Source organism: Burkholderia sp. BCC1993, assembly GCF_905339865.1.
Classification (GTDB): Bacteria; Pseudomonadota; Gammaproteobacteria; order Burkholderiales; family Burkholderiaceae; genus Burkholderia.
On sequence record NZ_CAJPGZ010000012.1, the window covers coordinates 1 to 224,200 of the forward strand.

Annotated in this window: 208 protein-coding genes (1 of these 208 cut by a window edge); 109 read left to right on the plus strand and 99 right to left on the minus strand. The window is 68.5% G+C overall.

All coding sequences use genetic code 11. The annotated features are described in order from the left end of the window. Positions 1-90 precede the first annotated feature (90 nt). Positions 91-432, minus strand: a complete 342-nt coding sequence (locus tag U4Y91_RS20680) for a hypothetical protein (RefSeq protein ID WP_321806653.1) — start codon at positions 430-432, stop codon at positions 91-93. A 353-nt stretch (positions 433-785) separates the two neighbouring features. Between U4Y91_RS20680 and U4Y91_RS20685 the strand changes: the two genes are divergently transcribed. Then, positions 786-1,559 carry a phytanoyl-CoA dioxygenase family protein gene (locus U4Y91_RS20685; RefSeq protein WP_321806654.1) on the plus strand — a complete coding sequence of 258 codons (774 nt, stop codon included), beginning with the start codon at positions 786-788 and terminating at the stop codon, positions 1,557-1,559. A gap of 157 nt (positions 1,560-1,716) precedes the next feature. Here the strand turns inward: U4Y91_RS20685 and U4Y91_RS20690 are convergent, their stop codons facing one another. After that, the gene (locus tag U4Y91_RS20690) at positions 1,717-1,923 is read right to left on the minus strand and encodes a DUF3185 family protein (RefSeq protein WP_044847854.1); all 207 of its coding nucleotides are present in this window, start codon (positions 1,921-1,923) and stop codon (positions 1,717-1,719) included. Positions 1,924-2,107: 184 nt separating this feature from the next. Here U4Y91_RS20690 and mgrA point away from each other — a divergent pair, with 184 nt between their 5' ends. Further along, positions 2,108-3,151, plus strand: coding sequence for an L-glyceraldehyde 3-phosphate reductase (mgrA, locus tag U4Y91_RS20695; protein WP_321806655.1), 1,044 nt, complete (start codon positions 2,108-2,110; stop codon positions 3,149-3,151). A gap of 117 nt (positions 3,152-3,268) precedes the next feature. On the opposite strand, the gene U4Y91_RS20700 is transcribed toward mgrA, so the two are convergent. Together U4Y91_RS20700 and U4Y91_RS20705 are read right to left on the minus strand one after the other, a co-directional pair. Next, positions 3,269-3,454 (minus strand): hypothetical protein, encoded by a 186-nt coding sequence (locus U4Y91_RS20700; RefSeq protein WP_014895742.1) that lies wholly within the window; start codon positions 3,452-3,454, stop codon positions 3,269-3,271. Between the two features lie 308 nt (positions 3,455-3,762). Next, positions 3,763-4,644, minus strand: coding sequence for a DMT family transporter (locus tag U4Y91_RS20705; RefSeq protein WP_321806656.1), 882 nt, complete (start codon positions 4,642-4,644; stop codon positions 3,763-3,765). An 845-nt stretch (positions 4,645-5,489) separates the two neighbouring features. Here U4Y91_RS20705 and U4Y91_RS20710 point away from each other — a divergent pair. After that, positions 5,490-5,702 carry a hypothetical protein gene (locus U4Y91_RS20710; RefSeq protein WP_011886311.1) on the plus strand — a complete coding sequence of 71 codons (213 nt, stop codon included), beginning with the start codon at positions 5,490-5,492 and terminating at the stop codon, positions 5,700-5,702. A 49-nt stretch (positions 5,703-5,751) separates the two neighbouring features. Next, positions 5,752-6,783, plus strand: a complete 1,032-nt coding sequence (locus U4Y91_RS20715) for a serine/threonine protein kinase (RefSeq protein WP_321806657.1) — start codon at positions 5,752-5,754, stop codon at positions 6,781-6,783. A 79-nt stretch (positions 6,784-6,862) separates the two neighbouring features. Here U4Y91_RS20715 and U4Y91_RS20720 read toward each other — a convergent pair whose 3' ends face one another. Both U4Y91_RS20720 and U4Y91_RS20725 read right to left on the minus strand, forming a co-directional pair. Next, positions 6,863-8,305 carry a coniferyl aldehyde dehydrogenase gene (locus U4Y91_RS20720; RefSeq protein ID WP_321806658.1) on the minus strand — a complete coding sequence of 481 codons (1,443 nt, stop codon included), beginning with the start codon at positions 8,303-8,305 and terminating at the stop codon, positions 6,863-6,865. Between the two features lie 39 nt (positions 8,306-8,344). Continuing rightward, positions 8,345-8,809, minus strand: a complete 465-nt coding sequence (locus U4Y91_RS20725; RefSeq protein WP_321806659.1) for a hypothetical protein — start codon at positions 8,807-8,809, stop codon at positions 8,345-8,347. Between the two features lie 217 nt (positions 8,810-9,026). Between U4Y91_RS20725 and U4Y91_RS20730 the strand changes: the two genes are divergently transcribed. Beyond that, entirely contained in the window at positions 9,027-10,667 is a 1,641-nt protein-coding gene (locus tag U4Y91_RS20730) for a GMC family oxidoreductase (protein ID WP_321806660.1), read from the plus strand. 53 nt (positions 10,668-10,720) lie between these two features. On the opposite strand, the gene U4Y91_RS20735 is transcribed toward U4Y91_RS20730, so the two are convergent. Genes U4Y91_RS20735 through fliF form a run of 6 tightly spaced genes read right to left on the minus strand, consistent with a single transcriptional unit; the run spans position 10,721 to position 17,528 of the window. Beyond that, positions 10,721-12,073, minus strand: a complete 1,353-nt coding sequence (locus U4Y91_RS20735; RefSeq protein WP_321806661.1) for a flagellar hook-length control protein FliK — start codon at positions 12,071-12,073, stop codon at positions 10,721-10,723. A 31-nt stretch (positions 12,074-12,104) separates the two neighbouring features. After that, complete coding sequence (gene fliJ, locus U4Y91_RS20740; protein ID WP_321806662.1) at positions 12,105-12,563, minus strand: flagellar export protein FliJ; 459 nt, start codon at positions 12,561-12,563, stop codon at positions 12,105-12,107. A 5-nt stretch (positions 12,564-12,568) separates the two neighbouring features. Further along, a complete protein-coding gene (gene fliI / locus U4Y91_RS20745) occupies positions 12,569-14,110 on the minus strand; it encodes a flagellar protein export ATPase FliI (RefSeq protein WP_321806663.1) in 1,542 nt (513 codons plus the stop codon). Beyond that, positions 14,104-14,787, minus strand: a complete 684-nt coding sequence (gene fliH, locus U4Y91_RS20750) for a flagellar assembly protein FliH (RefSeq protein ID WP_321806664.1) — start codon at positions 14,785-14,787, stop codon at positions 14,104-14,106. The genes fliI and fliH overlap by 7 nt, the downstream gene beginning before the upstream one ends. Further along, positions 14,780-15,775 carry a flagellar motor switch protein FliG gene (gene fliG, locus U4Y91_RS20755; protein WP_321806665.1) on the minus strand — a complete coding sequence of 332 codons (996 nt, stop codon included), beginning with the start codon at positions 15,773-15,775 and terminating at the stop codon, positions 14,780-14,782. The genes fliH and fliG overlap by 8 nt, the downstream gene beginning before the upstream one ends. After that, on the minus strand, positions 15,765-17,528 hold the full coding sequence (gene fliF / locus U4Y91_RS20760) for a flagellar basal-body MS-ring/collar protein FliF (protein ID WP_321806666.1): 1,764 nt from the start codon (positions 17,526-17,528) through the stop codon (positions 15,765-15,767). Before fliF ends, fliG begins: the two co-directional genes overlap by 11 nt. A 251-nt stretch (positions 17,529-17,779) precedes the next feature. On the opposite strand from fliF, the gene fliE reads away from it, so the two are divergent. From fliE to U4Y91_RS20790, 6 genes are all read left to right on the plus strand, one after another. Continuing rightward, complete coding sequence (gene fliE / locus U4Y91_RS20765) at positions 17,780-18,124, plus strand: flagellar hook-basal body complex protein FliE (protein WP_040142465.1); 345 nt, start codon at positions 17,780-17,782, stop codon at positions 18,122-18,124. A gap of 196 nt (positions 18,125-18,320) precedes the next feature. Next, positions 18,321-18,755, plus strand: coding sequence for a flagellar export chaperone FliS (gene fliS / locus U4Y91_RS20770; protein ID WP_321806667.1), 435 nt, complete (start codon positions 18,321-18,323; stop codon positions 18,753-18,755). Then, positions 18,752-19,084 (plus strand): flagellar protein FliT, encoded by a 333-nt coding sequence (locus tag U4Y91_RS20775; RefSeq protein ID WP_321806668.1) that lies wholly within the window; start codon positions 18,752-18,754, stop codon positions 19,082-19,084. Before fliS ends, U4Y91_RS20775 begins: the two co-directional genes overlap by 4 nt. Before the next feature lie 75 nt (positions 19,085-19,159). Beyond that, positions 19,160-20,554, plus strand: a complete 1,395-nt coding sequence (locus U4Y91_RS20780; RefSeq protein ID WP_321806669.1) for a flagellar hook-length control protein FliK — start codon at positions 19,160-19,162, stop codon at positions 20,552-20,554. Further along, a complete protein-coding gene (locus U4Y91_RS20785) occupies positions 20,551-20,871 on the plus strand; it encodes an EscU/YscU/HrcU family type III secretion system export apparatus switch protein (protein ID WP_044848841.1) in 321 nt (106 codons plus the stop codon). The genes U4Y91_RS20780 and U4Y91_RS20785 overlap by 4 nt, the downstream gene beginning before the upstream one ends. 400 nt (positions 20,872-21,271) lie before the next feature. After that, positions 21,272-22,006: a PepSY-associated TM helix domain-containing protein gene (locus U4Y91_RS20790; protein WP_321806670.1), complete on the plus strand. Its 735-nt coding sequence runs from the start codon at positions 21,272-21,274 to the stop codon at positions 22,004-22,006. Positions 22,007-22,169: 163 nt separating this feature from the next. Here the strand turns inward: U4Y91_RS20790 and U4Y91_RS20795 are convergent, their stop codons facing one another. The 8 genes from U4Y91_RS20795 to U4Y91_RS20830 form a co-directional block, all read right to left on the minus strand. Next, positions 22,170-23,195, minus strand: coding sequence for an XdhC family protein (locus tag U4Y91_RS20795; protein ID WP_321806671.1), 1,026 nt, complete (start codon positions 23,193-23,195; stop codon positions 22,170-22,172). A 339-nt stretch (positions 23,196-23,534) separates the two neighbouring features. Beyond that, positions 23,535-24,941, minus strand: a complete 1,407-nt coding sequence (locus tag U4Y91_RS20800; RefSeq protein ID WP_321806672.1) for an amino acid permease — start codon at positions 24,939-24,941, stop codon at positions 23,535-23,537. Positions 24,942-25,155: 214 nt separating this feature from the next. After that, entirely contained in the window at positions 25,156-25,812 is a 657-nt protein-coding gene (rqpR, locus tag U4Y91_RS20805; protein WP_321806673.1) for a response regulator transcription factor RqpR, read from the minus strand. Between the two features lie 7 nt (positions 25,813-25,819). After that, positions 25,820-26,635: a quorum system sensor histidine kinase RqpS gene (gene rqpS, locus U4Y91_RS20810; RefSeq protein WP_321806674.1), complete on the minus strand. Its 816-nt coding sequence runs from the start codon at positions 26,633-26,635 to the stop codon at positions 25,820-25,822. Positions 26,636-27,051: 416 nt separating this feature from the next. After that, on the minus strand, positions 27,052-27,822 hold the full coding sequence (locus tag U4Y91_RS20815) for a ferredoxin--NADP reductase (protein WP_321806675.1): 771 nt from the start codon (positions 27,820-27,822) through the stop codon (positions 27,052-27,054). A 358-nt stretch (positions 27,823-28,180) separates the two neighbouring features. Further along, positions 28,181-28,996, minus strand: a complete 816-nt coding sequence (locus U4Y91_RS20820; protein ID WP_321806676.1) for an endonuclease/exonuclease/phosphatase family protein — start codon at positions 28,994-28,996, stop codon at positions 28,181-28,183. A 5-nt stretch (positions 28,997-29,001) separates the two neighbouring features. Beyond that, positions 29,002-29,490, minus strand: a complete 489-nt coding sequence (locus U4Y91_RS20825) for a hypothetical protein (RefSeq protein ID WP_321806677.1) — start codon at positions 29,488-29,490, stop codon at positions 29,002-29,004. Between the two features lie 146 nt (positions 29,491-29,636). Continuing rightward, positions 29,637-30,365 carry a nitroreductase gene (locus tag U4Y91_RS20830; protein ID WP_321806678.1) on the minus strand — a complete coding sequence of 243 codons (729 nt, stop codon included), beginning with the start codon at positions 30,363-30,365 and terminating at the stop codon, positions 29,637-29,639. A gap of 227 nt (positions 30,366-30,592) precedes the next feature. On the opposite strand from U4Y91_RS20830, the gene U4Y91_RS20835 reads away from it, so the two are divergent. The 10 genes from U4Y91_RS20835 to U4Y91_RS20880 all read left to right on the plus strand — a co-directional run bounded on the left by U4Y91_RS20835 (position 30,593) and on the right by U4Y91_RS20880 (position 42,008). After that, positions 30,593-31,573: an AAA family ATPase gene (locus U4Y91_RS20835; RefSeq protein ID WP_321806679.1), complete on the plus strand. Its 981-nt coding sequence runs from the start codon at positions 30,593-30,595 to the stop codon at positions 31,571-31,573. A gap of 151 nt (positions 31,574-31,724) precedes the next feature. Next, positions 31,725-32,834 (plus strand): NAD(P)/FAD-dependent oxidoreductase, encoded by a 1,110-nt coding sequence (locus U4Y91_RS20840; protein WP_321806680.1) that lies wholly within the window; start codon positions 31,725-31,727, stop codon positions 32,832-32,834. A gap of 172 nt (positions 32,835-33,006) precedes the next feature. Continuing rightward, positions 33,007-33,318, plus strand: coding sequence for a high-potential iron-sulfur protein (locus tag U4Y91_RS20845; protein ID WP_021163765.1), 312 nt, complete (start codon positions 33,007-33,009; stop codon positions 33,316-33,318). 191 nt (positions 33,319-33,509) lie between these two features. Next, the gene (locus U4Y91_RS20850; protein WP_257774007.1) at positions 33,510-34,817 is read left to right on the plus strand and encodes an MFS transporter; all 1,308 of its coding nucleotides are present in this window, start codon (positions 33,510-33,512) and stop codon (positions 34,815-34,817) included. A 312-nt stretch (positions 34,818-35,129) separates the two neighbouring features. Further along, positions 35,130-36,758 (plus strand): ABC transporter substrate-binding protein, encoded by a 1,629-nt coding sequence (locus U4Y91_RS20855; protein ID WP_321806681.1) that lies wholly within the window; start codon positions 35,130-35,132, stop codon positions 36,756-36,758. Positions 36,759-36,875: 117 nt separating this feature from the next. Continuing rightward, entirely contained in the window at positions 36,876-37,886 is a 1,011-nt protein-coding gene (locus U4Y91_RS20860; RefSeq protein WP_044848855.1) for an ABC transporter permease subunit, read from the plus strand. Positions 37,887-37,890: 4 nt separating this feature from the next. Next, on the plus strand, positions 37,891-38,808 hold the full coding sequence (locus tag U4Y91_RS20865) for an ABC transporter permease subunit (RefSeq protein ID WP_226117612.1): 918 nt from the start codon (positions 37,891-37,893) through the stop codon (positions 38,806-38,808). Positions 38,809-38,810: 2 nt separating this feature from the next. Then, positions 38,811-39,857, plus strand: a complete 1,047-nt coding sequence (locus U4Y91_RS20870) for an ABC transporter ATP-binding protein (RefSeq protein WP_321806682.1) — start codon at positions 38,811-38,813, stop codon at positions 39,855-39,857. Beyond that, positions 39,854-40,870, plus strand: coding sequence for a peptide ABC transporter ATP-binding protein (locus U4Y91_RS20875; protein WP_321806683.1), 1,017 nt, complete (start codon positions 39,854-39,856; stop codon positions 40,868-40,870). Before U4Y91_RS20870 ends, U4Y91_RS20875 begins: the two co-directional genes overlap by 4 nt. Then, positions 40,863-42,008, plus strand: a complete 1,146-nt coding sequence (locus U4Y91_RS20880) for a TraB/GumN family protein (RefSeq protein ID WP_321806684.1) — start codon at positions 40,863-40,865, stop codon at positions 42,006-42,008. Before U4Y91_RS20875 ends, U4Y91_RS20880 begins: the two co-directional genes overlap by 8 nt. Before the next feature lie 584 nt (positions 42,009-42,592). Here U4Y91_RS20880 and pxpA read toward each other — a convergent pair. The 3 genes from pxpA to pxpB are packed head-to-tail and all read right to left on the minus strand — an operon-like array spanning position 42,593 to position 45,131. Further along, positions 42,593-43,357: a 5-oxoprolinase subunit PxpA gene (pxpA, locus tag U4Y91_RS20885; protein ID WP_321806685.1), complete on the minus strand. Its 765-nt coding sequence runs from the start codon at positions 43,355-43,357 to the stop codon at positions 42,593-42,595. 53 nt (positions 43,358-43,410) lie between these two features. After that, positions 43,411-44,478 carry a biotin-dependent carboxyltransferase family protein gene (locus tag U4Y91_RS20890; protein WP_321806686.1) on the minus strand — a complete coding sequence of 356 codons (1,068 nt, stop codon included), beginning with the start codon at positions 44,476-44,478 and terminating at the stop codon, positions 43,411-43,413. Continuing rightward, positions 44,475-45,131 carry a 5-oxoprolinase subunit PxpB gene (gene pxpB / locus U4Y91_RS20895; protein WP_044847862.1) on the minus strand — a complete coding sequence of 219 codons (657 nt, stop codon included), beginning with the start codon at positions 45,129-45,131 and terminating at the stop codon, positions 44,475-44,477. Before pxpB ends, U4Y91_RS20890 begins: the two co-directional genes overlap by 4 nt. 148 nt (positions 45,132-45,279) lie before the next feature. Here pxpB and U4Y91_RS20900 point away from each other — a divergent pair, with 148 nt between their 5' ends. Further along, positions 45,280-45,792 carry a winged helix DNA-binding protein gene (locus tag U4Y91_RS20900; protein WP_044847863.1) on the plus strand — a complete coding sequence of 171 codons (513 nt, stop codon included), beginning with the start codon at positions 45,280-45,282 and terminating at the stop codon, positions 45,790-45,792. Between the two features lie 71 nt (positions 45,793-45,863). Here U4Y91_RS20900 and U4Y91_RS20905 read toward each other — a convergent pair whose 3' ends face one another. Next, entirely contained in the window at positions 45,864-46,469 is a 606-nt protein-coding gene (locus U4Y91_RS20905) for a 5-formyltetrahydrofolate cyclo-ligase (protein ID WP_321806687.1), read from the minus strand. Between the two features lie 8 nt (positions 46,470-46,477). On the opposite strand from U4Y91_RS20905, the gene U4Y91_RS20910 reads away from it, so the two are divergent. The 4 genes from U4Y91_RS20910 to U4Y91_RS20925 are packed head-to-tail and all read left to right on the plus strand — an operon-like array spanning position 46,478 to position 51,391. Beyond that, positions 46,478-48,430 (plus strand): lytic transglycosylase domain-containing protein, encoded by a 1,953-nt coding sequence (locus tag U4Y91_RS20910; RefSeq protein WP_321806688.1) that lies wholly within the window; start codon positions 46,478-46,480, stop codon positions 48,428-48,430. Positions 48,431-48,488: 58 nt separating this feature from the next. After that, on the plus strand, positions 48,489-49,451 hold the full coding sequence (locus tag U4Y91_RS20915) for a complex I NDUFA9 subunit family protein (protein WP_321806689.1): 963 nt from the start codon (positions 48,489-48,491) through the stop codon (positions 49,449-49,451). Positions 49,452-49,505: 54 nt separating this feature from the next. Then, the gene (locus U4Y91_RS20920) at positions 49,506-50,153 is read left to right on the plus strand and encodes a glutathione S-transferase family protein (RefSeq protein WP_321806690.1); all 648 of its coding nucleotides are present in this window, start codon (positions 49,506-49,508) and stop codon (positions 50,151-50,153) included. Continuing rightward, positions 50,150-51,391 (plus strand): multifunctional CCA addition/repair protein, encoded by a 1,242-nt coding sequence (locus U4Y91_RS20925; RefSeq protein ID WP_321806691.1) that lies wholly within the window; start codon positions 50,150-50,152, stop codon positions 51,389-51,391. The genes U4Y91_RS20920 and U4Y91_RS20925 overlap by 4 nt, the downstream gene beginning before the upstream one ends. Before the next feature lie 307 nt (positions 51,392-51,698). On the opposite strand, the gene U4Y91_RS20930 is transcribed toward U4Y91_RS20925, so the two are convergent. Continuing rightward, positions 51,699-52,511 (minus strand): XRE family transcriptional regulator, encoded by an 813-nt coding sequence (locus U4Y91_RS20930; RefSeq protein ID WP_321806692.1) that lies wholly within the window; start codon positions 52,509-52,511, stop codon positions 51,699-51,701. 476 nt (positions 52,512-52,987) lie between these two features. Between U4Y91_RS20930 and U4Y91_RS20935 the strand changes: the two genes are divergently transcribed. Further along, a complete protein-coding gene (locus tag U4Y91_RS20935) occupies positions 52,988-54,838 on the plus strand; it encodes a M24 family metallopeptidase (protein WP_321806693.1) in 1,851 nt (616 codons plus the stop codon). Positions 54,839-54,988: 150 nt separating this feature from the next. On the opposite strand, the gene U4Y91_RS20940 is transcribed toward U4Y91_RS20935, so the two are convergent. From U4Y91_RS20940 to flgA, 3 genes are all read right to left on the minus strand, one after another. Then, complete coding sequence (locus tag U4Y91_RS20940) at positions 54,989-55,429, minus strand: flagella synthesis protein FlgN (protein ID WP_039317824.1); 441 nt, start codon at positions 55,427-55,429, stop codon at positions 54,989-54,991. Positions 55,430-55,514: 85 nt separating this feature from the next. After that, positions 55,515-55,847 carry a flagellar biosynthesis anti-sigma factor FlgM gene (gene flgM / locus U4Y91_RS20945; protein ID WP_044847871.1) on the minus strand — a complete coding sequence of 111 codons (333 nt, stop codon included), beginning with the start codon at positions 55,845-55,847 and terminating at the stop codon, positions 55,515-55,517. A gap of 118 nt (positions 55,848-55,965) precedes the next feature. Further along, positions 55,966-57,114 (minus strand): flagellar basal body P-ring formation chaperone FlgA, encoded by a 1,149-nt coding sequence (flgA, locus tag U4Y91_RS20950; protein WP_321806694.1) that lies wholly within the window; start codon positions 57,112-57,114, stop codon positions 55,966-55,968. A 205-nt stretch (positions 57,115-57,319) separates the two neighbouring features. On the opposite strand from flgA, the gene U4Y91_RS20955 reads away from it, so the two are divergent. From U4Y91_RS20955 to U4Y91_RS21015, 13 genes are all read left to right on the plus strand, one after another. Continuing rightward, on the plus strand, positions 57,320-57,808 hold the full coding sequence (locus U4Y91_RS20955) for a flagellar basal body rod protein FlgB (RefSeq protein WP_321806695.1): 489 nt from the start codon (positions 57,320-57,322) through the stop codon (positions 57,806-57,808). A gap of 49 nt (positions 57,809-57,857) precedes the next feature. Next, a complete protein-coding gene (gene flgC / locus U4Y91_RS20960) occupies positions 57,858-58,283 on the plus strand; it encodes a flagellar basal body rod protein FlgC (protein WP_321806696.1) in 426 nt (141 codons plus the stop codon). Positions 58,284-58,349: 66 nt separating this feature from the next. Continuing rightward, the gene (locus tag U4Y91_RS20965) at positions 58,350-59,096 is read left to right on the plus strand and encodes a flagellar hook assembly protein FlgD (RefSeq protein WP_321806697.1); all 747 of its coding nucleotides are present in this window, start codon (positions 58,350-58,352) and stop codon (positions 59,094-59,096) included. A 28-nt stretch (positions 59,097-59,124) separates the two neighbouring features. Next, entirely contained in the window at positions 59,125-60,366 is a 1,242-nt protein-coding gene (flgE, locus tag U4Y91_RS20970; RefSeq protein WP_321806698.1) for a flagellar hook protein FlgE, read from the plus strand. Between the two features lie 20 nt (positions 60,367-60,386). Then, on the plus strand, positions 60,387-61,145 hold the full coding sequence (gene flgF / locus U4Y91_RS20975; RefSeq protein ID WP_321806699.1) for a flagellar basal-body rod protein FlgF: 759 nt from the start codon (positions 60,387-60,389) through the stop codon (positions 61,143-61,145). Positions 61,146-61,180: 35 nt separating this feature from the next. Then, positions 61,181-61,969, plus strand: coding sequence for a flagellar basal-body rod protein FlgG (flgG, locus tag U4Y91_RS20980; RefSeq protein ID WP_006755141.1), 789 nt, complete (start codon positions 61,181-61,183; stop codon positions 61,967-61,969). 21 nt (positions 61,970-61,990) lie between these two features. Then, positions 61,991-62,680, plus strand: a complete 690-nt coding sequence (gene flgH / locus U4Y91_RS20985) for a flagellar basal body L-ring protein FlgH (RefSeq protein ID WP_321806700.1) — start codon at positions 61,991-61,993, stop codon at positions 62,678-62,680. Between the two features lie 5 nt (positions 62,681-62,685). Next, positions 62,686-63,882 carry a flagellar basal body P-ring protein FlgI gene (locus tag U4Y91_RS20990; protein WP_321806701.1) on the plus strand — a complete coding sequence of 399 codons (1,197 nt, stop codon included), beginning with the start codon at positions 62,686-62,688 and terminating at the stop codon, positions 63,880-63,882. Then, positions 63,883-64,881, plus strand: coding sequence for a flagellar assembly peptidoglycan hydrolase FlgJ (flgJ, locus tag U4Y91_RS20995; protein WP_321806702.1), 999 nt, complete (start codon positions 63,883-63,885; stop codon positions 64,879-64,881). A 234-nt stretch (positions 64,882-65,115) separates the two neighbouring features. Next, entirely contained in the window at positions 65,116-65,871 is a 756-nt protein-coding gene (locus U4Y91_RS21000) for a flagellar brake protein (RefSeq protein WP_321806703.1), read from the plus strand. Positions 65,872-66,066: 195 nt separating this feature from the next. Then, positions 66,067-68,058, plus strand: a complete 1,992-nt coding sequence (gene flgK, locus U4Y91_RS21005) for a flagellar hook-associated protein FlgK (RefSeq protein WP_321806704.1) — start codon at positions 66,067-66,069, stop codon at positions 68,056-68,058. A gap of 23 nt (positions 68,059-68,081) precedes the next feature. After that, positions 68,082-69,320, plus strand: coding sequence for a flagellar hook-associated protein FlgL (flgL, locus tag U4Y91_RS21010; RefSeq protein WP_321806705.1), 1,239 nt, complete (start codon positions 68,082-68,084; stop codon positions 69,318-69,320). A 246-nt stretch (positions 69,321-69,566) separates the two neighbouring features. Then, a complete protein-coding gene (locus tag U4Y91_RS21015; protein ID WP_321806706.1) occupies positions 69,567-70,874 on the plus strand; it encodes a solute carrier family 23 protein in 1,308 nt (435 codons plus the stop codon). 639 nt (positions 70,875-71,513) lie between these two features. Here U4Y91_RS21015 and U4Y91_RS21020 read toward each other — a convergent pair. Further along, a complete protein-coding gene (locus U4Y91_RS21020) occupies positions 71,514-72,398 on the minus strand; it encodes a transcriptional regulator GcvA (RefSeq protein ID WP_124486642.1) in 885 nt (294 codons plus the stop codon). Between the two features lie 96 nt (positions 72,399-72,494). Here U4Y91_RS21020 and U4Y91_RS21025 point away from each other — a divergent pair, with 96 nt between their 5' ends. The 9 genes from U4Y91_RS21025 (at position 72,495) to U4Y91_RS21065 (ending at position 80,230) form a co-directional block, all read left to right on the plus strand. Further along, positions 72,495-73,109, plus strand: coding sequence for a chromate transporter (locus tag U4Y91_RS21025; protein WP_321806707.1), 615 nt, complete (start codon positions 72,495-72,497; stop codon positions 73,107-73,109). Then, positions 73,106-73,633 carry a chromate transporter gene (locus tag U4Y91_RS21030; RefSeq protein ID WP_321806708.1) on the plus strand — a complete coding sequence of 176 codons (528 nt, stop codon included), beginning with the start codon at positions 73,106-73,108 and terminating at the stop codon, positions 73,631-73,633. The genes U4Y91_RS21025 and U4Y91_RS21030 overlap by 4 nt, the downstream gene beginning before the upstream one ends. A gap of 58 nt (positions 73,634-73,691) precedes the next feature. Beyond that, positions 73,692-74,531: a YoaK family protein gene (locus tag U4Y91_RS21035; RefSeq protein ID WP_321806709.1), complete on the plus strand. Its 840-nt coding sequence runs from the start codon at positions 73,692-73,694 to the stop codon at positions 74,529-74,531. A gap of 97 nt (positions 74,532-74,628) precedes the next feature. Continuing rightward, positions 74,629-75,750 (plus strand): porin, encoded by a 1,122-nt coding sequence (locus U4Y91_RS21040; protein ID WP_321806710.1) that lies wholly within the window; start codon positions 74,629-74,631, stop codon positions 75,748-75,750. A gap of 375 nt (positions 75,751-76,125) precedes the next feature. Then, the gene (locus U4Y91_RS21045) at positions 76,126-76,350 is read left to right on the plus strand and encodes a hypothetical protein (protein ID WP_121861342.1); all 225 of its coding nucleotides are present in this window, start codon (positions 76,126-76,128) and stop codon (positions 76,348-76,350) included. Positions 76,351-76,594: 244 nt separating this feature from the next. Further along, on the plus strand, positions 76,595-77,950 hold the full coding sequence (gene gor, locus U4Y91_RS21050) for a glutathione-disulfide reductase (protein WP_321806711.1): 1,356 nt from the start codon (positions 76,595-76,597) through the stop codon (positions 77,948-77,950). A 421-nt stretch (positions 77,951-78,371) separates the two neighbouring features. Next, complete coding sequence (locus U4Y91_RS21055) at positions 78,372-79,049, plus strand: CsgG/HfaB family protein (protein ID WP_321803269.1); 678 nt, start codon at positions 78,372-78,374, stop codon at positions 79,047-79,049. 55 nt (positions 79,050-79,104) lie between these two features. Beyond that, on the plus strand, positions 79,105-79,545 hold the full coding sequence (locus tag U4Y91_RS21060; protein WP_321806712.1) for a DUF4810 domain-containing protein: 441 nt from the start codon (positions 79,105-79,107) through the stop codon (positions 79,543-79,545). A 10-nt stretch (positions 79,546-79,555) separates the two neighbouring features. Next, positions 79,556-80,230, plus strand: a complete 675-nt coding sequence (locus U4Y91_RS21065; protein WP_321806713.1) for a DUF799 domain-containing protein — start codon at positions 79,556-79,558, stop codon at positions 80,228-80,230. A 149-nt stretch (positions 80,231-80,379) separates the two neighbouring features. Here the strand turns inward: U4Y91_RS21065 and U4Y91_RS21070 are convergent, their stop codons facing one another. The 11 genes from U4Y91_RS21070 to U4Y91_RS21120 form a co-directional block, all read right to left on the minus strand. Continuing rightward, a complete protein-coding gene (locus U4Y91_RS21070; protein ID WP_321806714.1) occupies positions 80,380-81,681 on the minus strand; it encodes an FAD-binding oxidoreductase in 1,302 nt (433 codons plus the stop codon). A gap of 25 nt (positions 81,682-81,706) precedes the next feature. Beyond that, the gene (locus U4Y91_RS21075) at positions 81,707-83,011 is read right to left on the minus strand and encodes an FAD-dependent oxidoreductase (protein ID WP_321806715.1); all 1,305 of its coding nucleotides are present in this window, start codon (positions 83,009-83,011) and stop codon (positions 81,707-81,709) included. A gap of 112 nt (positions 83,012-83,123) precedes the next feature. After that, positions 83,124-84,698 (minus strand): DUF3138 family protein, encoded by a 1,575-nt coding sequence (locus U4Y91_RS21080; RefSeq protein WP_321806716.1) that lies wholly within the window; start codon positions 84,696-84,698, stop codon positions 83,124-83,126. A 102-nt stretch (positions 84,699-84,800) separates the two neighbouring features. Further along, positions 84,801-85,640, minus strand: a complete 840-nt coding sequence (locus tag U4Y91_RS21085; protein ID WP_044847895.1) for an ABC transporter permease subunit — start codon at positions 85,638-85,640, stop codon at positions 84,801-84,803. Continuing rightward, positions 85,637-86,623, minus strand: a complete 987-nt coding sequence (locus U4Y91_RS21090; RefSeq protein ID WP_321806865.1) for an ABC transporter permease subunit — start codon at positions 86,621-86,623, stop codon at positions 85,637-85,639. Before U4Y91_RS21090 ends, U4Y91_RS21085 begins: the two co-directional genes overlap by 4 nt. Positions 86,624-86,633: 10 nt before the next feature. Then, complete coding sequence (locus U4Y91_RS21095) at positions 86,634-87,788, minus strand: ABC transporter ATP-binding protein (RefSeq protein WP_321806717.1); 1,155 nt, start codon at positions 87,786-87,788, stop codon at positions 86,634-86,636. A 191-nt stretch (positions 87,789-87,979) separates the two neighbouring features. Continuing rightward, the gene (locus U4Y91_RS21100) at positions 87,980-89,095 is read right to left on the minus strand and encodes a polyamine ABC transporter substrate-binding protein (protein ID WP_321806718.1); all 1,116 of its coding nucleotides are present in this window, start codon (positions 89,093-89,095) and stop codon (positions 87,980-87,982) included. Positions 89,096-89,157: 62 nt separating this feature from the next. Further along, a complete protein-coding gene (locus tag U4Y91_RS21105) occupies positions 89,158-90,591 on the minus strand; it encodes an aspartate aminotransferase family protein (RefSeq protein WP_321806719.1) in 1,434 nt (477 codons plus the stop codon). A gap of 37 nt (positions 90,592-90,628) precedes the next feature. Then, complete coding sequence (locus tag U4Y91_RS21110; protein WP_321806720.1) at positions 90,629-91,969, minus strand: glutamine synthetase family protein; 1,341 nt, start codon at positions 91,967-91,969, stop codon at positions 90,629-90,631. Between the two features lie 29 nt (positions 91,970-91,998). After that, positions 91,999-92,784, minus strand: a complete 786-nt coding sequence (locus U4Y91_RS21115) for a gamma-glutamyl-gamma-aminobutyrate hydrolase family protein (RefSeq protein WP_321806721.1) — start codon at positions 92,782-92,784, stop codon at positions 91,999-92,001. A 285-nt stretch (positions 92,785-93,069) separates the two neighbouring features. Then, positions 93,070-93,252, minus strand: coding sequence for a hypothetical protein (locus U4Y91_RS21120; protein WP_006402789.1), 183 nt, complete (start codon positions 93,250-93,252; stop codon positions 93,070-93,072). 468 nt (positions 93,253-93,720) lie between these two features. Between U4Y91_RS21120 and U4Y91_RS21125 the strand changes: the two genes are divergently transcribed. Together U4Y91_RS21125 and U4Y91_RS21130 are read left to right on the plus strand one after the other, a co-directional pair. Beyond that, entirely contained in the window at positions 93,721-94,272 is a 552-nt protein-coding gene (locus U4Y91_RS21125; protein ID WP_044849101.1) for a cupin domain-containing protein, read from the plus strand. An 87-nt stretch (positions 94,273-94,359) separates the two neighbouring features. Continuing rightward, positions 94,360-95,850, plus strand: a complete 1,491-nt coding sequence (locus tag U4Y91_RS21130) for an aldehyde dehydrogenase (RefSeq protein WP_321806722.1) — start codon at positions 94,360-94,362, stop codon at positions 95,848-95,850. Between the two features lie 58 nt (positions 95,851-95,908). Here U4Y91_RS21130 and U4Y91_RS21135 read toward each other — a convergent pair whose 3' ends face one another. Further along, the gene (locus tag U4Y91_RS21135) at positions 95,909-96,109 is read right to left on the minus strand and encodes a heavy-metal-associated domain-containing protein (RefSeq protein WP_044849094.1); all 201 of its coding nucleotides are present in this window, start codon (positions 96,107-96,109) and stop codon (positions 95,909-95,911) included. A 333-nt stretch (positions 96,110-96,442) separates the two neighbouring features. On the opposite strand from U4Y91_RS21135, the gene U4Y91_RS21140 reads away from it, so the two are divergent. Both U4Y91_RS21140 and U4Y91_RS21145 read left to right on the plus strand, forming a co-directional pair. Next, positions 96,443-96,775: a cupredoxin domain-containing protein gene (locus U4Y91_RS21140; RefSeq protein ID WP_011353437.1), complete on the plus strand. Its 333-nt coding sequence runs from the start codon at positions 96,443-96,445 to the stop codon at positions 96,773-96,775. A gap of 12 nt (positions 96,776-96,787) precedes the next feature. Beyond that, positions 96,788-97,624 carry an FTR1 family iron permease gene (locus U4Y91_RS21145; protein WP_257773474.1) on the plus strand — a complete coding sequence of 279 codons (837 nt, stop codon included), beginning with the start codon at positions 96,788-96,790 and terminating at the stop codon, positions 97,622-97,624. Positions 97,625-97,697: 73 nt separating this feature from the next. Here U4Y91_RS21145 and U4Y91_RS21150 read toward each other — a convergent pair whose 3' ends face one another. The 9 genes from U4Y91_RS21150 to U4Y91_RS21190 all read right to left on the minus strand — a co-directional run bounded on the left by U4Y91_RS21150 (position 97,698) and on the right by U4Y91_RS21190 (position 104,809). After that, on the minus strand, positions 97,698-97,916 hold the full coding sequence (locus U4Y91_RS21150) for a hypothetical protein (RefSeq protein ID WP_321806723.1): 219 nt from the start codon (positions 97,914-97,916) through the stop codon (positions 97,698-97,700). Next, positions 97,916-98,371, minus strand: coding sequence for a hypothetical protein (locus U4Y91_RS21155; RefSeq protein ID WP_321806724.1), 456 nt, complete (start codon positions 98,369-98,371; stop codon positions 97,916-97,918). The genes U4Y91_RS21150 and U4Y91_RS21155 overlap by 1 nt, the downstream gene beginning before the upstream one ends. 88 nt (positions 98,372-98,459) lie before the next feature. Next, positions 98,460-98,780: a DNA-binding transcriptional regulator gene (locus U4Y91_RS21160; RefSeq protein ID WP_321806725.1), complete on the minus strand. Its 321-nt coding sequence runs from the start codon at positions 98,778-98,780 to the stop codon at positions 98,460-98,462. Then, positions 98,773-99,138 (minus strand): type II toxin-antitoxin system RelE/ParE family toxin, encoded by a 366-nt coding sequence (locus U4Y91_RS21165; protein ID WP_321806726.1) that lies wholly within the window; start codon positions 99,136-99,138, stop codon positions 98,773-98,775. Before U4Y91_RS21165 ends, U4Y91_RS21160 begins: the two co-directional genes overlap by 8 nt. A gap of 107 nt (positions 99,139-99,245) precedes the next feature. Next, positions 99,246-101,063 (minus strand): glutamine--fructose-6-phosphate transaminase (isomerizing), encoded by a 1,818-nt coding sequence (gene glmS, locus U4Y91_RS21170; RefSeq protein WP_044849089.1) that lies wholly within the window; start codon positions 101,061-101,063, stop codon positions 99,246-99,248. Positions 101,064-101,117: 54 nt separating this feature from the next. Next, positions 101,118-102,479 (minus strand): bifunctional UDP-N-acetylglucosamine diphosphorylase/glucosamine-1-phosphate N-acetyltransferase GlmU, encoded by a 1,362-nt coding sequence (gene glmU / locus U4Y91_RS21175; protein WP_321806727.1) that lies wholly within the window; start codon positions 102,477-102,479, stop codon positions 101,118-101,120. Between the two features lie 135 nt (positions 102,480-102,614). Further along, a complete protein-coding gene (gene ttcA, locus U4Y91_RS21180; RefSeq protein WP_321806728.1) occupies positions 102,615-103,610 on the minus strand; it encodes a tRNA 2-thiocytidine(32) synthetase TtcA in 996 nt (331 codons plus the stop codon). Continuing rightward, positions 103,607-104,011 carry a dihydroneopterin aldolase gene (locus U4Y91_RS21185; protein ID WP_321806729.1) on the minus strand — a complete coding sequence of 135 codons (405 nt, stop codon included), beginning with the start codon at positions 104,009-104,011 and terminating at the stop codon, positions 103,607-103,609. Before U4Y91_RS21185 ends, ttcA begins: the two co-directional genes overlap by 4 nt. Before the next feature lie 54 nt (positions 104,012-104,065). Continuing rightward, positions 104,066-104,809: an SDR family oxidoreductase gene (locus tag U4Y91_RS21190; protein ID WP_321806730.1), complete on the minus strand. Its 744-nt coding sequence runs from the start codon at positions 104,807-104,809 to the stop codon at positions 104,066-104,068. Positions 104,810-104,822: 13 nt separating this feature from the next. On the opposite strand from U4Y91_RS21190, the gene U4Y91_RS21195 reads away from it, so the two are divergent. Next, positions 104,823-106,013 (plus strand): class I SAM-dependent methyltransferase, encoded by a 1,191-nt coding sequence (locus tag U4Y91_RS21195; RefSeq protein ID WP_321806731.1) that lies wholly within the window; start codon positions 104,823-104,825, stop codon positions 106,011-106,013. 12 nt (positions 106,014-106,025) lie between these two features. Beyond that, complete coding sequence (locus U4Y91_RS21200) at positions 106,026-106,220, plus strand: DUF2905 domain-containing protein (RefSeq protein WP_044849083.1); 195 nt, start codon at positions 106,026-106,028, stop codon at positions 106,218-106,220. 102 nt (positions 106,221-106,322) lie between these two features. On the opposite strand, the gene U4Y91_RS21205 is transcribed toward U4Y91_RS21200, so the two are convergent. The 6 genes from U4Y91_RS21205 to U4Y91_RS21230 form a co-directional block, all read right to left on the minus strand. Further along, entirely contained in the window at positions 106,323-106,544 is a 222-nt protein-coding gene (locus U4Y91_RS21205) for a hypothetical protein (protein WP_321806732.1), read from the minus strand. Between the two features lie 98 nt (positions 106,545-106,642). Beyond that, complete coding sequence (locus U4Y91_RS21210; protein ID WP_321806733.1) at positions 106,643-107,551, minus strand: carbohydrate kinase; 909 nt, start codon at positions 107,549-107,551, stop codon at positions 106,643-106,645. Then, entirely contained in the window at positions 107,548-108,828 is a 1,281-nt protein-coding gene (locus U4Y91_RS21215; RefSeq protein ID WP_321806734.1) for an AGE family epimerase/isomerase, read from the minus strand. The genes U4Y91_RS21210 and U4Y91_RS21215 overlap by 4 nt, the downstream gene beginning before the upstream one ends. After that, positions 108,825-109,844, minus strand: coding sequence for a LacI family DNA-binding transcriptional regulator (locus U4Y91_RS21220; protein ID WP_321806735.1), 1,020 nt, complete (start codon positions 109,842-109,844; stop codon positions 108,825-108,827). Before U4Y91_RS21220 ends, U4Y91_RS21215 begins: the two co-directional genes overlap by 4 nt. 351 nt (positions 109,845-110,195) lie before the next feature. Beyond that, entirely contained in the window at positions 110,196-112,034 is a 1,839-nt protein-coding gene (locus tag U4Y91_RS21225; protein WP_321806736.1) for a phosphodiesterase, read from the minus strand. A gap of 395 nt (positions 112,035-112,429) precedes the next feature. Continuing rightward, positions 112,430-113,473 (minus strand): bile acid:sodium symporter family protein, encoded by a 1,044-nt coding sequence (locus U4Y91_RS21230; RefSeq protein WP_321806737.1) that lies wholly within the window; start codon positions 113,471-113,473, stop codon positions 112,430-112,432. Positions 113,474-113,832: 359 nt separating this feature from the next. Between U4Y91_RS21230 and U4Y91_RS21235 the strand changes: the two genes are divergently transcribed. The 3 genes from U4Y91_RS21235 (at position 113,833) to U4Y91_RS21245 (ending at position 116,908) form a co-directional block, all read left to right on the plus strand. After that, positions 113,833-114,330, plus strand: coding sequence for a peptide-binding protein (locus tag U4Y91_RS21235; protein ID WP_321806866.1), 498 nt, complete (start codon positions 113,833-113,835; stop codon positions 114,328-114,330). 366 nt (positions 114,331-114,696) lie between these two features. After that, on the plus strand, positions 114,697-115,773 hold the full coding sequence (locus U4Y91_RS21240; RefSeq protein WP_044846147.1) for a porin: 1,077 nt from the start codon (positions 114,697-114,699) through the stop codon (positions 115,771-115,773). Between the two features lie 172 nt (positions 115,774-115,945). After that, complete coding sequence (locus U4Y91_RS21245) at positions 115,946-116,908, plus strand: LysR family transcriptional regulator (RefSeq protein WP_321806738.1); 963 nt, start codon at positions 115,946-115,948, stop codon at positions 116,906-116,908. A gap of 111 nt (positions 116,909-117,019) precedes the next feature. Here U4Y91_RS21245 and U4Y91_RS21250 read toward each other — a convergent pair whose 3' ends face one another. After that, positions 117,020-117,979: a nitronate monooxygenase family protein gene (locus U4Y91_RS21250; protein ID WP_321806739.1), complete on the minus strand. Its 960-nt coding sequence runs from the start codon at positions 117,977-117,979 to the stop codon at positions 117,020-117,022. A 279-nt stretch (positions 117,980-118,258) separates the two neighbouring features. Between U4Y91_RS21250 and U4Y91_RS21255 the strand changes: the two genes are divergently transcribed. Then, positions 118,259-119,155, plus strand: coding sequence for an alpha/beta fold hydrolase (locus U4Y91_RS21255; protein ID WP_044846150.1), 897 nt, complete (start codon positions 118,259-118,261; stop codon positions 119,153-119,155). Positions 119,156-119,217: 62 nt separating this feature from the next. On the opposite strand, the gene U4Y91_RS21260 is transcribed toward U4Y91_RS21255, so the two are convergent. Next, positions 119,218-119,709 carry an Lrp/AsnC family transcriptional regulator gene (locus U4Y91_RS21260; RefSeq protein WP_034177375.1) on the minus strand — a complete coding sequence of 164 codons (492 nt, stop codon included), beginning with the start codon at positions 119,707-119,709 and terminating at the stop codon, positions 119,218-119,220. Between the two features lie 113 nt (positions 119,710-119,822). Between U4Y91_RS21260 and U4Y91_RS21265 the strand changes: the two genes are divergently transcribed. Continuing rightward, a complete protein-coding gene (locus U4Y91_RS21265) occupies positions 119,823-120,725 on the plus strand; it encodes a DMT family transporter (protein ID WP_321806740.1) in 903 nt (300 codons plus the stop codon). A gap of 232 nt (positions 120,726-120,957) precedes the next feature. On the opposite strand, the gene U4Y91_RS21270 is transcribed toward U4Y91_RS21265, so the two are convergent. The 5 genes from U4Y91_RS21270 to U4Y91_RS21290 are packed head-to-tail and all read right to left on the minus strand — an operon-like array spanning position 120,958 to position 124,036. After that, positions 120,958-121,164 carry a DUF1289 domain-containing protein gene (locus tag U4Y91_RS21270; RefSeq protein ID WP_321806741.1) on the minus strand — a complete coding sequence of 69 codons (207 nt, stop codon included), beginning with the start codon at positions 121,162-121,164 and terminating at the stop codon, positions 120,958-120,960. Beyond that, positions 121,161-121,667, minus strand: coding sequence for a YbaK/EbsC family protein (locus U4Y91_RS21275; RefSeq protein WP_321806742.1), 507 nt, complete (start codon positions 121,665-121,667; stop codon positions 121,161-121,163). Before U4Y91_RS21275 ends, U4Y91_RS21270 begins: the two co-directional genes overlap by 4 nt. A gap of 23 nt (positions 121,668-121,690) precedes the next feature. Continuing rightward, positions 121,691-122,623, minus strand: coding sequence for a hydroxymethylglutaryl-CoA lyase (locus U4Y91_RS21280; protein ID WP_124571770.1), 933 nt, complete (start codon positions 122,621-122,623; stop codon positions 121,691-121,693). A gap of 29 nt (positions 122,624-122,652) precedes the next feature. Further along, positions 122,653-123,594, minus strand: a complete 942-nt coding sequence (locus U4Y91_RS21285; protein ID WP_321806743.1) for a glyoxylate/hydroxypyruvate reductase A — start codon at positions 123,592-123,594, stop codon at positions 122,653-122,655. A gap of 4 nt (positions 123,595-123,598) precedes the next feature. Next, a complete protein-coding gene (locus U4Y91_RS21290; protein WP_044846155.1) occupies positions 123,599-124,036 on the minus strand; it encodes a VOC family protein in 438 nt (145 codons plus the stop codon). A gap of 257 nt (positions 124,037-124,293) precedes the next feature. On the opposite strand from U4Y91_RS21290, the gene U4Y91_RS21295 reads away from it, so the two are divergent. Then, complete coding sequence (locus U4Y91_RS21295) at positions 124,294-124,917, plus strand: RBBP9/YdeN family alpha/beta hydrolase (RefSeq protein WP_044846156.1); 624 nt, start codon at positions 124,294-124,296, stop codon at positions 124,915-124,917. A 54-nt stretch (positions 124,918-124,971) separates the two neighbouring features. Here the strand turns inward: U4Y91_RS21295 and U4Y91_RS21300 are convergent, their stop codons facing one another. Both U4Y91_RS21300 and U4Y91_RS21305 read right to left on the minus strand, forming a co-directional pair. Next, a complete protein-coding gene (locus U4Y91_RS21300; RefSeq protein ID WP_321806744.1) occupies positions 124,972-127,092 on the minus strand; it encodes a phosphocholine-specific phospholipase C in 2,121 nt (706 codons plus the stop codon). A 57-nt stretch (positions 127,093-127,149) separates the two neighbouring features. After that, a complete protein-coding gene (locus U4Y91_RS21305) occupies positions 127,150-127,434 on the minus strand; it encodes a hypothetical protein (RefSeq protein ID WP_321806745.1) in 285 nt (94 codons plus the stop codon). A gap of 311 nt (positions 127,435-127,745) precedes the next feature. Between U4Y91_RS21305 and U4Y91_RS21310 the strand changes: the two genes are divergently transcribed. Beyond that, positions 127,746-129,947 carry a TonB-dependent siderophore receptor gene (locus U4Y91_RS21310; protein ID WP_321806746.1) on the plus strand — a complete coding sequence of 734 codons (2,202 nt, stop codon included), beginning with the start codon at positions 127,746-127,748 and terminating at the stop codon, positions 129,945-129,947. Between the two features lie 43 nt (positions 129,948-129,990). Here U4Y91_RS21310 and U4Y91_RS21315 read toward each other — a convergent pair whose 3' ends face one another. After that, positions 129,991-131,265, minus strand: a complete 1,275-nt coding sequence (locus tag U4Y91_RS21315; protein WP_321806747.1) for an MFS transporter — start codon at positions 131,263-131,265, stop codon at positions 129,991-129,993. Between the two features lie 107 nt (positions 131,266-131,372). Here U4Y91_RS21315 and U4Y91_RS21320 point away from each other — a divergent pair, with 107 nt between their 5' ends. From U4Y91_RS21320 to U4Y91_RS21330, 3 genes are all read left to right on the plus strand, one after another. Then, positions 131,373-132,419 (plus strand): LysR substrate-binding domain-containing protein, encoded by a 1,047-nt coding sequence (locus tag U4Y91_RS21320; RefSeq protein WP_321806748.1) that lies wholly within the window; start codon positions 131,373-131,375, stop codon positions 132,417-132,419. A 95-nt stretch (positions 132,420-132,514) separates the two neighbouring features. Next, positions 132,515-132,742, plus strand: a complete 228-nt coding sequence (locus U4Y91_RS21325; RefSeq protein WP_321806867.1) for a prevent-host-death protein — start codon at positions 132,515-132,517, stop codon at positions 132,740-132,742. Further along, a complete protein-coding gene (locus tag U4Y91_RS21330; protein ID WP_014895868.1) occupies positions 132,742-133,122 on the plus strand; it encodes a type II toxin-antitoxin system VapC family toxin in 381 nt (126 codons plus the stop codon). Before U4Y91_RS21325 ends, U4Y91_RS21330 begins: the two co-directional genes overlap by 1 nt. Before the next feature lie 21 nt (positions 133,123-133,143). Here U4Y91_RS21330 and dapA read toward each other — a convergent pair whose 3' ends face one another. Then, positions 133,144-134,037 (minus strand): 4-hydroxy-tetrahydrodipicolinate synthase, encoded by an 894-nt coding sequence (gene dapA / locus U4Y91_RS21335; RefSeq protein WP_321806749.1) that lies wholly within the window; start codon positions 134,035-134,037, stop codon positions 133,144-133,146. 452 nt (positions 134,038-134,489) lie between these two features. Between dapA and U4Y91_RS21340 the strand changes: the two genes are divergently transcribed. Then, positions 134,490-135,509 carry a sulfate ABC transporter substrate-binding protein gene (locus U4Y91_RS21340; RefSeq protein ID WP_321806750.1) on the plus strand — a complete coding sequence of 340 codons (1,020 nt, stop codon included), beginning with the start codon at positions 134,490-134,492 and terminating at the stop codon, positions 135,507-135,509. Between the two features lie 168 nt (positions 135,510-135,677). Beyond that, positions 135,678-136,646 (plus strand): ion channel, encoded by a 969-nt coding sequence (locus U4Y91_RS21345; RefSeq protein WP_321806751.1) that lies wholly within the window; start codon positions 135,678-135,680, stop codon positions 136,644-136,646. Positions 136,647-136,720: 74 nt separating this feature from the next. Here the strand turns inward: U4Y91_RS21345 and U4Y91_RS21350 are convergent, their stop codons facing one another. Next, positions 136,721-137,335, minus strand: a complete 615-nt coding sequence (locus tag U4Y91_RS21350; RefSeq protein ID WP_044846169.1) for a glutathione S-transferase family protein — start codon at positions 137,333-137,335, stop codon at positions 136,721-136,723. Between the two features lie 473 nt (positions 137,336-137,808). Between U4Y91_RS21350 and U4Y91_RS21355 the strand changes: the two genes are divergently transcribed. The 3 genes from U4Y91_RS21355 to U4Y91_RS21365 all read left to right on the plus strand — a co-directional run bounded on the left by U4Y91_RS21355 (position 137,809) and on the right by U4Y91_RS21365 (position 144,112). Beyond that, positions 137,809-138,366: a sugar O-acetyltransferase gene (locus tag U4Y91_RS21355; RefSeq protein ID WP_321806752.1), complete on the plus strand. Its 558-nt coding sequence runs from the start codon at positions 137,809-137,811 to the stop codon at positions 138,364-138,366. A gap of 820 nt (positions 138,367-139,186) precedes the next feature. Beyond that, positions 139,187-139,507 (plus strand): hypothetical protein, encoded by a 321-nt coding sequence (locus U4Y91_RS21360; protein WP_321806753.1) that lies wholly within the window; start codon positions 139,187-139,189, stop codon positions 139,505-139,507. Between the two features lie 1,032 nt (positions 139,508-140,539). Then, complete coding sequence (locus U4Y91_RS21365) at positions 140,540-144,112, plus strand: indolepyruvate ferredoxin oxidoreductase family protein (protein WP_321806754.1); 3,573 nt, start codon at positions 140,540-140,542, stop codon at positions 144,110-144,112. Positions 144,113-144,199: 87 nt separating this feature from the next. On the opposite strand, the gene U4Y91_RS21370 is transcribed toward U4Y91_RS21365, so the two are convergent. Next, positions 144,200-145,867: a Na+/H+ antiporter gene (locus U4Y91_RS21370; RefSeq protein WP_321806755.1), complete on the minus strand. Its 1,668-nt coding sequence runs from the start codon at positions 145,865-145,867 to the stop codon at positions 144,200-144,202. 291 nt (positions 145,868-146,158) lie between these two features. Between U4Y91_RS21370 and U4Y91_RS21375 the strand changes: the two genes are divergently transcribed. Both U4Y91_RS21375 and U4Y91_RS21380 read left to right on the plus strand, forming a co-directional pair. After that, positions 146,159-147,445 carry an EAL domain-containing protein gene (locus U4Y91_RS21375; protein WP_321806756.1) on the plus strand — a complete coding sequence of 429 codons (1,287 nt, stop codon included), beginning with the start codon at positions 146,159-146,161 and terminating at the stop codon, positions 147,443-147,445. A gap of 79 nt (positions 147,446-147,524) precedes the next feature. Next, positions 147,525-148,250, plus strand: a complete 726-nt coding sequence (locus U4Y91_RS21380) for a copper homeostasis protein CutC (protein ID WP_321806757.1) — start codon at positions 147,525-147,527, stop codon at positions 148,248-148,250. 187 nt (positions 148,251-148,437) lie between these two features. Here U4Y91_RS21380 and bioB read toward each other — a convergent pair whose 3' ends face one another. From bioB to aceK, 9 genes are all read right to left on the minus strand, one after another. Continuing rightward, positions 148,438-149,457, minus strand: a complete 1,020-nt coding sequence (bioB, locus tag U4Y91_RS21385) for a biotin synthase BioB (protein ID WP_321806758.1) — start codon at positions 149,455-149,457, stop codon at positions 148,438-148,440. A gap of 36 nt (positions 149,458-149,493) precedes the next feature. Next, complete coding sequence (gene bioD, locus U4Y91_RS21390) at positions 149,494-150,213, minus strand: dethiobiotin synthase (protein ID WP_321806759.1); 720 nt, start codon at positions 150,211-150,213, stop codon at positions 149,494-149,496. Further along, on the minus strand, positions 150,210-151,421 hold the full coding sequence (gene bioF, locus U4Y91_RS21395) for an 8-amino-7-oxononanoate synthase (RefSeq protein ID WP_321806760.1): 1,212 nt from the start codon (positions 151,419-151,421) through the stop codon (positions 150,210-150,212). Before bioF ends, bioD begins: the two co-directional genes overlap by 4 nt. Then, positions 151,421-152,764, minus strand: coding sequence for an adenosylmethionine--8-amino-7-oxononanoate transaminase (gene bioA / locus U4Y91_RS21400; protein ID WP_321806761.1), 1,344 nt, complete (start codon positions 152,762-152,764; stop codon positions 151,421-151,423). Before bioA ends, bioF begins: the two co-directional genes overlap by 1 nt. A 564-nt stretch (positions 152,765-153,328) precedes the next feature. Beyond that, the gene (locus U4Y91_RS21405) at positions 153,329-154,588 is read right to left on the minus strand and encodes a dienelactone hydrolase family protein (protein ID WP_321806762.1); all 1,260 of its coding nucleotides are present in this window, start codon (positions 154,586-154,588) and stop codon (positions 153,329-153,331) included. A 107-nt stretch (positions 154,589-154,695) separates the two neighbouring features. Continuing rightward, a complete protein-coding gene (locus U4Y91_RS21410) occupies positions 154,696-155,133 on the minus strand; it encodes a YchJ family protein (protein ID WP_321806763.1) in 438 nt (145 codons plus the stop codon). Positions 155,134-155,172: 39 nt separating this feature from the next. Then, a complete protein-coding gene (locus tag U4Y91_RS21415) occupies positions 155,173-155,850 on the minus strand; it encodes an SDR family oxidoreductase (protein ID WP_321806764.1) in 678 nt (225 codons plus the stop codon). Positions 155,851-156,092: 242 nt separating this feature from the next. Further along, positions 156,093-156,860, minus strand: a complete 768-nt coding sequence (gene can, locus U4Y91_RS21420) for a carbonate dehydratase (protein ID WP_321806765.1) — start codon at positions 156,858-156,860, stop codon at positions 156,093-156,095. Between the two features lie 68 nt (positions 156,861-156,928). Beyond that, complete coding sequence (gene aceK / locus U4Y91_RS21425) at positions 156,929-158,758, minus strand: bifunctional isocitrate dehydrogenase kinase/phosphatase (protein WP_321806766.1); 1,830 nt, start codon at positions 158,756-158,758, stop codon at positions 156,929-156,931. 325 nt (positions 158,759-159,083) lie between these two features. Between aceK and U4Y91_RS21430 the strand changes: the two genes are divergently transcribed. The 3 genes from U4Y91_RS21430 to U4Y91_RS21440 all read left to right on the plus strand — a co-directional run bounded on the left by U4Y91_RS21430 (position 159,084) and on the right by U4Y91_RS21440 (position 162,312). Continuing rightward, complete coding sequence (locus U4Y91_RS21430) at positions 159,084-160,160, plus strand: MBL fold metallo-hydrolase (protein ID WP_321806767.1); 1,077 nt, start codon at positions 159,084-159,086, stop codon at positions 160,158-160,160. Positions 160,161-160,244: 84 nt separating this feature from the next. Further along, positions 160,245-162,032, plus strand: a complete 1,788-nt coding sequence (locus tag U4Y91_RS21435; RefSeq protein ID WP_321806768.1) for an SWIM zinc finger family protein — start codon at positions 160,245-160,247, stop codon at positions 162,030-162,032. A 10-nt stretch (positions 162,033-162,042) separates the two neighbouring features. Continuing rightward, the gene (locus tag U4Y91_RS21440) at positions 162,043-162,312 is read left to right on the plus strand and encodes a DUF6429 family protein (RefSeq protein ID WP_321806769.1); all 270 of its coding nucleotides are present in this window, start codon (positions 162,043-162,045) and stop codon (positions 162,310-162,312) included. A 7-nt stretch (positions 162,313-162,319) separates the two neighbouring features. Here the strand turns inward: U4Y91_RS21440 and U4Y91_RS21445 are convergent, their stop codons facing one another. From U4Y91_RS21445 to argS, 6 genes are all read right to left on the minus strand, one after another. Next, positions 162,320-163,960: an ABC-F family ATP-binding cassette domain-containing protein gene (locus tag U4Y91_RS21445; RefSeq protein ID WP_321806770.1), complete on the minus strand. Its 1,641-nt coding sequence runs from the start codon at positions 163,958-163,960 to the stop codon at positions 162,320-162,322. A 192-nt stretch (positions 163,961-164,152) separates the two neighbouring features. Further along, on the minus strand, positions 164,153-165,748 hold the full coding sequence (locus U4Y91_RS21450) for an ABC transporter substrate-binding protein (RefSeq protein ID WP_321806771.1): 1,596 nt from the start codon (positions 165,746-165,748) through the stop codon (positions 164,153-164,155). 496 nt (positions 165,749-166,244) lie between these two features. Next, complete coding sequence (locus tag U4Y91_RS21455; protein WP_321806772.1) at positions 166,245-167,018, minus strand: SDR family oxidoreductase; 774 nt, start codon at positions 167,016-167,018, stop codon at positions 166,245-166,247. Positions 167,019-167,037: 19 nt separating this feature from the next. Next, on the minus strand, positions 167,038-167,679 hold the full coding sequence (locus U4Y91_RS21460; RefSeq protein ID WP_321806773.1) for a thiol:disulfide interchange protein DsbA/DsbL: 642 nt from the start codon (positions 167,677-167,679) through the stop codon (positions 167,038-167,040). A gap of 69 nt (positions 167,680-167,748) precedes the next feature. Further along, a complete protein-coding gene (locus U4Y91_RS21465; RefSeq protein ID WP_321806774.1) occupies positions 167,749-168,654 on the minus strand; it encodes an SPOR domain-containing protein in 906 nt (301 codons plus the stop codon). 113 nt (positions 168,655-168,767) lie between these two features. Beyond that, positions 168,768-170,549 carry an arginine--tRNA ligase gene (gene argS / locus U4Y91_RS21470; protein ID WP_321806775.1) on the minus strand — a complete coding sequence of 594 codons (1,782 nt, stop codon included), beginning with the start codon at positions 170,547-170,549 and terminating at the stop codon, positions 168,768-168,770. 201 nt (positions 170,550-170,750) lie between these two features. Between argS and U4Y91_RS21475 the strand changes: the two genes are divergently transcribed. Further along, positions 170,751-171,074: a DUF1840 domain-containing protein gene (locus U4Y91_RS21475; RefSeq protein ID WP_012364816.1), complete on the plus strand. Its 324-nt coding sequence runs from the start codon at positions 170,751-170,753 to the stop codon at positions 171,072-171,074. A gap of 121 nt (positions 171,075-171,195) precedes the next feature. Here U4Y91_RS21475 and metH read toward each other — a convergent pair whose 3' ends face one another. The 5 genes from metH to U4Y91_RS21500 all read right to left on the minus strand — a co-directional run bounded on the left by metH (position 171,196) and on the right by U4Y91_RS21500 (position 178,132). Next, on the minus strand, positions 171,196-173,913 hold the full coding sequence (gene metH, locus U4Y91_RS21480; protein WP_321806776.1) for a methionine synthase: 2,718 nt from the start codon (positions 173,911-173,913) through the stop codon (positions 171,196-171,198). Between the two features lie 46 nt (positions 173,914-173,959). Continuing rightward, on the minus strand, positions 173,960-175,027 hold the full coding sequence (locus tag U4Y91_RS21485) for a homocysteine S-methyltransferase family protein (protein ID WP_044846194.1): 1,068 nt from the start codon (positions 175,025-175,027) through the stop codon (positions 173,960-173,962). 319 nt (positions 175,028-175,346) lie between these two features. After that, a complete protein-coding gene (locus U4Y91_RS21490; protein WP_006477667.1) occupies positions 175,347-175,604 on the minus strand; it encodes a DUF3567 domain-containing protein in 258 nt (85 codons plus the stop codon). Positions 175,605-175,848: 244 nt separating this feature from the next. Beyond that, a complete protein-coding gene (locus U4Y91_RS21495; RefSeq protein WP_321806777.1) occupies positions 175,849-177,117 on the minus strand; it encodes a DUF3108 domain-containing protein in 1,269 nt (422 codons plus the stop codon). A gap of 139 nt (positions 177,118-177,256) precedes the next feature. Continuing rightward, a complete protein-coding gene (locus U4Y91_RS21500; protein ID WP_321806778.1) occupies positions 177,257-178,132 on the minus strand; it encodes an IclR family transcriptional regulator in 876 nt (291 codons plus the stop codon). Between the two features lie 127 nt (positions 178,133-178,259). Between U4Y91_RS21500 and U4Y91_RS21505 the strand changes: the two genes are divergently transcribed. From U4Y91_RS21505 to rfaE2, 6 genes are all read left to right on the plus strand, one after another. Further along, the gene (locus U4Y91_RS21505) at positions 178,260-179,252 is read left to right on the plus strand and encodes a fumarylacetoacetate hydrolase family protein (protein ID WP_321806779.1); all 993 of its coding nucleotides are present in this window, start codon (positions 178,260-178,262) and stop codon (positions 179,250-179,252) included. Positions 179,253-179,391: 139 nt separating this feature from the next. Beyond that, the gene (locus U4Y91_RS21510) at positions 179,392-180,219 is read left to right on the plus strand and encodes an enoyl-CoA hydratase/isomerase family protein (protein WP_321806780.1); all 828 of its coding nucleotides are present in this window, start codon (positions 179,392-179,394) and stop codon (positions 180,217-180,219) included. A 79-nt stretch (positions 180,220-180,298) separates the two neighbouring features. Further along, complete coding sequence (locus U4Y91_RS21515; RefSeq protein ID WP_321806781.1) at positions 180,299-181,069, plus strand: PhaM family polyhydroxyalkanoate granule multifunctional regulatory protein; 771 nt, start codon at positions 180,299-180,301, stop codon at positions 181,067-181,069. Positions 181,070-181,093: 24 nt separating this feature from the next. Continuing rightward, the gene (locus tag U4Y91_RS21520; RefSeq protein ID WP_321806782.1) at positions 181,094-182,320 is read left to right on the plus strand and encodes a patatin-like phospholipase family protein; all 1,227 of its coding nucleotides are present in this window, start codon (positions 181,094-181,096) and stop codon (positions 182,318-182,320) included. A 487-nt stretch (positions 182,321-182,807) separates the two neighbouring features. Beyond that, the gene (locus U4Y91_RS21525; protein ID WP_044846770.1) at positions 182,808-183,686 is read left to right on the plus strand and encodes a ferritin; all 879 of its coding nucleotides are present in this window, start codon (positions 182,808-182,810) and stop codon (positions 183,684-183,686) included. Positions 183,687-183,848: 162 nt separating this feature from the next. After that, complete coding sequence (gene rfaE2 / locus U4Y91_RS21530) at positions 183,849-184,334, plus strand: D-glycero-beta-D-manno-heptose 1-phosphate adenylyltransferase (RefSeq protein ID WP_151068638.1); 486 nt, start codon at positions 183,849-183,851, stop codon at positions 184,332-184,334. Positions 184,335-184,350: 16 nt separating this feature from the next. On the opposite strand, the gene U4Y91_RS21535 is transcribed toward rfaE2, so the two are convergent. Genes U4Y91_RS21535 through U4Y91_RS21545 form a run of 3 tightly spaced genes read right to left on the minus strand, consistent with a single transcriptional unit; the run spans position 184,351 to position 186,359 of the window. Continuing rightward, positions 184,351-184,593, minus strand: a complete 243-nt coding sequence (locus tag U4Y91_RS21535; RefSeq protein WP_321806783.1) for a hypothetical protein — start codon at positions 184,591-184,593, stop codon at positions 184,351-184,353. A gap of 60 nt (positions 184,594-184,653) precedes the next feature. After that, positions 184,654-185,442, minus strand: coding sequence for a type III pantothenate kinase (locus tag U4Y91_RS21540; RefSeq protein ID WP_321806784.1), 789 nt, complete (start codon positions 185,440-185,442; stop codon positions 184,654-184,656). Next, positions 185,439-186,359 (minus strand): biotin--[acetyl-CoA-carboxylase] ligase, encoded by a 921-nt coding sequence (locus U4Y91_RS21545; RefSeq protein ID WP_321806785.1) that lies wholly within the window; start codon positions 186,357-186,359, stop codon positions 185,439-185,441. Before U4Y91_RS21545 ends, U4Y91_RS21540 begins: the two co-directional genes overlap by 4 nt. 568 nt (positions 186,360-186,927) lie before the next feature. Here U4Y91_RS21545 and U4Y91_RS21550 point away from each other — a divergent pair. Beyond that, a complete protein-coding gene (locus U4Y91_RS21550) occupies positions 186,928-187,437 on the plus strand; it encodes a hypothetical protein (protein WP_321806868.1) in 510 nt (169 codons plus the stop codon). A gap of 43 nt (positions 187,438-187,480) precedes the next feature. On the opposite strand, the gene U4Y91_RS21555 is transcribed toward U4Y91_RS21550, so the two are convergent. Both U4Y91_RS21555 and U4Y91_RS21560 read right to left on the minus strand, forming a co-directional pair. Further along, entirely contained in the window at positions 187,481-188,326 is an 846-nt protein-coding gene (locus U4Y91_RS21555; RefSeq protein WP_321806786.1) for a tetratricopeptide repeat protein, read from the minus strand. Between the two features lie 14 nt (positions 188,327-188,340). Then, positions 188,341-190,410 carry a bifunctional 2',3'-cyclic-nucleotide 2'-phosphodiesterase/3'-nucleotidase gene (locus U4Y91_RS21560; RefSeq protein WP_321806787.1) on the minus strand — a complete coding sequence of 690 codons (2,070 nt, stop codon included), beginning with the start codon at positions 190,408-190,410 and terminating at the stop codon, positions 188,341-188,343. A 334-nt stretch (positions 190,411-190,744) separates the two neighbouring features. Here U4Y91_RS21560 and U4Y91_RS21565 point away from each other — a divergent pair, with 334 nt between their 5' ends. The 10 genes from U4Y91_RS21565 (at position 190,745) to U4Y91_RS21610 (ending at position 199,850) form a co-directional block, all read left to right on the plus strand. Further along, positions 190,745-191,869 (plus strand): ABC transporter permease, encoded by a 1,125-nt coding sequence (locus U4Y91_RS21565; protein WP_321806788.1) that lies wholly within the window; start codon positions 190,745-190,747, stop codon positions 191,867-191,869. Beyond that, complete coding sequence (locus U4Y91_RS21570) at positions 191,866-192,795, plus strand: ABC transporter ATP-binding protein (protein WP_321806789.1); 930 nt, start codon at positions 191,866-191,868, stop codon at positions 192,793-192,795. The genes U4Y91_RS21565 and U4Y91_RS21570 overlap by 4 nt, the downstream gene beginning before the upstream one ends. A 28-nt stretch (positions 192,796-192,823) precedes the next feature. Further along, the gene (locus tag U4Y91_RS21575) at positions 192,824-193,759 is read left to right on the plus strand and encodes an MlaD family protein (protein WP_321806790.1); all 936 of its coding nucleotides are present in this window, start codon (positions 192,824-192,826) and stop codon (positions 193,757-193,759) included. Between the two features lie 74 nt (positions 193,760-193,833). Beyond that, a complete protein-coding gene (locus U4Y91_RS21580) occupies positions 193,834-194,472 on the plus strand; it encodes an ABC-type transport auxiliary lipoprotein family protein (protein ID WP_415750483.1) in 639 nt (212 codons plus the stop codon). A gap of 19 nt (positions 194,473-194,491) precedes the next feature. Further along, complete coding sequence (locus tag U4Y91_RS21585) at positions 194,492-195,643, plus strand: VanZ family protein (protein ID WP_321806792.1); 1,152 nt, start codon at positions 194,492-194,494, stop codon at positions 195,641-195,643. A 146-nt stretch (positions 195,644-195,789) separates the two neighbouring features. Then, a complete protein-coding gene (locus U4Y91_RS21590) occupies positions 195,790-196,107 on the plus strand; it encodes a (2Fe-2S) ferredoxin domain-containing protein (RefSeq protein ID WP_006485233.1) in 318 nt (105 codons plus the stop codon). Positions 196,108-196,120: 13 nt separating this feature from the next. Next, positions 196,121-196,765 carry an alpha/beta hydrolase gene (locus U4Y91_RS21595; protein WP_321806793.1) on the plus strand — a complete coding sequence of 215 codons (645 nt, stop codon included), beginning with the start codon at positions 196,121-196,123 and terminating at the stop codon, positions 196,763-196,765. Positions 196,766-197,250: 485 nt separating this feature from the next. Continuing rightward, entirely contained in the window at positions 197,251-198,567 is a 1,317-nt protein-coding gene (locus U4Y91_RS21600; RefSeq protein ID WP_321806794.1) for a D-alanyl-D-alanine carboxypeptidase family protein, read from the plus strand. 48 nt (positions 198,568-198,615) lie between these two features. Then, positions 198,616-199,542: a D-amino acid aminotransferase gene (locus tag U4Y91_RS21605; protein ID WP_321806795.1), complete on the plus strand. Its 927-nt coding sequence runs from the start codon at positions 198,616-198,618 to the stop codon at positions 199,540-199,542. Further along, positions 199,542-199,850, plus strand: a complete 309-nt coding sequence (locus tag U4Y91_RS21610; protein ID WP_057928637.1) for a YbeD family protein — start codon at positions 199,542-199,544, stop codon at positions 199,848-199,850. Before U4Y91_RS21605 ends, U4Y91_RS21610 begins: the two co-directional genes overlap by 1 nt. Here the strand turns inward: U4Y91_RS21610 and U4Y91_RS21615 are convergent. Next, a complete protein-coding gene (locus U4Y91_RS21615; protein WP_321806796.1) occupies positions 199,834-200,823 on the minus strand; it encodes a transcriptional regulator GcvA in 990 nt (329 codons plus the stop codon). The two genes, U4Y91_RS21610 and U4Y91_RS21615, sit on opposite strands and share 17 nt — an antisense overlap. Before the next feature lie 102 nt (positions 200,824-200,925). Here U4Y91_RS21615 and U4Y91_RS21620 point away from each other — a divergent pair, with 102 nt between their 5' ends. The 6 genes from U4Y91_RS21620 (at position 200,926) to U4Y91_RS21645 (ending at position 206,161) form a co-directional block, all read left to right on the plus strand. After that, the gene (locus U4Y91_RS21620) at positions 200,926-201,252 is read left to right on the plus strand and encodes a DUF2917 domain-containing protein (RefSeq protein ID WP_321806797.1); all 327 of its coding nucleotides are present in this window, start codon (positions 200,926-200,928) and stop codon (positions 201,250-201,252) included. A gap of 83 nt (positions 201,253-201,335) precedes the next feature. Further along, entirely contained in the window at positions 201,336-202,091 is a 756-nt protein-coding gene (lipB, locus tag U4Y91_RS21625; protein WP_124571346.1) for a lipoyl(octanoyl) transferase LipB, read from the plus strand. Next, the gene (lipA, locus tag U4Y91_RS21630; RefSeq protein ID WP_321806798.1) at positions 202,084-203,076 is read left to right on the plus strand and encodes a lipoyl synthase; all 993 of its coding nucleotides are present in this window, start codon (positions 202,084-202,086) and stop codon (positions 203,074-203,076) included. Before lipB ends, lipA begins: the two co-directional genes overlap by 8 nt. A 257-nt stretch (positions 203,077-203,333) precedes the next feature. Next, positions 203,334-204,350 (plus strand): taurine ABC transporter substrate-binding protein, encoded by a 1,017-nt coding sequence (gene tauA, locus U4Y91_RS21635; RefSeq protein ID WP_321806799.1) that lies wholly within the window; start codon positions 203,334-203,336, stop codon positions 204,348-204,350. Positions 204,351-204,398: 48 nt separating this feature from the next. Next, positions 204,399-205,196 carry a taurine ABC transporter ATP-binding protein gene (locus U4Y91_RS21640; RefSeq protein WP_321806800.1) on the plus strand — a complete coding sequence of 266 codons (798 nt, stop codon included), beginning with the start codon at positions 204,399-204,401 and terminating at the stop codon, positions 205,194-205,196. Next, positions 205,196-206,161: an ABC transporter permease subunit gene (locus U4Y91_RS21645; RefSeq protein WP_321806869.1), complete on the plus strand. Its 966-nt coding sequence runs from the start codon at positions 205,196-205,198 to the stop codon at positions 206,159-206,161. The genes U4Y91_RS21640 and U4Y91_RS21645 overlap by 1 nt, the downstream gene beginning before the upstream one ends. Before the next feature lie 63 nt (positions 206,162-206,224). Here U4Y91_RS21645 and ggt read toward each other — a convergent pair whose 3' ends face one another. Both ggt and U4Y91_RS21655 read right to left on the minus strand, forming a co-directional pair. Next, positions 206,225-208,117: a gamma-glutamyltransferase gene (gene ggt / locus U4Y91_RS21650; RefSeq protein ID WP_321806801.1), complete on the minus strand. Its 1,893-nt coding sequence runs from the start codon at positions 208,115-208,117 to the stop codon at positions 206,225-206,227. A 61-nt stretch (positions 208,118-208,178) separates the two neighbouring features. After that, entirely contained in the window at positions 208,179-209,141 is a 963-nt protein-coding gene (locus U4Y91_RS21655) for a LysR family transcriptional regulator (RefSeq protein ID WP_124486547.1), read from the minus strand. 250 nt (positions 209,142-209,391) lie between these two features. On the opposite strand from U4Y91_RS21655, the gene U4Y91_RS21660 reads away from it, so the two are divergent. The 9 genes from U4Y91_RS21660 to U4Y91_RS21700 all read left to right on the plus strand — a co-directional run bounded on the left by U4Y91_RS21660 (position 209,392) and on the right by U4Y91_RS21700 (position 222,354). Then, complete coding sequence (locus tag U4Y91_RS21660) at positions 209,392-211,527, plus strand: 3-hydroxyacyl-CoA dehydrogenase NAD-binding domain-containing protein (RefSeq protein WP_321806802.1); 2,136 nt, start codon at positions 209,392-209,394, stop codon at positions 211,525-211,527. A gap of 29 nt (positions 211,528-211,556) precedes the next feature. Further along, positions 211,557-212,753 (plus strand): acyl-CoA dehydrogenase family protein, encoded by a 1,197-nt coding sequence (locus tag U4Y91_RS21665; RefSeq protein WP_321806803.1) that lies wholly within the window; start codon positions 211,557-211,559, stop codon positions 212,751-212,753. Between the two features lie 14 nt (positions 212,754-212,767). Then, complete coding sequence (locus tag U4Y91_RS21670; RefSeq protein WP_321806804.1) at positions 212,768-213,913, plus strand: acyl-CoA dehydrogenase; 1,146 nt, start codon at positions 212,768-212,770, stop codon at positions 213,911-213,913. Positions 213,914-213,943: 30 nt separating this feature from the next. Then, the gene (locus U4Y91_RS21675; protein ID WP_321806805.1) at positions 213,944-215,149 is read left to right on the plus strand and encodes a CaiB/BaiF CoA-transferase family protein; all 1,206 of its coding nucleotides are present in this window, start codon (positions 213,944-213,946) and stop codon (positions 215,147-215,149) included. A 97-nt stretch (positions 215,150-215,246) separates the two neighbouring features. After that, positions 215,247-215,552 carry a DUF485 domain-containing protein gene (locus U4Y91_RS21680; protein ID WP_014895931.1) on the plus strand — a complete coding sequence of 102 codons (306 nt, stop codon included), beginning with the start codon at positions 215,247-215,249 and terminating at the stop codon, positions 215,550-215,552. Between the two features lie 11 nt (positions 215,553-215,563). Beyond that, on the plus strand, positions 215,564-217,249 hold the full coding sequence (locus U4Y91_RS21685) for a cation acetate symporter (protein ID WP_321806806.1): 1,686 nt from the start codon (positions 215,564-215,566) through the stop codon (positions 217,247-217,249). A 358-nt stretch (positions 217,250-217,607) separates the two neighbouring features. After that, positions 217,608-218,897, plus strand: coding sequence for a dicarboxylate/amino acid:cation symporter (locus tag U4Y91_RS21690; RefSeq protein ID WP_321806807.1), 1,290 nt, complete (start codon positions 217,608-217,610; stop codon positions 218,895-218,897). Between the two features lie 4 nt (positions 218,898-218,901). Next, positions 218,902-220,926 (plus strand): sensor histidine kinase, encoded by a 2,025-nt coding sequence (locus U4Y91_RS21695; protein ID WP_321806808.1) that lies wholly within the window; start codon positions 218,902-218,904, stop codon positions 220,924-220,926. 72 nt (positions 220,927-220,998) lie between these two features. Further along, positions 220,999-222,354, plus strand: a complete 1,356-nt coding sequence (locus U4Y91_RS21700; RefSeq protein WP_321806870.1) for a sigma-54 dependent transcriptional regulator — start codon at positions 220,999-221,001, stop codon at positions 222,352-222,354. A 103-nt stretch (positions 222,355-222,457) separates the two neighbouring features. Here U4Y91_RS21700 and U4Y91_RS21705 read toward each other — a convergent pair whose 3' ends face one another. Continuing rightward, positions 222,458-222,994, minus strand: a complete 537-nt coding sequence (locus tag U4Y91_RS21705) for a TlpA disulfide reductase family protein (RefSeq protein ID WP_321806809.1) — start codon at positions 222,992-222,994, stop codon at positions 222,458-222,460. A gap of 163 nt (positions 222,995-223,157) precedes the next feature. Here U4Y91_RS21705 and U4Y91_RS21710 point away from each other — a divergent pair, with 163 nt between their 5' ends. Then, positions 223,158-223,730 (plus strand): hypothetical protein, encoded by a 573-nt coding sequence (locus U4Y91_RS21710; protein WP_321806810.1) that lies wholly within the window; start codon positions 223,158-223,160, stop codon positions 223,728-223,730. Positions 223,731-224,064: 334 nt separating this feature from the next. Here U4Y91_RS21710 and U4Y91_RS21715 read toward each other — a convergent pair whose 3' ends face one another. Then, positions 224,065-224,200 carry the final stretch of a YifB family Mg chelatase-like AAA ATPase gene (locus tag U4Y91_RS21715; protein WP_321806811.1) on the minus strand. 1,529 nt of this gene lie beyond the right edge of the window, so 136 of the gene's 1,665 nt are visible here — the last part of the coding sequence; its start codon lies off the right edge, out of view; it ends in the stop codon at positions 224,065-224,067.

The following is a 224,200-nucleotide window of genomic DNA, read 5'->3' on the forward strand; positions in this document are numbered from 1 at the left end:
GCATGCCGGGGTTTTTTTATGCGTGCCGCGCGCCGGCGGGATGACGGCGCCCGCGACGATCGTGGCGGGCAGCGTGCCGCCGGCGCGGCTTCAGCGTGCGCCGAACCCGAACCAGCCGTTGCTGGCCGCGAGGCGGCGCGGGCGATTGACGCGGCGCTGCGGGCCCAGCGTGCGGCGCAGCGCGAGCGCGCGCAGCGACGACGGCTTCTGCAGCAGCGAGCGCAGGCCGGCGCGGCGGGCGAACGCCTGCGCGCTCATCATCGAGAAGAACGCGTGGAACCACGCGCGGATGCCGTCCAGCCGGCTGTGCGCGTGCGTGTGCCCGGCGAGCGCCTGCGTGCGCGCGCGGTGATGGCGCAGCGGGCGGGCGGGAGCGGACGGCACGACGCGCTTCGCAGCGCGGCTGAGACGGGAAGTCAGACGGAATGGCATGTGAACGATGCTTCGCTTGTATGGATGGCGCCCTTGAAGAGCGCACTGGTATGAACGGCCTCGGATGGCGCAACGGATCTTACCGAAAGTCGTTGCACGCCGCGCCCGCCAGAATTGACAGGCCGCGACAGGCTACCGGGGTTTCATGACGTGCAAAAGTCGCGATAAACCCTTGTGCCGCAAGCGTGTCGCCGCATACCGCCTGTCGCTGAGGCTCGCGCCGCGCCGCACAGTTCCCTTGCGCCAGATCAAATCGGCGATTGGCATGCCCCTGCGTACGACAATGGCGCTGTTCGCGGCATCCGGCGCCGATTTACAATCGTCACATTCACACAATAAATGTCTGGCATCCCATGTCGTCTTCATTGCAGTCGGAATCGATCCGCGCGCAAGTCGCGGAATTGCGCGAACGCGGCTTCGTCGTCGCGCGCGGCCTCGTCGGCGAGGCGCAGTGCGCGACGCTCAGGCAGATCGCGGCGCGCCAGTTGCAGGAAGCGGCGGAGCCGATCGAGTTCGAGGCCGATTTGCGCTACCCGGGCGCGCCCGAGTCGAAGCATGCGCCGGGCGGGCATACGGTGCGGCGGCTGCTGGATGCTTACACGCGCGATCCGGCGTTCGCCGAGCGCGCGATCGCGCCCGAAATCGGCGCGTGGATGCGCGAGTACTTCGGCGAGCAGCCGGTGCTGTCGCGCGCGCATCACAACTGCATGATGACGAAGCATCCGGCGTACGGCAGCCTGACGGGCTGGCATCGCGACTTCCGCTACTGGTCGTTCGAACGCGCGGACATGGTGTCGGTGTGGCTCGCGCTCGGGCCGGAAACGAATGAAAACGGCGCGCTCTGGCTGGTGCCGGGCTCGCACACGGCCGAATTCGGGCCGGAAGCGTTCGACGACGCGAAGTTCTTCCGCAGCGACCTGCCGGAAAACCGCAAGATGATCGACGCGGCAACCTGCCCGCCGCTCCAGACGGGCGACGTCGTGTTCTTCCATTGCAACACGCTGCATTCGGCGGGGCAGAACCGCTCCGACCAGGTGAAGTTCTCGCTCGTCTACACGTATCACGGCGTGAGCAACCGGCCGGTGCCGGGCACGCGTTCGGCGGCGAAGCCGGAAGTGCAGTTCTAGCAGCGGTTCGGGCGGCGCGGCAGCCGCGTCGATGGTTCGATGCGGCGCGGCGGCCGCATGAGCGGATGAAGAAACGGGCGGCCAGGCCGCCCGTTGCGTTTTGCGCGGCCCGCTAGCGCGAGGCGGGCACGTCGTCGTGCGTCGCGCGGCTGCGCGATCAGCGCTTGTTGGCCGGCATCGCGAGGCCGATCAGGCCGATCAGCATGGCGACGGCGCCGCCGGCGATCAGCAGGATCGTTTTCGTGGCGGGCGAGCCGGTGAAGAAGCGCGACACGTTGTCGTTGATCGAATGGAACGACTGGCCGCCGAAATACAGCAGCACGACGCCGCCGACGAGCAGCGCAACCGAGATGACCCGGGACATACCAACCTCGCTGTAACGGTGATTCGAGACGCCGCAGTGTAGGCGACGCGCGCAGCCGCGTCCATTGCCGTGCGCGCATCGGCCACGTTCGCTACCATAGCCGTCGTATGTTTCCTTCGCCGTCGGCGCGCGATGTTCGCGCGCGGCGCGCGTCTCTTCCCCGACGTCCTGACGGAACCGACTCATGGCCTACGAAGCAGCTTCCGAACGTTATGCCGACATGCAATACCGCACCTGCGGCAAATCCGGGCTCAAACTGCCCGCCCTGTCGCTCGGCCTGTGGCACAACTTCGGCGACTCGACGCCGATCGCGACGCAGCGCGAGATCCTGCGCACGGCGTTCGACCTCGGCATCAATCACTTCGACCTCGCGAACAACTACGGGCCGCCGTACGGCAGCGCCGAAACCAACTTCGGCCGGCTGCTGAAGGAAGATTTCCGGCCGTACCGCGACGAGCTGCTGATCTCGACGAAGGCCGGCTGGGACATGTGGCCGGGGCCGTACGGCAGCGGCGGCGGGTCGCGCAAGTACGTGCTCGCGAGCCTCGACCAGAGCCTGCAGCGCATGGGCCTCGACTACGTCGACATCTTCTATTCGCACCGCTTCGACGCGCACACGCCGCTCGAGGAAACCGCCGGCGCGCTCGCATCGGCCGTGCAGCAGGGCAAGGCGCTGTATATCGGCATCTCGTCGTACTCGGCCGCGAAGACGCGCGAGATGGCCGAACTGCTCGCGCAATACAAGGTGCCGCTGCTGATCCACCAGCCGTCGTACAACATGCTGAACCGCTGGATCGAGCAGGACCTGCTCGGCACGCTCGACGAGATCGGCACGGGCAGCATCGCGTTCACGCCGCTCGCGCAGGGGCTGCTGACGTCGAAATACCTGAACGGCGTGCCGGACGACGCACGCGTGAACAAGCCGGGCGGCGGCTCGCTGAAGCAGGCTCACCTGAGCGCGGACAACCTCGAGCACGTGCGCAAGCTCAACGGTATCGCCGAGCGGCGCGGGCAGAGCCTCGCGCAAATGGCGCTCGCGTGGGTGCTGCGCAATGGCCGCGTGACGTCCGCACTGATCGGCGCGAGCCGTGCGGAGCAGGTGCGTGAAAACGTCGGCGCGCTGAAGAATCTCGAATTCTCGGCCGACGAACTCGCGGAGATCGATCGCCATGCGATCGAGGGCGGCATCAATTTGTGGGAAAAGCCGTCCACCGATCAGGCGATCTGACCGGCAGCAACGACGGTCGATACGGGATGCGAACCATTGCATGCCGTATCGCCGCGCACGCACACGCCGTCACATCGCTGCAATGCAGCGACGTGACCGCCTCGCGCCAACGCGTCGCTAGAGGAGTGCAGGCAGGCCTTCGACGAGCAATACCGCAACGCCGACGCCAAGGATGACGCCGAGCACGCGCAGCAGGTTGTGGCGGAATTCGGTTGCGCACGGCACCGCGCCGAGAAATAGCGCTCCGGCCAGCGCCATCGGAATCAACAGGATGAAGTCGCCGATCGTGAAATAGGTCGTCATGCGTGTCTCCGTAGTCGGCCGGAACAGGCGCATGCGCGTCTTCCAGCCCCATGCCGGGCATTTCTCTTGTTGGGCCGACCGATTGCGCGATTGCGAGCGGGTCGGACAGTTCGAGTATAGGCAAGCTCGCCGCGTTTTTCGCTATCCGAACCATTAAAAGTATGCGGAAAACCCCGGGGATTCCGCATTTTTCCCGCGAATTGGACGAATGCCTTGCGCAAATCTTTCCCGTTCCTTTCGATTGGCGCGGAAACGTCGTACGTGTTCGCTACGGGCTGCCGCACCCGCGGGCGCGGCAGCCCGGCCGCTTACGTGCGATCGGGTTGCGCGCGAGCGACGGGCGTGCGGAACACGAGCGCGAGTCCCCCGACGATCGCCCCCATGCCGGCGAGCGCGAGCGGTTCGGGCCGGTTGCCGAGCCAGACCGCGTCCATCAGCGTGGTGACGACGGGCACGAGATAGAACAGGCTCGTCACGTTGACGAGATCGCCGCGCTGCATCAACCGGTAGAACAGCAACTGCGCGATCACCGAGATCACGATCCCGAGCCACAGCAGCGGCACGACGAACGCCCAGCCGATCTCGAGCGAGACCGGCCGGAACGGCAGGATCGCCATGCACAGCACGAGGCCGATCGCGTTCTGCAGCGGCAGCACGTCGGCAGGCGCCGCGCGCACGCGCTTTTGCAGCAGCGAGCCGGCGGTCAGCGCGACGAGCGCCGTGAGCGCGCAGGCGACGCCGATGGCCGGCAGGCCGGCACCGCCCACGCCGCGGCATACGACGAGCGCGAGACCGGCCAACGACAGCCCGAGCCCGGCGACGCGCATCCGTTGCCAGCGCCGCTCGACGATCGCGAGCGTGAGGATCGGCTGCACGCCGAGGATCGTCGCGAGCACGCCCGGCGCGATCCCGCGGTCGAGCGCGAGCAGGTAGAAGATCGAATAGCCGCCCATCATCAGCAGGCCGGTCAGCGCGGCCATGCGGCGCTCGCCGCGCGGCGGCAGCCAGCGTCCGCGCATGACAGCCAGCACGAGCAGCACGAGTGATGCGAGCGCGAATCGCGCGGTGAGAAAGACGAACGCGGATGCGTGATGCAGACCGAGTTCAGCGAAGATCGCGCCGCTGCTCCACAGCAGGACGAAGAGCGACGTCACGCCATGCGCGGCGAGCGCGCGTTTGAACGAAACCATGTGAATCCACCTGTCGAACGGATCGAAACGTTCCATGTCGCGCGTGCGGGAACGCGCCGTGCGTGATCACGCACGAACGGCCGCAAGCGGGCGAATGGAAAACGGAATACGAAAGCCGGCCGGTCAGCCGGCGCGTGCCGCCGGCGGGGGCGGCGCGGCGCCGACGAGCGGCGGTGCGACAGGAGGCGGGAGGACCGACGGATGCGCGCACGCCTGCGGCCGCGAGTCGAACTGCGGCCGGGATTTTGCGAGAGCGGACGTGAGCGGATGCATCGTGTCGAAATGCGCTTGAACGCGGATGAACGTCAAAGGTAACGCAAGGCGGCCATGCAGCGCAACCGCCGGCGCACCGGCATCGCCATACGCTATGGCGCCACGACACTACGACATCACGCCGTGCGCCGCACGTCGAATGTCGCACGCCGCATGCCAGTAACTGCGCGAGCCGCATTCGAGGTAGGGGGACGGGCATTGCGGCGCGAGGTCGCGGGCGTAGTTCCGTTCGGTGCGCTCACGCGAAGTCTCCTCACGACCGGGCAAAGGCCAGACGATACGCCTGTCGTGCGATTCGCGTGCGCGCCGCGCGTGTGGCCGGATTCGGCGGGCAGTCACATTCGACAGGGTATGATGGGGGTATCCGCCCGTGCAAGCGCACGCGCGGCGCAGTGGTTGATTGGAGACATTCGACGAATTCGCGGCACTTCGCCTGCTTCTTCTTCTTTTCGCGCTTCGATAAACCGTGAACAATGGGATCACGCGCAACACCCCGACGAGGGCGGCGCGGATCGTGCATTTGCCGGCTCGCCAGCGAGCCGGGTTTCAAGTTTCAAGAGTGGGGAACCATCATGCATGTCGGGTCGATTGTCTGCACTACCCATATCGCAGTGCCGAAGGGCGCGCGCGGCATCGTTCAGCGCGTTCTGGGCGACATGGCCATGGTGACCTGGTACGCGGGCGTGCCGGGCGAGTCGAAGGAACTCAACACCGAGCCGTTCTTTCTCGAGGACCTGATCGACACCGGCGAATCCGTGCTGCCGGCCGGCGCCGCGATCCACTGAGCGCGCGTGCCGCACCGGGCGCTCGTGTTTCGGCGCGGCTGACGGCACAATGCGGGGCATGAAAGACGACACTTCCGCCCCCGCAGCTCCCGCCGGCCCGCCGTTCGCCGGCCTCACGCCCGAGTGCGTGCTCGACGCGCTCGACAGCGTGCTGATGCCGGCCGGGCTGCGCACCGACGGGCGCCTGCTCGCCCTCAACAGCTACGAAAATCGCGTCTACCAGGTCGGCATCGAAGACGGCCCGCCGGTCGTCGCGAAGTTCTACCGGCCCGCGCGCTGGTCGGACGACGCGATCCTGGAAGAACACGCGTTCGTCGCCGAGCTCGCCGCGCGCGAGATTCCGGCGGTGCCCGCGCGCGTTTTCGACGGCCGCACGCTGCACGCGTTCGACGGCTTCCGCTTCTCGATCTTCGAGCGTCGCGGCGGCCGCGCGCCCGATCTCGACCGCAGCGACACGCTCGAATGGCTCGGCCGCTTCATCGGCCGGATTCACGCGGTCGGCGCGACCCAGCCGTATGTCGCGCGTCCGGTGCTCGACATCCGCACGTTCGGCTACGAGCCGCGCGACTACCTGCTCGCGCACGATTTTCTTCCCGACGATGTCCGGCCCGCCTACGAGACGGCGGTGACCCTCGCGCTCGAAGGCGTCGAGGCCGCGTTCGAGCGTGCGGGCGAGATTCGCCTGTTGCGCACGCACGGCGACTGCCATCCGAGCAACGTGCTGTGGACCGACGCAGGCCCGCATTTCGTCGACTTCGACGATAGCCGGATGGCGCCCGCCGTCCAGGATCTGTGGCTGCTGCTGCCGGGCGATCGCGAAGGCGCGTCGCGCGCGCTCGCGGACCTGCTCGCCGGTTATGAGGACTTCTGCGAATTCGAGCCGCGCGAGCTGCATCTGGTCGAAGCGCTGCGCACGCTGCGCTTGATCCACTACGCGGCCTGGCTGGCGCGCCGCTGGGACGATCCGGCGTTTCCGGCCGCGTTCCCGTGGTTCAACACGCATCGCTACTGGGAAGCACGCGTGCTCGAGCTGCGCGAGCAGATCGGCGCGATGCAGGAAGGGCCGCTCTGGCCCGTCTGACATGCGACGGCGCGCGCGGCAGCGTCGCCGCGCGGCGTTCTCGGGCGGGCCGGCGCGCGTGGCACGCGGCCCGCATCGCTCAGAACTTCAGCATCATCCTGATGACCGCCGCGAAGCGCTTGCCGTAAGGCGGTGCGATCAGCCCGCGGGTATTCAGGCGCGCCTGCGTGAGCACGGGCTTCATCTTCGAGAACGTCACGAAGCCGTCGTAGCCGTGATACGCGCCCATCCCGCTCGCGCCGACGCCGCCGAACGGCAAGTTGCCGCACGCGATGTGCAGCAGCGCGTCGTTCACCGTCACGCCGCCCGAGATCGTTTCGCGCATCACGCGGTCGACCGTGCCGCCATCCTCGTCGAACAGGTACAGCGCGAGCGGCCGCGGCCGCGCGTTCACGTACGCGATCGCCTCGTCGAGCCGCTCGTACGGCACGAGCGGCAGCAACGGTCCGAAGATTTCCTCCTGCATCAGCTGCGATGCGGCCGGCACGTGCGTGACCGCGCACGGCACGAAGCGGCGTGACGCGGGATCGGACTGCGCGTCCGACAGCGGATGCAATTGCGCGCCTGCCGCCTGCGCGTCGGTCGCCAGTTGCTGCAGCCGGGCGTAATGGCGCGTCGACACGATCGTCGTGTAGTCGCCGTTGGTCGACAGGTCCGGATACAGCTTCGCGAAGCGCGCCCGTGCCCGCTCGATGAACGCGGCTTCCATCCCGCGCGGCAGCAACACGTAGTCGGGCGCGATGCAGGTCTGGCCCGCGTTCAGCGTCTTGCCGCCGATGATCGCGTCGACGGCCGCATCGAAGCGCGCATTCGGACCGACGATCGCCGGCGACTTGCCGCCGAGTTCGAGCGTGACCGGTGTGAGGTTGTCGGCCGCGGCACGCATCACATGGCGGCCGACGTGCGTCGACCCGGTGAACAGCAGGTGATCGAACGGCAGCGCGCTGAATGCGGCGCCGATCTCCGCATCGCCGTTCACGACCGCGACGTGGTCGCGCGAGAAGGTCTTCGCGATCAGTTGCTCGAACAGCGCCGACGTGCGCGGCGTCAGTTCGGACATCTTGATGATCGCGCGGTTGCCGGCCGCGAGCGCGCAGATCAGCGGCCCGGCCGCGAGCAGGATCGGATAGTTCCACGGCACGACGATGCCGACCACGCCGAGCGGCTGCGGCAGCACCTTCGCGCGCGCCGGCCGCAGCCACTTGTTCATCGGCTTGCGGATGGGCTTCATCCAGCGCTTGCCGTGCCTGAGCGCATCGTCGATCTCTTCCTTCGCCATCCAGATTTCCGACAGCAGCACTTCCTGCTTCGCGCGATGCCCGAAGTCGGCGCTGATCGCATCGGCGAGCGCATCCGCGTGATCGATCAGCATCGTGCGCAGCGCGCGCAGGTGCTGCGCGCGGGCGTCCCACTCCGGATACGGCGCGCGCAGGTAGGCCGCGCGCTGGTCGCGCAGCAGCGACGTCAGCGCATCGACCGACGGCACCGTTTGCGGGGCCAGTTCGGGCAGGTCGTTCTTCATGTCGTCTACTCCAGTTGGGCGTGGCACGTCGGCCAGCAGTCAGGCCGCACGTACCCGCTCGGCGAGCGTGGTGGGGCGGGTCGGGATGGCGCGCGTCGCGCGGCACGGGGCCGGCTGCGATGCACGGTCGAAAACAGGGTGCGGCGTGCGGCAAGCGTCGTATCCGCGCGACGGTATTCGTGTTCGAAAACGGGATTGCCCGGGATGCGTGTACGGCTCGATGTGACTTCTGAATGGTGCGCGATCGCGAATTGCCGATGCTTGCCGGCGCACCGAAGCGGCATCGCGCGATGCGCGCGACGACGCATGCATCGGCACGTCGAGCCGCGCATGCGACGAGCCGTTCAAACGGTCGGCGATACGCGGCGTCGTTCGATTTCGACCGGCCGCGCGCACGGTGTTGCACGTCACCGTCAGGGCATCCGTTTGAAATGAAATGCGGGCCGCGCGCGGTGTGTCCGGACAACCCGGTCGGCACGCGGCCTGCAGAACGTCGCGCTGCATCGTCGTCTCCCCAGTTTCGCGACGGCGCGGCTTCTGGCGGCCGCTGCATCGCGTCGAATTCATCGATACATCTTAAATTTAGTTCACGCGGGCGTTTAGAGGAATCGCTCTTGAATCGTCGTGCCGCGCGCGCGACGGCCATTCCTACAATGCCCGAACATTACAAGCGGGAGCCGGGCCGCGCCGGGCGCCGTTCATGACACGAAGGAGACGTGACATGCAATACGACTACATCATCGTCGGCGGAGGATCGGGCGGGTCGAGCCTCGCGAGCCGCCTCGCCGATGCATGCCCGGACGCGACGATCGCGTTGATCGAGGCCGGTTCGCACACGGCGCGCAACCTGCTCGTCAACATGCCGGTGGGGATCGCGGCGCTCGTGCCGTTCAAGCTCGGCACGAACTACGGTTACGAAACGGTGCCGCAGCCGGGCCTCGGCGGCCGCCGAGGCTACCAGCCGCGCGGCCGCGGGATGGGCGGCTCGAGCGCGATCAACGCGATGATCTACACGCGCGGCCATCCGGGCGACTACGACGAGTGGGCACAACTCGGCGCGACGGGCTGGGGCTGGCAGGACGTGCTGCCGTATTTCCGCCGCGCGGAAGGCAACGCGCGCGGCGCCGACGCCTGGCACGGCGCGGACGGGCCGCTGACGGTGTCCGATCTGCGCTTTCGCAATCCGTTCTCCGAACGATTCATCCAGGCCGCGCACGCGGCCGGTTATCCGCTCAACGACGACTTCAACGGCGCGACGCAGGAAGGCGTCGGCTTCTATCAGGTCACGCATCGCGACGGCTCGCGCTGCAGCGTTGCACGTGCGTACATCTACGACCGCGACCGGCCGAACCTGCATGTGATTACCGATGCGACGGTGCTGCGCGTGGGCTTCGACGGCAGGCGCGCGGTCGGTGTGGTGGTGTCGCGCGACGGACGCGTCGAGACGCTCGGCGCGCGCGCGGAAGTGATCCTGTCGGCCGGCGCGTTCAATTCGCCGCAACTGCTGATGTGCTCGGGGATCGGGCCGGCGGAACAACTGCGCCGGCACGGGATCGCGGTCGTGCAGGACGCGCCGGATGTCGGCGCCAACCTGATCGACCATATCGACTTCATCATCAACACGCGCGTGAATTCGTCGGAGCTGGTCGGCATCTGCCTGCGCGGGATCGCGAAGATGACGCCGGCGCTCGCACGCTACTTCTCGAGCCGCACGGGGATGATGACGAGCAACGTCGCGGAGGCCGGCGGCTTCATCAAGAGCGATCCGTCGCTCGATCGTCCGGACCTGCAGCTGCATTTCTGCACGGCGCTCGTCGACGATCACAACCGCAAGATGCACTGGGGCTTCGGTTATTCGCTGCACGTGTGCGCGCTGCGCCCGTTCAGCCGCGGCACGGTCGCGCTCGCGAGCGGCGATGCGCGCGACGCGCCGCTGATCGATCCGCGTTTCTTCAGCGATACGCGCGATCTCGATCTGCTCGTGCGCGGTGCGCAGGCGATGCGCCGGATCCTGTCGCAGGCGCCGCTCGCGTCGCAGGGCGGGCGCGAGCTGTACACGCGCTCGGGCCAGAGCGAAGCCGAGCTGCGCGCGACGATCGTCGCGCACGCCGACACGATCTATCACCCGGTCGGCACCTGCCGGATGGGCTCGGATGCGCGCGCGGTCGTGGATCCGCAACTGCGCGTGCGGGGTGTCGAAGGGCTGCGGGTGGTGGACGCGTCGGTGATGCCGACGCTGATCGGCGGGAACACGAATGCGCCGTCGGTGATGATCGGCGAACGCGCGGCGGACTTCATCGTCGCGGCGCGCCGGGGCGGCGTGCCGCGCAGCGAGGCGGCCGCGGCGGCGCACGGCCGCTGAGCGGCGCGCACCGGCACATACCGGCACATACCGGCACGCGAGCGACGCGATGCTCAGGCGAACGTATCGACGAGGCCCGCGCGGCTCACGGTGGCGGCGGCCGATGCGGATTGCGCGGCGTCGACCGGTGCGTCGACGGCTGACGATCCGGCGCGCGCGCGCGGCGACGACCGGCCGCCGGCGAAGCTTTGCTGCGGGTTCTGCTGCTGCGACGCGAAGCCGCCGTCGCTGACGGTCGCGCTGCCCAGGCCGAGCCCGCCCGCTTCCATCGCCTCGCGCAGCTTCGGCAGCGCGGCTTCCACCGCGTCACGCACCTGCGCGTGCTGCGAGACGAACAGTGCATGCGCGTGGTTGTCCGCGACGCGCAGCACGACCTGCAGCGGGCCGAGGTCCGGCGGGTTCAGCGTCAGCTCGGCGCTCTGCTGGTGCGCATTCGACAGGAACACGACCTTCTGGCTCAGCGCATCCGTCCAGTCGGCGGTGCCGACGTGCGGCGCGAGCACATGCGGGTTGGCCGCGGCGATCGTGCTTGCGGCAGGCGATGCCTGGAGGTTCGCCTGTGCGGCTGCCGCAGCCGTGGCGGCGGCAGCGACCGTTGCGTCGGCAGCCGGACTGGCGGTTTCCTCGGCGGCCGCGAATGCGTGCTGCGCGGCGGGTTGGGCCGTTGCGCCGCCCTGCAGCGCCGGTGCGGCGGCCTGCGTGAGGGGCTGCTGCGTCGCGGGCGCGCCTTTCGCGTCGGCGAGCGCGCGGTCGAAGGTCGGGACCTTCGGCGTCAGCGGGGCGGTGGCCGAGGCCGACGTCGTCGCTGCCGGTGCGGCCGCTGCCGCGCCCGTCGCGGGCATCGCGATCGCACCCGCACCGCCGGTCAGCTTCGCCAGCGCGGCCTGCAGCGCGTCGCGACCCGACGCGGGGGCAGCCGGCTCGGCGGCCGCATCCTTGCCGGCATGATTCGTCAGCGCGGCCGTGGCGTCGGGCTGGCCGGACACGGCCGTCGTCTGCGTGGCGGCGGCGGTGCTGTCGGCATCGGCCGGCGCCGCGTCGTTCGTGCGAGCCAGCAGTTGCGCCTGCACGGCGGCGGCCGCTGCGAGCGCGGCGGCGTCGGGATTGGGCGTCGCGTTCGCGTCGTCGGTCGACTTGTCGTCGCCCGTGCCGGACGGCTTCGTGCCGGCGGCCGGCGTCGCCGACGCCTGTTTCGTCGTGGCGTCCGGCTTGCCGGCATTCGCCGCGTCGTGCCGCGTGCCGACGCTTTGCTTCAGCGTCTGCGCGAACGGCACGGCGGCCGGGCTGGTGGCGGCATCGTTGCCGGCGATTTTGCTGGCGGCGGCCGACGAACCCGCGTCGCGGACGGCCTTGAGTGCGGTGCCGGCGGTGTCGAGCAGCGCGCCGAGCAGGGGCAGGGGAGGCATGACGATTCTCTCGTTCGAAAGCGGTGAGCGGCTACGCCGAGCGGGCGGCGTCGGCCCGCATGCGCAGGATCTTCGCGGCGTGTTCGTCGGCGTCGCGCTGTTCGCGCTTCGCGGTACGCTGCGCTTCCTGCGCGACCCCGCGCGCCTGCAGGATTTCGTATGAGCCGACGGTGCGTTTCTTCTGTTGCCAGTTCGGGCGCGCCTCGTCGATGCGGCGTTCGGCTGCGGCCAGCACGTTGCGCTGCTGCGCGATCGCCGCGTCGAGCGTATCGATGAACGCCTGGAAATTGCGCCAGTTGCCGGCCGGCATCCCGTGTTGCGCGGACTGCGCGAAGCGCGCGTGGTATTCGTCGCGATAGCGCAGCAGCGCATCGAGTTGCTCGACGGCCGCGGTGCGGTCGCGCTGCGCGGTGCCGAGCTGCTTCGCGGCCGTGTCGAGATCTTCCTGCGCGCGGTCGAGCAGCAGTTGAAGGGGAAAGCCGTGTGCCATCGGGATCAGCCTCCGTGTACGTCGAACAGCGCATCGAGCGCGGCGAGGCTCGATTCGAACGGTGCGCATTCGCGAAAGCCCTGCTGCAGGAACGATTCGATGCGCGGGTAGAGCGCGATCGCGCGGTCGAGCTGCGCGTCGCGGCCGGGCGCATAGGCGCCGACCGCGATCAGGTCGCGATTGCGCTGGTAGCGCGACAGCATCTGCTTGAACTGCCGAACGCGGTCGAGATGCGGTTCGTCGATCAGCGCGGTCATCGCGCGGCTGATCGACGCCTCGATGTCGATCGCCGGATAGTGGCCGGCCTCGGCGAGCGCGCGCGACAGCACGACGTGGCCGTCGAGGATCGCGCGCGCCGAGTCGGCGATCGGGTCCTGCTGGTCGTCGCCTTCGGTCAGCACCGTGTAGAACGCGGTGATCGAGCCGCCGCCTTCGGGCCCGTTGCCGGTGCGCTCGACGAGCGCGGGCAGCTTCGCGAACACCGACGGCGGATAACCCTTGGTCGCGGGCGGCTCGCCGATCGCGAGCGCGATCTCGCGCTGCGCCATTGCGTAGCGCGTCAGCGAATCCATCAGCAGCAGCACGTGCTTGCCCTGGTCGCGGAAATACTCGGCGAGCGACGTCGCGTAGGCGGCGCCCTGCATCCGCAGCAGCGGCGACACGTCGGCCGGCGCCGCGACGACGACCGAGCGCGCGAGCCCGTCCTCGCCGAGGATCTGTTCGATGAATTCCTTCACTTCGCGGCCGCGTTCGCCGATCAGCCCGATCACGATCACTTCCGCGCTGGTGTAGCGCGCCATCGTGCCGAGCAGCACCGACTTGCCGACGCCGGAGCCCGCGAACAGGCCCATCCGCTGCCCGCGGCCGACGGTGAGCAGGCCATTGATCGCGCGCACGCCGACGTCGAGCACGTGGTGGATCGGCTCGCGATCGAGCGGGTTGATCGACGGCGCCGACAGCGGCGCATCGACCTTCGACCCGAGCGGGCCGAGGCCGTCGAGCGGGCGGCCCGACGCGTCGACGACGCGCCCGAGCATTTCCCAGCCGACCGGCAGCCGCTTGGCGCCCGCGAGCGGATCGGCGACGGGCGCGGCCTCCCGCGGCCATACGCGCGCGCCGGGCAGGACGCCGGCGACGTCGGTGGTCGGCATCAGGAACAGACGATCGCCGGAGAACCCGACGACTTCCGCTTCCGCGTGCGGCAGCGTGCTGCCGGGCGGCAATTCGATCGTGCATTCGGCACCGACCGACAGGCGCAGCCCGATCGCCTCGAGCACGAGGCCCGCGGCGCGCGTGAGGCGCCCGCACGGCCGCAGCGGCAGCGCGTGGTGGCTGCGTGTCGCGAGCCCGTTCAGGTGCGTGCGCCAGTGCGCGAGATGCGGATTGTGCGGCGCGCGCGGCGTGTCGCAGGCGGCATCCGTCGCGTGTGCCGGCGCGTCGTGAGCCGTGTCGTGCGGACCGTCGGGGCCGAACGACGCGAGCGCGAGTTCGCGCTCGAGCGGCGTCATCCCGTCGTGCAGGATCGATTCGGGCGTGGGCGTCACCACGCGCTCACCTTGCCGATCGCGGCGGCGACACGCTGCCAGCGGGTGGGCAGCGTCGCGTCGACCTCGCCCGTCGCGGCGTGCGCGCGGCAGCCGCCGCGTTCGATCGATGCGTCGGTGCGCACGTTCCAGCCGAGCGTCTCGAGTTCGTCCTGCAGATAGGCTTCGACGACGGGCAGGTCGGCCGGATTCACCGCGAGATGCGGCGCGCCGGACAGCGCCGGTTCGGCGGCGAGCACGTCGCGCACCGCCGCGACGAGCGCGGCGGGATCGTGCTTCACGTGCTGGCGCACGACCTGCTGCGCGATGTCGAGCGCGAGCTGCGCGAGGTCGGACGCGAGATCGTGCTCGATGCTCGACACGGCTTCGCGGAACGACGCGGCGAGCGCCGCGAGCTGCGCGGCCTGTTTGCGGGCTTCGGCCTGGCCGGCTTCGAAACCCTGCTCGCGGCCCTGGTCGAAACCGGCCTGGTAACCCAGTGCCTGGCCTTCGACGTGACCGGCCGCATGGCCTTCGGCATGCGCGGCGTCGCGCACGCGCTGCAGGTCCGCGGCGAGCGCGGCGGCGGCCGCTGCGGCAGCGTCGGGCGGCGGCGGGGGCGGCGGCGGATCGAACGACGCCATCTCCCACCGCTGGTATGCGGTGAGGGTGCCGGCGGGCTCGCGCGCGGAATCAGACATACGCGTCTTCCGCCTTGCCGCCGATCACGACCTGGCCACTTTCGGCGAGGTTGCGCACGATCTGCAGGATGCGGCGCTGCTGCGTCTCGACTTCGGACACGCGCACCGGGCCGCGCGCGTCGAGATCCTCGGCGAGCAGTTCGGCCGCGCGTTGCGACATGTTCGCGAGGAACTTCTGGCGCAGCGCGGGCGGCGCGCCCTTCAGCGCGATGATCAGCGTTTCCGACTCGACTTCCTTCAGCACCATCTGGATCGCGCGATCCTCGAGGTCGAGCAGGTTCTCGAACACGAACATCTGGTCGATGATCTTCTGCGCGAGGTCGGCGTCGTACTGGCGCACGCTTTCGAGCACGCCTTCCTCATGATTGCTCGTCATGAAGTTCAGGATCTCGGCCGCGGTGCGGATGCCGCCCATCGGGCTGCGCTTAAGGTTGTCGCTGCCTGACAGCAGGCCGGTCAGCACGTCGTCGAGCTCGCGCAGCGCGGCCGGCTGGATGCCGTCGAGCGTCGCGATCCGCAGCATCACGTCGTTGCGCAGCCGCTCGGTGAAGCACGATGCGATCTCGGACGCCTGGTCGCGATCGAGGTGCACGAGGATGGTCGCGATGATCTGCGGATGCTCGTTCTTGATCAGTTCGGCCACCGCGCCCGAGTCCATCCACTTCAGGCCCTCGATGCCGCTCGTGTCGCTGCCCTGCAGGATCCGGTCGATCAGCACGCCGGCCTTGTCCTCGCCGAGCGCCTTGGTCAGCACCGAGCGGATGTACTCGCTCGAATCGAGCGACAGCGCGGTATGCTGCTCGGCTTCCCGCGCGAACTCCTGCAGCACGTCCTCGACCTGCTCGCGCGTGACGTTCTTCAGCGCGGCCATCGCGGCGCCGATCTTCTGCACCTCGCGCGGCGCGAGGAACTTGAATACTTCAGCGGCCTCTTCCTCGCCGATCGACATCAGCAGCAGCGCGCTCTTGGTCAGGCCTTCAGCGTTCATCGGACACCCAGTTCTTCACGACGGTGGCGACGATCTTCGGATCCTGGCGGGCGATCGTGCGCGCGTAGTCGAGGTTGCGTTCGTAGCGGTTCTTTTCGTTCTCGAAGCCGAGCAGCAGCGCATCGGGCTCGTCGGCCTTGTCCGGGGCGGGCAGGCCGTCGAGCACGACCGCATCCTCCGGCGCCGCGAGCGCCGGCGCGACCGGCTCGGGCGGCGGGAACGCGCGGCGCATCGCCGGGCGCACGAACATGAAATAGAGCGCCGCCGCGGCCGCCGCGATGCCGAGCCACTTCGCGGCTTCCTTCGCCATCGCGATCATGTCCGGCTGGCGCCACCACGGCAGGTCGGCGTACGGATCGCTGGCGGTCGAGAACGCGCTGTTCACGACGTTTACCGAATCGCCGCGTTTCTCGTCGTAGCCCATCGCGTCCTTCACGAGTTGCTCGATCTGCGCGAGCTTGGCGGGCGGCAGCGGCTGCATCGTCACGTGGCCCTTCGCGTCGGCCACCGGCTGGTAATTGACGACGACGGCGACCGACAGCCGCTTCACGTTGCCCATCGGCTGCTCGACGTGGCGGATCGTCTTGTCGAGCTCGTAGTTGGTCGTCTGGTCCTTGCGGTCGCTGACGGGCGTCGACTGCGGCCCGTTCTGGCCGTTGCCGGCGACGATCGGCGCGGAGGCCGGCTGCGGCGGCGTGTTCGACAGCGCGCCCGGCACGCCCGAGGCGCCGCCCTGCGCGAGTTCGGTGGCAGTGCTGGTCTGCTGGCTGCGGATGGCGGTCTGCTGCGGCGAGGCGTTCGGGCCGTAGCTTTCCGAGGTCTGTTCGAGCTTCGAGAAATCGACGTCGGCGCTGACCTGCGAGCGCGCGTTGCCGGCGCCGAAGATCGGCGCGAGGATCGCGTCGATGCGCTTCTGCGTGTTGCGTTCGACCTGCTGCACGTACTTGAGCTGGCTCGCGTCGAGGCCGGAGGCCGAGGCCGTCTGGGTCAGCAGGTTGCCGTCCTGGTCGACGATCGTCACGTTTTTGGCCGGCATGTCGGGCACGCCGGACGACACCATCCGCGTGATCGCCTGGACCTGACCCTCGTCGAGCACGCGGCCCGGGTAGAGGTCGACGAACACCGACGCGCTCGGCGCTTCCTTGTCGCGCACGAACACCGACGGCTTCGGGATCGCGAGATGCACGCGCGCCGTCTTGACCGCGTTGATCGATTCGATCGTGCGCTGCAGCTCGCCTTCGAGCGCGCGCTGGTAGTTCACCTGCTCCGCGAACTGGCTGATGCCGAATTTCTGGTTGTCCATCAGCTCGAAGCCGACCGAGCCGCCCTTGGGCAGGCCCATCGCGGCGAGCTTCAGGCGCGTTTCGTGGACCTGATTCGACGGCACGAGGATCGCGCCGCCGGCGTCGGCGAACTTGTAGGGAACGTTTGCCTGCTGGAGCGCGGTGATGATCGCGCCGCCGTCGCGGTCCGACAGGTTGCTGTACAGCACGCGATAGTCGGGCGCGCGGCTCCACAGCACGAGCGCGGTGATCGCGGCGATGGCGAACGCGACGGCGATCACGAACGGCAGCTTCGGGTTGCCCTTCATCCGCGAGATGCCGGGGATGCGTTCCGCGAAGCCGCCGAACCCGAAGTCCGCGCCGGCGCCGCCTGCTCCCGGCAACGCGGCGGCCGCGGTGGCGCCTGGCACCGGGCTGGCGAGGCCCGTGCGGGCGTCGGGGTTGATCAGCGAGTTGGCCTGCGAATCCATGCGTGGAGTTTCTCCGGAGCGGGACGACTGAGCCGCTCGGACGAGCGGACGGACAATGACACGATGCGATTATCGGGACCCGGACGCGACTCCGATCGACCGAAAAGAGCGGGGTTTCCCCCGTACTTTCGCGGCTTTGGCGCGCGCCGCGCTGCTATCCTTTTTCGCGATCCGGCATGGTGCGCGTCGTGCGGCGCCGTCGGAAACGCCCGGTGTGCCCGGGTCTCATCTCTTACAGGTCTGGGGACAGCATGGCTGCCAACGTCAGCGGAATCGGTTCGGTGTTGCAACAGATGCAGGCGATGGCCGCGCAGGCGAGCGGCGGCGTCGCGAGCCCGACGGCAGCGCTCGCCGGCTCGGGCGCCGCGACGGCCGGCACGTTCGCGAGCGCGATGAAGGCGTCGCTCGACAAGATCAGCGGCGACCAGCAGCACGCGCTCGGCGAGGCGCAGGCGTTCGAGGTCGGCGCGGCGAACGTGTCGCTGAACGACGTGATGGTCGACATGCAGAAGGCCAACATCGGCTTCCAGTTCGGGCTCCAGGTCCGCAACAAGCTCGTGAGCGCGTACAACGACATCATGCAGATGTCGGTTTGACGGGCGGGCATCGGGCGACGGGCAACCGGCGACGGGCTTCCGGGGACAGCCGCCCCCGGGGACCGGCCTGCCGGCCCGCCGGCGGCCCGTGCACCTAAAGCTTTCCAATTCCGTTCCGATAACTCTGGAACGAGGCCGCGTCGTGCATCGCAGGGCGGCGGCCACCGCATAGCCAACGCATCACAAGGAGAAGCGCATGTTTTCCCCAGGACACGCTGGAGCCAGTGCGTACGCGCGTGTCGGCGTCGAGACGGGGGTGATGGGCGCCTCCCCGCATCGGCTGATCGCGATGCTGTACCAGGGCGCGCGGCAGGCCATCGCGCTCGCGCGCATGCATTTGCAGCAGGACAACGTGCCCGCACGCGGCGAAGCGATCGGCAAGGCGATCGGGATCGTCGAGAGCGGCCTGCAGGCGTCGCTGAACCGCGACGCGGGCGGCCAGATCGCCGGGCGCCTCGACGCGCTGTACGCCTATATCGGCCGGCGCCTGCTGGAAGCCAACATGCACGCGAGCGACGCGATGCTGGTCGAGGTCGACGGGCTGCTCGCGACGCTCGAGGAAGCGTGGTCGGGCATCGCTCCGGAAGTCGCACGCATGGCCACGCAACAGGCGGCGGGCGCGGCGCGATGAATCTCAAGGCCGAATACTTCGCTCGCTACGAGGCGCTCGCGGCCGTGTCGGGCCGCATGCTGTGCGCGGCGCGCGGCGCGGACTGGCGCGCGCTGCCGGAGTTGCAGGCCGAATTCCTGACGCTCGTCGACGGGTTGAAGGCGGCCGATCCGGGCGTCGCGCTCGACGAAGCGGACCTCGGCCGCAAGCTCGCGCTGATCCGCCGCATCCTCGCCGACGACGCCGCGATCCGCGATCTCGCGTGCCCGGAAGTCGCACGGCTGGCCGCGCTGTTCGAGGCGCGGCGCTCGACCGAGGTATTGACCGATCTCTACCGCGCTCGCGGATAGTGCCCGTTTGCCGGGGCGGCGGTAGCCGCGTGCCCGGCTTCGCAACGATGTGGCTGAGGTGAGCAGGCTTCGATCATGACCGGTATCGACTCCGTTGCGGCCGCCCTGCTGGCGAGCCGCCTCGACAGCCTGCTGGCCGGCACCGTGATGGCGCCCGCCGGCGGCGGCGCGACCGCGCAGGTCGGCACGCCGGGTGCCGGCGCGTCGTCGCCGCCCGCGACGGCGGCCACGCCGGCCGCGCCGCCGGCGTCTGCGCAGACGGCACTGTCCGATGTCGCGCTCGTGCTCGATGCAATCTCGCGCTCGGGCGGTGTCGCGACGCCCGTGATCGCCGGGCGCACACCGCTGCTGGCCGACCCTTCCGTGCTGCTGAGCGTCGCGGCGGCCGCGCCGCCGGACGGGCAGAGTGCCTCCGATCCGGTCGCTTCAGCCGCTGCTTCTTCCAGCGCTTCCTCCAGCGCTTCTTCCAGCGCTTCTTCCAGCGCATCGCCCGCATCCGACGTCGCGGCCACGCGCGCTGCGGCGGCCGCACCGCCCGTCGCGGCGTTGCGCGCGGCGCTCGCGCAGGCCGTGAGCGAAAGCGGCCTCTTCTACGAATCCCATCTCGCGCAGTGGCTGGCCGGCCAGCGCCCGCTCGCCGCGCTGATGCGCGAACCGCAGGCGCGCCTCACGACCGTGCCGGTGCAGCCCGCCCCGGATGCCGCGCAGCACGATGCGCCCGATCTGCTCGACGAACTGCTCGCGCAGCGTCTGCCGTTGCCGGCGGCGGCGCCGCGATCCGCCATGCAGCCGGGCGCGCCTGCGCCGGGCGGTGCGGTGCAGCACGAGCTTGTGCAGAACGCGCAGTTGGCCGCCCGGCCGGGTGCTGCGTCGGGCACAGCCGCGCTGACCGACCCGCTCGGCGACCACTCCGACCCGCGCTGGATGCCGGCGCGCGCCGGACTGGCCGCCGCGTCGGCCGATCCGCAGGCGCAGGCATCGGCTCCCGTGCATCCGGCCGCCGTGCCGATCGTCCGGCAGCAGCTTGACGCACTCGCGACGGACCAGTTTCGCTGGGCAGGCGAGGCATGGCCCGGCGCGCGGCTCGACTGGACGATCGAGCCCGACGATCCGGGCGACCGCGCGTCGCGCAGCGGCGACGACACGGGGGACGGGATCGCCTGGCGCACCCGGCTGACGCTCACGTTGCCGTCGCTCGGCACGGTCGACGCGGAGCTGGTGTTGAACGGCAAGCAGCTCGTCGCGCGGCTGCGCGCGAATTCGGCCGGCGCCGACCGGCTCACGCGCAACGAGGCGGCGTTGCGGCAACGGTTCGAGGGATCGGGTCTGCAGCTCGGCGGACTGTCGATCCGCGCGGTCGGCGACGAGCCGGACGGCTTCGATCCGCTCGTCGCGCAGGCCGCCGCTGCCGCGTATGCGCGCAGCGCGGCTGGCGGCGTGCCGGGCGCCGACGACGAGGCGCCGCGATGAGCATGACGTCGCGCAAGCGCGCGGCCGCGCTCGTCTACGATCCGAAAGGCGGCGATGCCGCGCCGCGCGTGGTCGCGAAGGGGTATGGCCTGCTCGCCGAGATGATCGTCGCGCGCGCCCGTGATGCGGGGCTGTACGTGCATACCGCGCCGGAGATGGTGTCGCTGCTGATGCAGGTCGACCTCGACGACCGGATTCCGCCGCAGCTTTACCAGGCCGTCGCGGATCTGCTCGCGTGGCTGTATGCGCTCGATCGCACCGAGCCCGAACCAGGTGACGCCGCGCCGCGCTTTCCGTTGCCGCCGCTGCGCCGCTGAGCAGTTGAGCTGCTGAGCCGCCGAGCCGCCGAGCCGCCGAGCCGCCGAGCCGCCGAGCCGCTGAATCGCTGAATCGCTGAATCGCTGAATCGCTGAATCGCTGAATCGCTGAATCGCTGAGCCCACGCCCACGCCCACGCCAGCCCGGGTTTTCTTGCGAAATGCTGTCCGGGTCTTTCGCGATCATTTCGTTGGCATTTTTCTTCTATTGACCGGAATCTGCGCGCAATCAGCATGCTTTGTTGGTTATCTCCGGACTTTCTCGCCCGCTCCGCCGTGTGCCGACGGATTGAGCGGCCGCGCCATTTGTGTAATGATATCCATTCTCATTTTCATGCTGCCCGGGCGGCGCACGTTCTTCGTGCGCCGCCCGTTGCTTTGAACGAATGGATACTCTCGCGTGAACGCGTCCGAAACGATCGCCCCGCCGCAGGCGGGCAGGCCCCCCGCGGGCGTTACCGTGCTGCATCCGGCCGCACGGCCCCTGAGCGACGCCGAACTGGCGGCGCGCCGCCAGCGCTCGCGCCGCGCGACCTTCATCAAATGGCTGCGCAAGGTGCACGGCTGGGTCGGACTGTGGGGCGCGGTGCTCGGATTGCTGTTCGGGGTGACGGGCGTGCTGCTGAACCACCGTGCGCCGCCGCTGAAGATCCCGACTGGCGAACCGCAGGTCGAGCAGATGCAGATCGCGTTGCCGGACCCGGTGCCGAAGTCGCCCGCCGCGATGACGAAGTGGCTCCAGCAGGAACTGCACTTCGACGGCCGGCCGGGCCGCGTGCGCAAGGAGCCTGCGCAGCCGGTCGCCTGGGGCGACAAGCGCGTGATGCAGCCCGAGCACTGGCAGATGGGCCTGTTCGGTCCGCACCAGAACCTGCAGGCGGAATACTGGGTCGGCAACGGCTACGTGTCGGTGAAGCGCAGCGGCAACACGTTCCTGACGACGCTGAACAACCTGCATCGCGGCGTCGGCATGAATCTCGGCTGGGTGCTGCTGATGGACACGATCGCGGGTTCGCTGATCCTGTTGTCGCTGACGGGCGTACTGCTGTGGACGGAGTTGAACAAGCGCCGCACGGTCGGCGTCGTGCTGGTGGCCGGCTCGGTCGCCGCGGCGCTCGCCGCGGGTCTTGCCTGACGTCGGCATCGACGCGCGCCGGTTTCCCGCCGGCGCATGACGGCCATTCGGCGCGGCCTTGCACCGCGGCGACGGCCTCAAGAAAACGCCGGGCCGCCCCAGGTTTTCCGCCCCGAAGGAAGTCCCCTTGGGGGGCTGGCGCGAAGCGACAGGTTTGGGGGGCTCAGAGGCCGCAGGCCGCGCCGCCGTTTGCCGCGATCTCGCGGGCGGCCTTCGCGCCCTCGACCTGCAGGATCGTCGGCAGCGACACGTTGTTCTTCGCGGCCGTCACTTCGGCGAGGATTGAGATCGCGATTTCGGGCGGCGTGCGGCTGCCGATATAGATGCCGGCCGGCCCGTGCAGCCGCGCCAGTTCCGCCTCGCTCAGGTCGAATTCGAGCAGCCGCTCGCGCCGTGCCGCGTTGTTGCGTCGCGAGCCGAGCGCGCCCACGTAGAACGCGGGCGTCTTCAGCGCCTCCATCAGCGCGAGATCGTCGAGCTTCGGGTCGTGCGTGAGCGCGATCACGGCCGAACGCGCGTCGAGCTTCATGTCGAGCACCGTGTCGTCGGGCATCGTGTGCACGACGCGCGTGCCCGGCACGTCCCACGCATCCGTGTATTCCTCGCGCGGATCGCAAACCGTCACCTGATAGTCGAGCCCGACCGCGATCTGGCACAGATAGCGCGACAACTGCCCGGCGCCGATCACGAGCATCCGGTAGCGCGGCCCGTGGATCGTCACGAGCCGCTCGCCGTCGAACGCGAGCCCGTCGGTCGCCTGCGCGGGTGACAACGACGCGCGCCCGGTCGCGAGCGTCATCGTGCGCGTGACGAGGCAGCCGGCTTCGACTTCCGCGCACAACGCGGCGATCCCGCTGTCGCGCGTCAGCGGCTCCAGCACGAGCTGGATCGTGCCGCCGCAGGGTAGCCCGAAGCGGTGCGCTTCCTCGGCCGTCACGCCGTACTTGACGGCTTCCGGGCGCGCGTCGGCCGCGATCCCGCTTGCATGCACGCGGGCGATCAGGTCGTCCTCGATACATCCGCCGGACACGGAGCCGACCACGAGCCCGTCCTCGCGCACCGCGAGCATCGCGCCTTCGGGGCGGGGCGACGAGCCCCACGTCTTCACGACTGTCACGAGCAGCACGCGGCGCCCTTCGTCGAGCCAGCGCGCGCTGGATTTCAGTACATCGAGATCGACGCTTTCCATCATCCTGTTCCTGTTGCCGGACGGCCCGCCGGGCCGGGCCGTCGTTCGATGGCGGGATTATGAACTGGCCGGCGCGCACGTGCTGTCAGCGTGCGGATCGTGCTGGCAAATCCGGACGATCGGGCAAGAAATCGCGACGATCGGGCAGCGATCGCACGCGGGCGGGGCAAAGCGGCGCATGTCGCGCCGCCTGCGCGGGTGCGCCTATGGCGGGGACGATTCAGGCGGGAGGGAGCGGGGCGCACGGGGCCGGTGACGGCCCGGCGTGGCGTCATACCGCTACGAGCTACGAGCTACGCGATACACGCTGCGCGCTGCGTGCGCGCGCAGCGGCGGCGGTCAATGCGCGTCGTGGTGACCGTGCGCGAGCTTCGAGTGGCGCCGCGAATACAGGAAATAGATCACGAGGCCGATCACGAGCCAGATGCCGAACGCGGCCCACGTGACGGGCTGCAGGTTCAGCATCAGGAACAGGCACGCGCCAACCGCGAGGATCGGCACCACCGGCACGCCCGGGCAGCGGAACGCGCGCGGCAGATCCGGGTGCGTGCGGCGCAGCACCAGCACCGCGATCGACACCATCGAGAACGCGGCGAGCGTGCCAATGTTGATCAGCTCGGCGAGCACGTTGAGCGGCACGAGCGCGGCGATCAGCCCGAAGAACAGGCCGACGAGCCAGGTCGTCAGGAACGGCGTCGCGTAGCGCGGATGCACGCGCGACAGCGTCGCCGGCAGCAGCCCGTCGCGCGACATCGCGAAGATGATTCGCGTCTGGCCGTAGCTCATCACGAGGATCACGGTCAGCATGCCGAGCACCGCGCCGAGGTCGATGAAGCCTGCGACCCACTTCTCGCCGGCGATCTGCAGCGCATACGAGATCGGGTGCGACACGTTCGCGTACTGCGCCGACGGCACGATGCCGGTCGCGACCGCCGCGACCGTCACGTACAGCACCGCGCACACCGCGAGCGACGCGATGATGCCGATCGGCAGGTCGCGCTTCGGGTTCTTCACTTCCTCGGCCGCCGACGACACCGCGTCGAAGCCGATGAACGCGAAGAACATCACGGCCGCAGCGCCGAACACGCCGTTCCAGCCGTGCGGCATGAACGGCTTCCAGTTCGCGGGCGTCACGTGGAACACGCCGACCGCGATCACGAGCAGCACCACCGACACCTTGATGAACACCATGATGTTGTTGATGCGGGTCGACTCGCGGATGCCGATCGACAGCAGCGTCGTGATCACCACCATCACGAGGAACGCCGGCAGGTTGAACCACGTGACGACGCCCGGAATCGCGCCGGGTGCGGCCGTCAGCACGGTCGGCAGCGAGAGCCCGAAGCCCTGCAGCAGCGACTGCAGGTAGCCCGACCAGCCGACCGACACGGCCGACGCCGCGAGGCCGTATTCGAGCATCAGGTCCCAGCCGATGATCCAGGCGACGAGCTCGCCGAGCGTCGCGTACGAGTATGTGTAGATCGAGCCCGCGACCGGAATCGTCGACGCGAATTCGGCGTACGACAGCGCCGCGAGGCCGCATGCGATCGCGGCGATCACGAACGACAGCATCAGCGCAGGGCCGGCCTGCACGGCGCCCGTGCCGGTCAGCACGAAGATGCCGGTGCCGATGATCGCGCCGATGCCGAGGAAGGTGAGGTCGATTGCGCCGAGCGCTTTCTTGAGCCCGGCGCCGTGCGCGCCGGCGATCATGCGATCGACGTTTTTCTTGCGGAAGAGGGACATTGCGGATGTGTCTCCGGCGCGCGCGAGCGCGGCGGCGCCGAGTGAGTGAAAACCCGCAATTTTAGCCGATTTGGCGTGAAAGACCCGCTGCGGCGCAGCGGCGTGCTCCGGAATCGCCCGATAAAACAAGCGCTTGCGCGCTGCATTCGGCGGCCGGTGCCGGCGCGGCGCAGGCCGGCGCGGTGAACGGCGCGACTCCGGTGAATCCGACGGATCAGGCGCCCGATGCGGGCGTCATCTCGACGAGCCGGTTGCTCATCACGTAGAACGTCAGTTCCGCGTTGTTCGACAGCCGCATCTTCTCGAGCAGCCGCGACCGGTACACGCTGACCGTCTTCACCGACAGCGACAGCGTGTTCGCGATGTCGGTGAGGCGCTTGCCCGACGCGAGCATGCAGAGCGTCTGGTATTCGCGGTCGGACAGCTTCTCGTGTGGCAGCGGTTCGTTCTCGAACGACACGTAGTCGGCGAGCGCCTCGGCCATCGCCGGGCTCACGTACTTGCGGCCGGCCGCGACCTGCTGGATCGCGCCGATCATCTGCGCGGCATTCACCGTCTTCGACAGGTAGCCGGCCGCGCCGGCCTTCAGCGCGCGCACCGCGTACTGGTCCTCGCGGTACATCGAGAACATCAGCACCGGCGCGCCCGGCAGCTTGCGCTTGATGCGCTTGAGCACCTCGATGCCGTTCGCGTCCGGCAGCGAGATGTCGAGCAGGATCACGTCGAAGGCCTGGCGGTCGACGGCGGCCATCGCATCGCTGCCGGTCTCGGCTTCGGTCACGTCGCGCGCGACGCCGCGGTCGATCAGCAGGTGGCGGATCCCTTGGCGGACGATCGCATGATCGTCCACGAGCAGGATGTTCAGGCTCATGACGACCTCACGAAAGCGACGCGCGGCGCGCGGCGGCCGGCACCGCGAACAGCGAGTCCCACGCGAAGCGCGCGATGACGCGCGTGCCGCGGCCCGCTTCCGGCGCACGCGCGTCGAAGCTGCCGCCGAACGCCTCGCAGCGTGCGCGCATCCCGGCGAGGCCGTAGCCGGCGCGCCGGCTGCGGGCAAAACCGGTCCCGTCGTCGGTGACGATCAGGGACAGATGCGTGTCGTCCGTGTCGATCTGCACGTCGACGGACGCCGCGCGCGCATGCTTCGCGACGTTCGACAGCGCTTCCTGCGCGACGCGGAAGATCGCGAGCGCGCCGGCACCGCCGAGTTGCGTGAGCCGCGCGTCGGCCGCGCAGACGAAGCTCGTGCGCAGGCCGGTGCGGGCCGCGTGGCTGTCGGCCCACGTCGACAGTGCGCCGACGACGCCGCCGTCGAGTGCCGGCGTGTCGCGCTCGTCGATCAGCCGGCGATTGGCGTCGGTCGCGGCGTCGAGCGACCGCTGTGCCAGCTCGAGCGCGCGCAGGCAGCCGTCCGGCGCATCGGCCGGCAGCCACGTTTGAACGTTTGCGAGCGCGAAACGCGCAGCGGTGAGTTCGGCGCCGAGCCCGTCATGCAGCTCGCCGGCCAGATGGCGGCGGGCCGCTTCGTCGGCGGCCGTCAGCTGAAGGGACAGCGCCGCGATCCGGGCGGCGGACGTGTCGCGGTTGGGCAGGGCTTCGGCCACGGGGGCGGCCGCGTCGTCGCCAGGCACGCGCGGCTGCGACGGGAACGGGGCGTGGGCGCCCGGGGGCGCGTTGAGCGACGTATCCATGACTCTCCCTGCTGTCAGAAAGCGGTTCGGGCACCGGCTGGCTGCGTGGATCGGCTGCCGTTTCGATGACGGTCGCCGCCAGAGAATCGCCCCTTGCCGAGGTAACATAAGTTACAACTTGTAACGTTTGAGTCCGACCCTTCAATGACCGTCCCGACGGCCACCACGCGGGCCGAATAATATCTCAAAAATTTTGAAAAGGTCATGTCGGACGGACGTTTAAGGGTAAATGTGAATAATCGGAATGAAGTTGGCTGTAGGAAAAACACCGACACGAAAGCACCGGGGCTGCCCGTATCCAAATGTAACGATTTGACATGGAATGGTCCCAGTTTGTTACGAATTCGCCAAGTGGGGACGAAAAAAAACCGGAGCTTTTGCTCCGGTTCTTGATACGGCACAAATTAGGGGTTCGATCAGTCCACGAATGCGCGTTCGATCACGTAGTGACCCGGCGCGCTGTTCTTGCCTTCGACGAGGCCGGCCTGCTTCAGCAGGTCGGTCGTGTCCTTCAGCATCGCGGTGCTGCCGCACAGCATCACACGGTCGTTTTCCGGCGAGAACGCCGGCACGCCGAGGTCCGTGAAGAGCTTGCCCGTCGCGATCAGGTCGGTGATCCGGCCCTCGTTGTCGAACGCTTCGCGCGTGACCGTCGGGTAGTAGACGAGCTTTTCCTTGATGATGTCGCCGAGATACTCGTGGCCCGGCAGGTCGTGCTTGATGTAGTCCATGTACGCCAGCTCGCCCTTCAGGCGGCAGGTGTGCGTCAGGACGACCTTGTCGAAGCGCTCGTAGATGTCCGGGTCGCGGATGATCGACATGAACGGCGCGAGGCCCGTGCCGGTCGACAGCATCCACAGCGTCTTGCCGGGCAGCAGGTTGTCGGCGACGAGCGTGCCGGTCGGCTTCTTGCCGATCAGCACCGGGTCGCCCACCTTCAGGTGCTGCAGGCGCGACGTCAGCGGGCCGTTCTGGACCTTGATGCTGAAGAATTCGAGGTGCTCTTCGTAGTTCGGGCTGACGATCGAGTAGGCACGCGCGAGCGGCTTGCCGTCGACCTCGAGGCCGACCATCGTGAATTCGCCGTTGTTGAAGCGCAGGCTCGGCTCACGGGTGCAGGTGAAGCTGAAAAGCGTGTCGGTCCAGTGATGGACGGATTGGACGGTGGCGGTGTCGTATTTGCTCATGGCTTTGAAAACGGACGCGCGTAGCGAACGCGTGTAACGGGCCCAAAAACGGGCAAAAAACCGAGTGCGTCGGCCCGATCGTGGATCGGCCGGCCGGCGCGTCGGACACGCGCCTTCTCGATGACAGACGTTTGAGGAACTCGTTATTTTACCCTGCTTGGGGCAGATGCGGGCTTGACCCGCGCGGCTGCGCGGATTTGGCGCAACGAATTCTTGCAAATTGCTTTCAATGGTCGACAGCGAGCTTCGCGCCGCGAACACGCGGGTTCGGAACGCACACGCTTTCGAGCGGGTCAGGCAGGTGAACCGGCCGCTGCGATACGCGCGCCGGTAGTCGCGGGCATGCGGTGCTGCCGCGTCACTGCGGATCGAGGCGCAGCCGCGCGAGATACGGCAGGTGGTCCGACAGCCACGCGGTTTCGCCGGACGGTGCCTGCCATTCGAGCGGCGTCAGCCCGCGCACGAACATCTTGTCGAGCGCGAGCGCCGGGGAGAACGCGGGGAACGTGCGGCCCGACTGGCCGAGCAGCGTCGCGACCTCGGACAGCCCGATCTCGCCGAACAGCGCGACCGAATCGTTGCGCCAGTCGTTGAAGTCGCCGGCGAGCACGAGCGGGTCGTCGCCCGCGTTGCGCACGATCCAGTGCGCGATCCAGTGCATCTGGCGCAGCCGCGCCGCGCGCGTGAGCGCGAGGTGCGCGCACAGCAGCGTGACGGGCCGCGCGCCGGCGAGCGTCGCGCGCGCGACCAGCAGCCCGCGCCGCTCGAAGCGGTGCGCGGAGATGTCCCAGCGGCCGCCGAGGTCGAGCGGGTGCGGCGACAGGATCGCGTTGCCGTGCCGCCACGACGGCTTGAACACGTTCGGTCCGAGCGCGATCTGCCAGTCGAGCGCCTGCGCGATTTCGGTGGCCTGGCAGTGCCACACGTCGTCGACCGCGTCGTCCATCGGCGCGCCGAAGCCGGGTGCGAGCAGCGGACGCGGCATGCGGCGCGCCATCGCTTCCTGCAGGAAATACACGTCGGCGTGCGTCGACTGCATCCAGTTGCGCATCGCGTTCCATGCGGTGAAGCCGAGCGGCGAGCGGCCCTTGTGCAGGTTCCAGCTGACCGCGGTGATTTCGTCGGGCGCGGCGTGCGGTTCGGCGAACGGCAGGGACAGGGCGTCGGCGGACATGGCGCTCAGTCCTTCGCGACGTGCGCGCGCACGCGGTAGACGAGATGCGGGCGCTGCTCGACGAGCGTCCAGTCGGTCCATGCGTCGCCGCCGACCGACAGCCCCGGATGGCTCGCGACGATCTGCCGCGGCGACGCGGGCACGCACGGATCGCTGCGCGTCGCGTTTTCGTCGTCGAGGGTTTCCTGCACGTCGAGCGCGAGCGACACGGTGTGGGCGGCGTCGTCGACGGTGAGCGGCGCGACCGTCACCGAGCGCGAGCGCTCGGTCGGCACGACGCGCGCGGCGTTGCCGCAGCCGACGGGCACGGCGGACGGATAGCGATGGGTGTCGGTGCGGGTCTGACCGACGGTGGTGCGTTGCTGGAACGTGTCGATCGTCTGACCGTCGCGCACCACCTGGATCTCCCATGCGACGGCTGCCGGTGCGGCGCTCTGCGCATGGGCCGCGAGCGCGGCGCTCGCGAGCAGGACGGCCAGGCCGTGTTTCAGCATGAAACTTCTCCGGAAACGCGGGGTAGCGGGGAACGGACGCACATCTTACGCCCGATCGATCCGGACGGTGGCGCGACAGGACGCGTCGCCGCGGGTTCGCAGCACGATTTGGTCCTGATCGAAAGGTAGGTGCGCGTCACGCGTTTTCAAGCGAAAAAGCGCGCGAACTCGGCGACGCTCGCGCGCTCGGTGACGAGGCGGTTCTCGATCGCGTGCGGGTCCGCATGGCCGAGCGACATCCCGCAGACGAGTTGCTCGTTGGCCGGGATGCCGAGTTGCTCGGCGACGATCCGGTGGAACGGCACGAACGCGGCCTGCGGGCAGGTGTCGAGGCCGCGTGCGCGCGCGGCCGTCATCACGCCCTGCAGAAACATCCCGCAGTCGAGCCACGCGCCGTGCGTCATCACGCGGTCGAGCGTGAAGAACAGCGCGACCGGCGCATCGAAGAAGCGGAAGTTGCGCGCGTGCTGCGCGTGCATGCGGGCCTTTTCGTCGCGGCCGATGTTCAACAGACCATACAGGTCCCAGCCAACCTTGCGGCGCCGGTCGATATACGGCGACACCCATTCGCGCGGATAGTAGTCGTACTCGGCGACGTATTTCTCGTCGCGCGCCGGATCGTCGTATGCCGCGGTGAGGGCCGCGGCGAGTGCGTCGCGGGTCGCGCCGGTCGCGACGTACACGTGCCACGGCTGGATGTTGGTGCCCGACGGCGCGCGGCTCGCGGCTTCGAGGATCGCCTCGAGCGTGTCGCGCGGCACGGGCGTCGGCAGGAACGCGCGAATCGCGCGGCGCGATTTGAGCGCGGCGTCGACGGCGTCGACAGCGTGGATCGCGTCGGTATCGACGCGCGGGGCAGCAGCGGGGACGGACATCGGCAACCCTTCGAGACGAAGCGCGCGGCGCCGCGCGGGCGCCGTGGCGAGGCCGGCGCGACGGCCGGTGAACCATCGATCATACGCCGCGCGGCGCGATGCCGCAGTGCGCGCACGGTGTTAGCAGCAGACCTCGGTGGCTGCTTGCTTGCACGCCGATGCGGGATCGCTACACTGAAATCGTAAGGGTCTGATGATCGTGTGACAGCAGCGGTGGCGAGGTTGGTATGACGACGGCGATGGTGAAACAGGAACTGGCGGTGGCGTCCTTCAGCACGGTGTACGACCTCGAGCAGGTCGAGACCGCGTTGAACGACCTGAACGAGAGCGCGAGCGACGCGCTGCGCGCCACCTACGAGCGGATGCTCAAGACCGGCAATCTGCGCTTTTGCGTGAAGCCGAACCGGATGCCGTCGTTCGACGAACTCGGCGACGCGTTGCCCAATTTCACCGAGCCGCTCGGCGACGTGCGCAAGCAGGTCGCACTGTGCCTCGAGACCGACGACCGGCTCGAACTGATGCCGATCCTGCTGCTCGGGCCGCCCGGCATCGGCAAGACGCATTTCGCGAAGGCGCTCGCGCAGCTGCTCGGCACCGCGTACCACTACGTGCCGATGAGCTCGCTGACGGCCGGCTGGATCCTGTCGGGCGCGTCGTCGCAATGGAAGAACGCGAAGCCCGGCAAGGTGTTCGAAGCGCTCGTCAACGGCAGCTACGCGAACCCGGTGATCGCGGTCGACGAGATCGACAAGGCGGGCAGCGACGCGCAATACGATCCGCTCGGCGCGCTGTACGCGTTGCTGGAACACGACACCGCGCGCGCGTTCGTCGACGAATTCGCCGAGGTGCCGATCGATGCGGGCAACGTGATCTGGGTCGCGACCGCGAACGATGCGCAGGCGATTCCGGAGCCGCTGCTGAACCGGATGAACGTGTACGAGATCGCGCCGCCGGACGCGGCCGGCGCGCGCCGGATCGCGCAGACGATTTACGACGAGATCCGCACGTCGCACGCGTGGGGGCGGCGCTTCCCCGACACGCTCGACGACGACGCGCTCGACGTGCTGGCCGCGACGCCGCCGCGCACGATGCGCCGTGCGCTGCTGCATGCGTTCGGCGCCGCGCGGCTCGACGGCCGGGACGTGATCGCACCGTCCGACATCCGCGCCGACGAGGGCGCGGCGAAGCGCCGGCCGATCGGGTTCTGAGCCGGCGGCGCGCGCCTCGCCGCGGCCTGCGCGCGTCGCGCCGTGCGGCGCGGCGCACGCGACATGCAGATGCAAGTGCGTTCGGCAGGCGGGCAAACCGGGACGTACAATTCTCTTCTCTCCCCTCGACGCGTGAGCGACGCGAAACGCCATGGAGCAGATGGATTGTGTGGTGATCGGCGCGGGTGTCGTCGGTCTTGCGATTGCGCGGGAACTGGCCGCGCGCGGACGCGAAACGATCGTGCTCGAGGCGGCCGACGCAATCGGCACGGGCACGAGTTCGCGCAACAGCGAGGTGATTCACGCGGGGCTCTACTACTCGCGCGGCTCGCTGAAGGCGATGTCGTGCGTGCACGGGCGCGACCTGCTGTACGAGTTCTGCGAAACGCGTCACGTGCCGCACCGGCGCGTGGGCAAGCTGCTCGTCGCGACGAGCGCCGCGCAGGTGAAGCAGTTGAAGGCGATCGCCGCGCGCGCGGCGGAAAACGGCGTGCTCGACCTGATGCCGCTCACGCGTACCGAGGCGCAGACGCTCGAGCCCGCGCTCGATTGCGTGGAGGCGCTGTTTTCGCCGAGCACCGGCATCGTCGACAGCCACCAGCTGATGCTCGCGCTGCTCGGCGATGCGGAGCGCGACGGCGCGATGTGCGCGCTGAAATCCCCGGTCGAGTCGATCGACGTGTTGCGTGGCGGCCGCTTCGTCGTGCGCACCGGCGGCGACGCGCCGACCGAAATCGAGGCCGCGTGCGTGATCAACAGCGCGGGCCTCGGCGCGCAGGCGCTCGCGCGCCGCACGCGCGGCCTCGATCCGCGCTGGGTTCCGCCGCTCTATCTCGCGCGCGGCAACTACTTCAGCTTGTCCGGGCGCGCGCCGTTCTCGCATCTCGTCTATCCGATGCCCGACCGCGCGGGGCTCGGCGTGCACCTGACGCTCGACCTGGCCGGGCAGGCGCGCTTCGGCCCGGACGTCGAGTGGATCGATGCGCTGCGCTACGAAGTCGATCCGGCGCGCGCGCAGGCGTTCTACGCGTCGATCCGCACGTACTGGCCCGACCTGCCGGACGACGCGCTGCAGCCGGCCTATGCGGGGATCCGGCCGAAGCTCGCGGGGCCCGGCGAGCCGCCGGCCGACTTCATCGTGCAAGGCGCGGCGCAGCACGGCGTGCGCGGCCTCGTGAACCTGTTCGGCATCGAGTCGCCGGGGCTGACCGCGTCGCTCGCGCTCGCGCAGCGCGTCGCCGACATGACGTCTTATGGCTGACGCACACGGCCCGCATCCTGCGGGCCGGCCGTGCGAAACCCGGGGCGAGCCCCCGTGTGAAATCCCTTATCTCCGGCATTTCGGCGCGCACATTTATGCGCTTGAGCGTTATTCTGTTGAACGGCCGTCGCCAGAACGGCTTTCAAACCGATAACGTTGGAGCGAGTCCCCCATGAAAACATCCCGTCGGAGTTTCCTGATCACGAGCATCGGCGCCGTGTCTGCGCTGGCGCTGTCGCGCGAAGCGCTGGCCGATGCGCCGATGCTGTCGGAAACGGATCCGACCGCCGTGGCGCTCGGCTACAAGGCCGATGCCACCAAGGTCGACAAGACGAAGTATCCGAAATACGCAGCGGGCCAGGATTGCGCGGCCTGCATGCTGTACCAGGGCAAGAAGGGCTCGGCGTCGGGCCCGTGCGGCGCATTCCCGGGCAAGCAGGTATCGGCGAAGGGCTGGTGCAGCGCATTCTCGAAGATGGGTTGATGCCCGCGGCGGCATCGTGCGATGCCGCAATGTGGCGAAAACCGCAAAACGCCCGCCATCGGACGATGGCGGGCGTTTTTTATGCTTGAAAACGGTTCCGTCGCTTTCTACACTCGCTGCAAACCAACGCGCCGCGGGCCCTCCGCGCGCCGCGCCACCCGATACGGCGAATTCACGAGAACGAGGCTCGCATGGCGACGATTGCGAATTCAACGAAAACGATCCGGCCCGAGCGCGCGCTGAACCGCCGCGCGGTAGTCGCCGCCGTGATCGGCAACGCGCTCGAGTGGTACGACTTCACGGTGTTCGGCTTCATGACCGTCGTGATCGCCGAACTGTTCTTCCCGACGACCAGCGAATACTCGTCGCTGCTCCTGACCACCGCGACCTTCGGCGTCGCGTTCTTCATGCGCCCGATCGGCGGCATCGTGTTCGGGCTGTACGCCGACCGCGCGGGCCGCAAGGCCGCGCTGTCGCTCGTGATCCTGCTGATGACGGCCGGTATCTTCCTGCTCGCGATCGCCCCGCCCTATGCGGCGATCGGCATCGGCGGCCCGCTCCTGATCGTGCTCGGCCGCCTGCTGCAGGGCTTCTCGGCGGGCGGCGAATTCGGCAGCGCGACCGCGCTGCTGATCGAAGCCGCGCCGTTCTCGAAACGCGGCTTCTACGGCAGCTGGCAGATGGCGAGCCAGGCGGGCGCGCTGCTGATCGGCGCGCTCGTCGGCGCGGCCGTCACGCGCGGGCTGTCGCACGACGCGCTGCGCAGCTGGGGCTGGCGCGTGCCGTTCATCCTCGGGCTCGTGATCGGCCCGATCGGTTTCTACATCCGCCGTCATCTCGCCGATTCCGAAGCGTTCCTGCATGCGCAGCAAAGCGCACGCCGCGCAACGCTCGGCGAAGTGTTCACGCGCCATCCGCGCGAGGTGCTGTGCGGGCTCGGCTCGGTGATCGCGCTGACGGTGACGGTCTACGTGCTGATCAGCTATTTGCCGACCTTCGCGGTGAAGCAGCTGAAGCTGCCGTACGCGCAATCGTTCTATGCGGTGATCATCGGCAACCTGCTGTTGATGGTGCTGTCGCCGGTCGCGGGCGCATGGTCGGACCGCATCGGCCGCAAGGGGCTGTCGCTGTGGTCGCTCGGGCTGACGCTCGTGCTGATGTATCCGCTGTTCGCGTGGCTCGACGCGGCGCCGAGCATCGCGCGGCTGATCGCGGTGCAGGCCGTGCTGTCGGTGACGCTCGCCGGCTACTACGGGCCATTCGGCGCGATGATCGCCGAGCTGTTCCCGGCCAACGTGCGCTCGACCGGGCTGTCGATCGCGTACAACGTCGCGGTGATGCTGTTCGGCGGTTTCGGGCAGTTCATCGTCACGTGGCTGATCAAGGTGACGGGCACGCCGCTCGCGCCGACCTATTACGTGATGGCGGGAATCGCACTGTCGATCGTCGCGGTCGCGTTCGTGCCCGCGCGCAGCGCGGATCTCGACGCGCCGGCCTGACGGTTGCATTGCAGCGCATGCATCGTTTCGGCAGCCGCAACGATGCGCGGCGTGGCCCCGAACACGGCGCGACAACCCTTCGCGTACGCGCCCGAATTGTTTAGTTGTCGAACGAAACATGCGCGGGATGAACGAAATGGCCGCTCGCGCGCGCAGAGGCACTTTTCGCGTGCGCAAGACATCGGCAAAAACCCGCGTGGATGCGTCTAGAAGAGTTTTTTCTCCAGCTTGTTGCAAAATCGCTAGCTCAAGTAATATCCGCGTACCCGGCCCCCTGGGGGACCGGTTCCGATCTGGAGACCTGGAGGAAACATGGAATACAACCGTCTGTTGCACACCCTGCGTGTTACCGCCATCGCAGGCGTGGCAGCGGCATCGCTCGGCGTCGCGGGTTCTGCATTCGCACAGATCCCGAACAAAACGCTCGTCTACTGCTCAGAAGGCAGCCCGGCGGGTTTTGATTCCGCGCAATTCACGACCGGCGTCGATTTCACCGCCGCCACGTTCACCGTCTACAACCGCCTCGTCGAATTCGAGCGCGGCGGCACCAAGGTCGAACCCGGCCTCGCCGAGAAGTGGGACGTCTCGTCCGACGGCAAGGTGTACACGTTCCACCTGCGTCATGGCGTGAAGTTCCACACGACCGACTTCTTCAAGCCGACGCGCGAATTCAACGCGGACGACGTCGTGTTCTCGTTCGAGCGCATGCTCGATCCGAACCAGGCGTTCCGCAAGGCCTACCCGGTGTCGTTCCCGTACTTCACCGACATGGGCCTCGACAAGCTGATCGCGAAGATCGAGAAGGTCGATCCGTACACCGTGAAGTTCACGCTGTCCGAGCCGAACGCGCCGTTCATCCAGAACATGGCGATGGAATTCGCGTCGATCCTGTCGGCCGAATACGGCGACCAGCTGATGAAGGCCGGCAAGGCCGCCGACATCAACCAGAAGCCGGTCGGCACGGGCCCGTTCATCTTCCGCAGCTATACGAAGGACGCGACGATCCGTTTCGACGGCAATCCTGATTACTGGAAGAAGGGCGCGGTGAAGCTGTCGAAGCTGATCTTCTCGATCACGCCCGACCCGGGCGTGCGCGTGCAGAAGATCAAGCGCAACGAATGCCAGGTGATGAGCTATCCGCGTCCGGCCGACATCGCGACGCTGAAGGCCGACTCGGGCATCGACATGCCGTCGCAGCCGGGCTTCAACCTCGGCTACCTCGCGTACAACGTCGAGCACAAGCCGGTCGACAAGCTCGAAGTGCGTCAGGCGCTCGACATGGCGATCAACAAGAAGGCGATTCTCGAATCCGTCTATCAGGGTGCCGGCCAGGCCGCCAGCGCGCCGATGCCGCCGACCCAATGGTCGTACGACAAGAACCTGAAGATGGCCCCGAACGACACCGAGAAGGCGAAGGCGCTGCTCGCGAAGGCAGGCTTCCCGAACGGTTTCGACATCACGCTGTGGGCGATGCCGGTGCAGCGCGCATACAACCCGAACGCCCGCCTGATGGCCGAGATGATCCAGGCCGACTGGGCGAAGATCGGCGTGAAGGCGAAGATCGTCACGTACGAGTGGGGCGAGTACATCAAGCGCGCGCACACGGGCGAGCAGGACACGATGCTGATCGGCTGGACGGGCGACAACGGCGACCCGGACAACTGGCTCGGCACGCTGCTCGGCTGCGAGGCGATCAAGGGCAACAACTTCTCGCACTGGTGCTACAAGCCGTTCGACGAGCTGATCCAGAAGGGTCGCACGACGACGGGCCAGGACGCGCGCACGAAGATCTACACGCAGGCCCAGCAGATCTTCGCGCAGCAGCTGCCGTTCTCGCCGATCGCCAACTCGACGGTCTACCAGCCGGTACGCAAGAGCGTGGCCGACATGCGCATCGAGCCGCTTGGCTATGCGCGTTTCGACGGTGTCAGCGTGAAGTAACCGGCCTGGCGTAAGCTGTCGTCTTGAGAAGACCGGCTTGAAATCATCCGGCGGCGAGGGGCCAAAAGCCCCTCGTCGCCGGTCGTACATTTCCCACAAGAAAATACGAGACGCATCATGTTCACATTCGTGTTGCGCCGCGTGGGCATGGTGATCCCGACCTTCATCGGCATCACCATCCTGGCGTTTGCGCTGATTCACCTGATACCGGGCGACCCCATCGAAGTGATGATGGGCGAGCGTGGCGTCGATCCCGCGATGCATGCGGAGGCAATGAAACGGCTCGGGCTCGACCAGCCGCTGCCCCTGCAGTACATCCACTACATCGGCCGGGCGCTGCATGGCGACCTCGGCACGTCGATCATCACCAACACCAGCGTCGCGGGCGAATTCTTCGCGCGCTTCCCGGCGACCGTCGAACTGTCGCTGTGCGCGCTCGTGTTCGCGCTCGCGGTCGGGCTGCCGGCCGGCGTGATCGCCGCGCTGCGGCGTGGCTCGGTCGTCGATCATGGCGTGATGGGCACGGCGCTCACCGGCTACTCGATGCCGATCTTCTGGTGGGGGCTGATCCTCATCATGGTGTTTTCGTCGTACCTCGGCTGGACGCCCGTGTCGGGCCGCATCGCGGTCGAATACGACTTCCCGCATCCGACCGGCTTCATGCTGATCGACGCGCTGCTCGCACCCGACGAAGGCGCGTTCAAATCGGCGGTCAGCCACCTGATCCTGCCGGCGATCGTGCTCGGCACGATCCCGCTCGCGGTGATCGCGCGGATGACTCGCTCGTCGATGCTCGAAGTGCTGCGCGAGGACTACATCCGCACGGCGCGTGCGAAGGGGCTGTCGCCCGTGCGCGTGGTCGTCGTGCATGCGCTGCGCAATGCGCTGATTCCGGTCGTCACCGTGATCGGCCTGCAGATCGGCACGCTGCTGGCCGGCGCCGTGCTGACCGAGACGCTCTTTTCGTGGCCCGGTGTCGGCAAGTGGCTGATCGACGCGATCGGCCGCCGCGACTATCCGGTCGTCCAGGGCGGCATCCTGCTGATCGCGACGCTCGTGATCGTCGTGAACCTGGTCGTCGACCTGCTGTACGGCGTGCTGAATCCGCGCATCCGCCACACGAGGTAATTCCATGAGCAATCTGCAAAACACCCTGCCGAGCGAATCCGCGCCGGCCGGCGGCCGTGCGCTCGCGCTGCGCGAGTTCTGGGCCAACTTCTCGCGCAACCGCGGCGCCGTCGGCGCCGGCATCGTCGTGCTGGTGCTGATCCTCGTCGCGCTGTTCGCGCCGCTGATCGCGCCGCACAGCCCGGTCGAGCAATACCGCGACTACGTGAAGATCCCGCCCGCATGGCTCGCCGGCGGCAACTGGCAGTTCATCCTCGGCACCGACGAAGCGGGCCGCGACATCCTTTCGCGCCTGATGTTCGGCGCGCGCATGTCGTTCTGGATCGGCTTCGTGTCGGTCGTGCTCGCGCTGATCCCCGGCATCGTGCTCGGGCTGGTCGCCGCGTTCTTCCAGAAATGGGCCGACACGCCGGTGATGCGCATCATGGACGTGCTGCTTGCGCTGCCGTCGCTGCTGCTCGCGGTCGCGGTCGTCGCGATCATCGGCCCGGGCCTCACCAACACGATGTTCGCGATCGCGATCGTCGCGCTGCCGGCCTACGTGCGTCTCACGCGCGCATCCGCGCTCGGCGAGCTGCAGAAGGAGTACGTGACGGCGTCGCGCGTGGCCGGTGCCGGCACGCTGCGCCTGATGTTCTCGCAGGTGCTGCCGAACTGCACGGCGCCGCTGATCGTGCAGGCGACGCTCGGCTTCTCGTCGGCCATCCTCGACGCGGCCGCGCTCGGCTTCCTCGGCCTCGGCGTGCAGCCGCCGACCGCCGAATGGGGCGCGATGCTCGCGTCCGCGCGCGACTACATCGACAACGCATGGTGGATCGTGACGATGCCGGGCCTGTCGATCCTGATTTCGGTGCTCGCGATCAACCTGCTCGGCGACGGGCTGCGCGATGCGCTCGATCCCAAACTGAAGCGGATGGCGTGACCATGAGCCAAGATCTACTGACTATCCGCAATCTCGCGGTGAACTTCAACGGCCTGCCCGCGGTCGACCGGATCAACCTGTCGATCGCGCCGGGCGAGGTGGTGGGCGTCGTCGGCGAATCGGGCTCGGGCAAGAGCGTGACGATGATGGCGCTGATGGGCCTGATCGATGCGCCGGGCAAGGTGACGGCCGACGAGGTCACGTTCAACGGCGTGGACCTGCTGAAGGCGTCGCCGAAGGCGCGCCGCAAGATCGTCGGCAAGGACATCGCGATGGTGTTCCAGGACGCGCTGACGAGCCTGAACCCGAGCTACACGGTCGGCTACCAGATCAAGGAGGTGCTGAAGCTGCACGAAGGCCTGCGCGGCGACGCGCTGCACCGGCGCGCGCTTGAACTGCTCGACCAGGTCGGCATTCCGGATGCGAAGAACCGCATCACGGCGTTCCCGCACCAGATGTCGGGCGGCATGAACCAGCGCGTGATGATCGCGATGGCGGTCGCGTGCAACCCGAAGCTGCTGATCGCCGACGAGCCGACCACCGCGCTCGACGTGACGATCCAGGCGCAGATCATGGATCTGCTCGTGAAGCTGCAGAAGGAGCGCGGGATGGCGCTCGTGCTGATCTCGCACGATCTGGCCGTGGTGTCGGAGGTCGCGCAGCGCGTCGCGGTGATGTATGCGGGCGAGGTCATCGAGACCAATCGCGTGCCGGACATCTTCCGTGCGCCGCATCATCCGTACACCGAAGCGCTGCTCGCGGCGATTCCCGAGCACAATCAGGGGGCGCGTCGCCTTGCCGCATTGCCGGGCATGGTGCCGGGCCGCGATGATCGCCCGTCCGGGTGCCTGTTCGCGCCGCGCTGCAAGTACGTCGTCGACGATTGCCGCAAGGCGCGTCCGGTGCTCGATACGCTGGTGCCGGCCAACGATGCGATGCGCGCGCGCTGCATCAAGCCGCTCAATGTTTCCAACCTCGACCTGACGGCGTTGCATGGGACCGGAGTCAGCGCTAAAGCGCAAACTCCGGTCGACAGGAGTTCACGATGAATGCAGTCCACGAAACGCGTGCCACGCCGCACGACGAGGAAGCGGTGCTGGTCGCCGACCGGCTCGCGAAGCACTACACGGTCAAGCGCGGGATGTTCGGGCAGGGCACGGTGAAGGCGCTGAACGGCGTGTCGTTCACGCTCAAGCGCGGCAAGACGCTCGCCGTCGTCGGCGAGTCGGGCTGCGGGAAATCCACGCTCGCGCGCCAGCTCACGATGATCGAGACGCCTACCTCGGGCCACCTGACGATCGACGGCAAGGACGTCGCCGGCGCGAGCCGCGAGACGGTCGCCGACCTGCGCCGCCGCGTGCAGATGGTGTTCCAGAACCCGTTCGCATCGCTGAACCCGCGCAAGACTGTCGAGCAGACGCTCTCCGAGCCGCTCGAGATCAACACGAACCTGACGGCCACCGAACGCGCGCAGCGCATCGCGCAGATCATGCGCACGGTCGGCCTGCGGCCCGAGCACGCGAAGCGCTATCCGCACATGTTCTCGGGCGGCCAGCGCCAGCGGGTCGCGATCGCGCGCGCGATGATCCTCGATCCGCGGATCGTCGTCGCCGACGAGCCCGTGTCCGCGCTCGACGTGTCGATCCAGGCGCAGATCCTGAACCTGTTCATGGATCTGCAGGAGCAATTCAAGACGAGCTACGTGTTCATCTCGCACAACCTGTCGGTGGTCGAGCACATCGCGGACGACGTGATGGTGATGTACTTCGGCAGCGTCGCGGAGCTCGGCGACAAGGCGACGATCTACGCGCATCCGCGCCATCCGTACACGCGCGCGCTGATGTCTGCGACGCCGGCGATCTTCGAGGAAGACCGCCGCGTGCAGATCAAGCTGCAGGGCGAGCTGCCGTCGCCGCTCAATCCGCCGTCGGGCTGCGCGTTTCACCAGCGCTGCCCGTACGCGGTCGAGCGCTGCCGCGTCGAGGAACCGCAGCTGCGCGACGTCGACGGACGCCGCGTGGCCTGCCATCGCGCCGAGGAGGTAGGGGAGGTGAATGCCTGATGGTCTGGCGGCGCGCGCGCCTGGCGTGCGCCGTTCGGGGGGCGGCCGCGCGCGCGTGATGCGCGCGTGCCGCAACGCACGGCGCTGGAGCGTGCGCACGGTCACGGGCGCGGCGCTGGCCGGCGCGTGCGTGGCGGCCAGCGTGCTGGTCCCGGTCGACGCCGCGCGTGCCGAAGGGCTCGCGCCGGCGAGTTCGCCGATCCATCCGTCGCAGGTTCCGCCGCCCGGCATGAACCTGCCGGGCTTCCACGTGCCGTCCGTGTCGAACGGCACGGTCGCGCGCGGCACGGTGCGCGTGCAGCCCGCGCGCATGCCGTTCTATGTCGCCACCCGGGGCAGGGTCACGCTGTATGTGCTCGGCACGCTGCACACGGGCGACCCGTCCGACTATCCGCCCGCGCAGCCGTTCCGGCCGCGCATCCTCGCGGCGCTCGCCGCGTCGCCGACGCTCGCGCTCGAGCTGTCGCCGGACGACCTCCTCGAATCGCAGGACGACGTGTCGAAGTACGGCGTGTGCCGCTACCCGTGCCTGCAGCGCCTGCTGCCCGAGCCGCAGTGGCAGCGCCTCGCGGCGCGCCTGCGCGGCAACCCGGCCGCACTCGCGGAGATCCGCCGGATGCGGCCGTGGCTCGCGGCGCTGGTCGTCGAAACCTACGACTCGCTGGCGGCCGGCCTGCAGACCGAGTACGGCACCGAGGCGCAGCTGCAGAACGTGTTCCTGAAGAAGAAGGGCGGCCGCGTGATCGGGCTCGAGACGCTCGCCGAGCAGATGCGCGCGTTCACCGGGCTGACGCTCGCCGAGCAGCGCGAGATGCTCGCGCAGGACATGGTGCAGACCCCGGCGCAGAACGCCGACGACATCAAGGCGCTGCACCGGCTGTGGCGAATTGGCGACGCCGATGCGATCTCGGCGTGGGCGGTCGCGAAGAGCGAGCGGCTGGCCCGTTCGAAGGCGCTGTCGGCGTCGATCGACAACAAGATCCTGTACGAGCGCAACCGGCGCTTCGTTGCACGGATGACGGCAATCGCCGCGCCGAACCGGCCGGTATTCGTCGCCATCGGCGCGCTGCATCTGGGCGGCCCGCGCGGCGTGCTCGAATTGTTGCGCCAGCAAGGGTATCAGGTCGACGCGAACTGATCGCGCCGCGCACCGCGCGCCGATCCTCCCCTGTTTGATCGACGAGACGCACGCGCTGCGAGGCGCCCGCGCGGCCGCGCGACGCGATAAGGAAAACCCTCGAATCTTCAGGAAATAGCGTTTAAAACGATTGACATCCGGTTCGGCCAATCTCTATTCTTCATCCCACAAGTTGAAAAAATGAAAAGAATAGAAAAAGTTCTACGGGGTAGCAGAAAATAAAGCGCGGGGTTGGCGTAGCCGGCACGTCATTACGTGCCGGCCGCGGAGTGTCTGCATGCACGGCGGGGCCAAACATCGTCGGTACAACAAATGCATGCGACAGACTTGCGGCATAAGCGACGTTCCGTCGTCCGACCGGGGGAAGCAGCAATCGGGCGGCGGCGGACGTTTTTTGATCCGGAGCATGTTTCCGGTCACCGTCGACAGACGGTTTCGGGGGGCGAATCGACAGACGGCGAAGTCCGCGACGATTGCGCCAACAGAAAAGCGCCACGAGGGCGCTTTTTTCTTTTGGGGCGGCGGTTTTTGGCCTGCGGGGCAGCAGCGTTGCCACGACGTGCCTGCAACGACGCGTCACGCCATCATGCGTCTTCGCCGGCCTGCAGCGCGCCGGGCGCGACGACATCGACACCCGCCGCTTCGAGCGCCGCGCGGATCCGCTTCGCGAACGCGAGCGCATGCGGGCCGTCGCCGTGCAGGCAGACCGTCTGCGCGTTGAGCGGCACCCACTCGCCGCTCACTGCCCGCACCTGCCGCTCGCGCACCATGTCGAGCGTGCGCACGAGCACCGCATCTTCATCGTCGATCAGCGCGCCGGGCTGGTTGCGCGGCACGAGCGAGCCGTCCGCGCGGTAGCCGCGATCGGCGAACACTTCCTCCACCGCGGCGAGCCCCGCGTGGCGCGCGGCCGCGACGAACACGCTGTTCGCGAGCCCGAACACGGCCAGCGACGGATCGAAGTCGTGGATCGCGGACACCACCGCGTCGGCGATCAGCGGGTCGCGCGCGGCCTGGTTGTACAGCGCGCCGTGCGGCTTCACGTGCGCGATGCGGCCGCCCTCGGCCTGCGCGATCGCCGACAGCGCGCCGAGCTGGTACAGCACGCCCGCATAGATGTCGCCGGCCGGCAGCTGCATTTCCTTGCGGCCGAAATTCTCCGGGTCGTGAAAGCTCGGGTGCGCGCCGATCGACACGCCTTTCTGCACGGCCCAGCGCACGCAGTCGCGCATCGCATTGGCGCCGCCTGCATGCCAGCCGCACGCGATGTTCGCCGACGTGACGAAGTCGAGCAGCGCCTCGTCCGATCCGCATCCTTCACCGAGATCGGCATTCAGATCGATTTCCATGATGTCCTCGTCCACTGGTGCGTGGCGCGTCCTTCGTCCTGCTTCCGTCATTGTCACGCCGCGCGCGATTGCGCGCGGCGGCGCGTTTCCTCGCGCATCTCGATCGCGACGTCGATCTGACGCAGATAGGCACGTTCTGCGACCAGGGCGGCGCGCGCGGTGTCGGGTGTCGTGCGCACGAAGCGGATCGGCAGGTTGAGCCGCGCCTGTGCGAGTTTCCAGAGATCCGCGCGGATCACCGTGCCGATCTTCGGATAGCCGCCGGTGGTCTGCGCGTCGTGCATCAGCACGATCGGCTGGCCGTTCGGCGGCACCTGGATCGTGCCGGGCAGCACCGCGTGCGACAGCAGCTCGGCCGGCCGCTCGCGCACCAGTTCGGCGCCGGCGAGACGATAGCCCATCCGGTTGCTGTTCGCGGTGACGAGCCATTCCTCGTCCCAGAACGCCTGCTGCGAATCGGCCGCGAACGACGCGTAGTCGGGGCCCGGCAGCACGCGCACCGGCATCGCCCACGGCGCATGCGCGGGCCGGTGGCGGCGCGGCGGTTCGTCGACGCGCACGAACGCGCACCACGCGGGCGCCTTCACGCCGAATTCGGGCGCATCGGCCGCGAGACAGCCAGCGCCGGCCGGCGGCACGCCGACCGGAAGCCGATCGCCGTCGCGCAGCACGCGGCCGCCGAGGCCGCCGAAGCGCGACGCGAGATCGGTGCTGCGCGAGCCGAGCATCGGCAGCACGTCGATGCCGCCCGCGATGCACAGGTAGCCGCGCATGCCGCGTTTCGCGGCCGGCAGCACGAGCGTCTGCCCGGCGTCGACCGGCAGGCTCCACCAGGAATACACGGGCTTGCCGTCGAGCGTCGCGCCGAATTCGGTGCCGGTGATCGCGATGCGCGTCGCGCGCGTGAAGCGGAACGCGGCCGGGCCGATCGTGATTTCGACGGCCGCCGCGTCGGGGCGGTTGCCGACCAGCCGGTTGCCGACTTCGAGCGCGAGGCCGTCGAGCGCGCCGCCCTGCGCGACGCCGAGATGGCGCGTGCCGCGGCGGCCGAGATCCTGCACGGTCGACAGCGGGCCGGCGCGGACGACCTCGATCGTGCCCGGTGCGGTGTTCTGGCTCATGTCGCGTCGACTCCGGCAATGGTGAAGCGCACGCGGTCGCCGGGCAGCAGCAGCGTCGGCTGCGGCCGCGCCGGGTCGAACAGCACGTGCGACGTGCGGCCGATCAGCTGCCAGCCGCCGGGCGACGTGGCCGGATAGATGCCCGTCTGCGCACCGCCGATGCCGACCGAGCCGGCCGGCACCTCGAGGCGCGGGGCGGCGCGGCGCGGCGTGTGCAGCGACGCATCGAGGCCGCCGAGATACGCGAAGCCCGGCTGGAAGCCGACGAAGAACACGACGTATGCGCCGGCCGCGTGGCGCGCGACGACTTCGTCGGCCGACAGCCCGGTGTGCGCGGCGACGGCAGCGAGGTCGGGGCCGGCGGCACCGCCGTATTCGACCGGGATATCGATTTCCCGGCCGTCCGCGTGCTCGACGTCGGCGGTTTCCCACGCGTCGCGCAGCGCCGGCGTGAGCGAGTCGGCCGTCGTGGCGAGCGCGTCGAACACGATCGTCAGGTTGTTCATGCCCGGCACGACGTCGATCACGTCGGGCCACGCGCGCGCGACCTCGGCGACGGCCCAGACGCGGCGCTGGCAATCGAGCGTGGCGGGCGGCGGCACCTCGCAGACGAGGGCGGCATCGCCGAGCGGATAAATGCGGGGTTGCGTCATCGGACTGGCACGGTTCGGACGGCAATGTTAGCGCACATTGTCAATAAAATATCGATAACTTCCCAATAAGCGTTTTCGCCTAGCCCGTATGTCCGGGCTTCTGGCGTACACTCGGCACACCCTGTCATCCGGCTTGCTCCGCCTTTCCATGAAGCGTCCTGCGACCAAGATCGTGTCATCCGAACACCTCGTTTCCGATTCAAGCGCGGAGCTGTCGGAACTCGAATACGGGCTCATCATGGCCGGCAACGCATTCAACCGCTGGATGGTGCGCTGCATGTCGGCCGCGGGCGCGAAGGACATGACGGCGGTCGAGGTGTCGCTGCTGCATCACGTGAGCCACCGCGAACGCAAGAAGAAGCTCGCCGACATCTGCTTCGTGCTCAATATCGAGGATACGCACGTCGCGACCTATGCGCTGAAAAAACTGATCGCGCGCGGCTATGTGAAGAGCGAGAAGAGCGGCAAGGAAGTGTTCTTCTTCGCGACCGACGCGGGCCGCGAGCTGTGCCTGAAGTATCGGGAGGTGCGCGAACATTGCCTGATCGAGACGCTGAAGGACAGCGGCCTCACCAACGAGCAGATCGGCGACGCGGCGCAGTTGCTGCGCCACGCATCGGGCCTCTACGACACGGCCGCGCGCGCGGCGGCGTCGCTGTAAACGATTGCGGACGGGATGGTGAGCGCGGTGACGCGCGGCATGCCGCTCACGCAGCAGCGTGCGCCGCGTCATCAGGCGGCCGGGTACAGCGCGCCGTCGGTCACGATCCAGCGCAGCGCGAGATCGTGCGCCTCGGCCGGCAGCGCATCGACGCGGCACGCTTCATATGCGATGCCGACCGTCACCGGCAGCGTGTCGCCGGGCCACACCGCGAGCGTGCGGTCGTAGTAGCCGCCGCCATAGCCGAGCCGGTAGCGCTGCAGATCGAATCCCACGCACGGAATCAGCAGCAGGTCAGGCACGACGACGACGCCCGACGCCGGTTCCGGAATCCGGTGATGGCCTTCGCGCATCGGCGTATCCGCATCCCACACATGGAACGCAAGCGGCGTGTGACGCTCGCCGATCACCGGCAGCGCGGCGCGGCGGCCCGTGCCGGCCGCGGCCCACGCGAGCACCGCGTCGCGCGCGTCGAATTCGCCCGGCAGCGGCCAGTAGAAGCCGACCGTCGCGGGCGCGAGGCGCTCGAGCAACAGGCGCAGCCGCGCGTCGAGCGCGGCGTTCGCGGCGGGCTGCGATGCGGCGTCGCGACGCGCGCCGGACAGCGTTTTGCGCAGCGCAACCTTCGGGTTCGGCACAGGGTTGCATGCTATGCTTTCGCTCACTTCGTGCTCCATTCATAACGATGTCGAACAGCCTTTTCCGAGTATATCGCGCGGTCGCGCTCACGCTTTCGGCCGCCGCGCTCGTCGCGGGCACGGCCGCGTGCGCCGCACCGGGCGACGACACGCTCGCCGGGGACGACCAGATCTTCGTGCAGCTGCGCGAAGCCGCGCGCCGCAACGACGCCGCGAAGGCCGCGCAGCTCGCGTCGACGATCCCGAACTATCCGGTTCCGTCCTACGTCGAGTATTTCCAGATCAAGCCGCAGCTGTTCGATTCGACCGGCCGCGCACGTGTCGACGCACCGGACGCGCCGGTGCAGTCGTTCCTGCAGCGCTACGACGGCCAGGCGATCGCCGACCGCCTGCGCAACGACTACCTGCTCGTGCTCGGCGCGCGTCACGACTGGCGCAACTTCGACGACCAGTACAAGCGCTTCGTGCTCGACGACGACACGCAGGTCAAGTGCTACGCGCTCGAATCGCGCGCGGCGCGCGGCGAGAACGTCGCCGAGGCGGCGCGTGCGCTGCTCGTCGAGCCGAAATACTACGGCGACGCCTGTGTCGACCTGATTACGGCGCTCACCGTCAACCAGCAGTTCACGAGCGACGACGTGTGGCAGCAGGCGCGCCTCGCGTACGAGCAGAACTACACGACGCTCGGCGGCAAGATCGTCGACGCGCTCGGCGCGCGCCCGGTCGGTTTCGACCAGGCGACCAGCGCGCCGCCGCTGTATCTCGCGCGCGGCGTCGGCCCCGACGCGGCATCGCACCAGCTCGCACTGATCGCGCTCGGCCGCATGGCGCGCAACGATCCGGACGCGGCGGCCGGGATGTTGACGTCGATCGCCGGCTCGCTGACGAAGCAGGAGCAGGCGATCGCGTGGGGCGCGATCGGCTACCAGGGCGCGATCAAGCGCTCGGCGCTCGCGTCGGTCTGGTATGCCAAATCCGCGAACGCACCGCTGTCGAACCCGGGCTACGAATGGCGCACGCGCGCCGCGCTGCTTGCCGGCAACTGGCCGATGGTGCGCTGGTCGATCGAACAGATGCCGCCGTCGCTGCGCGACGATCCGGCGTGGATCTACTGGCATGCGCGCGCGCTCAAGCAGAGCGGCGACACGCTGCAGGCGAACCAGGAATTCGAGCAGGTCGCGGGCCAGTACAACTTCTACGGGCAGCTCGCCGGCGAAGAGCTCGGCCAGCGCACGTCGATCCCGCCGCGCACGAAGGTGAGCGACGCCGACGTCGACGCGATGAGCAAGATCCCGGGCTTCGCGCTCGCGCAACGCTTCTACGGGCTGAACCTGCGTCTCGAAGGCAACCGCGAATGGAACTGGCCGCTGCGCGGGATGACCGATCGCCAGCTGCTCGCGGCCGCCGAATATGGCAAGCGCATCGACCTGCTCGACCGCACCGTCAACACGGCCGACCGCACGAAGGCCGAGCACGACTTCACGCTGCGCTACCCGTCGCCGTACCGTGACATCGTCGAGCGCTATGCGCAGTCGTCGGGCCTCGACATCGAATGGGCGTACGGGCTGATCCGCCAGGAGTCGCGCTTCATCACGAACGCGCGTTCGTCGGTCGGCGCGGGCGGCCTGATGCAGCTGATGCCGGCCACCGCGCAGCTCGTCGCGAAGAAGCTCGGAATGGGCACGATCACGCGTGCGCAGATGCACGACATCAATACCAACATCCAGCTCGGCACCTGGTATCTGGCGGATATCTACAACAACTTCGACAGCTCGCCGGTGCTGGCAACCGCCGGCTACAACGCGGGCCCGGGCCGGCCGCGCCAGTGGCGCCAGGTGTTGACGCAGCCGGTCGAAGGCGCGATCTTCGCGGAGACGATTCCGTTCAACGAGACGCGCGACTACGTGAAGAACGTGCTGTCGAATACCGTCTATTACGCGGCGCTCTTCGAGGGCAAACCGCAGTCGTTGAAGAAACGCCTAGGCATGATCTCGCCCTGATCCGCAATCTTCATACTGCCGCGCGAGACGCGGCAGTGTTCTTTTGAGGACCCGAACAATGGATCGCCAGACCGTCGCGCTGCTGGGCGGCACCGGCTTCATCGGCAGCCGGCTCGTCAACGCGCTGATCGACGCCGGCAAGCAGGTACGGATCGGCACGCGGCGGCGCGAGCACGCACGCCACCTGCAGATGCTGCCGGTCGAGATCGTCGAACTCGACGCGCTCGATACGCGCACGCTCGCCCGGTTCGTCGCCGGTGCGCATGCGGCCATCAATCTCGTCGGCGTGCTGCACGGCGGCCGCGGCACGCCGTACGGGCCCGGGTTCGAGCGCGCGCACGTCGCGCTGCCGGCCGCGCTGGCCGCCGCGTGCGTCGAAGTCGGCGTGCGGCGCGTGCTGCACATGAGCGCGCTCGGCGCCGATTCGCATGGCCCGAGCATGTACCAGCGCTCGAAGGGCGACGGCGAAGCCGCGCTGCATGCGGTCGCGGCGACCGATTCGCTCGCGCTGACGATCTTCCGCCCGTCGGTCGTGTTCGGCCCCGGCGACGCGTTCCTGAATACGTTCGCGAACCTGCAGCGCACGCTGCCGGTGCTGCCGCTCGCGATGCCCGACGCGCGCTTCCAGCCGGTGTTCGTCGGCGACGTCGTGCGCGCGTTCGTCAACACGCTCGATCTCGCTGCCGCGCACGGCAAGACCTACGAACTCGGCGGCCCGACCGTCTATACGCTCGAGCAGCTCGTGCGCTATTGCGGCACGCTGGTCGGCAGGCAGGCACGCATCGTGCGGCTGCCCGACGCGCTCGCGCGGCTGCAGGCGAGCGTGTTCGAATGCCTGCCCGGCGAGCCGGTGATCACGCGCGACAATCTCGCGTCGATGTCGGTGCCGAACGTGCTGTCCGGGCCGCTCGCACCGGAACTCGGGATCTCGCCCGCGAGTCTCGAGAGTATTGCGCCCGCATATCTCGGCCACGCCGCGCGGCGCTCCCGCTTCGACTGGTTCCGCTCGCGCCGCCGCTAGGCGCCGCGGACCGTCACTTCCGTCATTCACTTTCGCGCTTTCCGGAACACCGCCATGAAACTCGTCATTGGAGACAAGAATTACTCGTCGTGGTCGATGCGGCCGTGGCTGCTGCTCGCGCATTTCGGCATCCCGTTCGACGAGATCGCGATCGAGCTGCGCCGCGACGACACGGCCGCGCGCATCCGCGAGTATTCGCCGACCGGCAAGGTGCCGTGCCTGATCGACGACCACGGCGTTGCGATCTGGGATTCGCTCGCAATCGCCGAGACGCTCGCCGAGCGCTATCCGCAGTTCCCGATGTGGCCGGCCGATCCGCTCGATCGCGCGCATGCGCGCTGCATCTCGGCCGAGATGCATTCGGGCTTCGCCGCGCTGCGCACGCAGATGGGAATGAGCGTGCGCGCGTCGATGCCGGGGCGCGGCGCGACGCCCGAGGCGCTCGCCGACGTCGCGCGCATCGACGCGCTGTGGAGCGCGTGCATCGAGGCCTCGGGCGGCCCGTTCCTGTTCGGCGAATTCGGCATCGCCGATGCGATGTATGCGCCCGTCGTGATGCGCTTCAACACGTATGCGCCGGCGCTGTCGCCGGAAGCGGCCGGGTATGCCGCGCGCGTGACGGCACTGCCGGCGGTGCAGCGCTGGATCGATGGCGCGCACCGCGAAACCAACGTGATTGCCGAATACGAACCGACGCCATGAACATCTACGCAGTAGGCGGAGCGATCCGCGACGAATTGCTCGGCGTGCCGGTGCAGGACCGCGACTACGTGGTGGTGGGCGCGACGCCCGAGCAGATGGTCGCGCAGGGCTTCCGGCCGGTCGGCAAGGATTTCCCCGTGTTCCTGCATCCGGACACGCAGGAGGAATACGCGCTCGCGCGCACCGAGCGCAAGACGGCGGCCGGCTATCACGGCTTCCAGTTCTACTATGCGCCGGACGTGACGCTCGAAGAGGATCTCGCGCGGCGCGACCTGACGATCAACGCGATGGCGCGCGAAGTGAGCCCGGAGGGCGCGCTGGTCGGCCCGGTGATCGATCCGTTCGACGGGCAGGCCGACCTGCGCGCACGCGTGTTCCGGCATGTGGGCGACGCGTTCGTCGAGGATCCGGTGCGGATCTTGCGGATCGCGCGCTTTGCCGCGCGCTTCGCCGATTTCACGGTCGCGGACGACACGCTCGCGCTGATGCGGCGGATGGTCGATGCGGGCGAAGCGGATGCGCTGGTGCCGGAGCGCGTGTGGCAGGAGATCGCGCGCGGGCTGATGGAGGCGAAACCGTCGCGGATGTTCGCGGTGCTGCGCGACTGCGGCGCGCTCGCGCGCGTCCTGCCCGAGGTCGACGCGCTGTGGGGCGTGCCGCAGCGCGCCGACTACCACCCGGAAGTCGACACCGGCGTGCACGTGATGATGGTCGTCGACTATGCGGCGAAGCAGGGCTATTCGCTGCCGGTGCGCTTCGCGGCGCTCACGCACGATCTCGGCAAGGCGGCGACGCCCGCCGACGTGCTGCCGCGCCATGTCGGCCACGAAGGCCGCAGCGTCGACCTCATCAAGCCGCTGTGCGAGCGGCTGCGTGTGCCGAACGATTGCCGCGATCTCGCGCTGGTGGTCGCGCGCGAGCACGGCAACCTGCATCGGGTGATGGAAATGGGCGCGGCCGCGCTGGTGCGCTTCTTCGAGCGCAGCGACGCGCTGCGCAAGCCGGCGCGTTTCGCCGAGATGCTGCAGGCGTGCGAAGCGGATGCGCGCGGCCGGCTCGGGCTCGACACGCAGCCGTATCCGCAGGCCGAGCGGCTGCGCGTGGCGCTGGTGGCGGCGCGCAGCGTCGACGCGGGCGCGATCGCGCGCGGCGTCGGCAACGATGCGATGCAGATCAAGGACGCCGTGCATCGCGCGCGGGTCGAGGCCGTCAAGCAGGCGCTGGCGATCGCGGAATAGGCGGGGGAATTGGGGGAATCAGGGCGCGGACTGGGCTGGGAACCGGGTTGCGAACAGGCTTGGGAACTGGGTTGCAAACCGGGCCGGGAATCGGGTTGCAAACCGGGCTGCGAATCGGGGCTGCGAATCGGGTTGCAAACCGGGCTGCGAATCGGGGCTGCGAATCGGGCTGCGAATCGGGCTGCGAATCGGGCTGCGAATCGGGGTTGCGAATCGGGGTTGCGAATCGGGCTACGAATCGGGCCGTGAATCGATTCCGCGAATCGTGCGGACCGCGCCGAGCCGTGCGCCGCCCGGCCGCCAGCCGTCATTTCTTCATGCGCTCGGCGGTGCGGCGGGCAGGCGTGGCGGCAGCCGGACGCTTGCCGGTGGCCGCGCGGGACTTCCCGGCAGCCGTCTTGGCCGCGGCGCGAGCCGGCTTGTCGGCGGGCTGCGCGGCATCCGCGTCGCGCTCCCGCTTCGGTGCCGGTTCGCGGCGGCTCACGCGCGGCTCGCCCGGCGTCGCGCCGGCATCGCGCGCGAGCAGCCTGATTTTCATCGCCGCGGATCCCAACTCGGCGCAGTTGTCGTCGAAGAGGGGCAGCGTACCGACCGCGATCAGCTCCGCGGGCCCGTCGCCGACGTTCGCGACGCGATGGCGCTTCCTCGCGTCGAAGTGCAGCGAATCACCGGGCGACAGCGGGTAATCCTTCTTGCCGATTGTGTAGCAGAGCCGGCCGGTAAGCACGTACACGAACTCGTCGCCGCCGTGCGCGACCCATTCCGACCGGTAGCCCTCCATCATCCGGACCTTGAGCGCGTTGATCTGGCTGCCGTCGAAGGTGGTGGACAGCCGCTCGTACCACTGCGACGCGGCGTCGACCGCGTACGGTTCGCGGCGGCCCGCGTGCGAGTCGGGCTGCGCCTGGCGCGGCTGGTCGATCAGCGTGCCGAGCGGCACGTCGAGCGCCTTCGCGACGTTGACGAGCGATGACAGCGAGATGCCGGTGAGATGGCGCTCGACCTGCGACAGGAACCCGACCGACAGGTTCGCTTCGGTCGCGACTTCCAGCAGCGTCTTCTTCGCTTCCCGGCGCAGGCGGCGAATGCGCTGGCCGATACGCATGATGTCTGAATCCATGGATCTCTTTCGTGGCAACGAGTCGGGAGGCGAGCAAGGGGGGGCGGTGCAGTCGCCGGACATTGCTGTTCCGCGAATCGCACGAAGCACGGCCGTCGGGGCGACGATGCGGGCGCATTGTACCGCGCAGTCGCGCCGGTCCGCCGCCACGCCGCGCACGGCCGCGCACGACCGCGCGCCGTCGCGCACCGCACCGCACCGCACCGCACCGCACCGCACCGCACCGCACCGGTAATTTTAGCCCTACGAAAATTTTAGCTTGACCTCAATTTCAGCGTGCTCTAGATTCTGTCGCACGCATCAAACAAAGTTAAGTGAGACAAAAATTTCCCCGAGAGCCTGCCACTGGAACGGCACCACGGCCCGGCTTCCCGCCGGGCCGCGCGTCGTCCGCGCGCGGGCAGCGTGCCGCGTGAGGCGTGCGCCATGCCGCGTAACGCCGCCGGCCGCCGACAACAATCCATAACGGGTATCCGATGATCGATCGACTGAAATACAGCTTCTCCGGCCTTCCCCCGTACGACGCGTCCGTCGCCGACACGCAGGCCGGCCTGTCGCGCCTGCTCGACGCCGCCCGGCTCGACGCGGTCGTGGTCACGTCGCAGGACGAGTACATCACCGAATACCTGCCGCGCCGCAACAACCCGCGCTACGCGCTGTCGGGCTTCGACGGCTCGGCCGGCTGCGGGATCTTCCTGAGCGCGGCGACCGCCGAGGCGCTCGGCGTGCCGCCGTTCGTGCTGTTCGTCGACGGCCGCTATCACCTGCAGGCCGAACAGCAGTGCGACCCGGCGCGCGTGCGCATCGAAAAGCTCGGCATGAACGTGACGATCTGGCAGGCGCTGGCCGACTGGCTGGTCGCGCACGCGAGCCGGCTCGCGCGGGTCGGCTACGACGCGCTGCGGATCAGCGTCGCGCAGCGCGACCGGCTGGTCGAGCAGACGCAGGCAGCGTCGCTCGACTGGACGAGCCTCGTCGAGCGCGAGATCGACCGCGCGATCGCGCTGCCGGGCTGGGTGGTCGAGCGGCCGATCTTCGAGCTGCCGGACGCGATGACCGGCGCGAGCGTCGCGCAGAACCTCGACGCGCTGAACCGGCGGCTCGCCGCGCACACCGGCGCTGCGCCCGGCACGACCGCGTTCTTCACGTGCGCGTCGGACGACCTCGCGTACCTGCTGAACAGCCGCGGCTATCACATCCCGAATGCGTCGTCGCACCTGGGCTTCCTGTTCGCGGTCGGCGAGCAGGTCGCGCTGTTCCTGCCGGAAGGCTGCGACCGCTGCCCGGTCGAACTGGCGTCGTATCCGGCGCTGCACGTGATCCGGCGCGACTTCGCCGAACTCGAGCGCTTCCTCGCGCGGTTCGCGGTCGAGCACGTGTGTTACGGCTTCGAGTCGGTCAACTGCGCGCTCGTCGAGTCGGTGCGCCGTGTGTGGCCGCACGCGCGGCACGCCGACTTCAACCCGGTCGAGGCGCTGCGGGCCGGCAAGACGCCGGCGGTGCTCGACCGGTTCCGCGACGCGTTCGCGCGCAGTTCGGCGGCGATCGCCGAAACGATGCGCTGGGCGAAGGCCGGCGAGCCGGGGCAGCGCCATACCGAGTACGACCTGGCCCGCACGATCAACGACGCATACGGCGCCCGCTCGGCGGTCGCGCTGACGTTCCCGTCGATCGCGGCGAACGGCGCGAACAGCGCGTTCGCGCACTACACGGCGGCGAGCGCCGACGTCGAGCTGACGGAAGGCGAGCTCGTGCTGCTCGACAGCGGCGCGTATTACGACGCCGGCTTCGCGACGGACTGCACGCGCGTCGTGCTGCGCCGCACGCGGCCGGAGACGGTCGCGCAGCCGTGGCAGCGCGAGATCTACACGGTCGCGCTGAAGGCCTGCATCAAGGGCCTCGTCACGCGCTTCCCGAAGACGGCGACGGGCGGCGACGTCGATGCGGCGGTGCGCCAGGTGTGCCGCGACCACGGCTACGATTTCGGCCACGGCACCGGGCACGGCGTCGGGATCCACGTGCACGAGGGCGGCGTGCGGTTCGCGCCGGGCGCGAAGTACGGGCTGGTGCCGAACGCGGTGATTTCGGTCGAGCCGGGCATCTACGTGGCGGGCAAGGGCGGGGTGCGAATCGAGAACATCGTGATCGTGCGCGCGGACGACGAAGCGGCGGACACCGTGGCGTTCGAGAACATCGTCGCGGTCGGCTACGACTGGGACCTGATCGACGTCGCGCTGCTGAACGACGACGAGCGCGCGTACCTGCGCGACTACGAACGGCTTTGCGTGGAACGCGGCACGCAGGTCACCGCGTGTCCGCTGCTGTAAGGCGGGGAAGGGGCGCGCGGCCGCAGGAGGGCCGCGCGATGCACGCGCGGCGCGTCGCTGCGCCGGCGTGACCGGTCCGTCGGGAATCCGTACGTCAGAGAATCGGTACGTCAGAGAATCGGTGCGTCAGGGAATCAGTACGTCGGAGAATCAGCGCATCAGCGCCGATACACGCCCGTCGGGCCCGTACACACCGGCCGGCGCGGGCGCCGAGCGCAGCACCGCGAGCGCGCGCTCGTTGTAGTCCATCCGGATCCGGATCAGCATCCCGTTGGTCGCATTGGCCTGGCGCGCGCGTTCGGCGGCCTGCAGCAGCAACTGCCAGCGGCCGGCGAGGCGTGCATCGCGCTCGGCGGCCTGGTCCATCCCTTTCTTGCCGGCCGGAAAGCCGAGCGCGGACAGCTGCGTGTCGCGCGTGCGCTCGAGCTGCGCGAGCCGGTCGATCAGCGCGCTCTTCTTCTCGACGATGCCGGGCAGCATTTCAAGCGGCTCCGGCGTCGTCAGCGCCTTTTCCTCGTAGGCGAGCAGGGACGCGAACGCTTCGACCGTCGCGTGTTCGTCGTTGACCGTGGCCAGCAGCTCTTCTCTCATCGCGTCATGCTCGTCGCGCCGGCACGCGGGTCCGCATGCCGGCAAACCAGGGGACCGGTCAGGGCGTGACGGGCCCCGGGCCGGCTCAGTTGCCCTGCGAGCGCTGCTGTTGCAGCAGGTCGCGGGCGGTATTCAATACGCCGTCGGCGATCTTGTTCACGTCGATCGTCAACGTGCCGTTGTTCAGCGCGTCCTTGATCGACTGGACGAGGGCCGTGTCGATGTCGGCGCTGCCGGAGGCCGACAGCGAACGCAGCTGGCCGGACAGACCCGACAGGTTCACGCTCGTGTCGCCGCCGGTCGATCCTGCGTCGGCCGCCTGCGCGGACGACGACGAAGCCGCGCCGGATTGCGCGCGGGCCGCGCCGTTGCCGGTCGACGCGAGTGGGCTCGGGTTCGGAGTGGAATCGATCTTCACGGTGGGTTTCCTGGACGGTATGACCCAGATAACGGCCGGGTCGGCCCGAACTTTAGCATCGTGAGCCCGAAATTCTCCGAAGAAACAATTCTTTACAATCTTGCGGCGCGATCCGGCCCTACAGCGGAATTTCCACGGTCCCGGCATCCTTGACGATCGCCGTGACGATTTGCCCCGCGGTCATCCGGACCCGCACCGACTGCCCTGGCGCCGCATTCGCGAGCGCGCTGCCCTCGGCCGAGATCGTGAAGCCGGGCCCGGCCGCGACGACCCTTACCGTCTGGCCGGCCGACACCGACGCGGCGCTCTTCAGCATGTCCTGGCGCAGCGGCAACCCGGCCGAGATCCGCGCCAGCGCGGTCGCGCCGACCGCCTGCGCGGGATCGGTGATCACCGCGAGCGGCAGCACCGTCAGGTCGCCGTCGCGCGCGACGAGGTCGGCCGCGGTGAGCGGTTCGCCGGGCGCGATCTGGCGCGCGGCGACGTAATAGGTGGCCTGCACGGCGACCTTCGCCTGCAGGTAGACGGTCCACGGCCGCTCGCCCGCGCAGCGCACGCCGACCGTCGTGCGGCCCCACAGGCGCGCACCGGTCGGCAGGAACGGCTCGAGCGTCGTGCACGCGGCGAGCCCGCGCGGAAACGCGGCCGCGACGGTCGCGGTCGTCTTGCCCGGCAGGCCCGCGACCTGCTGCTGCAGGAATGCGAGCGCCGTGCGCCGGATCGTGTCGGGGTCCTGCTGGCCGGGCGGTGTCGCCGGCTGGGGCGCGGCGGCTGCCTGGGGCGGGTTGGCGGCAGCCGCCGGTGCGCGCGCGGCCGGCGCGGCTGAAGGGGCGCGGGCCGCGGCCAGGCGCGCGGCGATGGCCGGTCGCGCGGAATTCGATGCCGGGTCGGCCGCACCGGCGACGACGGTCGCGACGGCGCCCGGATCGGCGGCGCGCCGGGGACCATAACCTGCGTTCGCGGCGTTCGCGGCGTTCGCGGCGTTCGCGGCGTTCGCGCCACCCGCGCCGACCGCACCACCCACACCGGCCGTCAAGGCTACGCCCGTACCCGAAGCCGTCCCCGCGTTCCCGCCGAACTGCCCGCCGCTCGCCGCGTTCGCCTGCGCGAGCGCGGTCTCGGCCGTTTCGCCGCGGCCGGGAATCACGATCATCCCGTCGTCCGCGTGCGCGGCCGGCACCGCGAGCCACAGCGCCGCGGCGAGCGCGAACGCACGCGGCATGCGCGTGCCGCGTCCGTGGTTGCCGCGAAGTGCGCTGCCTGTCATCGCCGTGTCCTCGAAGCCGTTGATCCGATTCGCATTCTAGGGAGCCGGGCCGTCGCGCAAACGAGGAATAGAGGGGGCCTTTGCCGCGTTATTCGTCCGATTGCCGGTTGCGCCCGGCGCCTACCATCGCTGTCATGGAAAAAAGCCCCTTGGGTCGCCATCCGGCGCAACGGGCGTGCAGCGCTTCATACGGAGAGACGCACACATGCTGGACAGACTCGATGCCGAATTCGCGTTCGGCCGACAGGCGCTCGACGTGCGCGCCTATCGGCAGGAACTGCTGTCGTCGAACATCGCGAACGCCGACACGCCCGGCTACCAGGCCCGCGACACCGATTTCGCGTCGACCCTCGCGCGTTCGCTGAAGCAGGCCGGCGGCGGCCTCGCGCCGAGCAACGCCGCGCAGCTGCCGATGGCGCAGCCGGCCGGCGTGACGAGCGGGATGACGATGGTGTCGTCGGCGCCCGGCCACATGGCCGGCACCGCGAAGCTGATGCCGGCCGGCGGCCCGGCCGACGACTACGGCCGCGCGCAGTACCGGATGCCGCTGCAGCCGTCGCTCGACGGCAACACGGTCGATCTCGACGTCGAGCGCGTGCAGTTCGCGAACAACGCGCTGCACTACGAAACCGGGATGACCGTGATGACCCAGCAGATCAAGGCGATGATCGCCGCGATCTCGACGAACTCGTAAGCGCAACCGAACCCGAGCACAAGCACAAGCACAAGCACCAGGAGCCTCCATGCCCTCGTTGATGAACATCTTCGGCGTCGCCGGTTCGGCGCTGTCCGCGCAATCGCAGCGCCTGAACGTCACCGCGTCGAACCTCGCGAACGCCGACAGCGCGACCGGCCCCGACGGCAAACCGTACAAGGCCAAGCAGGTCGTGTTCGCGGCCGACCCGATCGGCGGCGCGCGCACCGCGTCCGGCCAGGGCGTGGGCGGCGTGCGCGTGACGAAGGTCGTCGACGATCCGTCGCCGATGAAGTCGACCTACGACCCGGCGAACCCGGCCGCCGACGCGAACGGCTACGTGCAGATGCCGAACGTCGATCCGGTGCAGGAGATGGTGAACATGATCTCGGCGTCGCGCTCGTACCAGGCCAACGTCGAGACGCTGAACACCGCGAAGACGCTGATGCTCAAGACGCTGACGATCGGCACGTAAGCCGCGCGCCGAGCGACTTTCCACACCGGGCCCAGACCCGACCGTTTCGACACAAGGCCACCCAGGATGACTTCCTCCAGCACGACGATCGGCAGCAGCGGCACCCACGTGTCGACCCTGCCGACCGACACGATGAACACCAACAACGTGTCGACGACCGGCACCTCGGCGAGCGACCTGCAGGCGACGTTCCTGAAGCTGCTCGTCACGCAGCTGCAGAACCAGGATCCGACGAGCCCGGTCGACAGCTCGCAGATGACGTCGCAGCTCGCGCAGATCAACACGGTGAGCGGCATCGCGCAGTTGAATACGTCGCTCACGTCGCTGTCGACGCAGCTCGCGGCCGGCCAGCAGACGCAGGCCGCGCTGCTGATCGGCACGAACGTGCTCGCGCCGGGCAACAGCGTCGCGGTGAAGAGCGGCGCGGCGTCGCCGTTCGGCGTGTCGCTCACGAGCGACGTGTCGAACCTGACGATCACCGTGAAGAACAGCGCGGGCGTCGTCGTGAACACGATCAACGCGGGCCAGCAGTCGGCCGGCACGGTGCCGTTCAACTGGACACCGACGGATACGGCCGGCAACGCGCTGCCGGACGGCAAGTACACCGTGAGCGCGCAGTACACGGGCAGCGACGGCAAGACGTATGCGCCGACCGTGCTCGCGGCCGCGCAGGTACAGAGCGTGATCAAGCAGGCCGACGGCACGGCGGGGCTCGTGCTGTCGAACGGCACGACGGTGGGGTTGACCCAGGTCGCGTCGATTTTCCCGAACACCGCGTCGTCGTCGTCCGGCGGCACGACCACCACCAACTGATCCAGCTTTCTCGGAAACGGAGACCGAAATGGGTTATCAACAGGGTCTGAGCGGCCTCGCCGGCGCATCGAACGCGCTCGACGTGATCGGCAACAACATCGCGAACGCGAACACGGTCGGCTTCAAGTCGAGCACCGCGCAGTTCTCCGATATGTACGCGAACTCGCTCGCGACGTCGGTCAACACGCAGATCGGGATCGGCACGACGCTCGCGTCGGTGCAGCAGCAGTTCGGCCAGGGCACGATCAACACGACGAACTCGTCGCTCGACGTCGCGATCAACGGCAACGGCTTCTTCCAGATGTCGAACAACGGCGTGACGACGTACTCGCGCGACGGCACGTTCCAGCGCGACAAGAACGGCTTCATCGTCAACTCGGCTGGCGCGAACCTGATGGGCTACGCGGCCGGCAAGAACGGCGTGCTGAACACCGCGCAGACCGTGGCGCTGCAGGCGCCGACGACCAACATCGCGCCGACCCCGACGACCAGGATCACCGGCCAGTTCAACCTGAACTCGCAGGACACGGTGCCGGCCAAGACGCCGTTCGACCCGACCGATACCACGACGTACAACTATTCGACGTCGGTCCAGGTGTACGACTCGCTCGGCGGCTCGCAGGCGGTCAACATGTACTTCGTGAAGTCGGCGGCCGGCACGTGGGAAGCGTACGCGGGCGTGCAGGGCGGCACCGCGACCGACCTCGGCACGGTCACGTTCGACACGTCGGGCGCGATCCAGAGCACGACGACGGGCACGCCGGCCGCGCCGACCGCATCGCTCGGCCAGTTCCAGTTCAGCGTGCCGACCACCGACGGCTCGGCGACGCCGCAGAACCTTACGCTCGACCTGACCGGCACCACGCAGTACGGCGGCAAGGACGGCGTGAACAACCTCGCGCAGGACGGCTACGCGAGCGGCACGCTGACGACCTTCTCGATCGGCTCGGACGGCAAGCTGACCGGCAACTATTCGAACGGCCAGACGGCGGTGCTCGGCCAGATCGCGATCGCGAACTTCAACAACCCGAACGGGCTGACCAGCCTCGGCGGCAACCAGTACGCCGAGACGGCCGCGTCGGGCGTGCCGCAGATCTCCGCGCCGGGCAGCACGAACCACGGCACGCTGCAGGGCAGCGCGCTCGAAAACTCGAACGTCGACCTGACGTCGCAGCTCGTCAACCTGATCACCGCGCAGCGCAACTACCAGGCGAACGCGCAGACGATCAAGACGCAGCAGACCGTCGACCAGACGCTCATCAACCTGTAACGCGCGGATAACCGGCAGCCATGGACCGACTGATCTACACGGCGATGACAGGCGCGTCGCAGTCGCTCGACCAGCAGGCGATCGTCGCGAACAACCTCGCGAACGCGTCGACGACGGGTTTTCGCGCGCAGCTCGCGACCTACCGCGCGGTGCCGATGAATTTCGGCGACGGCAGCAACATCGACCCGACGACGACGCGTACCTACGTGCTCGCGTCGACGCCCGGCGCGGATTACGCGCCGGGTCCGATCACGCGCACCGGCAACCCGCTCGACGTCGCCGTGCAGGGCGCCGGCTGGCTGTCGGTGCAGACCGCCGACGGCAGCGAGGCGTACACGCGCGCCGGCAACCTGCACGTCGATGAAAACGGCCAGCTCGTCAACGCGAGCAACCTGCCGGTGCTCGGCAACGGCGGCCCGATCTCGGTGCCGCCGAATGCCGAAGTGACGATCGGCAAGGACGGCACGGTGTCCGCGCTGATGCCGGGCGACCCGCCGACGGCGGTCGCGATCGTCGACCAGATGAAGCTCGTGAACCCCGACCCGGCCACGCTCGCGCGCGGCAACGACGGGCTGTTCCGCACCGCCGACGGCAATCCGGCCGACGGCGACCCGAACGTGGTCGTCACGCCGAATTCGCTCGAAGGCAGCAACGTGAACCCGGTGACCGCGATGGTCGCGATGATCGACAACGCACGGGCGTTCCAGCTGCAGTCGAAGCTGATCCAGACGGCCGACCAGAACGAGCAGTCGGCGAACCAGCTGCTCAACTTCAGCTGAGCGGCCCGGCCCTCGCACCCAGGAGAAGATTCAACATGAACCGATCGCTCTACATTGCCGCCACCGGCATGAATGCGCAGCAGGCGCAGATGGACGTGATCTCGAACAACCTCGCGAACACCAGCACGAACGGCTTCAAGGCGTCGCGCGCGGTGTTCGAGGATCTGCTGTACCAGACCATCCGCCAGCCGGGCGCAAACTCGACGCAGCAGACCGAACTGCCGTCGGGCCTGCAGCTCGGCACCGGCGTGCAGCAGGTCGCGACCGAGCGTCTGTACACGCAGGGCGGCCTCACGCAGACCGGCAACTCGAAGGACGTCGCGATCAACGGCGCGGGCTTCTTCCAGGTGCTGATGCCGGACGGCACGAACGCGTACACGCGCGACGGCTCGTTCCAGACCAACGCGCAGGGCCAGCTCGTCACGTCGAGCGGCTACCAGATCCTGCCGGCGATCACGGTGCCGCAGAACGCGCAGTCGCTGACGATCGGCAAGGACGGCGTCGTGTCGGTCACGCAGCCGGGCTCGAGCAACGCGGTGCAGATCGGCTCGCTGCAGATCGCGACCTTCATCAACCCGGCCGGCCTCGAGGCGAAGGGCGAGAACCTGTTCGCCGAGACCACATCGTCTGGCGCGCCGAACGTGGCGCAGCCGGGCCTGAACGGCGCGGGCGTGCTCAACCAGGGCTATGTCGAGGCGTCGAACGTGAACGTCGTGCAGGAGCTCGTCAACATGATCCAGACGCAGCGTGCCTACGAGATCAACAGCAAGGCCGTGACGACGTCCGACCAGATGCTGCAGACCGTCACGCAGATGAAGAGCTAACCGGAACGTCCCGTCGTCGCCATGAAGCAGGTTCGCCTCCTCCCGTCAGCCCCCGTCCGCGCCGCGTGCGCGGTCGCGGTGGCCGCGCTCGCCGGTTGCGCGCAGATTCCGCGCGACCCGATCATCCAGCAGCCGATGACGGCGCAGCCGCCGATGCCGATGTCGATGCAGGCGCCCGGCTCGATCTACAACCCCGGCTATGCGGGGCGGCCGTTGTTCGAGGATCAGCGGCCGCGCAACGTCGGCGACATCCTGACGATCATGATCGCGGAGAACATCAACGCGACCAAGTCGTCGGGCGCGAACACCAACCGCCAGGGCAACACCGACTTCAACGTGCCGACGGCCGGCTTCCTCGGCGGGCTGTTCGCGAAGGCGAACCTGTCGGCGGCCGGCACCAACAAGTTCGCGGCCACCGGCGGCGCGAGCGCCGCGAACACGTTCAACGGCACGATCACGGTGACCGTCACCGGCGTGCTGCCGAACGGCAACCTCGTGGTCAGCGGCGAGAAGCAGATGCTGATCAACCAGGGCAACGAATTCGTGCGCTTCTCGGGGGTCGTCAACCCGAACACGATCTCGGGCGCGAACTCCGTCTATTCGACGCAGGTCGCCGACGCGAAGATCGAATACTCGTCGAAGGGCTACATCAACGAAGCCGAGACGATGGGCTGGCTGCAGCGCTTCTTCCTCAACATCGCACCGTGGTGATGACGATGCAGCAGCCTCTTTTCCACCGCCTGTCGTTCCGTGCATCGCGTGCGTCCCGTGCGCGTGCCGTCGCGCGGATCGCCGCCGTGTTCGTGCTGGCGGCGTGCGCGCTCGGCGCGGCACCCGCGCACGCGGAGCGCCTGAAGGACCTCGCGCAGATCCAGGGCGTGCGCGACAACCCGCTGATCGGCTATGGCCTCGTCGTCGGCCTCGACGGCACGGGCGACCAGACGATGCAGACGCCGTTCACGACGCAGACGCTCGCGAACATGCTCGCGAACCTCGGCATCTCGATCAACAACGGCTCGGCCAACGGCGGGCCGTCGTCGCTGAACAACATGCAGCTGAAGAACGTCGCGGCCGTGATGGTGACCGCGACGCTGCCGCCGTTCGCGCGGCCGGGCGAGGCGCTCGACGTGACCGTGTCGTCGCTCGGCAACGCGAAGAGCCTGCGCGGCGGCACGCTGCTGCTCACGCCGCTGAAGGGCGCGGACGGGCAGGTGTACGCGCTCGCGCAGGGCAACATGGCGGTCGGCGGCGCGGGCGCCAGCGCGAACGGCAGCCGCGTGCAGGTGAACCAGCTCGCGGCCGGCCGGATCGTCGGCGGCGCGATCGTCGAGCGCGCGGTGCCGAACGCGATCGCGCAGATGAACGGCGTGCTGCAGCTGCAGCTGAACGACATGGACTACGGCACCGCGCAGCGGATCGTGTCCGCGGTCAATTCGAGCTTCGGCCCGGGCACCGCGACGGCGCTCGACGGCCGCACGATCCAGCTCGCCGCGCCGGCGGATTCCGCGCAGCAGGTCGCGTTCATGGCGCGCCTGCAGAACCTCGATGTGAGCCCGGACAAGGCCGCCGCGAAGGTGATCCTGAACGCGCGCACCGGCTCGATCGTGATGAACCAGATGGTCACGCTCCAAAGCTGCGCGGTCGCGCACGGCAACCTGTCGGTGATCGTCAACACGCAGCCGGTGGTGTCGCAGCCGGGGCCGTTCTCGAACGGGCAGACGGTGGTCGCGCAGCAGTCGCAGATCCAGCTGAAGCAGGACAACGGCGCGCTCAAGATGGTGACGGCCGGCGCGAACCTGGCCGACGTCGTGAAGGCGCTGAACACGCTCGGCGCGACGCCGGCGGACCTGATGTCGATCCTGCAGGCGATGAAGGCGGCCGGCGCGCTGCGCGCGGACCTGGAGGTGATCTAAATGGCGGCGAATCTTCCGAACGCGAACGACCTGACGCAGCGCTTCGCCCTCGACGTGCAGGGCTTCGACGCGCTGCGCGCGCAGGCGAAGCAGTCGCCGCAGGCCGGTGCGAAGGCGGTCGCGGGCCAGTTCGACGCGATGTTCACGCAGATGATGCTCAAGAGCATGCGCGACGCGTCGCCCGACGGCGGGCTGCTCGATTCGCACACGTCGAAGATGTACACGTCGATGCTCGACCAGCAGCTCGCGCAGCAGATGTCGAAGCGCGGGATCGGCGTGGCCGACGCGCTGATGAAGCAGCTGCTGCGCAACGCGGGGCCGGGCACGGGCAGCGACACGGCGGCCGACGCGGGCGCGGCCGGGCTCGCTGCGGCGGGCCTGGGTGCGGCCGGCTCGGGCACGTCGGGCAACGAAGGCAGCCTCGCCGCGATGAACGCGATGGCGAGGGCCTACGCGAACGCGGCGAACAACGGCGGGCTCGCCGGCTCGCGCGGCTATACGGCCGGCAGCGCGCTGACGCCGCCGCTGAAGGGCGCAAGCGGCGTGCAGGACGCCGACGCGTTCGTCGACCGGCTCGCCGGCCCGGCGCAGGCGGCGAGCGCGACCACCGGCATCCCGGCGCGCTTCATCGTCGGTCAGGCCGCGCTCGAATCGGGCTGGGGCAAGCGCGAGATCCGCGCGAGCGACGGCTCGACGAGCTACAACGTGTTCGGCATCAAGGCGAACAAGGGCTGGACGGGCCGCACGGTGTCGGCGCTGACGACCGAATACGTGAACGGCACGCCGCGCCGCGTGGTCGCGAAATTCCGCGCGTACGACTCGTACGAGCACGCGATGACCGACTACGCGAACCTGCTGAAGAACAACCCGCGCTACGCGGGCGTGCTGAGCGCGAGCCGCAGCGTCGAAGGCTTCGCGCACGGGATGCAGAAGGCCGGCTACGCGACCGACCCGAATTACGCGAAGAAGCTGATCTCGATCATGCAGCAGATCGGCTGAAGGGGCAGGGGCGCAACGGCCCCGCCTGCCGCCATTTCTATAGCCTTACGGACCGCGCCCGGCATCCCGCCGCGCGCGGTTTTCAACGTTTGCGCGAAAAATACCGGCGTTTCGATCTAAACTTTCGGTGAGCACTGCCGCTAAGTGTGAGAGACCTGTAACCGGGCCATGTTCTGGCCCGGTTTTACTGCGCACCGGTCGCCCGGGCGCCCATGAAAAGAAAACCGGCTAGCCATGAATATCGAAACGTCGACCGATCCGAGCCTGGACGCGGGCCATTCCGGGCCCGACTACGCCCGCCGCAATCCGCTGGAGATCGGCGTGCAGCTGCGCAACCTCGTGAACCGGGGCGACTTCCTGACCGTCCAGTACCCGGGCGGCCAGCTCGTCACGCGCCTGCTCGAGGTCGACGTCGGCGCGCGCACGTTCACGTTCGACTGGGGCGCGCTGTCCGAGCAGAACGCCGGCATCCTCGGCGCGTCGCACTGCACCTTCGCGGCCGCGCCGGAAGGCGTGCGCGTCGAGTTCACCACGAACACGCCGCGCGAGACGCGCTACGAGGGGCTGCCCGCGTTCGTCGCCGATTTCCCCGACGTGCTGATGTGCATCCAGCGCCGCGAGTATTTCCGCGTCGATGCGCCGATCGTCGATCCGTTCCTGTGCCGCGGCAAGCTGCCGGAAGGCGAGAGCTTCATGTTCGAGGTGCATAACCTGTCGCTCGGCGGCGTCGGCCTGCGGACCGCCGACGAGCGCGTCGAGGCGCTCGAGGTCGGCACGCTGCTGCCGGGCGTCGAGCTCGAGCTGAACGGCCATGGCAAGCTGTCGCTCGACCTGCAGCTCGTGTCGCAGCGTTCGACCCAGATGCCGAACGGCTCGCGCCGCTATCAGCTCGGCTTTCGCTTCATGTCGCTGCCGGGCAGCGCGGAGAACACGCTGCAGCGCCTGATCACGCAGCTCGAGATGAAGCGCCGCTCGCTCGCGCGGGCCTGACGCATCCGCTCGCGGCTCCTCCGCTCGGGGCCGCTTTCGCACCGGCGCCGGCAGCGTTCGCGGGGCCGCTCGCCAGACGACGCGCACGCGCGCGCCGCATGCGCATTTTTCCCTCAATTTTTCCGATCCGCGGCCGTTATACCGGGAGTCACGCAACCCGGCGGCCGCAGCGCGGCCGGCTCATCAGGATCGCGCATGTCCAACTCACTCATGAACCTCGGTGTCAGCGGCCTCAATGCCGCGCTCTGGGGCCTCACGACGACCGGCCAGAACATCAGCAATGCCGCGACGCCCGGCTATTCGGTCGAGCGCCCGGTCTATGCCGAGGCGAGCGGCCAGTACACGGCGAGCGGCTACATGCCGCAGGGCGTGAGCACCGTCACCGTGCAGCGGCAGTACAGCCAGTACCTGAGCGACCAGCTGAACAGCGCGCAGTCGCAGGGCGGCGCGCTGTCGACGTGGTATTCGCTCGTCGCGCAGCTGAACAATTACGTCGGCAGCCCGACGGCCGGCATCTCGACCGCGATCACCGGCTATTTCACCGGCCTGCAGAACGTCGCGAACAGCGCCGCCGATCCGTCGGTGCGGCAGACCGCGGTCAGCAATGCGCAGGTCCTCGCGAACCAGCTCAACGCGGCCGGCCAGCAGTACGACGCGCTGCGCCAGAGCGTGAATACGCAGCTCACCAGCGCGGTATCGCAGATCAACACGTACACCAAGCAGATCGCGCAGCTGAACCAGCAGATCTCGGCAGCGAGCAGCCAGGGGCAGCCGCCGAACCAGCTGATGGACCAGCGCGACCTCGCGGTGTCGAACCTGTCGAGCCTCGCCGGCGTGCAGGTGGTGCGCAACGACAGCGGCTACAGCGTGTTCCTCGCGGGCGGCCAGCCGCTCGTCCTCGCCGACAAGAGCTACCAGCTCGCGACCGTCACGTCGTCGTCCGATCCGAGCGAGCTGACCGTCGTGTCGCAGGGGATCGCCGGCGCGAACCCGCCGGGGCCGAACCAGGCGCTGCCCGATGCGTCGCTGTCGGGCGGCACGCTCGGCGGCCTGCTCGCGTTCCGCAGCCAGACGCTCGACCCCGCGCAGGCGCAGCTCGGCGCGCTCGCGACCAGCTTCGCCGCGCAGGTCAACGGGCAGAACGCGCTCGGCGTCGACCTGGCGGGCAATCCGGGCGGCAACCTGTTCACGGTGGCGAACCCGACCGTCTATTCGAACCAGGGCAATACCGGCAACGCGGCGCTGAACGTCTCGTTCGCCAACGCGTCGCAGCCGACGACGAGCGACTACACGCTGTCGTTTGACGGTACCAACTACACGCTGACGGACCGCGCTTCCGGCGCGGTGGTCGACCAGAAAAGCGGACCGATGCCGGTTTCGCTCGGTGGAGCGGCCGGGCTGAACTTCTCGATTGCATCGGGCACGATGAATGCCGGCGACCAGTTCACCGTGCTGCCGACGCGCGGCGCGCTGACGGGCTTCGGCCTCGCGACGACGAGCGGCTCGGCGATCGCGGCCGCGTCGCCGGCCGTCACGTCGGCGTCGAGCACCAACCTCGGCACCGGCAAGATCGCGCTGAGCGGGGTGACCTCCGGCTACCAGGTGCCGTCGACCAAGCTGACCTACGACGCGGCGACGAAGTCGCTGTCGGGCTTCCCGGTCGGCACCACGGTGGCGATCCCGGGCACGCCGCCGACGTCGGTGACGATCAGCAATCCGACCGACTCCGTGCCGTACGACCCGTCGACCGGCGCGGCGATGACGATGTCGGGCACGGCCGCCGGGGCGCTGAACGGCGTGACCGTCACGCTGTCGGGCACGCCGTCGGACGGCGACTCGTTCACGATCGGGCCGTACGCGGGCGGCACGAGCGACGGCAGCAACGCGCTCGCGCTGTCGCGGCTCGTCAACGCGAAGACCCTCGGCGGCGGCACGACGACGCTCACGGGCGCCTACGCGAACTACGTGAACAACATCGGCAACGCGGCGAGCCAGCTCAAGTCGTCGAGTACCGCGCAGACGGCGCTGGTCGGCCAGATCACGTCCGCGCAGCAGTCGGTGTCGGGCGTGAACCAGAACGAGGAAGCCGCGAACCTGATGCAGTACCAGCAGCTCTACCAGGCGAACGCGAAGGTGATCCAGACGGCGGCTTCGCTGTTCCAGACCGTGCTGGGCCTGTTCAGCTGAGCGGATTCGAGAGGATAGAAACGATGCGGATTTCCACCACCCAGTTCTACCAGCTGAACGTCGGCCAGATGAACGATCAGCAGGCCCAGCTCGCGCAGCTCTACCAGCAGATCTCGAGCGGCGTGAGCCTGTCGACGCCGGCCGACAACCCGGTGGGCGCGGCGCAGGCCGTGCAGCTGTCGATGACATCGGCCACGCTGTCGCAGTACGCGGCGAACCAGAGCACGGCGCTCGCGTCGCTGCAGGCCGAGGACCAGACGCTGCAGAGCGTCGGCAACGTACTCGGCAGCGTCAAGTCGTTGATCGTGCGCGCCGGCGACGGCTCGCTCGCCGACAGCGACCGCGCGGCGCTCGCGGCGCAGCTCGAGGGCTACCGCGATCAGCTGGTGTCGCTCGCGAACTCGACCGACGGCGCGGGCAACTACCTGTTCGCCGGCTACCAGAATTCGACGGCGCCGTTCACGAAGAACGCCGCCGGCAGCATCAGCTATGTCGGCGATACGGGCACGCGCACCGTACAGATCGACGATTCGCGCAGCGTGCCGCAGGGCGACTCGGGCCTCTCGGTGTTCATGTCGGTGCAGGCGCTGGGCAGCTCGCCCGTCCAGGCTGCCGGCGCGGCCAACACGGGCACGGCCACCATCGGCCCCGTCACGGTGACGGATCCGTCGGCCGCGACCAACGGCCATCAATTCACGATCACGTTCGGCGGCACGGCGGCCGCGCCGACCTACACGGTGACCGACAACTCGGTCGCGCCCCCGACGCCCGGGCCCGCGCAGGCCTATACGTCGGGCGCCGCGATCGCGCTCGGCAACGGGATGAAGGTCGCCGTGTCGGGCACGCCGTCGCCCACCGACACCTTTTCGGTCACGCCCGCACCGCAGGCGAGCGGGGTCGACGTGTTCTCGACGCTCGATTCGATGATCACGGCGTTGAAGACGCCCGTCAGCGGCAATCCGACGGCGACCGCCGCACTGTCGAACGTGATGGGCACGGCCGCGACGAAGATCGGCAACTCGATGCGCAACGTCACGACCGTGCTGGCGTCGGTCGGCGGCCGCGAGCAGGAAGTCAAGGCGATGCAGACCGTCAACCAGACCGCGGCACTGCAGACGACCAGCAATCTGTCGGACCTGACGAGCACCAACATGGTCACGACCATCAGCCAGTACCTGCAGGTGCAGAACGCGCTGAGCGGCGCGCAGAAGGCCTACGCGCAGTTGCAGAACATGTCGCTGTTCCAGTACATCAATCCGTGATCCCCGAGGCATCCGCTGCGATGTGAGCGCCCGCTTACATCGCGCGGTGCGCCGGCCGGCCGCCGTCGGTGCGGTCGCGCCGCTCCGATGCCCGCCCGGATGCCCGCTCCGATGCCCGCCCGGCAGGCACGGCCGCCGCGCCGGTGGTTCGCGCTTGCCAGCCCCATCTCCGCTCCGTAAACTCGCGCCAGATTCCAGACCGGCGCACCGTCCCGCAGCCGGCGTACGACAGGAGCCCTTTTCCCCATGTCCGATTCCTACTTCCCGCGCTGGCGGGTGCAACCGACCGGCGCGGTCTCGCGCGTGGTCGGCCCCGACGAACGCCTCGCATGGCCGCAGATGGTCGCGATGGGCGTGCAGCACGTCGTCGCGATGTTCGGCTCGACCGTGCTCGCACCGCTGCTGATGGGCTTCGACCCGAACCTGTGCATCTTCATGTCGGGTATCGGCACGCTGCTGTTCTTCGTGCTGGTCGGCGGCCGCGTGCCGAGCTACCTCGGCTCGAGCTTCGCGTTCATCGGCCTCGTGATCGCGGTGACGGGCTACGGCGGCAGCGGCCCGAACCCGAACATCCCGGTCGCGCTCGGCGGGATCGTCGCGTGCGGCGTCGTGTACGTCGCGCTCGGCGCGCTGGTGCAGGCCATCGGCACGCGCTGGATCGAGACGCTGATGCCGCCCGTCGTCACCGGCGCGGTGGTCGCGGTGATCGGGCTGAACCTCGCGCCGATCGCGGTCAAGGGCGTGTCGGCATCGACCTTCGACTCGGTGATGGCGCTCGTCACGGTGCTGTGCGTCGGCGGCGTCGCGGTGTTCGCGCGCGGGATGATGCAGCGCCTGCTGATCCTCGTCGGGCTGGTGATCGCCTACGTGATCTATGCGATCGCGACCAACGGGATGGGCCTCGGCAAGCCGGTCGATTTCGCGATCGTCGCGCATGCCGCGTGGTTCGGCGTGCCGAGCTTCCGCGCGCCGGTGTTCGATCCGCACGCGATGCTGATGCTCGCGCCGATCGCGGTGATCCTGGTCGCGGAGAACCTCGGCCACATCAAGGCCGTCAGCGCGATGACGGGCACCAACCTCGACCGCTACGTCGGTCGCGCGTTCATCGGCGACGGGCTCGCGACCATCGTGTCGGGCAGCGTCGGCGGCACCGGCGTGACCACCTACGCGGAGAACATCGGCGTGATGGCCGTCACGCGGATCTATTCGACGCTCGTGTTCGCGGTCGCCGCGCTGATCGCGATCGGGCTGGGCTTCTCGCCGAAGTTCGGCGCGGTGATCCAGACGATTCCGGGCCCGGTGCTCGGCGGCGTGTCGATCGTCGTGTTCGGGCTGATCGCGGTGACGGGCGCGCGGATCTGGGTCGTCAACAAGGTCGACTTCTCCGACAACCGCAACCTGATCGTCGCGGCCGTCACGCTGGTGCTCGGCGCCGGCGACTTCTCGCTGAAGATCGGCGGCTTCGGGCTCGGCGGGATCGGCACCGCGACGTTCGGCGCGATCATCCTGTACGCGATCCTGCGCAAGGAAAAGGAGCCGGGGCCGGTGGTGTGAGCCGCGGCGCCGGCGGCAATGCCCGCGCGAACGGCGCGGATGGTCGTCGTAGCGCGCGTGCGCGCGCTGGGGCTGCGGATTTCGCTTACCGGATCACGGTGTCGTGACGTCGTGTGCTGTTGTGGACCGTGTTGGCGCAGCGAATCTCGACGGTGCGAAGTCGCGCCGTCGGCATCAGCGGATGCGCAACAGCAGCAGTGATGCAGGACAGCAGCCGTGTAACGGCCGATATGAGTTTCGACATGATTTCCCCCGACCCGCTGGATGAATGTTTGTCACCTGCATCGGGGCGTTCGCCCGTGCAGGGTTCGTTGTCTGCACGGCTGCATCAGCAAGCAACGGGCCAGCACGCGGACTTCCGCGCAAACAGGGGCTCAGCGGGGGCCGCGTGACGCCGGTGCAAGGCGGCACACGCGAAAATGTTTCAGCGCTGAAACGCGCGGCGGTGAGCCGGTCGGCCGCATGCCAGGCCTGACGTGCGGTGACGGGAACGACGGGGAAACGCAGGGGCGCGCGATGTCGATTCCGCAGGGGAATCGCGCGCGTTGCGCGCGGATCGGTTTCATTCCTGCAACGCGGACGGGGACGTGAGGTGGCACGCCGCGTCGTTTTGATCGGGTATCGGCGACGCGGCGCGCGTCATCCGTTCGCGTTCCCCAGCGCTTCCAGCCACGCGCAGAACTGCGCGACCAGCGGATCGTCGGCCGGCGTGCCCGGCGCGATCCACCAGTAGCTGCGCGTCGCGATGCGCGGCCCGTCGAGCGGCATCACGAGACGCCCGCTCGCGAGCTCGTCGTCGATCAGCGGCAGCGGGCCGAGCGCGACGCCCAGCCCGTCGACGGCCGCCTGCAGCGCCAGGTAGAAGTGGTCGAACGACTGCCGCTTGCGTCCCTTCATCGTCACGCCGGCCGCCGCGAACCAGTCGCGCCAGCCTTCCGGCCGCGTGTCCGAATGCAGCAGCACGTGCCGCGCGAGATCGTCCGCGCGGGTGATCGGCGCGCGCTTGAGCAGCGCGGGGCTGCAGACCGGAATCACGCTTTCGTCGAGGAAGTGGCCGCTCGTGCAGTTCGGCCAGTGGCCGGGGCCGCGGCGGATCGCGACGTCGAAACCGTCGAGCGCATCGAGCGGCGCGTTCGACGTGGACAGCTTCAGCTCGACGTTCGGCACGTCGCGCTGGAACCGCGACAGGCGCGGCAGCAGCCATTTCATCGCGAACGTCGGCAGCGCATTGATGCGCAGCACGCGCGCGGCACCGGTGTTGCGCAGCTGCTCGGTGGCCAGCGCGATGCTGTCGAACGCGGCGCGGACGGTATCCAGATAGCGGCGGCCTTCGTCGGTGAGCTTCACGCGCTTGCCGTAGCGGTGGAACACCGGCTTGCCGAGCCACGCCTCGAACCCGGCGATCTGCCGGCTGATGGCACCGTGAGTCACATGCAGCTCGTCGCCGGCGGCGCTGAAGCTTTCATGTCGTGCCGCTGCTTCAAAGGCCCGAAGCGCGGAAAAGGGCGGGAGATCGCGTGCCATGCTTGTGATTCTAGATCACAAGGACGCACCGATAAAATCGTTTTGCCGGCGTGCTGCGCGGCGGTAACCTCGGGGCACCGTTTGATGAGGATCCCCATGCAATCCGTTTCTCCGGCGCCTGCCGCGCCTCCACGCCGGGTCGGCCTCGCCGAGCTGTTCACCGGCTTCCTGTCGCTCGGCCTGATGTCGTTCGGCGGCGCGCTGCCGTTCGCGCGGCGCACGATCGTCGACGACCGCAAATGGCTTACCGCCGACGAATTCACCGATCTGCTCGGGCTATGCCAGTTCCTGCCGGGCGGCAACGTGATCAACCTGTCGGTCGCCGTCGGCATGCGCTTTCGCGGCGTCGCGGGCGCGTTCGCCGGCATTCTCGGGCTGATCGCCGGCCCGACGCTCGTGGTCGTCGGGCTCGGCGTGCTGTATGCGAAGACGCAGGGCGATCCGCGCGTGCAGCACCTGTTCGGCGGGCTCGCCGCTGCGGCCGCGGGCCTGCTCGTCGCGATGGCCGTGAAAGTCGCGAAGCCGCTGCTGCACGCGCCGCGCACGGCGGCGGGCATCGCGGTCCTCGCGTTCGCCGCGATCGCGGTGCTGCGCATCCCGCTCCTGAGCGCGATGCTGGTGCTGACGCCCGTGAGCATCTGGCTCGCGTCGCGGCGCCGCGAGACGCCGGCACCGCAGCGTGCCGCCGTGCGCGACGGAGGCCGGTCATGAACGACACGCTGATCGCGATCGCGACGATCTTCAGCCAGCTGTCGCTGCTCGCGTTCGGCGGCGGCAACACGATCCTGCCGGAGATGCAGCGGCAGGTCGTCGACGTGCACCACTGGATGAGCACGCACGCGTTCACCGCGCTGTTCGCGCTCGCGCAGGCTGCGCCGGGGCCGAACATGATGATCGTGCCGCTGGTCGGCTGGCATGTGGCCGGCTGGGCCGGGCTGCTGGTCGCATCGATCGCGAAGTTCGGGCCGTCGTCGATCGTCACGGTACTCGCGTTGCACGCGTGGGAGCGCTTTCGCGACCGGCCGTGGCGCCGCTACGTGCAACAGGGGCTGATGCCGGTCACGGCCGGGCTCGTCGCGGCCAGCGCGGTGCTGATCTCGGAAGCGTCGAACCGCACCGCGATCCAGTGGGGCATCACCGCCGCATGCGCGGTGCTCGCGTGGCGCACGCGCATCCATCCGCTGTGGCTGCTCGCGGCCGGCGCGCTGATCGGGCTCACCGGCATCGGCCAGTGAGCGGCGCACAATCGGCCTCCCGTGCGCGATACTGGCGCGACTCTTCACGGGAGGCTTGATGGATCTCGACGGCGCCAGCCGCAATCTCACCGTCGCCGCGCTGCTCACGCTGTCCGGCGGCTACCTCGATGCGTACACGTACGTCGGTCACGGCCACGTGTTCGCGAACACGATGACCGGCAACGTCGCGCTGCTCGGCATCAACGTGTCGGCCGGCGAATGGGCGGCCGCGCTGCATCACGTGCCGCCGCTCGGCGGTTTCGTGGTCGCGGTGTTCGTCGCGCACCTGCTCGGTCTTGCCGCGCAGCGCGGCTGGATGCGGCACACCGCGTTCGCGAGCCTGATCGTGGAGATCGCGTTTCTCGGCGTCGCCGCGAGCGGGCTCGTCGGCGCGTCGAGCGCGTGGCTGATTCCCGGGATTTCGTTCGTCGCGACGCTGCAGACGCTGTCGTTCACTCATCTCGAGGAACTGTCGTACACGTCGGTGATGACGACCGGCAACCTGCGGCGCGCCGCGCAGAAGCTGTTCGTCGGGCTGATTCCCCGCTACGACGCGGGCGCGCTGCACGATTCGGCGCTGCTCGCGACGATCAGCTTCTGCTTCCTGGCCGGCGCGGTGGTCGGCGGCCTCGTGACGCGGCTCGTGCCGGACGTCGCGCTGTGGGGCGCCGTGTTGTTGCTCGCCGGTGCGTTCGCGGAGATCGTGCGGCGGGCGCGGCGGCGCGCGGGCGGTGGGCGTGACAGTGGCGATGGGGCGGCCGGCAACGGCGGCACCGGCGCTCACGGCAGGAACGGCAGCAACGGCAGCAACCCCGACGGCGGGAAACGTTGTTCCAGGGCGACAATCGCGCGCTACCGCGCGTTTCAATTTCTTTCGGCGTGCGCACTGGTCTTATGATTCAGCCCACATCGCGCGCGCCATGAGCGTCCGCGATCGCCACCCGGCTGCGCACGCGGCCGGCCATGAATGGAGACACCTACAAAAAGGAAAGCTCATGAAGCAGACCACCCGGCTCGCAGCCATCGCAGGGGGCGCGGTGTTGGCCTTCGCCAGCCAGTACGCAGCAGCACAAAGCTCGGTCACGCTCTGGGGCGTCGCCGACGTCAGCGTTCGCTACCTGACCAACGCGAACGCCAAGAACGACGGCCTGCTGTCGATGTCCAACGGCGCGATCACCAACAGCCGCTTCGGCATCTACGGCACGGAAGACCTCGGCAGCGGCCTGAAGGCCGTGTTCAAGCTCGAAAGCGGCGTGAACCTGCAGAACGGCGCATTCGCCGACAGCGGCCGCCTGTTCAACCGTGCGGCATACGTCGGCCTGGACAGCCCGTACGGCACGGTGACCCTCGGCCGCCAGAAGACGCCGCTGTTCGACCTGCTGTCGGACACCTACGATCCGCTGACGGTCGGCAACTACCTCGAAAATGCATGGCTGCCGGTCGCACTCGGCGGCGGCCTGTATGCGGACAACCAGATCAAGTACACGGGCACGTTCGCGGGCCTGACCGCGAAGGCGATGTACTCGACGGGCACCAACTACGAATCGACCGGCGCGGGCGGCTTCTCGGGCCAGATCCCGGGCTCGCTCGGCAAGGGCAATGCATGGGGCGTGTCGCTGTCGTACGTGATGGGCCCGCTCAGCATCGCGGCCGGCGCGCAGCAGAACAGCGACAACTCCGCACGCAAGCAGACGATCTACCACGCGAACGTCGTGTATGCGTTCAGCAAGGCGAAGGTCTATGCGGGCTACCTGCGCTCGAAGGACGACACCGGTTTCGTCGACAGCCTGCTCGCGCAGCAGTCGATTCCGGTCGCGAAGGGCACGGGCCGGATCGACGACGGTCCGTTCGCGGGCGTGAGCTGGCAGGTCAGCACGCCGCTGACGCTGACGGGCGCGTTCTACTACGACCACATGCGCAATGCGATGACCACCAACGGCACGCTCGCGAGCGGCAACCGCTACGCGATCGTCGGCATCGCCGAATACGCGCTCAGCAAGCGCACGGAAGTCTACGGCACGGTCGACTTCAACAAGACGAACGGTGCGGCGAACGTCGAGCTGCCGGGTCGCAGCAACCAGACCGGCATCGCGATCGGCCTGCGCAATATCTTCTGACGAAAATCGGCAACGCGTGCGCCGGCCCCGGTTCGGCGCGCATCGAAGAGGCTCCCGCGGGAGCCTCTTCTTTTTTCGTCACGCGCCTTCCTGCGCGCCGACGACCATTCAGCGATTGCTCCATCGGGAACACGCCGTCCGTAAGGGTTCCGTCGGCATTCCAGAACATACTTTGACAGTGCGCGCGAAGCGATTCCGCTACGCTGCGTGCAGGGTCCGCCGCGTGCCTCAGCGCATGCGCGGGCGTCGTTCCGGCGCGCGTTTCGCGTGCGGCCGGCCTGGTGCGTAACTTGTGTATCCGGTGATGACAAACACGGTCCGCCGGTTTTTTTTCGTGGGACGATGCGCTCACGATTTTCTTGAAAGGGGATGACGATGGGTATCCTGAACACCGTGGGTGAAATCGCTGGCGCAGTGGCAGCCGTCGAGGCGGCGGAGAAGCTGGATCCGGATGCGGGCCTGCTGACCAAGGCGGCGGCGGCCGTCGCCGGCTTCAAGGGCGCCGAGGCGATCGAAGGCATGCTCGAGAAGAAGGAAGAGCAGCCCCAGCAGGCAGACGATACGCAGGCGACGGACGGCAGCGACACGTCGCAGGCCTGAGCAAGGCGGCTGGTCCCGCCGCGGGTGCGCCGTTCGCGCATCCGGGCGGACCGGTGCCGCGCGGCCGGCAGGCCGGGCATGTGGTCGATCGGTGACGCATGGCACACCCGGCAGCCGGTTTGACCGGCGAGAGGCGACGTCTCTCGCCGTTTTTTATGGCGCGCGCGTCCTGCGGCGCCACGTTCCGCACGAATGCCCGAATCTTGCTATCGTGCCGTCATCGGAACTGCGATGAGGGCTTGCGATGGATTTCGACTACGACCTGTTCGTCATCGGGGCCGGCTCCGGCGGCGTGAGGCTCGCCCGGATGTCGGCGTCATACGGTGCGCGCGTCGGCATAGCGGAACAAGAGCAGATCGGCGGCACCTGCGTGCTGCGCGGCTGCATCCCGAAGAAGCTGCTCGTCTACGCATCGCACTATCCGCACGAACTCGAGGATGCGAAGGGCTTCGGCTGGACCTTCGGCGCCGGCACGCTCGACTGGCCCGCGCTGATTACCGCGAAAGATCGCGAGATCAACCGGCTCAGCGACATCTACATCGACCTGCTGCGGCAATCCGGCGTCGCGATGCACGCAGGACGCGCGACCCTCGTCGACGCGCATACGGTCGCGATCGGCGAGCGCACCATCCGCGCGCGCCACATCGCGATCGCGACCGGCTCGCGGCCGACGCTGCCGCACCGTCCCGGCATCGAGCATGCGATCACGTCGCGCGAGGCACTGTCGCTCCCGACGTGTCCCAAGCGCATCGCGGTGGTCGGCGGCGGCTATATCGCGGTCGAGTTCGCCGGGATCTTCAACGGCTTCGGCAGCCAGGTCGATCTGTTCTATCGCGGCGAGAAGATCCTGCGCGGCTTCGACGACGACGTGCGCCAGTTCCTCACCGACGAGATGACGAAGCAGGGCATCGCGATCCACGCGCGCGCGGTGGTCGAATCGATCGCGCGCGCGGACGACGGCACGCTCTCCGTGCATGTCGGCGACGCGCAGCACGGGCCGTACGACGCGGTGCTCTATGCGACCGGCCGCGTGCCGAACGTCGAAGGGCTCGGCCTCGAGCGCGCGGGTGTCATGCTCGACGCGCGCGGCGCGATCGCGGTCGATGCGTATTCGGCGACGTCGGTGCCTTCGATCCACGCGCTCGGCGACGTCACGTCGCGGCCGCAGCTCACGCCGGTCGCGACGCGCGACGGCGCGCTGCTCGCGCGCACACTGTTCGGCGGCGCGCGCGTCGCGGCCGATCACGATTACGTCCCGTCGGCCGTGTTCAGCCAGCCGGAGGTCGCGACGGTCGGCCTGACCGAGGCCGATGCGCGTCGCGTGCACGGTGAAGTCGACATCTACCGCACATCCTTCAAGGCGCTGCGCCACACGCTGTCGGGCCGCAACGAGCGCACGCTGATGAAGCTGGTGGTCGCGCGCGGCAGCCAGCGCGTGATCGGCGCGCACATGGTCGGCCGTGACGCGGGCGAGATCATCCAGGGCATCGCGATCGCGATTCGCGCAGGCGCGACGAAGGCGCAATTCGACGACACGATCGGCATTCACCCGACCGCGGCCGAGGAGTTCGTGACGATGCGGCAGAAGGTGGCCGACTGACCGCAACCGGCGCGCCGGCTCGCGGGCCGGCGCGGGCGTGTGACGCACCATGAATCCGCGACGATTTGTAAAGATCGTCAATTCTTCTAAAGAAATCCCGTCTCGATAATCAGACTTGGTATGATCGGCCAAAATCATATACGGGGCCGATCATGCGCGATCAACAGCGCAGTAACCAGAATCACGCAGTAGCCGGCGCAAGCGGGGTCGTCGATCCATGCGCCGCGCGTTCGCGTCTCGCCGCAACACGTCCGTTGCGTGCACTTTCCCTTCGCATGCCGCCATCTCCATCGCCGTCCGGGCGATGAAGTCGCGCGCGCCGATGCGCGCCCCGGCCGCTTCGATCACCGCATCGACCGCCGGTTTGTCGGCAAGCCGGCGTGCCCGTTCCGGGCAATCTTTTCACGTAAGGAGACCCGCAGTGAACAATCAGACACGACGCACCGTTCTCGTGGCGGCGGCGCTCGTCGCGGCGCTGTCCGGCTGCGCGACCGAGTCGTCGCGCACGCTCGACGTGCCGGCCGTGAGCAGCGCGCAGAAACCGTATGCGGGCAAGCCCGTCGCGATCGCGGTCGGCAAGTTCGACAACCGCTCGAGCTACATGCGCGGCATCTTCTCGGACGGCATCGACCGCCTCGGCGGACAGGCGAAGACGATCCTCGTCACGCGCCTGCAGCAGAGCCGCCGCTTCAACGTGCTCGATCGCGAGAACCTCGACGAGATCAAGCAGGAAGCCGGCTTCATGAAGAAGGCGCAGGCGGTGAAGGGCGCGAACTACGTCGTGACCGGCGACGTGACCGAGTTCGGCCGCAAGGACGTCGGCGATCACCAGCTGTTCGGCATTCTCGGCCGCGGCAAGACGCAGGTCGCGTATGCGAAGGTCAACCTGAACATCGTCGACACGACGACGTCGGAAGTCGTCGCGTCGAGCCAGGGCGCGGGCGAGTTCAGCCTGTCGAACCGGGAAGTGATCGGCTTCGGCGGCACCGCCGGTTACGACTCGACGCTCAACGGCAAGGTGCTGGACCTCGCGATCCAGGAGGCCGTGAATCATCTCGTCGACCAGGTCGACGCGGGCACGCTGAAGGCACCGCAATAGGCGCCGTGCGCAGTACGGCGCGACGAATCATTCATCCACTAGAAGAGACAAGACCATGAAACGGGGAATCTGGCTGCCGGCGACGGCGGCCGTCATGCTGCTCGCGGGCTGCGCGGCGCCGACCACGCCGCCGCTCTATCAATGGAACGGCTATCAGCCGCAGGTGTACGAATACTTCAAGGGGCAGAAGTCCCCGCAGGAGCAGATCGACGCGCTCGAAAAGGCGCTGCAGGAGATCCGCGCGAAGGGCAACACGCCGCCGCCGGGCTTCCATGCGCATCTCGGGATGCTCTACGCGAGCGTCGGCAGCGAACAGCAGGCCGGGCAGGAATTCCAGGCCGAGAAGGCGCTCTTTCCGGAGTCCGCGTCGTTCATGGATTTCCTGATGAAGAAGAAAGCCGGCGACGCGAAGGCCGCGAAGGCCGCGAAGCCGTCGGCCGCCGGCCAGACGATCGCCGGCCAGAAGAATGCCGATCCGACTCCCGCCAAACAGTGACGTGCCTGCCATGATCAAGACACTTTCATTCAAGCTGCTGTCCGTGCTGTCGATCGTCGCGCTGTTGAGCGCGTGCGCGCAGCCCGTCAAACGCCCCGACTACACGGCCTTCAAGAAGAGCCAGCCGCGCTCGATCCTCGTGCTGCCGCCGGTCAACGAGACGACCGATGTCGGCGCGACCTACGGCGTGCTGTCGCAGATGACGCAGCCGCTGGCCGAGTCGGGCTACTACGTGGTGCCGGTCGCGGTGATGGACGAGACGTTCAAGCAGAACGGCCTCACGAACGCCGCGGAAATCCAGGGCACGTCGCCGGCGAAGCTGCGCGAAATCTTCGGCGCGGACGCCGCGCTGTACGCGAAGATCACGCAATACGGCTCCGTCTACCAGGTGGTGGACAGCACGACGGTGGTCGCGGCGTCGGCGAAGCTCGTCGACCTGAAGACCGGCGACGTGCTGTGGCAGGGCGACGGCCGCGCGACCGGCAAGGAAGTCGGCAACAACATGAGCGTCAACGCGTTCGGGGTCGTCGGGATGCTGGTGCAGGCGGCCGTCAAGCAGGTCGCGCATTCGCTGACCGACGAAGCGCACGATGTGGCCGGTTTGACCAGCAGCAGGCTGCTGTCCGCGGGGCCGCCGAACGGGCTGCTCTACGGGCCGCGTTCGCCGAAGTACGGGACCGACTGACCGGCGCGCGGACAACGGCTTCGGCGCGTCGGGCAGGCAAGGTCGCCTGCATGCCGTGCCGAAGCCGCGAGATTCGATCAAACGGCCGCGCTTGCGCGGCCGTTTTGCGTGGCCGGTACGTCCGCGTGCGTCGTGCCGTGCGCCGCCGCTCAATGCATGCCGAACGCGTCGAGCAGCCGGTACCAGCTCATCGCGAGCACCAGCGCCGGCGTGCGCAGCGTCGCGCCGCCGGGGAAGTCGCGATGCCGGATCTTGCCGAACAGGTCGAAGCGGCTCGCCTGACCGTCGATCGCCTCGGCGATCAGCTTGCCCGCGAGCGCGGTCGTGTTCACGCCGTGCCCCGAGAAACCCTGCGCGAAATACAGCGTCGGCGCGACGCGCCCGAAGTGCGGCGCGCGATTCATCGTGATGTCGACGAAGCCGCCCCATGCGTAGTCGACCTTCACGTCCGCGAGCTGCGGGAACGTCTTCAGCATGTCCGCGCGCATCGCGTCGGCGAGATTGCGTGGCGGCCGCGTCGAATAGCTGACCTTGCCGCCCCACACGAGCCGCGTGTCGGGCGCCGGCCGGAAATAGTCGAGCACGAAGCGGCTGTCGCAGATCGCCGCGCGCGCGGGCATCAGCGCGGCGGCACGCGCTTCGCCGAGCGGCTCGGTCGCGATCACGTAGGTGCCGACCGGCATGATCTTCTTCGACAGCGCGGGCGCGAGCGTGCCGACGTACGTGTTGCACGCGAGCACCACGAAACGCGCGCGTACCTGCCCCTGGCCGGTCTCGACGACGTGGCCGCCCGACACGTCGCGCACGCGCGTCACGCAACTGTCCTCGTGGATCCGCACGCCCGCGTCGGCGGCCGCGCGCGCGAGCCCGAGCGTGTAGTTCAGCGGATGCAGGTGGCCGCTGTCGGGGTCGTACAGGCCGCCGCGATAGCGCGCCGATTGCACGTAGTCGCCGAGTTCGTCCGCTTCGACGAAATGGAAGCGGTCGTAGCCGAAGCGCTTCGCGGCTTCGTCGCGCCAGCGCTTCAGCGCATCCGCGTCGCGCTCGGTGTTCGCGGCGGTCAGGTAGCCGGGCACGAGCGCGCAGTCGATGTCGTGCTTCGCGATGCGCGACTTCACGAGCGACAGCGTTTCGAGCCCCATGTCCCAGATCCGCTTCACGTCGCCTTCCGGCATGAAGTTGCCGAACGTGTCGATGTCGCATGCAAAGCCGCCGATCAGCTGGCCGCCGTTGCGCCCGCTCGCCGCCCATCCGACCCGCGACGCCTCGAGCACGGTCACCGAATGGCCGCGCTCGGCGAGGTTGAGCGCGGCGGACAAGCCGGTGAGGCCCGCGCCGATCACGCACACGTCGGCGTCGGTCGCGCCGGTGAGCGGCGCATGGCGGGTCGTATCGTTGGCGGTCGCCGCGTAGTATGACGCGACGTGCGGCTGGTTGGCGAATGTCTGCATGATCAGGAAAACGAATGAAGGGGGCTCAGAACAGCTCGCGTACGCGGTGGTACAGCATCCCGAGTTCGAGCGCGGGCTGCCGCCATGCGTCGCCGCCGGGAAAGCGCCGGTGGCGCAGCTGTGCGAACAGGTCGAACGCGCGCGTGTCGCCCGCGATCGCGCCGGCGATCGCGCGTCCGGCGATGCCGGTCAGCGCGACGCCGTGTCCGCTGAAGCCCTGGACATAGAAGAAGTTCGCATCGAGCGCGCCGAAATCCGGCGCGCGGTTGCGCGTGACGTCGACGAAGCCGCCCCACGCGTGGTCGACGCGCACGTCGGCGAGCTGCGGGAACACGCCGACCATGCGCTGCCGGATCGTGTCGGCGAGCGTGTCGGGCGACGCGCCCGCGGAGTTCGCACGACCGCCGAACAGCATCCGGTGGTCGGCCGACAGCCGGAAGTAGTCGAGGAAGAAGTTGTTGTCGCACACGGCTTCGCGCTGCGCGATCAGCGCGTCGGCGCGCGCGCGGCCGAGCGGTTCGGTCGCGATGATGTACGACGCGATCGGCGCGATGCGCGCGGCGGTCGCGGCCGGCAGGATGCCGCCGGGGCCCGCGTTGCAGCACGACACGACGAAGCGGCAGCGCACCTCGCCCGACGGCGTGCGCACGACCGGCCGGGCGCCGCGCACGACGTCGAGCGCGGGCGTGTGCGTGTGGAGCGCGACGCCTTCGCGGCGCGCGGCCTCGGCGAGGCCGAGGCAATACTTGAGCGGATGCAGGTGGCCCGACAGCGGATCGTAGACGCCCGCCAGATAGCGCGGCGACGCGATGCGCGCGCGGATTTCGCCGGTGTCGAGCCAAGACAGCGACGGATGGCCCCAGCGCGAGCGCGCGGCATCCATCCAGGCGCGCAGGTCGTCGATGCGGCGCGGCTTCGTCGCGACCGTCAGGTAGCCGCGCGTGAAGTCGCAGTCGATGCCGTGGCGCGCGATCCGCTCCGCGATCAACGCGACGCCGTCGAGCGACAGCGACCATGCGGCGCGTGCACCGGCGGCGCCGAGCTGCTGCTCGATCACCTCGTCTTTCGCGAAGCCCGTGATCGCCTGCCCGCCGTTGCGGCCCGATGCGCCCCAGCCGGGCCGGTGCGCATCGATCACGGCGACCGACAGCCCGCGCGCACGGCAATCGAGCGCCGTCGACAGGCCCGCGAAGCCCGCGCCGATCACGCACACGTCGACGTCGATCGCATCCTCGAGCACGGGGTCGTCGGCCACGGGGCGCGTGGCGGTCGCCTCATAGTACGAGTCGCGCGCGAGCGCGTCGGCGCGGCGGGTGAAAGACTGCGTCATCAAACCGACTCCCTCGAAGACGGCCGGCGCCGGTGCGCGACGCACCGCGATCCGGCCGGGTGAAACGATGCGGGACGCCATGCGCGCGGCACGGCGTCCCGCGCGGCCCGCATCAGAACGAATAGATGAACTGCGTCGCGAGCAGGTCGTTGGACTTGCCGTACGAACCGTCGTTGCGCAGGAACACCTTGTTGTTCGCCCAGTCGTGCCGGTATTCGACCTTCACGGTGATCTGCTGGGTCGGATAGAACAGCAGGTCGAGCGCGACGTCCTGGCGCACCGCGCCCTTGCACTCGAAGCCCAGGCCGCCGCCGGCCTTCGACTGCGCGAGGCAGTCCGCGTCGACGCCGAAGCCGTTGCTCGGATCCATCCCGTTGCCGTTCAGCGCGATGCCGCCGCCGCCGCCGCCATTCTTCGAGTTGGCGAGCAGGTCGTAGCGCAGCGTCACGCCCATGCGGCCGACCACCGGCGCGTTGAACTTGCGGTGCGCGAGCAGCGACAGGCCGTACCACTGCGCGAGCCCGCCGTTGAACGCCGCATGCTGCTGCCGGCCGTAGTCGACTTCGGCGTTGTACTGAATGTCGGCGAGCGTGTAGGTCGCGTCGAGTTCGCCGAAGAAGAACGAACCGTAGGCGCTCGGTGCCGCGCCGCCCGGGCCGTAGTGGACGTTGCCCTGATCGTCGATCGCGCTCGCCAGCGTCTGCCGCCCGATGTTGAACGAACCGCCGATGTCGAGCGCGCTCGACCACGTGTAGTCCGCGCGCGCGGTGAAGGTCGGCACCTTGTTGCTGGTGGAGATCGGATCGCCGAGCGCGTTGGTGCCCGTCTGCGTGACCGAACCGTACGTGCGGTACTGCTCGTTGCCGAGGAAGAACTTCCACGCCCAGGCGCCCTTCGTGTAGTTCGCGCCGACACCGACGTAGCTGCCCGGATCCGAGAAATCGTACAGCAGGTTGTGCGTGAGCGTGAGCATCTGGTTCGACTGCTGCACCTCATAGCCGCCGAAGCTCGGGATCAAACCGGCGACCAGCGTCGTCTCGGCGGTGATCGGCACGTTGATGACCGCGGTGTTCAGCAGGTTGTCGGTGATCGAGCCGCGCGAGTTCTGCAGCAGCGTGATGCCGTTGCCGCGGTTCGGCATCAGCGTGATTTCCGCCGACGGCGCCATCGGGCCGACGCCGAAGGTCTTCTTGATGTCGAGGTAGAGATCGCCGAACGTGCTGTTGAAGTAGTTGTACGCGTTCTCGTGGTTCGCGAACAGGAACGACGACGTGCCGGCCGCGCGGTTGTAGATGTAGGTCGGGTCGATGTAGCCGGTGACCGACAGGCCCGCGAGCGGCCCGGTGTTGGCCGCGTCCGTCAGCGAGTCGACCTTCAGCTGCTGGTTCGCGATCTGCTGCTTCATTTCGCTGACTTCGTCGTTGGTCAGCGCAGCTTGAGCCTTGCCGTAGTCCGGCGAAGCCGGGTCGGCGGCCACGATCACCGGCTTCGCCGCGGTCGTCGCGCCAGCCTGCGCGACCGGGGCGCCGCCCGGCTTCGCGGCGAGCTGCGCCTGCATGGCCTTCATCTGCTTCTGCAGCGCGGCGACCTGCGCCTGCAGTGCCTTGATTTCGGCGGAGGTCGAGTCGGCCAGCGCGATGCCGGGCAACGCGCCGGCCACCAGCAGGCAGATCAGTTTCTTCTTCATTGCGGATTCTCCTTGTCGTGCGCTTGGTCAATCTGTGATCGGCCTGCGCGCCGCATTTCGCGGCGCGCGGGTCTTGTTATCGATGAAAAGGGAAGCGGGGCGTCAGGCCGCGGCGAACGCCGCCTTCATGTCAGCCACGCGGCGCCGTTCGCGCGCGATCATCATCTGGTTCACGACGATCACGCCGATCGTCACCGCGGTGATGAACAGCGTCGCCAGTGCGTTCATTTCCGGGTTCAGCCCGAGCCGCACGCGCGAGAACACCACCAGCGGCAGCGTGGTCGAGCCCGGCCCCGACAGGAACGCCGACAGCACCAGGTCGTCGATCGACAGCGTGAACGACAGCAGCCAGCCCGACAGCAGCGCCTGCGAGATCAGCGGCAGCGTCACCACGAAGAACACCTTCAGCGGCGTCGCACCCAGGTCGAGCGCGGCTTCCTCCAGCGACTTGTTCATCTCCTTCACGCGCGACTGCACGATGATCGCCACGTACGACACGCACAGCATCACGTGGCCGATCCAGATCGTCACCATCCCGCGGCCCTTCGGCCAGCCGAACATCTGCTCCAGCGCAACGAACAGCAGCAGCAGCGAGATCCCCTGGATCACCTCCGGAATCACCAGCGGCGCGTTGATCATCCCCGTATACAGCGTGAAGCCCTTGAAGCGGCCGAAGCGCGCGAGCACGAAACCCGCCCACGTGCCGATCACGACCGACGCGGTGGCCGTCAGCAGGCCGATCTTCAGCGACAGCCACGCGGCGGTGAGCAGTTCGTCGTCCTGCCACAGCGCCGCGTACCACTTCAGCGAGAAGCCCGACCACACCGTCACCAGCTTCGACTCGTTGAACGAGTACACGACCAGACTGATGATCGGGATGTACAGGAACAGGAAGCCGAAGGCGAGAACGCCCGTCGACAGCGGTTTGCTCGGCTTGATCATTTCGCTTCCTCCAGTTCCTTGACCTGGTAGTACTGGAACAGCGCCATCGGCACCAGCAACAGCAGCACCATCGCGACCGTCACCGCGGACGCCATCGGCCAGTCCATGTTGTTGAAGAATTCATCCCACATCACGCGGCCGATCATCAGCGTGTCGGCGCCGCCGAGCAGTTCCGGAATCACGTACTCGCCGACTGCCGGGATGAACACCAGCAGGCTGCCGGCGATGATCCCGTTCTTCGACAGCGGCAGCGTGATGCGCGTGAACGCGACCCACGGCTTCGCACCGAGGTCGTAGGCCGCCTCGAGCAGCGTGAGGTCCATCTTCACGAGGTGCGCGTAGAGCGGCATCACCATGAACGGCAGGTACGAATAGACCATCCCGATGTAGACGCCCGCGTCGCTGTGATAGAGGCGCAGCGGCGTGTGGATGATGCCGAGCGCGATCAGCGTGTGGTTCAAGAGGCCGTCATCCTTCAGGATGCCGATCCATGCGTACACGCGGATCAGGAACGACGTCCAGAACGGCAGCATCACGGCCATCATCAGCACGTTGCGCCGGCCCGGCTCCGAGCGCGCGATGTAGTACGCCATCGGGAATCCGATCAGCAGGCACAGCAGCGTCGACACGGCGGCCATCTTCAGCGAGCTGAGGTAGGTCGCGATGTACAGGTCGTCCTGCAGCAGGAACGCGTAGTGCGACAGCTGCAGCGCGAAGTGCACGACGCCGTCCTTGATCTCGACAAGCGACGTGTACGGCGGGATCCCCATCACCTGGTCGGCGAAGCTGATCTTGAACACCAGCACGAACGGCAGCGCGAAGAAGATCGCGAGCCACAGGAACGGCACGCCGATCGCGACGCCGCGGCCCGACGGCAGGAAGCGCGACAGCGCGGCGAAGCGGCTGCGGCGCTTCGAAGCCTGTGTCGTTGCGGTGGCACCGGTCGAAACCGGCGCGGACGGAGTGGAGGCGGAAGTTCTCATCATGTCGTCCTCACTGCGTCAGCACGACGCCGCTGGCCGGCGACCACGACACGAACACGTCGTCGTTCCACGCCGGCGCGCTGTCGTGCATCAGGTGCGAACTCGACAGGTTCGACACGACCGTCTTGCCGCTCGGCAAACGCACGTGATACAGCGAGTAGGCACCCATGTACGCGATGTCGGTCACCACGCCGCGCGCCCAGTTGTGATGCGAGCCCGGCTTGTCGCGCGATACGTGCACGCGCTCCGGCCGTACCGAGATGCCGACCGGCATCCCGAGCGGGCCGGTCACGCCGTGGCTCACGTACATGCGTGCCTCGAGGTCGTCGCTTTCGACGAAGATGTGATCGGGTTCGTCCTCGACCACGCGGCCTTCGAACAGGTTCGTCGAGCCGATGAACTCGGCCGAGAAGCGGCTGTTCGGGTATTCGTACACGTCGCCCGGCGTGCCGATCTGCACGATCTTGCCTTCGCTCATCACCGCGAGGCGGCTCGCCATCGTCATCGCCTCTTCCTGGTCGTGCGTGACCATCACGCAGGTCACGTCGACCTTCTCGATGATGTTCACCAGTTCGAGCTGGGTCTTCTGGCGGATCTTCTTGTCGAGCGCGGACATCGGCTCGTCGAGCAGCAGCAGCTTCGGGCGCTTCACCAGCGAGCGCGCGAGCGCGACGCGCTGCTGCTGGCCGCCGGACAGCTGGTGCGGCTTGCGCTTCGCGTACTTGCTCATCTGCACGAGCGCGAGCGCATCGGCCACGCGTTCCTTGATCTCGTTTTTCGGCGTGCCTTCCTGCTTCAGCCCGAACGCGACGTTCGACTCGACCGACATGTGCGGGAACAGCGCGTACGACTGGAACATCATGTTGACCGGGCGGCGGTACGGCGGCAGCGACGCGAGGTCCTCGCCGTCGACGAAGATCTTGCCGGAGGTCGCCGTCTCGAGCCCGGCGAGCATGCGCAACAGCGTCGACTTGCCGCAGCCGGAGCTGCCGAGCAGCGCGAACAGCTCGTTCTTCGCGATCGTCAGGTTCACGTTGTCGACGGCCGTGCTGTCGCCGAACTTCTTCACGACGTTTTCGATGCGCACGAAAGCGTCGTTCTTCGTGCGGGCCGCGGCGGCCGGTTGGGTGTGGCGTGCGGCAGCGGAAGAGGGTATCGATTGCATGGGAGTCACCATTCGTTCTTCACGGATTGCAGGCGTGAGCGTCCCCGCGCGAGGCGTACAACGCGACTCGCGGACAACGGCTCGTGCCGGATGGAACAGGGCGCGCGGTGCGCGCGGGCGGACGAAAGCGTCCGCGGATCTCTGGCGGGCAGGCGTTCAGCCGACGCCTGCGCCGCCGTGATGGTTCGTGATCAGTGGCCCGTCTTCAGCTGTGCCCACAGACGGTTCTCGAGGCGCAGGATATCGGCCGGCATCGGCTTCATCAGCACCATCTTCTTCAGCACGTCCTCGGGCGGATAGACGGTCGGATCCTGCGCGACGGCCGGCGTGACGAACGGGTGCGCGGCCTTGTTCGCGGTCGGGTAGAACACCGTGTTGGTGATCGCCGCGTTGACCTTCGCGTCGGACACGTAGTTGATCCATTTCAGCGCGGCCTCGGGGTGCGGTGCATCCTTCGGGATCACCATCACGTCGAACCACAGCAGGCCGCCTTCCTTCGGGTTCGAGAACTTGATGTCGTACGGGCGCTTCGCCTCCGACGAGCGGCGATGCGCGATGCCGACGTCGCCCGACCAGCCGAGCACGACGCACACGTCGTTGTTCGCGAGGTCGTTGATGTAGCCGGACGAGTTGAACTGGGTGATGTACGGGCGGACTTTCTTCAGGACTTCGAACGCCGCCTGGTAGTCGCCGGGGTTCTTGCTGTTCGGATCCTTGCCCATGTACTGCAGCGTGGCCGCGAACACGTCGACGGCCTGGTCGAGGAACGACACGCCGCAGCTCTTCAGCTTTTCCATGTTGGCCGGGTCGAACACCAGCGCCCAGCTGTCGACGGGCGCCTTGTCGCCGAGCACCTTCTTCACCGCCTGCGCGTTGTAGCCGATGCCGTCGGTGCCGTAGGCCCAGGGAACGCCGTACTGGTTGCCCGGATCGGCGTCCGAGATCATCTTCATCAGCAGCGGGTCGAGGTTCGCGAGGTTCGGGATCTTCGACTTGTCGAGCTTCTGGTACACGCCGGCCTGGATCTGCTTGGCCATGTAGTTCGAGGTCGGCACGACGATGTCGTAGCCCGAGCTGCCCGCCAGCAGCTTCGCCTGCAGCGTGTCGTCGCTGTCGTAGTTGTCGTACTTGACGTGGATGCCCGTCTGCTTCTGGAAGTTCGGGATCGTGTCGGGTGCGATGTAGTCGGACCAGTTGTAGACGTTCAGCTCGTCGGCATGCGCCGACGGACTGGCGACCGACGTGAACGCGGCCACCGCGGCAAGGGCCGCAATGGAACAGGCTTGGCGAAGAAAGCAGGCACGCATGGTGGAATTCCCCTGGGTTATGGCGGCGCGCGGCACCCGCCGCACGCCTGTAGGCAAAGTCGTTACGAAAGGCCCAGTTGCTGGGCGGTCGCATCGACGGCCTTCTTCGCCTTCGATACGAGTTCATCGATTTCCTGACGCGAAATCACGAGCGGCGGCGACAGCAGCATCCGGTCGCCGGTCGCACGCATGATCAGGTTGCCGTTGAAGCAGAAGTCGCGGCAGATCGTGCCGACCTCGCCGCCGTTCGCGAAGCGGCGGCGTTCGGCCGGCGACTCGGCGAGCTGCAGGCTCGCGACCATCCCGTGGCCGTGCACTTCGCCGACGATCGGGTGACGCGCGAAGGTTTCGCGCATCAGCGCCTGGAAGTACGGGCCCGTGTCGTGCTTCACGCGCTCGACGATCCCCTCGTCGCGCAGCAGCTTCAGGTTCGCGACCGCCACCGCCGCCGCGACCGGGTGCCCCGAGTACGTGAGGCCGTGATTGAATTCACCGTTGTCGATGATCGGGCGCGCGATGCGCTCGTGAATCCCGACGGCACCCATCGGCACGTAACCCGAGGTCAGGCCCTTGGCCATCGTGATCAGGTCCGGCTCGAAGCCGAAGTGCTGGTGCGCGAACCATTCGCCGGTGCGGCCGAAGCCGCCGATCACTTCGTCGGCGACGAGCAGGATGTCGTACTTGCGGCAGATCCGCTGGATTTCCGGCCAGTACGTCGACGGCGGGAAGATCACGCCTCCCGCGCCCTGGAACGGCTCGCCGATGAACGCGGCGACGTTCTCCGCGCCGAGTTCGAGGATCTTCGCTTCGAGCTGCTGCGCACGCGCGAGGCCGAATGCTTCGGGCGTCTCGCCGGCTTGCGCTTCGCCGAAGAAATACGGCTGGTCGATGTGCACGATGTTCTCGACCTTCGAGGGCATCTGCTCGTGCATGTAGCCCATCCCGCCGAGCGTGCCGCCCGCGATCGTCGAGCCGTGATAGCCGTTCCTGCGCGAGATCACGTATTTCTTCTGCGGCTTGCCCTGCACGCGCCAGTACTGGTGCACGAGACGCAGCACGGTGTCGTTGCCTTCCGAGCCGCTGTTGCAATAGAAGAAGTGGTTGAAGCCCGCGGGCGTGACTTCGGCGAGCATCGCCGACAGTTCGATCACCGGCGGGTGCGTCGTCTTGAAGAACGTGTTGTAGAACGGCAGTTCCTGGAGCTGGCGATATGCGGCGTCGGCGAGCTCCTTGCGGCCGTAGCCGACGTTCACGCACCAGAGGCCGGCCATCCCGTCGATGACCTTGTTGCCGTCCGAGTCCCACAGGTAGACGCCGTCGGCCTTCACGATCACGCGGCTGCCCGCGCGATTCAGTGCGCCCATGTCCGAGAACGGATGGATGTGGTGTGCGGCGTCGAGCGCGCGGTATTCGGCGGTCGAGCGCGCCTGCGTCGTGCGCGGTGCGGCGGCCGGTGCGGCGGGCTGGATCCAGGCAGATTCGTTGCGGTACGTCATGTTTCCTCCGTGATTCCGTATTCGGTCGTGTGCACGCTCAGACGTGCAGCAGCAGATGGCGGCGTTCCCACGAGCTGATCACGCGGAAGAACGCTTCGTATTCGGTTTCCTTCAGCGCGAAATACGCCTTCAGGAACTTGTGGCCGAGAATCTCGCCGAGCGGCTCGCACGCGGCCATCAGCGTGAGCCCTTCCTCGAGGTTGCGCGGCAGCTGGTACGGCAGGTCGTAACCGTCGCTGACGAGCGGTTCGGTCGGCTCGAGGCGTTGCGTCATGCCGAGATAGCCGGCGGCGAGCGTCGCCGCGAGCGCGAGGTACGGGTTGCAGTCGACGCCCGGAATCCGGTTCTCGATGCGGCGCGCGGCCGGGCCCGAGTGCGGGATGCGGAAGCCGACCGTGCGGTTGTCGTAGCCCCACTGCACGTTGATCGGCGCGGCCATGAAGCGCGACAGCCGGCGATACGAGTTGATGTACGGCGCGAAGATCGGCATCAAGGCGGGCGTGTACTTCTGCAGCCCCGCGAGGTAGTTGTAGAACAGCGACGTCGCGCCACCCGTTTCCGGCGACGTGAACAGGTTGCGGCCCGTTTCCTCGTCGACGATGCTCTGGTGCACGTGCATCGCTGAGCCCGGCTCGTTTTCCATCGGCTTGGCCATGAAGGTCGAGTACATGTTGTGGCGCAGCGCGGCCTCGCGCACCGTGCGCTTGAACAGGAACACCTGGTCGGCCAGCGACAGCGCGTCGCCGTGCATGAAGTTGATCTCCATCTGCGCGGCGCCGACTTCGTGGATCAGCGTGTCGATGTCGAGGTTCTGCGCTTCGCAGTACTCGTAGATGTCCTCGAACAGCGGGTCGAACTCGTTCACCGCCTCGATCGAATACGACTGGCGGCCCGTTTCGGGGCGGCCCGTGCGGCCGACCGGCGGACGCAGCGGCAGGTCCGGGTCCTTGTTCATGTCGACCAGGTAGAACTCGAGCTCCGGCGCGACGACCGGTTTCCAGCCCTTCGCCTTGTAGAGGTCGAGCACGCGGCGCAGCACGTAGCGCGGCGAGATCTCGACCGGCGAGCCATCGAAGTGCACGCAGTCGTGGATCACCTGCGCGGTCGGATCGACGGCCCACGGGATCAGGCGAATGGTCGACGTGTCGGGCACGCACACCATGTCGGGATCGGTCACGCCGGTCAGCGAACCGTCTTCCGGATAGTCGCCGGTGACGGTCTGAACCATCACGGCCTGCGGCAGCCGCATCGATTCGCCGGACGTGAACTTGTTGCGCGGCGTGATCTTGCCGCGCGCGATGCCGGCCATGTCGGGAATGATTGCTTCGATCTCGGTGATCCGGTGCTGCTTCAGAAAGTCTTCGATGTTGTCTTGCATGTCTGTTCTCGTTATGTGGGTCGGCGCGCTCAGGCGAGCGCGGCGGCGGCCGTGGCACGCGTGCGGGCGTCGCGGCGCGCGCGGCAGGCGTCGCCGAAGGCGCGGAAGATCGCGCTCGACAGCGGGTCATGCGCATGCCGCCATTCCGGGTGCCATTGCACGGCGAGGGCGAAGGCCGGGGCATCGACGACGCTGACGGCCTCGATCAGGCCGTCCGGCGCGACGGCTTCGACGGCGAGTCCGGAGCCGAGCTGCGCGATGCCCTGCTTGTGCAGCGAGTTCACGTGCACGTCGTCGCGGCCGCCGGCGAGCGTGTGCAGCACGCCGCCGGGCGTCAGGCGCACGACGTGCGCGGGGCCGTATTGCGTATCCATCGGCGCGTCGTCGTCCTCGCGGTGATCGGCGAGGCCCGGCACGTCGTGCACGCGCTGGTGCAGCGTGCCGCCGCAGACGACGTTCAGCTCCTGGAAGCCGCGGCACACGGCCAGCACGGGCACGCCCGCGACGATCGCCGCGCGCAGCAGCGGCAGCGTCGTCGCGTCGCGTGCGGGATCGTGCTTCGTGCCGGGTGCGCTCGGCTCGCCGCCATACAGGTGCGGCTCGACGTTCGAATAGCTGCCGGTAAACAACAGGCCGTCGACCGTGGCGAGCACGTCGTCGACCGGCTGGCGATCGCCGAGCGCGGGCAGCACCATCGCGAGCGCGTGCGCGCCGTCGACGATCGCCGCGACGTACTTGTCGCCGACCGTGTGCGACGCATGTGCGCCGATCTGCGTGAAGTCGGCGGTGATGCCGACGAGGGGTTTCCTTTCCATGACGTCAATCAGTTGTCCGTAGGGCCGTGGCGTGCATGACGCGGGAAAACCGCAAAATGCAGGCGCGACACGGCCCCGCAGCCTGGCGAAACGCGCAAGGCCGCTGGTGAATGGGCGCAACGGGTTCGCATGGCGATCCGCGCTACGCGCGACGGTCAGGCCATCGTTCGTTTCGTTGTGCCGTGCGACGCGGCAATGGATGCGCGAACGCGTTCCGTCACCGCGCAGACGACGCGGCTGACGAACAGGCAGTTGAAACGAACGACGAGAAAAGGAGGAGAGGCGCTATGGCAGCAGCGACGCGACTTCGTCGGTATCGACGGCCACGAACGCGCGTGCAGAAACGGCGTTGTGACGGCGAACGGAACGACGGGACAGGATGGTGTAGATCGACAGATGCAGCAGGCGAGGACTATGCCAGCCGCAACTGCCATCGGAAGCGGGAGCAGCGCTGCGCAAACTTCGCACATCGCCTCGATCCCACCTCACCAGAGGGCCACGGACTCTCACGATTACACTCGACTGGTTTGTTGAAAGTATTGAACACCTGATCGTTTCGGCGCGCGAGGCGTTTAAAATAATCGAGGTGCCGGGCCTGCGTCATTTACATCGATGGGCATCAATTTTTACGTTGCAATAACGTTTTTCGGTGCCGATGAATGGCCAATGACGCTGACCTGAGAGCCAGCATATACGAGCCAAAAACGGCGTCAAATGTTTTTTGACGGTCTCGTGTCAGGGCTTTCCCGAGGCGCTGCGAACAAAAGATTCGTAAATGGAATGACTCGCACGGTGTTCATTATTTCGAACGCCTTTCAGGGTTTTCCCCGCTGATGCGCGGCATAAAGTGATTAGAATATTCAACAGCCGCTCAACGCTGTCCAATGCGTCGCTTCACTTTTTCACCGCACTCCTATCGTGTCCGAAACCGAATCGATGTCCACCGAAGTCGCCGAGCGCCTGCGTTTCGTGCGCAACAAGCATGGCCTGTCGCAGCGCGAACTCGCGAAGCGGGCCGGCGTGACCAACGGCACGATCTCGCTGATCGAACAGGGGCGCGTGAGCCCGTCGGTCGGCTCGCTGAAGAAACTGCTCGAATGCATCCCGATGAGTCTCGCGGAGTTCTTCACGTTCGAGCTGGTCGAATCGCGCTCGGTCGTGTCGCGACGTGACGAGATGCCGAACCTCGGCAACGACGCGCTCGCGTTTCACCTCGTCGGCGCGGGCGTGAAGGACCGCAACATGTGCATCATGCGCGAGGTCTACCAGCCGCTCGCCGATACGGGGCCAGAGATGCTCGTGCACGCGGGGCACGAGGGTGGCGTGGTCGTGTCGGGCCGGCTCGAGCTCACCGTCGACGGCGCGACCTGGCTGCTCGACCCCGGAGACGGCTACTACTTCGAAAGCCGTTTGCCGCACCGTTTTCGCAATCCCAGCGCGGAACAGCTCTGCGAGGTCGTGTCGGCCAATTCGCCGGCCACCTTCTGACCGCGCATCACCGCATTCGCCACCGCCGGCAGCGTTGCCTGCGCTGCGTGCCGCAGCGCGAATGCCACAACCGTTGAGGTATCCTGAATGAACAAGTTGACTTTGGCTGACTGGCAGGACAAGGCGGCGTCGCTCGAGATCGAGGGGCGCGCATTCATCGACGGCGCGTCGTGCGACGCGCACGGCGGCAAGACGTTCGACTGCGTGAGCCCGATCGACGGCCGCGTGCTCGCGAAGGTGGCCGATTGCGGCGAGGCCGACGTGAACGCCGCCGTCGCGGCCGCACGCCGCGCGTTCGACGCCGGCGTGTGGGCCGGACTGAACCCGCGCGCGCGCAAGGCCGTGCTGCTGCGCTGGGCCGCATTGATGCGCGAGCATCTCGACGAACTGTCGCTGCTCGAGACGCTCGACGCGGGCAAGCCGATCGGCGACACGACGACGGTCGATGTGCCGGGCGCCGCGTATTGCGTCGAGTGGTTCGCCGAAGCGATCGACAAGGTCGGCGGCGAAGTCGCGCCGGCCGACCATCATCTCGTCGGCCTCGTCACGCGCGAGCCGGTCGGCGTGGTCGCGGCCGTCGTGCCGTGGAACTTCCCGATCCTGATGGCCGCATGGAAGTTCGGCCCGGCGCTCGCGGCCGGCAACAGCGTCGTGCTGAAACCGTCGGAGAAATCGCCGCTGACCGCGATCCGCGTCGCGCAGCTCGCCTACGCGGCCGGCATCCCGGCCGGCGTGTTCAACGTCGTGCCGGGCGCGGGCGAACCGGGCAAGCTGCTCGCGCTGCATCGCGACGTCGACTGCATCGCGTTCACCGGCTCCACGGCAGTCGGCAAGCTGATCATGCAGTACGCCGCGCAGTCGAACCTGAAGCGCGCGTGGCTCGAACTCGGCGGCAAGTCGCCGAACATCGTGCTGCCCGATTGCCCGGACCTCGACCGCGCCGCGCAGGCCGCGGCCGGCGCGATCTTCTACAACATGGGCGAGATGTGCACGGCCGGCTCGCGACTGCTCGTGCATCGCGACATCAAGGACGCGTTCATCGAGAAGCTGGTCGCGGCCGCGCGTGCGTACGTGCCGGGCAACCCGCTCGATCCGTCGGTATCGATGGGCGCGATCGTCGACGGCATCCAGCTCGAGCGCGTGCTCGGCTACATCGACGCCGGGCGCAAGGAAGGCACGCTCGTCACGGGCGGTGCGCGCGTGAAGGCGGAGACGGGCGGCTTCTACGTCGAGCCGACGGTGTTCGAGGTGAAGCCCGATGCGAAGATCGCGCGCGAGGAGATCTTCGGTCCCGTGCTGTCGGTGATCGTGTTCGACGATGTCGACGAGGCGGTGCGGATCGCGAACGATACCGAGTACGGGCTCGCGGCGGCGGTGTGGACGTCGGACCTGACGACCGCGCACGACGTGTCGCGCCGGCTGCGGGCGGGCACCGTGTGGGTGAACTGCTACGACGAAGGCGGCGACATGAACTTCCCGTTCGGCGGCTACAAGCAGTCGGGCAACGGCCGCGACAAGTCGCTGCATGCGCTCGAGAAGTACACCGAGCTGAAGTCGACGCTGATCCGGCTGCGCTGACGCGGCCGGTGGTCGGGCGCAGTGCCGGCCGGCGCTGCGCCCGCGCTGCGCGCGCGCGTCAAGCCGTGCGCAGCGCCGGGTGGAAGCCCGCGGCTTCGATGATCGACTGCACGCGTTCGGCGCCTTGCGCCGATTCGACCTTGACCGTCTTCGCGGCGACGTCGATGTCGAGCTTCGCAGCGGGGTCGGCTGCCGTCACGGCACGCGTGATGGCGTTGGCGCAGCCGCCGCAGGTCATGTCCTGGACTTCGAATTCCATCGTGTTCTCCTGGGTTGAGTGGCGATTCACAAACAGCGCCAGCATGAAGCTTGCCATGGTGGGAAGGTCAAGCCATTCGTCGCGTTCGGCATCGTACAAGCTGTTTGTAAAGCTGAAGTCAGACGAATCGTAATCCGCTGATGTACGTCAGTCCGAATTTTTCCCGATTGACGGTCGCGCATTGTCGGCGAAATCTGGCGGAGCCTTGCACGACAAGGTGCGTGTCGCGTCGATGGCGCCCGATGTCCATGTCGTCAGTAAGGGTACTTCGAGAGGGAAATGCGAATCGATCTTACTATCGGTTCCCCCTCGATATTTCATTTCGTTACCCATATGAATCGCTTCGCTTTCGGTTTCGCACTGGCCCTGCTGGGCGCATCGGCAACGTCCGCCTTCGCTGCTGACGATGTCGTCAACCTGACCCTGAAGGATCACAAGTTCTCGCCCGACGGCGTGACGATTCCGGCCGGCAAGAAGGTGAAGTTCGTCGTGAAGAACCTCGATGCGACGCCCGCGGAATTCGAAAGCGACGATTTCAAGGCAGAGAAGGTCGTGCCGGCCGGCAAGTCGGTCGAGATCCTCGTCGGGCCGCTGAAGGCCGGCACCTACGAGTTCCACGACGAGTATCACGAAGCGCAGTCGAAGACGCACCTGACCGTCAAGTAAGCGGATATCGCCATGCTGTCTACTGCCCTGATCGTCTTTCGTGAAGTGCTCGAGGCCGCGCTGGTGGTCTCGATCGTGATGGCCGCCACGAAGGGCGTGCCGCGGCGCGGCTGGTGGGTCGGCGGCGGGCTCGTCGGCGGCGTGATCGGCGCCGGCCTGATCGCCGCGTTCGCCGACGTGATCTCGCAGTGGGCATCCGGCATGGGGCAGGAAGTCTTCAACGCGGGCGTGATGTTCGTCGCGACGCTGATGCTCGCGTGGCATTGCATCTGGATGAGCCGCCACGGCCGCGAGATGGCGCTGCACATGGGCGAGGTCGGGCGGGCCGTCGCGGCCGGCAGCCGGCCGCTGACGGGGCTCGCGATCGTGGTCGGCGTCGCGGTATTGCGCGAAGGCTCCGAGGCCGTGCTGTTCCTGTACGGCATCGCGGCGGGCGATCCGGGACAGACGCCGCAGATGATCGTCGGCGGGCTGCTCGGCGTGCTGGGCGGCGCCGGGCTCGGCTATGCGATGTATGCGGGCCTGCTGCAGATTCCGCTCAAGCGCCTGTTCTCCGTCACCAATGCGCTGATCGTGCTGCTCGCGGCAGGGATGGCGAGCCAGTGCGTCGGCTTCCTGCTTGCCGCCGGCCTCGTGCCGTCGTGGGGCGACGCGGTCTGGGATACGTCGTGGCTGCTCAAGGAAACGAGCATCGTCGGCAAGGCGCTGCATACGCTGATCGGCTATACCGCGCGTCCCGCGGGGATCCAGATCGCCGCGTACGTGGTCACGCTGGTTGCGATCGTCGTGTTGGCGCGGCTGGTCGGCCGGCCCCGGACGGTCGTGCCGCCGCCGCGGCCCGTCGCCTGAACGGGCGGGGCCGAATGCAACAAGGGGCGTCGTGGACGCCCCTTGTTACTTGCGTTGACGGTTCGCGCGCCGTTCAGCGATGGCTGTCGATCCACGCGCGGGCCCATTCGAGCCCCGCGTCGCGCGCTTCGTCCTCGGTATCGAACACGCCGAGCACGCCCGACGCTTCGACGAGCCGGTTGTTCTGCGTGATCGTGCCGCTCGCCGCGAAGCGTTCGGGCTGCAGGATTTCGTCCTGCTGCAGGATCGAATGGCCCCAGATCTGGTAGCCGTGATAGGTCTGCGCTTCCATTATCGCGTCACCTCCGCGGAACGGCGGCTCGCGCCGACGCGCAGCACGTTGCCGTCCGGCGTGTATTGCCGCGGGATATCGGAGTAGCCGAGTGCGTGCGGCGTGTCGGGCACGGCCGGCTGCATCACGGTGAGCCGGCCCGGCGCGGGCTGCGCGACCGGGCGCGGCGCGGCGGGCGCGTCGACCGTCGCGGCGGGCGGTCGATGCGGCGCGGCTTTCACGGCTTGTGCGACGCGGCGCTTGTGCGGCTTCACGACCGCCTTCGGCTGTACGCTCGCGTGTTTTTCCGCGGTTTTGTTGCCGGCGTGCGCGTCGGCGGCCGCGCGCGGGGGCGGCGTACGTGCCGCCGGCACGCGCGCCTCGGGCGGGTTCCAGACTTCGACGTAATGCTCGGTCGCCCAGCCCGTCGACGCGAAGGTCAGCGCCAGCAATGCGCATCCAAACAGTCTTACCATGGTCTCTCCGTCATCTTGCTTGCGGCTTGCGTCGTGTTGCGGTGCCCGGGGCGGCGGCGGCCGCTCATCAGCGTTCGGGGAACGCGGTTCAGGAAAATACCTCGAGCCCGTGCTTCTCGACGATCTGCAGCATGCGCGCGGCGATGCCGCTCGGCCGCTTGTCGCCCTGTTCCCATTGTCGGATCGTCGACGTCGTCGTGTTCAGGTAGAGCGCGAACACGCTCTGGCTGACGTTGACCGACTTGCGGATGCGGGCGATCGCTTCCGGATCGAACTTCGGCGCCGCTTCGATGCATAGCGCGTCGTATTCGCGCATCGTCTTCTTGTCGATCAGTTGCGCGCGATAGAGGCCCGACGCGGCGCTGTGGACCGCCTCCGTCGCGTCGCTCTTGAATCGACTCTTAGCCATTGCAAATCTCCACCCACTCGTTCAGTGCGACCAGTGTCGCGATGTCGACGTCGGTGCGCCGACCGACGTCCGCGGCGAGCTTTTTGAAGGCGCGCAGTTCGCGAGCATCGATGTCGTCACGGTCGCGCTTCGCGAACAGGAACACGAACACCCACGTATGCCCGACCTTGCCCAGCACGATGCCGCGCTGCCGATTTCCGTCCAGGCGCTTTTTCCAGACGTTGCCGCCGAGATCGACGCCCTGGCCCCGCGCCAGCTCGCGCACCGCGCGGCACAGTTCGCCATCGGCGATTCCCGCTTTTCCTGCTGCCTTGTGAAACCACTTCGTCTTGAATACGCGTCGTACGGAAGCAGACATGTCGAGCCAGTCGAGTTAGCACAGGATTATATACCACTACGTGGTACATATTTCGACCTGGCCGAATGGCCTGCTTCACGCCGATACGCAGCCCGGACGGGCCGGCGTTACTCCACCGTCACCGACTTCGCGAGGTTGCGCGGCTTGTCGACGTCGGTGCCACGCGCGCACGCGGTGTGATACGCGAGCAGCTGCAGCGGCACGACGTGCAGGATCGGCGACAACTGCCCGTAGTGTTCCGGCATCCGGATCACGTGCAGGCCGTCGTCGTTGACGATCTGCGTGTCGGCATCCGCGAACACGTACAGCTCGCCGCCGCGCGCGCGCACTTCCTGCATGTTCGACTTCAGCTTCTCGAGCAGCGTGTCGTTCGGCGCGACCGTGACGACCGGCATCGCTTCCGTGACGAGCGCGAGCGGCCCGTGCTTCAGTTCGCCGGCCGGGTAGGCCTCCGCGTGGATGTACGAGATTTCCTTCAGCTTCAGCGCGCCTTCAAGCGCGATCGGGTAGTGCAGCCCGCGGCCGAGGAACAGCGCGTTTTCCTTGCGCGCGAATTCTTCCGACCATGCAATGATCTGCGGCTCGAGCGCGAGCACGCTGTTCAGCGCGGCCGGCAGGTGGCGCAGCTCCTTCAGGAATTGCGCTTCCTGCGCGGCGTCGACGTGCCCGCGCAGCTTGCCGAGCGTCGCGGCCAGCACGAACAGCGCGACGAGCTGGGTCGTGAACGCCTTGGTCGACGCGACGCCGATCTCAGTGCCCGCGTGCGTCAGGAACTGCATCTCGGTGAGGCGCACCATCGCGCTCGTCGCGACGTTGCACACCGCGAGCGTATGCGTGTGGCCGAGCGACTGCGCGTGCTTGAGCGCGGCGAGCGTGTCGGCCGTCTCGCCCGACTGCGAGATCACCAGCACCAGCTGGCGCGGGTTCGGCACCGACTCGCGGTAACGGTATTCGCTCGCGATCTCGACCTGGGTCGGAATCTTCGCGATCGATTCGAGCCAGTACTTCGCGGTGAGGCCCGAGTAGTAGCTCGTGCCGCACGCGAGGATCAGCAGGCTGTCGATGTCCGCGAACGCGGCGGGGGCCGCGTCGCCGAACAGCGTCGCGTCGAACGCTTCGGTTTGCGGCACCGTGTCGCTGATCGCGCGCGGCTGCTCGAAGATTTCCTTCTGCATGAAGTGGCGATACGGGCCCAGCTCGACCGCGCCGCCGTACGCGCTGACCACGCGGATCTCGCGCTGCGCGAGCGCGCCGTGGCGGTCGACGATCTTCACGCCGTCGAGCGACAGCTCGCACACGTCGCCTTCCTCGAGGAACGTGAAATGGTCGGTGCTGCCGGCCAGCGCCAGTGCGTCGGAGGCGAGGAAGTTCTCGCCGTCGCCGTGGCCGACGACGAGCGGCGAACCCTGGCGCGCACCGACGACGATGTGCGGCTGGTCCTTGTGGGTCACCGCGATCGCATACGCGCCGTGCAGCTGCTGCACGGCTTCGCGCACGGCCTCGAACAGGTCGCCGCGATACAGGCTGTGCACGAGGTGCGCGATCACTTCGGTGTCGGTCTGCGACACGAATTCGTAGCCCTTTGCGCGCAGCGCGTCGCGCAGCGTCTCGAAGTTCTCGATGATGCCGTTGTGCACCAGCGCGAGCGCGTTCGACGAGAAGATCGGGTGTGCGTTGTGCGTGACGGGCGCGCCGTGCGTCGCCCAGCGCGTGTGCGCGACGCCGGTCGTGCCTTCGAGGTGCGATTCCTGCACCTGCGCGTCGAGATCGGCGACGCGCGCGACGCTGCGAGCGCGCTTCGGCGCGTCCGGCTCGAGCACGGCGACGCCGCACGAGTCGTAGCCACGGTATTCGAGGCGCCGCAATCCTTCGATCAGCACCGGAACGATATTACGCTGCGCAACTGCGCCGACAATGCCGCACATGAATGGTCAATCCTGTAAGTCGACGCGGGCGCCGTTCGGGCGCCCGCAAAAGGTTCAGCTCTTTTTCTTGACCGGGCGGACGTAGCCGCTCTTCGCGGTCTGCGTCTTCTCGTTCAAGGCGAGGACGCCCTCGGCGACGTCCTTCCAGATCGTCGTGCCGGCCGCGATCGTCACGCCGCGGCCGACGCGCACCGGCGCGACGAGCTGCGTGTCCGAGCCGACGAACACGTCGTCCTCGATCACGGTGCGGAACTTGTTCGCGCCGTCGTAGTTGCAGGTGATCGTGCCCGCGCCGATGTTCACGCGCGCGCCGATGTCGGCGTCGCCGATGTAGGTCAGGTGGTTCGCCTTCGAACCGTGGCCGATCACCGCGTTCTTCACCTCGACGAAGTTGCCGACGTGCGCTTCGTCCGCGAGCTGCGCGCCCGGGCGCAGCCGCGCGTACGGGCCGATCACGGTGTTCGCGCCGAGTTCGGCGCCGTCGATGTGCGTGAACGCGTCGATGCGCGTGCCCGTGCCGATCGACGCGTTGCGGATCACGCAGTTCGCGCCGATCGTCACGTTGTCGGCGAGCGTCACGTTGCCTTCGAACACGCAGTTCACGTCGATCGACACGTCGCGGCCGCAGCGCAGCGTGCCGCGCACGTCGAGGCGCGCCGGATCGGCGAGCGTGACGCCGTCGACGAGCAGCGCATCGGCGACGTTGCGCTGATGGATGCGCTCGAGTTCCGCGAGCTGTGCCTTGCTGTTTACGCCGAGCGTTTCCCAATCCTCGTCGGGCTGCGCCGTGACGATCTCGAAGCCGGCCTCGATCGCGAGCTCGACGACGTCGGTCAGGTAGTACTCGCCCTGCGCGTTCTCGTTCTTCAGCGCGCCGAGCCACATCGACAGCTGGGCCGTCGGCGTGACGATGATGCCGGTGTTGATCTCGGCGATCTTCAGTTGCTCGGGCGACGCATCCTTCTGCTCGACGATGCGCGTGACGAAGCCGGACGCGTCGCGCACGATGCGGCCGTAGCCGGTCGGATCGTCGAGCGTGACCGTCAGAATCCCGTAGCGGCCCTCGCGCGCGGCGTCGACGAGACGCCGCAGCGTCGACGCGCGGGTGAGCGGCACGTCGCCATACAGCACCAGCGTCGGTTGCGCGGGGTCGAGCAGCGGCAGCGCCTGGCGTACCGCGTGGCCGGTGCCGAGCTGCTCGGCCTGTACCGCGAACTGGACGTCGGGCGCGGCGACGGCGGCCTGGACCTGCTCGGCGCCATGACCGACGACTACGACGAGCCGCGACGGCTGCAGCGTGCGCGCGGTGGCGATGACGTGGGAGAGGAGCGGCCTGCCGGCCAGGGGATGGAGCACTTTCGGCAGCGCGGAACGCATGCGCTTGCCGGTGCCTGCCGCCAAAATCACGATATTCATGGCGCCAGCTTGTCAGAGGAGTTCGAAGCTGTCCATTTTAGCATGCGGCCCCTGGCGTTCCGGGCCTGTCGCGACGGGGCGACAGTGCCGGAACAGGGGGCTTGCGCCCCGCGCCGGCGGGTGTTCCGGCCCTGCTTACAGGTCGTCGAACTGGACGATCGAGATCGGCTTCGCGGCACCCGGCACGGCGGTGTCTTCGCCGGACGCGCACGGCTCCTCGTCGAACGCGATGTCGCCCTGCGGATCGGCTTCTCCGGTCGCGCGCAGCGACGCGAACGGGAACTGGGTCGTATCCATCAGGTGCGACGGCACGACGTTCGAGAGTGCGCTGAACATGTTGTCGACGCGGCCCGGGAAGCGCTTGTCCCATTCGCGGATCAGCGCCTTCATTTCCGCGCGCTTCAGGTTCGGCTGGCTGCCGCACAGGTTGCACGGGATGATCGGGAATTCGCGCAGTTCCGCGTATTTCTCGAGATCGGTTTCCTTCACGTACGCGAGCGGGCGGATCACGACGTTCTTGCCGTCGTCCGACTGCAGCTTCGGCGGCATCCCCTTCAGCTTGCCGCCGTAGAACATGTTGAGCAGCAGGGTTTGCAGGATGTCGTCGCGGTGGTGGCCGAGCGCGATCTTGGTCGCGCCGAGCTCGCCGGCCACGCGGTACAGGATCCCGCGGCGCAGCCGCGAGCACAGCGAGCAGGTGGTCTTGCCTTCGGGCACGAGCCGCTTGACGATGCTGTAGGTGTCCTGGTTCTCGATATGGAACGGCACGCCGATCTGCGTCAGGTACTCGGGCAGCACGTGCTCGGGGAAGCCCGGCTGCTTCTGGTCGAGGTTGACCGCGACGATGTCGAAGTCGATCGGCGCGCGCTCGCGCAGGCGCAGCAGCACGTCGAGCATCGCGTAGCTGTCCTTGCCGCCCGACAGGCACACCATCACCCTGTCGCCCTGCTCGATCATGTTGTAGTCGCCGATCGCCTGGCCGACCTGGCGCACGATCCGCTTGAACAGCTTGTTGTTCTCGTACGCTTCCTTCTGCTCGCGGCGCGTCAGCAGGCGGCGGCCGGTGTCGGCAACGGTGGCTTCGATGGCGGCGCCATCGGCCGCCGTGTCGTTCATGTGGGGGGCGTTCATGCGCGCTCCTCGTCCTTGATGCGAAAGACTTCGACGCCGACGGCGTCGCAGTCCGGATAGGCGTCCGGTTTCTCGGTACAGACGCGTACCGCGCGCACGCTGTCGTGCGCCAGCAGGTTCGCGGCGATCGCGTCGCACAGCGTTTCCTGCAGGTGGATGTGGCCGCGCGCCAGGCACTGCGCGACGCTCTGCTTCATCAGGTCGTAGTCGACGACTTCATGCAGCCGGTCGTCGACGGGGGTCGACTGGGCGAGCGGCACGAACAGGTCGATGTTGATGACGACGCGCTGCTCGCCGCGCTTCTCGTGTTCGAAGGCCCCGATGTTGATGTGCACCTCGTAGTCGCGCAGGTAGAGCCTGCGGCAGTCCGCGAGGCGGGGGTGCAGGAGAGCGGAAAACATGGTCGTCCCAGTCAAATTGGCGTGCATTCACGCAAAGCGGCGCGGGCCGCGGCTTCAGTCATTCGGGCCGGCGGCGGGCGGCACCAGGTGCTCGCCGCCGTCGACGGTCAGCGTCGCGCCCGTGACGCCGGGCGCGCTCGCGAGATAGCAGGCCGCCGCCGCGATGTCGTTCGCGTGCGGCGCGTGGCCGCGCACGAGCGCCGCGACGCGCACCTTCGGCGCGAGCGCCAGCGCGAGCGCCGAGGTCGCGCGGTTCAGCGCGGCCTGCATCAGCGCGTGCGACAGCTGCGCCGGCGCCGGGTGAAACAGGGCCTGATCCAGCACGTGGATCACGCAGGCGCGCAGCGATTCGTCGTCGCGCGCGGCGTTGGGCGTCGCGTCGGCGAGCGCGCGGGCCAGCGCGAGCGGCGCCGTCACGTTGCGCGCGAGCGCGCCGGCGAGCGACGCGCCATCCACGGTATGCGCGTCGTCGGTGCCGGCGCAAGCGCTCACGAACACCGAACAGGCGGGCCGGCCGAGCGCCGCGCCGCACGCGGCGACGAGCGCGGCCGCATCGGCTTCCAGGGCCAGATCGGCGTCGAGCACGGCCGCGCGGCGGCCCAGTGCGGCGACTTCGGCGACCAGCGCGTCGCCAGCCGCGCGCGGCGCGCCGGGGCTGCGCTGCAGCGCGATGTCCCAGCCGCGCCGCGCGAACGCGGTCGCGAGCGCACGGCCGAGCGACGCGGCGTCGGCCGCGCTGCCCAGCGCGCCCACGACGAGCGCGATGCGCGGGGGCGACGTATCGGCTGAAACGGTCATTTACAATGCCGGGATGAACCCGAAAGCTCACGAACCCGCTAGTTTACCTGCTCCCGGCCCTGACGCGCTCGCGCAGTCCGAAACCCTCGCCGCGCAACTGCGCGACGAGATCGCGGCGGCCGGCGGCTGGCTGCCGTTCGACCGCTTCATGGAGCGCGCGCTGTACGCGCCCGGCCTCGGCTATTACAGCGGCGGCGCGCGCAAGTTCGGGCGCCGCGCCGACGACGGCAGCGACTTCGTCACGGCCCCCGAGCTGTCGCCGCTGTTCGCGCAGACGCTCGCGAATCCTGTCGCCGACGCGCTCGCGGCGAGCGGCACGCGCCGTGTGATGGAATTCGGCGCGGGCACCGGCAAGCTCGCGGCCGGGCTGCTCGCGGCGCTTGATGCGCTCGGCGTCGAGCTCGACGAATACCTGATCGTCGACCTGTCCGGCGAACTGCGCGAACGGCAGCGCGACACGATCGCGGCGGCGGCACCGGCGCTCGCCGGGAAGGTGCGCTGGCTCGACGCGCTGCCCGAGCGCTTCGACGGCGTCGTGGTCGGCAACGAGGTGCTCGACGCGATGCCGGTGCGCCTCTTCGCCAAGGCGGGCGGCGCGTGGCGCGAGCGCGGCGTCGCGCTCGACGCGCGGCACGCGTTCGTGTTCGACGACCGGCCCGCCGGCGCGGCCGGCCTGCCGCTGGTGCTCGCGACGCTCGACGTCGACGACGGCTACGTGACCGAGACGCATGAAGCCGCGCTGGCGTTCACGCGCACCGTGTGCACGATGCTCGGGCGCGGCGCGGTGCTGCTGGTCGACTACGGCTTTCCCGCGCACGAGTACTACCACCCGCAGCGCGACCGCGGCACGCTGATGTGCCACTACCGCCACCACGCGCACGACGACGCATTCCTGTACCCGGGCCTGCAGGACATCACCGCGCACGTCGAATTCACCGGCATCTACGACGCGGGCGTCGCGACCGGCGCGGACCTGCTCGGCTACACGTCGCAGGCGCGTTTCCTGTTGAACGCGGGCATCACCGACGCGCTGGCCGCGATCGATCCGTCCGACATCCACCAGTTCCTGCCGGCCGCGAACGCGGTGCAGAAGCTGATCTCGGAAGCCGAGATGGGCGAGCTGTTCAAGGTGATCGCGTTCTCGCGCGGCATCGACGGTACGCTCGACGCATTCGCGCGCGGCGACCGCTCGCACGCGCTCTGACGGGAGCACGGGATGCTGCGCTGGCTGATGGCGTCGTTCGTCGCGGTGATGATCCTGACGCGCTGCTGGCCGTGGCTCGGCAAGTTCGGCATCGGGCGGATGCCGGGCGATGTCACGCTGACGCTCGGCGGACGGCGTTATCCGTTCCCGTTCATGTCGACGCTGGTGCTGACGATGCTGGTGTCGGTGGTGGCGCGGCTGCTCTGAGTCGCGCCGAAGACGGCGCGTCGCGACGGCGCGTCGCGGTCCGGCCGCGGCGCGCACGTGACGGGTTCGGCGCGGGGCAGCTCGTGCATTAAAGCTCGCGCGTCACAGCTCGATTTCGCCGAGGATCCGGTGCGCGAGCGCCTTCGCCTCGTCGAACGCCTCATCCTCGCTCGGACTCGTCGTGTGGACGTCGTAGCGCACGTTCTCCGTCTCGTCGCCGTCGTCCCGGGCGAGGATCACGTAGCCCTGGAACTGTCCGTTGGCAGCGTGCTGCGTATGCGCCTTGGCCGTGTAGATGCCCTTCGTGAACGTGTTCGTGTCCATCGTGCCTCTCCCGCAATAGGACACTTCATCGTAGCACTGCGGCGCAGCATGTACAGCGCCGCATATCGGCGACCGATCAGCGCGCCGTCATCATCCCGTCACCCTTCGAGCAGCGCGACGACCTCGTCGAGCGTCGGCGCGTGCGCGCCCGTGTGCCGGCATGCGGCGGCGCCCGCCGCGAGCGCGAACGCGAGATGCTCGCGCCACGACCGCTGCGGCGCGGCCATCAGGCTGAACAGCATGCCGCCGATCGACGCGTCGCCCGCGCCGACGGTGTCGACCACCTCGACGCGTGGCGGGCTGGCCTCGAGCACGTCGCCGTCCGCGTACAGCGTCGCCGCCTGCGCGCCGCGCGTGACGAGCACGGCCGCGCGCGGATTCAGCGCGCGCACCGCCGCGACCGCGTCGGGGCCGTCGCCGCCGAACAGGTGGCGCAGGTCCTCGTCGGAGACCTTGATCAGGTCGGCGAGCGCGGCCATCTTCTCCAGCGTCGGCCGGTACGCGGCCGTCATCAGGTTCCGGTAGTTCGGATCGAAGCTGATCTTCACGCCGCGCGCGTGCAGGTCGGCCGCGAGCGCGACGAGCGTGCCCGCGAGCGGTTCGCGCACCAGGCTGATGCAGCCGAAGTGCGCCCATTTCACGTGAGCGGCCCAGCCGGCCGGCAGCCGCGCCGGGTCGAACGCGAGGTCCGCGCTCGCTTCGCCGATGAAGAAGTAGGCGGGCGGCCGCGTCTCGTGGACGATCGCCAGCAGCGGCGCACGCGGGACCCGCTGCAGGAAGCGCAGGTCGAGCCCGGCGGCCTCGCTGGTGCGCCACAGCACGTCGGAGAAGCAGTCCTCGCCGATCGCGCCCGCGAGCGCGCTCGGTAGGCCGAGCCGCGCGACCGCGCGCGCGACGTTCCAGCCGGCGCCGCCCGGCACCGAGGTCCACTGCGCGTCGCCTGCGCGCACCATGTCGGTCAGGATGTCGCCCGCCGACACGAAGGCCGGAAAGGTGCCGCCGCTCATTGCGTCGGCTCGCTGCGCGCCGCGCGCGCGAGGGTCGCGAGCACGTCGTAGCACGCGCCCATCGTGTGATAGTCGGTCTTGCCGGCCGGGCTCTTCTCGTCGCTGTACTTGCGGTTGTCGCAGGTGAGGATCCGGTACCACGCGCCGTAGCGGTGATCGACGAAATGCGCCCAGCTGTAGCGCCAGATCTCGTCGTACCAATCCCAGAAACGCTCGCTGCCGGTGCGCGCGCCGAGCATCGCGGCCGCCGCGAAGGTCTCCGCCTGCACCCAGAAATACTTGTTGTGGTCGCAGATCGTGAAGTCGGGGCCGAAGCCGTAGCAGAGGCCGCCGTGATCGGCGTCCCACGCGTGCGTGAGCGCCGCGTCGAACAGCTCGGCCGCGCGCGGCACGAGCCAGTCGAGCGGGCGGTGCCGCTCCAGGATCAGCAGCAGCTTCGCCCATTCGGTCTGGTGTCCGGGCTGGAAGCCCCACGGACGGAAGATATTCGAGCTGTCTTCCTTGTTGTAGTCCCAGTCGATCGACCAGTCCGCGTGGTAGTGCTCCCACACGAGGCCGCCCGACAGCGCGGCCTGGCGCTGCGTGATGTGGGTCGCGAGCTTTTCCGCGCGGTCGAGGTAGGTGAGGTGGCCGGTCGCCTCGTACGCCGCGAGCAGCGCTTCCGTCATGTGCATGTTCGCGTTCTGGCCGCGGTACGACGACACGTTCCAGTTCGGCGTCGCGTCGTCCGCGTAGAGGCCGGCGGCCGCATCCCAGAAGCGGTGTTCGGCGAGCTCGTAGGTCGACGCGATCAGCGCGCGCGCTTCGTCGATGCCGGCCATCGTCGCATGCGCGGCGGCCAGCAGCACGAACGCGAGCCCGTAGCAATGGCGCGTGCCGTCGAGCGTCGCGTGCTTCGTGCCGTCGCGCCAGTCGAGCTCCCAGTCGTAGCCTTGCAGCGCTTCGTCCCAGTGCGCGTCGCGCAGGAAGCGCAGCCCGTGGCGCGCGTAGTCGAGATGGCGCGGATCGCCGAAATGCCGGTACGCCATCGCGTAGTTGAAGACGAACCGGCAACTGCTGACCAGGTGCCGCGACGTGCGGTTGTAGATGCTGCCGTCGTCGCGGAAATAGTGGTAGAAGCCGCCCGTCGGGTCGAACGCGTTCGTCGCGTAGAACCGCAGCGTGTCCTCGACGTGCGACAGCAGGAACGACGGATCGCGGAAGCTCGCGACGAACGGTGCCGCTTGCGCGTGGTTGGCCGGCGTGGCCGTGCGGGATTGGGCCGGGGGCATGTTCATGATTCGGTGACCGTGGCGGTATCGAGCGCCGGTGAGCCGGCGGGCTGGCTGCTGGCCCGTACGATCAGCTCGACGGGCAGGGAGATCTCGGTGCGCTCGGGGGCTTCCGCGAGCAGCAGTTCGACGCCGCAGCGGCCGAGCGCTTCCTTGTCGACGGCGAGCGTCGTGAGCGGTGGGTTCGCGTGCGCGGCGGCCGGGATGTCGTCGAAGCCGACGATCGCGATGTCTTCCGGAATCCGCACGCCGCGCGCGAGGCACACGCGCTGCGCGGCCAGCGCGGCGGCGTCGTTGTACGCGAACACGGCGTCCGGGCGCGGGCCCGGCGCGTCGAGCAACTGCTGCATCGCCCGCGCGGCGCCGGTGTCGGGGTCGAGCCCGGCGTCGATCGTCACTTCGTAGGCGGGATCGAACAGCCGCCCGGCCTCGAAGAACGCGCGCCGGTAGCCGATCGCGCGCTGCGCGATGCTGTAGTGTGCGGCCGAGCCGCCGATGAACGCGATCCGCGAGCGGCCGATCGCGAGCAGGTGGCGCATCGCGAGCGCCGCGCCCGTCGCGTTGTCGATGTTCACCGAGCGCAGGCCTGGGGCCCACAGGTCGATCAGCACGAGCGGCCGGCCGGTCGCGGCGAGCGCCTCGATCGTCTCGGGCTCGATGAAGCCGGCCACCGCGATCGCGTCGGGCGCGTGCGGGCGCATCTGGCGCAGCACGTCGTCGTTCGGGCCGACGGTAAGCAGCGTCGGCACGATGCCGCGCTCGCGGCACGCATCCTCGACGCCGTGCAGTACGTGCGAGAAGAACGGGCTGGCGGGAAAGCGGTTGTGCTGGCGGTGCAGCAGGAAGGTGAGCCGGCGGATGCGCGGCCGCAACTGGGCCGGGTCGTAGCCGAGCCGCTGCGCGATCTCGACGATGCGCGCCCGCGTGGCTTCGGACAGGCCCGGCTGGTTTTTCAGCGCGCGGGAGACGGTGCCGATCGAGACCTCTGCCGCCCGCGCTACGTCGCGAATGGTGGTGCCCATCGTTCGGGATCCGGTTTGTTTAGGGTGACGGTGATTGTATAGTAAACGCTGCGCTTAATTCGGGCCGGATAACCGGGGAATACCCGGAAATAGCGGGTTTTTGCGAGCTAATCTGCGAAAACGCCGTTACTAAAAATACTAAACAAAACGCGGAAAAGGCAAGGTAATCACGCGGAATGTGGCGGTGCCGGCAGGTGGAACGTCGGGCCCGTTCTGATGCCCGGCGTGAACGGGACGGGTGGGGCGATCGGCTGGCTGTTGCCGGGACGCGGCCCGAGCAAGCTGGCGCGGCACCGGCAACGTCGCTCGGGCGGGCTGGCGACCTGCCTGCGACCGGCAACTGCCCGCCATTCAGCCTGCCGCCGCGTGCGGCGGCCCGCCGCGATCGCGCAGTGCCGCGCGGCCCGCGTCCAGATCGACGACCGCGAGCCCGCCCGGCTGCTGTTTCGCGCGCCGCTTCGCGAGCGCCGCGACCGACGCGATCTCGTCGCTGCCGTAGCGCATCGCGCCGTTCGCGCCGGCCGGCACGCCGACCACGCCGATCGCCATCGTCACGAAGCCGAAGAACGCGGGGTTGCCGTAGCGGTCCTCGCCGCGCAACCCGCCCGCCAGCCGGTCGGCCTGCGTGTAGAAGCGCTGTGCGCCGTCGTTGAAGCGCGCGATCGCGTCGGCCGCACGCGCGTGCCAGTCGTCGCGCTGGAACAGCACGAGGAAATCGTCGCCGCCGACGTGCCCGAGAAAGTCGCGTTGCGGATCGCACACGCCGGCCAGCACCGTCGCCGCGAACTTCAGCACTTCGTCGCCTTGCCAGTAGCCGTACTGGTCGTTGAACGGCTTGAACTGGTTCAGGTCGACGTAGCACGCGTGGAAGCCGGCGTCGCGCGCCAGCAGGCGCTCGATATGCGCGCTGATCGGGATGTTGCCGGGCAGGAACGTCAGCGGATTCGCGTAGCGCGCGGCCTCGATGCGCATTTCGGTCACAGCGCGCACGAGGCTTTCGCCGGTGCCGAGCCCGATGTAGCGGCCGTGTTCGGTGATCACGAAGCCGTCCGCGAGGTAGCGCTGGTCGTGGCTCGCGAGCAGCATCGCGAGCTGCTCGACCGTCGTCGCGTTGTCGATCATCAGCGGCGCGTCGTTCGCGAACTGCAGGCACGGCTTCCTCCCGAACACCTCGCGGTGGTACGGCAGCGCGAAGCGGTCGATGAAGCCGCGCCGGTTCACGAGCGCGACCGGCCGGCCGCGTTCGACGAGTGCGACCGCGTGCAGGGCGGGCATCCGGTTGAACAGGTCGAGCACGTCGTTGCTGGTCGCGTCGCGCGGCAGTGCCGGCGCGGCGACGAGCATCTTCGCCGCGATCGTGCCGGCCGGCCGCACGGCGCGGGTCGCACCGGGAAACACCGCGATGTGCGGGGTGCGGATCGCGTCGCGCGCGGCCGGCGCGACGACCGGCGAGGGTTGCGCGTCCGGCCGGCCGAGCAGGAAGCCCTGCACGCAGCCGATGCCCATGTCGCGCACGACGAGCAGGTCGCACTCGTTCTCGATCCCTTCCGCGATCAGTTGCGCGCCGCTTGCGTGCGCGAAGTGCTGCATCGCCCTGACCGCCTCGAACTTGAGCGGATCGCGCGCGATGTCGTGGATGAAGAAGCGGTCGATCTTCACGACATCCGGGTGCAGGCGCAGCCACAGGTTCATGCTCGCGCTCGCGGTGCCGTAGTCGTCGAGCGCGAACTGGATGCCGGCGTCGCGCAGCGAGGCGACCGCCGGCCCGATGCGCGCGACGTCCGGCAGCGCGGTCTGCTCGGTCAGCTCGATCACGATGCGCTCGGCGCCGATCCGCGCCCGGACGAGCAGTTGCCGCGCGCGCTCGCGTTCACGCGCGAGTTGCAGGATCGTGCCCGCGCTGAAGTTGAGGAACAGCTTGCCGTCGCAGCCGAGCGCCGCGAATGCGTCGAGGCAGGTGCGCGCGGCCGCCTGTTCGAGCGCGACGGTCGTGCCGTCGCGGGCGGCCTGCGCGAACAGTGCGGCCGGCGGCTCGAGGTCGGTGCCGCGCGGGCCGCGGATCAGGCCTTCGTAACCGACGACCGTGCCCGACCCGAGATCGACGATCGGCTGGAACACGGCCGCGAGCGCGCGTTCCGCGATCAGGCGGGTGGTGGGGGCGGCGGACGAGTCGGGATGGGGCGCGGGCATGGACGAGGACGGCCGAGACGACGGGACGCCCGACTTTAACGGCAGTGCGCGCGGAGAATTGAATGAAGATTTGGTGACGCGATGCGCGTCGATGGTGCATGCATCGCGGCGGGCTGCGCGGCGGGGAGGCGGGGAGGCGGGGAGGCGGGAGGCGAGAGGCGAGAGGCGAGAGGCGAGAGGCGAGAGGCGAGAGGCGAGAGGCGAGAGGCGAGAGGCGAGAGGCGAGAGGCGAGAGGCGAGAGGCGAGAGGCGAGAGGCGAGAGGCGAGAGGCGAGAGGCGGGAAGCGGGAAGCGGGAAGCGGGGAGGCGGGAGGCGAGAGGTGAGACGCTGGGACAAAAGGACCAAGACGAACACCCCAGCGCGGCCAGCCATGCCGGCCGCGCAGCCTCCCGCGTCAGCGCTTGCCCGCGCTCAGCGCACCGCGCCCGCGTGCGGCACCGGCCGCACCCGCGTCGCCGTCGCGCTCGCCGCTCGTGTCGCGCGCGCCCCAGCGTTGCGCGAGCGCCGCGCAGGCCATCAGCTGGATCTGGTGGAACAGCATCAGCGGCAGCACGACCGCGCCGACCGCCTGCGCGGAGAAGATCACCTTCGCCATCGGCACGCCGGCCGCGAGGCTCTTCTTCGACCCGCAGAAAATGATCGTGATCTGGTCGGCGCGGTTGAAGCCGAGCCGCTTGCTGACGAACGCGGTCAGCCCCAGCGCGATCACGAGCAGCACGACGTTGACGACCAGCAGGCCGCCGAGCGCGCGCGCCGGAATCTGGTGCCACAGCCCCTGGTTCACGGCCTCGCTGAACGCGACGTAGACGACGAGCAGGATCGAGCCCTGGTCGACGAAGCGCAGCACGCCGCGGTTGCGTTCGATCCAGCCGCCGATCACGGGCCGCAGCAGCTGGCCGGCGATGAACGGCACGAGCAACTGCATCACGATGCTGCCGACGGTGCTCCACGGCGACGCGGCCGCGGCCGACTGCGACGTGATCATCAGCCCGACGAGCGCCGGCGTCACGAAGATCCCGAGCAGGCTCGACGCCGATGCCGCGCACACGGCGGCCGGCACGTTGCCCTTCGCGATCGACGTGAACGCGATCGACGACTGGACGGTCGACGGCAGCGTGCACAGGAACAGCACGCCGGCATACAGCGTCGGCGTGACGAGCGGCTGCAGCACGGGCTTCAGCGCGAGGCCGAGCAGCGGGAACAGCGCGAACGTGCTGAGCAGCACGACCGCATGCAGCCGCCAGTGGGTCGCGCCCGCGACGACGGCTTCGCGCGACAGCTTCGCGCCGTGCAGGAAGAACAGCAGGCCGACCGCGATGTTGGTCGCCCAGTTGAACGCATGGGCGGCCGGGCCGCGGCACGGCAGCAGGCTCGCGAGCACGACGGTGCCGACGAGCGCGAGCGTGAAGTTGTCGGGAAGGAAACGGGGACGGGCCATCGGGGAACTCGATTCGGAAACGGCGGGCGCGCATGTCGCGCGCGCGAAGCCGGTATTGTCCCGGCTGGTCATTCAATAAACAAATTCATTGTACGAATCTATTGATGAATCGATTGCATGATGCGGCCGCGCAACAACGCTCGCCTGCGGAGGCCCGGCGACGCGCAAAGCGGCAGAAGAATGTTCTGTCGCGATCCCACCCTGAAGTGAAAAAACCTAGCAGTAACATGGTGTTACACCCATGCCCGCGACCTAACATTTTTTCGCTCGACACCGTTTGGGACCGCTCATAAATTACTGCTGAAAGGCTTGCGTCGGCCGGAAACAGCCCGGCGGCGAGCGGCAATAGGCACTGAATGATGACGGAACGGGTGAAACTGAAGGTCGGACGATGGGTGGCAGGCGTGCTCGGCGCGCTGCTGATGCCGCTCGCGCTCGCGCAACCGCCGCACGGCGGTCAGGCGTTCGGCGGCGGTCATGGCTTCGGTCACGGTTTCGGTGGCGGCGACATGCGCATGTACGGCCAGCCGGCCGGCAACGCGCAGGTATGGCGCCGGGCGCTGCCGCCGGGCGGCGCGCGTGGCGGCGGCGTGAGCGGCTACGGTTCCCGCTGGGGCCTGCGTCCGACGCCGTCTTACGGCCATTACGCCGCGCAGAGCCCGTATCGTCCGATCAGCGCCGAGTCCCGCCAGATGCCGCGCCCGCAGGGCGGCGGCAACGTGCCGCTGCGCGCCGGCTCGATCCGCGCCGACGTCGCGCGCTACAACGAAGAGCGTGGCGGCCGTCCGATGCCGCCGCCCCGCGCGCAGGAAGAGCCTTCCCACTCGCCGTTTTTCTCCCCGTTCTACCGAAACTGAGCGCCCCGCGCGTTCGCCGAGCGCCTTGCGCGTTCGCTCCCCCGCCGGCTGTGATGCGAATTCGCCACAGTCGCGCATAGATTTCCGCTGATTTTCCCGTCGCATTGCGCTATCTTTCGCGCCCGGCACGCGCGCCCCCCGCGGCCGTCCCGTCGCGTGCCCGCACCGCGCGGGGCCGCTGCGGCGCGCCTGGCCATGTGCCGATTCCGCGAAGTTAATGCTGCCGCTATACCCGCAATAAGTGTGCGCAATTTTGACCGGACGCATGTTCCGTAAAGATGGCTGCGCCCCATACGACGCAAGCAATCGGCTCCAAACAACAACGCTCGCGCCACTTATCGACATTCGACAAAACCTGGAGATCCCATGAAAGCATTCGCTCGCCGTGCGTCGCGCACGTCCGTCAAGCTGATCGCCGCGGCCGCCTGCGTGGCCGCAACCGCACCCGTTCACGCGCAGTCGAGCGTCTCGCTCTACGGTCAGGTCGACGAATGGGTCGGCGCCACCAAGTTCCCGGGCGGCGATCGCGCATGGAACGTGTCGGGCGGCGGGATGTCGACGTCCTACTGGGGCCTGCACGGCGCCGAGGATCTCGGCGACGGCTACAAGGCGATCTTCACGCTCGAGAGCTTCTTCCGTGCGCAGAACGGCCAGTTCGGCCGCTTCCAGGGCGACACGTTCTTCGCGCGCAACGCATACGTCGGCGTCAGCTCGCCGTACGGCACGGTGACGGCGGGCCGCCTGACGACGCACCTGTTCCTGTCGACGATCCTGTTCAACCCGTTCTACGATTCGTACACCTTCTCGCCGATGGTGTACCACGTGTTCCTCGGCCTCGGCACGTTCCCGACCTATCCGAGCGATCAGGGCGCGGTCGGCGATTCGGGCTGGAACAACGCGCTGTCCTACACGTCGCCTTCGTTCGGCGGCCTGAATTTCGCGGCGATGTACGCGCTCGGCAACACGGCCGGCGACAACCGCTCGAAGAAGTGGAGCGCGCAGTTCAACTACGCGAACGGCCCGTTCGCGGCGACCGCCGTCTACCAGTACGTGAACTTCAACAACGGCCCGCAGGACCTGAGCTCGCTCGTGACCGGCATGAAGAGCCAGGGCATCGGGCTGGTCGGCGCGACCTACGACCTGAAGTACGTGAAGCTGTTCGGCCAGTACATGTATACGAAGAACGACCAGGTCGCCGGCAGCTGGCACGTGAACACCGCGCAGGGCGGCGTGTCGGTGCCGCTCGGCGTCGGCAACGCGATGGCGTCGTACGCCTACTCGCGCGACGGCGGCGGCCTCGACCAGACGCGCCAGACCTGGGCCGTCGGCTACGACTATCCGCTGTCCAAGCGCACCGACGTCTACGCTGCGTACATGAACGACCACATCAGCGGCCTGTCGAGCGGCAATACGTTCGGCGCAGGCATCCGCGCGAAGTTCTGACGATTCGTCGGTTCGGACGCGCACGCACCGTGCGTCGCGTCTGCCGGCTTTCCGCCCCGAAAAACGGCACCGCTTTGCGCGGTGCCGTTTTGCCTTTGTTGACCTTTTTGTTTCCTCGCCTTTGTTACCCTACTCGTAATTGCATAATTCCCAGGAATTGCGAGCTAGTTCGATGGATACCCTCGTCAGCATGAATGTGTTTCGCTACGTCGTCGAAGTGGGCAGCTTCGTCGGCGCGGCCGAGCGCATGCAGATGTCGGCCGCGATGGCGAGCAAGCACGTGATGCATCTCGAGCAGCAGCTCGGCGCGCGGCTGCTGCATCGCACGACACGACGTGTCGCGCCGACCGAGGCGGGACGCGAATACTATGAGCGCCTCGTGCAGGCGCTGTCGGAACTCGACGAAGCCGGACAGGCGGTCGGCGCCGCGAGCGTGGTGCCGCAGGGCCGCCTGCGCGTGACGTCGCTGTCCGCGTTCGGATTGCGGCACGTGATGCAGGCCGTCACCGATTATGCGGGTCGGTTCCCGGACGTAACCGTCGACATGACGCTGTCCGATCGCGTGGTCGACCTGATCGAGGAAGGCTACGACGTCGCGGTGCGCGCGGCGCCGAACGGGCTGAAATCGTCGTCGCTGGTCGCGCGGCAGATCGCGACCGCGCACATCCTGCTGGTCGCGTCGCCCGAGTATCTCGACAAGCACGGCACGCCCCAGACGATCGCCGATCTCGCGCACCACAACTACCTGCGCCGCGATTCGAATTCGACGATGCTCGATTCGCTGGTGATCGACGCGGCCGCCGCGTCGCGCGTGAACCTGAACGGCAACCTGATCGTGAACCATCTCGAGGGGCTGCGCGCGGCCGTGCTCGCGGGCGCGGGCATCGCGCTGCTCGGCACCGAGGTGGTCGGCGACGACATCGAATCCGGCCGGCTCGTGCCGGTGCTGCTCGACGCCGTGCCGCCGCACGAGGCGCCGATCTATGCGGTGTACGCGAGCCGTCGCCACGTGTCCGCGAAGGTGCGCTCGTTCGTCGACTTCCTCGCGGCACGGTTCGAAGGGCAGTCGCTGTGCCCGTCGATCGAGTCACGCCTGCGCGTGCTGCCGATCACGCGGATCAAGCGCGCGGGCTGACCGGCGCCGGCCGCCCGCGCGGCGGACATGAAAAAGCGCGAGCCGTTGCGGTTCGCGCTTTTTTGTTTGGTCCGACGTCATGCGCGGCGGTGGCGCAACCCGCCGCCCGCGTCAGCGCGCGATGCCGAGTCGTGCCTTCGCGTCGTCGTACTCGCGCTTCAGGCGCTCGACGAGCGCGCCGACGCTCGGCAGGTCGTCCATCAGGCCGACGCCCTGGCCGGCACCCCAGATGTCCTTCCACGCCTTCGCCTTGTCACCGCCGAAATTCATCTTCGACTTGTCCGATTCCGGCAGCGCCTCCGGATCGAGGCCGGCTTTCTCGATGCTCTCGCGGATGTAGTTGCCGTGCACGCCGGTGAAGAGGTTCGTATAGATGATGTCCGACGATTTCGCGTTGACGATCGCACGCTTGTAGTCCTCGACCGCGTGCGCTTCCTGCGTCGCGATGAAGCGCGTGCCCATGTACGCGAAGTCGGCGCCCATCGCCTGCGCGGCGAGGATCGAGCCGCCGTTGGCGATCGCGCCGGACAGCACGATCGGGCCGTCGAACATCTTGCGCACTTCGCCGACGAGCGCGAACGGCGACGTCGTGCCCGCGTGGCCGCCGGCGCCGGCCGCGACGAGGATCAGCCCGTCGACGCCGGCTTCGAGCGCCTTCTGCGCATGGCGCAGGTTGATCACGTCGTGCAGCACGATGCCGCCGTAGCTGTGCACCGCGTCGACGATCTCGCGCGCCGGCGCGCGCAGGCTCGTGATGAAGATCGGCACCTTGTGCTCGACGCACACGCGCACGTCGTGCTCGAGCCGTGCATTCGACTGGTGGACGATCTGGTTGACCGCGATCGGGCCGATCACCGCGTCCGGGTGCTTCGCCTTGTGGTCGGCGAGTTCGGACTGGATCTGCGTGAGCCATTCGTCGAGCAGTTCGGCCGGACGGGCGTTGAGCGCGGGGAATGATCCGACGATACCCGCCTTGCATTGCGCGAGCACGAGTTCGGGGTAGCTGACGATGAACATCGGCGACGCGATGACGGGCAGCGTCAGGTTCTGCAGGACGGCGGGCAATGCCATGTGATGTCTCCAGTCTCGAGGGGCGGCCGGGCCCGGCGCGGGCGCGCCGACGCCGGCATGCATGCTTGGCGGTCGAACGGTGCTTCGAGTGTAGCGGTATAGCCGCGCGTTCATATTAATACGAACGGTCGTGCGATTCTACGCGAGCTTAACAAACTGCGCGGCGTGGCGACAATCGAGTGAGTGTTCTCTTTCTACGCATTCGGGCATCTGGCGCGCTCAGCAGTCGGCCGGGCGCTCCTACAATATCCGCCATAACAAACCAACGAGAAACAAACCATGTCGTTTGAGGCGTTTGCACCGTTTCGCGTGACGGTGCAGGACACCGACATCTTCGGTGTCAAAGGAGGCGCGGGGCCGCCGCTTCTGCTGCTGCACGGCCACCCGCAGACCCACATGATCTGGCATCGCGTCGCCGCGACGCTGGCGAATCACTTCACGGTGATCGCGACCGACCTGCGCGGCTACGGCACGTCGGGCAAGCCGCCGAGCGACGCGCGGCATGCGCCGTATTCGAAACGCGCGATGGCGGCCGACCAGGTCGCCGTGATGCGCCATTTCGGTTTCGAGCAATTCCATGTGTGCGCGCACGATCGCGGCGCGCGCGTCGCGCACCGGCTCGCGCTCGATCATCCGGCGGCCGTCGAGCGGATGATGCTGCTCGACATCGCGCCGACGCTCGCGATGTACGAGCAGACCGACCGCGCGTTCGCGACCGCGTATTTCCACTGGTTCTTCCTGATCCAGCCGGCGCCGCTGCCCGAAACGCTGATCGAAGGCCGCACCGATGCGTATATCGAGCGCGTGATGGGCAACCGTTCCGCCGGGCTCGCGCCGTTCGCGCCGGAGGCGCTCGCCGCGTATCGCGCCGCGCTCGCGCAGCCGGGCGCCGTGCACGCGATGTGCGAGGACTACCGCGCGTCGGCGACGATCGATCTCGAACATGACCGCGCGGATCTCGAGCGCGGCAACAAGGTCGCGTGCCCGCTGCGCGTGCTGTGGGGCGAACACGGGATCGTCGGCCGCTGCTTCGATCCGCTCGACGAATGGCGGCGCGTCGCGCGCGACGTCAGCGGCCGCGCGCTCGATTGCGGGCACTACATTCCGGAAGAGGCGCCCGTCGCGCTGATCGACGAGCTGCTCGCGTTCTTCGAAGCGCGCGACGCGGCCGCGTGAGCGGTGCCGGCCGCGGCGGGTCGCGCGGCGCTTGCTGCGCGTCGACGATCGGCGCTCGCGGTTCAGCGGCGCGCGGCGTCGTCTTCGACCAGCGGCGGCAGGCGGCGCGGCACGGGCGTCGATTTGACGATCGCCGTGCTCGTTTCCGCGCGCTCCGTCACCTTCGACAGGATGTCGTCGAGGTGCTCGATCGTGCGCAGGTAGAGCCGGCAGATGAAGCAGTCCTCGCCGGTCACCTTGTCGCATTCGACGAATTCCGGAATCCGCCGCAGCACCTCCTCGACCAGATGCAGCTGCCCCGGCAGCGGCTTCACGCGGACGATCGCCTGCAGCGTATAGCCGAGCGCGCGCGGGTCGAGCTCGACGGTGAAGCCCGCGATCACGCCCTGCGCTTCGAGCCGCCGCACGCGGTCGGCGGTCGCGGGCGCCGACAGCCCGATCTGTCGCGCCAGTTCGCTGGTGGCGATGCGCGCATCCTCGGCGAGCGCCGCGAGGATCGCGCGGTCGGTCGCGTCCAGTGACGCGACGGCGGGCGGGGAAAGGCGTTTCGACATGATCGCTTTGCTTTCGAAGGTGAATCGATTGTTTCGCTTCAGTTTAGCCGTGGATGCATGGAAAGCAAGTTCCTAGAATCGAAGTCATCTTCTCTCGTCAAACGGAGTCCATGATGGCCTCGAACGAAATCCGCCGCGGTGCCGCCGAGATGGTCGTCGCGATGATGATGTCCGGCACGATCGGGTGGCTCGTGATGTCGTCGCAGCAACCGCTCACCAACGTCGTGTTCTTCCGCTGCCTGTTCGGCGCCGCGACGCTCGCGATCGTCTGCGCGGCGCTCGGCTTGCTGCGCCGCGCGCTGTTCTCGCCGCGCATGCTCGCGCTCGCGACGCTCGGCAGCGTCGCGATCGTCGCAAACTGGCTGCTGCTGTTCGCCGCGTATTCGCGCGCGTCGATCTCGATGGCGACCGCCGTCTACAACACGCAGCCGTTCATGCTCGTCGCGCTCGGCGCGCTCGTGTTCCGCGAACGGATCAGCGCGTCGACGATCGCGTGGCTCGCGCTCGCCTTCATCGGGCTGGTCTGCGTGGTGCGGGTCGAGCCGGCCGTGCTCGCGGTGCCCGGCGAATATCTCGAAGGCGTCGCGCTGTCGCTCGGCGCGGCGTTCCTGTACGCGGTGTCGTCGATCGTCACGAAGCACCTGAAGGGCACGCCGCCGCACCTGCTCGCACTGCTGCAGGCCGGCCTCGGCATCGTGCTGCTCGCGCCGTTCGCGCACTTCGGCGCGTTGCCCGCGACGGCCGCGCAGTGGCTCGATCTCGTCGTGCTCGGCGTCGTCAACACCGGTCTGATGTACGTGCTGCTGTACGGCGCGATCCAGAAGCTGCCGGTCGCGATGACGGGCGCACTGTCGTTCGTCTATCCGGTCGTCGCGATCATCGTCGATCGCATCGCGTTCGGGCAGACGCTCGCGTGGACGCAGGTGCTCGGCGCGCTGCTGATCCTGCTCGCGGCGGCCGGCGTGAACCTCGGCTGGCGCATCGTGCCCGCGCGTCGCGCGGCGGTCGGCAACTGAAACGGTCGTGCGATTCGGTTCACCGCTACGGTTCACCGCTGCGGCTTGCCGCCAAGCGCGTCGGCGTCGCCTCCGGGCACGCGGATTGCGCGCCAAAAAGGCCGTAAGGAGTTGTAGGGAAACACCCGATGCGACGCTGCAGCGTCGCTCGTATGATGCGGGCTGTGACGTTGATCACGTTCACAGGATTCCGATCTCATGCCGTTCGCCAAGCAGGCCGAACGGCATTTTTTTATGCGCCGCTCCGCGCGAGCAGGCGCCGCCGCGCGTCGAGCCGCGCGAGCAACACGCGTCTCGCGTCGTCGTCCGACGCGCGCCATCCCTTGATCTCGTCACGCGTGCGCAGGCAGCCCGCGCACCAGTCGGTGCGCGGATCGATCCTGCAGACGTCGGTGCACGGCGAGGCGACCGTGCCGACCGGTACCTGCACGTCGCTCATGCGTCGTTACGCTGAGCGACGTCGGCAACCGGCGCGCCCGTCAGCGAGACGAGTTCCTGCGGCGACAGGTTGAACACCGCGTGCGGATGGCCGGCGGCCGCCCACAGGCTGTCGAGCTCGAGCAGATCGGCGTCGATCAGCGTGACCGGTTCGACGAGATGGCCGATCGGGCAGACGCCGCCGATCGCGTAGCCGGTATGGTCGCGCACGAACTTCGCATCGGCGCGGCCGACCGCGCCGACCTGGGCGGCGACCTTCTTCTCGTCGACGCGGTTCACGCCGCTCGCGACGACGAGCACCGGCAGGCCGTCGGATTCGCGGCGAAACAGGATCGACTTCGCGATCTGCGCGACCGAGCAGCCGAGCCCGGCCGCGGCTTCGGCGGAGGTCTTGCCGGTTTCGGCGAGCATCACGATCCCTTTCGCATGCCCGCGTTCGCGCAGCAGCAGCGCGACGCGTCGCGCGGAATCGGGGAGAGAGTCGAATGAAGCGGGTGTCGTCATGGGGAGTCCGGTGAGTGTCTGGGTCAGGCGCAGCTCGGCGCGTCGGCTGCGCTCTGCGCCTTGGCGAGCAGCGCGCGACCGGCGCGCGACACGTTCGCGCGGCCGATCGCGTTCGAGATGAAGTCGCCGGCGGCGACCACCTGCGCGAGATCGATGCCGGTGTCGATGCCGAGGCCCTGCATCAGGTACAGCACGTCCTCGGTCGCGACGTTGCCGGTCGCGCCCTTCGCGTACGGGCAGCCGCCGAGGCCGGCGACCGACGCGTGGAAGATCTCGATCCCTTCGAACAGCGCCGCGTAGATGTTCGCGAGCGCCTGGCCGTAGGTGTCGTGGAAGTGGCCCGACAGCCGCTCGCGCGGGAACACGCGCGTAACGGCCGACAGCACTTCGCGCGTGCGCGTCGGCGTGCCGACGCCGATGGTGTCGGCGATGTCGATCTCGTCGCAGCCGAGCGCGGCGAAGCGTTCGACGACGTCGACGACCGACGCGACCGGCACCTCGCCCTGGTACGGGCAGCCGAGCGTGCAAGACACGCTGCCGCGCAGCCGCAGGCCGGCATCCTTCGCGGCCTTCGCGACCGGCTCGAAGCGCGCGATGCTCTCCGCGATGCTGCAGTTGATGTTGCGCTGCGAGAACGCCTCGCTCGCCGCGCCGAAGATCACCACTTCGTCGGCGCGTGCGGCGAGCGCGTTCTCGAAGCCTTTCAGGTTCGGCGTGAGCACCGAATACACGGTGCCCGGGCGACGCTCGATGCCGGCCATCACGTCGGCGCCGTCGGCCATCTGCGGCACCCATTTCGGCGACACGAACGATGCGGCCTCGACATTGCGGAAGCCGGCGCGCGACAGCCGGTCGACGAGCGCGATCTTCACGTCGGTCGGCACGAAGGTCTTTTCGTTCTGCAGCCCGTCGCGCGGGCCGACTTCGACGATCTTGACGGCGGTGGGGAACGTCATGGTTGTCTCCGGTCTCGTATAGGTGGAATTCAGTAGCCGCGCGCGTAGTCGACGATGCCGCCGACGCGCTCGCCGCGCTCGAGCGCGCGGATCTTGCCGGCGATCTGCTCGACGGCTTCGTCGCGCAGCGTCTCGGCCGAGCTGTGCGGCGTGATCGTGATGCGCGGCGCGTGCCAGAACGGGTGGTCGACCGGCAGCGGCTCGTGCTGGAACACGTCGAGCGTCGCGGCGGCGACCTGGCCGCTCGCGAGCGCGTCGAGCAGGTCGGCTTCGACGAGATGCGCGCCGCGTGCGACGTTCACCAGGTATGCGCCCGGCGCCAGCTTCGCGAAGGTCCGCGCCGACAGGATCCCGTCGGTATCGTGCGTGCTCGGCAGCAGGTTGACGAGCACCTTCGCGCCGTCGACACACGCGTCGAACGCGTCGTCGCCCGCGAAGGTCGCGACGCCGTCGAGCCGTTTCGGGCTGCGGCTGTAGCCGCGCACCGGCAGGCCTAGCGCCGCGAGCGCCTGCGCGACCTGCGCGCCGAGCACGCCGAGGCCGAGCACCGCGACGGTGAAGCGCGCGCGCGGATGCGGCTCCAGCACCTGCCAGCGGCGTTCGCGCTGCAACGCGTCGTATTCGTCGAAGCGGCGCAGGTAGCGCAGCACCGCGTGCGTCACGTATTCGATCATCTGCCGCGCCATGCCCGAATCCTCGAGGCGCACCAGCGGCACGTCGCGCGGCAGCGTGCCGGGATGCGCGCGATCGAGCGCGAGCAGCGCATCGACGCCCGCGCCGAGGTTGAAGATCGCGCGCAGGCCGTCGCGCGGCGCGAACAGCTCGCGCGGCGCGCGCCACACGAGCGCGTAGTCGGCGGCAGCCGTGTCGCCCGGCTGCCACGCGCGCAGCTCGGCCTCGGGCAGCGCCTGCGCGATCGCGTCGCGCCATGCGCCGGCTTCCTGCTGCGGCGAGTAGAACAGGATCTTCATGCGCCTACTTCGCGAACAGCTGGCCGATGTCGGCGAACGCCTTGAACTCGAGCGCGTTGCCGCACGGATCGAGGAAGAACATCGTCGCCTGCTCGCCGACCTCGCCCTTGAAGCGGATATGCGGCTCGATCACGAAGCGCGTATGCGCGGCCTTCAGTTTGTCGGCGAGCGCGTGCCATTCGTCCATCGACAGCACGACGCCGAAATGGCGCACGGGCACGTCGTCGCCGTCGACCGGGTTCACTGCGCTTTTGCCGGTTTCGTCCGGCGCGAGGTGCGCGACGAGCTGATGGCCGAAGAAGTCGAAGTCGACCCAGTGTTCCGAGCTGCGGCCCTCGGGGCAGCCGAGCAGGCCGCCGTAGAACGCGCGCGCGCCGGCGAGGCTCGACACGGGGAAGGCGAGATGGAACGGGCGCAGCGCGCCGGCGGGCGTAGCGGACATCGGGCGTCTCCTGTCGATCGGAACCGGCGCGGGGCGCCCCGGTTCGATCCGATGCAAGGCAAGCGGGAAGCCCACATTCTACGGTTTCGCGGCGCATTGCGCCGCCGCGAGGCTGCCGGCCCGCACCGCGGGGCCCGCGCCGGCGGTCGCCCGGCTACCGTCCCGCGCAAAAGCAAAGCACAAAATATTGGTTCGGCCGCCGCGCACGCCACGCCACAATCGAACCTCGTCTCCAAGCAAAGCAAGCGAGGGCAATCATGCGCGCATGCAGCAAATCGGCGTGGCCGCCGCGGCTCGTGACCGTTCCGGGCCTGCACGGCAGCGAAGGCGCCCACTGGCAGACCTGGCTGGAGCGGCAGTTCCCGCGTTCGCTGCGGGTCGAGCAGGCCGACTGGGACGCCCCCGATCTCGCGCGCTGGGCGCAGTCCGTGCGCGTGCTACTCGAACGCGAGCGCGGCCCGTTCGTGCTGGCCGCGCACAGCTTCGGCTGCCTCGCGGCCGCGCATGCGCTCGCGCAATGGCCGCAGGCGGCCGACGTCGCGGGCGTGCTGCTCGTCGCGCCCGCCAGTCCGAAGAAATTCACGTTCGCCGGGCCGTTCGACGCGCGCCGGCTCGCGGTGCCGTCGATCGTGATCGGCAGCGAAACCGACCCGTGGATGCCGCTCGCCGATGCGCGCACGCTCGCGCAGCGGCTCGGCAGCGCATTCGTGAACCTCGGCGACGCGGGGCACATCAACACCGCGGCCGGCTTCGGGCCGTGGCCGCGCGCGAAGTACTTCATCGACACGCTGGTGCACTGCGCGGCGCCGCTGCGCTTTCGCGACGCGGACGACGGCTTCGACGTCGCGCCCGTCGAGCGCGCGCTCGCGCACGCGATCTGAGATTCGACGGCACGCGCCGCGCGGCCGACGCCGCGCACCGTCGTGCCGCCGCGCTTACGACGCGGAAGCCGGGCGCACCGCGGCCGGATCCGAGTAGCTCGACCGGCCGTTCTCGACGTGGCCCGCGAAGCGGCGCGAGAACGTGCCGTTCACGCCGTCGCTCACCGTCACGTCATACCAGTGGTGGCTCGACGCGAGCGCCCATTGCTCGACGCGTTCGTCGCCGCCGTGCAGGGTCACCTGGCGCGCGGGCGTACCGTACGCATTGTCGGTCAGCGTCAGCGTCACGTGACCGCTGCCGTGGTTGCGCAGCTTCAGGTACAGGTTGCCGTTCGCGATGTCGTAGCCGGCTTTCACCTCAGGCTGCGCCTGGTTGCGGCGGCGCGCCGTCGCGGCCGACACGTTGCCCGCGAACATCCGCACGAAGCCGTTCGGCCCGTACACCGAGAACGCATACGCGCCGTTCGTCTCCGTCAGGTCGAAGTCCGCGTGCAGCACGCGGCGCGCGCCGACCGTGTAGCGCCATGGGCCGTCGGTGCGGTTCGTCGCGTACACCTGGAAGTGCGCGCCCTGGTTGCCGCGGTTCGCGAACTCGATGCGCAGCGTGTTGCCGCCGTAGAGGCTCGCGTTCACGTGCAGTTCGTACGGCAGCGCGCGCGCCGGGCGCACGCCGGGTTCCTGCGGGTCGATCGGCGACGGTGTCGCGGGCACGGTCGGCGCGGGTTGCGACGTGCATTGCTGGTCGGCGATCGAGCGGTACTGGCTCGTATCGGGCAGCGTCGGGAACGTCGCGTCGGACGAGCGGAAGTCGAACGCGGCGGTGAGGTCGCCGCAGATGGTCCGGCGCCACGGCGTGATGTTCGGCTCGTCGACGCCGAAGCGCTCGCCGATGAAGCGGATCACCGACGTGTGGTCGAATACCTGCGAGCACACGAAGCCGCCCTTCGACCACGGCGACACGACCGTCATCGGCACGCGCGGCCCGAGGCCGTACGGCAGCCCGTCGGCCGTGTAGCTGCCGCCGCGGCCGGGATTCACGACCGTATGCAGCTCGCCGTCGGTGGTCACGGTCGATGCGCCCTGCGCGGCCGAGGTCGGCGGCTGCGGCGGCACGACGTGATCGAAGAAGCCGTCGTTTTCGTCGTACATGATGAACAGCACCGTCTTCGCCCACACGTCCGGGTTCGAGGTCAGCGCGTCGAGGATCTGCGACGTGTAGTTCGCGCCGTACGCGGGCGTGTATTTCGGATGCTCGGAGAACACGGCGGGCGGCAGCAGCCACGACACCTGCGGCAGCCGGTCGTTGATCACGTCGTCCTTCAGGTTGTCGAGCGTACGCACCGTCTGCGCGCGCTGGTACAGCGACGAGCCCGGCTTCGCATTGATGAAGTTCGTGAAGTTCTGCAGGATGTTCGTGCCGTAGTTGCCGTTGTACGGGTCGGCCCACGTGAGCCCCTGCTGGTAGATCTGCCACGACACGCCATGCGCTTCGAGCCGTTCGGGGAAGGTCGTCCACGACAGCAGCTGGTACGCGGGCGGCAGGTCGCCGTCGACGTAGTCGGCGTTGTCGAGCAGCGGGCCGCCGAACTTGCCGGTCGGGTCGACCGTGCCCGTCATCAGGTACGAACGGTTCGGGTGCGTCGGCCCCGGCAGCGAGCAGAAGTAGTTGTCGCACACGGTGAACGCATCGGCGAGCGCGTAGTGGAACGGGATGTCCTCGCGCACGTGATAGCCCATCGTCATGTCGGTCTTGTTCGCGGGCCACTGGTCGTAGCGGCCGCCGTCGATCGCCGCGTGGGTCTTCGCCCACGAGTGGTCGAGCGCGCCCAGGCACTGCGCGCTGGTCGTCTTCGTGTCGAGCCGGAACGGCAGCACGGGCTTCGCCGAGTCTTCCTTTGACGGCTGGTACCACACCGGCTTGCCGTTCGGCAGCGGAATCGGGAAGCGGTCGTTGTAGCCGCGCACGCCGCGCAGGTGTCCGAAGTAATGGTCGAACGAGCGGTTTTCCTGCATGAACACGACGATGTGCTGGACATCGCGGATCGTGCCGGTGCCGCGCGCGGCCGGAATCGCGAGCGCGCGGCGGATCGATTCGGGGAACGCGTTGAGCGCGACGGCCGCGCCCGCTGACTGTGCGACGGTATGCAGGAAACGGCGGCGGCTGGATGACGTCATGTTATTTCACCTCGGTTCTGCGATCGGGGAACGGGGACACCAACAGGAACGGCGGGATCAGTGCGGCGACGACGCGGCGACGCCGGACGAGCCCGCGTTCGTCGCGGGCTTCGCGTCGTCGTCATCGTCGGGCGGGTAGTGGACGACGGGCGGCGCAAGCGGCGCGGCATCGGACGCGGCGGCGTTCGCACCGGCAGCGCTGTTGAACGCGCTCGCGGCGCCGGACGATGCGCCGGCCTGTTGCGAGGCGTCGGTCGCGTGCGCGTCGTGCGGCGCGTCGTCGCTGCAGGCGGCGACGAAGGCGGCGGCACATAGAACGACGACGAGGGCAACACGACGCATCACTTCTCTCCTGGCAGGCGGATCGGGAAACGTTTTCGAGTATGCCGGTGCGATGCGACGATTCGGTGAATCGTTTGCGACCGGCGCGTGATCGCGAACGGCTTTCGTCGAGCCGACTAAATGCTTTCGCGCGTTTTGTGCTTTCGCGCGCTGCGCGAGTGTGGCCAAGGAAGGCGGGCTGCGGCCGTCCGGCGGCATAGCCGTATCGTTCGACAGTTCGTTCGGATGACGAAGTTCGGACGTGTCCAATTGCCATGCCGGCTCCAATCCATTTGAATGAGAATCATTGTCATTAATGGGGTGGAGTGAACATGAGTCTTTGCATTCAGTCGAACGCGCTGCCACCGCGTGGTGCGTCCGCGTCCGTGGCATTCGCAATGATGACCTGTGTGGCCGCACCGGCATGCGCAGACGAGGGCGAGCTGCGGCATGTGCCGCACCTGACTCCGATCTTCGTCCACGGCGAGCGCGACGCCGGTTCGCGTGTCGACCGGTCGGGTTCCGCGAAATATGCGAAGCCGCTGCTCGACGTGCCGCAGACGATCACCGTCGTGCCGCGCGCGGTGCTCGACGAACAGCAGGCGCTGAGCCTGCGCGACGCGCTGTCGAACGTCGCGGGCATCACGTTCAACGCGGGAGAAGGCGGCGGCGGGTCGGGCGACATGTTCAATATCCGCGGCTTCGGCGCGAACGCGAACCTGCAGCTCGACGGGTTGCGCGACAGTGCGCAGAACAATCGCAGCGACCTGTTCAACGTCGAGGCGGTCGAGGTGATCAAGGGGCCGAACTCGGTGTTCGGCGGCGCGGGCACGACGGGCGGTTCGGTGAACCTGATCAGCAAGACGCCGAAAGCCGGCGCGCTCACGGAGGCCGGCACGATGCTCGGTACGTCCGGCTACCGCCGCGTGACGCTCGATGCGAACCGGCCGGTGCCCGGCACCGAAGGCCGGGCCGCGTTCCGCCTGAACGCGATGGCGCATGTCAACGATGTGCCGGGCCGCAACGACATCCGCAAGCGGCGCTGGGGCGTCGCGCCGTCGCTCGCGTTTGGCCTCGGCACGCCGACGCGCGTCACGCTCGGCTATTTTCACCAGTACGACAACAACCTTCCCGACTACGGGTTGCCTGCGCACAATGGCCAGGTGCTGGCCGGCATGTCGCGCGACCGCTATTTCGGCTGGCGCAATCTGGATCGCGAACGGATCGCTGCGGATGCCGTCACCGTGAAGGCCGAGCACGACGTGTCGTCCGGCCTGAAGGTGCAGAACCTGAGCCGCTACGCGCACCTGAATCGCGATACGGTGATTTCGGGGGCGCGCGTGAGCCTGGAAGGGCTGCCGCCCGGGCGTTACAAGCCGGCCGGGCCGCAAGGCTACGGCCGCGACGCGTCGACCGCGATGTGGGCGAACCAGACGAACGTGACGAGCACGTTCACGACGTTCGGCGTCGGGCACACGCTCGTCACGGGCTTCGAGATCTCGCGCGAAACGTACGGCCGCACGACCTATTCGTACGGGCTCAACCGGTTCTACCCGGCCGACGGCTTCGCGCTCGCGGCGCCGCCCGGCGTGTGGCGCGGCCCGGCGCAGCGCGAGGACAGTGCCCGCCAGGACACCGCGCTGGTCGTGAAGGCGCTGTACGCGTTCGACACGATCTCCGTCGGCCGCTACTGGGACATCGACGTCGGGCTGCGGCACGACTGGATCGACGGCTGGGCGGAAGGGGCCGCGGCCGGCAAGCCCGCCGAGCGCGCGGACAGTTCCGATCGTCACCTGAGCACGCGCGCGGGGCTCGTGTTCAAGCCGACCGACAACGGTCGCGTGTATTTCGCGTATGGCACGTCGTTCAACCCGTCCGCCGAATTTCTCGCGACGTCCGGCTCCGGCGTGAGCGCGGCGACCGGTGCGCTCGCGCCCGAGAAGAACGAGAGCTTCGAGCTCGGCGCGAAATGGGAGGGGCTCGCGGGCGTCGCGCTGAACGGCGCGCTGTTCCAGACCGAAAAGAACAACGCGCGCGAACGCATGGCCGACGGCAGCTACGCGCTCGTGGGCCGGCAGCGCGTTCGCGGCATCGAGCTCGGGGCCGCCGGCAAGGTGACGCCGCAGTGGGACGTGTTCGCCAACTACACGTATCTCGCGAGCGTCACGCTCAGTTCGCCGGCCACGCCGCGCCGCGACGGGCAGGCGCTCGGCAACACGCCGCGGCACGCGTTCAACCTGTGGACGACCTATCGGTTGCCGGCGGGCTGGACGGTGGGCTACGGTTCGCACTTCGTCGGCCGGCGCAACGTGACGTCGCAAGGCGACGGCAAGCTCGGCGCGTACTGGGTGCACAACCTGATGGCGTCGTACGACGTGAGCCGCAGGCTGCGCTTCCAGCTGAACGTCGACAACCTGTTCGATCGCGCCTACGTCGAACGCGTGCGGCAGGTGGCGGGAAACGCATCGCAATCGTCGGCCGTCGAGTTCGGCGACGGCCGCTCGGCGATGCTGTCGGCCGTGTACAAGTTCTGAATGCCGGGCTATGCGGGTCGGGCTGGGCGCGCCCGCCCGCTTGCTAGCGGGCAAACAACGGGTACGTTGCCGCCGCGATCAGCGCGGTCGCGAGCCACACCACGCTCCACGAGCTGACGGCGAGCAGCGGCGGAATCGCGAGCGGTGTCGCGAACAGCCCGAGATAGACGACCGTGTTCGCCATCCCGAGGGCGGTGCCTGCGTGGTTCGCGCCCGCGAGCGTCGCGAGTTCGGTGTACGCGACGCCGTGCCACGCCGACACGCAGATGCCGGCGAACACGAGGATCGCGACGATCGCGGCGAGCGGCACATGCGGGCTGCCGGCGGTCGCGGCCGCGAGCAGCGCGAACGATCCGGCCGCGACGCAGACCGACCCGCGCAGGTACGCACGCCGGTTGCCGTGCCGGTCGGTATGGCGGCCGCTCCACACGCGCATCACCATCGCGCCCAACTGCAGCGCGACCATCGCCGCGCTGATGCCGGCGAGGCCGAGCCGGCCGAAATCGTGCAGGAATACGGTCGCGAACGTGAGTACCGCGAACTGCGGCGCACACAGCGCGCCGATGCCGAGCACGATGCGCCAGACGCGGCCGCTCGCGAGCGGACTGCGCGCGGGCGCGGCCGGCGGTTGCTGCCCGACGGCGCGGTTCGCGGCGGCGGGCGCGGTGGCCGCCGTGTCGGGCGGTTCGTGCAGCCAGCGCCACGTGAGCGCGGCCGATCCGGCACACAGCAGCATCAGCGCGCCGTACACCGCGGCGAAGCCCGCATGCGACGCGAGCGACGGCAGCAGTGCCGCGCCGATGCCGCCGCCGAGCGGCACGGCCGTCTGGCGGATGCTCATCGCGAGCCCGCGTTCGCGCTCGCCGAACCAGCGCATCACCGCGCGTCCGCTCGAGCCGTTCACGCTGCCGCCGAGCAGGCCGACGCAGCACATCGCCGCGACGATGCGCATGAGCGGCGGCACCGCGTGCGCGGCCGGGACGATCGTGGCCACCATCAGCGCCAGCATCGCGGCGGTCGCGACGAGGCCGGTGAGCAGCACGCGGCGATCGCCGAAGCGGTCGGCGGCGATCCCCCACGGCAGTTCGGACAGTGCGACGCCGAAGCCGAGCGCGCCGAGCACGAGGCCCAGCGCACCGTTGTCGAGGTGATAGGCCGAGCGCATCCACACGGCGGTGGTCGGAATGCCCGCCGCGGCGGCGGAAAAGCTCATGTTCGCGGCGACGCCGGCCGCGAGCACGCGCCAGCGATGGGCCGGGCCGCGCGCGTCGCGAGCTGGCAAGGACGGGGACGAGGATGCTAGGCAGGAGGTATCCATGGCGACGGGGCCCGTTTGGAAATTGACATCGCCAGTGTGGCGACCTACATTCATCCTGAAAATCGGAAAGTTTTTGATGAATCGTTCGATAAAACGGAATGATTGAGATGTCCGGACAAGACCATGCCCATGGCGAGGCGTCGCTCGTGGCACCCGACGCCACGCTGGCCCGGCCGAACTTCGACGTTGCGGCGTTGCGCAGCCTGGTCGCGGGTGTGGATCTCGGCAGCTTCGCGAAGGCCGCCGATCGCGTCGCGCGTTCGTCGTCGGCGGTGAGTGCGCAGATCCGCAAGCTCGAGGAACAGGCCGGCACGCCGCTGTTCGTGAAGGCCGGCCGCGGGCTCGCGCTGACCGACGCCGGCGACGCGATGCTGCGCTATGCGCGGCGGATGATCGAGCTGAACGACGAAGCGGCCGCGGCCGTGCGCGGCGTGAATCTCGACGGTTGGGTGCGGGTCGGCCTTCAGGAGGACTTCGGCGAAGCGATCCTGCCCGACGTGCTCGGGCGTTTCGCGCGTGCGCATCCGAAGGTGAGGATCGAGGCGCGCGTCGCGCGCAATGCCGAGTTGCTCGAGCGGCTCGACGCGAACCAGCTCGATCTCGCGCTCGTGTGGGGCGACCCGGCGTCGGCGGCGCTGGTGTCGCGCGCGGGCATCGACAGCGACGCGATCGCGCAGGTGCCGATGCAGTGGATTGCGGCGGGCGGCGCGAGCGGTTTCGGCGTGCCGGACGCCGACGGATCGGCGGATGCGGTCGACGACGGCGCCGCGCGTCTGCGTGCGATGCGCGCATCGGGCGAGCCGTTGCCGCTCGTCGTGTTCGACCGGCCGTGCCGCTTCTTCGGCGCGGCGACCGATGCGCTCGACCGCGCGGGCGTGCCGTGGCGCGTCGCGTTCACGACGCCGAGCCTGGCCGGGCTGTGGGCGGCGGCGGCGGCCGGCCTCGGGCTGACCGTGCGCTCGCACTACGGGCTGCCCGCGTCGGTGCGTGTGCTCGATGCGGCGTCGTCCGGGCTGCCGGCACTGCCGGGCCTGCCGCTGATGCTGCTGCGGCGGACGTCGTCGGCGACGCCGACCGTCGAGCGGCTCGCGCGGATCGTCACGCAGGCGGTGCGGGACGCGACGCGAGGGGAGGCGGGGGCGCTGGCGGCGTGATGGCGATCGACACGCCGCGCTCGGCTGGGCGTTCGGCCTATTGGAGGGACGGGGCGAATGTCGTGACAATGGTGGATCACTCAACGGAGGCCATCATGCAAGTTGCCACTGTCCCGGAAGCCGCGCTCGATCTTCAGCGGCTTCTCGATGCCGCGATCGCCGGCGAACGCGTCGTGATCATGCAGGACGGCAAGCAGTCGGTCCGGCTCGTGCCGCTCAAGCCGATTCATCATTACGGGCTCCTCAAGGGGCAGATATGGATCGCGGACGACTTCGACGCACCGCTTCCCGATGATTTGCTGGATGCGTTCGAAGGAAAGTGATGCGGCTGCTATTCGATACGCACATCTTTCTCTGGATGTGGGCCAATGATCCGAAATTGAGCGCTCGCGCGCGCAATCTGATTGCCGAAGCCGACGAGGTGTTCATCAGCAGCGCGAGCATCTGGGAAGTCGCGATCAAGGCCGGGACGGGGAAGCTGGACGTGGATGTGGACCGGATGGTCGAAGCGATTGCGATGAGCCGATATCGGGAGCTGCCGGTTCGGGCCGCGCACGGCGCAGCCGTGCGCTATCTGCCCCACTACCATCGCGATCCGTTCGACCGCTTGCTGGTCGCGCAGGCCTGGTCCGAACCGATGCTGCTGATTACCGCCGACGGCCATCTCGCGCAGTATGGCGCGTCGCGGATTCTGACGGTCTGAAACAGTTTCGGGAGCGAAATCCTACGCTGCCGCGACCACCTGCGCCGACGCCTCCAGCGCCGCGCACAGCTTGTCGAGCCGCTCCCGCAACCCCTCGCTCGCCGGCACGAACGGCAGCCGCAGCCCGTCCTCGCACCACCCCTGCGCAGCCAGCACCGCCTTCACCGGCGCCGGATTCGGCTCCGCGAACAGCGCCGCGACGAGCGGCTGCAGCGCGACCGACAGCCGTCGCGCGTCGGCGAGCCGGCCGTCGCGCAGCAGCGCGTGGATGCGCACGTGCCATTCGGGCAGCACGTGCGCGCTGCTGGCGATCGCGCCATGCGCGCCGGCACACAGCGCGGCGAAGTTCTGGTTGTCGTCGCCGGAGAGGATCGCGAGCGGCGTCTCGTGCACGAGCCGGCTCATCCGGTCGAGCGTTCCGCCGCACTCCTTGATGCCCGCGACGCGCGGATCGCGCGCGAGCGCCTGCAGCGTCTCCAGTTCGACGTTCACGCCGGTGCGATACGGGATGTTGTAGACGAGGACCGGCAGGTCGGCCGCCTCGACGATCGCCTCGACATGGCGGCGGATCCCGTCCTGCGTCGGCCGAACGTAGACGGGCGGCGTGACGAGCAGCCCGTCGGGCCGCAGCGCGGCGAGTTCGCGTGCGCGGGCGGCCGCGAAGTGCGTCGCGCTCGCGGTGAGCCCGACGACGATCGGCAGGTCGGGCACCGCATCGCGCAGCGTCGCGAACACGGCGTCCTGTTCGCGCGCGTCGAGCAGCACGCCTTCACCGGTCGTCGCGCCCGCGACGAACCCGGCGATGCCCGCCGCCGCATAGTGACGCGCGAGCCGCGCGAGCGCGCCGTGGTCGACCTCGCCGTCGTGGAACGGCGTGATGAGCGGCAGCCAGATACCTTCGAAACGTGTGTGCATGCAAAGCCTCATGGTGGAAACGGAGTGGGAAGGAACCGTTCCGCCGGCGGTGTGCCGGAGCGAGGCGTGCGAGCAAGGAGTATGAAACGACTCGCGGGCATCCCGTCCGGCATTCGCCTGACGGGACGCGACGCCCCCGTCAGTCGAGGTGTCGTTTTTTCAGTTTCAGCCCGGCCGCGCGCGCGCCTGCCGCGATGGCGGCAAGGATCGAGGGCGAACGCGGGGCAACGGACATGGATGAACCGTGAAAGGGGCTGAGCGGCGATCTTAACACCGGATCCGGCGCGTACGCGAGCGACGCGCCCCGCTTAGCAGGATTCGAGATTTGCTTTCCACGACAGATTGGAAAGTGCGTCGCGCCCGGCCGTTAGAATGCCCGCTTACGTTTCGATGACAGCGCGTACGCGTGCCGTCACGCATATTCACCACCACTGGAAACGGGGCATATCACGATGGCAAGCATCAAGGGGATCGGCCGCTGGCTGCACACGGGCACCGCGGCGGCGCTGGTCGTGGCGGCCACGGCCGCGCATGCGGACACGTCGATCCTGAACGTGTCGTACGACGTGACGCGCGAACTGTACAAGGACATCAACACGAGCTTCGCCGCCGCCTACAAGCAGCAGACGGGTGAAACGGTGACGATCAAGCAGTCGCACGGCGCGTCGAGCGCGCAGGCGCTGTCGGTGTTGCAGGGGCTGCAGGCCGACGTCGTGACGATGAACCAGCCGAACGACATCGACCTGCTCGCCGAGCGCGGCCAGCTGCTGCCGAAGGACTGGCGCGCGCGCTTCCCCGACGGCAGCTCGCCGTACTCGACGACGATGGTGTTCCTCGTGCGCAAGGGCAATCCGAAGGCGATCAAGGACTGGAGCGATCTCGCGAAGCCGGGCGTGCAGGTGATCATCGCGAACCCGAAGACGTCGGGCAACGGCCGCTACGCGTACCTCGCCGCGTGGGGCTACCAGAAGCAGAAGGGCGCGACCGACCAGCAGGCGCTCGACTTCGAGAAGGCGGTGTTCCGCAACGTGCCGGTGCTGGACTCGGGCGGCCGCGGCGCGACGACGACCTTCACGCAGCGCGGCATCGGCGACGTGCTCGTCACGTTCGAGAACGAAGTCGCGCTGATGGACGCGGGCGCGTCGGGGGCGGAATTCGACGCCGTGTACCCGTCGGCGAGCATCCTCGCGGAGCCGCCCGTCGCCGTCGTCGACAAGGTTGCCGACAAGAAGGGCACGCGCAAGGTCGCGCAGGCGTATCTCGACTACCTGTACACGCCGCAGGCGCAGGAGATCATCGCGCAGCACCATCTGCGCCCGCGCGACGCGACCGTGCTGAAGAAGCATGCGGCCGAGTTCAAGCCGCTGAAGACGTTCAGCGTCGAGCAGGTTTTCGGCAGCTGGGCGAACGCGCAGAAGACCCACTTCGCCGACGGCGGCACGTTCGACCGCGTGATCGTCGACCGCAAGTAAGCACGACCGCACGCCGCGCGTGCAGGCTGAATGACCGCGAAGCCGGCCGCCCATGCGGCCGGTTTTTTTTCGCGCCGCACGCGCAGGCCCGCTCCGCATCGCTGCGCATTCCCGGCCGCCGCCTGCGCGTGCTACGCTCATCGCCTCCTTGCTTCAGGCCCTCGCGCGATGAACGTCGATTCGTCCTCCCCAGCCTCCCGCGGCCGCGGCCGCAAGATCTGGTCGGGCACCCGCCCCGTGATCGCGTACGGGATGCCGCCGCTCGGCTGGCGCGACCTCTATCACCGCGCGCTGACGGTGAGCTGGCCCGTATTCTTCCTGTCGCTCGCGGTGCTGTTCCTGCTGCTCAACGGCGGTTTCGCGACGCTCTACCTGCTCGGCCGCGCGCCGATCGCGAACCAGTCGCCGGCCGGGTTCGCCGGCGCGTTCTTCTTCAGCGTCGAGACACTCGCGACGGTCGGCTATGGCGACATGCATCCGCAGACCGTCTACGCGCACGTCGTCTCGACCTTCGAAATCTTCATCGGGATGTCGGGCATCGCGCTGGCGACCGGCCTCGTGTTCGCGCGCTTCTCGCGGCCGCAGGCGAAGATCCTGTTCGCGCGTTACGCGATCGTGCGTCCGCTGAACGGGCGGATGACGCTGATGGTGCGCGCCGCGAATGCGCGCCAGAACGTGATCGCCGAAGCGCAGGCGAAACTGCGGCTGATGCGCGTCGAAGGCACGCACGAGGGTTATACGCTGCGCAAGATCCACGACCTGCCGCTCGTGCGCAGCGAGCATCCGATCTTCCTGCTCGGCTGGAACCTGATGCACGTGATCGACGAAACGAGCCCGCTGTTCGGCGAGACGGCCGAGTCGCTCGCCGCGCGCGACGCGTCGCTGCTGATCACGATCGAGGGCTCCGACGAGACGACCGCGCAAGTCATGCAGGCGCGCTACTCATGGGCGCATGCGGAGATCCGCTGGCGTCACCGCTATGTCGACCTGATGCACGACGAAGGCGGCATCACGCACATCGACTACACGCATTTTCACGAAGTCGTGCCGGTCGACACCGATACGGACGAGCGCGGCTCGCCGGGCGTGGTGGTCGAGGCCGGCACGGCTGCGCAGGCGCCCGGGCCGGCTGCATGACGGCCGTGAGCGGCGCGAACGGGCGCCGGCCTCCGGGCGCGGCCGCCGCGACGGAAGGCCGTGCCGTTCACGCGTCACGCATGCAGCAGGCGCGCCGCTTCGCGCTGTTCGACCGCGACCGCGCGGCGATGGCCGTCGCGATCCTCGGCGCGCGCGACGTAGTCGCCGAGCACGCCTTCGTGCGGCAGCAGGTGCGCGTCGAACGCGATCTTCAGCGTGCTGGCGAGCAGCAGGTCGGCCGCGGTGAAGTGATCGCCGACGAGCCAGCGGCTGTGGGCGAGCGTTTGCGCGAGCGCACGCTGCACGCGCGTGATGTTGCCCCAGCCGAAGGCGACCGGATTGCCCGACGCGCCGGTGAATTTCTCGGCCATCGCCGGCTCGAGGCAGGTGGGCGTGAAGAACATCCACTGCAGGAAGCGGCCCCGCAGCGGATCGTCCGGTGCAATGCCGAGCCCGGCGCCCGGGCAGCGATCGGCGAGATAGAGCAGCACGGCGCCGGATTCGGCGAACGGTTCGCTGCCGTCGTCGAGCGCGGGCAGCTTGGCCATCGGATTGACCTGGACGAACGCGTCGCTGCCCTGTTCGTGCGATCGCAAGTCGATCGGCACGAGTTCGTAGACGGCGCCGATTTCCTCCAGCATCCACAGCGCCCGGAATGCCCGGGTCTTCGGCCAGTAGTAGAGCTTCATCGCGCCTCCGCGTATGGGTGTGCGTGTCGGGTCGGTGGATGCTCAAGCGTACCCGAGCGGGAGAGGTTCGGACAGGGGCGGGCGCAGAATGAAGCGGATCGCGGCGTTGCGACTGGCGGCGGGTTGTGCGGGATCGAGAGAGCGCGACCTGATGACGAATTTCTCCCGCAAGGCTTGTGTGGTGGGGATTCATTAGATGACTAGTTATAGATTTACTAGTTTTGAATCGAGGTGTGAATTCCCGACCGAATACTGCACGACTACGCTGTCCGCCAATTGTTTGCGGCAGTGCCACGGCCGGCAGCACGAGCCCCACGATGCTCGGCGGCGGACCGCAAAACGCGAAACCGGGCCGCACTTTTGCGGTTCGCCCCAGTAATCGAATTCAAGCTCATGCGATCACATTCGGCGAATCGGGCGCGATCGTCAGGCGCCGCATGCCGGCTCGATCTCACACGGAGAACAGGCAACGAATGGCGAACGACGACCGGACTACGATCATTCCCCGACGCACGCCCGAATCGGCCGCGATGCGCGCCGAGCTCAGGCGAACGATGGCGCTCACCGCGCGGCTCAACCGTCTGACGTTCGACGATGCGGATGAAGTCCGAAGACTATTCGGAGAACTGATCGGCAAGCCGATGGATGAAGGCTTCCTGTTGATCCCGCCGTTCTACGCGACGGGCGGCGCCGATACGCGTATCGGCTGCAACGTGTTCGTGAACCAGAACTGCACGTTCTACGACCTCGGCGGCCTCGATATCGGCGACGACGTGATGATCGGGCCGAACGTCAGCCTCATCACGTCGGGCCATCCTGTCGAACCGTCCCGCCGACGCGACGCCGTCGTCGCCCGGCCGATCGTGATCGGGAGCAACGTGTGGATCGGCGCGGGTGCGACGATCATCGGCGGCGTGACGGTCGGCGACAACTCAGTGATCGGCGCGGGTTCCGTCGTGACGAAAAGCGTTCCGCCCAACACGCTGGTCGGCGGAAACCCGGCGCGGATCATCCGTTCGATCGCGGATTGACGAGGCTTGCGATTGCCGACCGCTGCGGTGCGGATGTGGACAACTTGCCCCTTCGTTCAGTCGGAATGCTGTGAATTCGAGCGGTGAGCACGCGGCGGGAAGCCGAATCTGCGGGTCTTTCCGGCATTCGAAGCGCGTCGCTGGCAGACGCATGAACTGGCGTTGTCGACGCGCGAGCCGTGAATGTCCGGGCAGCATCGGTTGTGGATATCCCGACCTCCAAATCACTCGTCACGCTGTGCATTGCACCGGTGAGAGTGACCGCATGTGCCGGATCGACGACGCAGGGTGTGGACAACCAGCGTTCACAACAACGAAAAATGCTGTGCTTCGGAACGGTGAGCGTCGGCATCCGATCGCGCGCGAGGCTTGCCTGATGCGGATTTCAGGCCGTCCGGCGGATTTCGGTGCGATGCGCATTCTAACGGCGCGTACGAATCGGCGATAGATCGGGACCCGAGTCGCGGTGTGGATATCCTGCCGCAGGATTCACTCGGCGCGCTGTGTATTTTGATGGTGAGCGCCGGCGCCTGATCGACTCAGGCGTCAGCTTGGGCGCCCGTTGCCGATCGTCGACAGGGCGTCGAGGGTCGCGCATTCTAACCGCACTGGCGATTGCGTGTTCCGTTCGGGCGCGTGTCTCGATGCGGACATCGCAGTTCCGAAGCGACTCGGCGCACTGTGTTTTGCATGGGTGAACGCGACTGTCCGATCGGCTGGCGGCCCGCTCCCGCGCGGCTCTCCGGCTCCAGACACAAGGCTTGCCAAGCGATTGCGGGTAGCGCCGTTCACGCTCGGTTCGGTATCTTCGCGCGATAGCATGCCGACGCTCACCGTTGGATTTCACAGCGTCTTGAGTGGTTGTTGGGGCGAGCTATCCACACCCGAGTTGGTGCCTCGTTCGATCGCCTTGCCGTTGCTCACCATTGAGATTCACAGCGTTTTGAGTTGGCGTGGGTCGGGTAATCCACATCCGAATCGCCGCTCTCGTCTGAACTGCATGCTGTCGCTCACCGTTGAAATTCACAGTGTTTCGAGTTGGTGGGGTGGGCTATCCACACCGGAATCGGCGTCTTCATTCGATCGGGCGCAGGTGCTCACCATTGAAATGCACAGCGTTTTTTCTGTCTGCTGGTGGTGATATCCACACCCGCGCCGGCATATCGTTAGATCGCGCAATCGCGCCCTGACGGGCTTAAATGTCGAGCGGACGCTTGCGAAGCGCGTGCGATCCAAGCGAGGCCCGTCACCCAGAACGCGGCACTCGGCACCAGGTACCCAGAGCCCAGCGCGCGACAGCCAGAACTCGGCACCCAGCATCGAGCGCTCAGAACGCGGCACCTGGCATCGAGCACTCAGAACGCAGCACTCAGAACGCGACACCCTGAACGTAACAGCACCCAGCACCCAGCACCCAGCACCCAGCGCCCAGAACGCGCCAGCCGCACACACACCACTATCCCGCGTCACCCGCCGGCCGGACTCGTTTTGGAACGTTGCCAAGGCAGGCAGAGATGTGGATATCACGCAACCGAATCGACTCGCAATCCTGTGCATCCGAACGGTGAGCGCGAAGGTCGCCTCCGCCGAGCGGCGATCAGAAGATGTGGATATCTGCTGGCGACATCGACTCGTCGCGCTGTGTATTTCAACGGTGAGTGTCGAAATCCGCTCGATTCGCGGACCGAATCCGGTATGGACATCTGGCCCTCGACGCAACTCGAAACCCGGTGCGATCGAACGGTGAGTGCTTCGGCCTGTTCGGCCCGCGGTCCTGGCTGACATTGTGGACACCTCCGATTCGCGACCAATCCGAACGCTGTGCATCCTGACGGTGAGCGCGTGCCCGTTCAACCGCCCAAACCCTTGTCACACGGGGCCGCAAGCGCCTCCCGCCGCCCGCGCAGGCCGCCCCCGCAGTCCCCACGGTTTCGAGACAACCGGCCAACCCCGCACGACACACCCCCAGCCAGCCCCCGCCACCCCGCGCGAGAACTCTCTCAATTCCCGCCCAAAACCTGCGCAGTTTTTCTCACTCCGGCGCCGCCTGCGCAAGATGAGAAAAAACTTTCTCGTCTCTCCGCGAAAAAATAGAGCCATCCAGCCCCTCCCCGGCGGGCGTCGCCCGACGCACCGGTGCGCGGCCCAGAACACACAATCAGGAGACATCCCCATGACCGCCCGCCTGCCCGTCGACGGCACGCCCGCTCTATCCGACTACCGCCTGACCGACAACCTGACCGCCACGCGCGGCCGGATCTTCCTGACCGGCACGCAGGCGCTGGTCCGCCTGCTGCTGATGCAGCGCGCGTCCGATACCGCGCAGGGCCTGAACACGGCCGGCTTCGTCAGCGGCTACCGCGGCTCGCCGCTCGGGATGGTCGACCAGCAGCTGTGGAAGGCGAAGAAACTGCTCGACGGCAGCGGCGTGCGCTTCCTGCCCGCGATCAACGAGGAACTCGGCGGCACCGCCGTGCTCGGCACGCAGCGCGTCGAATCGGACCCGGAGCGCACCGTCGATGGCGTGTACGCGATGTGGTACGGCAAGGGCCCCGGCGTCGACCGCGCCGGCGACGCGCTGAAGCACGGCAACGCATACGGTTCGTCGCCGCACGGCGGCGTGCTGGTGGTGGCGGGCGACGACCATGGCTGCGTGTCGTCGTCGATGCCGCACCAGAGCGACTTCGCGATGATCGCGTGGCACATGCCGGTCGTGAACCCGTCGAACATCGCCGACATGCTGGAGTTCGGCCTGTACGGCTGGGCGCTGTCGCGCTACTCGGGCGCATGGGTCGGCTTCAAGGCGATCTCGGAGACCGTCGAGTCGGGCTCGACCGTCGATCTCGACGCGCTGCAGACGCAATGGCCGGCGCCGGCAGGCTTCACGCCGCCGGCGGGCGGCCTGCACAACCGCTGGCCCGACCTGCCGAGCCTCACGATCGAAGCGCGCCTCGCCGCGAAGCTCGACGCGGTGCGCCACTTCGCGCGCACCAACAGCATCGACAAATGGATCGCGCCGAGCGCGCACGCGAATGTCGGCATCGTCACGTGCGGCAAGGCGCACCTCGACCTGATGGAGGCGCTGCGCCGGCTCGACCTTACCGTTGCCGACCTGGAAGCGGCCGGCGTGCGGATCTACAAGGTCGGCCTGTCGTATCCGCTCGAGATGACACGGATCGAAACCTTCGTCGACGGCCTGTCGGAAGTGCTGGTCATCGAAGAGAAGGGCCCGGTGATCGAGCAGCAGATCAAGGACTACCTGTACAACCGCGCGGACGGTGCACGCCCGCGCGTGTTCGGCAAGCACGACGCCGAAGGCGCGTGCCTGCTGTCCGAGCTCGGCGAGCTGCGCCCGTCCCGGATCCTGCCGGTGTTCGCCGCCTGGCTCGCGCGGCACAAGCCGGCGCTCGACCGCCGCGAGCGCGTCGTCGATCTCGTCGCGCCGCAGATCCTGTCGAACGAGGCGGACGCGGTGAAGCGCACGCCGTACTTCTGCTCGGGCTGCCCGCACAACACGTCGACGAAGGTGCCGGAAGGCTCGATCGCGCAGGCCGGCATCGGCTGCCACTTCATGGCGTCGTGGATGGAGCGCGACACGACGGGCCTGATCCAGATGGGCGGCGAGGGCGTCGACTGGGCCGCGCACGCGATGTTCACCAACACGAAGCACGTGTTCCAGAACCTCGGCGACGGCACCTACTTCCATTCGGGCATTCTCGCGATCCGCCAGGCGGTCGCCGCGCAAGCGAACATCACGTACAAGATCCTCTACAACGACGCGGTCGCGATGACGGGCGGCCAGCCGGTCGACGGCAGCATCTCGGTGCCGCAGATCGCGCGGCAGGTCGAGGCGGAAGGCGTGTCGCGCTTCGTCGTGGTATCCGACGAACCGGAGAAGTACGACGGCCATCACGGGCAGTTCCCGAAGGGCACGACGTTCCATCACCGCAGCGAACTCGACGCGGTGCAGCGCGAGCTGCGCGAGACGCCGGGCGTCACCGTGCTGATCTACGACCAGACCTGCGCGGCCGAGAAGCGCCGCCGCCGCAAGAAGGGTGAATTCCCCGACCCGGACAAGCGGCTGTTCATCAACGACGCGGTGTGCGAAGGCTGCGGCGACTGCGGCGTGCAGTCGAACTGCCTGTCGGTCGAGCCGCTCGAGACGCCGCTCGGCCGCAAGCGCCGCATCGACCAGTCGTCGTGCAACAAGGACTACTCGTGCGTGAACGGTTTCTGCCCGAGCTTCGTGACGGTCGAAGGCGCCGCGCTGAAGAAGGCCGCGGGCGCGGCATTCGACGAAGCCGCGCTCGCCGTGCGCGTCGACGCGCTGCCGGTGCCTGCGACCCATCTCGACGCGGCGCCGTACGACATGCTGGTCACGGGCGTGGGCGGCACGGGCGTCGTGACGGTCGGCGCGCTGATCAGCATGGCCGCGCACCTCGAAGGCAAGAGCGCGTCGGTACTCGACTTCATGGGCTTCGCGCAGAAGGGCGGCTCGGTGCTGTCGTTCGTGCGGATCGCGTCGAGCGACCGATGGCTGAACCAGGTGCGCATCGACACGCAGCAGGCCGACGTGCTGCTCGCGTGCGACATGGTCGTCGGCGCGAGCGCCGAGGCGCTGCAGACGGTGCGCCACGAGCGCACGCGGATCGTGGTCAACACGCACCGGATTCCGAACGCGTCGTTCGTGCAGAACCCCGACGCGAACCTGCACGCGGATGCGCTGCTCGAAAAAATGCACCATGCGGCCGGCGACGGCTACCTGTCGAGCTGCGACGCGCAGGCGCTCGCCGCGAAGTTCCTCGGCGACTCGATCGGCGCGAACATCCTGATGCTCGGCTACGCGTGGCAGCTCGGCCTCGTGCCGGTGTCGCTCGCCGCGATGATGCGCGCGATCGAGCTGAACAACGTCGCGGTGCCGATGAACAAGCTCGCGTTCGCGATCGGCCGGATGGCGGCCGGCGACGCGGCGGGCCTCAATGCATTGTGGAACGCGCGTCACGCGGTGGCCGCGCAGGTTGTGCCGGAGACGCTCGCCGAACTGATCGCCGATCGCGAAGCGCGCCTCGACGCATACGGCGGCGTCCGTTACGTCGAGCGCTACCGCGCACTGGTGAACGCGGCGCGCGTGAAGGGCGACGATGCGCTGACGCGTGCGGTCGCGACGACGTTCTACCGGCTGCTCGCGGTGAAGGACGAATACGAGGTTGCACGGCTGTATGCGGACGGCGCGTTCCGCACGGCGCTCGAAGCGCAGTTCGAAGGCGTGCCGGGGCAGGACTATCGCGTGAAGTTCAACCTGGCGCCGCCGACGGTCGCGAAGGCCGACCGCGACGGCAGCGTGCCGAAGAAGCGCGTGTTCGGCCAGTGGATGTGGCCGGTGCTCGGCACGCTCGCGCGCGTGCGCAGCCTGCGCGGCACGTGGCTCGATCCGTTCGGCCGCACGGCCGAGCGCCGGATGGAGCGCGCGCTCGCGGACGACTACGAAACCACGCTCACGCGCGCGTTCGCCGCGACGACCGCCGGCAATGCGGCGCAGGTCACGCAGCTGGCAGATCTTCATGCCCGCGTGCGCGGCTTCGGTCACGTGAAGGTGCGCAACCTTGCGGGCGTGAAGCGTGCGGAGCGCGAGCTCGCGCTGCAGCTCGGCATCGACGCGGCGACGAGTGCGGCCGTGCAGCACGCGCTCGACGAGATGAAGGGCGCGGGGATGCTGAAGGGAATTCCGGTCGTCGTCGCGAAGTAACGCCGCGGCGGGCGGAGATGAAAACGGCGACGCTCGTGCGTCGCCGTTTTTTCGAGAGGCCGTGCGATCGCATCGCGGCGCAGCCGCTCAGACGAGCCCTTTCTTGCGCGTCGACAGCGCCGTTTCCGACAGGTCGATCTCGCGGATCAGCTTCGTCAGCGTCTCGTCGGAAATCCTGCTTTCGCTGCGCAGCCGGTACAGCACCGAACGTTCCGCGCGCACCGCCGCGATCCGCATCTGCAGTTCCATCGTCTCCGTCTGCTTGGCTTGCGCGTGCGGGGTCGGGCCGTCGTCGGCGAGCGCGGCGAGGCGGCGGCGGTACTGGTCCATCACGCGCGCCGAGATGTCCGCGCAGCGCGCGGCGCCCGATTCGTCGAGATCGGCCGAGATCGCATCGTGCGACGAGTCGATCGCGCGGATCGCGGCCTGCGCGGCGGCCGCGCGCGCGGTGCGCTCCTCGTCGGCGAGCGGGTTGCGCGTCGAGCGCACGCCGCGCAGCAGCAGCGGCAGGCCGATCACCGCGACGATCAGCGAACCGAGAATCACCGCCGATGCGACGAAGATCGCGGTGTCGCGCCCGGGCAGCGGCGCGCCGTCGGACAGCGCGACGGGGATCGACAGCACGCCCGCGAGCGTGACCGCGCCGCGCACGCCGCCGACCGTCATCACCGCGATCGTGCGCACGCCGGCCATCGTGCCGGCGAGGCCCTGGCGCGCGGCGCGGCGGCTCGCGATCCAGCGCAGCAGCCAGACCCACAGGAAGCGGATCGCATACAGCGCGATCATCATCGCGCACACGTTGAAGATCATCCGGCCGACGAGCGCGTCGCTCGTGTGGTGCGCGTCGACGAGCGCGCGGCCGATGATGTGCGGCAGCTGCAGCCCGAGCATGATGAACACCATGCCGTTGAACACGAACTCGATCATCGCCCACGTGCTTTCGGCCCGCACGCGCGACGCGACGGTGCTTTTGCGGGAGAAGCTCGTGTAGTTCATCATCATCCCGGCCGACACGGCCGCGAGCACGCCCGACAGCTCGAGATGCTCGGCGAACAGATAGGCGGCGAACGGCACGAGCAGCGTCATCACGATGCCGGGGGCCGGATCGCCTTCCTGCTCGGCGTTCAGGAAGCGCGTCGACAGCGCGCTGAACCCCCACGACACGAGCGCGCCCGTCGCGAGCCCGCCGGCGGCGACGATCACGAACGTGATCGACGCATCGCGCAGCGAGAACATGCCGGTGAGCGCGGCCGCGACCGCGAACTTCAGCGCGACGAGGCCCGACGCGTCGTTCATCAGTGCCTCGCCTTCGAGGATATGCATCAGTTGCGGCGGGATCCGCCCCTTGCCGGCGATGCCCGACAGCGCGACCGCGTCGGTCGGCGACAGCACGGCCGCGAGCGCGAACGCGATCGGCAGCGGCAACTCGGGTATCAGCCAGTGCGCGAAGTAGCCGACTGCGAGTACCGTCATGAACACGAGCCCGAACGCGAGCATCAGGATCGCGCGGCGCTGCAGGTACAGCTCGCGTTTCGGAATCCGCCAGCCGTCCGCGAACAGCAGCGGCGGAATGAACAGCAGCATGAAGATTTCGGGATCGAACGTGACGTGCAGGTTCAGCTTCGGCCACGCGAGCATCGCGCCGAACGCGATCTGCATCAGCGGCAGCGGAAGCTGCAACGGCAGGATGCGTGTGACCGCGCCGGACAGCGCGACGGTCAGTAGCAGGATCAGGACTGTGAAGACGATTTCCATCGAGACGGCGAGTGCGGAGAATGAAACGACCGTCCGGAGTTTAGCGTGACGACGTGACGGGTGCGTTCGAGTGCGCCGGTGCGCATGCACGCGAACGGTGCATCCGGCCTGCGCCACGCTGGTGCGGCGCCGCCGCAGGCAGGCGCGGCGCGCGTGTTCGGCCCTTGCACGGACCTTGCTTGATGCTTGCGTACCGTCCGGCACCGGCCGGACAACCGAGGATTCCACCATGACATTGCGCGCGCCGTCTCAACCAACCGCCGCGTTCGGCTGCATCACCAGGAGGGCGCCATGACGATCGCGCAACAGGAGCGTCCGGCCACCGCATCGCCGTATCGTTTCGAGCGGGAGATGAGCTCCGGCCTCGAGCGCCTGGCGACGCAGCATCGCGACCTGTCGCTCACGACCGTGTTCCAGCCGATCTTCAGCCTGTCGCACCAGCGCGCGGTGGGCTACGAGGCGCTGCTGCGCGCGCATGACGCGCTCGACCGCGCGGTGTCGCCGCTCGACGTGTTCGGCGAGGCCGCGCGCCAGGGCGAACTGCTGCAGCTCGACCGGCTCGCGCAGGCGCTGCATCTCGAGAACTTCGCGCTGCTCGGCGCCGAGCGCGAGTGGCTGTTCCTCAACGTGCATCCGGGCGTGCTGACCGACCCGTTCCAGGCCGCCGCGTTGCTCGCGAACCTGAAGCGGATCGGCATGCCGCCGCGCCGCGTCGTGCTCGAAGTGCTCGAACAGCGCGCGGAAGACGTCGAGCGGCTCGCCGAGGCCGTGCGCGAATTCCGCGCGCAGGGTTTCCTGATTGCGCTTGACGATTTCGGCGCCGGTCACTCGAACCTCGAGCGGATCTGGCAGCTGAACCCGGACATCGTGAAGCTCGACCGGATCATGCTGTCCCACGCGGCGCACCGCACGGGGCTCACCGCGATCCTGCACGGGCTCGTCACGCTGCTGCACGAGGCCGGCAAGCTCGTGCTCGTCGAGGGGATCGAGACCGAGCACGACGCGCAGATCGCGCTGTCGTGCGAGGCCGATTTCGTGCAGGGCTATTTCTTCGGCCGCCCGGCCCCCGGGCTGCCCGACAGCGTGACCGCGACCGGTTGCATCGGCGAGCTGACCGAGCGCTTTCGCCAGCAGACCGAAGCGCGCGAGCGGCGCGACGCGCAGCGGCTCGCGCCGTACCTGCGCGCGTTCGAGCGCGCGGCCGAGCGGGTGGCGGCCGGCGAGCCGCTCGACGAGGTGTGCTGGAACTTCCTCGCGCTCGACGATGCCGCGCGCTGCTTCCTGCTCGACGCGCGCGGCCGGCAGGCCGGCCGCAACGTCGTGCTGCGCGCGGACCGCGCGCTCGCCGAGGCGCGCTTCTCGCCGCTGTCGGATGCGCAGGGTGCGAACTGGCTGCGCCGGCCGTATTTCCGCACGGCGATCGCCGAGCCCGGACGCGTGCAGGTGACGCGCCCGTACCTGTCGATCAACGAGGCGCAGCCGTGCGTGACGCTGTCGGTGGCGGTGCGCATCGGCGATGCGCAGCACGTGCTGTGCGGCGATATCGACTGGATCGACGAGGAAGCGGGCGGCGCATAGCGACGGCGGCGTCGCGCTGGCGCCGTTCACGCCGCTCGGCTAGGATGCGCGAATTGTCCTGACGATTCGCGAGCCGCCGATGAACCGAACCGCCGCTTCCGCCGTTCTCCTCGAAGTGATCGCCACCACCGTCGGCGACGCGAAGGCCGCTGCCCGCGCGGGCGCCGACCGGCTCGAACTCGTGACCGCGATCAGCGAAGGCGGGCTCACGCCGAGCGTCGGCCTGATCGAGGCCGTCGTGGCCGCCGTGGCGATCCCGGTGAACGTGATCGTGCGGCCGCACAGCCGCGCGTTCGTCTACGACGCCGACGACCTGCGCGTGATCGAGCGCGACGTGCGTGCGGCCGTCGCGGCCGGTGCGAACGGTGTCGTGTTCGGCGCGCTCGATGCGCGCGGCGACGTCGATCTCGCTGCGCTCGAGCGCATCGCGGCGGCCGCGGACGGGCGCGACCTGACGTTCCATCGCGCGTTCGACGTGTCGCGCGACCTCAATGCCGCGTTCGACGCGCTGCTGCGCGTGCCGGCCGTCACGTCGGTGCTGACCTCGGGCGGCCATCCGTCGGTGCTCGACGCGGTCGCGACGATCACGCGGCTGGTGCGGCAGGCGGCAGGCTCGACCTGCACGGTGCTGGCCGGCTCGGGCCTCACGATCGACGCGGTCGGCGATTTCGTCCGCGCCACCGGCGTGCGCGCGGTGCACTTCGGCTCGGGCGTGCGGCCGCGCGGCGAGGTGCTGGCGCCCGTCGACGCGCAGCAGGTCGAGCGCGTACGCGCGGCGCTCGACGGCGCGGCGGCGCACGTGTGACGCGCCTGCTGAAGCCGCGCCGACGCGCACGCTAACGGGCGGGCTCGACGCTTCGATCCGGCGCGCGGGCAAGACCGCGATGTGCCACGCGCAGGCCGGCCCGGCGCAGACGATCGGACGAAAAAAAACCGGGGCATGCCCCGGTTTTTTCGTCTGCAACGCGCGCTGAACGACGCGAGGCGGCCGCTTACGCGTTCTCCGCCAGCGCGTCGGCCTGGCTCGCGCGGATGCCGAGGCGCTCGAACAGCGCGCGGTCGCGCTGCGTCTGCGGATTGCTCGTGGTCAGCAGCTGGTCGCCGTAGAACATCGAGTTCGCGCCCGCGAGGAAGCACATCGCCTGCATCGCGTCGTCGAGCTGCTCGCGGCCGGCCGACAGCCGCACGACGGCCTTCGGCATCGTGATGCGCGCGACCGCGATCGTGCGCACGAACTCGAACGGGTCGAGCGGTGCGGTGCCTTCGAGCGGCGTGCCCTCGATCGCGACGAGGTTATTGATCGGCACCGACTCCGGATACGGGTTCAGGTTCGCGAGCTGCGAGATCAGGCCCGCGCGTTCACGGCGCGATTCGCCCATCCCGATGATGCCGCCGCAGCACACGTTGATGCCCGCGTCGCGCACGCGGTCGAGCGTGTCGAGACGATCCTGGTACGTGCGCGTCGAGATCACCTGGCCGTAGAACTCCGGCGACGTGTCGAGGTTGTGGTTGTAGTAGTCGAGGCCGGCGTCGGCGAGTTCCTTGGCCTGCTCGTCCTCCAGCATGCCGAGCGTCATGCAGGTCTCGAGGCCCAGTTCCTTCACGCCGCGCACCATCTCGGTCAGCGCCGGCATGTGGCGCTCCTTCGGGTTGCGCCATGCTGCGCCCATGCAGAAGCGGCTCGCGCCGTTCGCCTTGGCCGCGCGCGCGGCGTCGAGCACCGTGTCGACGTCCATCAGCTTCTCGGCCTTCAGGCCCGTCTCGTGGTGCGACGACTGCGAGCAGTAGCCGCAATCCTCCTCGCAACCACCCGTCTTGATCGACAGCAGCGTCGACAGCTGCACCGCGTTCGCGTCGAAGTGCTCGCGATGCACCTGCTGCGCGCGGAACATCAGGTCGTTGAACGGCAGCTCGAACAGCGCGACGACGTCGGCGACGCGCCAGCGCTGCGGCGCCGGAGCGGCCACGGGGATCGCGTCGGGTTGCACGGCGGCGGTCTGGGCTTGGGTCATGGTGGTTTTCCTGTCGTGAATGCGGGGATCGGGGCGTCAATGCTGCGCGCGGCGCAGCGTGTCGACGAGCGCGGCGATGTCGAGCATCGCCGCGGCGGATTCGGGGGCGGCCGGGCGCAGGTGCGCGATGCGGCCGAGGAGCGGCGCGCGATGTTCGCGCGCGAGCCAGTCGCGGATCGTCGCGACGTTCTCGTCGGCGTACGGCATGGCCGGGTCGACGTGGTTCGCGACCCAGCCGGCGAGCGTGAGGCCGCGCTGGCGGATCGCGTCGGCCGTCAGCAGCGCGTGGCTGATGCAGCCGAGCCGCACGCCGACGACGAGCACGACCGGCAGGCCGAGCGCGACCGCGAGATCGGCCGTGTCCTGCGTGTCGTTCAGCGGCACGCGAAAGCCGCCGACGCCTTCGACGACGACGACGTCCGCGCGCGTGAGCGCCTCGCGGTGGCTCGCGACGATCGTGTCGAGGTCGATCGTCACGCCCTCCTGTGCGGCGACGATATGCGGCGCGGCCGGCGCCTTCAGCAGGAACGGCGTGCGCAGCTCGGGCGGCAGCACGACGTTCGCGGCCGCGTCGAGCTGGTCGGCGTCCTCGTTGCGCCAGACGCCGTCGCGTTCATACGCACCGGCGGCGACGGGCTTCAGCGCGGCCGCACGCAGGCCGTGACGTGCGAAGCCGTGCAGCATCGCGGCCGACACGAAGGTCTTGCCGATCTCGGTGTCGGTGCCGGTGACGAAAACGGAAAGCGGTGCGTTCATGCGGCTTGCTCGCTGGCTTCGAGGAGTGCGGTTTCCAGCCGCGCGAGATCGTCGAACGAATGTGCGGCCGACAGCGAGATGCGCAGCCGCGACGTGCCGGCAGGCACCGTCGGCGGCCGGATCGCGGGCACCCACAGGCCGTGCGCGTCGAGCGAGCGCATCGCCGCGAGCGTCGCGTCGTTGCTGCCGATCACGAGCGGCTGCACGGCCGTGTGCGAATCGACCGGCTGCCAGCGTGTCATGCGCAGCAGCGCGCGCGTGCGCTCGATCAGCGCGGCGAGGTGCGCGCGTCGCGCATCGCCCTCGTCGCCGGCGATCACCTTCAGGCTTGCCGATACCGCATGCGCGACCGCGGGCGGTGCCGCCGTCGTGAAGATGTAGCTGCGCGCGCGCTGGATCATCCATTCGATCACGGTCTCGTGCGCGATGACGAACGCGCCCGCGACGCCGGCGGCCTTGCCGAGCGTGCCGACGTACACGAGGTTCGGCGAGCGCAGCGCGGCGGCCGCGAGCGCGCCGCGGCCCTGCGGGCCGAGCACGCCGAAGCCGTGCGCGTCGTCGACGACGAGCCACGCGCCGTGGCGTTCGGCCAGCGCGACGAGTTCGGCGAGCGGCGCGAGGCCGCCGTCCATGCTGAACACGGTGTCGCTGACGATCAGTTTCGTTTCGGCCTCCGACGCATCGAGCAGCGCGGCGAGCGCCGCCATGTCCGCATGCGGATAGACCTGCACGGTCGCGCGCGACAGCCGGATTCCGTCGATCAGCGACGCGTGGTTCAGCGCGTCGGAGAAGATCGTCGCCTGCTTACCGGTGAACGCCGTCATCGCGGCGAGGTTCGCCATGTAGCCGGTGCTGAAGTACAGCGCGCGCGGCGCATCGGAGAAGCCGCCCGCGAAGCCGGCAAGCTCGTCCTCGAGCGTCGCGTGCGCGCGCGAATGGCCGCCGAGCAGATGCGAGCCGCCGCTGCCGGAGCCGTAGCGCTGCGCGCCTTCCGCGAACGCGACGACGAGCGCCGGATGCGCGGCGAGGCCGAGATAGTCGTTGCTCGCGAAGCCGACGATGTCGCGGCCGTCGACGCGCATGTGCGCGTCGCACGCGGTGTCGGCGGTGCGGCGCACGCGGCGCAGGCCCTGCGCATCGAGTTCGGCGAGGCCGCGCTGCAGCGTGTCGAGCAGCGGCGTGGTCGTTTTCGGTGACGGCTGTTTCATCACGCGGCCTCCGCAAGCGTCGCGTCGAGCGTGTCGCGCGTGCGTTGCGCGAGCCACGCGATGTCGTCGTCGCTCATCACGTACGGCGGCATCAGGTACACGGTCGTGCCGATCGGGCGCAGCAGCAGTTCGCGCTCGAGCGCGCGTTCGAAGAAGCGTCGCGAGAAGCCGCGTGCCGCCTCGCCATCGAGCGCGACGTCGAACGCGAACAGCGTGCCGCGCTCGCGCAGGTGACGCACTTGCGGGTGCGCGCCGAGCGGCGCGAGCGCGGCGCGCATCGCGGCCGACTTGCGCACGTTGGCGGCGAGCACGTCGTCGCGCGCGAACAGGTCGAGCGTCGCGACGGCTGCGCGGCACGCGAGCGGGTTGCCGGTGTACGAATGCGAATGCAGGAAGCCGCGCGTCGTGTCGTCGTCGTAGAACGCCGCGAACACGTCGTCGCGCGTGAGCACGAGCGACAGCGGCAGGTAGCCGCCGCTGATGCCCTTCGACAGGCACAGGAAATCGGGCCAGACGCCGGCCTGCTCGCACGCGAAGAAAGTGCCGGTTCGGCCGCAGCCGACCGCGATCTCGTCGGCGATCAGGTGCACGCCGAATTCGTCGCACAGCGCGCGCAGCCCGCGCACGTACGACGGATCGTGCATCGCCATGCCGGCCGCGCATTGCACGAGCGGCTCGACGATCAGCGCGGCGATCCGGTCGGCGCGTTCGGCGAACAGGCGCCGCACGTCGTCGAGCGCGCGGCCCGCGACGTCGGCGGCCGTCTCGCCCGGCAGCGCGCCGCGCGCGTCGGGCGACGCGACCACGTGCGCATGGCGGATCAGCGGGTCGTACGCGTCCTTGAACAGCGCGACGTCGGTCACGCCGAGCGCGCCGATGGTCTCGCCGTGATAGCTGTTCGCGACGCACACGAATTCGCGCTTGTCCGCGCGGCCGCGGTTGCGCCACGCGTGGAAGCTCATCTTCAGCGCGATCTCGACCGCCGACGCACCGTCCGACGCGAAGAACGCATGGCCGAGCGTGCGATCGGTGAGCGCGTGCAGCCGCTCGGCGAGCTCGATCGCCGGCTCGTGCGTGCAGCCGGCGAGCATCGCGTGCTCGAGCGTGTCGAGCTGGTCCTTCAGCGCTGCGTTGATGTCCGGGTTCGCGTGGCCGAACAGGTTCACCCACCACGAGCTGATCGCGTCGAAGTAACGGCGGCCGTCGCGGTCGTACAGCCACAGGCCCGCGCCGCGCGCGACGGGAATGAGCGGCAGGCGCTCGTGGTGCTTCATCTGGGTGCAGGGATGCCAGACCGCGCGCAGGCTGCGCGCGACCCAGTCATCGGTGGCTGGCGTACTCAAGGCGACTCCGGGGAGTAAAACGGCGGCGGGTATCGAACGGAATACCGCGCGGCGACAGACGGAAAACGCGCTGAGATTAGCGTGTTCCGCCGCGCGTTGCACTACCGGTTACAAACACCGCAGAGCCTTGCCGGGCGGGAGTTCGACGCAGATCAGGGGTGCTCGGGACGGTACGCGCCAGATACCCCGAAATGACCGCAGATGACGACGTTCGAGTGACACCCCCCGACAGAAAAAAATCGTCGGGCAGGCGGGCGCGGGAGGGGTGAAAAATCGGGGCGGGAAGGAAAAAAGGGGCGCGAAGTGTGACGCAATGCGCGCGGCGACCGGCGACCGGTGCGTGGAATCAGGTGCCGCTGGCGTTCGGAAAAGGCGGGAAAAGGCCGGAAAAGGCCGGCCAAGGACATCAGAGGATGTTACGGGCGGGGTGCTCGCCCGCTGACTCACAAGCGCGCGAGAATGGGTGTGCGAACCCCGTCGCGGACCGCGCACGCTCACGAAACGGAAGAGGGGAAAGAGACGCGGGGAGAACGCGATCCTGACGCGCGTCGCGACCCGCGCGCGTCAGCGCGAAGCCAGTGCGCGCGCGTCGGCGTCGCCGTTGTCGGCCGTCTGCGTCGCGTTCGCGTTCCACACGACGCGGTCGTTGACCGCATACAGCTTGCATGCGCCCGCGCCCTGCTTCGAGCAGTTGTCGAGCGCGAGCGCCATCGGATCGTCGCCGCCTTCGGCCCACGACCATGCGCCTTCAGCCGACACCGCGAATGCGCGGCTCGGATGCTGGCTCAGGAAACGGCGATAGCCTTCGCGGCCGGCTGCGTCGAGGAACGGCACCGCCTCGACCGCATCGATCGACGCATAGCCGGTCGCATTCGGCTCGTGCGGATTCGCGACCGCGTAGCGCACCGAGGTCGGCAGGTTCAGTTCCGCGAGGAACGCATGCACGGCCGGCCACCACACGGGCACGCCGTCGCGATCGACGATCAGCCGGTGCGCGTCGTCCTTGTAGCGGCCGAAATCGATGAACTGCGCCTGCGTGCCGTGCGACACGTAGGCGTCGTGCATCTGCGCGACGAGCGCGGGCGTCCACACCGAATCGTTGTCGCCGTACAGCCACAGCGACCGGACGGCCGTATGCGCGCCGTACTGGTCGAACGCGTCGACGAGATTGTGCTGCCAGCCGTCGCAGAGGTCCTGGCGCAGCCCGCCGGAGAAGTTGATGATGCCGCGCACGCCGGGCGCCGCCTCGGTGCCGTATGCGACCGACACGAGGCCGCCGTGCGACGTGCCCGCGACGACGATGCGCGACGCATCGATATACGACTGGCGCGACATGTAGCGGACCGTCGCGTCGACGTCGGCGGCCTGCACGAGGCCGTTCTTGCCGACGTTGCAGCCTTCCTGCTGGTACGCGCCGCCCGACCCGGCGAAGCCCTGGCGGTTCGGCGCGATGACCGCATAGCCGCGGCGCACGAATTCACGCGCGAACGCGAGCGGCCGGCTGCGCGGCTGCTGGTGAAGATCGCCGGTGTTCTTGCCGTGGTTGAAGACGACGAGCGGGAACGGGCCGGGGCCGTTCGGCTTGAACAGCGTGGCCTCGAGCATCACGGCGCCCGACGCATCGGCCGGAATGCTGACGATTTGTTCGTTGAGGTTCGCGGCGACCTGCGGGAGGCCCGAATCACCGTAATCGAAGCGCTCGGCATGGGCGAGCGAGCCGCTGGCCGTGGCCGCGCCGGCATGCGCGTTCGGCGCCGTACCGGCCTGAGCGGCCGACAGCGCACAGGCCGCCATCCATCCCACCAATACCTTGCTGAACGCCATTCGTAAGCCCTGCCATGCAACATGACCAATCTGACGGCCATCGTAGCCCGACAAATTCAGGTTGTGCAATGCGGGAATTACCCGGCGTCTGACATGGCAACTATTTGTCAGCGTTCACTTACTTCGCCGTCGACATAGCGCCAGAAACCGTGCTCGTCGCGGGTGAAACGACTCGTCTCGTGGAGCCGGTACGCCCGCCCGCCGACCTTGTAGCGGGCCACGAATTCGACCTCCGCGTGCTGTTCGTCGAGCTTGGCATGGCGTTTGACGGCGAGGCCGAGCCAGCGCGGCGCGTCGGGCGAATTCGGGTCCGCATCGAGATCGGCCGGGCAGGTGCGCGCGTCCCAGGTCGCGCGCAGGTAGTCGGTCGCGCCGAGCACATACGCGCTGTACCGCGAGCGCATCAATTCGAGCGCGGTCGGCGCGGCTTCGCCGCTGTCGATGAAGCGGCCGCAGCAGGCCGCATAGCGTGGCGCCGGGGCTTTGCCGGCAGGGACAGGGGACGCGCCGCCGCACGGGCACGCGTCAGGTCGGTTCAAAATCATGCGATTCGTGAATTAACGACGCCGGGTTGTCATGCCGGCTCACCAGCTGAGCTCGACGCCGTCGTACTGGAAGAAACGGCCGTTGGCCTGCGACACGTCCGCGCCGGCTTCCGCGATCACGCGGCGCATGCCGGTCACGCTGGTCTCCGGATCGATCGCGGCCTGCGCGCCGCCCATGTCGGTGCGCACCCAGCCGGGATGGAGTGAGATGCAGGCGGCGTGGCGCGTCTGCAGCGATGCGATGCGCAGCACGTCGTTCAGCGCGGCCTTGCTCGCGCGGTACAGCCAGCCGGTCGTGCCGGTCGCCTCGGCGATGCTGCCCATCCGGCTCGAGACCACCGCCAGCACGCCGCGTGCGTCCTCGACGAGCGGCAGCAGGATCGGCAGCAGTTGCATCGGCCCGCGCACGTTCGTATGCATCACCGCGTCGAAATCCTCGGCGCCGATCGTTTCGACCCCTTCGGTGCGCGGCCCGTACACGCCCGACACGAGCACCGCCGCGTCGAGCCTTTCGCCGTCGAGCTTCCAGCCGAGCGCCGCGATCTGTTCGGGCTGCGCGATGTCGAGCGCATGCGCGTGCGCGCCGCGTTCGCGCAGCGCGGCGAGCGATGCGTCGTCGCGCGCGGTCGCGATCACGTTCCAGCCGTCGCGCCGGTATTGCCGGACGAATTCGCGTCCGAGGCCGCGCGATGCGCCGACGATCAGTACGGTTTTCATGTTCGCCGCTCCTTTGCATTGCACCGCCGTCGCGGCAGTGTCGGTGTCAGATCAGTTCGACGGCCGTCGCGGCCGCATGACCGCCGTTGCGCCGGCTGGCGTGTGCGCACGGCGCACCCGTCGGGCGACGGGATGCAGGGGGCGCGGCCCCGCCATCATGATGCGCCTTCAGCGGATGACGCGCGGCGGGGCGCTTGCGTGCCGCGCCCGCGTGGCCGTGCGCGTCGGTGACTTCGAGTCGGTTACTTCGCGTCGTCGCACGGCTTCAGCGTGTCGGCGACCGCCTGCGCGACGTCGTCGAGCCGCGCGGCGTCCGCCGCGACCATGTCGTTGTCGGGCGCGTGCTGGCCGCGCGCGGTCAGCGCCGCGACGCAGCGCTTGTAGGTTGCATCGAGCGCGCCGAAGTTCGACACGGCCATCCCGAGATTGCGCATCCGCCCGTCGTGCACGCCGTACACGAGCCCGTGCACGGTGAGCGACTGGCCGCGCGCCCACGCGTCGTTGACGATCGTCGTGCGGCACACGTTGACGACCTGCTCGATCGAGTTCAGCTCGATCAGGCGGCGATAGCGCGCTTCGCCGACCGGCCATTCGTCGAGCAGCGCGGCGTGGCGTTCGCGCACGTCCTGCACGTGATGCAGCCAGTTGTCCGCGAGGCCGACGCGGCGGTTGTGCAGCGCCGCGTTCACGCCCGAGCAGCCGTAGTGGCCGACGACCATGATGTGCTTCACGCGCAGGATGTCGACCGCGAACTGGATCACCGACAGGCAGTTCAGGTCGCTGTGCACGACGACGTTCGCGATGTTACGGTGCACGAACACTTCGCCCGGCGGCAGGCCGATGATCTGGTTCGCGGGCACGCGCGAATCCGAGCAGCCGATCCACAGATATTCCGGCGCCTGCTGGTCGGCGAGACGCGCGAAGAAATCGGGATCGTCGGCGAGCTGGCGCTTGACCCAGGCGTCGTTGTTGTCGAACAGGTGTGAAAGCGGATTGTCTTGGATATTCATCGGTGTGGATTCCGTTGGCGGAAATCAGGTCGATAACGGGTTCGGTTCGAGCGGATGCGGGCCGTGCGTCAGGCGGCGCGCTGCGCGTCGCTTGGGACGTCGCCGGCGTCACCGGCGTCCGGCGTCGCGTCGAAGCGCGCGGGGTAGCGCACGCTGAAGCGCAGCGACACGTCGTACGGGTAAAAATCGGGCAACTCGCCCTGCAGCAGCTTGTCCTTGCTGGCCTGCCACAGCGCGGGTTCGAAAAAGTCCGCGTGATGCTTCATGAAGACCGTCCGCACGCGCGGGTCGCCGAGCAGGAACGGTCCGTAGGTTTCCGGAAAGATGTCGTGCGGGCCGACGGTATACCACGGTTCGCCGGACATTTCGTCTTCCTCGTTGCGCGGCGGCGGCACGCGCCGCACGTTGCAGTCGGTCAGGTATTCGATCTCGTCGTAGTCGTAGAACACGACGCGGCCGTGGCGCGTGACGCCGAAGTTCTTGTACAGCATGTCGCCCGGGAAGATGTTGGCCTTCATCAACTCCTTCACCGCGTTGCCGTACTCCTTCACGCCGTGCTCGACGTCCGCGTCGGAGCCGTTCTGCAGGTACAGGTTGAGCGGCGTCATCCGGCGCTCGATGTACAGGTGCTTGATCACGAGGTTGCCGTCCTCGTATTCGAGCAGCGACGGCACTTCCTTCTCCAGCTCGCGCACGAGCGCATGGTCGAGCCGCGACAGCGGCAGCGCGACGCTCGAATACTCGAGCGTATCGGCCATTCGCCCGAGACGGTCGTGGCGCTTCACGAGCTGGTACTTCTCCATGATCTGCGCGCGCGTCGTTTCCTTCGGCGGCGGGAACTGATCCTTGATGATCTTGAACACGTACGGGAACGACGGCAGCGTGAACACGAGCATCACGAGGCCCTTGATCCCGGGCGCGATGATGAAGCGGTCGCTCGAATGCGACAGGTGGTGCAGCAGGTCGCGGTAGAACAGGTTCTTGCCCTGCTTCTGCAGGCCGACCGACGTGTAGATCTCGGCCTTCGGCTTGCCCGGCATGATCGTGCAGAGAAAATCCACGTACGCCGACGGCACGCCCATGTCGACGAGGAAATACGAGTGCGAGAAGCTGAAGATGATCTGCAGCAGGTCGCGGCGCAGCAGCACGGTGTCGAGCGCGAGCAGGCCCGGGCGCACGTGGCGGATCGGCACCGCGAACGGCATCACGCGATCGGCGTTGATGATGCGGCCGACGATGTACGCGCTCTTGTTGCGGAAGAACAGCGACGACAGCACGTGGATCTGGAAATTCGGCGCGGCGTCGAACTGGCCGAATTCGTCGCTGATCGCCTGCATCACGCAGCCGATGTCGCGCGTGAGATCCTCGAACGGCGGCTCGAGCTGGAAGTTCGTGACGATGCGCTCGAGCGTGGCCGCAAGCCCGTCGGTGCCCGGGTAGTACGCGCGATAGGTCGGCTTTGCGGCCGGCTCGTCGTTCTCGAGGTATTCGGTCGAGATCGCGGGCCGCACGAAGATGAAATCGTTGCTGAAATACGAGCGGTGCAGGATCTTGCAGCACACCGAATTGAAGAACGTTTCCGCGCACTCGGGCTGGCGGTGCGACGTGAGCAGGCCGATGTAGTGCAGCTTGATCTGCTGCCACACCTCGTCGTCGATGTTCTCCGCGTCGTATTCGTCCTCCAGCACCTCGACGCACTCCTGCACGCGATCGTCGTACGACGTGATCCGTTCGCGCGCGAGCCGCTGCAGGCCGTGCCAGTCGGCGCGCTCGTATAGCGTCTTCGCCTCGACGGCGGCTTCCCGGAAGATCCGGTAGTGGCGGTCGAAGTATTCGAGCATCGTCTGTGCGACGTCGAAGCCGATCTGCGACGACAGCAGTTTGGGGAAGTGATTCATTGCGTGCAGGCTCGTTGGAGAGGGGCTGTAAGCACTCGCCATTTTAGCGCCCAAGTCGGCGTTTCAATGACTTTCGGGGTCCGGCGCCCAAGCGCCGTCAATGGGCGGGTTGCTCGCCGTTGCATACCGTTTGGTGCATCTTCGCGTAAAGATACGGGTACGGAGCCGATTCTGGCACGAACTTTTTTTGACCGTCCGGCGCGCGCCGGCACGCGTTTCGCGCGACGGCGATAGAATCGACGCGATGCCCGCCGCGGCCTGCCGCGCGCCCCTGCACTTGCATTCGCACCCGCATTCGCACCGATAACGACGAGACACCCCACCGATGAACGCACTGGAACACCAACTCGACTATCCCTTCGCCGACACGCTGCCCGCCGCGGGCGACACGTTCGAGGTCGCGCCCGGCGTGCGCTGGCTGCGCATGCCGCTGCCGTTTTCGCTCGATCACATCAATCTCTGGCTGCTGCGCGACGAGATCGACGGACAGGCCGGCTGGACGATCGTCGACTGCGGGATCTCGTCGGATGCGATCCGTACGCACTGGGAACAGATCTTCGACACGCATCTCGACGGGCTGCCGGTACTGCGCGTGCTCGTCACGCATTGCCATCCCGATCACTTCGGCCTCGCGAACTGGATCTGCGAAGGCGGCGACCGGCGCCGCTGGAACGTGCGGCTGTGGATGACGCTCGGCGAATACATGTTCGGCTGCCTGATGGCGGCCGGCAACGGCTCGAACGCCGGTGGCGCGGCCGCGGCCGATCACTTCGCGCGTCACGGGCTGACCGATCCGGCCGCGCTCGACAAGCTGCGCAACCGTCGCAGCTATTACTCGGACCTCGTGCCGGCCGTGCCGCCGCGCTACCGGCGCCTGCGCGAAGGCGACCCGGTGACGATCGGCGCGCGCACGTGGCGCGTCGTCACCGGCTACGGCCATTCGCCTGAACATTGCGCGCTCTACAGCGAAGCGGACGGCGTGCTGATCTCCGGCGACATGGTGCTGCCGCGCATCTCGACCAACGTGTCCGTGTTCGATCTCGAACCGGAAGCGAACCCGCTCGCGCTGTACCTCGAATCGCTCGGCCGCTACGAGACGATGGCGCCCGACACGCTCGTGCTGCCGTCGCATGGCAAGCCGTTCCGCGGCGTGCGCACCCGCATCGCGCAACTGCGCGCGCACCACGACGCGCGGCTCGACGAAGTGCGCGTCGCCTGCGCGGAGAAGCCGGCGAGCGCCGCCGACATCGTGCCGATCATGTTCCGGCGTCGCGAACTCGACATCCACCAGATGACGTTCGCGCTCGGCGAGGCGCTCGCGCACCTGAACCTGCTGTGGCTCGCGGGCGAGCTCGTGCGCGAGCAGGGCGACGACGGCGTGATTCGCTTCGCGCGGAATTGAACCTGCACGCCGGTGGTAGCGTATCCGGCGCTTTTATAGAATTCCCGGTAATCCAACTCGATACCCGTCTACCCGTCGCGACCCATGCCACGCAATGTCTCTCTCGCCGACGTCATCACGCTCGCGAAAATCCGGGCGCTGGCCGATCCGCAATCCTTCACGCGCGGCAAGGCTTATTTCCACGACGGCGTCGTCTCGCGGCTGACCGAGCGCGCCGGTGTACTGTCGGCGACCGTGCGCGGTACGTATCGCTATCACGTCGAGTTCTCGGTGAGCGACGACGGCGGGCTGGGCTACGCGTGTAATTGCCCGGTAGGCGACGAAGGGGCGTTCTGCAAGCACGCGGTGGCGGTCGCCTTGTCATGGCTCGAAAACAGCGGCGAGGAGGTCTTTCACGACGAGACGCCCGAACAACCTGCGCGTTCGCGCCGCAAGCGCAAGACCCATGCCGAGCTGATTCGAGAGTATGTGGCGACGCTTGACGAGGATGCATTGCGGAACTGGCTGCTCGACGCGGCCGAGCGCGACCGGTCATTGCGCGACAGACTCCTGTTCGACGCACGTGCCGCGAATGCCGGCGACGTGGCAAGCCTGCGAGCCGCCGTCCGGCAATTGACGCGCTTGTCGCGGCCGCTCGGCTGGGACGAGGCGCATACGTACGGAGAGGCCCTGTTCGAAGTGGCGGACATGCTGCGGCGTCAGTTGGCGGGCGCTCATGCCGCGCAGGTAGTCGAGCTGGCGGAACTGGCGATTGCAGACGCCGAAGCGAGCCTCGAACAGATTGACGACTCGGACGGCAGCGTGATGCCCGGCATCGATGAACTGACCGGTGTGCACCTCGACGCGTGCGTCCAGACGCGGCCGGAGCCGCTGAAGCTGGCCGAACGTCTGTTTCGCCTGCAGATCGACGGGCAGTGGGATACGTTTCGCGGCGTGCTGCCGGCCTATGCGGAACCGCTGGGCGATGCGGGATTGCGCCACTATCGGGAACTGGTCGGGCATCGATGGGCCGCGCTGCCTCCGCTGCCAGCGGGGCGGGACGATCAGCGCTCGTACGATTCGGTGCGCTTGAATCTCGAGCATGCGATGGAATCGCTGGCGCGGCACGACGGCGACGTCGATGCGCTGATTCGCATCTGGTCGAAGGATCTGTCGGCGCCGTACCGATTCGCGCAAATCGCGGAATTGTGCGCGGAGCATGGCCGTTTCGACGAAGGGCTGGCGTGGGCCGAGCGCGGGATGCGCGAAACGAAGGATCGGCACGACGATCGCTTGCTGAGTTTCTGCATCGACGAATATGTACGGCGGCGCGCATTCGATCGGGCGGACGAACTCGCGTGGCAACGCTTCGCATACCATCCAACGGCGGACGCATTCCGTGCGCTGATGAAGGTTGCGAAGGCAACGAAGCGACGCGACGCCGTGCGGGAGCGGGCGGTCTCGCATCTGTTGTCTCTCGCGCGGAAGCAGGAAACGCCGGCGGGGACCCGTACGGCTCGACGGCATTGGGAGCCGTCGGCGCGTACCGAGCTGGTGAAGCTGCTGCTCGCGGAGCAGGATAACGAGGCGGCGTGGGGCGCGTTTTGTGGCGGGCCAATCTCGACCGTGGTCTGGCCGGCGATGGCGGCGGCGCGCGCGACGACGCATCCGGACGACGCGATCGCGCTCTATCATCGATTTTTACCGGTTGCGGTCGAGCGTGGCGCGGGCAGCGCGCGGTACGACGAGGCGTTCGGCATCGTGCGCGATATTCGCGCTTTGCGGGTTGCGCATCGCCAGCAGGCGGCATTCGAAGCGGAACTCGGCGCGATTCGCAAGGATTACCGGGCCAAACGCAACTTCATCAAGCTGCTTGCGGCGCTCGATTCGTGATCCAGCCAGATTGGAGGACCTCGCCACGAGTGTCGATCTCGGCGCCGTCGATGACGCCGTTCTTGCGCTCCTTTATTTGACCCTGCACGATCACAATCGCGCTTGGAAATCCTTCGATTGGGACGTGCTGAACCGATTGCATGAACGCGGCCTGATCGGCGATCCGGTCAACAAGGCGAAATCCGTCGTGCTGACCGATGAAGGCCTACTGGAATCGGAGCGGCTCTTCACGCGATTGTTCGTCGATTCCGGCGCCGCGCCGACAGACGTCCCCCGATGATCTTCAGCTACGCGACGGGTTCGTAACGCCACCCGTCGCGCTGCCATTGCATCGTGTGCGTCGGTGCGAGCGCCGCGAGAAACGCGGCGTCGTGCGACGCGACCACGAGCGCGCCGGGGAAGCCGGCCAGCGCGGCTTCGATCGCGCGCACCGATTCGAGATCGAGGTGATTGGTCGGCTCGTCGAGCAGCAGCAGCTGCGCGGGCGTGCCGCGCCACAATGCGCACGCAAGCGCGGCCTTCAACCGCTCGCCGCCGCTCAGGCGCTGTACCGGCTGCGTCGCGCGCGCGGCATCGAGCTGCAGCAGCGCGAGCCGGCTGCGCAGGTCGCCTTCGGCGAGCGGCGTAGCGAGGCTGCCCAGCTGTTCGACGATCGAGCGCCCGGGATCGAGCAGTGCGAGCCGCTGGTCGAGATACGCGGCGCTCACGTGCGTCGCGCAGGTGCCCGAGCGCGGCGCGAGTTCGCCGGCGAGCATGCGCAGCAGCGTCGATTTTCCGCAGCCGTTCGGGCCCGTTAGCGCGATGCGCACGGGGCCGCTGGCCGACCACGTGATCGCGTCCGCACGCCCGGCGGCACGCCACGGCAATTGCGCGCGCTCGAGCGTGAACAGCTGGCGGCGCGCGCTGACCTCGGTGCCCGGCAGCGACACGAGCACCGGCGCGTCGGCTTCGACGCGCGCGGCTGCGTCCTGCACGCGTTCGTCGAGCGTCGCCTTGAACCCGTTCTGGTCGCGGCGCACCTGCCCCATGATGTTGCGCGCTGCGCCCTTGCGCCGCTGCTTCGCGCCCGACGACAGGTTGGCCGTCTTCGCATCGCGCAGCGAGCCGGCCGCGTGGCGCTGGATCGTGTCGTGTTCCTGTTCGAGCCGGCGCCTGGCGCGCCCGCGTTCGGTGCGCGCATGCTCGAGCGCGGCCTGCGCGGCATCCTGTTCCGCGTCGCGTTGCGCGCGATACAGCGCGTAGTTGCCGCCGTAAGTACGCACACCGTGCGGCGTCAGCTCGACGATGCGCTGCACGTGCGCGAGCAGCGCGCGGTCATGGCTGACGATCACGACGCCGCCGCGCCAGCCGTCGAGCGCCGTGCGCAGCCACGCGCGGCCGGACGCATCGAGATGATTGGTCGGTTCGTCGAGCACCAGCAGCCCGGCTTCCGACAGCAACGCGCCGATCAGTGCGACGCGCGCGAGCTGGCCGCCGCTCAGCGCGTGCGCCGGCGTGTCGGCGCGCACGTCGTGCAGGCCGGCTGCGTCGAGCGCCGCGCGCAGCCGCTCGGCGAGGTCCCAGCGATCGCCGATCAGGTCGAAGTCGTGTGCGCTCGCGCGGCCGTCCGCGAGGCGCGCGAGGGCCGCGAGCGGCGCATCGAGCGCGGCGATTTCCGCGACGGTCCGCGTGGCGTCCGGCGCGTCGTCGTGCTGCTGCGCGACGTAGGCGACGGGCGTGTGCCGCTCGATCGCGCCCACACCCGGCGTGCGCCGGCCGGCGATCAGTTGCGCGAGCAGGCTCTTGCCGACGCCGTTGCGGCCGACGATGCCCGTCGGCGTGCGATCGATGGTCAGGTCGAGCGAATCGAACAGCGTGACGCCGTCGTCGAAGCGGAAGGAAACGTGATGAAGCGCGACGAGCGCGCCGGTCGGCGTGGCAGCAGCCATAAGCACCTCCGAAAATGTGTGAAACCCTTCGCGCGCGGCGTGCGTGGCACGGCGGCGAAAACATTTTTGGGAAGGCTTAGTTGTTCACTTTGGCTGGCGTCCGGTATGAGGAATGAGTGCGCAGTGTAGCAAGCGCGGCGCGCGGGCCGCAAGCGACGCGTAAGTTTGCCGTCGCTTGCGCGCCACGCACGGTTACTGCACGGCGACCGCCGTGAAGTTCTGCCGGCCGAACGGGCTGACGTGATAGCCGCTCACGTTCGAACGCGTGAGCGCGGCCGCCGTCGGGTAGCCGAGCGGAATCCACAGCGCCTCGTCGTGGATGATCTTCTGCGCCGCTTCGTACAGCTTCGCGCGCTTGCCCTGGTCGGCGGTCGACTTGCCGTCGGCGATCAGCTTGTCGAGCTGCGCGTCGCAGAAGCGCGCGAAGTTGATGCCCGACTTCACCGCGTTGCAGCTGAACAGCGGCGACAGATAGTTGTCCGGATCGCCGTTGTCGCCGGCCCAGCCCATGAACAGCATGTCATGCTGGCCGAGCTTCGCCTGCTTGATCAGCTCGCCCCACTCGATCACCTTCACCTCGGCCTTCACGCCGATCTTCGCGAGGTCGGCCTGCAGCAGTTCCGCGCCGGCCTTCGGGTTCGGGTTCAGCACGCTGCCGGTCGGGCGCGTCCAGATCGTCGTCGAGAAGCCGTTCGGGAAACCGGCCGACGCGAGCAGCTGCTTCGCCTTCGCGGGATCGTACGCGTACGGCGCGACGTCCTTCGCGTAGCTCCACGTGTTCGGCGGATACGGGTTGTTGGCGGCAGTCGCGGTGTTGTCGAACACCACCTTCAGGTAGGTCGCGCGATCGAACGCGAGGTTCAGCGCCTCGCGCACCTTGTCGTTGTCGAGCGGCTTCTTCTGCGTGTTCAGCGCGACGAACGCGGTCATGAACGCGGGCGTCTGCACGACCTTCAGCGCGCCTTCGCCCTTCGCGGCGAGCACGTCCTGCGGCTTCGGCGACAGCGCGATCTGGCATTCGCCGGCCTTCACCTTCTGCATGCGCACCGACGCGTCGGGCGTGATCGCGTAGATCAGCCGGTCGACCTTCGGCTTCGCGCCCCAGTAGGCCGGGTTCACGTCGTAGCGGATCAGCGCGTCCTTCGTGTAGCTCTTCAGCACGAACGGGCCGGTGCCGATCGGCTTCGCGTTCAGGTCGGCCTGCTTGCCGGCCTTCAGCAGCTGGTCCGCGTATTCGGCCGAGTAGATCGACGCGAAACCCATCGTCAGGATCGGCACGAACGTCGCGTTCGGCTCGTTCAGCACGAACTTCACCGTGTTGTCGTCGACCTTCGTGACCGACTTCACGAGTTTCACGAGGCCCATCGACTGCGCGTGCGGGAAGCCGCTCGCGCCGGCCACCTTGTGCCACGGGTTCGCATCGTCGAGCATCCGCGAGAACGTGAACACGACGTCGTCCGCGTTCAGCGGGCGGCCCGGCTTGAAGTAGTCGGTGGTCTGGAACGCGACGTTCGGGCGCAGGTGGAACGTGTACGTGAGGCCGTCGGCGCTCGCTTCCCATTTGTCGGCGAGCGCGGGCACGACCTTCTTCGCGGCTTCGTCGTACGACACGAGCGTATTGAAGATCACGTCGGCCGATGCGTTGGTCGTGACGAGCGAGTTGTACTGCACGACGTCGAAGCCGTCCGGGCTCGATTCCGTGCAGACGGTGAGCGGCTTGGCGGCGGCGAGGCTGGGGGCGGCGAGGGCGGCGGCGACGGCGGCCACGGCGAACAGCTTGACGTGCATAGGTTCTCCCACGTTGCTTGTGATTTTTGCTGGGTGTCGGAATGCGGGCGTGGCCCGGTAACAGGCGGGGCCGGCGCGGCTGGCGGATAGCATACCGTCAAAGCGCGCGGTGCGTGAAAAAAGGCGCCTGAACGCAGCGAATTGAGCGAGAAACGGCTGCGTTCGCGACGGAATGCGTGCTGGGGCGGCGCAGCGGCGGGGAGGTGACGCAGGTGTGGCGGCGAACGGCGGGCGGTCGAGACGATGGCGGCAAGGGCGCAAATCAACGCGAATTCGCCGGAGCGGAGGAAGCGGAGGAAGCAGAGGAAGCAGAGGAAGCAGAGGAAGCAGAGGAAGCAGAGGAAGCAGAGGAAGCAGAGGAAGCAGAGGAAGCAGCGGCGTCGCGGCTACGGCCGGCAGGAGGAAGCGGCGCGCGGCGTTGGCACCGGACCGTAACGCCGATGCCAAATCGGCCCGGCGCAAACGGCGCGAAAGACGCGCCGCTCACCCGCCGCACTCAATGCGCGCCGGCCTTCGGCTTGCGCGGTGCCTTCTCGAACAGGCGGTCGTAGAGCCAGCGCGGCAGCACGTGCAGCACCTTCGCGACGACGCCCATCTGCCACGGAATCACGCGGAACGCGTGCTGCCGCGCGATCGCGCGCGCGGCGCGGGCCGCGAAGCGATCGGCGTCCATCAGGAACGGCATCCGGTACGGGTTGTGCGCGGTCATCGGCGTGCGGATGTAGCCGGGCGCGATCGTCACGACGCCGACACCGGCCGGGCGCAGCTCGACGCGCAGCGCTTCGAGATACTTGATCGCGGCCGATTTCGACGCGCTGTACGCGCCGGAACCGGGCAGGCCGCGCACGCCGGCGACGCTCGCGACGCCGACCAGCGTGCCGTGGCGCGCGGCCGTCATCGGGCCGACGAACGGCTCGAAGGTCGCGACCATTCCGTAGTAGTTGATGTCCATCACGTTGCGGAACGTGGCGAGATCGCCCTGGCCCGTGACGGCACCCTGGCTGATGCCCGCGTTCGCGATCACGACGTCGGGGCAGCCGTGCGCGGCGATGAACGACGCGGCGGCCGTCGCGAGCGCATCGGCGTCGCGCACGTCGGCGGAATAGATGGAGACGGACAGCTTGGGAAAGCGTCGCGCGAACGCATCGAGGGCATCGGTGCGGCGCGCGACGAGGGCGAGCGTGGCGCCCTGGCGGGCGTATTCCTCGGCCATCGCGAGGCCGAGGCCGCTCGACGCGCCGGTGATGAAGACCTTCAGCGGAGTAGTCATGCCGGCGCGCGTGCGGGGATCAGAGCTTCTTGTCCTGAACCTGCTTCACGAGGTAGTCGAGCACCTGCGCGGTACCCGGGATGCTGTTCGTGTAAGCCGGGCCCGTCTTGTACTTGCCCTGGACCACGACCGTCGGCACGCCGTCGATTGCGTAGTTCTTCAGCAGCTCGGCCGACTGCTTCACCTGGCCCTGCACGCTGAACGAGTTGTACGCGTCCATGAACTGCTTCTTGTCGACGCCCTGCGTCGCCAGGAAGTCGGCCTGCGCCTGCGGCGTCAGCAGGTAGTTCTTCTGCTTGTGGATCGCGTTGAAGATCGCTGGCGTGACCTTCTCCGAAATGCCGAGCGCCGACACCGCGTAGAACAGCTTCGAGTGCGGGACGAAATCGTCGCGGAAGGCGACCGGCACGCGCTTGAAGTCGATGTTGTTGCCCTGCTTCTTCACCCAGGCCTCGACCGTCGGCTCGAATTCGTAGCAGTGCGGGCAGCCGTACCAGAAGAACTCGATGACTTCGACCTTGCCGGCCGGCGCGGACACCGGTTGCGGCGACTTCATCACCTCGAAGTCCTTGCCGGCCACCGGTGCCGCGGGCGAAGCCTGGGCGAAGCCGGCTGCGGCCAGGCCGAGGGACAGAAGGAGCGTGCTAAGCAGTTTTTTCATGTTGTGGACGTCGAATCAGTTGCTCGGGTTACGAAACGTAACGGGTTCTGCGTGGGCGCGGCCGGTGGCTTACTGCTTCGTGAAACGGATCACCGCCGTGTCGACACCTGCATCGGACAGGCGCTGACGGGCCGAGTTCATCTCCTCGAATTTCGAGAACGGGCCGACGCGCACGCGGAAATAGGTCACGCCGCTGACATCGCGCTTCGACACCTTCGACTCGAAGCCCTGGAAGCCCAGGCGCGCGCGCTGCTGCTCGGCGTCGCCTTCCGTCTTGTACGCGCCGACCTGCAGGAAGTAGCCGGTGTTCGCGTCGCTCGCGGTCGGCGGCTTCGCTGCCGCGGCGGACGTCGCGGACGGCGCCGGCTTCGGCGTGTTCGCGGCCAGTTGCTGTTGCTGCTGTTTCTGCGCGGCAGCCTGCTGCGCCTGCTTCTGCGCGGCGAAGCGCGCGAGGTCGTCCTCGCCGCCTTGCTGCTGCTGTTGCTGCGCCTGTTGCGTCTTCTTCGGCGGCGGCGGCGGGTTGTCGGCCGGCTTCGGCGCGACGGCGACGCCGTTGCCCGACGACGCGTTGTTCGATGCGGTGGTGTTGCTCGAGCCGCTGGCGTTGCCGGAGCCGTTCGTGTTGCCCGCCGGCGGCACTTCGACGATCTGCGGTTCGGGCAGCAGGCCGCCCTGGGTCTGGTTCGCGGCCTGGCCGGGCGCGGTGTTGGGCGGCGCGGATTGCGCGGCCTGCGGCACCGGCTGGCCGGGCGTCTTGCCCTGCAGCGCGCGGTTCGGGTCGAACTGCTGCGGCTGGCTCGCGGCGTTGTCGGCCGGCGGCGGCGCGACCTTCGACACGAACGGCGACGGCGACCGCGTGATGTAGAGCGCCACCACCACCGCGATCGCGAGGCCGACGATCAGGCCCAGCACGATTCCAAGAAATGTCCCTCCGGCTTGTTTCGATTGCTTCGAAGTTCGGCGTGGTTGTGCCATTGCTTGAGTCACCTGCAAAAAGAATCGTGAAAAGGCTGCGACGGGCATCCGGCGGCGGGTGCTCCCGTCGCAGGCGCGCCTGCCGCAGCCATTCGCTGCCCGGTCCGGGCCGCTTACATCTTGGCGGGCGCGGACACGCCGAGCACCGCCAGACCGTTCTCGAGCACCTGCCGGGTCGCGGCGAGGAGCGCGGCGCGCGCGTTGCGCGGCGCTTCGTCGTCGACCAGCACGCGCTCCGCATTGTAGAACGAGTGGAATTCACCAGCGAGATCGCGCAGGTAGAACGCGACCGCGTGCGGCGCCAGTTCGTTGGCCGCGTGCGTGAGCATGTCCGGATACTCGGCGAGCTTCTGCATCAGCGACACGGCCTGCGGGCTCGTGAGCTGCGACAGGTCGGCACCCGGCAGCTGCGCCGCGTCGACGTTGTAGCGGGACTTCAGTTCGTTGAGCACCGAGCAGATCCGCGCATGCGCGTACTGGACGTAATAGACCGGGTTCTCGTCGTTCTGTTTCAGCGCGAGGTCGATGTCGAACACGAATTCGGTGTCGGCCTTGCGGGAGATCAGGAAGAAACGAACCGCGTCGCGGCCGCGCGTGATGGTCGCCTCGTCGATCAGGTCGGGGGCCGCTTCCTGGCCCGGCGTCGCGCCGCCCGACCATTCGATCAGGTCGCGCACCGTCACGTAGCTGCCCGCGCGCTTCGACAGCTTCACTTCCTGGCCGTCGCGCATCACGGTGACCATCTTGTGCAGCACGTAGTCGGGATAGCCCTTCGGGATGCCGATGTGCAGGCCCTGCAGGCCCGCGCGCACGCGCGCGATCGTGCCGTGGTGGTCCGAACCCTGGATGTTGATCACCTTCGAGAAGCCGCGCTCCCACTTCGTCACGTGGTACGCGACGTCCGGCACGAAGTACGTATACGTGCCGTCCGTCTTGCGCATCACGCGATCCTTGTCGTCGCCTTCGTCGGTCGTGCGCAGCCACAGCGCGCCGTCCTGCTCGTAGGTCATGCCGGCCTTGATCAGCGCGTCGACCGTCTTCTCGACCCGGCCTTCGCTGTACAGCGACGACTCGAGGTAGTACTGGTCGAATTTCACGCCGAACGCCTGCAGGTCCATGTCCTGCTCGTGGCGCAGGTACGCGACCGCGAACTTGCGGATCGCGTCGAGATCGTCGATGTCGCCCGCGCCGGTGACCGGCTCGCCGTCCTTCGCGGCAACCGTCTCGCGGTTCAGGTAGTCGCGTGCGATGTCGGCGATGTATTCGCCGTTGTACGCGGCTTCCGGCCAGCCCGCGTCGCCCGGCTTCAGGCCGCGCGCGCGCGCCTGCGTCGAGATCGCGAGGTTGCCGATCTGCACGCCGGCGTCGTTGTAGTAGAACTCGCGGTGCACCGCGTAGCCCTGGCTCGCGATCACGTTCGCGAGCACGTCGCCGAGCGCCGCCTGGCGGCCGTGGCCGACGTGCAGCGGGCCGGTCGGGTTCGCCGACACGAATTCGAGCAGCACCTGCTTGCCTGTTTCGCGATCCGACGTGCCGAACGCGCGGCCCTGGTCGAACACGGCGGCGATCACCGCCTGCTTCGCGGCGGCCGTCAGGCGCAGGTTGATGAAGCCGGGGCCGGCGATTTCGGCCGCGTCGACGAGCCCTTGCGCGCCCGGCTGGGCCGTGAGCGCGGCGACGATCTGCTCGGCGAGCTGGCGCGGGTTCGTGCCGAGCGGCTTGGCGAGCTGCATCGCGACGTTGCACGCGACGTCGCCGTGCGCGGCGACCTTCGGGCGCTCGAGCGTGATGGCCGGGGCGACGAACGCTGCGTCGGCGCCTTTCAGCGCGTGTGCGACCTGCGTGACGCTATCCGCGAGCAGGGCTTCGAGGGTCTGTTTGTGAGCTGGCAGCATGCTGGTAGAAGGCTTCGTTGGTGGCGGCCGGAAACGCCGGCCGGCCGGCGCGCTTTTTAAGCGCGCGTTTCAGGGATCGCAGAATTTTAACAGGTGCTAATATGCCGCTCAGGCGCCCCGCGTCCGCGAGGCCGGACGCCGGTCTGCCGGCGTCCCCCCAACCGCGCCGCGCAGGCACAACAAGATGAAAAGGGAATAGTCATGATTACGTTCAAGAGCAAGGCGGCACAGGATCTCGACGTGCTGAAGGATTTCGCCGTATACGTGCTGGGCCTCGTCGGCAAGCAATTGGGCGAACGCGGTGTCATTACGCACGACGAACTGGACCACGCGATCGCGAAGCTGGAAGGCGCGGTCGCGCAGGCGAAGCAGGAGCGTGCCGAGCACGCCGGCCATTTCCACGAGGACGACGACGACCACGCGCACCACGAAGTGCCGCCGAGCCTGGCGCAGCGCGTCGCACCGTTCCTGACGATGCTGCGCGAAGCGAAGGCCGGTCAGGCCGACGTGCACTGGGGCTTCTGAGCTGCGTTGCCCGCCTGAAGCCGATCGCGAGATTGCAAAGGCACATGAAAAAGCCCGCTCGATGCGGGCTTTTCATTTCGTCTGATCAAAAGGGCGGCGAACCGCCCCGGTCGTGCCGGGATCAGAGTTGCGGCGCGAGCGCGCGGCGCGCGTCGTCGAGCGACAGCGCCATGCGCTGCGCGTAGTCGCCGAGCTGATCCTGCCCGATTTTGCCGACCGAGAAGTAGCGGCTGTCCGGATGCGCGAGATAGAAGCCCGACACGCTGGCCGCCGGCAGCATCGCCAACGAATCGGTCACACTCATCCCGATTTCGTCCGCGTGCAGCGCGGCGAACATGTCGCGTTTCACGAGGTGGTCGGGGCAGGCCGGGTAGCCGGGCGCCGGGCGGATGCCCGCGTACTTTTCAGCGATCAGCGCGTCGTTGTCGAGCGTCTCGCCGCTCGCGTAGCCCCACAGCTCGCGGCGCACACGCGCGTGCATCGCTTCGGCGAACGCTTCCGCGAAGCGGTCGGCGAGCGCCTTCAGCATGATCGCGCTGTAGTCGTCGTGGTCGGCTTCGAACTGCTTTTCCTTCACGTCGACGCCGAGGCCGGCCGTCACCGCGAACATCCCGATGTAGTCGGCGACGCCGGATTCCTTCGGCGCGATGAAGTCGGCGAGCGAGCGGTTCGGGCGCATCACGCCGTCGACCACCGGACGCACGCTCTGCTGGCGCAGGTTGCGCCACGTCATCAGCACTTCCGAGCGCGACTCGTCGGCGTAGATCTCGATGTCGTCGTCGTTGACCGTGTTCGCCGGCAGCAGCGAGATCACGCCGTTCGCGGTCAGCCAGCGGCCCTGGATCAGGCGCGCGAGCATCGACTTCGCGTCGGAGAACACGCGCCGCGCCGATTCGCCGACGATCTCGTCGTTCAGGATCGCCGGGTACGGGCCCGCGAGATCCCAGGTCTGGAAGAACGGGCCCCAGTCGATGTAGTTCGCGAGCTCGTTCAGGTCGTAGTTCTTGAACACGCGGCGGCCGATGAACTTCGGCTTCACGGGCTGGTACCCGGCCCAGTCGACCTTCGTCTTGTTCGCGCGCGCCTCGGCGAGCGTGACCATCGGCTGCGCCTTGCGGTTCGCGTGCTGGTCGCGAATCCGTTCGTAATCGGACTTCAGCTCGTCGAGGTACTTCGCCGCGCCTTCGTCCGACAGCAGGTTCGACGCGACCGATACCGAGCGCGACGCGTCCGGCACGTAGACGACCGGGCCTTCGTAGTGCGGCGCGATCTTCACGGCCGTGTGCACGCGCGAGGTCGTCGCGCCGCCGATCAGCAGCGGGATCTTCTTCACGCGGAAGTAGTCGTCGCGCTGCATTTCGGACGCGACGTACGCCATTTCCTCGAGGCTCGGCGTGATGAGGCCCGACAGCCCGATGATGTCCGCGCCCTCGACCTTCGCCTTCGCGAGGATCTCGTTGCACGGGACCATCACGCCCATGTTGACGACTTCGAAATTGTTGCACTGGAGCACGACCGACACGATGTTCTTGCCGATGTCGTGCACGTCGCCCTTCACGGTCGCGATGACGATCTTGCCCTTCGCGCGCACGTCGCCGCCCGCTTCCGCGAGCAGCCGCTTTTCTTCCTCGATGAACGGAATCAGGTGCGCGACGGCCTGCTTCATCACGCGCGCCGATTTCACGACCTGCGGCAGGAACATCTTGCCCTGGCCGAACAGGTCGCCGACGATGTTCATCCCGTCCATCAGCGGGCCTTCGATCACGTTGATCGGGCGGCCGCCGGCCGCGGCGATCTTCGCGCGGACTTCCTCGGTATCCTCGACGATGAAGTTCGTGATGCCGTGCACGAGCGCGTGCGAGAGCCGCTTCTCGACCGGCTGGTTGCGCCACTCGAGGTTCTCTTCCTTCTTCGCGCCGCCCGCCTTGAACTTGTCGGCGATCTCGAGCAGGCGGTCGGTCGAATCGTCGCGGCGGTTCAGGATCACGTCCTCGACGCGCTCGCGCAGCTCGGCGTCGAGATCGGCGTACACGCCGAGCTGGCCCGCGTTCACGATGCCCATGTCCATGCCCGCCTGGATCGCGTGGTACAGGAACACGGTGTGGATCGCCTCGCGCACCGGGTCGTTGCCGCGGAACGAGAACGACACGTTCGACACGCCGCCGCTCACCTTCGCGTACGGCAGGTTCTGCTTGATCCAGCGGGTCGCCTCGATGAAGTCGACCGCGTAGTTGTTGTGCTCCTCGATGCCGGTCGCGACCGCGAAGATGTTCGGGTCGAAGATGATGTCTTCCGGCGGGAAGCCGACTTCGTTCACGAGGAAGTCGTACGAGCGCTTGCAGATCTCGGTCTTGCGCGCGTAGGTATCGGCCTGGCCCGTCTCGTCGAATGCCATCACGACCGCGGCCGCGCCGTAGCGGCGAATCAGGTTCGCGTGGTGGCGGAACGCGTCCTCGCCTTCCTTCAGCGAGATCGAGTTCACGATCGCCTTGCCCTGCACGCACTTGAGGCCGGCTTCGATGACGTCCCACTTCGACGAGTCGATCATGATCGGCACGCGCGCGATGTCCGGCTCGGACGCGATCAGGTTCAGGAAGCGCACCATCGCCGCCTTCGAATCGAGCATCGCCTCGTCCATGTTGATGTCGATCACCTGCGCGCCGTTCTCGACCTGCTGGCGCGCCACCGCGAGCGCCTCGTCGAACTGGCCGTTGAGGATCATCCGCGCGAATGCCTTCGAGCCGGTGACGTTGGTGCGTTCACCGACGTTGATGAAGAGCGTTCCGGACGTGACGTTGAACGGCTCGAGGCCGGCAAGGCGCATCATGTGATCGGTCATGGCGGTGCGAATTCGTATGAGGTAGGGCGGGCGTTGATGCGGTCGGTCAGGCGGCGTCGCTGTACTGGCTCGGCCAGCGGCGCGGTTTCACGTCGGCGAGCGCCTTGGCGATCTCGGCGATGTGCTCGGGCGTCGTGCCGCAGCAGCCGCCGGCGAGGTTCACGAGCCCGGCCTGCGCGAATTCCTTCAGGAGGCCCGACGTGACGTCCGGCGTCTCGTCGAAACCGGTGTCGCTCATCGGGTTCGGCAGGCCCGCGTTCGGGTAGCACGACACGTAGGTGTCGCACAGCTTCGCGAGCTCGGCGATGTACGGGCGCATCAGCGCCGCGCCGAGCGCGCAGTTCAGGCCGAACGTGAGCGGCTTCGCGTGGCGCAGCGAATTCCAGAACGCCTCGACCGTCTGGCCCGACAGGATGCGGCCCGATGCGTCGGTGACGGTGCCCGAGATCATGATCGGCAGGCGCTCGCCGGTGTCCTCGAACAGTTCGTCGAGCGCGAACAGTGCGGCCTTCGCGTTCAGCGTGTCGAAGATCGTCTCGACGAGGAACAGGTCGACGCCGCCGTCGAGCAGCGCCTTCGCCTGCTGGTAATACGCGTCGCGCAGCTCGTCGAACGTGACGTTGCGCGCGCCCGGGTCGTTGACGTCCGGCGAGATGCTCGCCGTCTTCGGCGTGGGCCCGATCGCGCCCGCGACGAAGCGCGGTTTGTCAGGCGTCGCGTAGCGGGCCGCCGATTCGCGCGCGAGCCGCGCCGATTCGACGTTCATCTCGACGACGAGGTCTTCCATCCCGTAGTCGGCCTGCGCGACCGTCGTCGCGCCGAAGGTGTTGGTTTCGACGATGTCCGCGCCGGCCGCGAAGTACTGGTCGTGGATCTCGCTGATGATCTGCGGCTGTGTGAGCGACAGCAGCTCGTTGTTGCCCTTGATGTCGCGCGGGAAATCCTTGAAGCGCTCGCCGCGATACGCGGCCTCGTCGAGCTTGTAGCGCTGGATCATCGTGCCCATCGCGCCGTCGAGGATCAGGATGCGCGATTTCAGCAGCGCGGGCAGTGCGGCGCCACGCGTGTAGGGCGCGTCGAGCGGGGCGGAAGCGGCGAGAGGAGTCGCAGACATGGGCGAGAGACCGGCGAAGACGGGAAAACCGTCATTGTAGCCGGTGCGCCGGGGCGCCGCCCGGCCTCGCGCGGCGCGGAGCCGGCCGGCGCGGCATGCGGGTTGCGCGCACGGTCGTGGTGCAGGCAACGGTGCAGGCCCGATGCCTGCGTGCGCGCGGTCTGCGCGCAATGAACACGCGTACTCGTGTGCGGGCCGCGCCCCCGCCCCATCAAACGAAAACCCCCGCCCGGCGAACCGGACGGGGGCTTGGATCGGAGTGCTCGCGGCGCCGCTTCAGTGCGGCGAATGGCCCGGCGATGCGCCGGGCCGCGGGTCGTCAGTGCAGGACGACGGGCATCATCATCAGGCTGTCGAACTGTCCGAGGAATTCGTCCACTTCGTCGAGCGACGGTTCATCCTCGATCAGCTGCTTCACGTGCGCGCGGAATCGCTCGGCGAGCTCGCCGTCGATGAAGATCTCGCGCTGGGCGTTCTTGTCGACGATTTCGTATCCGCCGGCATTCATCAGATGGTGGCCGGCCTGCGGCGCAAATTCGACGACGCAGTAGTTGGGGCTGTTGTAGATCATTTGCATGGCGGCACTCCTCTTCGCAGTGGCATCTGGCCTTGTTGTCCCGTAGGTGGGGCAGGCCGTGCCGGTTTCAAGGGGCTTGCGCTGCACACCCCGTTCTCCCGTTTGCGTGGGGTGTATCGGTTAGAAACCGATGTCTATCAAACGTTTCTTATTGTGATCCGGTGTACCGAAATAGTTGTTAAAGAGTGTCATCGGCCATTTCGGCGAGTCCTTTAATCGGTCGAAATTGCCGACTGGTCGATCGTCACGGCGCGGACGGCGCCGAGGCCGGCGGCGCAGCTGCTGGCGCGGGCGGTTGCACGGCGGGCGGCGGCGCGGGTGGTGCCGGCTCCGCGGCCGGTGCGCTGGCAGGCGCGTTGGTTGCGCCTTGCGTTGCGCCTTCCGTCGCGCCGGCGGCCGGTGCATCCGGCGGGGCGAGCCGGCCGTGCCACAGCAACTCGATCTGCGAACCGTTCGGTTCCGATTGTACGAGCCTTGCGGGCAGCCAGTCGAGCGACGGCGCGAGCCACATGTCGATGCGGCGCGTGTCGCCGTCGCGGCGCGGCAGCCGCATGAAATGGCGTGCCCTGATGATGCCGGCCTGCGTCTGCACGTCCTCGTCGCCGATCACCGTGATCGGCCAGGTCTCGCCGCTGTTGTTGTCGATCACGAAGAACTGTTGCGTGACGCCCGGCTTGTACGCGGCCGGATTGCCGCGCACGAGCCCCGACAGCTGCATCAGCATGCTGAAGCGATCCTGCACGCCGTCGGGCAGCGGTGCGTTGTTCGGCGTGCGCGTGAAGACCACCTGGCGGATCTCGCGGTTGAAGATCGCGATGTCCTCGGGCCGCTTGCCGCGCTTCTCGACATAGCGGTCGGGCGCGACGCCGAACGCGTCGATGCGGCCTTCGCTGCGGTAGGAGAACGGGCCGACGAACGGCACGGGCATCGACACCGACAGATCGTAGGTGCGCCCGTCGGTGCGCCAGTGGATCGTGCCGATCATGTTCTGCATCCCGTTGTAGAACGTGTCGTACTGCAGGTCGCCGGGCGGCGGTGCCGCGAACTTCACGCCGCTCGTCGCGGGGCCCGGCGTCGCGGCGCTGGCGGCGCCGCCGGCATCGCCGGCCGATGCCGCGTGCGCGCCGGATGCGCCTGTCGTGCCGCTCGCGGCGGCGGCGGCGGCCGGCGGCGGCTCGCCGTGCTCGGCCGTCTGCGTCGATGTGAGGAGCGGCTCGGGCGACGGCGCGGGCTTCGGTGCAGGCTTCGGCGTGGCGGGAGCCGGTTTCGCCGGCGCCGGCTCGGCCGGATGTTCGGCCGGCTTGGGCGCGGGCTGGCGCTCGATCGGCTGCGGCTTCAGCAATTCGATCTGCACCGGTATCGCGGCGGGCGCGGGCGGCGTGAACGCGTCGCGACTGCGCGTCAGCCACAAGGCCGCGAGCGCGTGCAGCACCAGCACGACCACGAGCGCGACGCCCACGCGCAGCCAGTGGCGGGGCGGGGCGTGACGAGGACGGGTGTCGGCAGGCGGCATCGGCGAAACGGTACAGGGTTGGGGCGGTCGCGGCGCGCAGCGCGCGTCACAGCCATCGGACCGCCGGATGCGCCGCGCGTTCGCGGTACATCGCGCGGGTGCCGCACGGGTGTCGCACGGGTGTAGCGCGCCCGGCGTGTCAGGCGTCGCGCGCGTCCGGACTATAGCCGAGTTCGTAAGACAGTTTCTGCGCGCAGGCACGCAGCGCGGTGTCCATTTCGCCGCCCCAAGCGATGTCGAACATGCCTTCCTGGCCGAGCGCGACGATCGCGAGCGCGAGTTCGCCGACCGCATCGAACACCGGCATGCAGAACGCATGGATCGTCGGCAGCAGCATCCCTTCGACGCGCGCGGCCTGATGCGCGCGCACGTCGGCGAGCACCGCCTCGACCTCGTCGAGCGTGCGCGGGCCGCCGTGATGCGGCGAGCGGCGTGTGTCGGCGAGCTCGCGTTCGAGCATCGCCGCAGTCTTGCTGCGCGGCAGGTACGCGGCGAACAGCAGGCCCGTCGCGGAGCCGAGCAGCGGCATCACGTCGCCGAGCTTCAGCGACGCCTTTGCGGGATGGCTCGATTCCATCCAGTGCACGATCGTCGGCCCCTGGTTGCCCCACACCGCGATGCCGACCGTCTGGTCGACGCGGTCGCGCAACTCGGTCAGCGCGATCCGCGCGAGCTTCACGCCGTCGACGCGCGCGAGCCGCGCGAGCCCCATCTGCAGCGCGAAGCCGCCGAGTTCGTAGCGGCCCGACACGGGATCCTGCGACACGACGCCGAGCCGCGAGAAGCTGACCAGGTAGCGATGCGCCTTCGCCGGGCTCATGCCCGCGCGCTGCGCGAGATCGCGCAGCATCATCGCGCGCGGCTCGCTCGTGAGCACGTCGAGCAGGCGGAAGCCGACCTCGATCGACTGGATGCCGGAGCGGAGCTTCTCGCCGCCTTCACCGTGCTCGCCGGAGCCGGTGTCGTCGGTGTCGGAATCGGCGGGATCGTCGTCGGGAAGCGGGCTGGCAGGCATGGGCAACGGGGGCGCGACAAGGCGGCAAGGGTCGGGACGAAAACGGCGTGCACGATCGTGGCGCGCCGCACGGATTCACCATCGTAAAATAGATTCCCTCCATCGTCACTACAACGGCAGATACCCCATGAAACTTGCATCGCTGAAGGACGGCACGCGCGACGGCCAGCTGATCGTCGTGTCGCGCGACCTGCACACCGCGGCGATCGCCGATGCGATCGCACCGACGCTGCAGCGCGTCCTCGACGACTGGGCGTTCTACGCGCCGCAACTGCACGACCTGTACGACGCGCTGAACCACGGCCGCGCACGCAACGCGTTCGCGTTCGATCCGGCGAACTGCATGGCGCCGCTGCCACGCGCGTTCCAGTGGGCCGACGGCTCCGCGTACGTGAACCACGTCGAGCTCGTGCGTCGCGCGCGCGGCGCCGAGATGCCGCCGGAGTTCTGGACCGATCCGCTGATGTACCAGGGCGGCAGCGACGATTTCCTCGGCGCGCGCGACGACATCGTGTGTCCGTCCGAGGAATGGGGCATCGACTTCGAGGCCGAAGTCGCGGTGATTACCGGCGACGTGCCGATGAGCGCGTCGCCGGACGACGCGCTGAAGGCCGTGCGGCTCGTCACGCTCGTGAACGACGTGTCGCTGCGCAACCTGATTCCGGCCGAACTCGCGAAGGGCTTCGGCTTCTTCCAGAGCAAGCCGGCCACCGCGTTCGCACCAGTCGCGGTGACGCTCGACGAGCTCGGCGACGAATGGCGCGAAGGCCGCGTGCACCGGCCGATGATCGTCCACTGGAACGGCAGGAAGGTCGGCCAGCCCGACGCGGGCACCGACATGGTGTTCCACTTCGGCCAGCTGATCGCGCATGCGGCGAAGACGCGCAACCTGCGTGCCGGCTCGATCGTCGGCTCGGGCACGGTGTCGAACAAGGACGCGAAGCGCGGCTACTGCTGCATCGCCGAGAAGCGCTGCCTCGAGACGATCGAGCACGGCGCGCCGCAGACCGAATTCATGCGCTACGGCGACACCGTGCGCATCGAGATGTTCGACGCGGCCGGCAAGTCGATCTTCGGTGCGATCGAGCAGGCGGTCGCCCCGCCCGACGGCGCGGCCTGACGCGCACGCGCAAGCCGACGCGAAACCCGGCCCCGGCCCGCGCGCCGGGTTTCGCCTGATGTTTGCCCGCGCGGGCTTGGCTACACTCGCCTCAGGCGTTTCAAACGCCTGAAGCTTTACCAGAACCCGGGAGCTGCGCATGGCCGATCTCGCCGCATACGGCGGTTACGAAGCACTGAAGGTGATACGCCGCGATCACGGCGTGCTCGACATCGTGATGAGCGGCGAGGGCGCGAACCGCAGCGGCCTCGCGACTGCGAACGAGCGCATGCATCGCGAGCTCGCCGACATCTGGCGCGACGTCGACCGCGATCCCGACACGCGCGTCGCGGTGATCCGCGGCGAGGGCAAGGGCTTTTCGGCGGGCGGTGATCTCGCGCTCGTCGAGGCGATGGCGAACGACTTCGACGTGCGCGCACGCGTGTGGCGCGAGGCGCGCGACCTCGTCTACAACGTGATCAACTGCAGCAAGCCGATCGTGTCCGCGATGCACGGCCCGGCCGTCGGCGCGGGGCTCGTCGCCGGGCTGCTCGCCGACATCTCGATCGCCGCGAAGGATGCGCGCATCATCGACGGCCATACGCGGCTCGGCGTCGCGGCCGGCGATCACGCGGCGATCGTGTGGCCGCTGTTGTGCGGGATGGCGAAGGCGAAGTACTACCTGCTGCTGTGCGAACCGGTGAGCGGCGAGGAGGCCGAGCGGATCGGCCTCGTGTCGCTCGCGGTCGAGCCGGCCGACCTGCTGCCGAAGGCGTATGAAGTCGCGGAGCGGCTCGCGCACGGATCGCAGTCGGCGATCCGCTGGACCAAGTACGCGCTGAACAACTGGCTGCGCAGCGCCGGGCCGACGTTCGATACGTCGCTCGCGCTCGAATTCATGGGTTTCTCGGGGCCCGACGTGCAGGAAGGCATCCGCTCGCTGCGCGAGCGGCGCCCGCCCGACTTCCCCGGCGACGCACCGTTCTGACGCGCGTTATGATCGAACCAAAGGCGGCCGCTCGATCCGTGCCGGCCGCTTCGCTCCCCCAGTCAACCAGGACGCCCGTATGACGACCGATGCCCCCGGTTCCAACCCTTTCGCCGGCTTTGCCGGTTTCAAGCCTGCCGACATGCTCGACCGGATGTGGGACATGATGCGGATGACGCCGTTCGGCGGGATGGCGTCGTTTCCCGGCACCGCGTCGGGGCTGCCGCCTTCGCTGTCGAGCATGTCCGACATGATGGCGCCGCTCACGAGCGTCGAGGAACTCGACAAGCGGATCACCGATCTGCGTGCGGTCGAGCAATGGCTCAAGCTCAATCTCGGGATGCTGCAGTCCGCGATCCAGGCACTCGAGGTGCAGCGCGCGACGCTCGCGACGCTGCGCGCGTTCGGCGCGTTCGCGCAAAGCTCGATGTCGGCGGCCGAGGAGGCCGCGGTTGCGGCCGCGCAAGCGGCGTCCGCGCCCGCGTCGCGCGCCGATGCCCGGCACGCGCCGGACGCCGAGGCTGCTGCTTCCGAGGCTGCGCCGCCGGCAGGCGACGCCGCGCAGCAGGCGTTCGACCCGGCCGGCTGGTGGAACCTGCTGCAGGCGCAGTTCAACCAGCTCGCGAGTCTCGCGGTGGCACAGCCGGGCGCGCAACCCGCGGCGCCGGGCGATGCGTCGCCGGAGCCGGCCGCCCAGCCGGCGCAGGCGAAGCAGCCCGCCTCCGCCGCGGCAGCCGCAGCCGCGCCGCGCAAGCCGGCCGCGAAGCGCGCGAAGCCGGCCGGCTCGGCCGCGGCGCGCGCGGCAGCCGCTTCGTCGCCCGAAACGCGTCCGCCGAAGCGCTCGACGTGACGCGAACCGGATAGCAGGTCGATCATGCGGCTCGCGCTCGTGCTGATGGGGGGCGGCGCACGCGCCGCCTATCAGGTCGGCGTGCTGAAGGCGCTGGCCGAAATCGCGCGCGAGGCCGATCCGAACCGGCATACGGTGCCGTTCACGGTGGTCTGCGGGTCATCGGCCGGCGCGATCAATGCGACGTCGATCGCAAGCCACGCGGACGACTTTTCGCACGGCGTGCGGCGCCTGCTCGAATTCTGGGAGCCGCTGCGCGCGGACTACGTGTATCGCACCGACTGGCTCGGCATCGCGGCGGCGGGCGCACGCTGGCTCGCGACGATGACCTTCGGCTGGGCGGCGCGCCGCTCGCCGCGCGGGCTGCTCGACAACGCGCCGCTCGCGCACCTGCTGCAGCGCGAGCTGAGCTTCCACCGGATCGAGCAGATGCTCGAGGCCCGCCTGCTGCATGCGCTGTCGGTGACGGCGCTCAGCTATTCGAGCGGCCGGCACCTGACCTTCTACCAGGCTGCCGAGCCGATCCAGGCATGGCGGCGCGCGCAGCGCACCGCACGGCTCGTCGATCTGTCGGCGTCGCACCTGCTCGCGTCGTCGGCCATTCCGTTCGTGTTCCCGGCCGTGCCGCTCGTGCTCGACGGCCAGATCGAATACTTCGGCGACGGGTCGATCCGGCAGGTCGCGCCGCTGTCGCCGGCGATCCACTTCGGCGCGGACCGGATCGTCGTCGTCGGCGCGGCCGATCCGCGGCCCGAAATTCCCGCCGCGAACGGCTCGGGGCTGGTGCGCGGTTACCCGACGCCCGCGCAGATCGGCCAGCAGGTGCTCGCGAGCGTGTTTCTCGACTCGATCGGCTCGGACATCGAGCGGATCGAGCACATCAACCGGATGATCGAGCACCTGCCGCACCAGGTCGAAGTCGACAGCGGCTGGCGGCACGTCGACGTGCTCGCGATCGCGCCGTCCGAGCGCATCGAGCTGATCGCCGCGAAACACCTGACGCAGATGCCGGCGACGATGCGCGGGCTGCTCGGCGCGATCGGCGGCAGCCAGCCCGCCGGCGCGTCGTTCGCGAGCTACCTGCTGTTCGAGGAGGCGTTCACGCGCGAGCTGATCGAACTCGGCTACCGCGACGGGCGCGCGCAACGCGACACGCTGGCGGACTGGATCGCCCGGGCCGACGGCGGCAGCGCGCCGGCGGCCGGCACGCCGCCCGAAGGCGGTATCGCGACAGGCGAAATACGGGCCTGACCGACACGCCCGGGGCCGACCCGAAAGCGACGCAGCTTACATTTCGGTTGCGTTTTCGCGACGGAGCCTGCGACCGATCGCCGCACCGCGGCTGGCGGCCCGCGACCGGTTCCGCGTCTCGGAACCGTCATGGGCGCGTGCTATCATGGCCGCCGCCGTATACACCATATCGAGCAGCCCGCCGGTCCGGCGGTCGCACGGGAACCCGTCCGGGGACCGCGTGGCGCCGGGCGGGCTCGTCACCGAGCCGGCCTGCGCCGGCCCCCACATCAGGCACGCGCGGTCGGTTCCGTTCGAGCGGAGCGGGGCCGCGGCGTGCTTCGAGGCGGCGGCGCGGCCGCCCGGCTGCCGAACGCGGAATCTGCGTCCGGGGGCTGGATTCACGCGTAAAATTAGAGTCTTGGCTGCAAAAAGCGCGTTCGCGCGCCCGCGCGGCAACAGTCACGTTTAGAGAAGTCGCATTGCGCAGAACAGGGGTGGGACCATCATGAACACCATGCTTTATCCGGAACTTTACAGGTCGCTCGAAGCTGTCCGCTGGGACATGGAGAAGGACATTCCGTGGGACAAGTTCGACGCTTCGCTGCTCACCGACGAGCAGGCGAAGACGATCAAGATGAACGCGATCACCGAATGGTCGGCGCTGCCCGCGACGGAAATGTTCCTGCGCGACAACCAGCACGACAGCGACTTTTCCGCGTTCATGAGCGTGTGGTTCTTCGAAGAGCAGAAGCATTCGCTCGTGCTGATGGAATACCTGCGCCGCTTCCGGCCGGAAATGGTGCCGACCGAAGAGGAACTGCACGCGGTGCGCTTCGCGTTCGACCCGGCGCCGCCGCTCGAGACGCTGATGCTGCACTTCTGCGGCGAGATCCGCCTGAACCACTGGTATCGTTGCGCGGCCGACTGGCACACCGAGCCGGTCATCAAGCACATCTACGAAACGATCTCGCGCGATGAAGCGCGCCACGGCGGCGCTTACCTGCGCTACATGAAGAAGGCGCTGAACAACTGCGGCGACGTCGCGCGCGCGGCGTTCGCGAAGATCGGCGTGCTGATGGCGTCGGCGCGCCGCACCGAGAAGCCGCTGCACCCGACCAACCTGCACGTGAACCAGGCGCTGTTCCCGCGCGACACCGTGCAGTCGCGCCTGCCCGATCCGGAATGGCTCGAGCGCTGGCTCGACGAGCAGATCCGTTTCGACGGCGAGTGGGAAAAGAAGGTCGTCGAGCGGATCCTGCACAACCTGTCGATCCTGTTCGAGCGCACCTTCGCGACCGCGCAGGAACTGAACCGCTATCGCAAGGAAGTCACCGGCCGCCTGCAGTCCGAAAGCGGCCCGTCGTCGGCCGCGCAACCGGCCTGAGGCCGCGCGGCGTCGCAGCCGGCGTGAAGCGCCGCCGGCCGCGATCGCCGCCGCGTATTCCCGCATGAAGCCCGCCCGGCGATCCGGCGGGCTTTTTATCTGGCGCCGCCGTGTTCCGTCGCGACGTGCATCGCGCGCCGCTCACGCCATCCGAAATCCATCATGCCCGCTACCTTCGAACGCAAGCTGATCACCCGTGACGCCCTGGTTGCGCTGCGCGCTTCGCTGCCTTCGCCCGTCGTGTTCACGAACGGCGTGTTCGACATCCTGCACCGTGGCCACGTCACCTATCTCGCCGATGCGAAGGCGCTCGGCGCATGCCTGATCGTCGGCGTGAACAGCGATGCGTCGGTGCGCATGCTCGGCAAGGGCGACGACCGGCCGATCAACCGCGAGGAAGACCGCATGGCGCTGCTCGCGGCGCTGGAAAGCGTCGATTGGGTCGTGAAGTTCGAGGAGAAGACGCCGGTGTCGCTGATCGAGGCCGTCCGTCCGGACATTCTCGTGAAGGGCGGCGACTACGACATGGACGCGCTGCCGGAATCGGCGATCGTGCGCGGCTGGGGCGGGCGGGCGCTCGCGATTCCGTTCGAGCACGACCGCTCGACCACCGCGCTGCTGAAGAAGGTGCGCGCGCAGCAGTCCTGATGCGGGTGCCGCGCCGTCAGGGCGCGGATGCCGCGAGCGGCTCGGCCGTGACGGCCGGCGCGCCGATCGGGCCGCCGATCACGGGCTGATCGGCCGCGTGCGCGAGCGGCATCGCATGCAGCGCTTCGGGCCGCACCTGCCGGGACAGCACGCCCGGTTCGCGCGGGCCGGCCGCCGGCAGCGGCCCGAACACGCCGCGCACGGCGACGAACGCGAGCAGGTTCGCGAGAAAGAGAACAGCGATCAGCCAGCGCAGCATCGTCGACACTCCTCGTCGTTGTTCAGTCGTTCAGTCGGCGCGATGCCGGCCGGTTTGACGTCAATCCTGCGCCGCCGCTTCCGCGGCGATCAGCGCAAGCCCGGACAGAATCAGCGCGTCGTGCCGCGTATGCGGCAGCGTCAGCGCACGCGCGACGTCGTCGGCTGCACCGCCTGCCAGCACGAGCCGCACGGGTGCCTGCCACGCATCGGCGAGATCGCGCCAGGCGCGTTCGATCAGCCCCGCCTGCGCGTACAGGCAGCCGGCCGACAGCGAGCGCGGCGTATCGACCTGGAACGGCTCGGCCTGCGCGCCCGCGAGCAGCCCGCTCGCGATGTCGGTGGTCAGCGTCGGCAATTGCGCGGTGTGCGTGCCGAGCGCGCGCATCATCAGCGCCCAGCCCGGCGCGATCAGCCCGCCGGTGAAACGTCCGTCCGCACGCAGCGCTTCGAGCGTCGTCGCCGTGCCGAACGTCGCGATCAGCAGATGCTCGCCCGGAAACGCCGCATGCGCGCCGATCAAACCGGCCCAGCGATCGCTGCCGAGCTGTTCGGGCGTCGTATAGCCGTTCGTCACGCCGCATTGCGCGGGCCGCGAGCGAATCGTCGTGCGCGGCAGGCCGGGCCAACGGGCGTCGAGCAGCGCGTCGAGCCGGGCGGCCACGTCGGCACCCGCGACGTTCGAGATCCATGCGCCATGCGGACGCGGCACGGCCGACCAGTCGGGATCGGCGCCGCCGTCGCGCGTATGGCCGAACGCGCCGGTGTCGACGAGCGCGCGCTGCGCGTCGGCGAGCGCCCACTTGATCCGGCTGTTGCCGGCGTCGATCAGCAGATGCGGTTCGTTCATTGCGCTTCGCGCAGCGATACGTCGCCGGCCGCGATCGCCCGCACGCCATCGGGCGTGTCGAGCAGCAGCTGGCCGGTCGCGTCGATGCCGGTCGCGATACCGCGCACGCGTTCGACACCCTGTTCGAGCAGCACGACTTCGCGCCCTGCGTACGCGTGCAGCGCGTGCCAGCGCGGCAGGAACGGCGCGAGCCCGTCGGTGCCGAACTGCGCGAGGGCGGGGGTGAGCGCGTTCAGCGCGGCGGCGAGCGTATCGGTGAGGTTGGCCGATGCGCACGCGGCCGACAGCGCGGCCGGCGGCAGCCCGCTCGCGAGCGTCGCTTCGCGCGCGCGCAGCGCGTCGACCTGCGCGGCGACGGCTTCCGCGCCGCGCACGTTGATGCCGAAGCCGATCACGACGGCGGTCGCGTCGGCGGTGGTCCAGACGGTTTCGATCAGGATCCCGGCGAGCTTGCCGACGATGCGCGGCGTGCCGTCGTCGGTGACCGTCAGCAGCAGGTCGTTCGGCCATTTGAGCGCGACGCGCGTGCGGGCGTCGAGCGGCAGCGTGGCGAGCCCTTCCGCGAGCGCGACGCCGATCGCGATGCTGAGGCCGCCGAGCGCGTCCACGGGGCGCGGCACGATGCAGCCGACCGAGCACAGCAGCGCGTTGCCGGGCTGCGCGAACCACGGGCGGCCTTGCCGGCCGCGGCCGGCCGTCTGCTCGAACGCGACGCGCACGAGCGGCGCGGGCAGCGCGTTCGCGGCGCGCGGCAGCGCCTTGAGGCGCGTCGCGACGTCGGCGTTGGTCGAGCCGGTGGCGGCAACGATGTCGAGCGGCCACGCGCGCGGCGCGGCATCCAGGTGCGCCTCGAGCCGGTTGCGCGCGATGTGCGCGTCGCCGGAATCGGGCGTGTCGGAGGAGGTGGGGGCGTTCATGGTGGCTATTGTAGCGACAGGGGCGGAAGGGGCGCTTGGAAGCACCGGCAGCGATATCGACGGTGACGGCCGCGCATCCGGCGCGGCTACTTGTTTTGCAGGCTCGGCTTGCACGGGCGCGCGAATGTTCGCAGTCGGTGTCCTGCTTGACCGCGGGCCTGTTGCCGCTTTCGCCTGCCGAATCCGGCACCGTTGCGTACCGCCGCCGGCCGGCATCTTGAAATTGGCGACCGGCACGACTACGTTCGAAGTATCTGCTTTGGCGGCATGTTCGACGGCGTTGCCGGCAGTAACGCAGACGAATCGGCGCGCGCCGGCGTGTCGTCGTCGTTGCCGCATCGAGGGAAATGGCGATGAACCCGCTTCATTCGTGTTCGAGCCCGTCCAGCCGGTTCGAGCGCCTTCACCGCAGGACGCGCCGGAGCGCCGATGCCGCCGGCCTCCCGACGACGTGTGCCTGTCGCCGGCTGATGGACTCGCTCGCGTCGGCATGGTCGGCGATGCGCCCGGATATGTCGCATACGCACCGGCACTGACGCGGCGGCGGACCATTTTCAAGGAGGTGGCCATGCAACTCCACATGCATTCGCACCATTACGCGCGCCGCATTCCGGTGTGGCGAGCCGCCGTGATCGGCGGGTGCGTGGCCGGTGCGGTTTTCCTCGTCGTCCAGGTCGTCGCGGCGGCAATCATCGGACACGACGCGTGGGCGCCGCTGCGCATGATCGCGGCCATCTACTTCGGCGATGACGCGCTCGCACCGTCGGCCACGGTCGAAGTGGGGACGCTGCTGGCCGCGCTGGGCGTGCACTTCGCGTTGTCGATCGTATTTGCGCTGATCCTGGCCGTGATCATTGCGTGTTTCAGCCTGGATTCGAGCATCGGGATGGCCAGCGTGGCGGGGGCCGTATTCGGCGTGCTGCTGTACGTCGTCAACTACTACGGCATGACGCAGTTGTTCCCGTGGTTCGCCGACGCGCGAGGCTGGGTGAGCGCGCTCGATCACATCGTCTTCGGACTGATCGTGTCCGACTCGTACATGCGTCTGGAACGCCCCGCGCGCAGCGGCGCCGCCTGACACGGGATGCCGCGACGGCACCCGGCCAGGCGGCTCGCGCGCATCACGGCGCGATGACCGGGTGCTTCAGCGCATGCGCGGTTTCGATCCACTGCGCGTGGAATTCGTCCGCGTCGGGCTTGAGCCCCAGCTCGCCGTTGCGATACGCCATCGCGAGCGTCTGCACGGCTTCCGGCAGCTCGTGTTCCGCCGCCCGGCGATACAGCGCGAGCGCGCGCGCTTCGTCGCGCGGCACGCCGCTGCCTTCGCGGTACGCGTTCGCGAGCATGAAGTCCGCGGCCGGGAGGTCCGCGCGCGACGCGAGCTCGAACCAGTGCGCGGCCTGCACGGGGTCCGCGGCGGTGCCGTAGCCGCTGCGATAGATCAGCCCGAGGTAATACGCGGCGGCCGGATCGCCCTGTCCGGCCGCTTCGCCGAGCAGCGCGCGGGCGCGCACATAGTCCTTCGGGATGTCGCCGCTGCCCAGCAGCAATGCCTTGCCGAGTGCGAGCTGCGCGCGCCGCGCGGCGGGCGTGTCGGTTTTCGTGTCCGCTTGCGCGGCGGTTTCCAGCCAGCCGCGCCCCTCGTCGCGCAGCCCCGGCTCGCGCGCATCGACCAGCGCGATGCCGAGCGCCGCCTGCGCGTCGCCCGACCCGCGGCGTGCGAGGGCGCGCAACTGCGCGAGCGCGTGCGGCTCGACGGCCTGCGTGACCATCGCCTGCCACTCGTCGAGCTGCGCGGTGCTCGGCGCGGGGCCGGCCGCACGCCAACCGGTCGCCGTGACGACGGCCGCGACGGTCACGGCCGCCGCCGCGAGCAACGCGGCCGGCGGGAGTTTCGCGCGCAGCAGGCGCCGCGCGGCGGCGGTGAAGCCGGCCTCGGCCGGCCGCATCGTCCGGATCGGTTGCATCGCGGGTCTCATGGTCATTGCGTGAGGTCGATCTCGTAGATGGCGAGGTTCTTGCCCGAGCCGTCGTCGGCCGCGACCTGCGTGAGGCCGCTCAGGCCGGCAGCCGCCGCGTCGCCGAGCCGGTTCGGCGCGGACGTGAACCGCACGTGCGCGACCGAGCTCGCGAGCTTCGTGAAGCGCCAGCTGCGCTGCGCGCCGTCGGCCGCGCGCGTGATCGCGCCGCGTTTCTTGATGAACGCGATCAGCACGTCGCGGTTCGCGTCGGGCGACGCGAAGATCGTCTTGCTGCCGTCGAGGCCCGGGAAGTTGCCGCCGCCGCTCGCGCGGTAGTTGTTGGTCGCGACGATGAACTGCGCGTTCGGGTCGATCGGCGCGCCCTTGTACGTCAGGTTCCTGATCCGGCTGCCGACCGGCTGCGTGACGTCGATCTCGTACGCGAGATCGGCGGACGTGAACATGTCGAAGTTGTAGCCGGGGAAGCTGCTGACGAGCGGCTGCACGGTCGCCTGGGTCGGGTCGATCGTGTTGAAGCGTTTCGCGGCCGTCTCGAGCCAGTTCTTCACGTCGCTGCCGCTCACCTTCACCGCGTACACGGTGTTCGGATACAGGTACAGGTCGGCCGCGTTGTTGATCGCGAGCGCGCCCGGCGCGACGTCGGTGTAGTCGCTGCCGCCGCCAAAGCCGCTCTTGAACGGCGCGCTGACCGACAGCACCGGCAGCGACGCGTATTGGGGCAGGTTCGCCTGCACGTAGGTCTTCACGTAGTCGGCCTGCGCCTCGTTGACGATCTGGATCGCGCCCGGATCGCCGACGTCCGCGAAGTACGAGTTCATCCGGTAGTCGGTCGAGCCGATCGGCGTCTTCACGTAGTCGATCGTCGCCTGGTGCTCGGCGGCGATCGCGGCAGACACCGACGGATCGGCGGCGACATAGCTCTTGTCCGCGTTCTGGATCGGCCGCGCCTCGACGGTCGTCAGCGACTTGTCGACGCTCCACGTCTTGCCGTCGAACGTCAGGCCGAGCTTGATCACGCCGAGATGCTTGCCCCAGTAGTTGGCCATCACGGTCGGTACGCCGTTGACGGTGCCCTTCGCCTTGTCGACGCCCGGCAGGTTGAACTGCGCCACGGTGCTGTTCGCATCCGGGAACACCTGGTGCGAGTGGCCGATCAGCATCGCGTCGATGCCGGGCACCTTCGACAGCCACCAGCTGCCGTTCTCCATCGTCGGCGAGTACGCGGAATTGTCGAGGCCGCCGTGCGAGATCGCGACGACGAGATCGGCGCCCTTCGCGCGCATCTCCGGAATGTACTTCTCGGCCGCTTCCTTCAGGCCGGTCGTGTAGACCTTGCCGTCGAGCCAGCGCTTGTCCCAGCTCATGATCGCGGGCGGCGTGAAGCCGATGATGCCGATCTTCACCGGCGCGCTGACGGTCTTGCCGTCGGGCGTGACGGCCGTCACCGTGCGGGTCAGGATCGTGTACGGCGTGAACAGCGGCGCGTTGGTCCTCGCGCTGATCACGTTCGCGAGCACCTGCGGGAAGTTCGGGCCTGCGCACTTCTTCTGCTGCGCGGGGGCCGGCAGCCCGTCGACGTCGAACGTGTTGCCGGTCACCTGCGACAGGTACGGCAGCCCGTAGTTGAACTCATGGTTGCCGATCCCGCCGCCGTCGAACTTCGCGGCGTTCATCACCTTGTAGATCGCGAGCGTCTGGTCGCAGCCGATCGGGTTCACGAGCGCCTGGTAGTCCGACAGCGCGGTGCCCTGGATCGTGTCGCCGTTGTCGAGCAGCAGCGTGTTCGGGTACTGTGCGCGCGCCTGCGCGATCAGCGTCGACACGCGCTCGAAGCCGAGCGACTTGTCGGCGGCGAGCTTGAAATAGTCGTACGACAGCACGTTGGTGTGCAGGTCGGTCGTTTCGAGCAGCGCGAGCGTGGCGGTCGTGCCGGCGGGCGCCTGGGCCTGCGTCTGCGATGACGAAGGCGCGGTGACGTCGTCGCCGCCGCAACCGGCGAGGGCGAAGGCGAGGCTGGCGAGCGCGGCGACGGCGGTCGCGCGGCGGCGGGAAAGCGGGGGGAGACGCATCGATTGTCCTGTTCGGTGTTCTGTTCTATGAATCGCGAGGCGCGCCGCGAGATGGCGGCGCGGGCGCCGACGGCCTGACGTGCGGCGCGTGAGAGTATCGAAAGGAAACGTGACGGAAGAATGAAAGGTCGCGCACCCGGCATGCCGAATCCGGCGGCGAACGCCGCGCGGTGGCGGGCCGGGCACCCGCAACCGGATGCCCCCGGCCCGACGCGCCGGCCATGCGCGCGCCGCCAGGCGCGCCCGGCTGCGCGTCCCGACGGAAATCCTCACGTCGCGGCGCCGGGCGGTTCGCTACAATGGCCGCTGTCATCCTTTTGCAAACAATCCGCCCTTGGACTTCGAGACTCCTCCCGGCCTGTCGGTCGACGCCGGCGGCCAGGGTCAGACGGTGCGCCTGTACGGCCAATGGACCGCACTCGCGCTTGCGCGCAACCGCGGCGCGGTCGCGCGCCGCATCGCGGGCATCGCGTCCGGGCGCGTGAAAGAATGGGATCTGTCCGGCATCGAGCGACTCGACCACGTCGGCGGCCAGGCGCTGTGGCGCGTGTGGGGCCGCAAGCTGCCGGCCGGCGTCGAGCTGTCCGCCACGCAGCGCACGATCTTCGAGCGGATCGAACGCCTCGACAGCCAGCGCGAGGCGCCCGAGCGCGTCGTGCGGTTCGATCCCGTCACGCGCCTCGGCCAGGCGATCTTCGCGTTCGCCGAACACCTGCAGGGCGGCATCGCGATGTTCGGCCTCGTGATCCTCGACGCGCTGTCGGTGCTGCGCCGCCCGCAGACGATGCCGTGGAAGGAAACCTCGGCGAACATCTACAGCGCCGGCGCGCAGGCGCTGCCGATCACCGCGCTGGTCGCGTTCTTGATCGGCATCGTGCTGAGCTACCTGTCCGCGCAGCAGCTGCAGATGTTCGGCGCGAACCGCTACATCGTGAACATCCTCGGGCTGTCGGTGATCCGCGAGCTGGGGCCCGTGCTGTCGGCGATCCTCGTCGCGGGCCGCTCCGGGTCGGCGATCACCGCGCAGATCGGCGTGATGCGCGTGACCGAGGAGCTCGACGCGATGCGCGTGATGGGCATCCCGCACGGGCTGCGGCTGATCCTGCCGCGCGTGCTCGCGCTCGGCGTCGCGATGCCGCTGCTGGTGATGTGGACCAACATCATCGCGCTCACCGGCGGCGCGCTCGCCGCGAAGCTGGTGCTCGGCATCGACGTCAACTATTTCGTGCGCTCGCTGCCGGGCGTCGTGCCGATCGCGAACCTGTATATCGGCATCGGCAAGGGCGTCGTGTTCGGCATGCTGATCGCGCTGGTTGCCTGTCATTTCGGTTTCCGGATCAAGGCGAACTCGCAGAGCCTCGGCGAAGGGACGACGACGTCGGTCGTCTCGTCGATCACGGTCGTGATCCTCGCCGACGCGGTGTTCGCGATCCTGTTCCAGAACGTGGGGCTCGGATGAACGCGTCGAACGAACCGGCGGCTAGTGCCGCCAGCGCGCATGCCGCGGCAATCGGCGCAGGCTCGGTCGGCATGCCGCCGGGCGCCGCCGTACCCGGCGACGACCTCGTGATCGAGGTGCGCAACCTGACGAAGCGCTACGGGCGCAACGTCATTCACCAGAAGCTCGATTTCGACGTGCGGCGCGGCGAGATCGTGGCGATCGTCGGCGGCTCGGGCTCGGGCAAGACGACGCTGGTGCGGCAGATCCTCGGCCTCGAGCGCCCGACGTCGGGCACGATCAAGGTGTTCGGCGAAGACACGTCGAAGATCGACGACGCGACCGCGCGGATGATGCGCACGCGCTCGGGGATGCTGTTCCAGCAGGGCGCGCTGTTCTCGTCGATGACGGTGTTCGACAACGTCGCGCAGCCGTTGCGCGAGCTCGGCCGCGTGCCGCCCGACCTGCTGCACGACATCGTGATGCTGAAGCTCGAGATGGTCGGGCTGCCGTGCAAGCACGCGTCGAAGATGCCGGCCGCGCTGTCGGGCGGGATGGTGAAGCGGGTCGGCATCGCGCGCGCGATCGCGCTCGAGCCGGAGCTGCTGTTCCTCGACGAGCCGACCGCCGGCCTCGACCCGCAGGCGTCCGACGAATTCGTCGAGCTGATCGCGACGCTGCACCGCACGCTCGGGCTGACGGTCGTGATGGTGACGCACGATCTCGACACGATGGTCGCGCTGTCGACGCGCGTCGCGGTGCTGGCCGACCGCAAGGTGCTGGTTGCGGCCCCGGTCGAGGAGGCCGCGAACGTCGATCATCCGTTCATCCACGAATATTTCCTGGGGCTGCGCGGGCGCCGCGCGCTGCAGGCGCTGCCGCCCGAGCGGCGCGCGAAGCTGCCGAAGGCGGCCCTCGAACCGGCGCCGTCGAGCGTCGAGCTGTAAGCCAAGGCAAGAAGCAAGGAACCCGCGAATGGAAAACAAATCACATGCGTTCTGGGCCGGCCTGTTCACGATCGCGCTGACGCTCGCGATCGCGGGCACCGTGTTCTGGTTCAACGTCGACCGTACCGTGCGCGTGCCGTACGACCTGCTCGCGCGCACCAACGTGACGGGCCTGTTCCCCGATGCGGCCGTGCGTTTTCGCGGCCTCGACGTCGGCAAGGTGCAGTCGATCGGCTTCGATCGCGCGCATCCGGGCCAGATCCGGATCCGGATCCTCGTCGATCACGACGCGCCGATCACGCAGTCGACCTACGGCAGCCTCGGCTTCCAGGGCGTGACGGGCATCGCGTTCGTGCAGCTCGAAGATACGGGGCGCGACCTGGCGCCGCTGCCGTCGTCGCCGAAGGCGATCGCGCAGATCCCGATGCGGCCGAGCCTGTTCGACCAGATCCAGGAGCGCGGCGACGTGCTGCTGCGGCAGCTCGAGCTGGCGGCGAAAAGCGCGAACGCGCTGATGTCGCCGGAGATGCGCGAGCAGCTGCGCGCGACGGCCGAAAGCCTGCAGCACGCGGCAGACGGCGCGGCGACGCTGTCGAAGCAGCTCGCGCCGGCGGTGGCCGCGCTGCCTGAGACGATGCACCAGGTCGATCGCGCGATGGCATCGGCGAACACGCTGCTGCAGCCGAACGGGCCGCTCGTGTCGAACCTGAACAAGGCCGGCTCGGCTGCCGAGCAGGTCGGCGTTGCGCTGAACGACCTGAACGCGCGGGTCCAGTACGACACGCTGCCGCGTTTCAACGTGCTGGCCGGCAGCGTCGGCGATGCGTCGCGGCAATTGAAGGACGTCGCCGGTGAACTCGGCCGCAACCCGAGCAGTCTGTTGTTCGGCTCGCCCGGTTCCGCGCCCGGACCCGGCGAGGCGGGCTTCGTCTGGCCGGGGGCGGGTGCCGCGGCCGGGAAATGAAGCGCATCGCCAGCCCGCCGCTCGAGCGGCTCGGCGCGAGACCGGGCCATGACGCCATCGAAACCGGAAACATCATGCAGGAACATGCCATGCCACGAATCCTTGACCGCGCGCTGCGTCCGGCCGCGACCGCGCTCGCGATGCTGACGCTGGTGTTCGCCGCCGGCTGCGCCGGCAACGCCGCGGCGCTGTCGAACGTCCGCTACGACCTCGGGCCGGCCGCATCGGTCGTCACGGCCGGCACGGGGCCCGCGCTGAAGGTGCTCGACGTCGCCGCGCCCGACGCGCTCGACACGGACAAGTTCGTCTACCGCCTCGCGTATGCGGATGCGCAGCGCATGGCCGTCTATCGCGACAGCCGCTGGACCGCACCGCCCGCGCAACTGCTCACGCAGCGGCTGCGCGGCGCGCTGTCGTCGCGCGGCGCGGTGCTCGAAGGCACCGACGGCGTGCGCGCGCCGACGCTGAAGGTCGACCTGAACGAATTCGAGCAGGTGTTCGACGGGCAGTCGCAGAGCCACGGCGCGGTCACCGCGCGCGCGACGCTGATGCAGGACGGCAAGGTGCTCGGCCAGCGCACCTTCGTCGCGCGCGCGCCGTCGAGCACGCCCGATGCGGCCGGCGGCGCGCGTGCGCTCGCGGCCGCGAGCGACGAGCTCGTGTCGCAGATCGCCGCGTGGGTCGGCGTGCAGGCGTACGCGGGCAACTCGTGACGCACCGCGCGCAGCCGCGATGAGCGCGCCGGGCACGTCGCGCGCGTCGTCGCTGGCGCGGCAGGCGTTCGCCGCGTATGCGGCGCTCGTCGTCTATGCATCGCTGTATCCGTTCGACGGCTGGGTGTCGCTCGGCATCGGGCCGTTCGACTACCTGTTCGCGCCGATGCAGCGCTATGTGACCGCGTTCGACGTGGTCACCAACGTGCTCGGCTACCTGCCGTTCGGCGCACTCGGCGTGCTCGCGCTGCATCCGCGCTGGCGCGGCGTGGCCGCGACGCTGATCGTGGGCGGCCTCGGCGTGCTGCTGTCGGGGTCGATGGAGGCGCTGCAGACCTACCTGCCGACGCGTGTCGCGTCGAATCTCGACCTCGCGGCCAACGCGCTCGGCGCGCTGCTCGGCGCGGCGCTCGCGGCACCGGCCACCGGCGCGCTGCTCGAGCGCGGCGCGCTGCGCCGGCTGCGCTTCGCGTGGTTCGAGACCGACGGCGCGACGCCGCTGCTGCTCGCCGGGCTGTGGCCGTTCGCGATCCTGTTTCCGTCGCCGTTCCTGTTCGGCATCGGCGACTGGCCGGCCGCGCTGTGGGAACGCGCCGACGGCTCGATGCAGGACGCGCTGCTCGCGTGGCTGCCGGCCGCGTGGCGCGTGAGCGAATGGCCCGAGCGCGTCGACGGCTGGCTGTCCGACTCCGCGTGGGAAGCCGCGCTCGGCGGGCTGATGCTGTTCGCCGCGCTGGCGATCGCGTCGCTCGCGATGCGCGAGCGCGCGCCGCGCGTGCGGCTCCTGATCGGGTTCGTCGTCGCGACGCTCGCGCTGAAGGCGGCCGCGACCTTCATGCAGTCGAGCACCGGCCTCGTCGTCGTGTGGGCGACGCCCGGCGCGCGGCTCGGCATCGAGCTCGGCTTCGCGGCGGCCCTGCTCGCATTGCGCGTGCCGGCCGCGTGGCGCGCGCTGCTCGCGGCGCTCGCGCTGCTGGCCGGCGTGGCGCTCGTCAACCTGCTGCCCGTCAACCCGTTCTTCGACTTCACGCTGTCGGGCTGGCGGCAGGGCCGCTACGTGCACTTCAACAGCATCGCGCGCTGGCTCGCGTGGATCTGGCCCTACGCGGCGCTGATCTGGCTCGGCCAGCGGGTCGAGCGCGCGTGGCTGCCGGCCGCGCCGCGGCGCTGACGCGGCACGCCGGGCAGGGCGGCCACGGTTCGGTCGCGGGCAGCGGCGCGCGCCGCTCGTTATAATCGTCCGCACATCCGTTGCCGCGCGCAACGGCGATCGCCCCTCTTTCCGCCCGGCACCGCGCCGGGCCGCTCGTCACCATCATGGATTCCTATTACCAGCACCACGTCTTCTTCTGCCTGAACCAGCGCGACCCGGGCGCCGAGCGTCCGAGCTGCGCGCAATGCGATGCGCAGACCATGCAGGAATACGCGAAAAAGCGCGTGAAGGAACTCGGCCTCGCGGGGCCCGGCAAGGTCCGCATCAACAAGGCCGGCTGCCTCGACCGCTGCGAGGAAGGGCCCGTGATGGTCGTGTATCCGGAAGGCACGTGGTACACGTACGTCGACCAGGCCGACATCGACGAGATCGTCGAATCGCACCTGCGCGACGGCAAGGTCGTCGACCGCCTGAAGATCTGAGCGGGCCGGCCGAATGAACGTTCATACGCAGAAGTCGCTGATCGCCGGCCCGGTCGGGCAGATCGAAATCGCGGTCGACCTGCCGGACGCCATGCGCGACGGCAGCGCCGCGCCGCGCGGCATCGCGCTCGTCGCGCACCCGCATCCGCTGTTCGGCGGCACGATGGACAACAAGGTCGCGCAAACCCTTGCGCGCACGCTGGTCCAGCTCGGCTACGTGGTGTACCGGTCCAACTTCCGCGGCGTCGGCGCGACCGAGGGCGTGCACGACAACGGCGTCGGCGAGGCCGACGACCTGCTTGCCGTGCTCGCGCACATGCGCGCGCAGCCCGCGTATGCGGAGCTGCCGCTCGTGCTCGCGGGCTTCTCGTTCGGCACCTTCGTGCTGTCGCATGTCGCGAAGCGGCTGCGCGACGCGGGCGAAACGATCGAGCGGATGGTGTTCGTCGGCACGGCCGCGAGCCGCTGGCAGGTTGCCGACGTGCCGGAGAACACGCTCGTGATCCACGGCGAAACCGACGACACGGTACCGATCGCGTCGGTCTACGACTGGGCGCGGCCGCAGGAATTGCCGGTCGTCGTGATCCCCGGTGCCGAGCATTTCTTCCATCGCAAGCTGCACGTGCTGAAGCGCATCATCGTCGACGCGTGGCGTTGATGCGCTGAACCCGGCGTGCGGCGCCGCTGCCGCACGCCCGCGATGTCGCCGCTCGCGCGACATCGCGCCGCATCGTGTCACGGCACGGTCGCACATGCCCGCTCCGGCGCGGCGCAACCCGGCTTGCACAGCGCCTGCGCGCGCCTTTCGCGTGGCTTCGATCACCCGCTCTCGCAGCGAAGCCACGCTATCCTCTCGAAGCCGGTGTGCGGCCACCCGGGCCACGGTTCCCGAAAACGCCGTTCGCGGCCACGTATAATGGCCGCAATTCGCGTCGCCCGCGGCCCGGCTGGGCCCATGCGGCGCTCGTTTCGCCGCCTGTCCGCCCGCTCGCGACGGCCGCGAACCGAACGCGTCCGCACGAGTCCAACCGGCGCGTTTCGCGCCGTCCGACACAGTCGGACGAACGCCGGAACGCCCGCCGCCTTGCCGTTCAACCCTTGCGCGTTTCGCGCCGCACTTTCTGCCATCAGCCTGAATCGATCATGCGTCTGTCTCCCCAAGGCCTCAAGTCCCTCGCTTCTTCCATCGCCTTCGGCACCGCCGCGCGCAACGTCGCGCTGGGCGTGATGCTGCCCGTCGCGCTCGCGTCGACGATCGTCGTCGCCGAGGCGAAGCCGGCCGCCAAGGCCAAGGCCGCGCATGCCGCGCCGGCCGCCGCCGCCGAGCAGTTCACCGGCGCGCCCGCGACCTTCATGCCGGGCGCGGTGCCGCCGCCGGGCGTGAACGCGCGCTCGTGGGTGCTCGTCGATGCGACGAGCAACACGGTGCTCGCATCGGGCAACGCCGACGAACGCGTCGAGCCCGCATCGCTGACGAAGCTGATGACGGCCTACCTGGTGTTCGAGGCGCTCGACAAGAAGAAGATCTCGATGGAGCAGATCGTCACGCCGAGCGTCGCGGTACGCCGCGTCGGCACCGACGAGTCGCGCATGTTCATCGAGGCGAACAAGCCGGTGTCGGTGCACGACCTCGTGTACGGGATGATCATCCAGTCGGGCAACGACGCCGCGATCGCGCTGGCCGAACTGGTCGGCGGCAGCGAAGGGCAGTTCGTCACGCTGATGAACGACGAGGCGGCGCGCCTCGGCATGAAGGGCACGCACTTCGCCGACGTGAACGGCATGCCCGACCCGAACCACTACACGACGGCCGGCGACCTCGCGAAGCTGTCCGCCCACCTGATCCGCGATTTTCCGCAGTACTACAGCATCTTCTCGGAGAAGGAATTCAAGTACAACAACATCCGCCAGGGCAACCGCAACCGCCTGCTGTGGCTGGATCCGACGGTCGACGGCCTGAAGACGGGCCATACGCAGGCGGCCGGCTTCTGCCTGATCGCATCGGCGAAGCGCGCGATCCCGGGTGTCGACGGCCAGCGCCGTCTCGTGTCGGTAATGATGGGCGAGCAGAAGGAAGGCGAGCGCACGCAGGACAGCATGAAGATGCTGAACTACGGCTATAGCGCGTTCGACGCGGTGCGCCTGTTCAAGGGCGGCCAGGCGATGTCGACGCCGCGCATCTACAAGGGCAAGGAAAACACCGTGCAGGTCGGCGTGAAGGGCGACCAGTGGGTGACCGTGCCGCGCGGCCTGGGCGACAAGGTCAAGCCGGAAGTCGAGGTCAACGCGCCGCTGATCGCGCCGCTCGCAGAAGGCCAGCAGGTCGGTACCGTGAAGCTCGTCGCCGACGGCAAGACGCTGTCGGAGTTCCCGGTCGTCGCGCTGCAGGCCGTGCCGGAAGCGGGTATCTTCGGCCGTATCTGGGACTCGATCCTGCTGATGTTCAGCAAGAAGAAGTAAGCGCGACGGGCCTTTGTTTTTACGACTTCATCCCCATCTGGTATAGCCATGAGCCAAGCCGAATTCGAACCGATCGTCTACCTCAGCGTGTCGTCGCACGAGGAACTGGTGCCGCTGTCGGAAGCCCGGGTCCCGGTGCTCGACCGCGGGTTCATCTTCGGCGATGGCGTATATGAAGTCGTCCCCGTTTATGCGCATGACGGCGCGCACGTGCCGTTCCGGATCGAACAGCATCTGGACCGGCTCGCGCGCAGCCTGAAGAAGATCGGCATCGACAATCCGCATGACGCGGCCGGCTGGCGCGAGTTGATCGAGCGCGTGGTCGCCGCGAATGCAGAAGGCCTCAGCGACGGCCATGCGCTCGTCTACCTGCAGGTGACGCGCGGTGTCGCGAAGCGCGGCCACGCGTTCCCGGCGAATACGGTGCCGACGGTGTTCGCGATGACGAGCCCGCTGCGCCTGCCGTCGGACGAGGAGCGCGCGCAGGGCGTGCGCTGCGTGACGGCCGAGGATCGCCGCTGGCTGCATTGCGACATCAAGTCGATTTCGCTGCTCGGCAACGTGCTGATGGCGCAGCATGCGGCCGAACGCGACGCGTTCGAAACGATCCAGCTGCGCGACGACAACGTGACCGAAGGGTCGTCGTCGAACGTGTGGATCGTGAAGAACGGCGAGCTGTACGCGCCGCCGCGCAGCAACAAGATCCTCGAAGGGATCCGCTACGCGCTGGTCGAGCAGCTGGCCGACGAATGCGGCATTCCGTTCGTCGCGCGCGAGATCAGCGAAGCCGAGCTGCGCTCGGCGGACGAGATCATGCTCACGTCGGCCACGAAGGAAATTCTGCCCGTCACGTCGCTCGACGACCTGCCCGTGCAGGGCGGCAAGCCGGGCCCCGTGTTCGCGGCGTTGTACGACGCGTACCAGCGTGCGAAGGCACGCGAGTTTGAACAGTTTGACCTAACCCGGAGAAAATGATGAGCGAACCGACCAAAACCATCGAGGTGACCGGCGCGATCGATACCCGGAAGGAGTCGCTGCTGGAGTTTCCGTGCGATTTCCCGATCAAGATCATGGGCAAGGCGCACCCGGAATTCAAGGACACGATCTTCAAGGTCGTGGCCGTCCACGACAACGAGATCGACGTCGAGAAGATCGAGGAGCGCGCATCGAGCGGCGGTAACTACACCGGCCTCACGATCACCGTGCGCGCCACGAGCCAGCAACAGCTCGACGACATCTACCGCGCACTGACCGGCCATCCGATGGTCAAGGTCGTGCTCTGAGCGCCGCTTTCCATCCTCCTTCCTGCGCGCACTCGGCGGGGGTCTTCCCCGCCGCGCGCCGCGCGTCCAGCTCGTCGCACAGCCGCTGGTACTCGGCGACTTCCTGAAGCAGCCAGGTCCTGAACGCCTGCACGCGCGGCGTGTTCACGAGCGGCGGCGGACACACGAAAAAATAGTGCCACGGGCTCTGCCCGTCGATGTCGAACAGGCGCACGAGGCGCCCGTCCAGCAGGTCGTGCACCGCGAGCGAGCGGCGCACCAGCGCGATGCCCTGGCCGTCGATCGCGGCCAGCAACAGGTTCGACGAATCCTGGTACAGAATCCCCCGTTTCGGCTCGGTCAGCGTATCGAGCCCCGCCGCGTCGAACCACGGCCGCCACAGCTCGTCGTCCGAGCGCAGCAGGTTGTAGTGCACGAGATCGGCGGGCGTCTGCGGCAGCTTGCCGCCGTTCAGCGTCGGCGCGCACGCCGGAAAGAACACTTCCTCGAACAGCGGCTCGACATGCAGCCCCGGATAGCTGCCGGAGCCGAAGCGGATCGCGAGATCGACGTCGTCGCGCGCGAAATCGGTGAGCGAGTTGGTCGACTGCAGCTCGACGTCGATTTCCGGATGCCGCTCGATGAACGAGCCGATGCGTGGCGTGATGAAGCGCGCGGCGAACGACGATAGCATCGACACCACCAGCCGCCGTCCGCGGTCGCTGGCGCGCACCTCGCGCGTCGCATCGGCGATCTGCATCAGCGCGGTGCGGACGTGCTGCGCGTAGCGCATGCCGGCGTCGGTCAGGCACAGGCGCTTGCCGTTGCGCGTGAACAGCTGCACGCCGAGCTCCTCCTCGAGCGCGCGAACCTGGTGGCTGACCGCGCCGTGCGTGACGTACAGCTCGTCGGCGGCGCGGGAGAAATTCTCGTGACGGGCGGCGGCTTCGAACGCGCGAATCGCGTTCAGCGCAGGCAGCTGGCGGAGGTCCATTTGCTAATTTTCCTCACATCGACGTGAAAATTGGTCGTTTGGTCGGGTGCCTTGAAGTGACTACGATTGTAGCCATCGAAGCATTTATTGGCGGAGTCGATCATGCAAGAAATTTCTTCAAGCATCACCTTCGAAATCCCCGCGGGCGAGACCGTGCCGATGAGGGTGCAGCGCAGCACGCGTCTGACGGTGCAATGCGGGCCGGTGTGGGCGACGCGCAGCAACGACGTCGAAGACTACTTCCTGGTCGACGGCGAGACGCTCCGGCTGCGTCGCGGCGAGCGGCTGTGGCTCAGCGCGGAAGGCCGGCAGGGCGCGCAGGTCGCGTTCTCGGTGTCGCGGCCGGCCGGGGAAGTCGCGCGCGGCGCGCTGGCGCGGCTGCGCAACCGCGTGAACGCGCTGCTCCACGACGGCTGGCGCACCGTCTGACCGACCTTTCCTCCGACGGATGCTCACGATCCGTCCCCATCCGGAGCCGGCGAGACGCATGGGTTTTCGGTAAACTACCGCCCATGTCCGTCTCGCCGGTTGCCATCGTGTCCACGCCTGTCGCTGTTTCCGAATCGCCCGCCGGGTCTCCGGTTCAGCCCGTCGTGCCGGTCACCGTGCGCTGGCGGGGCAGCGAGGCCTACGAGACGAGCTTCGACGCGATGCGCGCGTTCACCGACACGCGCACGGCCGACACCGGCGACGAAATCTGGGTCGTCGAGCATCCGCCCGTCTACACGCTCGGCCAGGCCGGCGACCCGGCCCACCTGCTGGTGGCCGACAGCGGCGTGCCGCTCGTGAAGGTCGACCGCGGCGGACAAATCACCTACCACGGCCCCGGCCAGATCGTCGCCTACCTGCTGCTGGACCTGCGCCGGCGCAAGCTGATGGTGCGCACGCTCGTGACGAAGATCGAGGAGGCCGTGATCGAAACCCTCGCGGCGTATAATCTCGCTTCGGTCCGCAAGGCGGGCGCGCCGGGCATCTACGTCGCATCCGGCGTGCACGAAGGCGCGAAGATCGCGGCCCTCGGCCTGAAGATCCGCAACGGCTGCAGCTATCACGGGCTGAGCCTGAACGTGAAGATGGATCTGCGCCCGTTTCTTGCGATCAACCCGTGCGGCTATGCCGGACTGGAAACCGTCGACATGGCGAGCCTCGAGGTTGCCGCCGACTGGAACGACGTCGCCCACACGCTGGTGGGTCGTCTGATTGCCAACCTCGATGGCGCATCCGCGGCCGCCGACAAGCCGCAGGCACTGGAACATTCGAATGACTGACGTTACCGCTTCCCCCGCACCGGCCGACTCGGCCGCGACCGCTGCCTACGATCCCACCGCCAAGCAGAAGGCGCAGGCGAAGACGGCGCGCATCCCGATCAAGGTCATTCCGATCGAGAAGCTGAAGAAGCCGGAGTGGATCCGCGTGAAGGCAGCCACCGGCAGCTCGCGCTTCAACGAGATCAAGACGATCCTGCGCGAGCACAACCTGCATACCGTGTGCGAGGAAGCGAGCTGCCCGAACATCGGCGAATGCTTCGGCAAGGGCACCGCGACGTTCATGATCATGGGCGACAAGTGCACGCGCCGCTGCCCGTTCTGCGACGTCGGCCATGGCCGTCCCGATCCGCTCGACACCGACGAACCGAAGAACCTCGCGCGCACGATCGCCGCGCTGAAGCTCAAGTACGTGGTGATCACGAGCGTCGACCGCGACGACCTGCGCGACGGTGGCGCCGCCCACTTCGTCGAGTGCATCCGCGAAACGCGCGCGCAGTCGCCGGAGACGCGCATCGAGATCCTGACGCCGGACTTCCGCGGCCGTCTCGACCGCGCGATCTCGATCCTGAACGCCGCGCCGCCCGACGTGATGAACCACAACCTCGAAACGGTGCCGCGCCTGTACAAGGAAGCGCGCCCGGGTTCGGACTACGCGCACTCGCTGAAGCTGCTGAAGGACTTCAAGGCGCAGCATCCGGACGTCGCGACGAAGTCGGGCCTGATGGTCGGCCTCGGCGAAACCGAAGAGGAAATCCTGCAGGTGATGCGCGACCTGCGCGCGCACGACGTCGACATGCTGACGATCGGCCAGTACCTGCAGCCGTCCGAGCACCACCTGCCGGTGCGTGCGTACGTGCATCCGGATACGTTCAAGATGTACGAGGAAGAGGCGTACAAGATGGGCTTCACGCACGCGGCCGTCGGCGCGATGGTGCGTTCGAGCTATCACGCCGATCTGCAGGCGCATGGGGCCGGGGTGGTCTGAGCGTCGCATTCGCCCGTTCTGCAGCCGTCGTGCAGTTGAATCAAGCCCGCAGCGATGCGGGCTTTTTCATTGACGCGGCCGCGTTGCGCGCACGCGCACGACTATCGTCACCCGACCGGACGCGCAATCCGGTCGAGCATGGAAAGTAAAGCTGAAACGGCATCGATAGCTTCGCAGGATAAGTTCGCTCCCGCCGCGCGCAAAGCTCGTAAAGTCGGCTCTCCCGCAGCAATGCCCGCATTCCGAAGGAGAGCCGCATGTCCCGTTTCAGCTTCGTCCGCCGCGCCGTCGTCGCGCTGACCGCCTTTGCCGCGCTGGGCGCGGCGCACGCCGAATCGCGCGAAGTCGTGATCGCGTACCAGGACATGGTCGTGCCGTGGCGCTACGCGCAGGCGAGCGGTGAAGTCGAAAAGGCGACCGGCTACAAGGTCAGGTTCCGCAAGCTCGACAGCGGCGCCGACGTGATCCGCGCGCTCGCATCGGGCTCCGTGCAGCTCGGCGAGGCCGGCTCCAGCCCGATCGCGGCCGGCCTGTCGCAGGGGCTCGACATCTCGCTGTTCTGGGTGCTCGACAACATCAACGACGCCGAGGCGCTCGTCGCGCGCAACGGCTCGGGCGTGACCAGCGTCGCCGCGCTGAAGGGCAGGAAGATCGGCGTGCCGTTCGTGTCGACGTCGCATTTCCATACGCTCGTCGCGTTGCAGGCCGCCGGCGTGAATCCGAACGACGTGAAGATCGTGAACCTGCGTCCGCCCGAGGTCGCGGCCGCATGGACGCGCGGCGACATCGACGCGACCTACATCTGGGATCCGGTGCTCGCGAAGGTCAAGCAGTCGGGCACCGTGCTGACGACGTCCGGCCAGGTTGCGAAAGAAAGTGGCAAGGCGACCTTCGACGGCTTCGTCGTGAGCCGCAAGTTCGCGCGCGAAAACCCCGAGTTCGTCGCGCGCTTCGTGAAGGTGCTCGCGGCCGCCGACGCGGACTACCGCGCGCATGCGGCGGCGTGGAAGGTCGGCTCGCCGCAGGTCGCGGCGGTCGCGAAGGTGTCGGGCGCGGACGCGCAGGACGTGCCCGCGAGCCTCGCGCTCTACGCGTTCCCGACGCCGGCCGAGCAGGCGTCGCCGACGTGGCTCGGCGGTGGCGCGCAGTCGGGCGCCGCGAAGTCGCTCGCGGCCACCGCCGCGTTCCTGAAATCGCAGGGCACGATCCAGGCGGTGCTCGCCGACTATTCGGTCGGCGTCGATCCGCAGTTCGTGCAGAAGGCCGCGCACTGAACGCGGCAACTCAGGCACCTTACGCCACGCATCGCGGAGCCCTCGATCATGAGCACGCTGGAAGTCCGTCAGGTATCGGTCGACTATCCCGGCGAACGCGGCCGGCCGACGACGCAGGCGCTCGTGCGCGTCGACCTGCGCATCGAAGCCGGTGAATTCGTCGTCGCGCTCGGCGCGTCCGGGTGCGGAAAGACGACACTGCTGAACTGCATGGCCGGCTTCGTCGCGCCGACGACCGGCGACGTGCGCGTCGACGGCGTGCCGGTCACGGGCCCCGGCGCCGATCGCGGCGTCGTGTTCCAGAAATACGCGTTGCTGCCGTGGCTCGACGTGCTCGAGAACGTCGCGCTCGGGCTGCGCTTCGCACGCGTGTCGAAGGCCGAACGCGAAGCGCGGGCGCGGGAGATGCTCGCGCTGGTCGGGCTCGACAAGCATGCGCACGCGCGCGTGTACGAACTGTCGGGCGGGATGCAGCAGCGCGTCGGTATCGCGCGCGCGCTCGCGAGCGATCCGCGCGTGCTGCTGATGGACGAGCCGATGGGGGCGCTCGACGCGATGACGCGCGGCACGATGCAGGCGCTCGTGCTCGACGTGTGGGCACGCACCGGCAAGACGGTGTTCTTCATCACGCACGACGTCGAGGAGGCGCTGTTCCTCGCGACGCGTCTCGTCGTGATGACACCCGGCCCCGGCCGGATCGCGGAAACGTTCGAGCTGCCGTTCGCGCGGCGCTACGTCGAATCGCGCGATGCGCGCGCGGTGAAGTCGTCGCCGGAATTCATCGCGTGGCGCGAGCGGCTGATCGCGTATCTGCATCGCGACGAGGCGGTGGCGGAGCGCGCGTGATGCATGAGTTCGCGCGGCATGGCGCGTCCGTCGGGCGCGGCCGGATCAGTACTTTGCACAGACAGGACGACATGAGCACGCAGGATTCGTTGGCAGCCGATCGAGCGGCCGCGGAGGTCGGGCAGGATCAACGCGCGACGCAACGGCGTCACGCGGTGCGTCCGGCTCGCGCATCGCATCGTTACCGGTTGCCGGGGCAGGGCAGGACGGCCGCGCTCAGCGTGGCGACGGTCGCGGCGCTGGCCGTGCTGTGGTGGGTCGCGACGCACCGGCAGTGGCTGCCGCCGCTGTTCCTGCCCGCGCCGGAAGCGGTGTGGGCCGCGTTCGTCGACGCGTGGCATGGCCGCATCCAGGGTGGCCTGCCGTTGTCGGAGCATTTGTTGTGGAGCGCCGCGCGCGTGTTCGGCGCCTTCGTGTTCGCCACTGCGATCGGCGTGCCGGCCGGCATCCTGATGGGCGTGAGCCGCATCGCGCGCGGCGTGCTCGATCCGCTGCTGGAGTTCTACCGGCCGCTGCCGCCGCTCGCGTATCTGCCGCTCGTCGTGATCTGGTTCGGCATCGACGAGACGGCGAAGCTGGTCGTGATCTTTCTCGCGTGCTTCGCGCCGATCGCGATGGCCGCCCGTGCCGGCGTGCGCGCGGCAACCGTCGAGCAGATCAACGCCGCATATTCGCTCGGCGGCAGCTTCGCGCAGATCGTGCGGCATGTCGTGCTGCCGGCGGCGCTGCCGGAAATCCTCACCGGCTTGCGGATCGCGATCGGGTTCGGCTGGACGACGCTGGTCGCGGCCGAGATGGTCGCCGCGACGGCCGGGCTCGGGCAGATGGTGCTTAACGCGTCGAGCTTCCTGCGCACCGATATCGTCGTGATGGGAATCCTGATCATCGGCGCGATCGCGTGGCTGTTCGATCTCGCGATGCGGTGGGTCGAGCGGCGGGTGGTGCCGTGGAAGGGACGCGGGTGATGCCCGCATGAGGCCCGGATGAGGCCCGCGGGCGGCGCATGCGCGCCGCCCGCGCCGGTCGTGTCATTCGCCCATCGCGACGCCTTCCCGCCGCGGATCGGCCCCGCCGAACCACACCGTCTGCCCCTGCACATTCAGCCGCTGGATCCCCTGCAGTCCCGAATTCATCTCGACGACCCGCACGTCGTGCCCGCGCCCTTTCAACCCGTCGACGAGCGCGTCCGACACGCGGCCGCGTTCGAGCTGCGTCGGCCCGTTCGTCGACCCGACGTTCGGCAGCGCGATCGCCTGCTGCATCGTCATCCCCCAGTCCATCACGCCGATCATCGTCTTCGCGACGTGATTGATGATCGCGGGGCCGCCGGCCGAGCCGACGATCATCGTCACCTGCTTCGTCTTCTGGTCGAACACGAGCTCGGGCGACATCGCCGAGCGCGGCCGCTTGCCCGGCTGCACGCGGTTCGCGACCGGCCGCCCGTTCTCGTTCGACACGAACGAGAAATCGGTCAACTGGTTGTTCAGCATGAACCCGCGCACCATCAGCCGCGAACCGAACGCGTCCTCGACGCTGGTCGTCATCGACAGCGCCTGGCCGTAGCGGTCGACGATCGCGATGTCGGACGTCGACGGCAATTCGGGGCTGCGGTCGTCGGCCAGCGCGAGCGTCGCGCCCTGCGGCGTGCCGGCCTGCGCGACGCCCATGCTGGTGTCGCCGATCAGGCGCGCGCGCTGCGCGAGATAGGCCCGGTCGACGAGGCTCGCCCAGCTGCCGCCCGGCAGCGGCGCGAAATCCGGATCGGCGACGTAGCGCGCGCGGTCCGCATACGCGAGGCGTCCCGCCTCGCTGAACAGGTGCGCGGCGAACGGCGTCGGCTCGTAGCCGACTTCGTTGCGCACCGGCTTCTGCGCGCCGATCTGCTGCCAGTCGGGCATCGCCTCGAGGATGCCGAGCATCTGCGCGATCGCGAGGCCGCCCGACGACGGCGGCGGCATCCCGCACACCATCGAGCGCCGGTAGTCGGTGCACAGCGGCGCCCGCACCTTCGCCTTGTAGCGCGCGAGATCCTGCAGCGACAGCAGGCCCGGATTGGTCGGGTGCTTGCGCACCTTCGTGACGATGTCGCGCGCGATCGCGCCGGTGTAGAACGCATTCGCGCCGCGGTCGGCGACCTGGCGCAGCACGGTCGCGAGCGCGGGGTTCTTCAGCACCGTGCCGGCCGCCTTCGGCGTGCCGTCCTTGTTGTAGAAGTACGCACGCGCGGCCGGGTCGTTCATCAGGTACTTGTCGTTCGCGATCAGCATCGCGAGGCGTGGGCTGATCGTGAAACCGTGCTCGGCGAGGCGGATCGCGGGCTGGAACAGCCGGCGCCACGGCAGCTTGCCGTGCGCGCGATGCGCGGCGTCGAGCATCCGCAGCACGCCCGGCGTGCCGACCGAACGCCCGCCGACGACACCTTCGTAGAAGCCCATCGGCTGGCCGGTCGGGCCGTAGAACAGCCGGTCGGTCGCGGCGGCCGGCGCGGTCTCGCGGCCGTCATAAGCCTGCGTCGCCTTGCCGTCGAAGTACAGCATGAACGCGCCGCCACCGAGCCCCGACGATTGCGGCTCGACGAGCGCGAGCACCATCTGCGTGGCGATCGCCGCGTCGATCGCGGTGCCGCCGGCCTTCAGCATCTCGTAGCCGGCCTGCGTGGCGAGCGGGTTCGCGGCCGCGATCATGAAGCGCTGCGAGGTCCAGCCCGGCTTGTCGGTCCAGCCGGACGCCAGTTCGGGGGCGTGAACGCCGGGCAGCGGCACCGCGGCGCCCGATGCGGCAGCGACCGGGACGACGGCGCCCGACGGCGCGGACGGGGACGTGCAGCCGGCGCCGAACGTGACGAGCGCGGCGAGCGTGATGCGCGCGAGCGCGGCGACAGGCGTGCAGGGACGCGAATGCGGACGAATCCGGTCGAACATTGAACCCTCGGCAACTGTGAAATCGAAGGGGGCGCGGCACGCGCCGTGCGCACGCGGCGCGCTATTGTCGCCGTGCGGCCGGCGGATTGTCATCCGACAGGAAACCCTGACGCATCCCGCCGGGCCCGCCCCGGCCGGCCTTTCCGGCCTGTTCGAGGATGAACTCTATGAACGTCGCGGTCGCGCGCGTGTGGTGCCGGTTCGGCATGTACAGCATGTACATGTGCGTGCCGAAGATGCTGAGACGATACGCGTCGAGCGACGTGACGACCGTGCCGCGCCGCATGTCGTCCTGCATCACGTAGTCGGGCACGATGCCGACGCCGATCCCGGCGAGGATCGCCTGGCGCAGGAACAGGAAGTTCTCCGAAATCAGCGTGGGCTCGAGCAGCACCTCGTGGCGCTCGTCGCCGAGATATGCGGCGATCCGCAGTTGCCGCCCCAGCACCGTCGCGGTGACGACCGGCGCGGCGGCCAGCGCGCCGAGGCTCGCGGGCATCCCGTGCGCGGCCGCGAACGCGGGCGACGCGCACGCGACGTAGCGCACCGCGCCCATGTCGCGCGCGACGAGGTTCTGCGGCGGCTCGGACATCACGCGGATCGCAATGTCGACTTCGTCGCGCATCAGGTCCTCCACGCGATTCTCGAACACGACGTCGAGCACGATGCCCGGATGCAGCCGCTTGAACGCGAGCAGCCAGTCGGACATCACCATCTGCCCGTAGCCGCTCGGCACCGACAGCCGCACGCGGCCCTGCAGGTCCTGGCCGAGCGTCGTCACCGATTCCTGCGCGGCGAGCAGCTCGTTGCGGATGCGCCGGCCGTGCTCGTACAGCTTCAGCCCGATTTCGGTCGGCTCGATGCGGCGCGTCGTGCGGCGCACGAGCTGCTGGCCGATCGAGCGCTCGAGCTGGTTCAGCCGGTAGCTGACGTTCGCGCGGCTCATCTTGAGCCGCTGCGCGGCCTTGCTCAGGTTGCCCGCGTCGAGAATCTCGACGAGCAGCGTCAGCGCGTTCAGGTCCATGCCCGGTGTCTCCTGATCCGTCCCGCTTAAGGACCCGAAGCGGTCCGAAAGCATTCAATGTCAAGTCAGACTTGACAGCTTGTAAAGCCGCGCGGGAATTGTCAATGAATCTCGATCAATCGAGAATCGAGTCATGCCCGGCACATGCGCCGGATCGTTTCCCGCCGCGCGGGATCGGGCTCGGGACGCGGCGCCGCTCGCCGGCCCGGCGACCGGTCCCGCCTGCATGGCGCACCGCAATGGAGACACGATGAATTCAACCGCTTCCCCCGAACCCGCCCAGACCGGCACCGTCGCGCGCGAACGGCGCGACAAGGTGCTCGTCGTCACGATCGACCATCCGCCCGTCAACGCGCTGTCCGCCGATGTGCGGCGCGGCCTCGCCGACGCGCTCGACGCCGCGCAGGCCGACGCCGCGATCCGCGCGGTGCTGATCGTCGGCGCCGGCCGCAACTTCATCGCGGGCGCCGACATCCGCGAATTCGGCAAGCCGCCCGTGCCGCCGTCGCTGCCCGACGTCTGCGAGCGGATCGAGTCGAGCGCGAAGCCGGTCGTGGTGGCGCTGCACGGCGCGACGCTCGGCGGCGGCCTCGAAGTCGCGCTCGCCGCGCATTACCGGCTCGCGGTGCCCGGCGCGAAGCTCGGGCTGCCCGAAGTCACGCTCGGCCTGCTGCCCGGGGCGGGCGGCACGCAGCGCGCGCCGCGCCTGATCGGCGCGCAGGCCGCGCTCGACCTGATGCTGACGGGGCGTCACGCGAGCGCCGACGAAGCGCTCGCGCTCGGCCTCGTCGATCGCGTCGCGCACAGCGACGACACGCTCGCCGAAGGCCTCGCCTATGCGCAGGAACTCGTGTCGCTCGGCGCGCCGGCACGGCGCACCCGCGATGCGCAGGGCCTCGCCGACCGCGCGGCTGCGCAGGCTGCGATCGACGCGGCACGCGCCGAGTTGCCGAAGAAGTCGCGCGGCCTGTTCTCGCCGGCGAAGATCGTCGATGCGGTCGAGGCCGCGCTCACGCTGTCGTTCGACGCGGGGTTGAAGCTCGAACGCAGCCTGTTCCTGCAATGCGTCGACAGCCCGCAGCGCGCGGGCCTCGTGCACGCGTTCTTCGCGGAACGCGAGGCCGCGAAGGCGCCCGAGGCGCGCCGCGCGAGCGCGCGTCCGGTCGAGCGGATCGGCGTGGTCGGCGGCGGCACGATGGGCGCGGGCATCGCGGTCGCGGCGCTCGATGCCGGGCTGCCGGTGACGATGATCGAACGCGACGAAGCGTCGCTCGCGCGCGGCCGCGCGCATGTCGAGAAGGTGTACGACGGGCTCGTCGCGAAGGGACGGATGACGCCGGCCGCGCACGCGGCGCGGCTCGCGCGCTTCAAGGGCAGCACGTCGTACGACGCGCTCGCGCAGGCCGACGTCGTGATCGAGGCGGTGTTCGAGGACATGGCCGTGAAAAAGGCGGTGTTCGCCGAACTCGCGCGCGTGTGCAAGCCGGGCGCGGTGCTCGCGACCAACACGTCGTATCTCGACATCGATGAGCTGGCGGCCGGCATCGACCGGCCGGCCGACGTGATCGGCCTGCATTTCTTCTCGCCGGCGAACGTGATGAAGCTGCTCGAGATCGTCGTGCCGGCGTGCGTCGCCGATGACGTCGTCGCGACCGCGTTCGCGCTGGCCAAACAGCTGAAAAAGACGCCGGTGCGCGCCGGCGTGCGCGACGGCTTCATCGGCAACCGGATCCTCGCCGTCTACCGCACCGCGGCCGACTACCTGATGGAAGACGGCGCGTCGCCGTACCAGATCGATCGCGTAGTGCGCGAATTCGGCTTCCCGATGGGGCCGTTCCAGGTCGTCGACCTCGCGGGCGGCGACATCGGCTGGGCGACCCGCAAGCGCCGCGCGGCGACGCGCGACCCGCGTGCGCGCTACGTCGAGATCTCCGACCGGCTGTGCGAACGCGGCTGGTTCGGCCAGAAGACCGCGCGCGGCTACTACCTGTATCCGGACGGCGCGCGCGTCGGCACGCCGGACCCGGAAGTCGACGCGATCGTCGCGGAAGAACGCGCGAAGAAGGGCGTCACGCCGCGCGCGTTCACCGACGACGAAATCCTGCGCCGCTACCTCGCCGCGATGATCAACGAAGGCGCGAACGTCGTGCACGAGAAGATCGCGCTGCGCCCGCTCGACGTCGACGCGGTGTTCCTGTACGGCTACGGCTTCCCGCGCCATCGCGGCGGCCCGATGCATTACGCGGACACGGTCGGCCTCGCGAACGTGCTCGCCGACATCCGCGCATTCGCGAAGGAAGATCCGCTGTTCTGGAAACCGTCGCCGCTGCTCGTCGAGCTGGTCGAGCGCGGCGCGGATTTCGCGAGCCTGAACCGTATCGACTGAACGCCAACCGCATCCGCAACGGAATTACGATGGACCTCAATTTCACTCCCGAAGAGGAAGCGTTCCGCACCGAAGTGCAGCGCTTCCTCGCTGCCGAACTGCCCGCGCGCACCGCGCGCAAGGTGAAGGGCGGCCTGCACCTGACGCGCGACGACATGCGCGAATGGCATGCAATCCTGAACGCCCGCGGCTGGCTCGCGAGCCACTGGCCGCGCGAATACGGCGGCCCCGGCTGGAGCGTCGCGCAGAAGTTCCTGTTCGACAACGAATGCGCGCTCGCGGGTGCGCCGCGCATCGTGCCGTTCGGCGTCAACATGCTCGGGCCCGTGCTGATCAAGTACGGCAGCGAAGCGCAGCAGCGCCACTGGCTGCCGCGCATTCTCGACGGCACCGACTGGTGGTGCCAGGGCTATTCGGAGCCGGGCGCCGGTTCCGACCTCGCATCGGTGAAGACGAGCGCGGTGCGCGATGGCGATCACTACGTCGTGAACGGCCAGAAGACGTGGACCACGCTCGGCCACTACGCGAACATGATCTTCTGCCTCGTGCGCACCGCGACCGACGTGCGCAAGCAGGAGGGCATCAGCTTCCTGCTGATCGACATGAACACGCCGGGCGTCGAAGTGCGCCCGATCATCACGCTCGACGGCGAGCACGAGGTGAACGAAGTGTTCTTCACCGACGTGCGCGTGCCCGTGGCGAACCTGGTCGGCGAAGAGAACCGCGGCTGGACCTGCGCGAAATACCTGCTCACGTACGAGCGCACCAACATCGCCGGGATCGGCTTCTCGACGGCCGCGCTCGAGCGGCTGCGCGCGGTCGCCGCGAAGGTCACGAAGAACGGCCGGCCGCTCGCGGACGATCCGTTCTTCGCGGCGCGCATCGCGCGCGTCGAGATCGAACTCGAGAACATGCGCACGACCAACCTGCGCGTGCTGGCCGCGGTCGCGGGCGGCGGCGTGCCGGGCGCGGAAAGCTCGATGCTGAAGATCCGCGGCACGCAGATCCGCCAGGAGATCACCGCGCTGATGCGGCGCGCGATGGGGCCGTACGCTCAGCCGTTCGTCGACGAAGCGCTCGATGCCGATTACGACGGCGAGCCGGTCGGCCCGGACGAGGCCGCGAGCGCCGCGCAGCAGTACTTCAACAACCGCAAGCTGTCGATCTTCGGCGGCTCGAACGAGATCCAGAAGAACATCATCGCGAAGATGATGCTCGGGCTGTAACGAGGGACGCGACGATGGATTTCCAGCACACAGAAGACCGCCGGATGCTGGCGGACACGTTGAACCGCTTCATCGCCGAACAGTACGCGTTCCCGGTGCGCGACCGCATCGCGCAGTCGGCCGAAGGCTTCGATCGCGCGATGTGGCAGCGCTTCGCCGGGCTCGGCGCGGTCGGCGCGCTGTTTGCCGAAGCCGACGGCGGCTTCGGCGGCGCGGGTTTCGACATCGCCGTGGTGTTCGAATGCCTTGGCCGCGGGCTCGTGGTCGAGCCGTTCCTCGGCACGCTGCTCGCGGGTCGCGCGCTGGCGCTGGCCGGCGGCGACGCGCACCGCGCGCGGCTGGCCGCGCTGATCGACGGCAGCGCGAGCGCCGCGTTCGCGCACGACGAGCCGGGCTCGCACTACGAATTGACGACCGTGCGCACGCGCGCCGAGCGTACCGGCGACGGCTGGGTGCTGACGGGCGCGAAGGGCGTCGTCGACCAGGCCGCGCAGGCGGCGTTCTTCGTCGTCAGCGCGCGCACGACGGGCGAGGACGACGACGCGGCCGGCATCGGCCTGTTCGTCGTGCCGGCCGACGCGGCGGGCGTGTCGCTGCGGGACTACAAGAAGATCGACGGCGGCCGCGCGGCCGAGGTGCGCTTCGAGCGCGTCGTGCTCCCGGGCGACGCCGCGCTCGGCGTGCCGGAAATGCAAGACGACGAAGCAGGCGCCGCATTGCTCGAACGCGTGCTCGGCTACGGGCTGCTCGCGCTGTCGGCGGAGGCGCTCGGCGCGATGGACGTCGCGAAGGAAGCGACGCTCGACTACCTGCGCACGCGCAAGCAGTTCGGGCTGCCGATCGGCAGCTTCCAGGCGCTGCAGCACCGGATGGCCGACCTGCTGCTCGAAGTCGAGCAGGCGCGCTCGGCGGTGATCAACGCGGCCGCGCAGCTCGATGCGCCGCGCGTGGTGCGCGAACGCGCGCTCGCGGCGGCGAAATACAGCATCGGCCGGATCGGCACGCTGGTCGCCGAGGAGAGCATCCAGTTGCACGGCGGGATCGGGATGACGTGGGAGCTGCCGCTGTCGCATTACGCGAAGCGGCTCGTGATGATCGATCACCAGCTCGGCGACGAGGATCACCATCTCGCGCGCTACATCGCGCTGTCGAAACAATAAAGACGAACGACGCGAATGGAGGGGACAAGGATGACGAACGAATCGCGCGCGTTGCCGCTGGCCGGCGTGAAGGTGCTCGATTTCTCGCGCGTGCTGGCAGGCCCGTGGTGCGCGATGGTGCTTGCCGATTTCGGCGCGGAAGTGATCAAGGTCGAGCATCCGGCGCGCGGCGACGACACGCGCGACTGGGGCTTGCGGATCGGCGACACCGAAACGACCTACTTCAACAGCGTGAACCGAAGCAAGCGCTCGATCTGTCTCGACCTGCAGACCGACGAAGGGCGGCGGCTCGCGCGCGAGCTGGCCGCGCAGGCCGACGTGGTGCTGCACAACTTCAAGTTCGGCGGCGCGGAAAAACTCGGGCTCGGCTACGACGCGCTGGCCGCGCTCAATCCGCGGCTCGTGCATTGCGCGATTTCCGGCTACGACCGCTCGGGCCCGGAAGCCGCGCGGCCCGGCTACGACCTCGTCGTGCAGGGCGAGGCCGGGCTGATGGCGCTGAACGGCGAGGCCGGCCAGCCGCCGCTGAAATTCGGTGTCGCGGCGGTCGACCTGTTCACCGGCATGTATTCGGCGCAGGCGGTCCTCGCCGCGCTGTACGAGCGTCATGCGACGGGGCGCGGGCGGCGCATCGAGATGGCGCTGTTCGACTGCGGGCTGATGATCACCGCGTACTACGGGCTCGATGCACTGCTGATGGGCGAGGATCCGCCGCGCTACGGCAATGCGCATCCGTCGATCGTGCCGTACGGCGTGTTCGACGCGGCCGACGGCCCGCTCGTGATCACGGTCGGCAACAACCCGCAGTTCGCGCGTTTCTGCGATGCGATCGAGCGGCCCGACCTCGCCGCGGACGAACGCTACAAGACCAACCTCGACCGCTCGGAGAACCGCGCCGCGCTGCTGCCGGAGATTCGCGGCGAACTTGCGCGGCGGCCGCGCGCGACGCTGCTCGCGGCGCTCGCCGACGCGGGCATCCCTTGCGGCGAAGTGCTCGGGCTGCACGAAGCGCTGACGTCGGAACGCGCGACGAGCGCGGGGCTCGTCACGCGGCAGCCGCATCCGGTCGCGGGCGGCGTCGACGTGCTCGCGCCGCCGTACCGCTTCGACGGTGCGCGACTGCCGGTGCGCGGCGCGCCGCCGGTGCTCGGCGCCGATACGGACGCGGTGCTTGGCGGCTGGCTCGGGATGTCGGCGGACGAACTGGCGCGGCTGCGTGCGGAGCGCGTCGTGTAACGCATTGACGTGCCGCCACGGCGCGGGCGGATCGATTGGCGCGCCGGCCATCCACAAGACACTTCTCGCGAAACGACGAGGAGACATTGGAGACACCATGGAGCTTTCCGTCATCGAATCGGTCACGGCGCGCCGCGACTACCAGCAGCTCGTGCGGGCGCGGCGCCGCTTCAGCTTCACGCTGACGGCGCTGATGATCGCCACCTACTACGGCTTCATCCTGCTCGTCGCGCTCGCGCCGCACGTGCTGGCCGCGCCGCTGTACCGCGGCGCGACGACCACGGTCGGGATCGCCGCGGGCGTCGCGATCATCCTGGTCGCGATCGGCCTGACCGCGTGCTACGTGCTGCGCGCGAACCGTGCGTTCGACCGCCGCGTCGACGCGATCCTGCAGCGTTCGTGACGGAGGCCGACATGCGACGCACTTCGAGCGCGCTCGGCGCGCTGGCCGTTCTCCTTTCCTCCACCGCGCACGCGACCGGCGTCGCGGGCCCGATGCCCGACAAGGTCGAGCTGAACCCGGTGGCGATCGCGATGTTCTTCGCGTTCGTGTTCGCGACGCTCGCGCTCACGCGCTGGGCCGCGCGCCGCACGCGTTCGACGCGCGACTTCTACACGGCCGGCGGCGGCATCACCGGGCTGCAGAACGGGCTCGCGATCGCGGGCGACTACATGTCGGCCGCGTCGTTCCTCGGGCTGTCGGGGATGGTGTTCATGTTCGGCTTCGACGGGCTGATCTACTCGATCGGCTTCCTGGTCGGCTGGCCGTTCGTGATGTTCCTGATCGCCGAGCCGCTGCGCAACCTCGGCAAGTTCACGTTCGTCGATGTGGTCGCGTACCGCTTCGCGCAGCGGCCGATCCGGCTCCTGACGTCCGCGAACGCGCTGACGATCGTGGTGCTGTACCTGGTCGTGCAGATGGTCGGCGCGGGCAAGCTGATCCAGCTGCTGTTCGGGCTGTCGTACGGCACGGCCGAGCTGATCGTCGGCGTGCTGATGGTCGTCTACGTGTTCTTCGGCGGGATGACCGCGACCACCTGGGTGCAGGTGATCAAGGCCGTGCTGCTGCTGTGCGGCGCGACGCTGCTCGTCCTGCTCGCGCTCGCCGAATTCGGCTTCAGCGTCGATGAGATGTTCCGTCGCGCGGTGGCCGTGCATCCGGGCGCGCTGTCGATCATGGGGCCCGGCAAGCTGATCCGCGATCCGGCCAACGCGCTGTCGCTCGGCATCGCGCTGATGTTCGGCACGGCCGGCTTCCCGCACATCCTGATGCGCTTCTTCACGGTGCCGAACGCGAAGGAGGCGCGCAAGTCGGTGCTCTACGCGACCGGCTTCATCGGCTATTTCTATCTGCTGACGTTCGTGATCGGTTTCTCGGCGATCGTGCTGCTCGCGCAGCATCCGGAATTCTTCCGGCTCGGCGCGAACGGCACGTTCAACCTGACGCACGACCTGCTCGGCGGCTCGAACATGGTCGCGGTGAAGCTCGCGCAGGCGGTCGGCGGCAACTGGTTCTACGGCTTCATCGCGGCCGTCACGTTCGCGACGATCCTCGCGGTGGTCGCCGGGCTGACGCTCGCCGGCGCGACCACGATCTCGCACGACCTGTATGCGCAGATGTGGGCGCGCGGCAAGCCCGACGAGCGCCTGGAGATGCGCATCTCGCGCGCGGCGACGATCGGCTTGTCCGCGGTCGCGATCGCGCTGTCGATCCTGTTCGAGCACGTCAACGTCGCGTTCATGGTCGGGCTCGTCGCGGCGGTGGCCGCCAGCGCCAATTTCCCGGTGCTCGCGATGTCGATCTTCTGGCGCGGGATGACGACCCGCGGCGCGGTGCTCGGCGGCGGCCTCGGCCTCGCGTCGGCGGTCACGCTCACGGTGCTGTCGAAGTCGGTGTGGGTCGACGTGCTGCACCACGCGCACGCGCCGGTGTTCCTCGACAACCCGGCGCTCGTGTCGGTGCCGCTCGCGTTCGTCGGGATCGTCGCCGGTTCGCTCGCGGACCGCGGCGAGCGCGCGCGGCGCGAGCGCGACGCGTTCGCGCAGCAGGAGTTCTATGCGCAGACGGGCGTGCTGGCCGGTGAGGCCGTGCAGCATTGATTCGTCGGATGAAACGATCGCTCCGTCCGGATCGCCGGACGGATATTTTCCGGAAATCCGGAATCCCGGATTTCCTTGCCTGCCGCATTATGAGAAATACAATGAAAACAACGGCTTGAGGGGTTCCGGAAACCTGGCATCGACCTTGCGATATAAAGCGCACGGCCATCCCCCGGCCGAACTACTACAGCAAGCAAGGAGACAACCGATGACCAATGCCTTCCTCCCCCTCCGGATGTCCTGAGGCATCGCTTGTTGCGGCACGGCAGCCGCGCGGGCGAATGCCTTCTCCCCTGAGACATTCGCCTGCGCGCGTGACGCCGTTTCCACCGGCTCATCTACTTCAGCAGGAACCATCGTGAAGAAGAAACCCTTCTACAAAGTGCTCTATGTGCAGGTGATTTTCGCCATCATCGTCGGCGTGATCCTCGGCCACTTCTATCCGTCGCTCGCCACCGAGATGAAACCGCTCGGCGACGGCTTCATCAAGCTGATCAAGATGGTGATCGGTCCGATCATCTTCTGTACGGTCGTCACCGGCATCGCCGGCATGGAGGACATGAAGAAGGTGGGCCGCGTCGGCGGCAAGGCGCTGCTGTACTTCGAGATCGTGTCGACCTTCGCGCTGCTGCTCGGCCTCGCGGCCACGCACATCCTGCGTCCGGGCGTCGGCTTCAACATCGATCCGGCGACGCTGAACGGCAAGGAAGTCGCATCGTACGCGGCGAAGGCGCACGGGCAGTCGACGGTCGACTTCCTGATGCACATCATCCCGAACACGATGGTCGATGCGTTCGCGCAGGGTGAAATCCTGCAGATCCTGCTGATCGCGCTGCTGTTCGGCAGCGTGCTCGCGCACCTCGGCGAGCGCGGCAAGGTCGTGACCGACTTCATCGACGGCCTCACGCGCGTGCTGTTCGGCATCGTGCACATCGTCACGAAGCTGGCGCCGATCGGCGCGTTCGGCGCGATGGCGTTCACGATCGGCAAGTACGGCGTCGGCTCGCTGGTGCCGCTGCTCAAGCTGATCGGCACGTTCTACCTGACGTCGGTCGTGTTCGTGCTGGTCGTGCTCGGCACGATCGCGCGCGTCACGGGCTTCTCGATCATCCGCTTCGTGTCGTACATCAAGGAAGAGCTGCTGATCGTGCTCGGCACGAGCTCGTCGGAAGCCGCGCTGCCGCAGCTGATGGAAAAGCTCGAGAAGGCCGGCTGCTCGCGTTCGGTCGTCGGCCTCGTCGTGCCGACCGGCTATTCGTTCAACCTCGACGGCACCAACATCTACATGACGATGGCCGTGCTGTTCATCGCGCAGGCGACCAACATCGAACTGACGTGGATGCAGCAGCTCACGCTGCTCGCGGTCGCGATGCTGACGTCGAAGGGCGCGAGCGGTGTCACGGGCGCGGGCTTCATCACGCTCGCCGCGACGCTCGCCGTCGTGCCGACGATCCCGCTGTCGGGCATGGTGCTGATCCTCGGCATCGACCGTTTCATGAGCGAATGCCGCGCGCTGACCAACATCGTCGGCAATGGCGTCGCGACGGTCGTCGTGTCGGCCTGGGAGAAGGAACTCGACCGCAACAAGCTGCGCCAGGCGCTGAAGGGCGGCGGCGAGGTCGCGCCGACCGAGACGGCCGGCGTCTGACGTCATGAAGGAGCAGGCGGCGGCACCGCCCGCGGGCGGTGCGCCGCGCGGCGGACGGGGTAGCGACGAGGCGCCCTATGACACAATAGGCGATCCGCATCGTCAGGAAGCCACGTCCGTGAAGCGCCGCCTGCTCATCCTCGTCGTGCTTGCCGCCGTGCTCGCGGCGGCGTGCGCGCTGACGTGGACCATCACGTGGCAGCGCGGCGTCGCCGAGCTGCAGCGCAACGCCGCGGTGCGGGTCGACCGCACCACCAACGCGCTCAAGAGCACGCTCGACCGCTACGAATCGCTGCCTTATCTGCTCGGCAGCCATCCGTACGTGCTGGACCTGCTCGCCGAGCCGAAGCGCGCCGATTTCACCGCGCGCGCGAACCGCTATCTCGAAGACCTCAACGAACACGCGCACGCGACCGTCACCTACGTGATCGGTGCGGACGGCCTGTGCGTTGCCGCCAGCAACTGGCGCGCGCCGGACAGCTTCGTCGGGATCGGATACCAGTTTCGTCCGTATTTCATCGACGCGATGAACGGCCGGGTCGGCCGCTTCTTCGCGATCGGCACGATCTCGCGCGACCCCGGCTACTACATCTCGCAGCCGGTGTGGCGCGACGGCAGGATCGCGGGCGTCGTCGTCGTGAAGCTCAATCTCGAATGGTTCCAGGGCGCCGATGCGTCCGAGCCGCTCGTCGTCGCGGACGATCACGGCGTCGTGTTCCTGTCGTCCGTGCCCGCCTGGAAGTACCACACGCTGCATCCGCTGACGGGGCCCGTCGCCGCGTCGATCTACGAGACGCGCCAGTACGCGCAGCAGCCCGTCACGCCGCTGCCGCTGCGCGTCGAGCAGGTGCTCGGCGCCGATGCGGAGATCGTGCGCCTTGGTGCGGCCGGCGTAGGCCCCGGCCTGCGCGCGCCGCGTTTCCTCGCCAGCAAGCGGCGGATCGGCGAGCCCGACTGGCTGCTCGTCACGCTCGCGCCGATCGCGCCCATCGACGCCGACGCGCGCAACGCGACGATCGTCACGGGCTTCGGCTTCGTGTCGGTCGCGTTGCTCGCGTTCTACTGGCGCATGCGCCGCGCGCGCGTGCGCGAGATGATCCGCGGCCGCGCGCTGCTGCAGCAGGCGTATGCGGAGCTGAACCGGCGCGTCGAGGAACGCACGGCCGACCTGTCGGAAGCGAACGAGCAATTGCAGAAGGAAGTCGGCGACCGGATCCGCGCGGAGCAGGAATTGCGCGCCGCGCACGACGAACTGATCCAGGCGAGCAAGCTCGCCGCGCTCGGCCAGATGGCGGCCGGCATCACGCATGAACTGAACCAGCCGCTCGCGGCGTTGCGCAGCTTCTCGGACAACACGCGCGTGCTGCTCGATCGCGGCGAGCAGGCGGCCGCGCGCGAGAACCTCGAGGCGATCGCCGCGCTGACCGAGCGGATGGGCAAGATCACCAACCAGCTGAAGCTGTTCGTCGGCCGCGCGAAGCCGCGCAACGAACAGGCGCTCGTCGTGCGCGCGCTGCGCAGCGTGCTGTCGCTGCTCGGCGACCGGCTGCGCGGCGTCGCGCTCACGCTGACGTTGCAGGATGCGACGGTGTCGCCCGCGCAGGATGCGCCGCTCGACCTGGCGCGCGACTATCCGGAACTCGTCGCCCGCTGCGAGGACCTGCGCCTCGAGCAGGTGCTGATCAACCTGCTCGGCAACGCGCTCGACGCGGTCGCGGGCGTCGCCGCACCGGCGATCGAAGTGACGATCGCGGTGTCGGTCGCGACGCTCGCGGTCGAGGTGCGCGACAACGGCTCCGGCATCGCGCCCGAGCTGCTGCCGCGGCTGTTCGAACCGTTCTTCACGACCAAGGAAATGGGGCGCGGGCTCGGGCTCGGGCTCGCGATCTCGTCGTCGATCGCGAGCGACGCGGGCGGCGCGCTGACCGCGCGCAATGCGCCGTCCGGCGGCGCGCTGTTCGTCTTGACGCTGCGGCGCGCGCGCACGCATCATCCGGACGCCGTGTCCGAGCCGGCGGGCTCGCGCTAGGCACCGCACGACCGCATCAACGAGAGCCGCGCGCACCCCCGCCGCGCGGTCTGTCAGGAGCAAGTGACTACGATGGCCAACCGGCTGCAAGTGATCTATATCGAAGACGATGCGCTCGTTCGCCGGGCGAGCGTGCAGAGCCTCCAGCTCGCGGGGTTCGACGTCGTCGGGTTCGAATCGGCCGAGGCGGCCGACAAGGCGATCGTCGCGGAAACCGCCGGCGCGATCGTCAGCGACATCCGGCTGCCCGGCGCAAGCGGGCTCGACCTGCTCGCGCAGTGCCGCGAGCGCGTGCCCGACGTGCCCGTGATCCTCGTCACCGGCCACGGCGACATCTCGATGGCCGTGCAGGCGATGCGCGACGGCGCGTACGACTTCATCGAAAAGCCGTTCGCGGCCGAGCGGCTGATCGAGACGGTACGCCGCGCGCTCGAGCGGCGCGAGCTCGTGCTCGAGAACCATGCGCTGCGGCGCGAGCTGGCCGGCCAGAACATCGTCGCGCCGCGCATCATCGGCCGCAGTCCGGCGATCGAACAGGTGCGCAAGCTGATCGCGAACGTCGCGCCCACCGACGCATCGGTGCTGATCAACGGCGACACGGGCGCCGGCAAGGAGCTGATCGCGCGCAGCTTGCACGAGCTGTCGCCGCGCCGCGACAAGCCGTTCATCGCGGTGAACTGCGGCGCGCTGCCCGAGCCGATGTTCGAGTCGGAGATGTTCGGCTACGAGCCCGGCGCGTTCACCGGCGCGGCGAAGCGCCGCGTCGGCAAGCTCGAATATGCGTCCGGCGGCACGCTGTTCCTCGACGAAATCGAAAGCATGCCGCTCGCGCTGCAGGTGAAGCTCCTGCGCGTGCTGCAGGACGGCGTGCTCGAGCGGCTCGGCTCGAACCAGCCGATCCGCGTGAACTGCCGCGTCGTCGCGGCCGCGAAGGGCGACATGAGCGAGCTCGTCGCGGCCGGCACGTTCCGGCGCGACCTGCTGTACCGGCTCAACGTCGTGACGATCGCGCTGCCGCCGCTCGCCGAGCGCCGCGAGGACATCGTGCCGCTGTTCGAGCACTTCATGCTCGACGCGGCCGTGCGCTACGGGCGGCCGGCGCCCGTGCTGTCCGACCGGCAGCGCGCGAGCCTGATGCAGCGCGACTGGCCCGGCAACGTGCGCGAGCTGCGCAACGCGGCCGACCGCTTCGTGCTCGGCGTCGCCGACATGCCGCAGGAAGGCGGCGCGAACGGCGACGACGCGGAGAGCGACCAGACGCTGAAGGAGCGCATCGAGCAGTTCGAGCGCGCGGTGATTGCCGAGGCGTTGAACCAGACGGGCGGCGCGGTTGCCGCGACCGCCGACCGGCTGCATGTCGGCAAGGCGACGCTGTACGAGAAGATGAAGCGCTACGGGCTGTCGGCGAAAGGCGAAACCGAGCGCTGAAAAAGAGACGGACCGCGGAACCGGGATGGCCGGTCGTGCGGTCCGTGGTGCGGAGCAGGGCGCGGTGGGCGGCCCTGCGAGCCTTGTCGTGCGGAGGCGGCGCTCAGGCCGCGTTGCCGTCGAGCGCCTTCTTGAGCAGCGCGTCGAGTTCCGCGAATTGCGGGGCGCCGACGTAGCGCTTCAGGATCTTCCCGTCCTTGTCGACGACGAAGGTGGTCGGCGTGAGCTGCACGTTGCCGAACTGCTTCGCGACGCTGCCGTCGTCGAGCGCGACCTTGAACGGCAGCTGGCGCGTCTGCGCATAGTTCGCGACGTACATCGGCGGATCGTAGTTCATCGCGACCGCGACGAACTCCAGCCCCTGGCCCTTGAAGCGATTGTAGGTATCGACCATCTGCGGCATTTCCTGCATGCAGGTCGCGCAGCTCGTCGCCCAGAAATTCACGAGGTAGACCTTGCCCTTCAGGTCGCCGGCCGTCGACACCTTCTGACCGGACAGCAGCGTGAACGTGGCGTCCGGCACGGTGGACTTGCCGTTGAACGCGAAGTAGCCGGCAACGGCGATGGCCGCGACGACGACGGCCGCGACGATATAGCGGGCGGGGCCGGTGCGGCGCTGGGCGGGAGGCGTGGTGTTCATCTGCGGTGCTCTCGGGGTCGGTCGATGACGCGGATCGATGCAAAGGACGTCGAAATTCGGCGTTTATTTTAGCGCGAATGCGGCGCACGCACCGGCGGCCGCCCCACATCCCGGGAGTCAGCTTCGGCGGATAATGGGCCTTTTGCCTGTCCCCATCACTGCCATGCCGAAGGAAGTCATCGATTCGTTGCGCCCCCTTTTTCGTCCGCTGCGACACTTCGCCGCGCTCGCGTGCGTGAGCGCGGCGCTGGCCGCGTGCTCGCCGTCATATGACTGGCGTACGCTGCACAACGACGCCGGCTACACGATCGACCTGCCGGCGAAGCCGACCGTCGAGAACCAGCCGGTGGCGGTCGGCGGCGCGTCGATGCCGATGCGGATGCAGGCTGCGCACGTCGACGGCGCGGTATTCGCGGTCGGCACGCTGACGCTGCCCGACGAGCGCGACGACACGCGCCGCGCGGCGCTCGAGTTCCTGCGTTCCGGGCTGTCGCGCAATCTCGAAGGCATGCCGCAGACGGCCTCGGTGCCGGTGCCGCTCGCAGCCGGCGGCGCGGTGAACGGGCTCGAGCTGCGCATCACGGGGGCGGCCAGCGGCGGCGACCACTCGCGCAAGATGATCATCGCGCGGCTCGTGACGCGCGGGCGGCACGCGTACCAGGCCGTCGTGATCGCCGACGGGCCGCTCGCGCAGGAGCAGCTCGACCAGTTTTTCGGCTCGTTCAAACTCGACTGAACAGCGGCCGGAGAAGGCGCTCAGACACTTCATGACAATTGAAAGTTCATTCGCAGCTTTCGACGCTAATCGCCGGATTTTGCGGGGATTTTTCGGCTATCCACAGCGCATGTGGATAACTTTGTTGAAAAGTTGACCGAATCGCCCGCACAGCCGCGCCGGACGGCCTTCTGGCGCATTTGACAGCGGGGCCTTCATTTCTGAAAAATCAATAAAAACAAAGGGATACGAATCTCGTGACGAAGGGGTGCCCGCGCAGGGCGATCAGGGGCCGGATTCGTGAAATTGTGCATAAGTCAAGTCTTGACAGTCATGTTTTGTCCTCCGCGGGCATTCATAGTGCCGTGAGCGCACGCCGGTAGCGGATCGCCTCGGCGATCTGCGCAGCCGTCGGTAACGGGTCGCCGGCCAGGTCGGCGATCGTCCGCGCGACCTTCAGCACGCGGAAATACGCGCGTGCCGACCAGCCG

What these genes read in the sequence shown, in the direction of transcription:
- U4Y91_RS20680 (WP_321806653.1), bottom strand. Translation starts at nt 432, where the DNA reads ATGCCATTCCGTCTGACTTCCCGTCTCAGCCGCGCTGCGAAGCGCGTC.
- U4Y91_RS20685 (WP_321806654.1), top strand. Translation starts at nt 786, where the DNA reads ATGTCGTCTTCATTGCAGTCGGAATCGATCCGCGCGCAAGTCGCGGAA.
- U4Y91_RS20690 (WP_044847854.1), bottom strand. Translation starts at nt 1,923, where the DNA reads ATGTCCCGGGTCATCTCGGTTGCGCTGCTCGTCGGCGGCGTCGTGCTG.
- mgrA (WP_321806655.1), top strand. Translation starts at nt 2,108, where the DNA reads ATGGCCTACGAAGCAGCTTCCGAACGTTATGCCGACATGCAATACCGC.
- U4Y91_RS20700 (WP_014895742.1), bottom strand. Translation starts at nt 3,454, where the DNA reads ATGACGACCTATTTCACGATCGGCGACTTCATCCTGTTGATTCCGATG.
- U4Y91_RS20705 (WP_321806656.1), bottom strand. Translation starts at nt 4,644, where the DNA reads ATGGTTTCGTTCAAACGCGCGCTCGCCGCGCATGGCGTGACGTCGCTC.
- U4Y91_RS20710 (WP_011886311.1), top strand. Translation starts at nt 5,490, where the DNA reads ATGCATGTCGGGTCGATTGTCTGCACTACCCATATCGCAGTGCCGAAG.
- U4Y91_RS20715 (WP_321806657.1), top strand. Translation starts at nt 5,752, where the DNA reads ATGCGGGGCATGAAAGACGACACTTCCGCCCCCGCAGCTCCCGCCGGC.
- U4Y91_RS20720 (WP_321806658.1), bottom strand. Translation starts at nt 8,305, where the DNA reads ATGAAGAACGACCTGCCCGAACTGGCCCCGCAAACGGTGCCGTCGGTC.
- U4Y91_RS20725 (WP_321806659.1), bottom strand. Translation starts at nt 8,809, where the DNA reads ATGCAGCGCGACGTTCTGCAGGCCGCGTGCCGACCGGGTTGTCCGGAC.
- U4Y91_RS20730 (WP_321806660.1), top strand. Translation starts at nt 9,027, where the DNA reads ATGCAATACGACTACATCATCGTCGGCGGAGGATCGGGCGGGTCGAGC.
- U4Y91_RS20735 (WP_321806661.1), bottom strand. Translation starts at nt 12,073, where the DNA reads ATGCCTCCCCTGCCCCTGCTCGGCGCGCTGCTCGACACCGCCGGCACC.
- fliJ (WP_321806662.1), bottom strand. Translation starts at nt 12,563, where the DNA reads ATGGCACACGGCTTTCCCCTTCAACTGCTGCTCGACCGCGCGCAGGAA.
- fliH (WP_321806664.1), bottom strand. Translation starts at nt 14,787, where the DNA reads ATGTCTGATTCCGCGCGCGAGCCCGCCGGCACCCTCACCGCATACCAG.
- fliG (WP_321806665.1), bottom strand. Translation starts at nt 15,775, where the DNA reads ATGAACGCTGAAGGCCTGACCAAGAGCGCGCTGCTGCTGATGTCGATC.
- fliF (WP_321806666.1), bottom strand. Translation starts at nt 17,528, where the DNA reads ATGGATTCGCAGGCCAACTCGCTGATCAACCCCGACGCCCGCACGGGC.
- fliE (WP_040142465.1), top strand. Translation starts at nt 17,780, where the DNA reads ATGGCTGCCAACGTCAGCGGAATCGGTTCGGTGTTGCAACAGATGCAG.
- fliS (WP_321806667.1), top strand. Translation starts at nt 18,321, where the DNA reads ATGTTTTCCCCAGGACACGCTGGAGCCAGTGCGTACGCGCGTGTCGGC.
- U4Y91_RS20775 (WP_321806668.1), top strand. Translation starts at nt 18,752, where the DNA reads ATGAATCTCAAGGCCGAATACTTCGCTCGCTACGAGGCGCTCGCGGCC.
- U4Y91_RS20780 (WP_321806669.1), top strand. Translation starts at nt 19,160, where the DNA reads ATGACCGGTATCGACTCCGTTGCGGCCGCCCTGCTGGCGAGCCGCCTC.
- U4Y91_RS20785 (WP_044848841.1), top strand. Translation starts at nt 20,551, where the DNA reads ATGAGCATGACGTCGCGCAAGCGCGCGGCCGCGCTCGTCTACGATCCG.
- U4Y91_RS20795 (WP_321806671.1), bottom strand. Translation starts at nt 23,195, where the DNA reads ATGGAAAGCGTCGATCTCGATGTACTGAAATCCAGCGCGCGCTGGCTC.
- U4Y91_RS20800 (WP_321806672.1), bottom strand. Translation starts at nt 24,941, where the DNA reads ATGTCCCTCTTCCGCAAGAAAAACGTCGATCGCATGATCGCCGGCGCG.
- rqpR (WP_321806673.1), bottom strand. Translation starts at nt 25,812, where the DNA reads ATGAGCCTGAACATCCTGCTCGTGGACGATCATGCGATCGTCCGCCAA.
- rqpS (WP_321806674.1), bottom strand. Translation starts at nt 26,635, where the DNA reads ATGGATACGTCGCTCAACGCGCCCCCGGGCGCCCACGCCCCGTTCCCG.
- U4Y91_RS20815 (WP_321806675.1), bottom strand. Translation starts at nt 27,822, where the DNA reads ATGAGCAAATACGACACCGCCACCGTCCAATCCGTCCATCACTGGACC.
- U4Y91_RS20820 (WP_321806676.1), bottom strand. Translation starts at nt 28,996, where the DNA reads ATGTCCGCCGACGCCCTGTCCCTGCCGTTCGCCGAACCGCACGCCGCG.
- U4Y91_RS20825 (WP_321806677.1), bottom strand. Translation starts at nt 29,490, where the DNA reads ATGCTGAAACACGGCCTGGCCGTCCTGCTCGCGAGCGCCGCGCTCGCG.
- U4Y91_RS20830 (WP_321806678.1), bottom strand. Translation starts at nt 30,365, where the DNA reads ATGTCCGTCCCCGCTGCTGCCCCGCGCGTCGATACCGACGCGATCCAC.
- U4Y91_RS20835 (WP_321806679.1), top strand. Translation starts at nt 30,593, where the DNA reads ATGACGACGGCGATGGTGAAACAGGAACTGGCGGTGGCGTCCTTCAGC.
- U4Y91_RS20840 (WP_321806680.1), top strand. Translation starts at nt 31,725, where the DNA reads ATGGAGCAGATGGATTGTGTGGTGATCGGCGCGGGTGTCGTCGGTCTT.
- U4Y91_RS20845 (WP_021163765.1), top strand. Translation starts at nt 33,007, where the DNA reads ATGAAAACATCCCGTCGGAGTTTCCTGATCACGAGCATCGGCGCCGTG.
- U4Y91_RS20850 (WP_257774007.1), top strand. Translation starts at nt 33,510, where the DNA reads ATGGCGACGATTGCGAATTCAACGAAAACGATCCGGCCCGAGCGCGCG.
- U4Y91_RS20855 (WP_321806681.1), top strand. Translation starts at nt 35,130, where the DNA reads ATGGAATACAACCGTCTGTTGCACACCCTGCGTGTTACCGCCATCGCA.
- U4Y91_RS20860 (WP_044848855.1), top strand. Translation starts at nt 36,876, where the DNA reads ATGTTCACATTCGTGTTGCGCCGCGTGGGCATGGTGATCCCGACCTTC.
- U4Y91_RS20865 (WP_226117612.1), top strand. Translation starts at nt 37,891, where the DNA reads ATGAGCAATCTGCAAAACACCCTGCCGAGCGAATCCGCGCCGGCCGGC.
- U4Y91_RS20870 (WP_321806682.1), top strand. Translation starts at nt 38,811, where the DNA reads ATGAGCCAAGATCTACTGACTATCCGCAATCTCGCGGTGAACTTCAAC.
- U4Y91_RS20875 (WP_321806683.1), top strand. Translation starts at nt 39,854, where the DNA reads ATGAATGCAGTCCACGAAACGCGTGCCACGCCGCACGACGAGGAAGCG.
- U4Y91_RS20880 (WP_321806684.1), top strand. Translation starts at nt 40,863, where the DNA reads ATGCCTGATGGTCTGGCGGCGCGCGCGCCTGGCGTGCGCCGTTCGGGG.
- pxpA (WP_321806685.1), bottom strand. Translation starts at nt 43,357, where the DNA reads ATGGAAATCGATCTGAATGCCGATCTCGGTGAAGGATGCGGATCGGAC.
- U4Y91_RS20890 (WP_321806686.1), bottom strand. Translation starts at nt 44,478, where the DNA reads ATGAGCCAGAACACCGCACCGGGCACGATCGAGGTCGTCCGCGCCGGC.
- pxpB (WP_044847862.1), bottom strand. Translation starts at nt 45,131, where the DNA reads ATGACGCAACCCCGCATTTATCCGCTCGGCGATGCCGCCCTCGTCTGC.
- U4Y91_RS20900 (WP_044847863.1), top strand. Translation starts at nt 45,280, where the DNA reads ATGAAGCGTCCTGCGACCAAGATCGTGTCATCCGAACACCTCGTTTCC.
- U4Y91_RS20905 (WP_321806687.1), bottom strand. Translation starts at nt 46,469, where the DNA reads ATGGAGCACGAAGTGAGCGAAAGCATAGCATGCAACCCTGTGCCGAAC.
- U4Y91_RS20910 (WP_321806688.1), top strand. Translation starts at nt 46,478, where the DNA reads ATGTCGAACAGCCTTTTCCGAGTATATCGCGCGGTCGCGCTCACGCTT.
- U4Y91_RS20915 (WP_321806689.1), top strand. Translation starts at nt 48,489, where the DNA reads ATGGATCGCCAGACCGTCGCGCTGCTGGGCGGCACCGGCTTCATCGGC.
- U4Y91_RS20920 (WP_321806690.1), top strand. Translation starts at nt 49,506, where the DNA reads ATGAAACTCGTCATTGGAGACAAGAATTACTCGTCGTGGTCGATGCGG.
- U4Y91_RS20925 (WP_321806691.1), top strand. Translation starts at nt 50,150, where the DNA reads ATGAACATCTACGCAGTAGGCGGAGCGATCCGCGACGAATTGCTCGGC.
- U4Y91_RS20930 (WP_321806692.1), bottom strand. Translation starts at nt 52,511, where the DNA reads ATGGATTCAGACATCATGCGTATCGGCCAGCGCATTCGCCGCCTGCGC.
- U4Y91_RS20935 (WP_321806693.1), top strand. Translation starts at nt 52,988, where the DNA reads ATGATCGATCGACTGAAATACAGCTTCTCCGGCCTTCCCCCGTACGAC.
- U4Y91_RS20940 (WP_039317824.1), bottom strand. Translation starts at nt 55,429, where the DNA reads ATGAGAGAAGAGCTGCTGGCCACGGTCAACGACGAACACGCGACGGTC.
- flgA (WP_321806694.1), bottom strand. Translation starts at nt 57,114, where the DNA reads ATGACAGGCAGCGCACTTCGCGGCAACCACGGACGCGGCACGCGCATG.
- U4Y91_RS20955 (WP_321806695.1), top strand. Translation starts at nt 57,320, where the DNA reads ATGCTGGACAGACTCGATGCCGAATTCGCGTTCGGCCGACAGGCGCTC.
- flgC (WP_321806696.1), top strand. Translation starts at nt 57,858, where the DNA reads ATGCCCTCGTTGATGAACATCTTCGGCGTCGCCGGTTCGGCGCTGTCC.
- U4Y91_RS20965 (WP_321806697.1), top strand. Translation starts at nt 58,350, where the DNA reads ATGACTTCCTCCAGCACGACGATCGGCAGCAGCGGCACCCACGTGTCG.
- flgE (WP_321806698.1), top strand. Translation starts at nt 59,125, where the DNA reads ATGGGTTATCAACAGGGTCTGAGCGGCCTCGCCGGCGCATCGAACGCG.
- flgF (WP_321806699.1), top strand. Translation starts at nt 60,387, where the DNA reads ATGGACCGACTGATCTACACGGCGATGACAGGCGCGTCGCAGTCGCTC.
- flgG (WP_006755141.1), top strand. Translation starts at nt 61,181, where the DNA reads ATGAACCGATCGCTCTACATTGCCGCCACCGGCATGAATGCGCAGCAG.
- flgH (WP_321806700.1), top strand. Translation starts at nt 61,991, where the DNA reads ATGAAGCAGGTTCGCCTCCTCCCGTCAGCCCCCGTCCGCGCCGCGTGC.
- U4Y91_RS20990 (WP_321806701.1), top strand. Translation starts at nt 62,686, where the DNA reads ATGCAGCAGCCTCTTTTCCACCGCCTGTCGTTCCGTGCATCGCGTGCG.
- flgJ (WP_321806702.1), top strand. Translation starts at nt 63,883, where the DNA reads ATGGCGGCGAATCTTCCGAACGCGAACGACCTGACGCAGCGCTTCGCC.
- U4Y91_RS21000 (WP_321806703.1), top strand. Translation starts at nt 65,116, where the DNA reads ATGAATATCGAAACGTCGACCGATCCGAGCCTGGACGCGGGCCATTCC.
- flgK (WP_321806704.1), top strand. Translation starts at nt 66,067, where the DNA reads ATGTCCAACTCACTCATGAACCTCGGTGTCAGCGGCCTCAATGCCGCG.
- flgL (WP_321806705.1), top strand. Translation starts at nt 68,082, where the DNA reads ATGCGGATTTCCACCACCCAGTTCTACCAGCTGAACGTCGGCCAGATG.
- U4Y91_RS21015 (WP_321806706.1), top strand. Translation starts at nt 69,567, where the DNA reads ATGTCCGATTCCTACTTCCCGCGCTGGCGGGTGCAACCGACCGGCGCG.
- U4Y91_RS21020 (WP_124486642.1), bottom strand. Translation starts at nt 72,398, where the DNA reads ATGGCACGCGATCTCCCGCCCTTTTCCGCGCTTCGGGCCTTTGAAGCA.
- U4Y91_RS21025 (WP_321806707.1), top strand. Translation starts at nt 72,495, where the DNA reads ATGCAATCCGTTTCTCCGGCGCCTGCCGCGCCTCCACGCCGGGTCGGC.
- U4Y91_RS21030 (WP_321806708.1), top strand. Translation starts at nt 73,106, where the DNA reads ATGAACGACACGCTGATCGCGATCGCGACGATCTTCAGCCAGCTGTCG.
- U4Y91_RS21035 (WP_321806709.1), top strand. Translation starts at nt 73,692, where the DNA reads ATGGATCTCGACGGCGCCAGCCGCAATCTCACCGTCGCCGCGCTGCTC.
- U4Y91_RS21040 (WP_321806710.1), top strand. Translation starts at nt 74,629, where the DNA reads ATGAAGCAGACCACCCGGCTCGCAGCCATCGCAGGGGGCGCGGTGTTG.
- U4Y91_RS21045 (WP_121861342.1), top strand. Translation starts at nt 76,126, where the DNA reads ATGGGTATCCTGAACACCGTGGGTGAAATCGCTGGCGCAGTGGCAGCC.
- gor (WP_321806711.1), top strand. Translation starts at nt 76,595, where the DNA reads ATGGATTTCGACTACGACCTGTTCGTCATCGGGGCCGGCTCCGGCGGC.
- U4Y91_RS21060 (WP_321806712.1), top strand. Translation starts at nt 79,105, where the DNA reads ATGAAACGGGGAATCTGGCTGCCGGCGACGGCGGCCGTCATGCTGCTC.
- U4Y91_RS21065 (WP_321806713.1), top strand. Translation starts at nt 79,556, where the DNA reads ATGATCAAGACACTTTCATTCAAGCTGCTGTCCGTGCTGTCGATCGTC.
- U4Y91_RS21070 (WP_321806714.1), bottom strand. Translation starts at nt 81,681, where the DNA reads ATGCAGACATTCGCCAACCAGCCGCACGTCGCGTCATACTACGCGGCG.
- U4Y91_RS21075 (WP_321806715.1), bottom strand. Translation starts at nt 83,011, where the DNA reads ATGACGCAGTCTTTCACCCGCCGCGCCGACGCGCTCGCGCGCGACTCG.
- U4Y91_RS21080 (WP_321806716.1), bottom strand. Translation starts at nt 84,698, where the DNA reads ATGAAGAAGAAACTGATCTGCCTGCTGGTGGCCGGCGCGTTGCCCGGC.
- U4Y91_RS21085 (WP_044847895.1), bottom strand. Translation starts at nt 85,640, where the DNA reads ATGATCAAGCCGAGCAAACCGCTGTCGACGGGCGTTCTCGCCTTCGGC.
- U4Y91_RS21090 (WP_321806865.1), bottom strand. Translation starts at nt 86,623, where the DNA reads ATGAGAACTTCCGCCTCCACTCCGTCCGCGCCGGTTTCGACCGGTGCC.
- U4Y91_RS21095 (WP_321806717.1), bottom strand. Translation starts at nt 87,788, where the DNA reads ATGCAATCGATACCCTCTTCCGCTGCCGCACGCCACACCCAACCGGCC.
- U4Y91_RS21100 (WP_321806718.1), bottom strand. Translation starts at nt 89,095, where the DNA reads ATGCGTGCCTGCTTTCTTCGCCAAGCCTGTTCCATTGCGGCCCTTGCC.
- U4Y91_RS21105 (WP_321806719.1), bottom strand. Translation starts at nt 90,591, where the DNA reads ATGACGTACCGCAACGAATCTGCCTGGATCCAGCCCGCCGCACCGGCC.
- U4Y91_RS21110 (WP_321806720.1), bottom strand. Translation starts at nt 91,969, where the DNA reads ATGCAAGACAACATCGAAGACTTTCTGAAGCAGCACCGGATCACCGAG.
- U4Y91_RS21115 (WP_321806721.1), bottom strand. Translation starts at nt 92,784, where the DNA reads ATGGAAAGGAAACCCCTCGTCGGCATCACCGCCGACTTCACGCAGATC.
- U4Y91_RS21125 (WP_044849101.1), top strand. Translation starts at nt 93,721, where the DNA reads ATGTCCACCGAAGTCGCCGAGCGCCTGCGTTTCGTGCGCAACAAGCAT.
- U4Y91_RS21130 (WP_321806722.1), top strand. Translation starts at nt 94,360, where the DNA reads ATGAACAAGTTGACTTTGGCTGACTGGCAGGACAAGGCGGCGTCGCTC.
- U4Y91_RS21135 (WP_044849094.1), bottom strand. Translation starts at nt 96,109, where the DNA reads ATGGAATTCGAAGTCCAGGACATGACCTGCGGCGGCTGCGCCAACGCC.
- U4Y91_RS21140 (WP_011353437.1), top strand. Translation starts at nt 96,443, where the DNA reads ATGAATCGCTTCGCTTTCGGTTTCGCACTGGCCCTGCTGGGCGCATCG.
- U4Y91_RS21145 (WP_257773474.1), top strand. Translation starts at nt 96,788, where the DNA reads ATGCTGTCTACTGCCCTGATCGTCTTTCGTGAAGTGCTCGAGGCCGCG.
- U4Y91_RS21150 (WP_321806723.1), bottom strand. Translation starts at nt 97,916, where the DNA reads ATGGAAGCGCAGACCTATCACGGCTACCAGATCTGGGGCCATTCGATC.
- U4Y91_RS21155 (WP_321806724.1), bottom strand. Translation starts at nt 98,371, where the DNA reads ATGGTAAGACTGTTTGGATGCGCATTGCTGGCGCTGACCTTCGCGTCG.
- U4Y91_RS21160 (WP_321806725.1), bottom strand. Translation starts at nt 98,780, where the DNA reads ATGGCTAAGAGTCGATTCAAGAGCGACGCGACGGAGGCGGTCCACAGC.
- U4Y91_RS21165 (WP_321806726.1), bottom strand. Translation starts at nt 99,138, where the DNA reads ATGTCTGCTTCCGTACGACGCGTATTCAAGACGAAGTGGTTTCACAAG.
- glmS (WP_044849089.1), bottom strand. Translation starts at nt 101,063, where the DNA reads ATGTGCGGCATTGTCGGCGCAGTTGCGCAGCGTAATATCGTTCCGGTG.
- glmU (WP_321806727.1), bottom strand. Translation starts at nt 102,479, where the DNA reads ATGAATATCGTGATTTTGGCGGCAGGCACCGGCAAGCGCATGCGTTCC.
- ttcA (WP_321806728.1), bottom strand. Translation starts at nt 103,610, where the DNA reads ATGAACGCCCCCCACATGAACGACACGGCGGCCGATGGCGCCGCCATC.
- U4Y91_RS21185 (WP_321806729.1), bottom strand. Translation starts at nt 104,011, where the DNA reads ATGTTTTCCGCTCTCCTGCACCCCCGCCTCGCGGACTGCCGCAGGCTC.
- U4Y91_RS21190 (WP_321806730.1), bottom strand. Translation starts at nt 104,809, where the DNA reads ATGACCGTTTCAGCCGATACGTCGCCCCCGCGCATCGCGCTCGTCGTG.
- U4Y91_RS21195 (WP_321806731.1), top strand. Translation starts at nt 104,823, where the DNA reads ATGAACCCGAAAGCTCACGAACCCGCTAGTTTACCTGCTCCCGGCCCT.
- U4Y91_RS21200 (WP_044849083.1), top strand. Translation starts at nt 106,026, where the DNA reads ATGCTGCGCTGGCTGATGGCGTCGTTCGTCGCGGTGATGATCCTGACG.
- U4Y91_RS21205 (WP_321806732.1), bottom strand. Translation starts at nt 106,544, where the DNA reads ATGGACACGAACACGTTCACGAAGGGCATCTACACGGCCAAGGCGCAT.
- U4Y91_RS21210 (WP_321806733.1), bottom strand. Translation starts at nt 107,551, where the DNA reads ATGAGCGGCGGCACCTTTCCGGCCTTCGTGTCGGCGGGCGACATCCTG.
- U4Y91_RS21215 (WP_321806734.1), bottom strand. Translation starts at nt 108,828, where the DNA reads ATGAACATGCCCCCGGCCCAATCCCGCACGGCCACGCCGGCCAACCAC.
- U4Y91_RS21220 (WP_321806735.1), bottom strand. Translation starts at nt 109,844, where the DNA reads ATGGGCACCACCATTCGCGACGTAGCGCGGGCGGCAGAGGTCTCGATC.
- U4Y91_RS21225 (WP_321806736.1), bottom strand. Translation starts at nt 112,034, where the DNA reads ATGCCCGCGCCCCATCCCGACTCGTCCGCCGCCCCCACCACCCGCCTG.
- U4Y91_RS21230 (WP_321806737.1), bottom strand. Translation starts at nt 113,473, where the DNA reads ATGGCCCGTCCCCGTTTCCTTCCCGACAACTTCACGCTCGCGCTCGTC.
- U4Y91_RS21235 (WP_321806866.1), top strand. Translation starts at nt 113,833, where the DNA reads ATGACGGAACGGGTGAAACTGAAGGTCGGACGATGGGTGGCAGGCGTG.
- U4Y91_RS21240 (WP_044846147.1), top strand. Translation starts at nt 114,697, where the DNA reads ATGAAAGCATTCGCTCGCCGTGCGTCGCGCACGTCCGTCAAGCTGATC.
- U4Y91_RS21245 (WP_321806738.1), top strand. Translation starts at nt 115,946, where the DNA reads ATGGATACCCTCGTCAGCATGAATGTGTTTCGCTACGTCGTCGAAGTG.
- U4Y91_RS21250 (WP_321806739.1), bottom strand. Translation starts at nt 117,979, where the DNA reads ATGGCATTGCCCGCCGTCCTGCAGAACCTGACGCTGCCCGTCATCGCG.
- U4Y91_RS21255 (WP_044846150.1), top strand. Translation starts at nt 118,259, where the DNA reads ATGTCGTTTGAGGCGTTTGCACCGTTTCGCGTGACGGTGCAGGACACC.
- U4Y91_RS21260 (WP_034177375.1), bottom strand. Translation starts at nt 119,709, where the DNA reads ATGTCGAAACGCCTTTCCCCGCCCGCCGTCGCGTCACTGGACGCGACC.
- U4Y91_RS21265 (WP_321806740.1), top strand. Translation starts at nt 119,823, where the DNA reads ATGGCCTCGAACGAAATCCGCCGCGGTGCCGCCGAGATGGTCGTCGCG.
- U4Y91_RS21270 (WP_321806741.1), bottom strand. Translation starts at nt 121,164, where the DNA reads ATGAGCGACGTGCAGGTACCGGTCGGCACGGTCGCCTCGCCGTGCACC.
- U4Y91_RS21275 (WP_321806742.1), bottom strand. Translation starts at nt 121,667, where the DNA reads ATGACGACACCCGCTTCATTCGACTCTCTCCCCGATTCCGCGCGACGC.
- U4Y91_RS21280 (WP_124571770.1), bottom strand. Translation starts at nt 122,623, where the DNA reads ATGACGTTCCCCACCGCCGTCAAGATCGTCGAAGTCGGCCCGCGCGAC.
- U4Y91_RS21285 (WP_321806743.1), bottom strand. Translation starts at nt 123,594, where the DNA reads ATGAAGATCCTGTTCTACTCGCCGCAGCAGGAAGCCGGCGCATGGCGC.
- U4Y91_RS21290 (WP_044846155.1), bottom strand. Translation starts at nt 124,036, where the DNA reads ATGTCCGCTACGCCCGCCGGCGCGCTGCGCCCGTTCCATCTCGCCTTC.
- U4Y91_RS21295 (WP_044846156.1), top strand. Translation starts at nt 124,294, where the DNA reads ATGCGCGCATGCAGCAAATCGGCGTGGCCGCCGCGGCTCGTGACCGTT.
- U4Y91_RS21300 (WP_321806744.1), bottom strand. Translation starts at nt 127,092, where the DNA reads ATGACGTCATCCAGCCGCCGCCGTTTCCTGCATACCGTCGCACAGTCA.
- U4Y91_RS21305 (WP_321806745.1), bottom strand. Translation starts at nt 127,434, where the DNA reads ATGCGTCGTGTTGCCCTCGTCGTCGTTCTATGTGCCGCCGCCTTCGTC.
- U4Y91_RS21310 (WP_321806746.1), top strand. Translation starts at nt 127,746, where the DNA reads ATGAGTCTTTGCATTCAGTCGAACGCGCTGCCACCGCGTGGTGCGTCC.
- U4Y91_RS21315 (WP_321806747.1), bottom strand. Translation starts at nt 131,265, where the DNA reads ATGGATACCTCCTGCCTAGCATCCTCGTCCCCGTCCTTGCCAGCTCGC.
- U4Y91_RS21320 (WP_321806748.1), top strand. Translation starts at nt 131,373, where the DNA reads ATGTCCGGACAAGACCATGCCCATGGCGAGGCGTCGCTCGTGGCACCC.
- U4Y91_RS21325 (WP_321806867.1), top strand. Translation starts at nt 132,515, where the DNA reads ATGCAAGTTGCCACTGTCCCGGAAGCCGCGCTCGATCTTCAGCGGCTT.
- U4Y91_RS21330 (WP_014895868.1), top strand. Translation starts at nt 132,742, where the DNA reads ATGCGGCTGCTATTCGATACGCACATCTTTCTCTGGATGTGGGCCAAT.
- dapA (WP_321806749.1), bottom strand. Translation starts at nt 134,037, where the DNA reads ATGCACACACGTTTCGAAGGTATCTGGCTGCCGCTCATCACGCCGTTC.
- U4Y91_RS21340 (WP_321806750.1), top strand. Translation starts at nt 134,490, where the DNA reads ATGGCAAGCATCAAGGGGATCGGCCGCTGGCTGCACACGGGCACCGCG.
- U4Y91_RS21345 (WP_321806751.1), top strand. Translation starts at nt 135,678, where the DNA reads ATGAACGTCGATTCGTCCTCCCCAGCCTCCCGCGGCCGCGGCCGCAAG.
- U4Y91_RS21350 (WP_044846169.1), bottom strand. Translation starts at nt 137,335, where the DNA reads ATGAAGCTCTACTACTGGCCGAAGACCCGGGCATTCCGGGCGCTGTGG.
- U4Y91_RS21355 (WP_321806752.1), top strand. Translation starts at nt 137,809, where the DNA reads ATGGCGAACGACGACCGGACTACGATCATTCCCCGACGCACGCCCGAA.
- U4Y91_RS21360 (WP_321806753.1), top strand. Translation starts at nt 139,187, where the DNA reads ATGCCGACGCTCACCGTTGGATTTCACAGCGTCTTGAGTGGTTGTTGG.
- U4Y91_RS21365 (WP_321806754.1), top strand. Translation starts at nt 140,540, where the DNA reads ATGACCGCCCGCCTGCCCGTCGACGGCACGCCCGCTCTATCCGACTAC.
- U4Y91_RS21370 (WP_321806755.1), bottom strand. Translation starts at nt 145,867, where the DNA reads ATGGAAATCGTCTTCACAGTCCTGATCCTGCTACTGACCGTCGCGCTG.
- U4Y91_RS21375 (WP_321806756.1), top strand. Translation starts at nt 146,159, where the DNA reads ATGACGATCGCGCAACAGGAGCGTCCGGCCACCGCATCGCCGTATCGT.
- U4Y91_RS21380 (WP_321806757.1), top strand. Translation starts at nt 147,525, where the DNA reads ATGAACCGAACCGCCGCTTCCGCCGTTCTCCTCGAAGTGATCGCCACC.
- bioB (WP_321806758.1), bottom strand. Translation starts at nt 149,457, where the DNA reads ATGACCCAAGCCCAGACCGCCGCCGTGCAACCCGACGCGATCCCCGTG.
- bioD (WP_321806759.1), bottom strand. Translation starts at nt 150,213, where the DNA reads ATGAACGCACCGCTTTCCGTTTTCGTCACCGGCACCGACACCGAGATC.
- bioF (WP_321806760.1), bottom strand. Translation starts at nt 151,421, where the DNA reads ATGAAACAGCCGTCACCGAAAACGACCACGCCGCTGCTCGACACGCTG.
- U4Y91_RS21405 (WP_321806762.1), bottom strand. Translation starts at nt 154,588, where the DNA reads ATGGCGTTCAGCAAGGTATTGGTGGGATGGATGGCGGCCTGTGCGCTG.
- U4Y91_RS21410 (WP_321806763.1), bottom strand. Translation starts at nt 155,133, where the DNA reads ATGATTTTGAACCGACCTGACGCGTGCCCGTGCGGCGGCGCGTCCCCT.
- U4Y91_RS21415 (WP_321806764.1), bottom strand. Translation starts at nt 155,850, where the DNA reads ATGAAAACCGTACTGATCGTCGGCGCATCGCGCGGCCTCGGACGCGAA.
- can (WP_321806765.1), bottom strand. Translation starts at nt 156,860, where the DNA reads ATGAATATCCAAGACAATCCGCTTTCACACCTGTTCGACAACAACGAC.
- aceK (WP_321806766.1), bottom strand. Translation starts at nt 158,758, where the DNA reads ATGAATCACTTCCCCAAACTGCTGTCGTCGCAGATCGGCTTCGACGTC.
- U4Y91_RS21430 (WP_321806767.1), top strand. Translation starts at nt 159,084, where the DNA reads ATGAACGCACTGGAACACCAACTCGACTATCCCTTCGCCGACACGCTG.
- U4Y91_RS21435 (WP_321806768.1), top strand. Translation starts at nt 160,245, where the DNA reads ATGCCACGCAATGTCTCTCTCGCCGACGTCATCACGCTCGCGAAAATC.
- U4Y91_RS21445 (WP_321806770.1), bottom strand. Translation starts at nt 163,960, where the DNA reads ATGGCTGCTGCCACGCCGACCGGCGCGCTCGTCGCGCTTCATCACGTT.
- U4Y91_RS21450 (WP_321806771.1), bottom strand. Translation starts at nt 165,748, where the DNA reads ATGCACGTCAAGCTGTTCGCCGTGGCCGCCGTCGCCGCCGCCCTCGCC.
- U4Y91_RS21455 (WP_321806772.1), bottom strand. Translation starts at nt 167,018, where the DNA reads ATGACTACTCCGCTGAAGGTCTTCATCACCGGCGCGTCGAGCGGCCTC.
- U4Y91_RS21460 (WP_321806773.1), bottom strand. Translation starts at nt 167,679, where the DNA reads ATGAAAAAACTGCTTAGCACGCTCCTTCTGTCCCTCGGCCTGGCCGCA.
- U4Y91_RS21465 (WP_321806774.1), bottom strand. Translation starts at nt 168,654, where the DNA reads ATGGCACAACCACGCCGAACTTCGAAGCAATCGAAACAAGCCGGAGGG.
- argS (WP_321806775.1), bottom strand. Translation starts at nt 170,549, where the DNA reads ATGCTGCCAGCTCACAAACAGACCCTCGAAGCCCTGCTCGCGGATAGC.
- U4Y91_RS21475 (WP_012364816.1), top strand. Translation starts at nt 170,751, where the DNA reads ATGATTACGTTCAAGAGCAAGGCGGCACAGGATCTCGACGTGCTGAAG.
- metH (WP_321806776.1), bottom strand. Translation starts at nt 173,913, where the DNA reads ATGACCGATCACATGATGCGCCTTGCCGGCCTCGAGCCGTTCAACGTC.
- U4Y91_RS21485 (WP_044846194.1), bottom strand. Translation starts at nt 175,027, where the DNA reads ATGTCTGCGACTCCTCTCGCCGCTTCCGCCCCGCTCGACGCGCCCTAC.
- U4Y91_RS21490 (WP_006477667.1), bottom strand. Translation starts at nt 175,604, where the DNA reads ATGCAAATGATCTACAACAGCCCCAACTACTGCGTCGTCGAATTTGCG.
- U4Y91_RS21495 (WP_321806777.1), bottom strand. Translation starts at nt 177,117, where the DNA reads ATGCCGCCTGCCGACACCCGTCCTCGTCACGCCCCGCCCCGCCACTGG.
- U4Y91_RS21500 (WP_321806778.1), bottom strand. Translation starts at nt 178,132, where the DNA reads ATGCCTGCCAGCCCGCTTCCCGACGACGATCCCGCCGATTCCGACACC.
- U4Y91_RS21505 (WP_321806779.1), top strand. Translation starts at nt 178,260, where the DNA reads ATGAAACTTGCATCGCTGAAGGACGGCACGCGCGACGGCCAGCTGATC.
- U4Y91_RS21510 (WP_321806780.1), top strand. Translation starts at nt 179,392, where the DNA reads ATGGCCGATCTCGCCGCATACGGCGGTTACGAAGCACTGAAGGTGATA.
- U4Y91_RS21515 (WP_321806781.1), top strand. Translation starts at nt 180,299, where the DNA reads ATGACGACCGATGCCCCCGGTTCCAACCCTTTCGCCGGCTTTGCCGGT.
- U4Y91_RS21520 (WP_321806782.1), top strand. Translation starts at nt 181,094, where the DNA reads ATGCGGCTCGCGCTCGTGCTGATGGGGGGCGGCGCACGCGCCGCCTAT.
- U4Y91_RS21525 (WP_044846770.1), top strand. Translation starts at nt 182,808, where the DNA reads ATGAACACCATGCTTTATCCGGAACTTTACAGGTCGCTCGAAGCTGTC.
- rfaE2 (WP_151068638.1), top strand. Translation starts at nt 183,849, where the DNA reads ATGCCCGCTACCTTCGAACGCAAGCTGATCACCCGTGACGCCCTGGTT.
- U4Y91_RS21535 (WP_321806783.1), bottom strand. Translation starts at nt 184,593, where the DNA reads ATGCTGCGCTGGCTGATCGCTGTTCTCTTTCTCGCGAACCTGCTCGCG.
- U4Y91_RS21540 (WP_321806784.1), bottom strand. Translation starts at nt 185,442, where the DNA reads ATGAACGAACCGCATCTGCTGATCGACGCCGGCAACAGCCGGATCAAG.
- U4Y91_RS21545 (WP_321806785.1), bottom strand. Translation starts at nt 186,359, where the DNA reads ATGAACGCCCCCACCTCCTCCGACACGCCCGATTCCGGCGACGCGCAC.
- U4Y91_RS21550 (WP_321806868.1), top strand. Translation starts at nt 186,928, where the DNA reads ATGCAACTCCACATGCATTCGCACCATTACGCGCGCCGCATTCCGGTG.
- U4Y91_RS21555 (WP_321806786.1), bottom strand. Translation starts at nt 188,326, where the DNA reads ATGCAACCGATCCGGACGATGCGGCCGGCCGAGGCCGGCTTCACCGCC.
- U4Y91_RS21560 (WP_321806787.1), bottom strand. Translation starts at nt 190,410, where the DNA reads ATGCGTCTCCCCCCGCTTTCCCGCCGCCGCGCGACCGCCGTCGCCGCG.
- U4Y91_RS21570 (WP_321806789.1), top strand. Translation starts at nt 191,866, where the DNA reads ATGAACGCGTCGAACGAACCGGCGGCTAGTGCCGCCAGCGCGCATGCC.
- U4Y91_RS21575 (WP_321806790.1), top strand. Translation starts at nt 192,824, where the DNA reads ATGGAAAACAAATCACATGCGTTCTGGGCCGGCCTGTTCACGATCGCG.
- U4Y91_RS21580 (WP_415750483.1), top strand. Translation starts at nt 193,834, where the DNA reads ATGCAGGAACATGCCATGCCACGAATCCTTGACCGCGCGCTGCGTCCG.
- U4Y91_RS21585 (WP_321806792.1), top strand. Translation starts at nt 194,492, where the DNA reads ATGAGCGCGCCGGGCACGTCGCGCGCGTCGTCGCTGGCGCGGCAGGCG.
- U4Y91_RS21590 (WP_006485233.1), top strand. Translation starts at nt 195,790, where the DNA reads ATGGATTCCTATTACCAGCACCACGTCTTCTTCTGCCTGAACCAGCGC.
- U4Y91_RS21595 (WP_321806793.1), top strand. Translation starts at nt 196,121, where the DNA reads ATGAACGTTCATACGCAGAAGTCGCTGATCGCCGGCCCGGTCGGGCAG.
- U4Y91_RS21600 (WP_321806794.1), top strand. Translation starts at nt 197,251, where the DNA reads ATGCGTCTGTCTCCCCAAGGCCTCAAGTCCCTCGCTTCTTCCATCGCC.
- U4Y91_RS21605 (WP_321806795.1), top strand. Translation starts at nt 198,616, where the DNA reads ATGAGCCAAGCCGAATTCGAACCGATCGTCTACCTCAGCGTGTCGTCG.
- U4Y91_RS21610 (WP_057928637.1), top strand. Translation starts at nt 199,542, where the DNA reads ATGAGCGAACCGACCAAAACCATCGAGGTGACCGGCGCGATCGATACC.
- U4Y91_RS21615 (WP_321806796.1), bottom strand. Translation starts at nt 200,823, where the DNA reads ATGGACCTCCGCCAGCTGCCTGCGCTGAACGCGATTCGCGCGTTCGAA.
- U4Y91_RS21620 (WP_321806797.1), top strand. Translation starts at nt 200,926, where the DNA reads ATGCAAGAAATTTCTTCAAGCATCACCTTCGAAATCCCCGCGGGCGAG.
- lipB (WP_124571346.1), top strand. Translation starts at nt 201,336, where the DNA reads ATGTCCGTCTCGCCGGTTGCCATCGTGTCCACGCCTGTCGCTGTTTCC.
- lipA (WP_321806798.1), top strand. Translation starts at nt 202,084, where the DNA reads ATGACTGACGTTACCGCTTCCCCCGCACCGGCCGACTCGGCCGCGACC.
- tauA (WP_321806799.1), top strand. Translation starts at nt 203,334, where the DNA reads ATGTCCCGTTTCAGCTTCGTCCGCCGCGCCGTCGTCGCGCTGACCGCC.
- U4Y91_RS21640 (WP_321806800.1), top strand. Translation starts at nt 204,399, where the DNA reads ATGAGCACGCTGGAAGTCCGTCAGGTATCGGTCGACTATCCCGGCGAA.
- U4Y91_RS21645 (WP_321806869.1), top strand. Translation starts at nt 205,196, where the DNA reads ATGCATGAGTTCGCGCGGCATGGCGCGTCCGTCGGGCGCGGCCGGATC.
- ggt (WP_321806801.1), bottom strand. Translation starts at nt 208,117, where the DNA reads ATGTTCGACCGGATTCGTCCGCATTCGCGTCCCTGCACGCCTGTCGCC.
- U4Y91_RS21655 (WP_124486547.1), bottom strand. Translation starts at nt 209,141, where the DNA reads ATGGACCTGAACGCGCTGACGCTGCTCGTCGAGATTCTCGACGCGGGC.
- U4Y91_RS21660 (WP_321806802.1), top strand. Translation starts at nt 209,392, where the DNA reads ATGAATTCAACCGCTTCCCCCGAACCCGCCCAGACCGGCACCGTCGCG.
- U4Y91_RS21665 (WP_321806803.1), top strand. Translation starts at nt 211,557, where the DNA reads ATGGACCTCAATTTCACTCCCGAAGAGGAAGCGTTCCGCACCGAAGTG.
- U4Y91_RS21670 (WP_321806804.1), top strand. Translation starts at nt 212,768, where the DNA reads ATGGATTTCCAGCACACAGAAGACCGCCGGATGCTGGCGGACACGTTG.
- U4Y91_RS21675 (WP_321806805.1), top strand. Translation starts at nt 213,944, where the DNA reads ATGACGAACGAATCGCGCGCGTTGCCGCTGGCCGGCGTGAAGGTGCTC.
- U4Y91_RS21680 (WP_014895931.1), top strand. Translation starts at nt 215,247, where the DNA reads ATGGAGCTTTCCGTCATCGAATCGGTCACGGCGCGCCGCGACTACCAG.
- U4Y91_RS21685 (WP_321806806.1), top strand. Translation starts at nt 215,564, where the DNA reads ATGCGACGCACTTCGAGCGCGCTCGGCGCGCTGGCCGTTCTCCTTTCC.
- U4Y91_RS21695 (WP_321806808.1), top strand. Translation starts at nt 218,902, where the DNA reads ATGAAGGAGCAGGCGGCGGCACCGCCCGCGGGCGGTGCGCCGCGCGGC.
- U4Y91_RS21700 (WP_321806870.1), top strand. Translation starts at nt 220,999, where the DNA reads ATGGCCAACCGGCTGCAAGTGATCTATATCGAAGACGATGCGCTCGTT.
- U4Y91_RS21705 (WP_321806809.1), bottom strand. Translation starts at nt 222,994, where the DNA reads ATGAACACCACGCCTCCCGCCCAGCGCCGCACCGGCCCCGCCCGCTAT.
- U4Y91_RS21710 (WP_321806810.1), top strand. Translation starts at nt 223,158, where the DNA reads ATGCCGAAGGAAGTCATCGATTCGTTGCGCCCCCTTTTTCGTCCGCTG.